Annotated in this window: 201 protein-coding genes, 2 tRNA genes and 6 pseudogenes (1 of these 209 cut by a window edge); 100 read left to right on the top strand and 109 right to left on the bottom strand. The window is 64.8% G+C overall.

Annotation, left to right across the window (positions count from 1 at the left end):
- The 6 genes from ACVIW0_RS39110 to ACVIW0_RS39085 form a co-directional block, all read right to left on the bottom strand.
- Positions 1-502: the 5' portion of a sn-glycerol-3-phosphate import ATP-binding protein UgpC gene (locus ACVIW0_RS39110; RefSeq protein WP_461357077.1), read on the bottom strand. Its footprint begins 581 nt before the window's first position; the window shows 502 of its 1083 coding nt (coding positions 1-502); it begins with the start codon at positions 500-502; the stop codon falls past the left edge of the window.
- Positions 502-1350: a sn-glycerol-3-phosphate ABC transporter permease UgpE gene (gene ugpE, locus ACVIW0_RS39105; RefSeq protein WP_050424107.1), complete on the bottom strand. Its 849-nt coding sequence runs from the start codon at positions 1348-1350 to the stop codon at positions 502-504. The genes ACVIW0_RS39110 and ugpE overlap by 1 nt, the downstream gene beginning before the upstream one ends.
- Positions 1350-2231: a sn-glycerol-3-phosphate ABC transporter permease UgpA gene (ugpA, locus tag ACVIW0_RS39100; protein WP_461357076.1), complete on the bottom strand. Its 882-nt coding sequence runs from the start codon at positions 2229-2231 to the stop codon at positions 1350-1352. The genes ugpE and ugpA overlap by 1 nt, the downstream gene beginning before the upstream one ends.
- 62 nt (positions 2232-2293) lie before the next feature.
- The gene (gene ugpB, locus ACVIW0_RS39095; protein ID WP_461357075.1) at positions 2294-3610 is read right to left on the bottom strand and encodes a sn-glycerol-3-phosphate ABC transporter substrate-binding protein UgpB; all 1317 of its coding nucleotides are present in this window, start codon (positions 3608-3610) and stop codon (positions 2294-2296) included.
- A 204-nt stretch (positions 3611-3814) separates the two neighbouring features.
- Positions 3815-5020 (bottom strand): CaiB/BaiF CoA transferase family protein, encoded by a 1206-nt coding sequence (locus ACVIW0_RS39090; protein WP_461357074.1) that lies wholly within the window; start codon positions 5018-5020, stop codon positions 3815-3817.
- 289 nt (positions 5021-5309) lie between these two features.
- Complete coding sequence (locus tag ACVIW0_RS39085) at positions 5310-5735, bottom strand: organic hydroperoxide resistance protein (RefSeq protein WP_461357073.1); 426 nt, start codon at positions 5733-5735, stop codon at positions 5310-5312.
- A gap of 170 nt (positions 5736-5905) precedes the next feature.
- Between ACVIW0_RS39085 and ACVIW0_RS39080 the strand changes: the two genes are divergently transcribed.
- The gene (locus ACVIW0_RS39080) at positions 5906-6367 is read left to right on the top strand and encodes a MarR family winged helix-turn-helix transcriptional regulator (RefSeq protein ID WP_461357549.1); all 462 of its coding nucleotides are present in this window, start codon (positions 5906-5908) and stop codon (positions 6365-6367) included.
- Positions 6368-6382: 15 nt separating this feature from the next.
- Here the strand turns inward: ACVIW0_RS39080 and ACVIW0_RS39075 are convergent, their stop codons facing one another.
- The 3 genes from ACVIW0_RS39075 to ACVIW0_RS39065 all read right to left on the bottom strand — a co-directional run bounded on the left by ACVIW0_RS39075 (position 6383) and on the right by ACVIW0_RS39065 (position 7364).
- Positions 6383-6619: a GIY-YIG nuclease family protein gene (locus ACVIW0_RS39075; RefSeq protein WP_461357072.1), complete on the bottom strand. Its 237-nt coding sequence runs from the start codon at positions 6617-6619 to the stop codon at positions 6383-6385.
- Positions 6620-6786: 167 nt separating this feature from the next.
- Positions 6787-6862: transfer RNA gene (locus tag ACVIW0_RS39070), tRNA-Ala, on the bottom strand.
- Positions 6863-6956: 94 nt separating this feature from the next.
- Positions 6957-7364, bottom strand: a complete 408-nt coding sequence (locus tag ACVIW0_RS39065; protein ID WP_461357071.1) for a TIGR02300 family protein — start codon at positions 7362-7364, stop codon at positions 6957-6959.
- 145 nt (positions 7365-7509) lie between these two features.
- Between ACVIW0_RS39065 and aroA the strand changes: the two genes are divergently transcribed.
- From aroA to ACVIW0_RS39005, 12 genes are all read left to right on the top strand, one after another.
- The gene (gene aroA / locus ACVIW0_RS39060; RefSeq protein WP_461357070.1) at positions 7510-8847 is read left to right on the top strand and encodes a 3-phosphoshikimate 1-carboxyvinyltransferase; all 1338 of its coding nucleotides are present in this window, start codon (positions 7510-7512) and stop codon (positions 8845-8847) included.
- On the top strand, positions 8844-9473 hold the full coding sequence (gene cmk / locus ACVIW0_RS39055) for a (d)CMP kinase (RefSeq protein ID WP_461357069.1): 630 nt from the start codon (positions 8844-8846) through the stop codon (positions 9471-9473). The genes aroA and cmk overlap by 4 nt, the downstream gene beginning before the upstream one ends.
- 393 nt (positions 9474-9866) lie before the next feature.
- On the top strand, positions 9867-11576 hold the full coding sequence (rpsA, locus tag ACVIW0_RS39050) for a 30S ribosomal protein S1 (RefSeq protein ID WP_076863580.1): 1710 nt from the start codon (positions 9867-9869) through the stop codon (positions 11574-11576).
- 278 nt (positions 11577-11854) lie between these two features.
- Positions 11855-12832, top strand: a complete 978-nt coding sequence (gene sppA, locus ACVIW0_RS39045) for a signal peptide peptidase SppA (protein WP_461357068.1) — start codon at positions 11855-11857, stop codon at positions 12830-12832.
- Positions 12833-13006: 174 nt separating this feature from the next.
- On the top strand, positions 13007-13336 hold the full coding sequence (locus ACVIW0_RS39040) for an integration host factor subunit beta (protein WP_461357067.1): 330 nt from the start codon (positions 13007-13009) through the stop codon (positions 13334-13336).
- Between the two features lie 118 nt (positions 13337-13454).
- Complete coding sequence (locus ACVIW0_RS39035) at positions 13455-13838, top strand: LapA family protein (RefSeq protein WP_461357066.1); 384 nt, start codon at positions 13455-13457, stop codon at positions 13836-13838.
- 76 nt (positions 13839-13914) lie between these two features.
- Positions 13915-14616, top strand: a complete 702-nt coding sequence (locus tag ACVIW0_RS39030; protein ID WP_461357065.1) for a phosphoribosylanthranilate isomerase — start codon at positions 13915-13917, stop codon at positions 14614-14616.
- 141 nt (positions 14617-14757) lie between these two features.
- On the top strand, positions 14758-15975 hold the full coding sequence (gene trpB, locus ACVIW0_RS39025) for a tryptophan synthase subunit beta (protein ID WP_461357064.1): 1218 nt from the start codon (positions 14758-14760) through the stop codon (positions 15973-15975).
- The gene (gene trpA / locus ACVIW0_RS39020) at positions 15972-16808 is read left to right on the top strand and encodes a tryptophan synthase subunit alpha (protein WP_461357063.1); all 837 of its coding nucleotides are present in this window, start codon (positions 15972-15974) and stop codon (positions 16806-16808) included. The genes trpB and trpA overlap by 4 nt, the downstream gene beginning before the upstream one ends.
- A gap of 104 nt (positions 16809-16912) precedes the next feature.
- The gene (gene accD, locus ACVIW0_RS39015; protein ID WP_461357062.1) at positions 16913-17854 is read left to right on the top strand and encodes an acetyl-CoA carboxylase, carboxyltransferase subunit beta; all 942 of its coding nucleotides are present in this window, start codon (positions 16913-16915) and stop codon (positions 17852-17854) included.
- A 95-nt stretch (positions 17855-17949) separates the two neighbouring features.
- Entirely contained in the window at positions 17950-19194 is a 1245-nt protein-coding gene (locus ACVIW0_RS39010) for a bifunctional folylpolyglutamate synthase/dihydrofolate synthase (protein WP_461357548.1), read from the top strand.
- A gap of 111 nt (positions 19195-19305) precedes the next feature.
- On the top strand, positions 19306-20046 hold the full coding sequence (locus tag ACVIW0_RS39005) for a metallophosphoesterase family protein (RefSeq protein WP_461357061.1): 741 nt from the start codon (positions 19306-19308) through the stop codon (positions 20044-20046).
- Between the two features lie 3 nt (positions 20047-20049).
- Here the strand turns inward: ACVIW0_RS39005 and ACVIW0_RS39000 are convergent, their stop codons facing one another.
- The 5 genes from ACVIW0_RS39000 to ACVIW0_RS38980 form a co-directional block, all read right to left on the bottom strand.
- Complete coding sequence (locus tag ACVIW0_RS39000; protein WP_461357060.1) at positions 20050-21063, bottom strand: ATP-dependent DNA ligase; 1014 nt, start codon at positions 21061-21063, stop codon at positions 20050-20052.
- A 147-nt stretch (positions 21064-21210) separates the two neighbouring features.
- Complete coding sequence (trxA, locus tag ACVIW0_RS38995; RefSeq protein WP_016847387.1) at positions 21211-21531, bottom strand: thioredoxin; 321 nt, start codon at positions 21529-21531, stop codon at positions 21211-21213.
- 117 nt (positions 21532-21648) lie between these two features.
- Complete coding sequence (gene addA, locus ACVIW0_RS38990) at positions 21649-25125, bottom strand: double-strand break repair helicase AddA (protein WP_461357059.1); 3477 nt, start codon at positions 25123-25125, stop codon at positions 21649-21651.
- Positions 25119-28265, bottom strand: a complete 3147-nt coding sequence (gene addB / locus ACVIW0_RS38985) for a double-strand break repair protein AddB (protein WP_461357058.1) — start codon at positions 28263-28265, stop codon at positions 25119-25121. Before addB ends, addA begins: the two co-directional genes overlap by 7 nt.
- Positions 28266-28343: 78 nt before the next feature.
- Positions 28344-29261: a LysR family transcriptional regulator gene (locus tag ACVIW0_RS38980; RefSeq protein ID WP_461357057.1), complete on the bottom strand. Its 918-nt coding sequence runs from the start codon at positions 29259-29261 to the stop codon at positions 28344-28346.
- 115 nt (positions 29262-29376) lie between these two features.
- On the opposite strand from ACVIW0_RS38980, the gene ACVIW0_RS38975 reads away from it, so the two are divergent.
- Together ACVIW0_RS38975 and ACVIW0_RS38970 are read left to right on the top strand one after the other, a co-directional pair.
- Entirely contained in the window at positions 29377-30279 is a 903-nt protein-coding gene (locus tag ACVIW0_RS38975; RefSeq protein ID WP_461357056.1) for a hypothetical protein, read from the top strand.
- A complete protein-coding gene (locus ACVIW0_RS38970; RefSeq protein WP_461357055.1) occupies positions 30276-31289 on the top strand; it encodes a DUF2891 domain-containing protein in 1014 nt (337 codons plus the stop codon). Before ACVIW0_RS38975 ends, ACVIW0_RS38970 begins: the two co-directional genes overlap by 4 nt.
- Before the next feature lie 238 nt (positions 31290-31527).
- Here the strand turns inward: ACVIW0_RS38970 and ACVIW0_RS38965 are convergent, their stop codons facing one another.
- The 8 genes from ACVIW0_RS38965 to ubiE form a co-directional block, all read right to left on the bottom strand.
- Positions 31528-32250, bottom strand: coding sequence for a nucleotidyltransferase family protein (locus ACVIW0_RS38965; protein ID WP_461357547.1), 723 nt, complete (start codon positions 32248-32250; stop codon positions 31528-31530).
- Between the two features lie 129 nt (positions 32251-32379).
- Positions 32380-32697 carry a PilZ domain-containing protein gene (locus ACVIW0_RS38960; RefSeq protein WP_461357054.1) on the bottom strand — a complete coding sequence of 106 codons (318 nt, stop codon included), beginning with the start codon at positions 32695-32697 and terminating at the stop codon, positions 32380-32382.
- A gap of 89 nt (positions 32698-32786) precedes the next feature.
- Positions 32787-34310: a tRNA (adenosine(37)-N6)-threonylcarbamoyltransferase complex ATPase subunit type 1 TsaE gene (gene tsaE / locus ACVIW0_RS38955; RefSeq protein ID WP_461357053.1), complete on the bottom strand. Its 1524-nt coding sequence runs from the start codon at positions 34308-34310 to the stop codon at positions 32787-32789.
- Positions 34307-36817 (bottom strand): sensor histidine kinase, encoded by a 2511-nt coding sequence (locus ACVIW0_RS38950; RefSeq protein WP_461357052.1) that lies wholly within the window; start codon positions 36815-36817, stop codon positions 34307-34309. Before ACVIW0_RS38950 ends, tsaE begins: the two co-directional genes overlap by 4 nt.
- Positions 36818-37138: 321 nt before the next feature.
- Complete coding sequence (dut, locus tag ACVIW0_RS38945) at positions 37139-37597, bottom strand: dUTP diphosphatase (RefSeq protein WP_461357051.1); 459 nt, start codon at positions 37595-37597, stop codon at positions 37139-37141.
- The gene (gene coaBC / locus ACVIW0_RS38940) at positions 37594-39018 is read right to left on the bottom strand and encodes a bifunctional phosphopantothenoylcysteine decarboxylase/phosphopantothenate--cysteine ligase CoaBC (RefSeq protein ID WP_461357050.1); all 1425 of its coding nucleotides are present in this window, start codon (positions 39016-39018) and stop codon (positions 37594-37596) included. The genes dut and coaBC overlap by 4 nt, the downstream gene beginning before the upstream one ends.
- Positions 39019-39082: 64 nt before the next feature.
- Positions 39083-40657 carry a 2-polyprenylphenol 6-hydroxylase gene (ubiB, locus tag ACVIW0_RS38935; RefSeq protein ID WP_461357049.1) on the bottom strand — a complete coding sequence of 525 codons (1575 nt, stop codon included), beginning with the start codon at positions 40655-40657 and terminating at the stop codon, positions 39083-39085.
- Positions 40654-41415: a bifunctional demethylmenaquinone methyltransferase/2-methoxy-6-polyprenyl-1,4-benzoquinol methylase UbiE gene (gene ubiE, locus ACVIW0_RS38930; protein WP_461357048.1), complete on the bottom strand. Its 762-nt coding sequence runs from the start codon at positions 41413-41415 to the stop codon at positions 40654-40656. The genes ubiB and ubiE overlap by 4 nt, the downstream gene beginning before the upstream one ends.
- 130 nt (positions 41416-41545) lie before the next feature.
- Here ubiE and mutM point away from each other — a divergent pair, with 130 nt between their 5' ends.
- On the top strand, positions 41546-42427 hold the full coding sequence (gene mutM, locus ACVIW0_RS38925; protein ID WP_461357047.1) for a bifunctional DNA-formamidopyrimidine glycosylase/DNA-(apurinic or apyrimidinic site) lyase: 882 nt from the start codon (positions 41546-41548) through the stop codon (positions 42425-42427).
- Between the two features lie 37 nt (positions 42428-42464).
- The gene (gene ggt, locus ACVIW0_RS38920) at positions 42465-44144 is read left to right on the top strand and encodes a gamma-glutamyltransferase (protein ID WP_461357046.1); all 1680 of its coding nucleotides are present in this window, start codon (positions 42465-42467) and stop codon (positions 44142-44144) included.
- Between the two features lie 243 nt (positions 44145-44387).
- Here ggt and ACVIW0_RS38915 read toward each other — a convergent pair whose 3' ends face one another.
- On the bottom strand, positions 44388-45746 hold the full coding sequence (locus tag ACVIW0_RS38915; protein ID WP_461357045.1) for a serine protease: 1359 nt from the start codon (positions 45744-45746) through the stop codon (positions 44388-44390).
- 246 nt (positions 45747-45992) lie between these two features.
- Here ACVIW0_RS38915 and ACVIW0_RS38910 point away from each other — a divergent pair, with 246 nt between their 5' ends.
- Complete coding sequence (locus tag ACVIW0_RS38910) at positions 45993-46793, top strand: HesA/MoeB/ThiF family protein (RefSeq protein WP_461357044.1); 801 nt, start codon at positions 45993-45995, stop codon at positions 46791-46793.
- Positions 46794-46796: 3 nt separating this feature from the next.
- Here the strand turns inward: ACVIW0_RS38910 and ACVIW0_RS38905 are convergent, their stop codons facing one another.
- The gene (locus ACVIW0_RS38905; protein ID WP_461357043.1) at positions 46797-47804 is read right to left on the bottom strand and encodes an aldo/keto reductase; all 1008 of its coding nucleotides are present in this window, start codon (positions 47802-47804) and stop codon (positions 46797-46799) included.
- A 124-nt stretch (positions 47805-47928) separates the two neighbouring features.
- Between ACVIW0_RS38905 and ACVIW0_RS38900 the strand changes: the two genes are divergently transcribed.
- Complete coding sequence (locus ACVIW0_RS38900) at positions 47929-48840, top strand: LysR family transcriptional regulator (protein ID WP_461357042.1); 912 nt, start codon at positions 47929-47931, stop codon at positions 48838-48840.
- Between the two features lie 192 nt (positions 48841-49032).
- Here the strand turns inward: ACVIW0_RS38900 and ACVIW0_RS38895 are convergent, their stop codons facing one another.
- Positions 49033-50037: a 2-hydroxyacid dehydrogenase gene (locus tag ACVIW0_RS38895; RefSeq protein ID WP_456751181.1), complete on the bottom strand. Its 1005-nt coding sequence runs from the start codon at positions 50035-50037 to the stop codon at positions 49033-49035.
- Between the two features lie 344 nt (positions 50038-50381).
- Here ACVIW0_RS38895 and ACVIW0_RS38890 point away from each other — a divergent pair, with 344 nt between their 5' ends.
- Positions 50382-50906 (top strand): SH3 domain-containing protein, encoded by a 525-nt coding sequence (locus ACVIW0_RS38890; RefSeq protein ID WP_461357041.1) that lies wholly within the window; start codon positions 50382-50384, stop codon positions 50904-50906.
- Positions 50907-51034: 128 nt separating this feature from the next.
- On the opposite strand, the gene irrA is transcribed toward ACVIW0_RS38890, so the two are convergent.
- Positions 51035-51526: an iron response transcriptional regulator IrrA gene (gene irrA, locus ACVIW0_RS38885; RefSeq protein WP_461357040.1), complete on the bottom strand. Its 492-nt coding sequence runs from the start codon at positions 51524-51526 to the stop codon at positions 51035-51037.
- Positions 51527-51854: 328 nt separating this feature from the next.
- On the opposite strand from irrA, the gene fabA reads away from it, so the two are divergent.
- The 3 genes from fabA to fabV all read left to right on the top strand — a co-directional run bounded on the left by fabA (position 51855) and on the right by fabV (position 54900).
- Positions 51855-52376: a 3-hydroxyacyl-[acyl-carrier-protein] dehydratase FabA gene (fabA, locus tag ACVIW0_RS38880; RefSeq protein WP_074126537.1), complete on the top strand. Its 522-nt coding sequence runs from the start codon at positions 51855-51857 to the stop codon at positions 52374-52376.
- 43 nt (positions 52377-52419) lie between these two features.
- Positions 52420-53643, top strand: a complete 1224-nt coding sequence (fabB, locus tag ACVIW0_RS38875) for a beta-ketoacyl-ACP synthase I (protein WP_461357039.1) — start codon at positions 52420-52422, stop codon at positions 53641-53643.
- 84 nt (positions 53644-53727) lie between these two features.
- Positions 53728-54900 carry an enoyl-ACP reductase FabV gene (fabV, locus tag ACVIW0_RS38870; RefSeq protein WP_461357038.1) on the top strand — a complete coding sequence of 391 codons (1173 nt, stop codon included), beginning with the start codon at positions 53728-53730 and terminating at the stop codon, positions 54898-54900.
- A gap of 160 nt (positions 54901-55060) precedes the next feature.
- On the opposite strand, the gene ACVIW0_RS38865 is transcribed toward fabV, so the two are convergent.
- The 9 genes from ACVIW0_RS38865 to rimP all read right to left on the bottom strand — a co-directional run bounded on the left by ACVIW0_RS38865 (position 55061) and on the right by rimP (position 66331).
- Positions 55061-55795 (bottom strand): superoxide dismutase, encoded by a 735-nt coding sequence (locus tag ACVIW0_RS38865; protein ID WP_461357037.1) that lies wholly within the window; start codon positions 55793-55795, stop codon positions 55061-55063.
- Between the two features lie 188 nt (positions 55796-55983).
- Positions 55984-58137, bottom strand: a complete 2154-nt coding sequence (gene pnp / locus ACVIW0_RS38860; protein WP_461357036.1) for a polyribonucleotide nucleotidyltransferase — start codon at positions 58135-58137, stop codon at positions 55984-55986.
- 314 nt (positions 58138-58451) lie between these two features.
- The gene (rpsO, locus tag ACVIW0_RS38855; protein ID WP_066504937.1) at positions 58452-58721 is read right to left on the bottom strand and encodes a 30S ribosomal protein S15; all 270 of its coding nucleotides are present in this window, start codon (positions 58719-58721) and stop codon (positions 58452-58454) included.
- A gap of 2 nt (positions 58722-58723) precedes the next feature.
- Complete coding sequence (truB, locus tag ACVIW0_RS38850) at positions 58724-59833, bottom strand: tRNA pseudouridine(55) synthase TruB (protein WP_461357035.1); 1110 nt, start codon at positions 59831-59833, stop codon at positions 58724-58726.
- The gene (gene rbfA, locus ACVIW0_RS38845) at positions 59830-60243 is read right to left on the bottom strand and encodes a 30S ribosome-binding factor RbfA (protein ID WP_461357034.1); all 414 of its coding nucleotides are present in this window, start codon (positions 60241-60243) and stop codon (positions 59830-59832) included. The genes truB and rbfA overlap by 4 nt, the downstream gene beginning before the upstream one ends.
- 171 nt (positions 60244-60414) lie before the next feature.
- Positions 60415-63111: a translation initiation factor IF-2 gene (gene infB / locus ACVIW0_RS38840; protein ID WP_461357033.1), complete on the bottom strand. Its 2697-nt coding sequence runs from the start codon at positions 63109-63111 to the stop codon at positions 60415-60417.
- A gap of 109 nt (positions 63112-63220) precedes the next feature.
- Entirely contained in the window at positions 63221-63907 is a 687-nt protein-coding gene (locus tag ACVIW0_RS38835; RefSeq protein WP_461357032.1) for an RNA-binding protein, read from the bottom strand.
- A gap of 15 nt (positions 63908-63922) precedes the next feature.
- The gene (gene nusA, locus ACVIW0_RS38830; protein WP_461357031.1) at positions 63923-65539 is read right to left on the bottom strand and encodes a transcription termination factor NusA; all 1617 of its coding nucleotides are present in this window, start codon (positions 65537-65539) and stop codon (positions 63923-63925) included.
- Between the two features lie 3 nt (positions 65540-65542).
- Complete coding sequence (rimP, locus tag ACVIW0_RS38825; RefSeq protein WP_461357030.1) at positions 65543-66331, bottom strand: ribosome maturation factor RimP; 789 nt, start codon at positions 66329-66331, stop codon at positions 65543-65545.
- Between the two features lie 345 nt (positions 66332-66676).
- On the opposite strand from rimP, the gene ACVIW0_RS38820 reads away from it, so the two are divergent.
- Positions 66677-67747, top strand: a complete 1071-nt coding sequence (locus tag ACVIW0_RS38820; protein ID WP_461357029.1) for a DUF2336 domain-containing protein — start codon at positions 66677-66679, stop codon at positions 67745-67747.
- A 264-nt stretch (positions 67748-68011) separates the two neighbouring features.
- Here the strand turns inward: ACVIW0_RS38820 and ACVIW0_RS38815 are convergent, their stop codons facing one another.
- From ACVIW0_RS38815 to murJ, 16 genes are all read right to left on the bottom strand, one after another.
- Complete coding sequence (locus ACVIW0_RS38815; protein WP_461357028.1) at positions 68012-68752, bottom strand: tRNA (guanine(46)-N(7))-methyltransferase TrmB; 741 nt, start codon at positions 68750-68752, stop codon at positions 68012-68014.
- Positions 68749-69873, bottom strand: a complete 1125-nt coding sequence (locus ACVIW0_RS38810) for a M20 family metallopeptidase (protein ID WP_461357027.1) — start codon at positions 69871-69873, stop codon at positions 68749-68751. Before ACVIW0_RS38810 ends, ACVIW0_RS38815 begins: the two co-directional genes overlap by 4 nt.
- A 216-nt stretch (positions 69874-70089) precedes the next feature.
- Complete coding sequence (locus ACVIW0_RS38805; protein WP_461357026.1) at positions 70090-70506, bottom strand: helix-turn-helix domain-containing protein; 417 nt, start codon at positions 70504-70506, stop codon at positions 70090-70092.
- A 261-nt stretch (positions 70507-70767) separates the two neighbouring features.
- Entirely contained in the window at positions 70768-72381 is a 1614-nt protein-coding gene (lnt, locus tag ACVIW0_RS38800) for an apolipoprotein N-acyltransferase (RefSeq protein ID WP_461357025.1), read from the bottom strand.
- A complete protein-coding gene (locus ACVIW0_RS38795) occupies positions 72378-73490 on the bottom strand; it encodes a hemolysin family protein (protein WP_461345957.1) in 1113 nt (370 codons plus the stop codon). The genes lnt and ACVIW0_RS38795 overlap by 4 nt, the downstream gene beginning before the upstream one ends.
- Position 73491: 1 nt before the next feature.
- Entirely contained in the window at positions 73492-73989 is a 498-nt protein-coding gene (gene ybeY, locus ACVIW0_RS38790; RefSeq protein WP_461357024.1) for an rRNA maturation RNase YbeY, read from the bottom strand.
- 68 nt (positions 73990-74057) lie between these two features.
- Positions 74058-75128 (bottom strand): PhoH family protein, encoded by a 1071-nt coding sequence (locus ACVIW0_RS38785; protein ID WP_077231173.1) that lies wholly within the window; start codon positions 75126-75128, stop codon positions 74058-74060.
- Positions 75129-75133: 5 nt separating this feature from the next.
- Positions 75134-76522 carry a tRNA (N6-isopentenyl adenosine(37)-C2)-methylthiotransferase MiaB gene (gene miaB, locus ACVIW0_RS38780; protein ID WP_461357023.1) on the bottom strand — a complete coding sequence of 463 codons (1389 nt, stop codon included), beginning with the start codon at positions 76520-76522 and terminating at the stop codon, positions 75134-75136.
- 201 nt (positions 76523-76723) lie between these two features.
- A complete protein-coding gene (locus ACVIW0_RS38775) occupies positions 76724-77404 on the bottom strand; it encodes an HAD family hydrolase (RefSeq protein WP_461357022.1) in 681 nt (226 codons plus the stop codon).
- A 24-nt stretch (positions 77405-77428) separates the two neighbouring features.
- Positions 77429-77881, bottom strand: coding sequence for a Fur family transcriptional regulator (locus ACVIW0_RS38770; RefSeq protein WP_456751158.1), 453 nt, complete (start codon positions 77879-77881; stop codon positions 77429-77431).
- A 79-nt stretch (positions 77882-77960) separates the two neighbouring features.
- Entirely contained in the window at positions 77961-78446 is a 486-nt protein-coding gene (gene rimI / locus ACVIW0_RS38765) for a ribosomal protein S18-alanine N-acetyltransferase (protein WP_461357021.1), read from the bottom strand.
- Entirely contained in the window at positions 78443-79138 is a 696-nt protein-coding gene (gene tsaB, locus ACVIW0_RS38760; RefSeq protein ID WP_461357020.1) for a tRNA (adenosine(37)-N6)-threonylcarbamoyltransferase complex dimerization subunit type 1 TsaB, read from the bottom strand. The genes rimI and tsaB overlap by 4 nt, the downstream gene beginning before the upstream one ends.
- Positions 79139-79223: 85 nt before the next feature.
- On the bottom strand, positions 79224-79793 hold the full coding sequence (locus ACVIW0_RS38755) for a NifU family protein (protein WP_461357019.1): 570 nt from the start codon (positions 79791-79793) through the stop codon (positions 79224-79226).
- Between the two features lie 201 nt (positions 79794-79994).
- Positions 79995-80489: a universal stress protein gene (locus tag ACVIW0_RS38750; protein ID WP_461357018.1), complete on the bottom strand. Its 495-nt coding sequence runs from the start codon at positions 80487-80489 to the stop codon at positions 79995-79997.
- A gap of 138 nt (positions 80490-80627) precedes the next feature.
- Positions 80628-81680 (bottom strand): tryptophan--tRNA ligase, encoded by a 1053-nt coding sequence (gene trpS, locus ACVIW0_RS38745; protein ID WP_461357017.1) that lies wholly within the window; start codon positions 81678-81680, stop codon positions 80628-80630.
- Between the two features lie 65 nt (positions 81681-81745).
- Complete coding sequence (murJ, locus tag ACVIW0_RS38740) at positions 81746-83284, bottom strand: murein biosynthesis integral membrane protein MurJ (protein WP_461357016.1); 1539 nt, start codon at positions 83282-83284, stop codon at positions 81746-81748.
- 248 nt (positions 83285-83532) lie between these two features.
- On the opposite strand from murJ, the gene ACVIW0_RS38735 reads away from it, so the two are divergent.
- Positions 83533-84534, top strand: a complete 1002-nt coding sequence (locus tag ACVIW0_RS38735) for an adenosine kinase (protein ID WP_461357015.1) — start codon at positions 83533-83535, stop codon at positions 84532-84534.
- Positions 84535-84691: 157 nt separating this feature from the next.
- Here ACVIW0_RS38735 and ACVIW0_RS38730 read toward each other — a convergent pair whose 3' ends face one another.
- Both ACVIW0_RS38730 and ACVIW0_RS38725 read right to left on the bottom strand, forming a co-directional pair.
- Positions 84692-86398: an AMP-binding protein gene (locus ACVIW0_RS38730; RefSeq protein ID WP_461357014.1), complete on the bottom strand. Its 1707-nt coding sequence runs from the start codon at positions 86396-86398 to the stop codon at positions 84692-84694.
- Positions 86399-86539: 141 nt separating this feature from the next.
- Positions 86540-87733, bottom strand: coding sequence for a serine hydrolase domain-containing protein (locus ACVIW0_RS38725; protein ID WP_461357013.1), 1194 nt, complete (start codon positions 87731-87733; stop codon positions 86540-86542).
- A gap of 348 nt (positions 87734-88081) precedes the next feature.
- On the opposite strand from ACVIW0_RS38725, the gene ACVIW0_RS38720 reads away from it, so the two are divergent.
- Both ACVIW0_RS38720 and ACVIW0_RS38715 read left to right on the top strand, forming a co-directional pair.
- Complete coding sequence (locus ACVIW0_RS38720) at positions 88082-88405, top strand: hypothetical protein (protein WP_461357012.1); 324 nt, start codon at positions 88082-88084, stop codon at positions 88403-88405.
- A 232-nt stretch (positions 88406-88637) separates the two neighbouring features.
- Entirely contained in the window at positions 88638-90134 is a 1497-nt protein-coding gene (locus tag ACVIW0_RS38715) for an NAD-dependent succinate-semialdehyde dehydrogenase (protein WP_461357011.1), read from the top strand.
- A 65-nt stretch (positions 90135-90199) separates the two neighbouring features.
- Here ACVIW0_RS38715 and ACVIW0_RS38710 read toward each other — a convergent pair.
- A pseudogene (locus tag ACVIW0_RS38710) lies at positions 90200-91100 on the bottom strand (amino acid ABC transporter substrate-binding protein).
- A gap of 142 nt (positions 91101-91242) precedes the next feature.
- Here ACVIW0_RS38710 and ACVIW0_RS38705 point away from each other — a divergent pair.
- Positions 91243-91944, top strand: a complete 702-nt coding sequence (locus tag ACVIW0_RS38705) for a GntR family transcriptional regulator (RefSeq protein WP_461357010.1) — start codon at positions 91243-91245, stop codon at positions 91942-91944.
- A gap of 53 nt (positions 91945-91997) precedes the next feature.
- Positions 91998-93368 carry an NAD(P)/FAD-dependent oxidoreductase gene (locus ACVIW0_RS38700; protein WP_461357009.1) on the top strand — a complete coding sequence of 457 codons (1371 nt, stop codon included), beginning with the start codon at positions 91998-92000 and terminating at the stop codon, positions 93366-93368.
- A 182-nt stretch (positions 93369-93550) separates the two neighbouring features.
- Here ACVIW0_RS38700 and ACVIW0_RS38695 read toward each other — a convergent pair.
- The 6 genes and pseudogenes from ACVIW0_RS38695 to ACVIW0_RS38670 all read right to left on the bottom strand — a co-directional run.
- Positions 93551-93821 (bottom strand): annotated as a pseudogene (locus tag ACVIW0_RS38695) (STAS domain-containing protein); the annotation flags it as partial.
- 227 nt (positions 93822-94048) lie between these two features.
- Positions 94049-95350, bottom strand: a complete 1302-nt coding sequence (locus ACVIW0_RS38690) for a hypothetical protein (protein ID WP_461357008.1) — start codon at positions 95348-95350, stop codon at positions 94049-94051.
- 105 nt (positions 95351-95455) lie between these two features.
- Positions 95456-96271: a hypothetical protein gene (locus ACVIW0_RS38685; protein ID WP_461357007.1), complete on the bottom strand. Its 816-nt coding sequence runs from the start codon at positions 96269-96271 to the stop codon at positions 95456-95458.
- A 235-nt stretch (positions 96272-96506) separates the two neighbouring features.
- Positions 96507-97301: a crotonase/enoyl-CoA hydratase family protein gene (locus ACVIW0_RS38680; RefSeq protein WP_461357006.1), complete on the bottom strand. Its 795-nt coding sequence runs from the start codon at positions 97299-97301 to the stop codon at positions 96507-96509.
- A 195-nt stretch (positions 97302-97496) separates the two neighbouring features.
- Positions 97497-98411, bottom strand: coding sequence for a phosphoribosylaminoimidazolesuccinocarboxamide synthase (locus ACVIW0_RS38675; protein ID WP_461357005.1), 915 nt, complete (start codon positions 98409-98411; stop codon positions 97497-97499).
- Positions 98412-98553: 142 nt separating this feature from the next.
- Complete coding sequence (locus ACVIW0_RS38670; RefSeq protein WP_461357004.1) at positions 98554-99471, bottom strand: pirin family protein; 918 nt, start codon at positions 99469-99471, stop codon at positions 98554-98556.
- Positions 99472-99705: 234 nt separating this feature from the next.
- Here ACVIW0_RS38670 and ACVIW0_RS38665 point away from each other — a divergent pair, with 234 nt between their 5' ends.
- From ACVIW0_RS38665 to ACVIW0_RS38655, 3 genes are all read left to right on the top strand, one after another.
- A complete protein-coding gene (locus ACVIW0_RS38665; protein WP_461357003.1) occupies positions 99706-100281 on the top strand; it encodes a GNAT family N-acetyltransferase in 576 nt (191 codons plus the stop codon).
- Between the two features lie 52 nt (positions 100282-100333).
- Complete coding sequence (locus tag ACVIW0_RS38660; RefSeq protein ID WP_461357002.1) at positions 100334-101395, top strand: helix-turn-helix domain-containing protein; 1062 nt, start codon at positions 100334-100336, stop codon at positions 101393-101395.
- A gap of 395 nt (positions 101396-101790) precedes the next feature.
- Positions 101791-103374 (top strand): serine hydrolase domain-containing protein, encoded by a 1584-nt coding sequence (locus ACVIW0_RS38655; RefSeq protein WP_461357001.1) that lies wholly within the window; start codon positions 101791-101793, stop codon positions 103372-103374.
- A 27-nt stretch (positions 103375-103401) separates the two neighbouring features.
- Here the strand turns inward: ACVIW0_RS38655 and ACVIW0_RS38650 are convergent, their stop codons facing one another.
- Positions 103402-104772, bottom strand: coding sequence for an MmgE/PrpD family protein (locus tag ACVIW0_RS38650; RefSeq protein ID WP_461357000.1), 1371 nt, complete (start codon positions 104770-104772; stop codon positions 103402-103404).
- A gap of 136 nt (positions 104773-104908) precedes the next feature.
- Between ACVIW0_RS38650 and ACVIW0_RS38645 the strand changes: the two genes are divergently transcribed.
- Positions 104909-106048 carry an FUSC family protein gene (locus ACVIW0_RS38645; RefSeq protein ID WP_461356999.1) on the top strand — a complete coding sequence of 380 codons (1140 nt, stop codon included), beginning with the start codon at positions 104909-104911 and terminating at the stop codon, positions 106046-106048.
- Positions 106049-106062: 14 nt separating this feature from the next.
- Here the strand turns inward: ACVIW0_RS38645 and ACVIW0_RS38640 are convergent, their stop codons facing one another.
- From ACVIW0_RS38640 to rpsT, 8 genes are all read right to left on the bottom strand, one after another.
- A complete protein-coding gene (locus tag ACVIW0_RS38640; RefSeq protein WP_461356998.1) occupies positions 106063-106536 on the bottom strand; it encodes a DUF2867 domain-containing protein in 474 nt (157 codons plus the stop codon).
- Positions 106533-107951, bottom strand: coding sequence for an MATE family efflux transporter (locus ACVIW0_RS38635; protein WP_461356997.1), 1419 nt, complete (start codon positions 107949-107951; stop codon positions 106533-106535). The genes ACVIW0_RS38640 and ACVIW0_RS38635 overlap by 4 nt, the downstream gene beginning before the upstream one ends.
- 63 nt (positions 107952-108014) lie before the next feature.
- Complete coding sequence (gene murA / locus ACVIW0_RS38630; RefSeq protein ID WP_461356996.1) at positions 108015-109307, bottom strand: UDP-N-acetylglucosamine 1-carboxyvinyltransferase; 1293 nt, start codon at positions 109305-109307, stop codon at positions 108015-108017.
- Between the two features lie 307 nt (positions 109308-109614).
- The gene (gyrB, locus tag ACVIW0_RS38625) at positions 109615-112050 is read right to left on the bottom strand and encodes a DNA topoisomerase (ATP-hydrolyzing) subunit B (protein ID WP_461356995.1); all 2436 of its coding nucleotides are present in this window, start codon (positions 112048-112050) and stop codon (positions 109615-109617) included.
- Between the two features lie 229 nt (positions 112051-112279).
- A complete protein-coding gene (gene recF, locus ACVIW0_RS38620) occupies positions 112280-113416 on the bottom strand; it encodes a DNA replication/repair protein RecF (protein ID WP_461356994.1) in 1137 nt (378 codons plus the stop codon).
- 73 nt (positions 113417-113489) lie between these two features.
- Positions 113490-114608: a DNA polymerase III subunit beta gene (dnaN, locus tag ACVIW0_RS38615; RefSeq protein ID WP_461356993.1), complete on the bottom strand. Its 1119-nt coding sequence runs from the start codon at positions 114606-114608 to the stop codon at positions 113490-113492.
- A 255-nt stretch (positions 114609-114863) separates the two neighbouring features.
- Positions 114864-116294 carry a chromosomal replication initiator protein DnaA gene (gene dnaA / locus ACVIW0_RS38610; protein WP_461356992.1) on the bottom strand — a complete coding sequence of 477 codons (1431 nt, stop codon included), beginning with the start codon at positions 116292-116294 and terminating at the stop codon, positions 114864-114866.
- Positions 116295-117533: 1239 nt separating this feature from the next.
- Positions 117534-117800 carry a 30S ribosomal protein S20 gene (gene rpsT / locus ACVIW0_RS38605; RefSeq protein ID WP_021077661.1) on the bottom strand — a complete coding sequence of 89 codons (267 nt, stop codon included), beginning with the start codon at positions 117798-117800 and terminating at the stop codon, positions 117534-117536.
- A gap of 372 nt (positions 117801-118172) precedes the next feature.
- On the opposite strand from rpsT, the gene ACVIW0_RS38600 reads away from it, so the two are divergent.
- The 3 genes from ACVIW0_RS38600 to ACVIW0_RS38590 all read left to right on the top strand — a co-directional run bounded on the left by ACVIW0_RS38600 (position 118173) and on the right by ACVIW0_RS38590 (position 120152).
- A complete protein-coding gene (locus tag ACVIW0_RS38600; RefSeq protein ID WP_461356991.1) occupies positions 118173-118490 on the top strand; it encodes a hypothetical protein in 318 nt (105 codons plus the stop codon).
- Positions 118491-118626: 136 nt separating this feature from the next.
- Entirely contained in the window at positions 118627-119286 is a 660-nt protein-coding gene (gene msrA / locus ACVIW0_RS38595) for a peptide-methionine (S)-S-oxide reductase MsrA (RefSeq protein WP_461356990.1), read from the top strand.
- Positions 119287-119402: 116 nt separating this feature from the next.
- Complete coding sequence (locus ACVIW0_RS38590) at positions 119403-120152, top strand: polysaccharide biosynthesis/export family protein (RefSeq protein WP_461356989.1); 750 nt, start codon at positions 119403-119405, stop codon at positions 120150-120152.
- 117 nt (positions 120153-120269) lie between these two features.
- Here the strand turns inward: ACVIW0_RS38590 and ACVIW0_RS38585 are convergent.
- The 3 genes and pseudogenes from ACVIW0_RS38585 to ACVIW0_RS38575 all read right to left on the bottom strand — a co-directional run bounded on the left by ACVIW0_RS38585 (position 120270) and on the right by ACVIW0_RS38575 (position 122032).
- Positions 120270-120945, bottom strand: a pseudogene (locus ACVIW0_RS38585) (dienelactone hydrolase family protein).
- A gap of 48 nt (positions 120946-120993) precedes the next feature.
- A complete protein-coding gene (locus tag ACVIW0_RS38580; RefSeq protein ID WP_461356988.1) occupies positions 120994-121329 on the bottom strand; it encodes a hypothetical protein in 336 nt (111 codons plus the stop codon).
- Positions 121330-121364: 35 nt separating this feature from the next.
- Positions 121365-122032: pseudogene (locus ACVIW0_RS38575) on the bottom strand (alpha/beta fold hydrolase).
- 384 nt (positions 122033-122416) lie between these two features.
- Between ACVIW0_RS38575 and ACVIW0_RS38570 the strand changes: the two are divergent.
- The 4 genes from ACVIW0_RS38570 (at position 122417) to ACVIW0_RS38555 (ending at position 128049) form a co-directional block, all read left to right on the top strand.
- Positions 122417-122908, top strand: a complete 492-nt coding sequence (locus ACVIW0_RS38570) for a (2Fe-2S)-binding protein (protein WP_461356987.1) — start codon at positions 122417-122419, stop codon at positions 122906-122908.
- Positions 122905-125190 (top strand): xanthine dehydrogenase family protein molybdopterin-binding subunit, encoded by a 2286-nt coding sequence (locus ACVIW0_RS38565; RefSeq protein ID WP_461356986.1) that lies wholly within the window; start codon positions 122905-122907, stop codon positions 125188-125190. The genes ACVIW0_RS38570 and ACVIW0_RS38565 overlap by 4 nt, the downstream gene beginning before the upstream one ends.
- A gap of 270 nt (positions 125191-125460) precedes the next feature.
- The gene (locus tag ACVIW0_RS38560; RefSeq protein WP_461356985.1) at positions 125461-126558 is read left to right on the top strand and encodes an HD-GYP domain-containing protein; all 1098 of its coding nucleotides are present in this window, start codon (positions 125461-125463) and stop codon (positions 126556-126558) included.
- 201 nt (positions 126559-126759) lie between these two features.
- Positions 126760-128049 (top strand): cytochrome P450, encoded by a 1290-nt coding sequence (locus ACVIW0_RS38555; protein ID WP_461356984.1) that lies wholly within the window; start codon positions 126760-126762, stop codon positions 128047-128049.
- Positions 128050-128164: 115 nt separating this feature from the next.
- Here the strand turns inward: ACVIW0_RS38555 and ACVIW0_RS38550 are convergent, their stop codons facing one another.
- Positions 128165-129745, bottom strand: coding sequence for an AMP-binding protein (locus ACVIW0_RS38550; RefSeq protein ID WP_461356983.1), 1581 nt, complete (start codon positions 129743-129745; stop codon positions 128165-128167).
- A gap of 184 nt (positions 129746-129929) precedes the next feature.
- Positions 129930-130349 (bottom strand): VOC family protein, encoded by a 420-nt coding sequence (locus ACVIW0_RS38545; RefSeq protein WP_461356982.1) that lies wholly within the window; start codon positions 130347-130349, stop codon positions 129930-129932.
- Between the two features lie 228 nt (positions 130350-130577).
- Here ACVIW0_RS38545 and ACVIW0_RS38540 point away from each other — a divergent pair, with 228 nt between their 5' ends.
- The 11 genes and pseudogenes from ACVIW0_RS38540 (at position 130578) to ACVIW0_RS38490 (ending at position 137824) form a co-directional block, all read left to right on the top strand.
- Positions 130578-131549: a Bug family tripartite tricarboxylate transporter substrate binding protein gene (locus ACVIW0_RS38540; RefSeq protein WP_461356981.1), complete on the top strand. Its 972-nt coding sequence runs from the start codon at positions 130578-130580 to the stop codon at positions 131547-131549.
- A 119-nt stretch (positions 131550-131668) separates the two neighbouring features.
- Positions 131669-131959, top strand: a complete 291-nt coding sequence (locus ACVIW0_RS38535) for a DUF3551 domain-containing protein (protein WP_461356980.1) — start codon at positions 131669-131671, stop codon at positions 131957-131959.
- A 118-nt stretch (positions 131960-132077) separates the two neighbouring features.
- Positions 132078-132557, top strand: coding sequence for an ArsR/SmtB family transcription factor (locus tag ACVIW0_RS38530; protein WP_461356979.1), 480 nt, complete (start codon positions 132078-132080; stop codon positions 132555-132557).
- Positions 132542-132904, top strand: a pseudogene (locus ACVIW0_RS38525) (SRPBCC family protein); the annotation flags it as partial. The gene ACVIW0_RS38530 and the pseudogene ACVIW0_RS38525, both read left to right, overlap by 16 nt.
- A gap of 19 nt (positions 132905-132923) precedes the next feature.
- A complete protein-coding gene (locus tag ACVIW0_RS38520) occupies positions 132924-133661 on the top strand; it encodes a DUF899 domain-containing protein (protein ID WP_461356978.1) in 738 nt (245 codons plus the stop codon).
- A gap of 156 nt (positions 133662-133817) precedes the next feature.
- Entirely contained in the window at positions 133818-134174 is a 357-nt protein-coding gene (locus tag ACVIW0_RS38515) for a DUF1428 domain-containing protein (protein WP_461356977.1), read from the top strand.
- Positions 134175-134297: 123 nt separating this feature from the next.
- Positions 134298-134915: a hypothetical protein gene (locus tag ACVIW0_RS38510; RefSeq protein ID WP_461356976.1), complete on the top strand. Its 618-nt coding sequence runs from the start codon at positions 134298-134300 to the stop codon at positions 134913-134915.
- On the top strand, positions 134902-135324 hold the full coding sequence (locus ACVIW0_RS38505) for a transcriptional regulator (protein WP_461356975.1): 423 nt from the start codon (positions 134902-134904) through the stop codon (positions 135322-135324). Before ACVIW0_RS38510 ends, ACVIW0_RS38505 begins: the two co-directional genes overlap by 14 nt.
- Positions 135325-135353: 29 nt before the next feature.
- A complete protein-coding gene (locus ACVIW0_RS38500) occupies positions 135354-136094 on the top strand; it encodes a di-trans,poly-cis-decaprenylcistransferase (protein WP_461356974.1) in 741 nt (246 codons plus the stop codon).
- Positions 136095-136346: 252 nt separating this feature from the next.
- Entirely contained in the window at positions 136347-136502 is a 156-nt protein-coding gene (locus ACVIW0_RS38495; protein WP_461356973.1) for a response regulator, read from the top strand.
- A gap of 98 nt (positions 136503-136600) precedes the next feature.
- Positions 136601-137824 carry a threonine ammonia-lyase gene (locus ACVIW0_RS38490; protein ID WP_461356972.1) on the top strand — a complete coding sequence of 408 codons (1224 nt, stop codon included), beginning with the start codon at positions 136601-136603 and terminating at the stop codon, positions 137822-137824.
- 166 nt (positions 137825-137990) lie between these two features.
- On the opposite strand, the gene ACVIW0_RS38485 is transcribed toward ACVIW0_RS38490, so the two are convergent.
- From ACVIW0_RS38485 to ACVIW0_RS38470, 4 genes are all read right to left on the bottom strand, one after another.
- Positions 137991-138503: a DUF1697 domain-containing protein gene (locus ACVIW0_RS38485; RefSeq protein ID WP_461356971.1), complete on the bottom strand. Its 513-nt coding sequence runs from the start codon at positions 138501-138503 to the stop codon at positions 137991-137993.
- 7 nt (positions 138504-138510) lie between these two features.
- A complete protein-coding gene (locus ACVIW0_RS38480; RefSeq protein ID WP_461356970.1) occupies positions 138511-139152 on the bottom strand; it encodes a glutathione S-transferase family protein in 642 nt (213 codons plus the stop codon).
- A 22-nt stretch (positions 139153-139174) separates the two neighbouring features.
- Positions 139175-139519 (bottom strand): hypothetical protein, encoded by a 345-nt coding sequence (locus ACVIW0_RS38475; RefSeq protein ID WP_461356969.1) that lies wholly within the window; start codon positions 139517-139519, stop codon positions 139175-139177.
- A 226-nt stretch (positions 139520-139745) separates the two neighbouring features.
- Positions 139746-140858, bottom strand: coding sequence for a helix-turn-helix transcriptional regulator (locus tag ACVIW0_RS38470; RefSeq protein ID WP_461356968.1), 1113 nt, complete (start codon positions 140856-140858; stop codon positions 139746-139748).
- Between the two features lie 643 nt (positions 140859-141501).
- Between ACVIW0_RS38470 and ACVIW0_RS38465 the strand changes: the two genes are divergently transcribed.
- The 4 genes from ACVIW0_RS38465 to greA all read left to right on the top strand — a co-directional run bounded on the left by ACVIW0_RS38465 (position 141502) and on the right by greA (position 147854).
- On the top strand, positions 141502-142635 hold the full coding sequence (locus tag ACVIW0_RS38465; protein WP_461356967.1) for a hypothetical protein: 1134 nt from the start codon (positions 141502-141504) through the stop codon (positions 142633-142635).
- Between the two features lie 279 nt (positions 142636-142914).
- Positions 142915-144150 carry an efflux RND transporter periplasmic adaptor subunit gene (locus tag ACVIW0_RS38460; RefSeq protein WP_461356966.1) on the top strand — a complete coding sequence of 412 codons (1236 nt, stop codon included), beginning with the start codon at positions 142915-142917 and terminating at the stop codon, positions 144148-144150.
- The gene (locus tag ACVIW0_RS38455) at positions 144147-147293 is read left to right on the top strand and encodes an efflux RND transporter permease subunit (protein WP_461356965.1); all 3147 of its coding nucleotides are present in this window, start codon (positions 144147-144149) and stop codon (positions 147291-147293) included. The genes ACVIW0_RS38460 and ACVIW0_RS38455 overlap by 4 nt, the downstream gene beginning before the upstream one ends.
- Positions 147294-147371: 78 nt before the next feature.
- Positions 147372-147854, top strand: coding sequence for a transcription elongation factor GreA (greA, locus tag ACVIW0_RS38450; RefSeq protein ID WP_461356964.1), 483 nt, complete (start codon positions 147372-147374; stop codon positions 147852-147854).
- A 200-nt stretch (positions 147855-148054) separates the two neighbouring features.
- Here the strand turns inward: greA and ACVIW0_RS38445 are convergent, their stop codons facing one another.
- Positions 148055-148693, bottom strand: a complete 639-nt coding sequence (locus ACVIW0_RS38445; protein WP_461356963.1) for a GntR family transcriptional regulator — start codon at positions 148691-148693, stop codon at positions 148055-148057.
- 123 nt (positions 148694-148816) lie between these two features.
- Between ACVIW0_RS38445 and bioB the strand changes: the two genes are divergently transcribed.
- From bioB to ACVIW0_RS38425, 4 genes are all read left to right on the top strand, one after another.
- A complete protein-coding gene (gene bioB, locus ACVIW0_RS38440; protein ID WP_461356962.1) occupies positions 148817-149812 on the top strand; it encodes a biotin synthase BioB in 996 nt (331 codons plus the stop codon).
- A gap of 63 nt (positions 149813-149875) precedes the next feature.
- A complete protein-coding gene (locus tag ACVIW0_RS38435; protein WP_461356961.1) occupies positions 149876-151030 on the top strand; it encodes an 8-amino-7-oxononanoate synthase in 1155 nt (384 codons plus the stop codon).
- The gene (gene bioD, locus ACVIW0_RS38430; RefSeq protein ID WP_461357546.1) at positions 151027-151659 is read left to right on the top strand and encodes a dethiobiotin synthase; all 633 of its coding nucleotides are present in this window, start codon (positions 151027-151029) and stop codon (positions 151657-151659) included. The genes ACVIW0_RS38435 and bioD overlap by 4 nt, the downstream gene beginning before the upstream one ends.
- The gene (locus ACVIW0_RS38425; protein ID WP_461356960.1) at positions 151656-152918 is read left to right on the top strand and encodes an adenosylmethionine--8-amino-7-oxononanoate transaminase; all 1263 of its coding nucleotides are present in this window, start codon (positions 151656-151658) and stop codon (positions 152916-152918) included. The genes bioD and ACVIW0_RS38425 overlap by 4 nt, the downstream gene beginning before the upstream one ends.
- 73 nt (positions 152919-152991) lie before the next feature.
- Here ACVIW0_RS38425 and ACVIW0_RS38420 read toward each other — a convergent pair whose 3' ends face one another.
- From ACVIW0_RS38420 to ACVIW0_RS38395, 6 genes are all read right to left on the bottom strand, one after another.
- On the bottom strand, positions 152992-154296 hold the full coding sequence (locus ACVIW0_RS38420; RefSeq protein ID WP_461356959.1) for a YXWGXW repeat-containing protein: 1305 nt from the start codon (positions 154294-154296) through the stop codon (positions 152992-152994).
- Between the two features lie 616 nt (positions 154297-154912).
- Entirely contained in the window at positions 154913-156211 is a 1299-nt protein-coding gene (gene glnT, locus ACVIW0_RS38415) for a type III glutamate--ammonia ligase (RefSeq protein ID WP_461356958.1), read from the bottom strand.
- A gap of 27 nt (positions 156212-156238) precedes the next feature.
- Entirely contained in the window at positions 156239-157570 is a 1332-nt protein-coding gene (locus ACVIW0_RS38410) for an FMN-binding glutamate synthase family protein (RefSeq protein ID WP_461356957.1), read from the bottom strand.
- Between the two features lie 9 nt (positions 157571-157579).
- Positions 157580-158266, bottom strand: coding sequence for a GltB/FmdC/FwdC-like GXGXG domain-containing protein (locus tag ACVIW0_RS38405; protein ID WP_461356956.1), 687 nt, complete (start codon positions 158264-158266; stop codon positions 157580-157582).
- Positions 158266-159162: a class II glutamine amidotransferase gene (locus ACVIW0_RS38400; protein ID WP_461356955.1), complete on the bottom strand. Its 897-nt coding sequence runs from the start codon at positions 159160-159162 to the stop codon at positions 158266-158268. Before ACVIW0_RS38400 ends, ACVIW0_RS38405 begins: the two co-directional genes overlap by 1 nt.
- Positions 159163-159267: 105 nt before the next feature.
- A complete protein-coding gene (locus ACVIW0_RS38395) occupies positions 159268-159930 on the bottom strand; it encodes a helix-turn-helix domain-containing protein (protein ID WP_461356954.1) in 663 nt (220 codons plus the stop codon).
- A gap of 294 nt (positions 159931-160224) precedes the next feature.
- On the opposite strand from ACVIW0_RS38395, the gene ACVIW0_RS38390 reads away from it, so the two are divergent.
- The 10 genes from ACVIW0_RS38390 to ACVIW0_RS38345 all read left to right on the top strand — a co-directional run bounded on the left by ACVIW0_RS38390 (position 160225) and on the right by ACVIW0_RS38345 (position 170091).
- Positions 160225-161538, top strand: a complete 1314-nt coding sequence (locus ACVIW0_RS38390) for a transporter substrate-binding domain-containing protein (protein ID WP_461356953.1) — start codon at positions 160225-160227, stop codon at positions 161536-161538.
- A 78-nt stretch (positions 161539-161616) separates the two neighbouring features.
- A complete protein-coding gene (urtB, locus tag ACVIW0_RS38385) occupies positions 161617-162519 on the top strand; it encodes an urea ABC transporter permease subunit UrtB (RefSeq protein WP_461356952.1) in 903 nt (300 codons plus the stop codon).
- A 36-nt stretch (positions 162520-162555) separates the two neighbouring features.
- Positions 162556-163671 carry an urea ABC transporter permease subunit UrtC gene (gene urtC / locus ACVIW0_RS38380; protein ID WP_461356951.1) on the top strand — a complete coding sequence of 372 codons (1116 nt, stop codon included), beginning with the start codon at positions 162556-162558 and terminating at the stop codon, positions 163669-163671.
- Between the two features lie 9 nt (positions 163672-163680).
- Entirely contained in the window at positions 163681-164424 is a 744-nt protein-coding gene (gene urtD / locus ACVIW0_RS38375; RefSeq protein WP_461356950.1) for an urea ABC transporter ATP-binding protein UrtD, read from the top strand.
- A 2-nt stretch (positions 164425-164426) separates the two neighbouring features.
- Positions 164427-165125, top strand: a complete 699-nt coding sequence (locus ACVIW0_RS38370) for an ATP-binding cassette domain-containing protein (protein ID WP_461356949.1) — start codon at positions 164427-164429, stop codon at positions 165123-165125.
- Positions 165126-165142: 17 nt separating this feature from the next.
- Positions 165143-165583 carry a N,N-dimethylformamidase, small subunit gene (locus ACVIW0_RS38365; RefSeq protein ID WP_461356948.1) on the top strand — a complete coding sequence of 147 codons (441 nt, stop codon included), beginning with the start codon at positions 165143-165145 and terminating at the stop codon, positions 165581-165583.
- Positions 165584-165623: 40 nt separating this feature from the next.
- A complete protein-coding gene (locus ACVIW0_RS38360; RefSeq protein ID WP_461356947.1) occupies positions 165624-168023 on the top strand; it encodes a N,N-dimethylformamidase beta subunit family domain-containing protein in 2400 nt (799 codons plus the stop codon).
- Between the two features lie 62 nt (positions 168024-168085).
- On the top strand, positions 168086-169120 hold the full coding sequence (locus ACVIW0_RS38355; RefSeq protein WP_461356946.1) for a hypothetical protein: 1035 nt from the start codon (positions 168086-168088) through the stop codon (positions 169118-169120).
- 11 nt (positions 169121-169131) lie between these two features.
- On the top strand, positions 169132-169437 hold the full coding sequence (locus ACVIW0_RS38350) for a hypothetical protein (RefSeq protein WP_461356945.1): 306 nt from the start codon (positions 169132-169134) through the stop codon (positions 169435-169437).
- A gap of 9 nt (positions 169438-169446) precedes the next feature.
- Positions 169447-170091, top strand: a complete 645-nt coding sequence (locus ACVIW0_RS38345) for a tetratricopeptide repeat protein (RefSeq protein WP_461356944.1) — start codon at positions 169447-169449, stop codon at positions 170089-170091.
- A 15-nt stretch (positions 170092-170106) separates the two neighbouring features.
- On the opposite strand, the gene folD is transcribed toward ACVIW0_RS38345, so the two are convergent.
- Genes folD through ACVIW0_RS38315 form a run of 6 tightly spaced genes read right to left on the bottom strand, consistent with a single transcriptional unit; the run spans position 170107 to position 176988 of the window.
- Positions 170107-170982, bottom strand: coding sequence for a bifunctional methylenetetrahydrofolate dehydrogenase/methenyltetrahydrofolate cyclohydrolase FolD (folD, locus tag ACVIW0_RS38340; protein ID WP_461356943.1), 876 nt, complete (start codon positions 170980-170982; stop codon positions 170107-170109).
- 3 nt (positions 170983-170985) lie between these two features.
- Positions 170986-171849, bottom strand: a complete 864-nt coding sequence (gene purU, locus ACVIW0_RS38335; protein ID WP_461356942.1) for a formyltetrahydrofolate deformylase — start codon at positions 171847-171849, stop codon at positions 170986-170988.
- A 24-nt stretch (positions 171850-171873) separates the two neighbouring features.
- Positions 171874-172482, bottom strand: a complete 609-nt coding sequence (locus tag ACVIW0_RS38330; protein WP_461356941.1) for a sarcosine oxidase subunit gamma — start codon at positions 172480-172482, stop codon at positions 171874-171876.
- Positions 172475-175459: a sarcosine oxidase subunit alpha family protein gene (locus ACVIW0_RS38325; protein ID WP_461356940.1), complete on the bottom strand. Its 2985-nt coding sequence runs from the start codon at positions 175457-175459 to the stop codon at positions 172475-172477. Before ACVIW0_RS38325 ends, ACVIW0_RS38330 begins: the two co-directional genes overlap by 8 nt.
- A gap of 2 nt (positions 175460-175461) precedes the next feature.
- The gene (locus ACVIW0_RS38320) at positions 175462-175716 is read right to left on the bottom strand and encodes a sarcosine oxidase subunit delta (protein ID WP_461356939.1); all 255 of its coding nucleotides are present in this window, start codon (positions 175714-175716) and stop codon (positions 175462-175464) included.
- 21 nt (positions 175717-175737) lie between these two features.
- Positions 175738-176988 (bottom strand): sarcosine oxidase subunit beta family protein, encoded by a 1251-nt coding sequence (locus ACVIW0_RS38315; protein WP_461356938.1) that lies wholly within the window; start codon positions 176986-176988, stop codon positions 175738-175740.
- A 59-nt stretch (positions 176989-177047) separates the two neighbouring features.
- Here ACVIW0_RS38315 and ACVIW0_RS38310 point away from each other — a divergent pair, with 59 nt between their 5' ends.
- From ACVIW0_RS38310 to ACVIW0_RS38240, 15 genes are all read left to right on the top strand, one after another.
- Positions 177048-178031, top strand: coding sequence for a GlxA family transcriptional regulator (locus ACVIW0_RS38310; protein ID WP_461356937.1), 984 nt, complete (start codon positions 177048-177050; stop codon positions 178029-178031).
- A gap of 89 nt (positions 178032-178120) precedes the next feature.
- Positions 178121-179281, top strand: a complete 1161-nt coding sequence (locus ACVIW0_RS38305) for a transporter substrate-binding domain-containing protein (protein WP_461357545.1) — start codon at positions 178121-178123, stop codon at positions 179279-179281.
- A gap of 20 nt (positions 179282-179301) precedes the next feature.
- Positions 179302-179910: an ANTAR domain-containing response regulator gene (locus tag ACVIW0_RS38300; RefSeq protein ID WP_461356936.1), complete on the top strand. Its 609-nt coding sequence runs from the start codon at positions 179302-179304 to the stop codon at positions 179908-179910.
- A 392-nt stretch (positions 179911-180302) separates the two neighbouring features.
- The gene (gene ureE, locus ACVIW0_RS38295; RefSeq protein ID WP_461356935.1) at positions 180303-180830 is read left to right on the top strand and encodes an urease accessory protein UreE; all 528 of its coding nucleotides are present in this window, start codon (positions 180303-180305) and stop codon (positions 180828-180830) included.
- A 2-nt stretch (positions 180831-180832) separates the two neighbouring features.
- Positions 180833-181504 carry an urease accessory protein UreF gene (locus tag ACVIW0_RS38290; protein WP_461356934.1) on the top strand — a complete coding sequence of 224 codons (672 nt, stop codon included), beginning with the start codon at positions 180833-180835 and terminating at the stop codon, positions 181502-181504.
- A 12-nt stretch (positions 181505-181516) separates the two neighbouring features.
- Entirely contained in the window at positions 181517-182212 is a 696-nt protein-coding gene (locus ACVIW0_RS38285) for an urease subunit beta (protein WP_461356933.1), read from the top strand.
- Positions 182213-182239: 27 nt separating this feature from the next.
- The gene (gene ureC, locus ACVIW0_RS38280; RefSeq protein WP_461356932.1) at positions 182240-183949 is read left to right on the top strand and encodes an urease subunit alpha; all 1710 of its coding nucleotides are present in this window, start codon (positions 182240-182242) and stop codon (positions 183947-183949) included.
- A 3-nt stretch (positions 183950-183952) separates the two neighbouring features.
- Positions 183953-184603, top strand: coding sequence for an urease accessory protein UreG (ureG, locus tag ACVIW0_RS38275; protein ID WP_461356931.1), 651 nt, complete (start codon positions 183953-183955; stop codon positions 184601-184603).
- Entirely contained in the window at positions 184569-185417 is an 849-nt protein-coding gene (locus tag ACVIW0_RS38270; protein WP_461356930.1) for an urease accessory protein UreD, read from the top strand. The genes ureG and ACVIW0_RS38270 overlap by 35 nt, the downstream gene beginning before the upstream one ends.
- Positions 185418-185652: 235 nt before the next feature.
- Positions 185653-187107 carry a sensor histidine kinase gene (locus ACVIW0_RS38265; protein WP_461356929.1) on the top strand — a complete coding sequence of 485 codons (1455 nt, stop codon included), beginning with the start codon at positions 185653-185655 and terminating at the stop codon, positions 187105-187107.
- The gene (locus ACVIW0_RS38260) at positions 187092-188525 is read left to right on the top strand and encodes a sigma-54-dependent transcriptional regulator (RefSeq protein ID WP_461356928.1); all 1434 of its coding nucleotides are present in this window, start codon (positions 187092-187094) and stop codon (positions 188523-188525) included. The genes ACVIW0_RS38265 and ACVIW0_RS38260 overlap by 16 nt, the downstream gene beginning before the upstream one ends.
- Before the next feature lie 54 nt (positions 188526-188579).
- Positions 188580-189305, top strand: a complete 726-nt coding sequence (locus ACVIW0_RS38255) for a hypothetical protein (protein WP_461357544.1) — start codon at positions 188580-188582, stop codon at positions 189303-189305.
- A gap of 46 nt (positions 189306-189351) precedes the next feature.
- Positions 189352-189972 (top strand): hypothetical protein, encoded by a 621-nt coding sequence (locus tag ACVIW0_RS38250; RefSeq protein WP_461356927.1) that lies wholly within the window; start codon positions 189352-189354, stop codon positions 189970-189972.
- Positions 189973-190018: 46 nt separating this feature from the next.
- Positions 190019-191287 (top strand): MFS transporter, encoded by a 1269-nt coding sequence (locus tag ACVIW0_RS38245; protein WP_461356926.1) that lies wholly within the window; start codon positions 190019-190021, stop codon positions 191285-191287.
- A 37-nt stretch (positions 191288-191324) separates the two neighbouring features.
- Positions 191325-192572 carry an arsenic transporter gene (locus ACVIW0_RS38240; protein WP_461356925.1) on the top strand — a complete coding sequence of 416 codons (1248 nt, stop codon included), beginning with the start codon at positions 191325-191327 and terminating at the stop codon, positions 192570-192572.
- Positions 192573-192663: 91 nt separating this feature from the next.
- On the opposite strand, the gene ACVIW0_RS38235 is transcribed toward ACVIW0_RS38240, so the two are convergent.
- Positions 192664-192740: transfer RNA gene (locus ACVIW0_RS38235), tRNA-Arg, on the bottom strand.
- A gap of 128 nt (positions 192741-192868) precedes the next feature.
- On the opposite strand from ACVIW0_RS38235, the gene ACVIW0_RS38230 reads away from it, so the two are divergent.
- From ACVIW0_RS38230 to ACVIW0_RS38220, 3 genes are all read left to right on the top strand, one after another.
- Entirely contained in the window at positions 192869-193948 is a 1080-nt protein-coding gene (locus ACVIW0_RS38230) for an LLM class flavin-dependent oxidoreductase (RefSeq protein ID WP_461356924.1), read from the top strand.
- Positions 193949-194041: 93 nt separating this feature from the next.
- Entirely contained in the window at positions 194042-195082 is a 1041-nt protein-coding gene (locus ACVIW0_RS38225; RefSeq protein ID WP_461356923.1) for an alpha/beta fold hydrolase, read from the top strand.
- 105 nt (positions 195083-195187) lie between these two features.
- Positions 195188-195445: a GCG_CRPN prefix-to-repeats domain-containing protein gene (locus ACVIW0_RS38220; protein ID WP_461356922.1), complete on the top strand. Its 258-nt coding sequence runs from the start codon at positions 195188-195190 to the stop codon at positions 195443-195445.
- A gap of 130 nt (positions 195446-195575) precedes the next feature.
- Here the strand turns inward: ACVIW0_RS38220 and ACVIW0_RS38215 are convergent, their stop codons facing one another.
- The 3 genes from ACVIW0_RS38215 to ACVIW0_RS38205 form a co-directional block, all read right to left on the bottom strand.
- Positions 195576-195980: a YccF domain-containing protein gene (locus ACVIW0_RS38215; protein ID WP_461356921.1), complete on the bottom strand. Its 405-nt coding sequence runs from the start codon at positions 195978-195980 to the stop codon at positions 195576-195578.
- A gap of 263 nt (positions 195981-196243) precedes the next feature.
- The gene (locus tag ACVIW0_RS38210) at positions 196244-198016 is read right to left on the bottom strand and encodes a putative bifunctional diguanylate cyclase/phosphodiesterase (RefSeq protein ID WP_461356920.1); all 1773 of its coding nucleotides are present in this window, start codon (positions 198014-198016) and stop codon (positions 196244-196246) included.
- Positions 198017-198220: 204 nt separating this feature from the next.
- Entirely contained in the window at positions 198221-199183 is a 963-nt protein-coding gene (locus ACVIW0_RS38205) for a sensor histidine kinase (RefSeq protein ID WP_461356919.1), read from the bottom strand.
- Between the two features lie 180 nt (positions 199184-199363).
- Between ACVIW0_RS38205 and ACVIW0_RS38200 the strand changes: the two genes are divergently transcribed.
- Both ACVIW0_RS38200 and ACVIW0_RS38195 read left to right on the top strand, forming a co-directional pair.
- The gene (locus ACVIW0_RS38200) at positions 199364-200206 is read left to right on the top strand and encodes an SDR family NAD(P)-dependent oxidoreductase (protein ID WP_461356918.1); all 843 of its coding nucleotides are present in this window, start codon (positions 199364-199366) and stop codon (positions 200204-200206) included.
- A 29-nt stretch (positions 200207-200235) separates the two neighbouring features.
- Positions 200236-200655, top strand: a complete 420-nt coding sequence (locus ACVIW0_RS38195) for an adenylate/guanylate cyclase domain-containing protein (protein ID WP_461356917.1) — start codon at positions 200236-200238, stop codon at positions 200653-200655.
- Between the two features lie 842 nt (positions 200656-201497).
- Here ACVIW0_RS38195 and ACVIW0_RS38190 read toward each other — a convergent pair.
- Positions 201498-202739 (bottom strand): LLM class flavin-dependent oxidoreductase, encoded by a 1242-nt coding sequence (locus ACVIW0_RS38190; RefSeq protein WP_461356916.1) that lies wholly within the window; start codon positions 202737-202739, stop codon positions 201498-201500.
- 302 nt (positions 202740-203041) lie between these two features.
- Here ACVIW0_RS38190 and ACVIW0_RS38185 point away from each other — a divergent pair, with 302 nt between their 5' ends.
- Positions 203042-204448: an MFS transporter gene (locus ACVIW0_RS38185; RefSeq protein WP_461356915.1), complete on the top strand. Its 1407-nt coding sequence runs from the start codon at positions 203042-203044 to the stop codon at positions 204446-204448.
- A 209-nt stretch (positions 204449-204657) separates the two neighbouring features.
- A complete protein-coding gene (locus ACVIW0_RS38180; protein ID WP_461356914.1) occupies positions 204658-205839 on the top strand; it encodes an extracellular catalytic domain type 1 short-chain-length polyhydroxyalkanoate depolymerase in 1182 nt (393 codons plus the stop codon).
- A gap of 15 nt (positions 205840-205854) precedes the next feature.
- On the opposite strand, the gene ACVIW0_RS38175 is transcribed toward ACVIW0_RS38180, so the two are convergent.
- Positions 205855-206523 (bottom strand): MBL fold metallo-hydrolase, encoded by a 669-nt coding sequence (locus tag ACVIW0_RS38175; protein WP_461356913.1) that lies wholly within the window; start codon positions 206521-206523, stop codon positions 205855-205857.
- Between the two features lie 168 nt (positions 206524-206691).
- On the opposite strand from ACVIW0_RS38175, the pseudogene ACVIW0_RS38170 reads away from it, so the two are divergent.
- Positions 206692-207294: pseudogene (locus tag ACVIW0_RS38170) on the top strand (RMD1 family protein); the annotation flags it as partial.
- Between the two features lie 321 nt (positions 207295-207615).
- Entirely contained in the window at positions 207616-209223 is a 1608-nt protein-coding gene (locus ACVIW0_RS38165) for an alpha-amylase family glycosyl hydrolase (protein ID WP_461357543.1), read from the top strand.
- Here the strand turns inward: ACVIW0_RS38165 and ACVIW0_RS38160 are convergent.
- Positions 209220-210911, bottom strand: coding sequence for an alpha-amylase family protein (locus ACVIW0_RS38160; protein WP_461356912.1), 1692 nt, complete (start codon positions 210909-210911; stop codon positions 209220-209222). The genes ACVIW0_RS38165 and ACVIW0_RS38160 overlap by 4 nt on opposite strands.
- 299 nt (positions 210912-211210) lie before the next feature.
- On the opposite strand from ACVIW0_RS38160, the gene ACVIW0_RS38155 reads away from it, so the two are divergent.
- Entirely contained in the window at positions 211211-211693 is a 483-nt protein-coding gene (locus ACVIW0_RS38155) for an MmcB family DNA repair protein (protein WP_461356911.1), read from the top strand.
- Positions 211694-212010: 317 nt separating this feature from the next.
- Here ACVIW0_RS38155 and ACVIW0_RS38150 read toward each other — a convergent pair whose 3' ends face one another.
- The 3 genes from ACVIW0_RS38150 to ACVIW0_RS38140 all read right to left on the bottom strand — a co-directional run bounded on the left by ACVIW0_RS38150 (position 212011) and on the right by ACVIW0_RS38140 (position 215704).
- Positions 212011-213438, bottom strand: a complete 1428-nt coding sequence (locus tag ACVIW0_RS38150) for an IS1182 family transposase (RefSeq protein ID WP_461354856.1) — start codon at positions 213436-213438, stop codon at positions 212011-212013.
- A gap of 272 nt (positions 213439-213710) precedes the next feature.
- On the bottom strand, positions 213711-214265 hold the full coding sequence (locus ACVIW0_RS38145; protein WP_021077587.1) for an ActR/PrrA/RegA family redox response regulator transcription factor: 555 nt from the start codon (positions 214263-214265) through the stop codon (positions 213711-213713).
- Positions 214266-214384: 119 nt separating this feature from the next.
- Positions 214385-215704, bottom strand: coding sequence for an ActS/PrrB/RegB family redox-sensitive histidine kinase (locus tag ACVIW0_RS38140; protein ID WP_461356910.1), 1320 nt, complete (start codon positions 215702-215704; stop codon positions 214385-214387).
- 140 nt (positions 215705-215844) lie between these two features.
- On the opposite strand from ACVIW0_RS38140, the gene ACVIW0_RS38135 reads away from it, so the two are divergent.
- From ACVIW0_RS38135 to ACVIW0_RS38120, 4 genes are all read left to right on the top strand, one after another.
- Positions 215845-216660, top strand: coding sequence for an ABC transporter ATP-binding protein (locus tag ACVIW0_RS38135; RefSeq protein WP_461356909.1), 816 nt, complete (start codon positions 215845-215847; stop codon positions 216658-216660).
- Positions 216657-217481 carry an ABC transporter permease gene (locus ACVIW0_RS38130; RefSeq protein ID WP_461356908.1) on the top strand — a complete coding sequence of 275 codons (825 nt, stop codon included), beginning with the start codon at positions 216657-216659 and terminating at the stop codon, positions 217479-217481. The genes ACVIW0_RS38135 and ACVIW0_RS38130 overlap by 4 nt, the downstream gene beginning before the upstream one ends.
- A gap of 129 nt (positions 217482-217610) precedes the next feature.
- Positions 217611-218936: a polyhydroxyalkanoate depolymerase gene (locus tag ACVIW0_RS38125; protein WP_461356907.1), complete on the top strand. Its 1326-nt coding sequence runs from the start codon at positions 217611-217613 to the stop codon at positions 218934-218936.
- Between the two features lie 198 nt (positions 218937-219134).
- A complete protein-coding gene (locus tag ACVIW0_RS38120; protein WP_461346039.1) occupies positions 219135-219974 on the top strand; it encodes a M48 family metallopeptidase in 840 nt (279 codons plus the stop codon).
- Between the two features lie 479 nt (positions 219975-220453).
- Here ACVIW0_RS38120 and ACVIW0_RS38115 read toward each other — a convergent pair whose 3' ends face one another.
- Complete coding sequence (locus ACVIW0_RS38115) at positions 220454-222709, bottom strand: transglycosylase domain-containing protein (protein WP_461356906.1); 2256 nt, start codon at positions 222707-222709, stop codon at positions 220454-220456.
- Positions 222710-222846: 137 nt separating this feature from the next.
- Here ACVIW0_RS38115 and ACVIW0_RS38110 point away from each other — a divergent pair, with 137 nt between their 5' ends.
- Positions 222847-223272 (top strand): DUF1330 domain-containing protein, encoded by a 426-nt coding sequence (locus tag ACVIW0_RS38110; RefSeq protein WP_461356905.1) that lies wholly within the window; start codon positions 222847-222849, stop codon positions 223270-223272.
- A 233-nt stretch (positions 223273-223505) separates the two neighbouring features.
- Here ACVIW0_RS38110 and ACVIW0_RS38105 read toward each other — a convergent pair whose 3' ends face one another.
- Together ACVIW0_RS38105 and ACVIW0_RS38100 are read right to left on the bottom strand one after the other, a co-directional pair.
- Positions 223506-224732 carry an ABC transporter substrate-binding protein gene (locus tag ACVIW0_RS38105; RefSeq protein ID WP_461356904.1) on the bottom strand — a complete coding sequence of 409 codons (1227 nt, stop codon included), beginning with the start codon at positions 224730-224732 and terminating at the stop codon, positions 223506-223508.
- A gap of 367 nt (positions 224733-225099) precedes the next feature.
- The gene (locus tag ACVIW0_RS38100; RefSeq protein WP_461356903.1) at positions 225100-226320 is read right to left on the bottom strand and encodes an ABC transporter substrate-binding protein; all 1221 of its coding nucleotides are present in this window, start codon (positions 226318-226320) and stop codon (positions 225100-225102) included.
- A 199-nt stretch (positions 226321-226519) separates the two neighbouring features.
- On the opposite strand from ACVIW0_RS38100, the gene ACVIW0_RS38095 reads away from it, so the two are divergent.
- A complete protein-coding gene (locus ACVIW0_RS38095) occupies positions 226520-227044 on the top strand; it encodes a methylated-DNA--[protein]-cysteine S-methyltransferase (protein ID WP_461357542.1) in 525 nt (174 codons plus the stop codon).
- Between the two features lie 170 nt (positions 227045-227214).
- On the opposite strand, the gene ACVIW0_RS38090 is transcribed toward ACVIW0_RS38095, so the two are convergent.
- The 5 genes from ACVIW0_RS38090 to ACVIW0_RS38070 form a co-directional block, all read right to left on the bottom strand.
- Complete coding sequence (locus ACVIW0_RS38090) at positions 227215-227409, bottom strand: hypothetical protein (protein ID WP_461356902.1); 195 nt, start codon at positions 227407-227409, stop codon at positions 227215-227217.
- A complete protein-coding gene (locus tag ACVIW0_RS38085; RefSeq protein ID WP_461356901.1) occupies positions 227406-227576 on the bottom strand; it encodes a hypothetical protein in 171 nt (56 codons plus the stop codon). The genes ACVIW0_RS38090 and ACVIW0_RS38085 overlap by 4 nt, the downstream gene beginning before the upstream one ends.
- Before the next feature lie 114 nt (positions 227577-227690).
- Positions 227691-228080 carry a response regulator transcription factor gene (locus ACVIW0_RS38080; RefSeq protein ID WP_461356900.1) on the bottom strand — a complete coding sequence of 130 codons (390 nt, stop codon included), beginning with the start codon at positions 228078-228080 and terminating at the stop codon, positions 227691-227693.
- Positions 228081-228171: 91 nt separating this feature from the next.
- Entirely contained in the window at positions 228172-228840 is a 669-nt protein-coding gene (locus ACVIW0_RS38075; protein ID WP_461356899.1) for a response regulator transcription factor, read from the bottom strand.
- Positions 228834-230585: a PAS domain-containing sensor histidine kinase gene (locus tag ACVIW0_RS38070; protein WP_461356898.1), complete on the bottom strand. Its 1752-nt coding sequence runs from the start codon at positions 230583-230585 to the stop codon at positions 228834-228836. The genes ACVIW0_RS38075 and ACVIW0_RS38070 overlap by 7 nt, the downstream gene beginning before the upstream one ends.
- Between the last annotated feature and the right edge of the window lie 101 nt (positions 230586-230686).

Genomic DNA, 230686 nt, shown 5'->3' with positions numbered 1-230686 from the left:
TGGCGTCCAGATTCGACAGCGGCTCGTCGAACAAAAACACCTTCGGCTGGCGCACGATGGCGCGGCCCATCGCGACCCGCTGGCGCTGGCCGCCGGAGAGCTGTCGCGGCTTGCGCTCCAGCATCGGCGACAGCTCGAGTACGCGCGCGGCTTCCTCGACCCGGGTCCTGATCTCGGCCTCGGCCATGCCGCGGTTGCGCAGGCCGTAGGCCATGTTGTTGTAGACGCTCATATGCGGATAGAGCGCGTAGTTCTGGAACACCATCGCGATGTCGCGGTCGGCCGGCTCGACCTGGTTGACGACGCGGCCGCCGATGTCGATCTCGCCGCCGGTGATGGTCTCGAGCCCGGCGACCATGCGCAGCAGTGTGGACTTGCCGCAGCCGGAGGGGCCGACCAGTACGCAGAACTGGCCGTCGCCGACGTCGACATCGACGCCCTTGATGGCCTCGAAGCCGCCGGGATAGGTCTTGCGGACGCTGCGCAGCGTGACGTTGGCCATTATTTTTCGGTCTCCACCAATCCGCGCACGAACAATTTCTGCATCACGACGACGACGAACACCGGCGGCAGCATCGCGAGCAGCGCGGTCGCCATCACGACGGGCCATTCGGTCAGCGCGTCGGTCGTGGTGATCATCTTGCGGATGCCGACCTGGATGGTCTGCATGTCGTCGCGCGTCGTGATCAAAAGCGGCCAGAGATATTGATTCCAGCCGAGGATGAACAGGATCACGAACAGCGCGGCCATGTTGGTGCGCGACAGCGGCAGCAGCGTATCCCAGAAGAAGCGGAACGGGCCCGCGCCGTCGATCCGCGAGGCCTCCAGCAATTCATCGGGCACGGTCATGAAGAACTGCCGGAACAGCAGCGTGGCGGTGGCGGACGCGATCAGCGGCAGCGACAGGCCGGCGTAGCTGTCGAGCAGGTGCAGATCGGCGACGATCTTGTAGGTCGGATAGATGCGCACCTCGACCGGCAGCATCAGGGTGATGAAGATGATCCAGAAGATCGCCATCCGGAACGGAAAGCGGAAATACACGATCGCATAGGCCGAGATGATCGAGATCGCGATTTTGCCGACCGCGATCAACAGCGCCATGACCAGCGAGTTCAGCATCATGTTGAGCACCGGCTCGCGGGTCGAGCCGCTCGTGCCGACAAACAGCGTCTGGTAATAGGTCTCGAGGAAATGGCCGCCGGGCAGCAGTGACATCTGGCCGTTGGCGATGACGGCGTTGTCCTGGGTCGAGGCGACGATCGCCAGATACACCGGGAAGGCGACGATCGCGATCCCGATCCACAGGATCACGTGAGCCAGATAACGCTGGAAGCCCTCCTCTTCGACCATCAGTAGGTCACCTTGCGTTCGACGAAGCGGAACTGGATTCCCGTCAGCACGACCACGATGACCATCAGGATCACCGACTGCGCCGCGGAGGAGCCGAGATTGCCGCCGAGCAGACCATCCGAATAGACCTTGTAGACCAGCGTCTCGGTCGCCTTGCCGGGGCCGCCGCGGGTCATCGTGTCGATGATGCCGAAAGTGTCGAAGAAAGCGTAGACGATGTTGATGACCAGCAGGAAGAAAATGGTCGGCGACAGCAGCGGGAAGATCACGGTCCAGAACCGCCGCATCGGGCGGGCGCCATCGATTGCCGCGGCCTCGATCACGCTCTTGGGGATGCTCTGGAGTCCGGCGAGGAAGAACAGGAAATTGTAGGAGATCTGCTTCCACGCCGCGGCAAGGATGATCAGGGCCGCCGCCTGGTCGCCGTCGAGCAGCGGATTCCAGTCAACCCCCATGGCGCGCAGATAGCGCGACAGCACGCCCAGCGAGGGGTGCAGCATGAAGACCCAGAGCACGCCGACCACCGGCGGGGCGACGGCATAGGGCCAGATCAGCAACGTGCGGTACAGCGTCGAGCCGCGCAGCGGCTTGTCGGCCATGACGGCGAGCAGCAGCGCAAACGACAGCGAGGACACCGCGATCGCAAATGAGAACGCGAAGGTCCTGATGATCGCGGCGAAATAGGCCGGTTCCTTGAACAGTTCGAGATAGTTCTCGAACCAGACGAAGCTGGTGGACAGGCCGAAGGCGTCCTGCAGCAGGAAGGACTGGATCACCGCCTGCGCGGCCGGCCAGTAGAAAAAGATCAGGACGATCGCGAGTTGCGGGGCAACCAGCGCGTAAGGCAACAGCTTTGATTGGAAAATTGCTTGCTTTTGCATGGCATCCAGAAAAATGGCAGGCCGCATGATGCGGCCTGCCGGGTCGTCGGTCTAGAGTCGGATTATTTCACGGCGGTCTTTTCAAACTGCCGTAGCATCTGGTTGCCGCGCTCGACGGCAGCGTCCAGCGCCTGCTTGGCGGTCTTCTTGCCGGCCAGAGCCTGCTCGATCTCTTCTGACCACATGTCGCGCAACTGCACCATGTTGCCGAGGCGCAGGCCGCGGGAGTTTTCGGTCGGCTCCTTGTTGGTGAGCTCGAGCAGCGGGGTCTCGAGATAGGGCTGATCCTTGTAGAAGCCCTCTTCCTTGGCCTTGGCGTAGGCGGCCTTGGTGATCGGCAGATAGCCCGACGCCTTGTGGATCCAGACCTGGCGATCGGTGTCCGAGAGGAAGGTCAGGAACTTGGCCACGCCCTTGTATTCCTCGGCGGACTTGCCGCCCATCACCCAGAGCGAGGCGCCGCCGATGATCGAGTTCTGCGGTGCGCCCTTGACGTCGGGATAATACGGCATCGGCGCGGCGGTGAAGTTGAACTTGGCCTGCGCCTTGACGTTGCCGAAGAACGCCGACGAAGTCAGGTAGATCGGGCACTCGCCCGAGGTGAAGCGGCCTTCGCCGGTGTTGGTGCGGCCGGCATAGTCGTAGATCTTGTCCTTCTGCAGCTCGACCAGGTTCTCGAGATGCTTGACCTGCAGCGGACCGTTGAATTCGAGCACGGTGTCGAACCCGTCGAGGCCATTGGCCTTGCTGGCGAGCGGCACGTTGTGCCAGGCCGACAGCTGCTCGAGATTGACCCAGGTGACCCACGAGCCGGAGAAGCCGCAGGTCGCGTAGCCGGCCGCCTTCAGCTTCTTGGCTTCCTCGAACACTTGCGGCCAGGTCTTCGGGATCTCCGCGATGTTGGCCTTCTTCATCGCGTCGAGATTGACCCACATCACCGTCGACGACGAGTTGAACGGGAACGACAGCATCTCGCCCTTCGAGGTCGAGTAGTAGCCGGTGATCGCGGGCAGGTAGACGCTCGGATCGAACTTCTCGCCGGCGTCGGCCATTAGCTTGTAGACCGGCTTCACGGCGCCGGTGGCAGCCATCATCGTCGCGGTGCCGACCTCGAACACCTGCATGATGTGCGGCGCGTTGCCGGCGCGGAATGCAGCGATGCCAGCGTTCATGGTGTCGGCGTAACCGCCCTTATAGGTCGGGATCACCTTGTAGTCGGACTGCGCGGAATTGAAGTCGTTGGCCAGCTTGACGATGACGTCGTTGTTGGCGCCGGTCATCGCGTGCCACCACTGAATCTCGGTCACTGCAAATGCAGGCGACGCGAATGCAAGCGTAGCGGCGGCGACAGCAGCGGCGCCCAATCGTCGAAAAATCATCAAAGCCCCTCCCGGTTGGAATGTCATCTTTCGTTGCGCGCGTTATCAGCGCCGGATGACGTTCAAATGACCGTATAAACGAAAGCCATCGTAGGGGGGAAGCCGCGACAAAGGGAAGCGGTAAAAAAGACGAAGATCGCACCCGGCGCCGTGCGGTGCAGCGTCAGACGCGACGCTGCACCGCAGGGCTGACGGATGGCTGTGTCAGCGCTTGCGCTGGGGGCCGCAGACCACGCCCTTGGCGACCAGGCCGTTGATCTCGTCCTTTGAGTAGCCGAACTCGCCGAGCACTTCCGTCGCGTGCTGGCTAAATTTCGGCGGCGTGCGGCGCAGGCTCGGCTTGGTGCGTTCGAGGCGGATCGGCGAGGCGACGCCCTTGTACCAATCCTTCTCGATGACGTCGCCGCGGTGGATCGTGTGCGGGTTGGTCAGCGCCTGGTCGATCTTCTGCACGGGGCCGGCCGGCAGACCGGCGGCGAGCAGCCGGTTGCACAGCGGCTCGGCCTCGTGCCGGCTGAACACGGCGGCAAGCTCGACCCGCAACGCGTCGCGGTTGGCGATGCGGTCCTTGTTGCGGGCAAAGCGCGGATCGGTGCCGAGCTCGGGCTTGCCGATTTCCTTGGCGAGCTTGCGGAAGGTGCCGTCATTGCCGACGCCGATGAAGATGTTGTCGGTCTTGGTCGGGAAGATCGCGTACGGCACGAGGTTGGGATGCTCGTTGCCGGTGAGCTGTGGCGGCTTGCCGTGCATGAAATAGTTGGCGGTGTGCGGATGCATGATCGCAAGCCCGGTCTCGTACAGGGTGGTCTCGATGAATTGGCCGAGCCCGGAGCGCTGCCGCTCCGACAGCGCCATCAGGATGCCGATCGCGGCATAGAGCCCGGTCGTGATGTCGACCAGCGGCACGCCGATACGCATCGGGCCGCTCTCCGGCGAGCCGGTGGCCGCGATCATGCCGGTCATCGCCTGGATGATTGCGTCATAGCCGGGATTGCCGCCGCGCGGGCCGTCGGCGCCGAAGCCGGAGATCCGGCAATGCACCAGGCGCGGAAATTTCGTGCGCAGCACGTCGTTGCCGATGCCCCATTTGTCGAGCGTGCCCGGCTTGAAATTCTCGATCAGCACGTCGGCGGTCTCGAGCATCTTCATCAGCACCGCGCGTCCGCCCTCGGAGGCGAGGTCGAGGCCGATCGAGCGCTTGTTGCGGTTGATGCCGACGAAATAGGCCGCGTCCTCCTCGTGGAAGGGAGGGCCCCAGTCGCGCACCTCGTCGCCGGCGGGCGGCTCGACCTTGATCACGTCGGCGCCGTGGTCGGCGAGAATCTGGGTGCAATACGGGCCGCCGAGCACGCGCGTCAGATCGATCACGCGCAGTCCGGTCATCGCGCCCGCAGCCGCTGGGGTATTCATGGAAACAACCTTCGCTCAGTTGGGATTGGACAATGCGGTCCCAGAGCTAGCGGTCTTCAGGCGAGGCAGCAATGCTTTGATCGGCGCAGGCCCATGCAGGGGGCAGCGCGGGCGTTCGCCAAGCGAACTGGCATCTGAAAGACAATGGTCCGCCACGTATCGCGGCGGACCATTGCGTGATGTGGAATGAGAGCGTTTTCGAGCGAAGTGGATACCGGTTGGCATGAAGAAAACGCGTCAAAAGAAGAATCTAGAGCCCCGTTCCGATTCAATCGGAACGGAAAGGGCTCTAGACGACGGTCAGCTTGACGTCGACATTGCCGCGGGTCGCGTTGGAATAGGGGCACACCTGGTGGGCCTTCTCGACCAGCGCTTCGGCCTCAGTACGGGACAGGCCGGGCAGCGAGACGGCGAGATCGACGGCGAGGCCGAAGCCGCCTTCCGAGCGCGGGCCGATGCCGACCGTCGAGGTCACCGCGGCGTCGGCGGGAACCTTGGGGCCGCCCTGCGAGGCCACGAATTTCATCGCGCCGATGAAGCAGGCGGCATAGCCGGCCGCGAACAGCTGCTCCGGATTGTTGCCGGCGCCACCGCCGCCACCGAGCTCCTTCGGGGTCGTGAGCTTGACATCGAGCGCGCCGTCGAGGGTTGCCGCATGGCCGTCGCGGCCGCCGGTTGCCTTGGCGCTGGTCTTGTAAAGCACGTTCACAGACATCGTGGTCTTCCTTGGTTTTGGATGGGCTTGAATTCGACAACGCGCATATTGCGCACAATTCGATTGTGAGCAATATAAAATATGCGGCCTCACATTTAATTGTTCGCAATTGAATCCGCGGTCCCGTAAGCCCAGAATGACCCGGACACGAGATGGATACGATGACGATTATGGGCAGGAAACAGACGGCGGCGGACCAGGCGCTGCGGCTCGACAACCAGATCTGCTTTGCGGTCTATTCGACCGCGCACGCGTTCAACCGCGTCTACAAGCCGCTGCTCGACCGGCTCGGGCTGACCTATCCGCAGTATCTTGTGATGCTGGCGCTGTGGGAGCGCGACGACGTGCCGGTGAAAGACCTCGGCGAGCGGCTATTCCTGGATTCCGGCACGCTGACGCCGCTCCTCAAGCGGCTGGAGGCGGCGGCGCTGATCAGGCGGACCCGCAGCAGCGCGGACGAGCGGATTGTCCTGATCACGCTGACGCCGCAGGGCCACGCGCTCCGCGAAAAGGCAAGAGCCATCCCGCAATCGATCCTCGCGGCCTCCGCCTGCACGGTCGGGGAGTTGCTGGCGATGAAGGACGAGATCGTCGCGCTGCGCGACCGGCTGAATAAGGTGCTGGGGGAGTAGCGGTGGCGGGGTGCGTCAAAAATGCTTCTTCGCAGAAGCCCGACCCGACCCGGATTTCAGGTACCGTTCGAATGCGACAGCGAGACGTTCGTCGCTGAACGCTACGTACGTTCGCAGCCGCCATGGCCCGTACTTCGAGGTATGTGGGACTTCGCCGGCATTGTGCTTTATTAGACGTGCAAGCACATCGTCAGTCATGCCGACATAGAAATGCTCGGCATCGAGACTCTCTAGAATGTAGCCGTATTTCATTGCGTATCCTCCACGTGAGTGAGGATACATCAGCAATCGGAACTCATAAAAAACAGCTTGCCTCGGCCCGCCGTCGCCCTTCGGGCTACGGCGGGGCAGCCTTCGCTCGCATCGCTACGAGGGACTTCCGGGCTTGCCCAGCCGAAGCTCGCGAAGCGAGCGAAGGCTGGTGGAGCCAGGCGGGATCGAACCGCCGACCTCTTGCATGCCATGCAAGCGCTCTCCCAGCTGAGCTATGGCCCCTTATCCAGTGGGATGATCCTGGGGGATCGATCCCGGTCCGCGCGGCCTGGATGACTCGCGCGGCAGCACCGTTGATCATAGATCGGCGCCGATCTCAAGTCTCTTCATCACCGCCGACGTCACCAATGATGTCGGTCACGTCCTCATCGCCCTCTTCCTCGTCGGCGATGAAGGTCGAATCGTCGTCGTCATCGTCATCGATGGTCTCATCGACCTCGATATCGTCCTCGGATTCGGGAACCTGAGCCTTGACCTTGCCGGTGTTCTCCTCGGCATCGGCCTCCTCGAGCGAGACCAACTCTTCGGCCTCGGCGGGTTCCGGCATGTCGGCGGCGGTCGCAGGCGAATTGACGGTGGCGCCACGGCCCCGCGGCGCGGCCACCGGCGCGATCGGCACGACCTCGCCGGTGTAGGGCGAAATCACCGGGTTTTTGTTGAGGTCGTAGAACTTCTTGCCCGTGGTCGGGCAAATGCGCTTGGTTCCGAGCTCGGACTTGGCCACGTGGTCATCCCAGAATTTTGCTGAAAAACGGTGCTTCACTTGGCTAGTTGAGGGGCCGCTGTCAATAGCGGTTTGCGCGCAAGTGACGGGCGCGTGACGCGGTGTTGCCTATGTGATACCTGCCGCGGCGCGAGAGGACACAATCTTGGCCCATTCTGACACCCCGACCCCGCTGGAATCGCGCGCCTGCGGCCCCCTGGCCGGCAAGGTCCGCGTCCCCGGCGACAAATCGATTTCCCACCGTGCCCTGATCCTGGGAGCGCTTTCGGTGGGTGAGACCCGCATTTCCGGCCTTTTGGAGGGCGAGGACGTCCTCAATACCGCCAAATCCATGCGCGCGCTGGGCGCCAAAGTGGAGCGGACGGCGCCGTTTGCCTGGTCGGTCGCAGGCGTCGGCGTCGGTGGTTTCGCCCAGCCCGCGGCCCCGCTCGATTTCGGTAACTCCGGCACCGGCTGCCGGCTGGTGATGGGCGCGGTGGCGGGATGCCCGATCGCGGCCATCTTCGACGGCGACGCCTCGCTGCGTTCGCGCCCGATGCGCCGGATTCTCGACCCGCTGGAGCTGATGGGCGCCCGGACCAGCGATATCGGGGCCGGCGGCCGGCTGCCGCTGACCCTGCATGGTGCCCGCTATCCGGTGCCGATTGTCTACAAGACGCCGGTCGCCTCGGCCCAGATCAAGTCCGCGGTGCTGCTGGCGGGCCTGTCCGCGCCCGGCATCACCACCGTGATCGAGCAGGAGGCGAGCCGCGACCACACCGAGCTGATGCTGAAGCATTTCGGCGCGGAGATCTCCTCCGAAAAGGAAGGCAGCCACGGCCGCCGGATCACGCTGAACGGCGAGCCCGAGCTGCGCGGCGCCGAAATCGTGGTGCCCGCCGATCCGTCCTCGGCGGCGTTCCCGATCGTCGCGACGCTGATCGTCGAGGGCTCCGACGTCGTGTTCTCCGACGTGATGACCAATCCGCTGCGCACCGGCCTGTTCACCACGCTGCGCGAAATGGGCGCCTCGATCGAGGACAGCCACGTGCGCGGCGATGCCGGCGAGCCGATGGCGCAATTGCGCGTGCGTGCCTCGAAGCTCAGGGGCGTCGAGGTGCCGCCGGAGCGCGCGCCGTCGATGATCGACGAATATCTGGTGCTCGCGGTTGCGGCTGCGTTTGCCGAGGGCACCACGATCATGCGCGGCTTGCAGGAGCTGAGGGTCAAGGAATCCGACCGTCTCGAAGCCACCGCGGACATGCTGCGGGTCAACGGCGTCAAGGTCGAAGTCTCCGGCGACGATCTGATCGTCGAGGGTCGCGGCCACGTCCCGGGCGGCGGTCTCGTCGCCACCCACATGGATCATCGCATCGCGATGTCGGCGCTGGTGATGGGCTGTGCTTCGGACCGGCCGGTGAAGGTCGACGACACCGCCTTCATTGCCACCAGTTTTCCGGACTTCATCCCGATGATGTGCTCGCTCGGAGCTGATTTCGCATGATCATCGCCATCGACGGACCCGCCGCCTCCGGCAAGGGCACGCTCGGCAAGCGGCTCGCCCACCATTACGGCTATCGCCATCTCGATACCGGCGTGATCTATCGCGCGGTGGCCTATGCGATGATGGCGCTCGGCGCCGACCTCAACGATGAGGCGCTGGCGGTGGCCGTCGCGCTCGAGCTCGATCCCGAGAAATTCGGCAATCCGATCCTGAAGACCCAGAAGGTCGGCGAGGGTGCGTCCGTTGTCTCGGCTCTTCCCAAGGTGCGTGAGGCGCTGGTGAACTTCCAGCGCCAGTTCGCCGCCGATCCGCCCGGTGCGGTGCTGGATGGGCGCGACATCGGCACCGTGATCTGCCCCGATGCCGACGTGAAGATCTTCGTGGTCGCCGATCCCCGCGTGCGCGCGCGGCGCCGCACCCTTGAAGCCCGCGCCCGTGGCGAGGACGCCGACGAGGAGGCCGTGCTCGCCGACATTCTCAAGCGCGACGAGCGGGACCAGAACCGGGCCATTGCGCCGTTGCGGCCGGCGCCCGATGCCCACACGCTGGACAATTCCAACCTCGACATCGAGGCCGGCGTGCGCGCCGCCATCGCCATTGTCGAGGCGGCCCGCACAAGACGCTAAAATCGCAGGCACGGGCGGGCCTTTCGGCCGAAACCCCGGCAAAATGGGGCATTTCCTGCTTGCCGAAACTACCCCGCAGGGCTATATCAGCGCCGTTCGGAGCACCATCGACATCGTCGAGATTATGTCTGAGCGGGCCGGCGCCGGGTTTGAGCCATCCTCAAACGAAACTGACGCCGCATCTGGAGGAACGCCCGCTCCCAGGTCTTGCAGTCGATATTTCCTTAGTCGCGCTCCGGAAACTTCAAACGTACCGAACGTGCAGTCTTGCTGCCGGCCCGCTGTTGCACCTCCTGCAATGAGCGGTCGTCAGGGTTTGCGGAACCCTGACACTTCACGCGCGGTGCGCCCATCAACCCGAACTGCCGGTGAAATCCCGCATCTGGAGATCAAATGGTTTCGAATTCTGCGTCTTCTTATACCCCGACCCGCGACGACTTCGCGGCGATGCTTGATGAGTCCTTTGCCGGCGGCAATTTGCAGGAAAGCTCGGTCATCAAGGGCAAGGTGGTTGCAATTGAGAAGGACATGGCCGTCATCGATGTCGGCCTGAAGACCGAAGGCCGCGTCGCGCTGCGCGAATTCGCCGGCCCCGGCCGTGAAAGCGACCTGAAGGTCGGTGACGAAGTCGAGGTGTTCCTCGACCGTATCGAGAATGCGCTCGGCGAAGCCGTGCTGTCGCGCGACAAGGCGCGCCGCGAGGAGAGCTGGGGCAAGCTCGAGAAGGCGTTCCAGAACAACGAAAAGGTCAACGGCGTCATCTTCAACCAGGTCAAGGGCGGCTTCACGGTCGACCTCGACGGTGCAGTGGCCTTCCTGCCGCGCTCGCAGGTCGACATTCGTCCGATCCGCGACGTTGCGCCGCTGATGAACAACTCGCAGCCGTTCCAGATCCTCAAGATGGACCGCCGCCGCGGCAACATCGTGGTGTCGCGCCGCACGGTTCTCGAAGAGACCCGCGCCGAGCAGCGCCAGGAGCTGGTGCAGAACCTCGAAGAGGGTCAGGTGATCGACGGCGTGGTCAAGAACATCACCGATTACGGTGCGTTCGTTGATCTCGGCGGCATCGACGGCCTGCTGCACGTGACCGATATCGCCTGGCGCCGCGTCAACCACCCGACCGAGGTGCTGACCATCGGCCAGACCGTCAAGGTCAAGATCATCAAGATCAACCACGAGACGCACCGCATCTCGCTCGGCATGAAGCAGCTGCTGGACGATCCGTGGCAGGGCATTGAAGCCAAGTACCCGCTGGGTGCCCGCTTCACCGGCCGCGTCACCAACATCACCGACTACGGCGCGTTCGTCGAGCTCGAGCCGGGCATCGAAGGCCTGATCCACGTCTCCGAGATGTCGTGGACCAAGAAGAACATGCACCCCGGCAAGATCGTTTCGACCTCGCAGGAAGTCGAAGTGCAGGTGCTGGAAGTCGATTCGGTCAAGCGCCGCATCTCGCTCGGTCTCAAGCAGACCATGCGCAATCCCTGGGAAGTCTTCGTCGAGAAGTTCCCGGTCGGGTCGACCGTCGAAGGCGAGGTCAAGAACAAGACCGAGTTCGGCCTGTTCCTTGGTCTCGACGGCGACGTCGACGGCATGGTCCATCTCTCCGACCTCGACTGGAAGCTTCCCGGCGAGCAGGTCATCGACAACTTCAAGAAGGGCGACATGGTCAAGGCCGTGGTGCTCGACGTCGATGTCGAGAAGGAGCGCATCTCGCTCGGCGTCAAGCAGCTCGAAGGCGACCCCTTCGCCGAGCCGGGCGACGTCAAGAAGGGCGCGGTCGTGACCTGCGAAGTGCTCGAGGTGAAGGAGAGCGGCATCGAGGTCCGGATCTCGGGCACCGAGTTCACCACCTTCATCAAGCGGTCGGAGCTGGCCCGCGATCGCAACGACCAGCGCGCCGAGCGCTTCGCCGTCGGCGAGAAGGTCGATGCCCGCGTCATCCAGTTCGACAAGAAGGCCCGCAAGGTGCAGGTCTCGATCAAGGCGCTGGAAGTTGCCGAAGAGAAGGAAGCCATCGCGCAGTACGGTTCCTCCGATTCGGGTGCGACGCTCGGCGACATCCTCGGCACCGCGCTGAAGAACCGCGGCACCGACAAGTAAGCGTTCGCCGATTGAGGCGAACATTGGGGCCCCGGCGCATGCCGGGGCCCTCTTTGTTTTGCCGTAGCCCGGATGAAGCGCAGCGAAATCCGGGGTCCGTCCCCGCGGCGGACTTTCCCGGATTACGCTTCGCTCCATCCGGGCTACGGATGCGTCAATGGGACGGCCCTTGTTTTCTTCAAATTGCGCCGCAATTGATGTATTTGGCTAAGCAGATGGTGACGCTGCGACGGCAAAACGCGCGGGACTGCGCGGTGCCTATTTTCTGGAGAGATCGGATGTCGCTGGATTCAGATGTGATCGTCGACCGCCGCCGCATCAGGCGCAAGCTGACGTTCTGGCGTGTCGCCGCTGCGGTCGTTGCGATCGCGGCCATCGTCGGCGTTGGCGTGATCGCCGCCGGTGGCCGCGGCAGCTTCGCGACATCGAACGCGATCGCACGGATCAACATCGATGGGCTGATCCGCAGCGACCAGGAGCGCGTCGAGGCGCTGGAGCGGCTCGGCAAGTCGAGCTATGCGGCGGTTGTCGTGCACATCAATTCGCCGGGCGGCACCACCGCAGGCTCCGAGCAGCTCTACGATTCGCTGGTGCAGTTGAAGGCGAAGAAACCGCTGGTCGTCGTGGTCGAGGGCCTGGCCGCCTCGGGCGGCTATATCACCGCGATCGCCTCCGATCATATCGTCGCCCAGCAGACCTCGCTGGTCGGCTCGATCGGCGTGCTCTTCCAGTTTCCGAACGTTTCGGAATTGCTCAAGACCGTCGGCGTGAAGATGGAGGAGATCAAATCCTCCCCGCTGAAAGCCGCGCCCAACGGCATGGAGCCGACCAGTCCCGAGGCGCGCGCCGCGATCGAGGGTCTGGTCAAGGACTCCTATGCCTGGTTCCGTGGATTGGTGAAGGAGCGGCGCGGCATGGACGACGCCATTCTGGAGAAGGTCGCGGACGGCCGCGTCTTCACCGGCCGGCAGGCGGTCGATCTCAAGCTGATCGATCAGCTCGGGGACGAGAAGACCGCGATCGCCTGGCTGGTTGCGGAGAAGAAGGTCAAAAGCGACCTGCCGGTGCGCACTTACAAGCTCAATCCGCGCTTTAGCGACCTGACCTTCCTGCGCACGGCGGCATCCATGACACTCGATGCGCTCGGCCTCGGCGGCATCGCGCGGCGGATCGAGCAGGGCGGCGTGGCTCAGGCGGTCGACCGGTTCGGGCTCGACGGCATGCTGGCACTGTGGAGTCCGGGCGGAACCGACTGATCGGCTGCCAAACGCGTACCGTTTGATGAATTCCCGCTTTGCGGGAATCTCCGCATGCCCTAATCGGGCTATTTGTCACGCGATTTCACGGCGTTCTAAATCGATTTAGCGTCTTGACAGTGCACGGCATTTTCACGGAAATGGGTTTCCGCAAGAGCCCGGATCCCACTTTCGATGATCAAATCCGAACTTGTTCAGCGTATCGCCGAGCACAACCCGCACCTCTATCAGAGGGATGTCGAGAATATTGTGAACGCGATTCTCGATGAAATCGTCGCGGCGCTGGCGCGTGGCGACCGTGTCGAGTTGCGCGGTTTCGGCGCATTCTCGGTGAAGCATCGCCCGGCGCGCGCCGGCCGCAATCCGCGTACCGGCGAGCATGTGCCGGTCGATCAGAAGAGCGTGCCGTTCTTCAAGACCGGCAAGGAAATGCGCGAGCGTCTCAATCGCGACGAGACCGAGCCGGGAGCCTCCAAGGTCGACGCGCCCAAAGCCGACGCTTAACGGGCGGATGCTTAAGAGGCTGATGACTGACAAGGCTGTGGCTTAGCGCGCGAGATCAGGCGTTGCCGTGCCGCGGGCGACCAGCCCGCCACTTTCTCCATCGCTGCGAGAGATGGTCATGCGAAAGTTCTTCACGGCAGTGGTCGTCATTCCGCTCGGACTGATCTTCATCATCTTTGCGGTCGCCAACCGTCACTGGGTGACGGTGTCGTTTGACCCCTTCAACTCTGTGACGCCGACGATCGCGGTCACACTGCCGCTGTTCGTCGTCATCATCGCCTCCGCGATCCTGGGTGTGATCGCGGGCGGCATCGCGACCTGGTTCAGGCAGGGGCGCTGGCGCCGCGCCGCCCGGCAGCACGAGGCCGACGCGCGCCAGGTCCGTACCGAGCTCGCCGACCTCAGGGCCGCCGTCCGGGACGACGCGCAGCGCCGTCCGGCCCAGACCCAGCTTGGCTTTTACGGGCCCAATGGGCGAGACAAGCAGGGCGCGACGTTGTAGAACCCGCCCCGTCGGACCCGGGCCAGCCCGTGTTCCGGCCGCCCGAAAGCCCGTTTTGAAGACCCGTTTTGAGACCATGCCCCTGCTCGTCAAAATCTGCGGCCTGTCCACGCGCGAGACGCTCGACGTCGCGCTCGAGGGCGGTGCCGACATGGTGGGGTTCGTGTTCTTTCCGCCGTCGCCGCGCCATATCAGCCTGGAGACCGCGCGCGAGCTGGGCAGCCGCGCCAAGGGCCGCGCCGTCAAGGTCGCGCTGATCGTCGATGCCGACGATGCCACCATCGAGAACATCATCGAGACGCTGCGGCCCGACATCCTGCAACTGCACGGCCAGGAGACCACGGCACGGCTGCGCGACCTCAAGCAGAAATTTGGCCTGCCGCTGATGAAGGCGCTGCCGGTCGAGACCGCAGCCGATCTCGCCCCGCTGCCGGGTTATGTCAGTGTCGCTGACCGCATCCTGTTCGACGCCCGCGCGCCGAAGGATGCGACGCGGCCGGGCGGTCTCGGCGCGCCGTTCGACTGGCACGTGCTGGAGAATCTCGATCTCGCGCTGCCCTACATGGTCTCCGGCGGGCTCAATGCCGAGAATGTCGCTGAAGCCGTCCGCGTCACCCGCGCCGGCGGTGTCGACGTCTCGTCGGGCGTCGAGCGCACGCCCGGCGTCAAGGATCCCGAGCTGATCCGCGCCTTCATCCGCGCCGCACGCGCAACCGACTCCACTTCACCTCTCCCCGATTACGGGGAGAGGTCGACCGCGCAACGCGCGGGCGGGTGAGGGGCGCCGCAACATGATCGAGCAATTGGAGAAACCCCTCACCCCAACCCTCTCAGAGCGAGCTGTGCTCGTCTCGGCCCCGCAAGAGCGGGGCGAGGGAGCGGAAACAGCCGCGATGCGGCATCAAGAACTGATGGTTCGATGAATCAAAACCTGCCCAATTCCTTCCGCAGCGGACCCGACGAGCGCGGGCATTTCGGCATTTTCGGCGGACGCTTCGTCGCTGAAACGCTGATGCCGCTGATCCTCGATCTCGAAAAGGCCTATGCCGACGCCAAGGCCGATCCGGCGTTCCAGGCCGAGATGAATGTCTATCTGAAGGACTATGTCGGCCGGCCCTCGCCGCTGTACTTCGCCGAACGGCTCACCGAGCATCTCGGCGGCGCGAAAATCTATCTGAAGCGCGAGGAGCTCAACCACACCGGCTCGCACAAGGTCAACAATGTGCTCGGCCAGATCATGGTCGCGCGCCGCATGGGCAAGAAGCGCATCATCGCCGAGACCGGCGCCGGCCAGCACGGCGTGGCGACGGCGACACTGTGCGCGCGGTTCGGGCTCGAATGCGTGGTCTATATGGGCGCGGTCGACGTCGAGCGGCAGCAGCCGAACGTGATCCGCATGGAGATGCTCGGCGCCAAGGTCGTCCCGGTGCAGTCGGGCGCACGCACGCTGAAGGACGCGATGAACGACGCGCTGCGCGATTGGGTCACCAACGTGCACAACACGTTCTACTGCATCGGCACCGTCGCGGGTCCGCACCCCTATCCGATGATGGTGCGCGATTTCCAGTCGATCATCGGCCACGAGACCCGCACGCAGATGCAGGAGGCGGAGGGCCGCCTGCCGGACTCGCTGATCGCCTGCATCGGCGGCGGCTCCAATGCGATGGGCCTGTTCCATCCGTTCCTCGACGATCCCTCGGTCGAGATTTTCGGCGTCGAGGCGGCCGGTCACGGGCTGACGCAGCTGCACGCGGCCTCGCTCGCCGGCGGGCGCCCCGGCGTGCTGCACGGCAACCGCACCTATCTGTTGATGGATGCCGACGGCCAGATCGAGGAAGCGCACTCGATCTCCGCCGGCCTCGACTATCCCGGCATCGGCCCCGAGCATTCCTGGCTGCATGAGACCGGCCGCGTCAAATATCTCTCGGCGACCGACGAGGAAGCGCTCGCCGCATTCCAGCTGCTGTCGCGGCTCGAAGGCATCATTCCCGCGCTGGAATCCGCGCACGCGATCGCGAAATTGTCCGAGCTCGCGCCGCAGCGGCCGAAGGATCACTTGATGGTGGTCAACCTCTCGGGCCGCGGCGACAAGGACGTGCCGCAGGTCGGCGACATCTTGAAGGCGAGGCAGAAGTGACCACCCGTATCGACGCACGTTTCGCCGAGCTGAAGCAGCAGGGCCGCTCCGCTTTCGTCACCTTCGTGATGGCCGGCGACCCCGACCCAAAGACCTCGCTCGACATCCTCAAGGCGCTGCCGAAGGCCGGTGCCGATGTCATCGAGATCGGCATGCCGTTCACCGATCCGATGGCCGACGGCCCGTCGATCCAGGCCGCAGGCCTGCGCGCGCTCAAGGGCGGCATGACCCTGCGCAAGACGCTGGCGATGGTCCGCGACTTCCGCAAGGAGGACAACGCCACGCCGATCGTGCTGATGGGCTACTACAATCCGATCTACATCTACGGCGTCGACGGCTTCCTGGCCGATGCCAGGAGCGCCGGCGTCGATGGCCTGATCATCGTCGACCTGCCGCCGGAGGAAGACACCGAGCTCTGCATCCCCGCGATCAAGGCCGGGCTGAACTTCATCCGTCTGGCGACGCCGACCACCGACGACAACCGCCTGCCGGCGGTGCTCGCCAACACCTCGGGCTTTGTCTACTACGTCGCGGTCACCGGAATCACCGGCAGTGCCGCGGCCGATTCGAAGGTCGTTGGTGCGGCCGTGGCGCGCATCAAGCGGCACACCGCGCTACCGGTCTGTGTCGGCTTCGGCATCCGAACTCCGGAAGCGGCGCGCGCAATCGCCGAGAACGCCGATGGCTCCGTGGTCGGCACCGCGCTGGTTGATGCCCTGAAGGGCAGCCTCGATGCCGAGGGGCGTGCCACGCCGAAGACCGTGGGCGCGGTGGCGGATCTGGTGTCCGCGCTGGCGCAGGGGGTCCGCGGCGCCAAGCAGGCCGCTGAATAAGCCACATTTTGCGGCAACAAGGCCGCCAATGGCGGCTTGCCGGGGTCGCCTGGCCCGCCATATATCCAGCTGGTGCGGGACCGACCCGCATTTCGGAGCGAACCATGAACTGGCTCACCAACGTCGTCCGGCCGAAGATCCGCAACATCCTGCGGCGCGAGACGCCGGAGAATCTCTGGATCAAGTGTCCGGATTCCGGGCAGCTCGTGTTCTACAAGGACGTCGAGGCCAACCAGTTCGTGATCCCCGGCTCGAACTACCACATGCGGATGGGCGCGGTGGCCCGGCTGAAGTCGATCTTCGACAACGAAACCTGGTTCGACGTCGCGCTGCCCGAGGTGACGGCCGATCCGCTCAAGTTCCGCGACGAGCGCAAATACGCCGACCGCATCAAGGATGCCCGCGCCAAGACCGGACTGAACGACGCGATCAAAGTCGGTTACGGCAAGCTGGAGGGCGCCGGCGTCGTGGTCGCGGTGCAGGACTTCGATTTCATGGGCGGCTCGCTCGGCATGGCCGCCGGTGAGGCGATGGTGCGCGGGCTCGAGCTCGCGGTCGAGAAGAAGTCGCCGTTCATCGTGTTCGCCGCATCCGGCGGCGCGCGCATGCAGGAAGGCATCCTGTCGCTGATGCAGATGCCGCGCACCACCGTCGGCGTCCAGATGCTGCGCGAGGCGAAGCAACCCTACATCGTCGTGCTGACCAATCCGACCACCGGCGGCGTCACCGCGTCCTATGCGATGCTTGGCGACGTCCAGATCGCCGAGCCCGGTGCGCTGATCGGCTTCGCCGGCGCGCGCGTGATCGAGCAGACCATCCGCGAGAAGCTGCCGGAAGGTTTCCAGCGCGCCGAATATCTGCGCGAGCACGGCATGGTCGACATGGTCGTGCACCGCCACGAGATGAAGGCGACGCTGGCGCGGCTGTGCCGCCTGCTGACCAAGGCGCCGGCGCTGGAAACCGCATCGAAATCCACGGCCCCGGTCACCGAGCCGGCCCAGATCGTCACGGCGCCGGAGACGGTGCCGGCCGCGCCGCACGCGTGACCGCAAGCGCCGCCCCATCGCAAGCCTCGTTCGAGGCGTTGATCGCGCGGATATCGGCGCTGCATCCCAAGCGCATCGATCTCAGCCTCGATCGCATGCGCGGCCTGATGGAGCGGCTCGATCATCCCGAGCGCAAGCTGCCGCCGGTGATCCATGTCGCCGGCACCAACGGCAAGGGCTCGACGGTTGCCTATCTGCGGGCGATCCTCGAAGCATCAGGCCTGCGCGTGCACGTCTTCACCTCGCCTTACCTGGTGCGGCTCAACGAATGCTACCGACTGGGCGCGGTCGGCGGCGGCAAGCTGGTCGGCGACGACGAACTGCGCGCGACATTCGAGGATTGCGAGCGCGTCAACGCCGGCAACCCGATTACAATCTTCGAGATGGAAACGGCGGTGGCGTTCTGCCTGTTCGCCAAGCATCCGGCCGATGTCGCGCTGCTCGAGGTCGGGCTCGGCGGCCGGCTGGATTCCACCAATGTGGTGGAGACGCCGCTCGCCTCGGTGATCACGCCGGTCAGCATGGATCACATGGAATTCCTCGGCGACAATCTGGCGGCGATCGCCGGCGAAAAGGCCGCGATCATCAAGCGCAAGGTGCCGGTGGTGTGTGCCGAACAGGCGCCGGAGGCGATGGCCGTGATCGAGGCGGAGGCGAACCGCATGCGCGCGCCGCTGCATGCCGCCGGCCAGCAATGGCATGTCGGCGTCGAGCGCGGCCGGCTGGTCTATCAGGACGAGCGCGGCCTGCTCGATCTCGCCGCGCCAAGACTGTTCGGCCGGCATCAGTTCGACAATGCGGGCCTCGCGATCGCGACCCTGCGCGCAATCGACGCATTCAAGCTCAACATCGCAGCCTTCGAGGCCGGCATCGTCAATGCGGAATGGCCGGCGCGGATGCAGCGACTGGTCTCAGGCAACCTGGTCTGCCAGGGCCCGCAGGGCTCCGAGATCTGGCTCGATGGCGGCCACAATGCCGAGGGCGGCCGCGTTGCCGCCGCGGCGCTCGGCGATCTCGAGGAGCGGGTGTCGCGGCCGCTGGTCGTAATCGCGGGCATGATGGCCAACAAGGATGCCAATGCTTTCCTCGCCAATTTCGCCGGGCTGACGCGACACATCATCGCGGTCCCGGTGCCCGGCCGCGACAACGGCATGGCGCCGGATAAACTCGCCGACGCCGCACGCGCGCTCGGAATGCGGGTCGAGATCGCATCCGGCGTCGATGCCGCCTTGCAGCGGCTTGCGACGCTGGCCTACGAGGTGCCGCCGCGCATCCTGATCACCGGCTCGCTATACCTCGCCGGCCCGGTGCTTGCCGCCAACGGCACGCCTCCTGCATAACGTTGTGTCGTTGTGTCGTAGCCCGGATGGAGCGTAGCGTAATCCGGGACGGACCGCGGTGAGGGCGGTCCCGGATTACGCTTCGCTCCATCCGGGCTACGGGAGAACAACATGCGTTTTGCTGCGATCGCCGATATCCACGGCAACCACCTCGCACTTGAGGCAGTCTTGTCCGACATCCGCGCGCAGGGCATTTCCGACATCGTCGATCTCGGCGACATGGCGAGCGGGCCGCTCGACGCCCGGCCGACGATCGACATGCTGATGGCGCTCGATGCGGTCCACCTGCTCGGCAATCACGACCGCTATCTGATCGACCGCCCGCACGAGAAGATGGGCGCCTGGGAGCGGCTGACCTATACCCAGCTCGAGCCGCGGCATCTCGATTGGCTGCGCACGCTGCCGGCCAATGCGGTCTATCGCGACGCGGTTTTCCTCTGCCATGCAACGCCGCAGGATGACGAGACCTATTGGCTCGAGACGGTGCTGCCGGGCGGCGAAGTCTGCATGTCAGCGCTTGACGCGATCGAGGCCAAAACCACGGGCATCACGCAATCGCTGATTCTCTGCGCGCACACCCACACCGCGCGCGCGGTGCGGCTTCGCGACGGTCGGCTGATCGTCAATCCCGGCAGCGTCGGCTCGCCGGGCTATCGCGCCGGCAGGCCATATCCGCATGTCGTCGAGGCCGGCTCGCCCGACGCCCGCTATGCGATCCTCGAACAGGTTCATGGCGACTGGACCGTGACCTTCCGCCATATCCCCTACGATCACGAAGCGATGGCGGCGCTGGCGCGCCAGCATGGCCAGGCCGAGCTCGCGTCGGCGCTGGCGACCGGATGGATCCGCTGACGGCTACGCCTTCAACAGCTTCATCGGATCGACCGCCTTTTGCTTCAGCTGCTCGAACGTACATTGCGTCGGCGCCTTGTCCGGACGCCAACGCAGGATTGAGGTGCCGTGGCGAAAGCGGTCGCCACTGAAATGGTCGTAGCAGACTTCGATCACGAGTTTGGGCCTTAGCGGACACCATTCTGCCGAGCGTTCGGTCGACCACCGGCTCGGGCCGCCCGGTGCATTCCCGGTGAAGCCGGGTTTGGCGATTAACGGCTCGAGGCGATCGGTGAGCGCCGGCTTGTCCTGCTGCTTGATGGCGGAGGTGAAGCCGACATGGTGCAACAGGGCATCGTCGCCGTAGAGGCCGAGCAGCAGCGAGCCGACCACCCTGCGGCCGCCGGTTCGGTTGGCGGCATAGCGAAAGCCCCCGACCACACAATCGGCGCTTCTGAATTTCTTGATCTTCTGCATGCCGTCGCGATTGCCGGCCTGATACGGCAAGTCCAGGCGCTTGGCGATGACGCCGTCGAAGCCGCCGCCCGACCGCGCCAGCCATTTCTCGGCAACTGCATGGCTTGCGGTGGCCGGCGAGAGCCGAAAGCTGGGGTTGGATTTCAATTCCGATTTGGCGAACGCTTCGAGCTGCGGCCGCCGCTCGCTCAAGGGCTGCTCAGAAAGCTTCTTGTCGGTTGGCGAAGCGAGCAGATCGAACGCGAGAAACAGGGCGGGCGTCTCATGCGCGAGCCGTGTCACCCGGCTGGCGGCCGGATGAATGCGTTGCAGGAGATCGTCGAAGGAGAACGTCCGGCCGTGCGGCACCACGATCTCGCCGTCGAGCGCGAACGACTTTGCCTTGACGGCGAGCGCCGCGGCGACCAGCTCCGGAAAATAGCGGCCGAGATCTTCGCCGGATTTCGAGCGCAGGTCGACGTTGTTGCCGTCCCGTTTCAGCAGGCAGCGGAAACCATCCCATTTGGGCTCGTATTGCCACTCCCTGCCGCGCGGGATCGCTTCGACCGATCGTGCTTCCATCGCGACGAGGGACGAGGACCTGGACGCTCGCTTCGGACGGGTGGCAGGCAAAACGCTGAGACCTCAAACGCAACACACATGGTCTCAACGCAAACGGCCGGCGAATCCGCCGGCCGTACTCGAAATTATTTAATCAGCAGACGTGGATCAGACCGCAGCGGTGATCCACTGCTGCAGCTTGGCCTTCGGCGCGGCGCCGACCTGACGGGAGGCCATCTCGCCGCCCTTGAAGATCATCAGGGTCGGGATCGACATCACGCCATATTTCGACGCGGTCTTCGGGCTCTCGTCGACGTTGAGCTTCACGATCTTGACCTTGTCGCCCATCGCGCCGGAAATCTCATCGAGAGCGGGTGCGATCATGCGGCAGGGGCCGCACCATTCGGCCCAGAAGTCGACGACCACCGGCCCGGTCGCCTTGAGCACTTCGGCTTCGAAATCGGCGTCAGAAACCTTGCCAACGGCCATGTGAATACCTCGTTCGGTTGGGACAAAAGGGCGCGGGTTGAGAATCGCGCCCGGGAGCATGCGGCAAACGTATGAATGCCCCCTTGCCGGGTCAAGCTCGCTCACGCCGACATGAACTTATGCCAGCCCGGCGTCCAGCGCGGAGGCAGAAATCTCCATCATTTCAGGGGTTTCTGTCCAGAGCAGAGCGGCGTGGATGATCCTTTGGGGAAAAAGTTTTGCCAGCACCGCACGGTACAGCGCGAGCTGCCGGATATAGCCCTTGGGGGCCTCGGCGGCGGTCTTTGGCGGGGCGTGGTTGGTCTTGAAGTCGACGATCAGGACCTCGTTCGGCGTCACCACCAGCCGGTCGATCTGGCCCGAGACCAGCACCTTCGGCCGGCCCGGCCACTCCAGCCGACCCACGATCGAAACCTCGGCACGGCTGCCGGGGGCAAATACCGGCGCGAAGCGCAGATCGACTGTCAGGGCGACCACCTGCCGAGCCAGCGCCGCGCGCTCTTCCTCGCTCCATCCATCGGCGTTACGGGCAAGATAGCCGAGCGCCGCGCCGAGCCGTCGTTCCACCGCAACGTCGGGCAGCGATTGCAGCAGGCGATGCACCAGCGTGCCGCGTTGCAGGGCGCGGGCGCGCAGCAGCACGGATTCGCCGGTTCGTATCTTGTGGCTATCGTCATCGGCCGGATCGGACGGGCGTAGCACGCCCGCGGCAGACGCTTCCGGCGCGGCCGCGGTCCGCAGCCAGGAAGGCAGCGTGATCGGCGCAGGGGCAGGCGACGCCGCCGCGCCGGTGAGATCGGCGACGTCGTCGGGCCGCGAATAGCGCGTCACCTTGCCGGCCGGCGTCTGCTCTTCCTCGAGCTTGAGCCCGGAATTGGCGAGCCCCTTGGTGATCAGATCGTACCAGGAGGATTTGCGCACCGTGTTCGTGTTGCCGGGCATGCAGCCGCCGACGATCAGCCGGTCGGCGGCGCGCGTCATCGCGACATAGAGCAGGCGGCGATACTCGTCCTCGGTGTCGCCGAGCATCGCCTTGCGCGCTTCTGCGACATTGGGAGGATCCTCGGCCTTCTTGCCGGCCCACACCACGACGCCGGGGGCGTCCGGTGCGGCATTGCCTTGCGGCAGATGGATCAGGCGCAGCCGCTGGGTGTCCGACGGCGAGGTCGTGGTGTCGACCAGGAACACCACCGATGCCTCGAGGCCCTTGGCGCCGTGCACGGTCATCACGCGCACCTCGTCGCGCGAGATCTCCATGTCGCGCTTCACCTCGGTGTCGGCGGCGCGCAGCCAGGCGACAAAGCCCTGCAGCGAGGCCGGCGCCTTGCGCTCGTAGCCCAGCGCCAGCTCGAGGAATTCGTCGAGCGCGTCATTGGCCTCCTGGCCAAGCCGGCGCAGCATGCGCGCCCGCCCGCCATCGCCGCCGAGCAGCCAGGCATAGAACGCGAACGGCGTCTCCTGGGTGAAGCGGCGCTCGCATTGTTCGAGGCGGCGCAGCGCGGCCGCCAAGCGCTCATCACTCGTTGCCTGCGCGGTCAACGCCTCGCGCAGCGGGCCGCGGCGTTGATACGCCAGCTTGAACAGATCGTCATCGTCGAGGCCGAATAGCGGGCTCTTCAGCGCCACCGCGAGCGCGAGGTCGTCCTGCGGCAGCAGCAGCGCGTCGGCGAGGTTCATCAGATCGATGATCGCGATGTGCTCGGTCAGCTTCAGCCGGTCGGCGCCGGCGACCGGGATACCCGCGTGCTTCAGCGCCTGGATCACTGCGTCGAAGGCATTGCCGCGCCGCCGCACCAGGATCAGCATGTCGCCGTAACGCAGCGGCCGCCGCGCGCCTTCGCTGCCGGTCATGGTGCCGCTGGTGACGAGGCGCTTGATCTCGGCCTGGATGCGCCGCGCCAGCTTCACCTCGGGGCTGGTCACCGAGACGCCGTCGAACGGCGCCCGCCAGCCCTCGATGTCCTGGCGGTCGTCGGCGACCGCGAGGTCCCACAGCTCGATCAGGCTGGGGCCGGCGTCGGCCATCGCATTGTGGATCGGATAGCCGTTCTCAACCGCGTGAATGCTGCGGAAGATCTCCTGCTCGCGGAACACATGGTCGACCGAATGCAGGATCACCGGTCCGGAGCGGAACGAATAGGTGAACGACACCGGATCGAATTTCAGCCCGGCCTCCTCGAACCGCCGCTTCAGCTCGCGCCGGCGCAGGTCGAATTCGCGCGGTGCCGCGCCCTGGAACGAGAAGATCGACTGCTTCTCGTCGCCGACCGCAAAGACGGTGCGCACCAGGCCGTCGCGCGCACCGGCGCCGGAGGTGAACTCCGAGATGATATGCGCAATGATGTCCCATTGCCGCGGACTGGTATCCTGCGCCTCGTCGATCAGCACATGATCGACGCCGCGGTCGAGCTTGTAATGCACCCAGCCCGACGAGACGCGGTCGAGCATCGCCAGCGTCTTGTCGATCAGATCGTCGTAGTCGAGCAGGCCACGTTCCAGCTTCTCGCGCCGGTAGTGCGCAGCCGCCGCAGTCGCGATGTGGATCAGTGCCTCGGTGCGGTCGCGCGCCACCACGGCGCGGCGGCGCTCGATCAGCGGGCCGAGACGGTCGATCTCCGCCTCGAAGCGGTGGCCGGCGACGGAGTTTTTCTTAATGAAATTGTTGGTGACGACGGAGGCGCGCGGTGCGCGCTCATCGGTCAGGAACACGCCGAGATACTCATCCACCTGCGCCGCCCCGGTAAAGGTCAGCGCGCTGCGCAGCCGCTCGGCCTGCTTCTGATCCGCCTTGCTGCTGGTGTCGAGCAGCGTGGCCGTCTCCTGCCAGCTCGACCGCGGCAGGTTCGGCCCGTCGACGATCTCGCGTTCGACGTCCTCGATGCGAATCTCGGTGGAGACACCGAGCGCGGCCGACATCTGCGCCACGGCGGCCGCAGCGCTGCCGGCGGCGTCGGTCCAGGCCATGAAGTGATCGCGGCTGAGGCAGGCTTCGCGGACCACCTCCTTGAAGGTGACGTCGGCGGCATTTGCCATCGCCGTCCGCAGCGCGCGGCCGATCGGACTGTCGGGAATCCGCGATGCCTCGAGGAACACGGCGAGATTGGCGCGCTCCATCATCTCGTTCTGGTCGCGGTCATCGAGCACCGCGAAGCGCGCCGGCACATTGGCCTCGAACGGAAACTGCTGCAGCAGGCGGGTGCACAGCGCGTGGATGGTCTGTACCTTCAACCCGCCGGGCGTCTCCAGCGCGCAGGCAAATAGTTTTCGCGCTTCGCGCCGCAACGTCGCGCTTGGATGCGCGATGCCGGCCTCGCGGATCGCGGCATCGAGCCCGGCATCGTCGAGCGTCACCCAGTGCCCGAGCGTCGTGAACACGCGTTCGGCCATGTTCGCCGCGGCGGCCTTGGTGAAGGTGATGCAGAGGATCTTTTCCGGCGGCACGCCTGAGAGCAGCAGGCGGATCACGCGCTGCACCAGCACGTGGGTCTTGCCCGAGCCGGCATTGGCCGACACGAAGGTCGAGGCCTTCGGATCGGACGCGCGCGCCTGCGCGTCACGTACCGCGGGCGGGATCGGTCTGGCAGCCTTCACCATTCCTCGATCCCCAGGCCGCCGGCGGCGGACCATTCCTTGATGCGCGCGAGGTCGTCATAGGCGCCGTAACGGTTCGCCCACATCGAGAGGTTCAGCGAGGTGTAGGCTTGGCTCTCGTCGTCGAAGGCGCGGATCAAGGCTTCCAGCTTGCGCCGGGCGCTGTCGGCGGCCTCATCGGGCGGCTGCGGCGTGTCGCTGGTCTTGATCTTCAACTCCAGCGAACGCTGCTCGCCCGGCGGGTTGTTGCCGCTCAGCCTGACATAGACGAGATCGCCGACCGAGGAGTCGGCCGGGATGTCGGCAAAGCCGCCCTCGCGCAGGATCGCGGCTTCGAGCGTGAGCTGCGGCGACAGGCCCATGCGCACCTGCTTGCCGGTCGGCGGCTGGCCGGTCTTGTAGTCGAGGATCGCAAAGCTGCCGTCGTCGCGCCGCTCGATTCGGTCGGCGCGCGCCGAGAGCACGAACGTCCTGGCATCGTCGAGCGGAATGCCGATCTCGCCGCGGACCTCGGCCTTGATCGCAGCAATGCTGCCGCGCCGGGCCTGCTCCCATTCGGCAAACCACGCCGCGATGCGCTGGAAGCGCGGCCACCACAGCGCGCGCGCCTCCGGCCGCTCCATCAGCGGCGCAAAATGCTTGGCACCGATGTCGCGCAGCGCGCTCTTGATGTCGTCAGGCAGCGCGTCGGCGTAAGTCTGCGTGAACTCGCCGAGCGCTTCGTGGATTGCGGAGCCGCGATCGGCCGCCGACAGCGGCATGTCGACGGGATCGAGCGGATCGAGCTTCAGAATGTAGCGCGCATAGATCGTGTAGGGATCACGCAGCCAGTCTTCGATCGCGGTGACCGACATTTTCAGCGGCCGCGCCTCGCGCGGCGGCCGCGGCTCCGGCTGCGGGATCGGCTCGACCTTGTCGGGCCGATCGAGCTCGGCGGCATATTGCACATAAATCTCGCCGGCCGATGTCGCGGCCTTCCAGCGCGCTTCGCCCGCCACCGCTTCGAGCCGATGCAGGAAGCGCGAGGCAACAGCCGGTGCGCCGCCGACTTTTGCGGCGTGGGTGAGGATGACCTCGTCGTGGCCGAGCAGCTGCGCAAAGTCGTGCGCGGAAAGACCGATGCGCCGTTCGGGCAGATCGAGCCCGAGCTCGTGCCGCATCGGCCGGCTCAGCCAGGGATCGACCCGCGGCGCTGGCGGCCAGACGCCCTCGACCAGGCCGCCGAGGATGATGCGATCGGATTCGGTGAGACGCGCTTCGAGCGAGCCATAGATGTTGAGCTGCGCCCGCGCCGATTCCGGCCGGCGCACCATGCGGTCGGCGAATGCGGTCTGGAACACCTCGGGATAGTCTGACAGTGGCGTCATCAGCCCGCTCGGCTGCTGCTTGGCCAGCAGCTCGTCGAAGGCAGACGCCAGCGATGCGCCGGCGCGTTCCTCGAACGCGATGGCAACGCCGTTCTCGTCGGAAGACAGCGCGATCAGCGCTTCGCGGTGGCGCGCGGCCAGTTCGGCGAAATCATACGGTTTTGACGACGCCATGCCTTCCAGCGGCGCCAGCGCCGCCTGCAATCTGGCGATCAGATCCTGGGCCTGGTTGAGCTCGTTGTCGCGCAGCCGGGCGCGCGGCTCCATCGCATGCAGCGACGAGGTCTCGCCGCCATGCAGCTTGACCAGTTCGGCGCGGAAGCGGGCGAAGTCGCGCGCAAGCCCGCCGGTCCCGGCTTGCGGCCGCGTGCCGCGCAGCAGCGCGACCTCCAATACCTCGGTCGCGCGCTTCAGCGCGCCGTGCGCGCCGCCGAGCCGGAACAGCGGATGCTTGAGTAGTGCGAGCAAAGTCGGCGGCTCCAGCCCCTTGGCTGCGGCCTCCGCGGCGAGGCGGGCGAACACGCCGGCCGGCGTTTCGATCAGCGCGTCACCGCCGGAATCGTCGAATTCGAGCTTCCAGCGTGTCAACGATGCCATCACCCGGCGCGCCAGCGCGCGGTCCGGCGTCACCAGCGCGGCCGATTTGCCGAGATGCCGCGCCTCGCGCATCGCGACCGCGATCGCCAGCGCTTCCATCTCCGGGTTGGGCGCCTCGACCACGGTGAGCTTGCTCATCCCGGCGGAAATCCGCGCCACGATCTCGGGCCGCTCCAGCCGGTCGTGCCATTGCGCGGTCGCAGTCGAGGGACGCATCGTCTCCGACACCAGGATTTCGCGCCCCTGCGGCGCAGGCTCGGCGAGGCTCTCGACATCGCGGCGCTTGATGCCGAAGCGGTCGAGCAGCGCGTGCATCGCGAATTGCGGGTGGTTAGACGAGGGCGGCGTTTTGAACCTGCCGTCGTCGCCGCGCTCGCCGCCGATCGTGTCCCAGCTGTCTTCGTCGAGATCGGTGTCGAGCCCGGGCAGCACCACCGCGCCGTTCGGCAGCTTCGCCACCGCGTGCAGGAATTTTGCGGTCGCCGGCATCGAGCCGGTCGAACCGGCTGCGATCACCGGGCCGGCGTGATGCGTGGTCAGCCGTGCCGCTTCCGCCTCGATCAAGAGATCGCGGCGTGCGGCAGGTTCGATCCGGCCGATCTCCTTGAGGTAGTTCGGCCAGGCGTCGCGCGCGATGCGCAGGAATTCCAGCGAATGCTGCCAGTATTTGTCGAGCTGGTCCGGCACCAGGCGGTCGAGCGCCCGCCAGTCGACGCCGCGGGTCACCATGTCGTCCATCAACCGCGCCAGGTCGCCGGCGAGCTGCAAGGTCGAAGCCGGGCCGCCGACCACCAGCGGCGCCGACACCGGCGTCCTCGCCCAGGCCGCGACCAGATGCGCCAGGGTCAGCCTGCGCTCGAGCTCGCCGAGCCGTGGCGGAATCTCCAGCGGCGCCGCGCCGCCAATGTCGTCGCCCTGGTCGGCGAAGGCGAGCTCGTCCTCATCGATCTCGCCGAGCGCGACGATGCGCGGCAGCACCGCGGCGTCGGAATCGAGCACGTCGAGGAAGATTTCGCGCGCCAGCCGTCCGGCGCGGCGGGTCGGCAGATAAAGCGTGGCGTTGGCGAGCTTCGCCGGATCGTTGCGCGCCGCGAATCCCGCGACCAGCCGGCCATCGACCAGCGCCGAGATGACGGTGCGCAGGAACGGCGCAGAAACGGGAACGCTGAAAATGCGCATGGGCTGCCTGATTCGATCAGGCGCCAATATAGGGAGCGGCGGCCGTCGTTAGCCACCCCTCACGCTTGACCGCCTTCATTATCGCAATCGGGCGACGCAGCGATCGACGGCATCCAGGAACCAGCGCAGCGCCGGATCCTCAGCGGCACGGCTTGCGTGGATCAGGTCGATCGCGAAGGCTGCAATGTCGATCGGCGGCATCACCACCGTAACATCGGCGAGGTTCGTAAAGCGGCGGACGACGCGCTCCGCCATCGTCGCAATGAGATCGGTGCCCGTGACCGCAAACGGAACGGCCACCACATGCGCAAGCGTCACGGCCACCCGCCGCTTCAGCCCATGCCGCGCCAGCAGCGCGTCGATCACGCTCGGCAGGCCATCGCCGCCGGCCGCCGAAAACAGCGCGTGCGGCAGGGCCGCATAGTCTTGCAGGCTCAGGCGTTCCGAATGATTGGCGCGCGCGGCATCGCGGATGCAGACGAAGCGCTCCTCGAACAGCCGGTGCCGGACGCAGCGTGGCGTCTCCGGCAAATGGCCGCCGATCAGCGCGTCGAGTTCGCCGCGTTCGAGTTTTGTGAGCGCCGTCGTCGCTTCAGTCAGTGGGCGCACGGCGAGGTCGATGCCGGGCGCCTCGATGCGCAACAGCCGGGTCAGTTCCGGCACCAGAACGAGATCGCCATAGTCGGTCGCGGCGATGGTGATGCGCCGTCGCGCGGTGGCGGGATCGAAGCTGGGGTCGGGCGCCAGCGCGCCCCTGATCTGCCGCAACGCCTCGCCGATCGGCCCGGCCAGCGCCAGCGCCTTTTCGGTCGGCCGCATGCCGGCGCCGGCGCGCAGGAACAGTTCGTCCGCAAACAGCGCGCGCAGCCGCCGCAGCGCGCTGCTCATCGACGGTTGGGCGAGGCCAATGCGCTCGGCCGCGCGGGTGACGTGGCGTTCCTGCAGCAGCGCCTCGAAGGCGACCAGCAGGTTGAGATCGACGGCTGCTAAATTCATCGTAGCAATAATACTCATAGCAATAATCGATTTCAACAATGATCCGCGCGATCATATGCTGGGTCAGCACATGGCGATGGGACCCGGAGACTTGGCGCGATCGTTGGAAAGGCTGGTGCCTCGGGGCCCCACCTTGTTGATCATCGGCGTCCTGGCCGGACTGGCTTTTCCTGCCCTGGCCGACGCCGTGCGCCCGCTGATGGCGGCGGCGATCTTCGTTCTGGTGCTCGGCACCTTTCTCCAGATTGACGGCGCGGCGTTCCGGCGCGCCTTGCGGCGGCCGCTGGTCTGGCTGCTATTGCCGTCGCTGGCGATGCTGGCCTGTCCGCTAGCGGTCGGCTTCGCCGCCCGCGGCGCCGGATTTCGCACGGAACTGATCACAGCGCTGGTGCTGTCGGTCTGCGCGCCGCCATCGAGCGGCACGGCGGCGGTCGCGCGCATGCTCGGCTTCGACGCTACCATTCCGCTTGCCGTGACCTTGCTGTCGATGGGGCTGGCGCCGGTCACCGTGCCCTTGATCGCAGCGGCCTTTGCCGGTCTCGCACTCGACCCGCTGGCGCTTGCCGTGCGGCTGGCGCTATTGGTCGGCGGCGCCGGCGCGCTGGCGTTGCTGCTGCGCCGTCAGGCCACTGCACAATTGGCGCGGAATTCGCGCAGTATCGATGCGCTCGTGCTCGCCTCGCTGCTGCTGTTTGCGATCGCCACCATGGCCGGCGTGCGCGCGCAGATCGAAACGCAGCCGATCGCGTCGGCGACCTGCATTGGACTCGCTTTCACCTGTAATCTTGCGCTGCAAGGGCTGGGCGTGCTGCTCACGCCGGGCGATCTGGCCGCGCGGTTGACCAGCGGCCTGGTGCTCGGCAACCGCAATGTCGGACTGGTCTGGTCGGCGATGGGCGCAGCGGTGTCGCCGATGACGGCGCTGTTCTTCGCGGCCACCCAGTTCCCTATTTATATGACGCCGCGCCTGATCGAGCTGCTGGTCCGGCACGCGCGCAAGGAGAAAGCCTCATCATGAGCGAGACGATCCTGACCGAACACCTCGCCGTTCGTTTCGCCCGCATCGCGCTCGGCCATGTTACCCGCGAATATCCGAACAAGCCGGACCATGTGCTGGCGGGGCCGCAGGATGCGCGCACGCCGCGCGAGCTGCATCCGGTGTTCTTCGGCAGTTACGACTGGCACTCCTGCGTCCACAGCTATTGGATGCTGGCCCGGCTGCTGCGGCATTATCCGACGTCCGACGTAGCGGGAGATATTCGTACCCTGTTCGACGCGCAGTTCGTTGCGGAGAAGGTTGCGGCCGAATGCGCCTATCTCGCAGCGCCGACGGTGCGCGGCTTCAAGCGGCCGTACGGCTGGGGTTGGCTGCTGAAGCTCGCAGCGGAGCTTTCATTGCTCCAGGAGACGCGGTGGCGCGATCGAATCGCGCCGCTCGCCGAAATCTTCGCGCAGCGCTTTCGCGATTTCCTGCCGCTCGCCACCTATCCGGTGCGGGTCGGCACCCATTTCAACACCGCGTTCGGGCTGCGCATGTCCGCCGACTATGCCGCCGCGACACAGGACGATGCGCTCGGTGCGCTGCTGCACGAGACCGCGCTGCGCTGGTACGGTGCCGATCAGGATTGTCCCGCCTGGGGCGAGCCGAGTGGCGACGATTTCCAGTCGTCGGCACTAATCGAAGCGGAGTGCATGCGCCGGCTGCTGCCGCCCGGCGATTTCCTGCCCTGGTTCGATCGCTTCCTGCCGCGGCTCGCGCAACGCGAGCCAGCGACCCTGTTCCGGCCCGCCACGGTCACCGATCGCACGGACGGTAAGCTCGCGCATCTCGACGGGCTCAATCTCAGCCGCGCATGGTGCTGGCATTCGCTGGCCGGTGCGTTGCCGGACGCCGACGTGTGCCGTCCGATTCTGCTCGATGCTGCGCGACGCCATCTCGACGCCGGCCTGCCGCATATCGCCGGCGACTATATGGGCGAGCACTGGCTGGCGAGTTTTGCGGTGCTTGCGATCGACGCCGAGGGCTGACCACGGCGTCGATGAGGTCAGGCTGAGCTGGAGCGGCGTCGAAGGTTCACCTCTCCCTTGGGAGAGGTCGATTTGCGCAGCAAATCGGGTGAGGGGTTTCGGTCTATCGAGAGAGCAAGAACCCTCACCCGGATTGCTCTGGACGATGCTTCGCATCGCCAGGCGCAATCCGACCTCTCCCCGGTGGGGAGAGGTGAACCGAGGCCGGCCAAGCCGATTGAACGAGAACTCATCCCGCCTACGCGACGCTTTCCAGGTAGGCTTCTTCCGCGGCCTGGATCGCGTCGGGGGTGCCGACATGCATCCAGACGCCGTCGAGGCGTAGGCCGAACAGCCGCTCCTGCTCGTTGGCGCGGTCGAACATCTTGGTCAGCGAGAACTCGCCCGCCGGAGCGTCCGCGAACAGCGACGGCGACATGATCGCGGCACCGGCATAGACGAACGGCACCACCTGGTTTTCCCGCCGCTTGCGCAGCGCGCCGTCCGGCAACATGGAGTAGTCGCCGCGGCCGCCATAGCCGATGCTTGTGGCAGTCGGCGCCATCAACAGCAAAATATCCATCCGCTCGGGATCGAAGGCTTCCGCGAGCCGCCCCAGATTGGAGCGCACGCCGTCGATCCACATCGTGTCGGCATTGAGATGGAAGAACGGCGCGTCGCCGAGCAGCGGCAGCGCCTTCACCACCGCACCGCCGGTGCCGAGCACCTGGTCGCGCTCGTCGGAGATGATCACGCGCGGACGGCCGCGGGTCTTGACGTGCTCGATGATCTGGTCGGGCAGATAGTGCACGTTGACGACGGCCTCAACGACGCCGGCGCCGGCGAGCTTGTCCAGCACATGGTCGAGTAGCGGCTGGCCGGCGACGCTGACCAGCGGCTTCGGCATCGTGTCGGTCAGCGGGCGCATACGGACGCCGAGACCCGCAGCGAGCACCATGGCTCTATGGGGAGTGACGGGCATTTTCCGGATAATCTCGGTCATCATCTCTCATGCGCCGATCCTATCACGGCGATTCGGCAAGCACATCAATCAGACGCCATAGTCATAGGACATGACGGCCGTAAGACGGCAATAACGACGACGGTTGGCCTAAACGTCGGCGGCTTGCGCGCCGCGTTTGGCAGTTTTCTTCTTGTCGCCTTGTTTGAGGAAGTTGACGCCGATCTGGTCGCCATTGACCCACGCCAGCTCGCAGCGGCGATAGGCCAATCCTGTGGACGACAGCAGCAGAAAGAATTCCTTAAGGTTCAGGCCCTCGACCGAGCCTTCGACGGTGAGCTTGGCGCCCGTCTCCGACACGTCTTCCATGGTGCAGTCACGCCGCCAGGTGCCGTCAATGCCCATCATGTGCGCGGCGATGCCGCGCTCAAAGGTGACACGATCGCCCCTGCGTCGTTCCGTCCCCATCGTGTGGTCCCGCTCCCGATCCCCGCCGCGCCAAGGATGTGGTGCGGCCCGGTGCAAGCTTAGGGGGCCTGAGGCTAATAACCCGTAAACTACGGTACCGGGGGAGGGACGTTGGCCGTGTACCAGATCCGGAAGCTGGTCAGCGCCGGGTGGGCCAGCGACCGCTCCAGATAGGTCCAGATCCGCGGCTGGTGCTTGAGATAGTGCGGCTTGCCGTCGCGCCGGTTGAGCCGGGCGAAGGTGCCGAGCAGGCGGGTATTCCGCTGCGCCGACATGATCGCATAGAGCTCGGCGAACCCTGCCGGATCGAAGCTCTCGTCGGTGGCGCGCCGCGCCTTGATGTAGCGGGTCAACAGCGACAGTTCGAGCTGCTCGGGCACGTCGATGCGCGCATCCTGCAGCAGCGACACTACGTCATAGGCCGCAGGGCCGAGCGTTGCGTCCTGGAAGTCGATGATGCCGACGCGCAGGATGCCGGTGCGCTCGGCCAACCAGATGATGTTCGGCGAATGGAAGTCGCGGATCACCCAGGTCTGCGGGGCCGCGGCGGGCTTTTCCAGCAGGCCGCGCCACATCCCGAGGAAATCGACACGAAGCTCCTCGTTCGGCTGCACGCCGCGGTCAGGCAGGTACCATTCCAGCATCAGCCCGATCTCGATCAGCCAGGCGTCGATATCGAACACCGGGATGTCGTAGCTCTCGTCTGCGGTCAGCGGCAGCGTGGCGGGCAGCGTCTCGCGATGCAGCGCGGCGAGCATGTCGACGGCGGCCTCGTAACGCTCGGCGATCGGCTGCGGCGGATCGCCCGCGATGATGCCTTCGGCGCCGAGATCCTCGGTGATGAGGAAGCCGGAGTCGAGATCGATGTGGCGGATCGCGGGCGCGGAGAAGCCGTACTTGCGCAGGCCGTGTCCGATCGCAACGAACGGCCTGACGTCTTCGGCGAGATGCACCGCTGCGCTGTACGGCCTGCCGTTGTAGATCGCCGGGCCATCGGGGCGGCGCGGCGAGTTCATCAGGATCACGCTGCCGTCGTCGTTGCGCAGCCGCGCATAGGAGCGCGTCGAGGCATCGCCCGGCATCCGCTCGCGCCGGGCGGTGAGGAAGCCTGCGCGATCGAGGAACTGGCGCAGCTCGTTGAGCCGCGCGACCTTCGCCGCGGCCTTGCCGTGGCCGGTGATCTCGGCCGCGCGTGCCGCGGAGCCGAGCGCCGGACGATGGCTGAACGCGATGTCGACGCGATCGGCAGGCATCGCGTCGGGCGCGCGCTCCGGCCATTCGATCAGCGCCACGATGTCGTCGGGCAGCGGCGACAGCCCGAGCTCCTCGAGCTCGCTTGCATCGTTGATGCGGTAAAGATCAGCGTGAACCAGCGGAAACGACGGCAGCTCGTAGCTTTGCGCCAGCGTGAATGTCGGGCTCGGCACCTCCAGCGTATCATCGGCGGCGAGGTAGCGGATCAGCGCGCGGGCGGCCGCGGTCTTGCCGGCACCGAGGTCGCCCGACAGCGTGATGACGTCGCCGGGGCCGATCAGCAGCGCGAGGTCGGCCATCAGCTCTGACGTCGCGGTTTTGTTCGCGAGCGCCACCGAGAATGTCGAGGTCGCCGTCATTCGGCAGCGTTGCGATGTGCGGTCTGGTCGATCGGGAAGTCGCAGGTCACGGTCGTGCCGTGACCTACGGTCGAATCGACGCGCACCCGTCCGCCATGCAGCTCGACGAAGGAACGAACCAGCGACAGGCCGAGCCCGGCGCCGCGATGCCGCGAGCCATGGGAATGGCTCTCGAACCAGTTGAACACCTTGTCGCGCATCTCGGGTGGAATGCCGGGCCCGGCATCGGTCACTGCGAACACCACGCTATGTGCGGTGCGGTGCGCGCTGATCGTGACGGTGGCGTCATGCGGCGAGAAGCCAACGGCGTTGGCGAGCAGATTATAGAGCACCTGCACCACGCGCCGCTCGTCGCCGATGAAGGCGCCGATATTGGGCTCGATATCGACCTTGAGCGTGATGCGGTCGGTCGCCAGCCGGTCCTGGATGCCTTCGGCGGCGGCCTCGATCGCCTGGCCGATATTGACCGGACCGAGCTCGAGCTTCATCGCGCCGGCGTCGATGGTGGCGAGATCGAGGATGTTGTTGGTCAGCGCCAGCAGCGCGTTGGTCGATTTGGTGACGTAGTCGAGATATTCGGCCTGCTTCGGCGTCAGCGGCCCGGTCGAGGGATCGCTGAGGAAATGCGCGAAGCCGATGATGGTGGTGAGCGGCGCGCGCAGCTCGTAGGAGACGTGGTGGACGAAATCCACCTTCATCTGGTCGGCGGTTTCCAGCGCCTCATTGCGCTCGCGCAGCGCCCGCTCGACATTTTCGGTGTCGGTGATGTCCTGGAACGCCAGCAAGGTCTTGCCGTCGGGCAGCGGGATGGTCATGCAGTTCAGCACGCTGCCATCCCTGCGCTCGAGCTTGAGCGCGACCTGGGCGCGGTTCTCGATCGCGGTGATCGATTCCCGCAGCGTGCGCCAGGTCAGCGCGTCGTCGAACAGCGGCCGGCACAGCGCCTCCACCGCCTCGATATGCGGTTCGCCCTGCAGCGCGTCGGCTGGCAGCTTCCACATCTTGGCGAACGGCGGATTGAACAGTTCGGCGCGGCCGTTGCTGCCGAACACCGCGACAGCTTCGCTGAGATTGTCGAGGGTCTCGCGCTGCACCCGGGTCAGGCGGTCGTAGCGGCGCGCGAGGTCGAGACTCTCGGTGACGTTGTCGAACAGATAGGTGACGCCGCCCTCGAGGTTCGGCGTGGTGACGACGTGGATGGCGCGGCCGTCGGGCAGGAACCAGGTGTAGGTCTCGGATTCGACCGCGCGGTAGGCTTCGTGCAGCTTGGCCTTCCAGGCGCGGAAGTCCGGCTGCTCCGGCAGCTTGCGGTTGGCGCGCAGCCGGTCGAGCACGCTGGAATCGTCGGGATTGCTGTCGAGGAAAGCCTGGTCGAGGTCCCACAGCCGCCGATAGGACTCGTTGTAGAAGGTGAGCCGGCGGTCGGCATCGAACACCGCGACGCCCGAGGACAATTGGTCGAGGGTGCGCCGGTGCGCTTCGACCATCCGCGCGATCGCCGCGCGCAGCGCCGCGGCCTCGCTGGCGTCGATCGCGATCCCGGCGCTGCCGCCGGAAAGCTTCAGCGCCTGGACGTCGTAGATCCGGCGCTCGCCGCTGACCACGATCGGCAGCCGCGCGGCGTAGCTGGCATTGTCGTTCAGCGCGCGGGTCAATTCGGCGCGCTGGTCGCTTTCGAGCAGTTCGAGATTGCGCTGCAGTGCGTCCGACACGCTCTTGCCCTCGGTGGCGCGGACATAGGCCGCGTTGGCATAGCGCAGATTGCCCTCGAGGCTCTTGGCCCAGATCGGCCAGGGTGCAGCGGCGGCGAAATCGCGCAGCAGCTCGGTCTCCTCCTGCAGCGTCTTGTAGCGCAGGTTGGATTCGGCGAGCTCGCGGCGCAGGCCGCCGAGCTCGCGGATCCGGACGATGGCCTGTCCCCCGATCGCGCGGCCCATCGCCTCGATGGCGCGGCCGGCGGAGGTCGAGAGGTTGAGCAGGAACGCCTCGCCCTTCTCGCGCAGCGCGTCGACCGCGTGGTCCATCTGCAGCGCCGGCTCCGGCGGCAGCCAGGTGCCGAAGGCAAGGACGCGTTGCGGCGAACCTTCCTGCGACATCACCAGCGAGATGTCGCCCGAGATCTGCGGCCGGTTGTCGCCCGCGGCCCAGGAGATCAGGACCTGCGGCTCGACGAACAGCAGCGCGCGCAGCCGGTCGGATTGCGCCTGCAGGTCGGATATCTCGGACCGCAACAGCTCCTCGTTGCGGGTCGCGCGCAGCCGGGTGCGCATCAGCAGGATCGCGGCCACCGCGGAGAAGCCGACCAGCGCGAACGACGTCGCGAGAACCGCGACCTCCTGGTGATTGAAGCCGAGATGATCCGACATCGCCTGGGCGATCAGGCTTTCGGCGGCAAACGAGGCGCGGGCCGGCAGCAATGCGGTGATGGCGAGCCCAATCATGCCGTCGCGCGCCAGTGAGGTGCATGACAGCAGGGTTCGACGCATTGCCGCGACTACGCCCGACATATGTTGCCCCAGAACGCACAAACCTTGAGACATGATCCGGAAAAGAGGAGACCGGTGTTCCCTCACGGCAAACGTACGACGTTTGTCCGTGGATCATGCCCGAGCAGGACCCGACAGCCCGACGAAGACCCCCCGTCGCGCTCGAATCAATCCAGAATAGTCCCAACGGGACTCGGCGAGTAAGAGTCCAGACCGTGAACGCAGAATCCGCTGTGAAAAAATGCAGCGGGTGGTGCGAATTTTACGCGAATTGACTCCGTATTCACGCGGGAGTGCGCTTCAGGAGCCTGACCTCCCGGAGACATCTGCACACTTCGCGCACTAGCGCCCGGTCGAGCCGAAGCCGCCGCTGCCCCGATCGGTGGACGACAGCACGTCGACCGGAACCAGCTCGGCCCTTGTGACCGGCGCGATCACCAACTGCGCGATGCGCTCGCCGCGCCGGATGGAGAACGCCTCCTGGCCGTGATTGATCAGCAGCACGTTGATCTCGCCGCGATAGTCGGCGTCGATCGTGCCGGGCGAATTCAGCACGGTGACGCCGTATTTGGCGGCAAGGCCGGAGCGCGGCCGCACCTGGGCCTCGTAGCCCGGCGGCAGCGCGATCGTCAGCCCGGTCGGAACCATCTCGTAGCGGCCCGGGAGTAGCAGCAGCGGCGCCGACCGCGGCACCGCGGCCAGCAGGTCGAGCCCGGCGGCGCCGTCGGTCTGGTAGATCGGCAGCAGGAGATCTGCGCCATGCGGCAGTTGGTGGACTTCAACCTTGATGGTGGCGCTCACGATCCGTTTCCTACTTCTCGTGCGATGCGCGACACCAGCGCGGTCGCGACTTCCTCCTTGGTCATGACCGGCCAGGAGTCGACGGTGACGTCCTTGCCCTCGCGTGAGAGCAAATGGACGGTGTTGCGGTCGCCGCCCATCACGCCGGTCGCCGGCGAGACGTCGTTGGCGACGATCCAGTCGCAGCCCTTGCGCGCGAACTTGGCCTTGGCGTTCTCGATCAGGTGCTCGGTCTCGGCGGCGAAGCCGATCACCAGCGGCGGCCGCTTCTCCTTCAGCTTGGCGATCGTCGCAAGGATGTCGGGGTTCTCGACCAGTTGCAGCGGCGGCATGCCGGCCGCGGTCTTCTTCAGTTTCTGGCTGCCCTCGCTGGCAACCCGCCAATCGGCGACCGCGGCGGCAAAGATCGCGACGTCGACCGGCAGCGCGGCCTCGACCCGGTGCAGCATGTCGCGCGCGGATTCCACCCGCATCACCGAGATGCCCAGGGGGTCGTCGAGCTCGACCGGGCCGGTCACCAGCACCACCTCGGCGCCGGCGGCGCGCGCGGCCGTGGCGATCGCAAAGCCCTGCTTGCCGGACGAGCGGTTGGCGATGTAGCGGACCGGATCGATCGCCTCATGGGTCGGCCCGGCGGTGATCAGCACGCGCTTGCCGGCGAGCGGGCGCGGCTGCTGCGGCCGCAGCATGCGATCGGCGGCGGCGGCGATCTCGACAGGCTCCGCCATCCGCCCGATCCCGGCCTCGCCGGCTTCCGCCATCTCGCCCGCATTGGGGCCGATGGTATGGACGCCGTCGCGGCGCAATTGCAGCACGTTGCGGCGGGTGGCCGGGTTGTTCCACATCAGCGGGTTCATCGCCGGCGCCAGCAGGATCGGCCGGTTGGCCGCTAACAAAGTGGCGGTGGCGAGGTCGTCGGCATGGCCCTGCGCCATCTTGGCCATCAGGTCGGCGGTCGCCGGTGCCACCACGATCAGGTCGCAGTCCCGCGCCAGGCGGATGTGGCCGGCGTCGAATTCGCTCTCGGCGTCGAACAGATCGGTGTAGACGCGCTCATGCGACAGCGCGCTGGCAGCGAGCGGGGTGACGAATTGCTGGGCCGCCTTGGTCAGCACGCAGCGGACCTCGATGCGCCTCTCCTTGAGCCGTCGGATCAAATCCAGCGCCTTGTAGGCCGCAATCCCGCCGCCGATGATCAGGGTGACCCGGGGCTCGCCGGCTGCGCTGGCGGTCCGTGGGGCAGGGGCCGCAACGGCCAGGGAACCCGTGCCGGGCGCCTCCGCGGGCTCTGCTCCGCCCTCGGCGAGGTCCCGAAGGATCACCCGGACCTCCTCCTCGACCGAGCGCCCGTTTTTGGCGGAGCGCAGCCGCAGATAGCTCTTCAACGCGTCGTCGAGTTTGCGGATGGTCAGGCTGGCCATGGCATGCCCCAAACATCATGCTCAGATGTGATAGCGATGCTATCACATGGTGCATGCATTGCAATCAGTGTGCTCGGATGGCGAAAAAGATTGCGATGGCGGCGATCGCGATGACCCAGAGGCCGACGGTCTGCACCCGCGCCTTGCGGGCCTCGGCGCGGGCCATTTCGTCGATCGAATCCGACGACAGCGTGTGGCCCTCCCGGGTCATGGTCTCGAGCTGCTCGAGCACGGTCACGGCGCGGTTGGCAATCGACGGCAAATTGGCGAGCACGCGGCCGAGCTCGCCCGCCCCCGAGATCGCGCCCTGGATGCGTCCGGCGGGCCCGAGATTCTGCGTGATCCATTCGCGCACTACGGGGTCGGCGATTTTCCAGATGTCGAGTTTCGGGTCGAAGCCGCGCGCCACGCCCTCGACCACCACCATGGTCTTCTGCAGCAGGATCAACTCGGGCCGTGTCTGCATGTCGAACAGGCCGGTGACCTCGAGCAGAAGCGTCAACAGCTTCGCCATCGAGATTTCCTCGGCGGTGCGATTGTGGATTGGCTCGCCGATGGCGCGGATGGCTTGCGCGAAATTCTCCACCGAATGATGGCCCGGCACATAGCCGGCCTCGAAATGCACCTCGGCGACGCGGCGATAGTCGCGGGTGATGAAGCCGAGCAGGATCTCGGCGAGGAAGCGCCGCTCCTTCAGCCCGAGCCGTCCCATGATGCCGAAATCCACCGCGACGAGCCGCCCCGTTTCGTCAAGGAACAGGTTGCCCGGATGCATGTCGGCATGGAAGAAGCCGTCGCGCAGCGCGTGGCGCAGGAAGCTCTGGATCACCTTGCGGCCGAGATCGGGCAAATCGACCTGGGCCTGCGCCAGCCGGGCATGATCGTTCAGCGCAATGCCGTCGATCCATTCCATCGTCAACACGCTGTGCGCGGTGCGGTCCCAATCCACCGTGGGCACGCGGAAGTCCGGATCGTCGCGGGTGTTCTCGGCCATTTCCGACAGCGCGGCGGCCTCGAGCCGCAAATCCATCTCCATCGCGACGGTGCGCGACATCGTGTTGATGACTTCGATCAGGCGCAGCCGCCGCGCCTCGGCGGAATGCGCCTCCGCCTTGTGCGCGACAAAGAAGAAGTCGCTGAGGTCGCGGCGGAAGCGCGCGGCGACGTTGGGCCGGAGCACCTTGACCGCAACCTGCTGGCGCACGCCGTCGCGCTCGACCTCGCCGCGATGCACCTGCGCGATCGAGGCTGCGGCAACCGCCGGGCCCAGACGCACGAAGGCCTGCGCCAGCGGCCGTTCGAGCGACTGCGTGATGACGGTTTCGGCCTCTTGCTGCGCGAATGGCGGCAGCCGATCCTGCAGGCTTTCGAGATCGCGCGCCATCGCGACGCCGACCACGTCGGGACGGGTGGCGAGGAATTGGCCGAGCTTGAGATAGGCCGGCCCGAGCCGGGTCAGCGCGCGCGACAGCCGCGGCCCTGACTTGGCGGTGCGGCGCTCGATCAGCCGCGCCATCTTCAATGCGAGTTGTCCCGGCGGCGGCACCAGCGCGGGATCGACGACGCCGAACACGCCCTCGCGCGCAAACACGAAGCCGGCGCGGGCAAGCCGCGCGATGTGGGTCAGTGCAGAGATCACAAACGCCAGCCCGAATGCAGCGCCACGATGCCGCCGGAGAGGCTCTGCCACTTCACGCGGGCAAAGCCGGCGGCGCCGATCATCTCGGCGAACGCGTTCGGCCGCGGGAATTTGCGGATCGACTCGACGAGATATTGATAGGACTCGGCGTCACCGGTGACGGCCCGGCCGAGCGGCGGGATCACCTTGAAGGAAAACAGATCGTAGATCCGGTCGAGGCCGGGCAAGTCGACAGTGGAGAATTCCAGGCACAGGAAGCGGCTGCCGGGCTTGAGCACCCGATAGGCCTCGCGCAGCGCCAGCTCGATCTGCGGCACGTTGCGGATGCCGAACGCGATGGTGTAGGCGTCGAACGAACGGTCGGAAAAACCCAACGCCTCGGCATTGCCCTCGACGAACGACACGCGGTCATCGAGATGCTGTTTGGCGGCGCGCTCGCGGCCGACGGCGAGCATGTCGGTGTTGATGTCGCAGACGGTGGCATGGAATCCGGTGCCGGCGGCCTTGGCGGCCCGGAACGAGATGTCGCCGGTGCCGCCGGCGACATCAAGCAGCGAGAACGGCCGGTCGCCCTTGGGCGGGTCGAGCGTCGTGATCATGACGTCCTTCCAGGCCCGGTGCAGGCCTACCGACATCAGATCGTTCATCAAGTCGTAGCGCTGTGCCACGCTGTGAAACACATCGTTCACCAGCGTCTGCTTCTCGCCCAGGGGCACGTCCCTGAAGCCGAAATGGGTGGTTTGATCCGGCCGATCCATCACTCAGAACTCTTACCCTTTTTGGCCCTTTTGTTGGTCACGTTTTCTCGCTTGAAAACGCGCCAGCCAAACCATAGCGCGGCGGCCGCAATGGCGCTATCACGTCACTTCCAAAAGGTGAATGCCCACCATGCCGGAATTACCCGAAGTCGAGACCGTCCGCCGCGGCCTGCAGCCGGCCATGGAAGGCTCCAAAATCCTCAAGGCCGAGGCCCGCCGCAAGGATTTGCGATTTCCGTTTCAAAAAGACTTTATCGCCCGGCTCGAGGGTCAGACCATCACCGGGCTCGGCCGCCGTGCCAAATATCTGATGGCGGACCTCAACTCCGGCGACGTGCTGCTGATGCATCTGGGCATGTCGGGCTCGTTCCGCGTGCTGAAGCAGGACGGCGCGGCGACGCCGGGGCAATTCCACCATCCGCGCAGCGACGATCGCGCGCATGATCACGTCGTGTTCCACATGTCATCGGGCGCGGCGGTCGTGTTCAACGACCCCAGGCGCTTCGGCTACATGAAGATCATCGCGCGCAACGCGATCGAGGATGAACCGCTGTTGAAGGGCCTCGGACCCGAGCCGCTTGGCAACGCGTTCGACGCGGCGATGCTGGCGCGCTCTTGCCACAACAAGAAGACCAGCCTGAAGGCGGCGCTGCTCGATCAGCGCGTGGTGGCGGGACTTGGCAACATCTACGTCTGCGAGGCGCTGTTTCGTTCGCATCTGTCGCCGCGGCGATTGGCCGCGACGCTCGCAACCAAGAAGGCCGAGCCCACCGACCACGCCAGGCGGCTGGTCGGCGCGATCCATTCGGTGCTCAACCAGGCGATCAAGGCCGGCGGCTCCTCGATCAGCGACCATCGCCTGACCAATGGCGATCTCGGCTACTTCCAGCATTCGTTCCAGGTCTACGATCGCGAAGGCGAGACCTGCCGCACCTCGGGCTGCGAGGGCATCGTCAGGCGCTTCACCCAGAACGGCCGTTCGACGTTCTGGTGCCCGAAGTGCCAGAAGTAACAACAGTGCAAGAATAACAACAAAGGGAGTGCGGATCATGGGGGGCAATTGGCGCGATCGCGCCGCGACGACCTTCCGATGCCTGAAACAACCGGCCACCAGCAGCCGCGGCATGGTGGTGAGCAACCATCCGCTGGCATCGAGCGCCGGTGCCGAGATGCTGGCCGCGGGCGGCAACGCGATCGATGCGGCGATCGCGACGCTGTTCGCGCTGACCGTGGTCGAGCCGATGATGGTCGGCATCATCGGCGGCGGCATGGCACATATCCGCCTCGCCGACGGCAGCCATCGTTTCATCGACGGCCAGAGCACGGTGCCGCAGGCGGTGAAGCCGGATACCTACACCTCGAAGCCCGGTTCGGCGCATGACGTGTTCGACACCGTCGGCAACCAGAATTTGAACGGACCGAAGGCGGTCGCGGTGCCAGGCTCGCTGAAGGCGTGGTGCGAGACGCTGCGCCGCTTCGGCACCATGAGCCTTGCCGACGTGATGCAGCCCGCGATCAAGCACGCCGCGCGCGGCTTTGCCGCGACGCCGTACTTGCATGAATGCATCACCGACGGCGCCGCGGAGATGCTGAAGGACAAGCCGATCGCGGCGATCTATCTGCCCAACGGTACGCCGCTGAAGCCCGGCGAGCGCGTGGTCCAGGCCGAATATGCCGAGACGTTGAGATACATCGCCGATCACGGCGACAACGCGCTCTACCAGGGACCGCTCGGCGATATCCTGGTCGACTACATGAACAAGCACGGCGGCTTCGTCGCGCAAGAGGATCTCGCGGCCTACAAGACCGTCGAGCGGCAGCCGATCCGCTGCGACTACCGCGGATGGGAAATTCTCGGGCCGCCGCCGCCGGCGGCGTCAGGCGTGCACATCACGCAGATGCTGAATATTCTCGAAGGCTATGACATCGCGCGGCTTGGCTTCGGTGCGACCGAGACGATCCACTATCTCGCCGAGGTACTGAAGATCGCCTTTGCCGATCGCGAAGCCGCCAGCGGTGATCCCGCCTATATCAATGTCCCGGTGGAGCGGCTGACCTCCAAGGCCTATGCCGAGGAACGTCGCCGCGCCCTCGATCCTGATCGCGCACAGGCGTGGAGCGCCGGCGTCACGCAGCTTGAGGGCGCACATACCACGCACATGACGGCGGCGGATGCGATGGGCAATGTGGTCGCGACCACCCAGACCATCAACAATCTGTTCGGCGCCAAGATCCTGATCCCGGGCCTCGGCACCGTGCCCAACAATTACATGAACCTGTTCGATCCGCGGCCGGGACACGCGCTGTCGCTGGCCGCGGGCAAGCGCGTCACCACCTCGATGTCGCCGATGATGGCGCTGCGCGACGGCAAGCTCGCTTACGCGCTCGGCCTGCCCGGCGGCAAGCGCATCTTCCCGAGCGCGATGCAGGCGCTGATCAATTTGATCGATCACGGCATGGACCTGCAGGAAGCGGTCGAGGCGCCGCGGGTGTGGACCGAGGGCAATGCGCTGGAGGTCGAGCAGGCGGTGCCGGAGAGCATCCGCGCCGCGCTGGCAGCGAAAGGCCACAAGGTGCAGGTGGTGCCGACGGTCGCCGGCGGCATGAACGCGATCCAGTTCCATGCCGACGGTACGATGTCGGGCGCGGCCTGCTGGCGCGCCGACGGCACGCCGGTCGGCATCGCCGGCGGTCTCGCGCGTGCGGGGGTGCGGTTTGCGTTGAGGTGATTCTCAACGTGGGAAGAGCCGTGGCTGAATCACAAATGGCTCTCGAATACTGGATCGTCCGCCGGAGCCATCCTCATCGTCGTCCCGGCGAAGGACGGGACCCATAACCACAGCCCGTCATTGTTGCGCGCTGCTGAAACGACGACTCCCGGCTACAACGCCTGCTGCGGCGTATGGGTCCCGGTCTACGCCGGGACGACGACGGACAGCATGCGGCCCGCATGCGCGGGCGATGACAGCATCCTATTTCCGCACGCAGATCACGCGGACCACGGCGGCCTTGGCGTCTGCCGATTCTCCCGACGCTGTAACGCCCTGCGCCTTCAGGAAACTGCGCACCGTATCGGCCGGCACCAGTGCGGCCTGCGCCGGCGGCGCGGCGTTCGCAGGGCCCGCGACGATGACCGGCTTCAGCAATGCGATGCCGGCAAACTTGCCGCCGCCGTCAAGTGCGGCTGCGCCGGAAAATCCGAGTGCGGGCGGCGGTGACAGCGCCTGATCGCCGCCGCCGAGTTGCGCGACCGAAGCCTTGACGCTGCTCGCGGCCGTGCCGCCGCCCTGGTTCTGCGGATCGGCGATCCCCGTGATATCGAGCGCGGTCTGCGTCGCCTGGCCCGCGATGTTGAGCGGCTTTAGTCCGCGTGCGCCATAGATGCGCAGCAGCGCGAGATCGTGCTCCTTGTCCTCGGCGACCCGGTCGGCATTGCCGTAGCCCGGGATCGTCAGCGCGATGCAGTCGGCGGTCGCCACGCGGTCGGTCACAACAGCGCCGTCGTCGCTGACCACGACGCCGGTGCCATATTCGACGGTCTTGCGCGGCGGCGGGCCGGCCAGCACGCCGGACGGAAATGCATTGAAGGCACTCGACATCGCGATCACCACCGGCTCGACAGTGGTCTGCATCGCCTGGTCGTAGAGGATGGTGAGGATGCGGACCTCGTCACCCTTCAAGGTGCCGCGCAGATAGAACTTCTTCAGCCCCTGCACGCCCGACAGCACGAAGAAATCCGGCTTCACCACGGTGTAGTCGATGGTGCGGCCGGCCGGCTCCTTCTTTTCCTGCTCGGCAAGCTTTGCGGTGGTCGGGCTCGCTTCCTTGCGCCGGGTCAGCAGCACCTGGACGGTGCCGGTCGGCGAGGTCCATTTGGCGCCGGCGGCGTCGCTGGTGAGCTGCGGCACCAGTTTTGTCGGAATGCCGAGCCGCGCCCCGGTGGCGGGCTCGGTGACAATCCGCCAACCGACGCTTTCCTGCTTCCGCCGCGCGGTGTCGGCGAGCACGCCGCGCTCCTGTGGGTTCAGCACGCCGGTCGGCTTGCCGCCGCGGTTCTTCTGGAATTCCTTGATCGCATTGACCATGCGCTCGCTGACGTCGCCGGTAATCGCACCATTATATTCGCCGACCCAGGCGAGGTCGGATTGCAGCGCCAGCCGTTCGGCCTGCGCCATTGCATTGGCGGTATCCTCCGGCTTCTGCAGCGCGGGGCGAACCGGCACCGTCGTCACCGTTTTCGGCTTGGCCCCGGCCGTGGTCGGCGGTGACGTCTGGGCGTTCGCCGCGCCGATAATCGCGACCATCAATGTTGCCGAAAGCACCAATCTCATGACAAATCCGAGGGAAATGACTGAAACCATTGACGTCGACGCAATTAAGCACATCTGCTTGGTCGGCAACAACCGCGCTCCGGTTCAGATTTCAACCCTCATCCCCGCGCAACGGCTTTGCCGTTGTCGCTGGAGGAGCGGCGTGAGCCGCGTCTCGAAGGATGAGGCCACAGACCGGGCCTCATGGTTGGACGCGCGTGGCCGCGCTCCTCACCATGAGGGGATGCGGGTAGGAGTGATGAGATCATGCTGAGTGCTGACGAGCTCGAACGCTATGCCCGCCACATCGTGCTGCGCGAGGTGGGCGGCCCCGGCCAGAATGCGCTGAAAAAGGCGTCGGTGCTGGTGATCGGCGCCGGCGGTCTCGGCGCGCCGGTGCTGATGTATCTGGCCGCCGCCGGTGTCGGCCGGCTCGGCGTGATCGATGACGATATCGTCTCGCTCTCCAATTTGCAGCGCCAGATCATCCACACGACGTCAGACATCGGCCGGCGCAAGGTCGACAGCGCGGCAGCACAGATCCACGCGCTCAATCCGCATGTGACGTTCGAGGCACATCCGATGCGGCTCACCGCTGCCAATGCGATGGCGCTGATTGCGAACTACGATCTGGTGCTCGACGGCTCCGACAATTTCGAGACCCGCTATCTCGTCGCCGATGCCTGCTTCCTCGCCAAGCGGCCGCTGATCACGGCTGCACTTGGGCAGTTCGACGGTTCGCTGACCACGATCCGCGCGCATGAAAGGAATGCCGAAGGCGAGTTCAACCCGACCTATCGCTGCCTGTTTCCGGAAGCGCCGCCGCCCGGCACCGTGCCGGCCTGCGCCGAGGCCGGCGTGATGGGCGCGCTCGCCGGCGTCCTGGGATCGATGATGGCGCTGGAGGCGATCCGCGAGATCGTCGGCTTCGGCGAAGGCCTGGTCGGCCGCCTGCTGATGGTAGATGCGCGCGCGATGCGGTTCGAAACCTTGCGCTACGCGCGCGACCCGCAGAACCCGCTCAACGGTGATGCTCCAGTCATCACCGATCTGAGCGGGCATCGGTAGAGTCTAGGACGTCGTCGTGAGTTTTTCGCTGTCCATGTGCTGGAGATGCTCCTCCGGATAGCGACCGCCGGCGGCGGCGCCAGGCGGAAACGCCTCGGCCAGTGCGGCAAGATGCGCCGCGCTCAGCGTCACATCGAGCGCGCCGAGCGCCTCGGTCAACCGCTCGCGCCGCCGCGCGCCGACCAGCGGCACGATGTCGTTACCCTGCGCCGCGACCCAGGCAATCGCGACCTGCGCCGGAGAGGCGCCGATCTCGCCGGCGATGGCGCGCAGCCGATCGGCGAGCGCGAGGTTGGTGTCGATATTGCCGGCCTGGAAGCGCGGGCTCAGCAGGCGGAAATCCTTCTCGCTGCCGCGATCCTTCGACCAGTGCCCGCTGATCAGCCCGCGCGCCAAGACGCCATAGGCAGTGATGCCGATGCCCAGCTCACGGCAGGTCTTCAAAATGTCGGTCTCGATGCCGCGCGAGATCAGCGAATATTCGATCTGCAGATCGGCGATCGGGTGCACCTTGTGGGCGCGGCGGATGGTGTCGGAACCGACCTCCGATAGCCCGATATGTTTGATCCAGCCGGCCTTGATCATGTCGGCCATCGTGCCCACCGTGTCCTCGATCGGCACATTGGGATCGAGCCGCGCGGGACGATAGATGTCGATGTGGTCGACGCCGAGCCGCTGCAGCGAATAGGCGACGAAATTCTTCACGGCGACCGGACGGCTGTCATAGCCGTGAAAGCCGTAGTTGCGGTCGCGCAGCGCGCCGAACTTGACGCTGATCACGAGATTGTCGCGGCTGCGGCTCTTCAGCGCTTCGCCGATCAGCATCTCGTTGTGGCCCATGCCGTAGAAGTCTCCGGTATCGAGCAGCGTGATGCCGGCCTCGAGCGCGGCATGGATGGTGGCGATGCTCTCGCTGCGGTCGGTCGGGCCGTAGAAGTCGGACATGCCCATGCAGCCGAGGCCGAGCTGCGAAACCGTGGGGCCGGTGGAACCCAGTTTGCGTGTGTCCATGGTGGTGCTCCCTGGAGGTGTCGCGGCAGATGATCCGCCGCCAAAATGACGCGGCTGATATGGGCCGGTCCGGCTTCTGGGATAAGCTGGACAATCCAGAATAGGTTGTTCACTATATCGAACAATGCAGGATTTCGACCTTCGCGACCTCGACGCCTTCGTGGCGGTGGCGCGCACCCGCAATTTCCGGCGTGCGGCGCTGGAGAGCCGCGTCTCGGTTTCGAGCCTCAGCCAGCGCCTGCGCGACATGGAGGAGCGGCTCGGCGTTCGCCTGATGAACCGCACAACCCGCAGCGTTGCGCTGACCGAGGCCGGCGAGCTGCTGCTCGCCCGTGTCGCGCCGGCCATGGTCAATGTCGCGGACGCGATCACCGAGGTGCGCGGCCTGCGCGCCGAGCCGTCGGGGCGGCTGCGCATCAACGCGCCGCCGCCCGCGGTCGACCTGGTGCTGGCGCCGATGATTGCACCGTTCCTCGCCAAATATCCGCAGGTCGATCTGGATATCGTGTCCGAGAGCGCGTTCGTGGACATCGTCGCCCAGGGCTTTGACGCCGGTGTGCGCTATGGCGAGCATCTGGCGCAGGACATGGTGGCGGTGCCGCTCGGCGCGCCGCAGCGCTACGCGGTCGTGGCGTCGCGCGACTACGTCGCGAAGCACGGCCGCCCAATGCAGCCGAAGGATTTGCTGGCGCATGCCTGCATCCGCAGCCGCTTCAGCAACGGCGTGATGTTCGATTGGGAGTTCGAGAAGAACGGCCGCGTGGTGAAGATTTCGCCGCCGGCCAAGCTGACCGCGACCTATCTCGGCCTCGCGCTGCGTGCGGTCCATGACGGCGTCGGCTACTGGGCGACGTTCGAGGGCTATGTCCGCTACGGCGTCAAATCCGGAGCGCTGGTCAGCGTGCTCGACGACTGGTGCCCGCCGTTCGACGGACCGTTCCTGTACTACCCGAGCCGCCGCCAGCCGCCGCCGGCACTCGCTGCCTTCGTGTCGTTCGTCGCCGACTGGCGCAAGCAGGCGCGGAAGAAAAAATAGGGCGGACTGCTACCGCAGCGCCCGGACGACACCTAATGCGTGATGCAGTGTGTCCGGCCGCAATCGCCGTGGCTGTATCCAGCTACCTTTGCCGGACATCCCAAGTTGCCTGGCCGGCCGCACCGGCTCCTTTGCATCGGGTTGTTCTTCGATATTTGCTCTGACGAGCCAAGCGTCCGGGCTACAGGCGCCCTACAGCATGCTCGGGAGCACGCGATCCGGCGGCTTGTGGGCGTCGAGGAAGGTTCGGATATTGATGATCACCTTCTCGCCCATCTCGACGCGGCCTTCGATGGTGGCCGAGCCCATATGCGGCAGCAGCGTCACCTTGCCGGCCCTGGCGAGCCGCACCAGCTTCGGATTCACCGCGGGCTCGTGCTCGTAGACGTCGAGGCCGGCGCCGCCGACATCGCCGGCTTCGATCAGCTTGATCAGCGTGTCCTCGTCGATCACCTCGCCGCGCGCGGTGTTGACGATATAGGCCTCTTTCCGGATCAGCTTGAGCCGCCGCGCCGAGAGCAGATGATAGGTCGCCGGCGTGTGCGGGCAGTTCACCGAGATGATGTCCATCCGCGCCAGCATCTGGTCGAGGCTTTCCCAATAGGTCGCGCCGAGCTCGTCGGCGATCACGGGCGCCACCGGACGGCGGTTGTGATAGTGGATCTGCAGGCCGAAGGCGCGGGCGCGGCGCGCCACGGCCTGGCCGATGCGCCCCATGCCGATGATGCCGAGCCTTTTTCCGCCGATGCGGTGGCCGAGCATCCAGGTCGGCGACCAGCCCGCCCAATGCTGCTTGCCTTCGGTCAGGATCGAGGCGCCCTCGATCATGCGGCGCGGCACCGCCAGGATCAGCGCCATGGTCATGTCGGCGGTGTCCTCGGTCAGCACCTTCGGCGTGTTGGTCACCGTGATGCCGCGGGCATGCGCGGCCGCCACGTCGATATTGTCGACGCCATTGCCGAAATTGGCGATCATCTTCAGCTTGCAGTCGGGCTGGTTGATCACGTCCTCGCGGACCATGTCGGTCACGGTCGGCACCAGTACGTCGGCGGTCCTCGCCGCCTCCGCGATCTGTTCCGGCGTCATCGGCGTGTCGTCGAGATTCAGTCTGGCGTCGAACAGCTCGCGCATCCGGGTCTCGATCGAGTCCGGCAGCTTGCGGGTGACGACGACGAGAGGCTTTTTCTTCACCGACATGTCCTGCTTTCATGAGGCGCGCGGCTCGCCAAAAACCGAGCCGTTGAGGCCTCATTAACCCGGTTGTTCGACACTGCTGATCGCCGCGCTGTCCCGGCGTTTCCTTCGCGTTTCCTAGGGTTCCCCGATACTTGCCCCGGCTTTCGTCAGGGGGAGATTCGGGTTGTTCTGGCTGTTAAGGCGTTCCGTCCTCTCTAGCAGAAGGCCGGGCCAAGACAAGAACCCCGGGGAGCCACGAATACCGGGAACGGATGGCGCAGGCGCGAGCCGCCTTCGGGCATGGGTTTGGACGTGAGTTGCAACTCGCCGAATGCGGGTTGGGCATCTCGGCGGGAGACGAGTTGATGGTCTGGCGTTTCGGTTCATTGGTGGCGCTGGTCGGGAGCATGCTGAGTGCGTCGGTCAGCCCCGGACATACCGCCAAGGATTTGAGCCCCACCACCAGCGGCTTGCCGATCCCGCGCTATGTCAGCCTGAAATCCGACCATGTGAACGTCAGGGCCGGCCCGACCAAGGACAACGACGTCGCCTGGGTCTACACCCGTTCTGGGCTGCCGGTCGAAATCACCGCCGAGTTCGAGAATTGGCGCCGGGTTCGCGATTCCGAAGGCGCGGAAGGCTGGGTCTATCACTCCTTGCTGTCGGGCCGCCGCACCGCCGTCGTCACCATGAAGAACAAGGACGATCTGGCCTCGCTGTACGATCGTCCCGACGCCGCGAGCGCCATCGCCGCGCGCCTGCAGGCCGGCGTCGTCGCGCAGGTCAAGAAATGCGCCAACAACTGGTGCCGGGTCACCGGCAACGGCTTCGACGGCTGGATCGAGCAGCAGCGCCTCTGGGGCGTCTACGCCGACGAGAAGGTGGACTGAGGTCTTTCGTCGTCCCGGCGAAAGCCGGGACCATACCGCGTGATTTCTCGATGGCGCGCGGTGGGAGTCGCCTTAGTAGATAACGAAGATTTGTGGTTATGGGTCCCGGCCTTCGCCGGGACGACGAGTTAGCGCTTCTTGCGCAGCCGCACCACCATGTCGACGCGGGAGATCTCGTAGCCATCCGGCACGTTAGGCATCTTCGACAGCACGAGGTTCGGGTCGGGGATGTCGACCAGCTCGTGGTTGTGCTCGAGGTAGAAGTGGTGATGGGTCGACACGTTGGTGTCGAAATAGGTCTTGGTGCCGTCGACGCTGACCTGCCGCAGCAGGCCGGCATCGGTGAGCTGGTTGAGCGTGTTGTAGACGGTCGCCAGCGACACCGGAACCTTGGCCAGCGTGGCTTCCTCGTAGAGCATTTCAGCGGTCAGGTGGCGGGCACCCTTGCCGAACAGCAGCCAGCCCAGCGCCATGCGTTGCCGGGTCGGCCGAAGGCCGGCCGACTGCAGCATCTCGTTGACGTCGTGCCATGGGCAGCCAGTCAGGGCAGGGTGGTGCCCAGCGCCCCCGGCAGCCGGGTGCACGGCATCATCGTTCACAGCCGGTACTTCCTCGTTCATATCCACTCTATGCACCCAACTCAGGCAATATTCCTCATAAATATAAAAAGGATGCCTATCAGATGCAAGTTTTTCGCAACTAGAACGAATCCAAGCTGCGGTAGAAACCTATGGGATGACGGTCATTTATCACTGGAATGCCGCTTTGCCGCCCAGTTGGCCCTATGTTAGAGAGCGCGCGGACCACATATGCGCTTTCGGCAGAGATAACAGGCCGGTGGCGTACCCAGGTAGCGCCAAGATGCGGGACAAGATATTCCAGTTCCCGTGGGTAGATAAGGTCCGACCTAGCAAAGCGCTTCATCGGGACATCAGAGGTGGATAGAGGATGCTGGATCGGCGCGGCGGTTATGAATACGAGGATTTGCTGGCCTGCGGGCGGGGCGAGCTGTTCGGTCCCGGCAACGCCCAGTTGCCGCTGCCGCCGATGCTCATGTTCGATCGCATCAGCGATATTTCGGAAAATGGCGGCGAGTACGGCAAGGGGCTGGTGCGCGCCGAGCTCGAGGTGAAACCGGATCTCTGGTTCTTCGGCTGCCATTTCAAGAACGATCCGGTGATGCCGGGCTGTCTCGGCCTCGATGCCATGTGGCAAATGGTCGGCTTTTACCTCGGCTGGATCGGTGGCGAAGGTCGTGGCCGCGCGCTCGGCCTCGGCGAGCTGAAGTTCTCCGGACAGGTGCTGCCGCACGCGCGCAAGGTTGTGTACAACATCGATATCAAGCGCGTGATGCGGTCAAAGCTCGTGCTTGGAATTGCCGACGGGTGGCTTTCCATGGACGACGAGATTATTTATCGCGCCAAGGACTTGAAGGTCGGATTGTTCAAGCAAGGTACGGCGCCGTCTTGAGCGGGACCATGACGCGGCAACATAGAGGCAGGGCGAGGCGAACATGAGGCGGGTTGTCATCACGGGGATGGGCATTGTCTCATCCATCGGTAACAACACCCAGGAAGTGCTTGCGAGCCTCTACGAGGCGAAGTCGGGCATTTCGCGCGCGGAGAAGGCTGCGGAACTTGGCTTCCGTTCGCAGGTTCACGGCGCGCCGACGCTCAATCCTGCCGAGGTGATCGATCGCCGCGCGATGCGCTTCCTTGCCGAAGGCGCCGCCTGGAATCACGTCGCGATGGAGCAGGCGATCCGCGATTCCGGCCTCGAGGAGAACGAGGTCTCCAACGTCCGCACCGGCATCATCATGGGATCCGGTGGGCCGTCGACGCGCACGCTGGTGGAGGCCGCCGACATCGCGCGCGCCAAGGGCCCGAAGCGCGTCGGTCCGTTCGCGGTGCCGAAGGGCATGTCGTCGACCGCGTCGGCGACGCTTGCGACCTGGTTCAAGATCAAGGGCGTGAACTACTCGATCTCGTCGGCCTGCGCGACGTCGAACCATTGCATCGGCAACGCCTATGAGACGATCCAGATCGGCAAGCAGGACGTCATCTTCGCCGGCGGCTGCGAGGAGCTCGACTGGACGCTGTCGGTGCTGTTCGACGCGATGGGCGCGATGTCCTCGAAATACAATGACACGCCAGCGACCGCCTCGCGGCCCTACGATCTCAATCGCGATGGTTTCGTGATCGCCGGCGGCGCCGGCGTCGTTGTGCTGGAAGAGCTCGAGCACGCCAAGGCGCGCGGCGCGCGGATCTACGGCGAGGTCGTCGGCTACGGCGCGACCTCGGACGGATACGACATGGTGGCGCCGTCGGGCGAGGGCGCCGAGCGCTGCATGCGCATGGCGATGTCGACGGTGAACACGCCAATCGATTACATCAATCCACACGCCACCTCGACGCCGGCCGGCGATCCGCCGGAGATCGAGGCGATCCGCAAGGTGTTCGGCACCGGCGACAAATGCCCGCCGATCTCGGCGACCAAGGCGCTGACCGGCCACTCGCTCGGCGCCACCGGCGTGCAGGAGGCGATCTACTCGCTCTTGATGCTCAACAACGGCTTCGTCTGCGAGAGCGCGCATATCACCGAGCTCGATCCGGCATTTGCCGACATGCCGATCGTGCGCAAGCGCATCGACAACGCCAAGCTCGGCACCGTGCTGTCGAACTCGTTCGGGTTCGGCGGTACCAACGCCACGCTGGTGTTCAAGCGGCTCGATGCCTGACCCGGCTTTCATCTCCTCTCGTCCGCGGCGCGACGCCTCTGGGCCGCGAATGGGGACATTGCAACAATCCGAAATGGGGTGCGTATGATTATCGAACCGCGCGTGCGAGGCTTCATCTGCACGACGGCGCATCCGGTCGGTTGCGCCACCAATGTCCGCGAGCAGATTGCTTACGTTCTCGAGCAGGGCCCGGTCGCTGACTGCCCGAAGCGCGTCGCCGTGCTGGGCTGCTCGACAGGCTATGGCCTCGCGAGCCGCATCGTCGCGACCTTCGCCGGCGGTGCCGATACGATCGGCGTGTCGCTGGAGCGCGAACCTTCGGAAAAGAGAAGCGCCAGTGCCGGCTGGTACAACAACCGCGCCTTCGAGATCGAAGCCGAGAAGATCGGCCGCTCGCCGCTCACGCTGGAGGGTGATGCCTTCTCCGATGAGATGAAGAAGACCTTCATCGAACGTGTGCGCGAAAAATTCGGGCAGCTCGATCTCCTGGTCTATAGCATGGCCGCGCCGGTCCGGACCGATCCTGACACCGGCAAGACCTATCGCTCGGTGATCAAGCCGCTCGGCGCCCCGGTCGAGATCAAGACGCTCGACACCGAGACCGGCGAGGTGTTCCAGACCACGCTTGAACCGGCAAGCGAGGAACAAACCGCGGCGACCGTCGCGGTGATGGGCGGTGACGACTGGAAGCGCTGGATCGACCAGTTGGCAGACGCCGGCGTGCTGGCGCCGGGCTTCCGCACCCTCAACTACACCTATATCGGCAGCGAGTTGACCTGGCCGATCTACTGGAACGGCACGCTCGGCCGCGCCAAGGTCGATCTCGACAGTAAGGCGGAAGCAATCCGCGGCCGCCTCGGCGCCGGCGCCGCTCGCGTCGTCGCGCTGAAGGCCGTGGTTACCCAGGCGAGCTCGGCCATTCCGGTGGTGCCGCTCTATGGCACCGTGCTGTTCAAGGTGATGAAGCAGCTCGGGCTGCATGAAGGCTGCATCGAGCAGATCGATCGCCTGTTCCGCACCCGCCTCGGCAAGGACGTCGCGCTCGATGACGCGCAGCGTATTCGGGTCGACGACTGGGAGCTTTCACCCGAAGTGCAGACCGAAGTGTCGCGGCGCTGGCCGCTGCTCACCACCGAAACGCTCGGCGAGCTGGCGGATCTCGGTGAATACAAGAGCCAGTTCCTTCGCCTGTTCGGCTTCGGCATCGACGGCGTCGACTACACGCAGGACATCGACCCGCGCGTGGTGCCGGGTTAGGGGAAGTGCTGTAGCCTGATGAAGCGCAGCGAAATCCGGGAAATGCTCTGCACCTCTCAGCGGACAGACTGCCCCCGGATTGCGCTGCGCTTCATCCGGGCTACGCGAAGCTCGAGCGTCACCCCGCCGCGATCCTTCTCGGCACGCGGATCGTGATTGACTACACCCCGAGCGTGCCGGCCTTGGCGGCCGCATAGCGCTCGCCAACGGCCTTCCAGTTCACCGTATTCCACCATGCCTTGAGATAGTCCGGCCGGCGGTTCTGGTAGGTCAAATAGTAGGCGTGCTCCCAGACGTCGTTGCCGAGCAGCGCGCGCTTGCCGTCCATGATCGGATTGTCCTGATTCGGCCGCGTCTCGATCGCGAGCTTGCCGTCCTTGGTCACCGTGACGAACACCCAGCCGGAGCCGAACACGCGGCCGCCGGCGGCGTTGAAATCGGTCTGCAATTTCTCCATGCCGCCGAGGTCGCGATCGATCGCGGTCAGCACTTCGCCGTCCGCCTTGCCGCCGTCCGGTCCCATGATCTGCCAGAACATCGTGTGGTTGGCGTGGCCGCCCATGTTGTTGCGCACGCCGGTGCGGATCGCGTCCGGCACGCTGTCGAGATTGGCGAGCACCTCGATGACCGGCTTCTCGGCGATTTGCGGATTGTCCTTGGCGAAAGTGTTGAGATTGGTGACATAGGCCTGATGATGCCGGTCGTGATGGATCTCCATCGTCTTGGCATCGATGTGCGGCTCGAGCGCGCTGGTCGGATAGCCCAGCGGATCGATCTTAAATGGTCCGGCCGGGGCCTGCGTCGCGGCCTGGGCGAATGCTGCGCGCGACGAGGCGGCGGCCGCGGCGATGCCGCCTGCTGCAATGATCAGGTGGCGTCGGGACATCAAGGACATCGTCATTCTCCATGCTGGAAAGCGTCCTGATGTTAGGCGCAAGTCGTGAACGGGTTCCAGCAGTACCGGTCACAATGTCGGGTCAAAACCGCGCAGGCCGATCAGCCGGGATTGATTTGCGTTCGAAAGCAAAAGGGCGGCCACTTGGGCCGCCCTCTCGCAATGATCAGTTTGCCAGTTGGTTTGGTTTACTCGCCGGCGGCCTCGCGCGGGGCCGGAGCGTCGGTCTTCTTGGCCTCGAGGTCCTCACCGGTCTCCTGGTCGACCGCCTTCATCGACAGGCGGGTCTTGCCGCGGTCGTCGAAGCCGAGCAGCTTGACCTTGACCTTGTCGCCTTCCTTGACGACGTCGGAGGTCTTCTGCACGCGATTGGAGGCGAGCTGGCTGATATGGACGAGGCCGTCCTTGGCGCCGAAGAAGTTCACGAACGCGCCGAACTCCATCACCTTGACGACGGTGCCCTCGTAGATCTGGCCGACCTCCGGATCGGAGGCAATCGACTTGATCCACTTGATCGCAGCCTTCATCGCCTCGCCGTCATTGGAAGCGACCTTCACGGTGCCGTCGTCCTCGATGTTGACCTTGGCGCCGGTCTTCTCGACGATCTCGCGGATCACCTTGCCGCCGGTGCCGATCACTTCGCGGATCTTGTCGGTGGCGATCTTGAAGGTCTCGATGCGCGGTGCGTATTCGCCGAGTTCGGCGCGCGCCGCGGTCAGGGCCTTGGACATCTCGCCGAGGATGTGGATGCGCCCTTCCTTGGCCTGGCCAAGCGCAACCTTCATGATCTCCTCGGTGATGCCCTCGATCTTGATGTCCATCTGCAGCGAGGTGATGCCCTGGTCGGTGCCGGCGACCTTGAAGTCCATGTCGCCGAGATGATCCTCGTCGCCGAGGATGTCCGACAGCACCGCGAAGCGCTGACCTTCGAGGATCAGGCCCATGGCGATACCCGCGGTCGGCCGCTTCAGCGGCACGCCGGCGTCCATCAGCGACAGCGAGGCGCCGCAGACCGACGCCATCGAGGACGAGCCGTTCGACTCGGTGATCTCCGAGACCACGCGGATCGTGTACGGGAACTCGTGGTGCGGCGGCAGCACCGGGTGGATCGCGCGCCAGGCGAGCTTGCCGTGGCCGATCTCGCGGCGCTTGGTGCCGCCGAGGCGACCGGTTTCACCGACCGAGTAGGGCGGGAAGTTGTAGTGCAGCAGGAAGGTTTCCTTGTAGGTGCCCGACAGCGCGTCGATGTACTGCTCGTCCTCGCCGGTGCCGAGCGTGGTCACGACCACCGCCTGGGTTTCACCGCGGGTGAACAGCGCCGAGCCGTGGGCGCGCGGCAGCACGCCGGCTTCGGCGACGATGTTGCGCACGGTCTTGACGTCGCGGCCGTCGATGCGCTTGCCGGTGTCGAGGATGTTCCAGCGAACGATCTTGGCTTCTAGCTCCTTGAACACGGCGGCGACCCGGAGCTTGTCGTATTTCGGCTCCTGGCCTTCCGGGAAGAAGTGCGCGAGCACCTTCTCCTTGACGGCGCCGACCGCGGCATAGCGTTCCTGCTTGACCGGGATCGCATAGGCCTTGCGCAGATCCTGCTCGGCGATGCCGAGCATCTCCTTCTCGATCTCCGAATTGTCGATGGTGGTGACTTCGCGCGGTTCCTTGGCGGCCTTCTCGGCGAGCTCGATGATCGCGTTGATGACGGGCTGGAAGTGGCGGTGGCCGAACATGACCGCGCCGAGCATCACGTCTTCGTTGAGCTCCTTGGCTTCCGACTCGACCATCAGCACGGCGTCGGCGGTGCCGGCGACGACGAGGTCGAGCTGGGTCTCGGTCATCTCGTCGAGCGTCGGGTTGAGCACGTATTCGTCATTGGCGAAGCCGACGCGCGCGGCGCCGATCGGGCCCTTGAACGGCGCGCCGGACAGCGTCAGGGCGGCGGAGGCGGCGACCAGCGAGACGATGTCCGGATCGTTCTCCATGTCGTGCGAAAGCACGGTGACGATCACCTGGGTCTCGTTGCGCCAGCCGTCGACGAACAGCGGACGGATCGGGCGGTCGATCAGGCGGGAGACCAGCGTCTCCTTCTCGGTCGGACGGCCCTCGCGCTTGAAATAGCCGCCGGGAATGCGGCCCGCAGCGTAGGTCTTCTCCTGGTAGTCGACCGTGAGCGGCAGGAAGTCGACGCCTTCGCGCGGCGCCTTCGCCGCGACGACGGTGGCGAGCACCACGGTCTCGCCATAGGTCGCCATCACGGCGCCGTCGGCCTGGCGGGCGATCTTGCCGGTTTCCAGTTTGAGGGGACGTCCACCCCAGTCGATCTCGACGGAATGCGAATTGAACATTTCGGTTTCTTTCATGGTTTCACGAAAGCACGGCGCCCCGAAGCACAAAGACCATGCCAAGACGGCGAGACACTGATGCGCGTGCTGCGATCAGCATCCGGCGATCCTGCCATGGTCCCTGGATTTCGGATGGCGTCCATCCTTTCGGTCATCTGGGCATCTTGCCCGGTCCAGCGGCCGGATTGCTGCTGGACGCTAGTGTGCATGGCGATCGCCATGCGGCTGCGCATGATCATCTTTCGACAATTCGAAAGCCCGAGTTCACGGACGACCACGCGAAAACGCGCGCGAACCTCGCGCGCGTGCTTCTCAAATCAACGACGGATGTTGTGCTTTTCGAGCAGCGCCTTGTAGCGCGCCTCGTCCTTGCGCTTGATGTAATCAAGCAGGGAGCGGCGCGTCGACACGAGCTTCAGGAGGCCGCGGCGTGAATGGTTGTCCTTCACATGGCTCTTGAAGTGCTCGGTGAGGTTATTGATGCGTTCCGACAGGATCGCGACCTGAACCTCGGGCGAGCCGGTGTCGCCGGCTTTGGTGGCATTCGTCTTGATGACTTCCGCTTTGCGTTGCGCGGTAATCGACATCGTCAGTTACTTTCATTGTTGCGAGCCGGACCGGCAGTCAGTCCGTTCAGGTTGAACACGCGCTTGGGGATGAGTTCGCCATTGCCAATTTCGGCAAGCGCGAGAAGTCGGCCTGCCACCGTGACATAGACTGTGCCGCTCGTATTGGGCGCATCCCGTCCGCGCAACAAAACGGCCTGGCCCCTGTGGAGCCTTGCCGCATCAGCCCGTGTGACGGCCAGTGCCGGGATGTCGTCCAGCGCGGTCTCAACGGGCAAAAGCGCGTCGGCGAGGCTGCCCTCGCCAGACGCGGCTCTATTGCACAAAGCCTCCAACTGTACCAGCGGAATCATGTCCGCTTCGGTAAACGGACCGACCAGGGTCCGCCGTAGCGCGCAGATATGGCCGAAACAGCCCAGAATCCGGCCCATATCGCGGGCCAGGGCCCGGACATAGGTTCCCTTGCCGCACTCGGCCTCGAACACGGACTGGCCGTTATCGCCATGTTCCACAAGGGATAATTCGTGAATCTCGACCGGGCGGGGCTTCAGTTCCACGGCCTCGCCGTCGCGCGCCAGATCATAGGCCCGCTCGCCCTGGACCTTGATGGCCGAATATTGCGGCGGAATCTGCTCGATCACGCCGGTGAAGCGCGGCAGCAGCTCGCGGATCGAAGCGGCGGTCGGCCGGTTCTCGCTGGTCCGGACCGGCCGGCCCTCGGTGTCGTCGGTGTCGCGTTCCTCACCCCAGCTCACCGTGAAGCGGTAGCGCTTGCGGCCGTCCATCACGAACGGCACCGTCTTGGTGGCCTCGCCGAGCGCGATCGGCAACCCGCCGGAGGCGAGCGGATCCAGGGTGCCGGCATGGCCGGCACGCTTGGCCTGGAACAAACGCTTGAGCACGGCGACCGCCTGGGTCGAGGTCATGCCGATCGGCTTGTCGAGCACAACCCAGCCATGGATGTCGCGCTTGTCGCGGCGCGGCTGTTGGTTCTGCTTGCCCTGCTTCTGGCGCGGGTCGTTGTTGGTGCGGCGCGCATCGTCGCTGCGCGGCCCGGCAAAGGCATCCCGCTCAGCGGCGCGCGCGTCGGCATCCTTCGCGTCGATAACGCTGTTGGTCGTCATCACAGTCATTCCTCGTCGTCCGAATCGGGTGCAAGGTCTCGCTGCACCGCAGGTGTCCGCAGCAGTTTCTCGATGCGCTCCGCCTCGTCGAACCGCTCGTCGACGCGGAAGCGAATGTCGGGGGCAAATTTCAGGTTGACGCGGTGCGCGATCTCGCCGCGAAGGAACTTCTTGTTGCGCTCGAGCGCTGCGATCACCGCATCGGTGTCGCGGCCGCCGAGCGGCATCACATAGATCGTCGCGAGCTTCAGGTCCGGCGACATACGCACCTCGGGAACGGTGATGATGTGGCCTTCGAGATCGGGATCGTGGACCTCACCCTGCGACAGGATCTCGGCAACCGCATGGCGAACCGTTTCGCCGACGCGCAGCTGACGTTGTGAGCCGCCAGGGCTGGAACTCTTCTTTTGACGGGGCATGACCTTCTTCCAAAACCGTCGCGCCCGCAGGCGGTGGCGGGCATCAATGTCCTAGCCTTGCTTTCAATCGGGCAATGCGCGGGTGGCCAGACTAAAGTCCGGTCACGCCGTCGCATTTTCAGTTAAATGGACCCAACGCCTAGTTAGATCTGCGCTTCGTAAGATTTGGACTTACAGAGAGCGCTGGATCGTCTCGATGCGGTAACACTCGATCACGTCGCCGACACGCATGTCGCCGTAGTTCTCGAATGCCATGCCACACTCCTGGCCGGCGACCACTTCCTTCACTTCATCCTTGAAGCGCTTCAGCGTCGACAGCTTGCCTTCGTGCACCACGACGTTGTCGCGGATCAGGCGAACGTTGGCGCCGCGTTCCACGGTGCCGTCGGTAACGCGGCAACCCGCGACCTTGCCGACCTTGGAAATGTTGAACACTTCCAGGATCTGCGCGTTGCCCAGCATGGTTTCGCGCAGCGTCGGCGCGAGCAGGCCGGACATCGCCTTTTTGATGTCATCCACGAGGTCGTAGATGATGTTGTAGTAGCGGATCTCGATGCCGTTGCGCTTGGCCGCGGCGGCCGCTTCCTTGTTGGCGCGGACCGAGAAGCCGATGATCGCGGCGTTGAAGCCTTCCGCCAGCGTAACGTCGGACTCCGAGATGCCGCCGACGCCGGCATGCAGGATGCGGGCGGCGACTTCGTCGGTGCCGAGCTTCTCCAGCGAGCCCAGGATCGCCTCCAACGAGCCCTGCACGTCGGCCTTGACGATCAGCGGGAACTCCTTGCGGCCCGCGGTCTTCAGCTGCGACATCATCTGCTCGAGCGAGCCGCGCATGCCGGAGATCGAGGCCGCCGCGTTCTCGCGCTTCTGGTGCGCGCGGTAGCTCGTGACCTGGCGGGCGCGGGCCTCGTTCTCGACCACGGCGAGACGATCGCCGGCTTCCGGCGGGCCGTTGAAGCCGAGCACCTCGACCGGCACCGACGGGCCGGCCTCTTCGAGATTCTCGCCCTGGTCGGAGATCAGTGCGCGGACGCGGCCCATCTCGGCGCCGGCCACGATGATGTCGCCGACGCGCAGCGTGCCGCGCTGTACCAGCACGGTCGCGACCGGACCGCGGCCGCGATCGAGCTTGGCTTCGATCACAGTGCCTTCCGCCGGACGCTCCGAGTTGGTCTTCAGGTCGAGGATTTCGGCCTGCAACGCGATCATCTCGAGCAGCTTGTCGAGATTGGTCTTGTTCTTGGCCGAGACCTCGACGTCGACGACGTCGCCGCCGAGCGATTCGACCTGCACCTCGTGCTGCAGCAGTTCGGTGCGCACGCGCTCAGGCCGCGCATCGGGCTTGTCGATCTTGTTGATCGCCACGATCATCGGCACCTTGGCCGCCTTGGCGTGGTTGATCGCCTCGATCGTCTGCGGCATCACGCCGTCATCGGCAGCGACCACCAGCACGACGATGTCGGTGACCTTGGCGCCGCGGGCGCGCATCGCGGTGAACGCGGCGTGGCCGGGCGTGTCGATGAAGGTGATCTTGGTGCCGCTCTCGGGCGACAGCACCTGATAGGCGCCGATATGCTGGGTGATGCCGCCTGCTTCGCCCGACACCACGTTGGCATGGCGCAGCGCGTCGAGCAGCGAGGTCTTGCCGTGGTCGACGTGACCCATCACGGTGACTACGGGCGAGCGCGGCTCGGTGTCGGTAGAATTGTCGACGACGTCGAACAGGCCCTCTTCGACGTCGGACGCCGCGACGCGCTTGACGCTGTGGCCGAGCTCTTCGGCGATCAGCTGCGCGGTGTCGGCATCGATCACGTCGGTGATCTTGTGCATCGCGCCCTGCTTCATCAGCATGCGGATGACGTCGACGGCGCGCTCCGACATGCGGTTCGCAAGTTCCTGGATCGTGATCGCTTCCGGGATGGTGACTTCGCGGATCAGCTTTTCCTTCGGTTCGTTCGACGTATGCCCCTTCAGGCGCTGGGTACGGCGGCGGAACGAGGCAATCGAGCGCTCGCGGACGTCGTCAGCGTTGAGCGCAGTGGTCAGGGTGAGGCGGCCGCGCTCTTTCTGCGGACCGGGCTTGTGGGTGGCCTTCGGAGCCGCGGCAGGGCGCACGGCGCCGCCGGGGCGTCGCACCAGGCGCGGACCATCATCCTCGTCGGGCCCGGCCGCAACTGCCGCCGGTCTCGGTGCAGAGGCCGGCGTGCGCGCGGTTGTTGTGGTCGCCGGGCGTGCTGCGGGCCCACGGGCGGCCGGAGCAGATGCAGGTGCTGATGTTGCGGGCCTGGCCGGTGCAGCGGCGGGCGCAGCACCGGGCTTGGCCTCGCCTTCGCCGAAGCGGCGCTTGGCCTCGACCTCGGCCTTGCGCTTGGCCTCTTCCTCGTGGCGGTGACGTTCCTCTTCCGCCTTGCGGCGGGCCTCGGCAGCCTCGCGCTCTGCCTTTTCGGCAGCCTCGCGGACGGCACGGCGCTTGGCTTCCTCTTCGGCCTGGCGGCGCTCCTCGATGTCGCGCTGCCGCGCATCGGCCAGCGCGCTGGCGCGCGCGGAACGCTCGTCTTCGGTCAAGGTCGGCAGCACCACGCCGGAGCGCGTGTTGCGCTGCTGGCCGGGCGGCGGGCCTGAGGGGCGGCCGAGCGGCGGCTTCGGCGCGGGTGCCGCAGGCTTCGCAATCACGGGTTCCGGCGCATGCGCCTCACCGGGGCCATCGCCGCCGATGCGGCGCTTGCCGCGCTTCTCGACCACGACCTGCTTGGTCCGGCCGTGGCTGAAGCTCTGGCGCACGGTGCCCGTCTCGACGCGCGGCTTCAGCGACAACGTCTTGCTCGGGACACTCAGAGTCTTGTCGCCAGGGGTCTTGGTATCAACCATTCAGCAGTCCTAATCTCGTTTCGCTGTGCGTTGGCCGCACAAATCCTTCAATGCGTCGTTCTTCTGCTGAGCATGATCCGGTCGGAAAGACGGCGTCCGCCTTCCTGGATCAGGCTCTGGAATTTCTGGCCGCTTCGGCGGTCTTGTCGTCGTCGGCCATCCGGTATCGGACCAGCATCTGGCAGCGCGACAGGAACGTCTTGCTCGCCGGGCCCGCGAGCAGCGCAGCATGTATCACATTTGACCGCCCAAGTGCCAAATCCAATTCATCCGACGTCAAAACATTGACGATGGCGATTACCGCCGATTCACCACGTTTTCCGCCCCTTTGCCCGAGGATCGCGTCCAATTTGCGGATTCCGTCCGCGGCGCCGTCCGAAGCGTGGATCAGGGCTGCAGTTTCGTTCCGGTTGAGTGCGTCCTCGACCTTGCTGAAGCCCGCAACGACCTGACCGGCCTTGGCGGCCATTGCCAGGGCCTCGGTAACGCTGCGCACCAGGAGGGTCTCGGTGTCGGCGGGAAGGGTCGGCGCGACGCGGACATCGCGCTTGAATCCCTTGCTAAATTGGTGACGGCGGACCGCTTCCGCAACGCTGCGCCGCGACGCGGAAACCCATAATCCGCGGCCGGGCAGCTTGCGCTTGAGGTCGGGGATCACCTCGCCCGTGGGCGAGACGACGAACCGGATCAGCTCGTCGAGCGGACGCACCTCGCGGCTGACCGCGCACATCCGCGTGGTCGCGGACTTCTGCGTCCGCGGCCCATCGTCGAGATCGGGGTCAGCCTGAGCGAGCATCCGTAGGGCATCTCCTTACGAAGCCGCTGTTTCAGCTTCGGCGGCCTCGGCCTCCTCGGCCGGCTTGGCGAGGTCGGCCTCGGTGATCCAGCCGGCCTTCAGGCGGGCCTGCATGATCAGGGCCTCGGCCTCGTCGCGCGAGATCTCGATGCCGTCGAGGAACCCGGCATGCTTGGTCGGCTCGCCGCCTTCCTTGCGCTCGGTCCAGCCGACCAGATCGTCGGTGGCGCAGCCGGCGAGGTCTTCGACCGTCTTCACGTCGTTCTCGCCGAGCTTCACCAGCATCTTGCCGGTGATGCCGGGCACGTCCTTCATGGCGTCCTCGACGCCGAGTTCCTTGCGCTTGGCTTCCAGTTCGGCCTCGAGCTGTTCCAGATACTCGCGGGCCCGGGTCTGCAACTCGTTGGCGGTCTCCTCGTCGAAACCCTCGATGCCCGCGAGTTCCTTGACGTCGACCAGCGCGAGTTCCTCGACCGAGGTGAAGCCTTCGGAGGCGAGCAGCTGGCCGACCACTTCGTCGACATTGAGCGCTTCCATGAACACGCGGGTCGAGTTCTCGAAGTCGGCCTGACGGCGCTCCGACTCCTCCTGCTCGGTCAGGATGTCGATGTCCCAGCCGGTCAGCTGCGATGCGAGGCGGACATTCTGGCCGCGGCGGCCGATTGCCAGCGACAGCTGGTTGTTGGTGTCGGGAACCACGACCTCGATGCGCTCGCGCTCTTCGTCGATCACGACCTTGGCGACTTCGGCCGGCGCCAGCGCGTTGACGACGAAGGTCGCGATGTCAGGCGACCACGGAATGATGTCGATCTTCTCGCCCTGCAGCTCGTTGACCACGGCCTGCACGCGCGAGCCGCGCATGCCGACGCAGGCGCCGACCGGGTCGACCGAGGAATCGCGCGAGATCACGCCGATCTTGGCGCGCGAGCCCGGGTCGCGGGCGACCGCCTTGATCTCGACGATGCCGTCATAGATTTCCGGCACTTCCTGCGCGAACAGCTTCGCCATGAATTGCGGATGGGTGCGCGACAGGAAGATCTGCGGACCGCGAGTCTCGCGGCGGACGTCGAAGATATAGGCGCGCACGCGGTCGCCGTTGCGGAACACTTCGCGCGGCAGCATCTCGTCGCGGCGCACGATCGCCTCGCCACGGCCGAGGTCGACGATCACGCTGCCATATTCGACGCGCTTGACGATGCCGTTGACGATGTCGCCGATGCGGTCCTTGAATTCCTGATACTGCCGGTCGCGCTCGGCCTCGCGCACCTTCTGCACGATCACCTGCTTGGCGGACTGCGCGGCGATGCGGCCATATTCCAGCGGCGGCAGCGTGTCGGCGATCGTGTCGCCGACCTGGGCGCCGGGATTGGCGCGCTGCGCATCATGCAGCGAAATCTGGTTCGACGAGTTCTCGACGACATCGACCACCAGCATGTGGCGGGTCAGCCGCAGCTCGCCCTTCTTGGCGTCGATCTCGGCATGGACGTCGGTCTCGCTGCCGTAGCGGGCACGCGCCGCCTTGGCGATGGCGTCTTCCATCGCCGCGATCACGATGGAGCGGTCGATCGACTTTTCGCGCGCAACTGCGTCTGCGATCTGCAGCAGTTCGAGTTTGTTGGCGCTGACTGCCATGGCTTAGTCTCCTTCGAATGGATCGATCTCGCCACGGCGCGCGCGCTCGGCGGCCAGGCGGTGCTTTTTGGTGTTGGTCGGGGCCGGCTTCTTGCCGGGCTTGTGATCGGACTTGTGTTCGGACTTGTGTTTCGGCTTTTGGCTCTTCGCGGGATCGCTGTTTTTTGCGTGAGCCGGCTGCGGCGGCGCCAGCCCGAGCTCGCGGCGCAGCTCGCGCTCGGCGGCCTTGCCGCGCCGCATCGATTCCGCGATCAGCTCGTCGGTCAGCACCAGCCGCGCGTCGGAGATGTCTTCCATCACCAGCAAGACCTCGGCGTCCTCGGTGGGACGCGGATCGTCGCGCTTGATACGCACCGCACTGCCCTCGACGCCGGCGAGCAGGCCGCGGAACCGCTTGCGGCCCTGATGCGGTACCGCCATCTCGATCTTCACGAGGTGCCCGGTATAGCGCTCGAAGTCGGAGCGGCGCACCAGCGGTCGGTCGATGCCGGGCGACGAAATTTCCAGCCGGTAGGCGCGCTCGATCGGGTCGGCAACGTCAAGCACCGGCGACAGCGCGCGCGAGATCGCCTCGCAATCCTCGAGCTGCATCGAGCCGTCGGGCCGCTCCGCCATGATCTGCACGGTGCAGCCGGCGTCGCCCGAGACCTTGATGCGCACCAGGCGATAGCCCATGCCCTGCAGCACCGGGACGGCGACCGCGGCGACGCGCGCCGCGACCCCGGGCTCGACGACGAGCCGCGGCTCGGCGAGCAGTTCGGTGTCCACGGGCGTGGCGGTCGGATCGGTCATATCCAGTGTCAAAGGCTGTCTAGGTTTTAAAGGCTGCTGAGGTCTGTTGTGTTGTTCAGGTGGCCTTAAGGGGCCGCTAACGCTAGCCAAACTGGACCCGGCCTCGTTGGGTCCCGTCAGGTAACAAAAAAGAGCGGGTCCCGGGGGGCCCACTCTCCTACGCGATCGTATGAGATACCATAAGTTGCGCCGGATATAGCTCTTTTGCCGGGGTCCGGCAAGGCCTCAAGGCCGGGCGAAACGCGATTTTGCGGCTTCCGGGCGCCGGATTCGATCTAACCCTCCGTTTACGAACGGGGTCATAGATTGCCGAAAATCGGCAAAGTCGCCGGTTGGACAAGGCTCATGACGACAGCCCCCGCGCTGATCCCGGAACTCGACGACATCGTCCGCCGCGGCGACCCCAAGCGCCGTGCCGATGCTGCGCGGCGGCTCGGCGAGCTGTTCCTGCAGGGCGCCCAAAGCTTCCGTCCGGATCATATCGACCTGTTCGACGGAGTGCTGACCAGCCTGGTGCCGCATGCCGAGCTTGCGGCGCGGATCGATCTCGCCGAACGCCTGGCGCCGCTCGCCAATGCGCCGCGGCGTCTGGTCGGGCAACTCGCCCGTGAGGACGAGGTCGCGATCGCGGGGCCGGTGCTGCGCCGCTCGCCGGTGATCGACGACAAGGTGCTGGTCGAGATCGCCAATGCCAAGGGTCAGGGCCATCTGCTTGCGATGGCCGAGCGGTCGAAGCTTTCGAGCGCGCTGACCGATGTGCTCGTCCGTCGCGGCGACCGCGATGTGATCCGATGCGCGGCAGGCAATGCCGGCGCTGCGTTTTCCGACGCCTCCTTTGCGACGATGGTGCGCCGCGCCAGTCAGGACGGCGTGTTGACCTTGCGGATCGGCCGCCGTGACGACCTTCCGCCCGAGCATCTGAAAGGCCTGCTGGCCGGCTCGATCGACGTGATCCGCCGCCGTCTGCACATCGTCGCCAAGCCGGAACGGCAGGCCGAAATCAGGCTGGCGCTGAGCGAGATCGAGGGCGTCGTTGCGCAGGTCGAGGGCCGCGATTTCGCGGCCGCGCAGCGCGCGATCCTCGCGCTGCATCGCGCCGGCGAATTGAACGAGGCGGCGGTGCTGGGCTTCGCAAGGGCCTTCAAATACGAGGAATGCGTCGCGGCCATTGCCGCGATGACCAACGTGAAGATCGTCACGCTCGATCGCCTGATCTCCGGCGACCGCTACGATCCGATCCTGATCGCCAGCAAGACGATCGGCTTCGAATGGCCGACCGTGCGGGCCCTGATCCTGATGCGACTCGGGCCGAACCGCGTGCCGTCGCCGGCCGATATCGAAGGCGCGCGGGTGAATTTCACGCGCCTGATGCCATCAACGGCGCAGCGCGTCGTGGATTTCTGGAAGTCGCGGTAGCCCGATCGCCAGCATTTAAACCCGTCATCCTGAGGAGCGCCGCAGGCGCGTCTCGAAGGATGCACGGCCGTGCTGTTGCAGCGGGGCCGTCGTGCTTCGAGACGGCCGCTTTGCGGCCTCCTCAGCATGACGGATCACAAGGCACGGATTGTGCGGCTACAGCGTGAGCGCGGCTCGCGTAGCGAGAGCCCGGAATCCATTTATCCTCGAACGATGTGGCGCAATGGATTCCGGGCACGTGCTTCGCACGCCCCGGAATGACGACTAGCCCAATCGCCTGAATCTCAGATACGCCGCCTTGCGCCCTTCGCGCTCGGCTTTGGCGCCGTAGCGCGTCATCGTGTAGTCCGGCCACGGCGCGAGCCAGTCGATCGCGCGCTCGGCGAGCCAGGCGAAGTCGGGCGAGCGCATCAGATGCGCCAGCGTCCAGGCGCAGTAATCGTCGATGTCGCTGACGAAGCGGAATTCGCCGCCCGGCGGCAGCAGCCGCGCCATCGCATCGACCGTTGCATCCTGCACGAAACGCCGCTTCCAGTGCCGCCGCTTCGGCCAGGGATCGGGATGAATCAGGTCGATGCGCGTAAGCGAGCGCGATGGCGCCCAGGCCAGCAGCTCGGCGGCGTCGCCGGCGAACAAGCGGATGTTGCCGATGTTGTGCGCCTCGATCTGGGTCAGGATCTTCGCCATCCCGTTGACATAGGGCTCGCAACCGATGAAGCCGGTCGCCGGGAATGCCTTCGCTTCCGCGATCAGATGCTCGCCGCCGCCGAAGCCGATCTCGAGCCTGACGTTGTCGATGCCGTCATCGAACAATTCGGTCAGCGCCTCGGGCGCGGGCATCGAGATGTCGATCGACAGATGCGGCAGCAGCGCGTGGATCAGGTCGGCCTGGTGCGCACGCAATTTGTGGCCCTTGCGGCGCCCGAAGAACGAGCCGCGCGAATGAGCCATCGCACCGTCGTCAGGGGGATCGCGATCGCCGGTGTCGTTCGGAGCCGAGGTCATCGCAGCGTCTGATAGAGCCGGTGCAGCAGCCGCGCGCGCGGCTCGATCGATGAGATGTAGAGCTGCTCATAATGGGTATGTGCGCCCTTGCCGTCGACGCCGAGGCCGTCGAGGGTCGCGGTGTGCGGCGCGGTGAAATTGCCGTCGGAACCGCCGCCGGTGAACACGTCGATCAGGTCGAAGCCGATTTCGGCGGCAAGCCCCTTGGCGTGTTCGTAAAGTGCCGCGCCGGCATTGCTCTTCTCATAGGGCGGACGGTTCAGTTCACCGGTCACCTTCACGGTGACGCCTTCGGTGCGCGAGGTGATCCCGAGGATCTTCGGCACCAACTCGTCGGCGTCGGCCATGGTCGGCACGCGCAAGTCGACCTCCGCATAGGCCTCTTCGGCGATCACGTTCGGCTTGGTGCCGCCGCGGACCACGCCGACATTGACGGTGATACCGCGCTTGAGGTCGTTCATCCCCTCCAGCGCCAGGATCACATGGCCGAGTTCCCGGATCGCGCTGCGGCCGTCCTCGGGGCGCGTGCCGGCATGTGCCGGCGCGCCCTTGATGTTGACGTCGAAGCGCGCAACGCCCTTGCGCCCGGTGACGATCTTGCCGCCGTCGCGCGCGGGTTCGGTCACCAGCACGTATTTGGCCTTGCGGCCCTCGGCCTCGATCAGCGCCCGCGAGGTCGGGCTGCCGATCTCCTCATCCGAGACGCAGAGCTGGGTGATGCCGAGCGGCGGTCGGGAGTCTTCGGCGCAGATCTGCCGGAACGCGTGATAGGCGAGATAGGCGCCGCCCTTCATGTCGTAGATGCCCGGACCGAATGCGCTGTCGCCTTCGATCTTGAATGGTAACCGTTCGATGAATCCCACCGGATGGACTGTGTCGAGATGGCTCAACACCAGAATGCCCGGCGCGGCCTGCCCCCAGGACGAGCGCGCGACCAGATGATCGCCGCAGCCGTCGCGTCCGGCAACGCGCTCGACCGTCGCTGGCAGGTCGCGATAACCAGCCGCGACGAGATCGGCCAGTCTGTTGACCTGATCCGGCCGCTCGGTCGGAGACTCGATCTCGACCCAGCGGCGAATGCCGTCGAGGATGTCAGCGGTTTCGAACGGGTTGCTGGGCATGCTGTTTGTCGTCGCCTGTGAATTTGGCCAGTGAATTCGCTTTGTCATTCAGCGCGCGCTGAAGCCAGATCCGGAAAAGCGTTAAAGCGGCTTTCCGAAAAGATCATGCTAACAAGGAGCTAAGCGCGATGATGCTTCGCCTGGCCGCAGCGCGCGCTAACGTGCCGGAATGACATATTCCAGATTTGGCGATCGCTCAAACGGATATGGGCCGGATCAGGCTGGTTCGGACGCCTCGCGCGCCGCGATCTGTTCGACCAGTTCGACGATGCTGCGGCGGAGCTTGGCGTCGGCGATCCGCGTGAAGGCGCGGGTCAGGGCCAGGCCTTCGGCAGTTGCCAGAAAATCGGAGACATAGGTCGGCGAGGAGCCCTCGCCGAAGCCGTCGGCGGTCTTGACGCCGCTCGGGCCGCCGTCGAACAGGAAGGAGACCGGCACCTGCAGGATCTCGGAGATCTGTTGCAGCCGGCTGGCGCCGACACGGTTGGTGCCCTTCTCGTATTTCTGCACCTGCTGGAACGTCAGGCCTAACGCCTCGCCCAGTTTTTCCTGGCTCATGCCGAGCATGATGCGTCGCATGCGGACGCGGCTGCCGACATATTTGTCAACAGGATTGGGCGCTTTGGTGGACATCTCCAACTCTCCTAAGGGATTGCGCGCCCGTGGATGAGGCAAGTTGGAAGGGGAGTATGCCTCAGGCGCCGGTGCCGTCAAATCCTGCAAGGAGGATCGGGACAAAATGCGGACAATTTGCGCAAAGGGGCTGACTTGGCTTGTGATTTCGCGTGGAGCCGTACAATGCGAAGTGCACGGTCGATCTGTCAACTAGTGGAATCACGCTGAGGTCAATTTCGACGTTTTTTCGGGTTCGCGACAACCGGCGATATGCAGCGGTCAGGCTTTTCGCCTGACAAAACGCCTTCGCAAGACGATTGCGAGGGCAACCAATACAATTACAGCGGCGGGCACGTTCCCGACACGCGCATAGATCGTCGGCGCGATCGCCGCCGGCAGGCCGGCGTCGAGCACGCCTTCGACGCCGAGCCCGAGCTGCGCGACGATTCGGCCGAGCGGGTCGACGATGGCCGAGATGCCCGTATTTGCGGCGCGCACCAGCGGGAGGCCTTCCTCGATCGAGCGCAGCCGGGCCTGTTGCAGATGTTGATAGGGGCCGGTCGAGAATCCGAACCAGCCGTCATTGGTGACGTTGACGATCCAGCCGGGATGATCGTCGCGGCTCACGACATTGCCGGGGAAGATCGCCTCGTAGCAGATCAAGGGTAGCGCGCGCGGCGCATTGGGAATGTCGAGCGTCCGGCGGATCGTTCCGGGAATGTAGCCGCCCTGCACCTTGGTGAGCTGCACGAAGCCAATCTTCTCCATCCAGTCCTGGAACGGCAGATATTCTCCAAAGGGGACAAGGTGAAGCTTGTCGTAGACCGCGAGCACACTGCCGTCGTGGTCGATGACATAGATGGAATTATATGCTCGCGTGATCCGGACATTGGGCGGCAGATCGGGCGCGCGCACCGAGCCGGTGATCAGCACTGTTCCCTTCGGCAGCAGGTCGGCGATCTGCGCCATCGCGTCGGCTTCCTTGGTCAGGAAGAACGGAAAGGCGGATTCCGGCCAGATCAGGATGGTGGAATCGCTGACGCCACTTGCGTGCGGCCCGGACGCACGATCCGACAATGTGAGATATTTCTGCATCACCGCCGCTTTGGCGGAGTAGTTGAACTTGGCATCCTGCTGCAGATCGGGCTGCATGATGCGGAGCTTGACGCCGTCGACCATCGTGGTCGGCGTCTGTGCGAGCCGGACCGTGCCGAAGGCCAGCATCGCGACGAGGACCAGCGCCGCAGCCCCCGGCGTGTGCCATGGCTTGCGGCCGCGCGAGGCGCCGTCGATCAGCACGGCCGGGCTTGCGAAGATCGCGACAGTCAGGAACGTCATGCCCCACAGCCCGATCAGCGACGCGGTCTGGGCGAGCGCCAGCGGTTCAGTCAGCGCATAGCCGAACGCATTCCACGGGAAGCCGCTCAAGAGATGGCCGCGCAGCCATTCCGAAATCGTCAGGCCGATCGCCAGCGCCAGCACGCGCGAGGCATCGCGCGGCCAGATCAGCCGCGCCAGTGCGAAGCCGAACGCGGTGAACAGCGCAAGATAGGCGGGCAAGCCAAGCACCGCGAACGGCGTCAGCCAGGCGAAGGTGTCGGCGTCGACGAAGAAGGCATAGCCGATCCAGTACAGCCCCGGCACGAAATAGCCGAGGCCGAACCAGAAGCCGGACAGCGCCGCGGCGGGCAGTCCGCGCCAGCGCCCGGCGGCGCTGCCGTCGATCAGCCAGACGGCGATCGAAAATGTCAGAAACAGCACCGGCCAGGCGTTGAACGGCCCCATCGCCAGCGAGGACAGCGCGCCGGCCGCGAGCGCGAGCACGGCGCGCTTCCATCCCCAGGTCAGGATAACGGCAAGGCCGATCGATCGGAGCCGGTCGGAGGGCCTCACTGCGGTCCGGCTCCCTCGCCGGGCGGCGGCATGTTGTCATTCGCCTGCGGGTTTCCGGAGTCGGGGGCCTGCTCGCGGCGCCGCTCGCGCTCCTTGCGCGGCGCCGGCCGCTCCTTGCGCGTCGTGATGCGGACGCGCTTGACCCGCCGCGGATCGGCGTCGAGCACCTCGACCTCGTAATTGCCGGGCCCCGAGATCACCTCGCCGCGCACCGGCAGGCGGCCGACGAACGACACCAGATAGCCGCCCAGCGTCTCGACCTCCTCGCCGGCCTCGCCGATCACGAAATCCTCGCCGATCACTGAACGGACATCGTCGAGGCTGGCGCGGGCATCCGCGATGAAGGAGTTGTCCGGCTGGCGCACGATCGATGGCGGTTCGTCGGAATCGTGCTCGTCGTCGATCTCGCCGACGATCTGCTCGACAATGTCCTCGATCGAGACCAGCCCATCGGTGCCGCCATATTCGTCGACCACCAGCGCGAGATGGATGCGCGAGGCCTGCATCTGCGCCAGCAGGTCGATCGCGCGCATCGACGGCGGGATGTAGAGCAGCTTGCGGATGATGTTGGCGTCCGCCAGCGGCAGCGCGAGGTCGACGCTGCGCAGGTCGAGCCCTGCGGGAAAAGGCTTCTTGCGCTTGGTCTTGGTTGCCTCGGTGACGCGCGCCTTTGCGGTCATGAAGGCGAGCAGGTCGCGGATGTGCACCATGCCCTCGGGGTCGTCGAGGGTTTCGTTGTAGACGACCAGCCGCGAATGCGCCGCGCTCTCGAACAGGCTCATCAATTCGCCGAGCGGGATGTCGCGCTTGACCGCGACGATGTCGGCGCGGTGCACCATGACGTCGGCGATCCGCCGCTCGTTCAGCGACAGGATGTTGCGCAGCATGGTGCGCTCGATTGCCGAGAAGCCGACGTCGTCGGGCGTCGAGGCGTCGAGCACCACCTGCAGATCGTCGCGCACTGAGCCGGCCTTCCAGCCGAACAGGGTGCGGATCGCGCGCACCAGCCAGCCCTCGGCCGCCGGGCGCTGCAGCTCGCCCTCGTGCACCACCGCGGGCAGGTTGCTCACGTTGCGCGGATTGTCGTGGGTCGGTTCGGAGTCCGGCATGTCAGGCGGTCCGATCCGCATAGGGGTCGGGAATGCCGAGGGAGGACAGGATCTCGCGCTCGAGCGCCTCCATCTCCTCGGCATCGTCGTCGTTCTCGTGGTCGTAACCGATCAGATGCAGGAAACCATGCACCGCGAGATGGCTCAAATGGTGGTCGAACGGTTTCTGTTCCTCATCGGCTTCCCGCCGCGTCGTCTCATAGGCGATCGCGATATCGCCGAGCATGCGCGGGGCATCGTCGGGCCTGCCGGGGCCTTCCGGCTGCAAGGCCGGGAACGACAGCACGTTGGTCGGCTTGTCGATGCTGCGCCAGTTGGCGTTCAGCGTGCGGATGCCGGAATCGTCGGTCAGCATCACCGCAAGCTCGGCGCCGGCGACATCGGCGTCGGCGATCTCGGCGGCAGCCTCGATCGCGCGATGAATCACCGCGTCGGCACAGGGCTCGGCCTGCCAGCATTCGGCGGTGACGAGAACCTCGGTTGCAGGAAAAGTGGACACGTTGGTCTCAAAATCTGCGTTATGGCCGGAACCCGCGTCGCGCGGGCTCGCGGCCGAAGCTATTGGGCTCAAGATCTGGCGTTTGCCGGCTTTTGCGGCAATCCCTCATAGGCGGCCACGATGCGCGCCACCAATTCGTGGCGGATGACGTCCTCGGCCTTGAAATGCACCTGGGCGATGCCCTCGACCCCGTCGAGCAGCTTGACGGCTTCCGTGAGCCCCGAAGCCTGGCCATGCGGCAAGTCGACCTGCGACGGATCGCCGGTGACGATCATCCGGCTGTTCTCGCCGAGACGCGTCAGGAACATCTTCATCTGCATCGTCGTGGTGTTCTGCGCCTCGTCGAGGATGATGGCGGCATTGGTCAAGGTGCGGCCGCGCATGAAGGCGAGCGGCGCGATCTCGATCTCGTTGCCTTGCAGGGCGCGCTCGACGACGCGGGCGTCCATCAGGTCGTACAGCGCATCATAGATCGGGCGCAGGTACGGATCGACCTTCTCCTTGAGGTCGCCGGGCAGGAAGCCGAGCCGCTCGCCGGCTTCGACCGCGGGCCGCGTCAGGATGATGCGATCGACTTCCTTGCGCTCGAACAATTGCGCCGCATGGGCGACCGCGAGCCAGGTCTTGCCGGTACCGGCCGGACCGATGCCGAACACCAACTCGTGCCGCTTCAGCGCGCGGATATAGGAATCCTGCGCCGCGGTGCGGGCGCGCACCGGACGCTTGCGCAGATTGATGGTCTCGAAGGTCGGCTTCGCGGTCTTGTTGTCGAATTCGAACAGCGAGCCCTGCGCGATCACGGCGCGGATCGCGCCCTCGACTTCGCCCTGATCGAGGTCGTGTCCCTCGACCGCCTGCGCATAGAGCGTCTCGAGCACGCGCCGCGCCGCGTCGCAGCCGTCGCGGGAGCCTGCGATGGTGAGATGATTGCCGCGGGAATCGACCACGACGCCGAGCCGGCGCTCGATCAGCGCGAGATTCTGTCCGTAGGGGCCGACCAGCGCGGATGCGGCACGGTTGTCGTCGAAATCGATGACGACCTGAGTTTCAGGAGGCCGGGTCTCAGGTGGCATTTGCATGTCGCGGTCAGGTTTGCGGCTGGGAGCAAGCGAAGACGAATCCGATGCGCTTTTTGGCAAGGATTTCAGGCTCCAATGGTCTGCGAAATGAGGCTCGGCGCGGCCGGTGTCTCAAGCTCGCCGATCAGGCTGTAGCGCTCGAGGCTATCGATCCGCACCGAGCGGACCTGGCCGATAATGTCAGGCGATGCCATCACATGGGCAGGCTGCAGATAGGCGGTGCGGCCGACGATCTGGCCCGGATTGCGCGCGGCGCGCTCGAACAGCACATCGACCGTTGTGCCAATCGCAGCCCGGTTGAAGGCCGATTGCTGGCTGTCGATCAATTCCTGAAGCCGCCCCAAGCGCTCGTCCATCTCGGCTGCTGACACCGTCTCCCGCAACTCCGCCGCCGGCGTGCCCGGCCGTGGCGAATACTTGAATGAATAAGCCGCAGCGTACCCGATTTGCATGACAAGCGCGAGGGTCGCGGAAAATTCTTCCTCGCTCTCTCCGGGGAAGCCCACGATAAAATCTGATGAAAAAGCAATGTCTTGCCGTGCCGCCCGGAACCGGTCGATGACGCGCCGGTAGTCATCGGCGGTATGCTTGCGGTTCATGGCGGCAAGGATCCGGTCCGACCCCGACTGCACCGGCAGGTGCACGAACGGCATCAGTCCAGGCAGATCGCGATGCGCCGCGATCAGATCGTCATCCACGTCGCGCGGATGGCTGGTGGAATAGCGCAGCCGGATGACGCCGGGAATCGCGGCGAGCCGCTGCAACAATTTGCCGAGCGACCAAATGCGGCCGTCGGGGCCTTCGCCGTGATAGGCGTTGACGTTCTGTCCGATCAGCGTGAACTCGCGCACGCCGTTGTCGGCGAGCTGCTTCACGTCGTCGATGATCTTGGCAACCGGGCGCGAGACTTCGGCGCCGCGCGTATAGGGCACCACGCAGAAAGTGCAGAACTTGTCGCAACCTTCCTGCACCGTGACGAAGGCGGAGATGCCGCGGGCGCGGATCGCTTCGGGCTTCGGCTGCGGCAGGAAGCCGAACTTGTCCTCGATCGGAAACTCGGTTTCGAGCGCGCGGCCGTTCTCCCTGGCGCGATTCAGGAGCTCCGGCAGATGATGATAGCTCTGCGGCCCGACCACGATGTCGACGGTCGGCGCCCGCTGGATGATCTCGGCGCCTTCGGCCTGCGCGACGCAGCCGGCAACCACGATCTTCATCTCGCGGCCTTGGCGCGCGGCCGCATCCTTGACGACGCGGAGCCGGCCGAGTTCGGAATAGACCTTCTCCGATGCCTTCTCGCGGATGTGGCAGGTGTTGAGGATCACGAGGTCGGCGTCTTCGGCGCTCGCGGTCTCGACAAAGCCCTCGTTGGCCAGCGTGTCGACCATGCGTTGCGCATCGTAGACATTCATCTGGCAGCCATAGGACTTGATGTGCAGCTTGCGCGGCGTCGTCATGGAACCCTGAGTGCGAAAATGGAAACGGCGCCATCCGGGCGCCGGGGCTCAAATATAGCCTAAACCGGGGAAAATCCAGCTTGTTGGGTGTCATTCCGGGATGGTCCGAAGGACCAGACCCGGAATCTCGAGATTCTCGGTGCGGAATTGCGCACTTGAGGGTTCGATGCTTCGCATCGCCCGGAATGACGGGGGTGAGGCTCAGCCAGCGAGCGCTTTGGCCCCAATCTGGGCAATCAAGCCGCGCAGCTCTCGCATATCGGCGAAGGCAACCGCCGCTCCGGCCTGGCGCAGCATGTCCTCGTGTTCCGCCGTGCAATGGCTGCCGCCGCAAAAACCGAGCACCGTCATCCCGGCGGCGCGGGCGCCGGTGACGCCGGCCACGCTGTCCTCGATCACGACGCAGCGCGAAGGGCTCGCGCCCATCTGTTCGGCCGCGAACAGGAACAGATCGGGCGCCGGCTTGCCGCGCCTGACCTGGCTGGCGGAGAAAATATGCGGTGCCAGTTGGTCGTAGAGGCCGGCACAGCTCAGGCCGTGATGGATCTTTTCCGGCGTGCCGCTGGAGGCCACGCATTTCGGCAAGGTCAGCGCGGCGATGGCGTCGCCGACATGCGCAATCGCGTTGAGATCGTCTTTATAGAACCTCAGCGTCGCGTGCTTGACCTCGGCCTCGAACGTATCGGGCAGCGCGCGGCCGATCTCGCTCTCTACGATCCGCCGCGCCTCGCGGTCGGACACGCCGAGGAAGCGCTTCAGCACGCCGTCGGGTGTGATCGGAAAACCGTGCCGCGTCAGCGTGTCGGCATGCGCGCGACAGGAGATCACTTCGCTGTCGACAAGCACGCCGTCGCAATCGAAGATGACGAGATCGAAGCTCATGGTGTGGTGATACGCAGTACGCGCCTAGGGCTTGCTGTCGTCATCGAGCGGCACGCAATACAGCTCGAGCCGGTGATCGACCAGCTTGTAGCCGAGCTTGCGCGCGATCTCGGCTTGCAGCTTCTCGATCTCCTCGGAGGTGAATTCGATCACCTTGCCGTCGCGCAGGTTGATCAGGTGGTCGTGATGGCTCTCGGGCATCTGCTCGTAGCGCGCGCGGCCCTCGCGGAAGTCGTGACGCTCGATGATCCCTGCATCCTCGAACAGCTTGACGGTGCGATACACCGTCGAGATCGAGATCTTGTCGTCGACCGCGACGCAGCGGCGGTACAGCTCCTCGACGTCGGGATGATCCATGGCCTCTGCGAGCACCCGCGCGATCACGCGGCGCTGTTCGGTCATGCGCATACCGGTCGCGGCGCAGCGTGCCTCGATGCCGGTATTCTTTTGCGCAGGCGTGATTTTCACCGTCGTCATCGGTCCAAGCCTTGGGTCCAGGCCTTGGGTCCAGGCCTTGAGCGGCAGAGCAGGGCGCTGTTCTGCCATCGCGCCGATGTTACGACAAGTCGCGCCGCATCAGAAGCGCGTTCAAATGTTCCCCACCGGGCTGCTTGTAATAGCGTTCGCGGCGGCCGATCACGCCAAATCCAGCCCGTTCATAGAGCCGTCGCGCCGGTTGATTGCTCTCTTCCACCTCGAGGAAGATGGTGCGGATGCCGCGGCCGGCAAGATGGCCGAGATGGGTCAACAGCAGGTCGCGCGACAGGCCGCGCCCGCGCTGATTGGAATCGATCGCAATCGACAGTATTTCGGCTTCGTCCGCGGCCATCCGCGACACCGCAAAGCCGATCACCTTGCGGCCCTGCCGCAGCCGATGCACCAGCGTGTTGCGTTCGGTCAGCATCGCCTCGAATTCGCCTTCGCCCCAGCCGCGATGAAACGACGCGCCGTGCAGTTGCGCGAGCCGCGCCGCGTCACGCAGCGATGCGGGCTCAACCGCGGGCGGACCGCCGCCCCACCATCGCAACAGAACGCCGATCATGTCGACGGCGGCGCGCTGATGACGAGGCGATCCTTCGGCGGCTTGGCGTCGGGCGCACGCAGATAGAACGGCCGCGGCGGCGCGGTCTCGGGATCGACGGCCGCGCCGACCCAGGCGACCCAGGTAATGTCAGGCGCGGGTTGCTTGTCGACCTTGACCGGCGGCGGCGCATCCGCAGGCCAGCGCTCGGCGAGAATGTTGGCGGCGTTGCCGACCAGATGCAGCGCGCCGAATTGTGCGGCTTCGAGCGCTTCCGCGATCGGCGCCACCTTCGGCTTGAGCATCAGGCTGCCGTCGCCGCCGATCAGCTGGAAATAGACGTGGTCATGCCGCGCATCGATCGCCGACAGGATGGCATGTTCGCCATTCTCGGCGACCACAGGCGCGGCGTAGGCGGCGAGCGTCGACAGTCCGACGATCGGCTTCGAGGCCGCGAGCGCAATGCCGCGGGCCGCCGAGAGGCCGACGCGCAGGCCGGTGAAGCTGCCGGGGCCGGTCGTGACCGCGATGCGGTCGAGCCCGGCAAAGCCGATGCCGCTCTCTTTCATCACCCGCGCAATCAGCGGCATCAGCGCCTCGGCATGGCCGCGCTGCATCGGCTGCGATTCGATCGCGATCGTATTGCCGGAGGTGGTGTCGAGCACCGCCGCGGAGCAGGCGTCGAGGGCGGTATCGATGGCAAGAATCATCATGAGGCGAATGGCGGATAGAGAGTGGCGAATAGGGTCTCAGCGCGGATCGCTACTCGCCATTCGCTACGCACCATTCGCCTCCTGATTACATCGGCCGGACTTCCTGCACGTCGGGCACGAAGTGCCGGAGCAGGTTCTGGATGCCGTGTTGCAGGGTCGCGGTCGACGACGGGCAGCCGGCGCAGGAGCCCTTCATGTTGAGATAGACGATGCCGTCCTTGAAGCCGCGGAACGTGATGTCGCCGCCGTCATTGGCGACCGCCGGGCGCACCCGGGTCTCGATCAGATCCTTGATCTGCTCGACCGTCTCGGCATCGGCCTCGTCGAAGAACTCGTCGTCCTCGTCACGCGCATCATCGCTGCCGGCGGTGCCGTCGGCGAGCAGCGGCGCGCCGGACATGTAGTGCTCCATGATCGCGCCGAGGATCGCGGGCTTGAGGTGCTGCCAGTCGCCGTCCGCCTTGGTCACGGTGATGAAGTCGGCGCCGTAGAACACGCCGGTGACGCCTGACACGGCGAACAGCCGTTCGGCGAGCGGCGAGCGGGCGGCGGATTCGGCCGACGAGAATTCCATGGTGCCGGTGTCGAGCACCAGGCGGCCCGGAATGAATTTCAGGGTGGCGGGATTGGGCGTGGCTTCCGTCTGAATGAACATGTGCTGTCTCCGGCGTCGCCGGTTCAAGGCCGGCGCGTTGGGTTCCATTATAGCGTTTTCGAGCGAAGTGACACCGGTTCGCGAAGAAAACGCGTCAAATCAAGGAGTCAGATGGCAATTAAAAAGCCGGCGATCAAGCCGCAAAACCGCGGTTCCAGGCCTGCATCCATGCTCTGGAGCCGGTTTCGGGGCCGATAAGGCTTACGACAGGGCGTCGATCTCGGCGTCGGTCAGGCCGCCCGGCACGATGGTCACCGGGATCGGGAACGCGCCCAAGGTCTTGGCCATAGTGGTGATGATCGGCCCGGGGCCCTCGGCGCCCGGATTGGCGGCCAGCACCAGCATGGCGATGTCGACGTCCTTGTCGATCACGTCGAGGATCTGCTCGGTCGGGTCGCCCTCCCGAATTACCCGCTCCGGGGTGATGGCGGCAATCCCGTTGGCGCGGCCGGCGGCGCGGTCGAGCGCCTCATCGGCGGCTTCCTCGGCCTCCGCGCGCATGATGTCGGCGACCCCCAGCCATTGTTGGTTCTGGTCCTCGGTTTCGATCACCCGCAGCATCACGACGCCGCCGCCGACCCGGATCGCCCACCGGCTGGCATAATAGACCGCGCGGTCCCATTCCGCGGTGTCGTCAACGATGACGAGGCATTTCGGCTTGTGACCTTGCTCGTAGCTGCGTCGCTGGGTGGTCATGCATGTCCCGGTGCTGAACCAACAAGCATGATCCGGAAAAGTGCGCAGCGGTTTTCCGAAAAGATCACGCTCAAACGAGACCCATGGTGCCATACTCCCTACCCGTTGGGGAGAGGGAGCGCAGGTCTGCCGGTGATGTCAGCGCGGGCGGATGAAGCCGACGATGTCCTTGGTCATGCGCATGGTCTCGTCGGCGATGATCCGCGCGCGGTTGGCGCCGTCGGCCAGGATCGCATCGACGTGGCCCGGATCGGCGACCAGCCGCTTCATCTCGGAAGCGATCGGTGCCAGTTTCGCGACGCACAGCTCGACCAGCGCGTTCTTGAAGCTGGAGAACTGCCCGCCGCCGAACTGGTTGAGCACCTCCTGCTTGGAGATTTCGGCGAGCGCCGCGTAGATGCCGACCAGGTTGTCGGCCTCGGGGCGGGTCTCCAGGCCCTTTTCCTCCGACGGCAGCGGTTCCGGATCGGTCTTCGCCTTGCGGATCTTCTGCGCGATGGTCTCGGCGTCGTCGGTGAGGTTGATGCGCGAATTGTCCGACGCGTCGGACTTCGACATCTTCTTGGTGCCGTCGCGCAGGCTCATCACCCGCGTCGCTGGCCCCGTGATGAACGGCTCCGGTTGCGGGAAATAGAGGCCCTCATTGAAGCCGTGGCCGCGGATCGAATCGCCGAAGTCGTTATTGAACTTCTGCGCGATGTCGCGGGACAGCTCCAGGTGCTGCTTCTGGTCCTCGCCGACCGGCACGTGGGTGGCGCGGTATAACAGGATGTCGGCCGCCATCAGCACCGGATAGTCGTAGAGCCCGACCGAGGCATTCTCGCGGTCCTTGCCTGCCTTCTCCTTGAACTGGGTCATCCGGCTGAGCCAGCCGACCCGGGCCACGCAGTTGAAGATCCAGGTCAGCTCGGCATGGCCGGCAACCTGGCTCTGGTTGAACACGATGTGCTTCTTTGGATCGATGCCGGCAGCGATGAAGGCCGCGGTCACCTCGCGGGTGTTGCGCGCGAGCTCGGCTGGGCCGCCCCAGACGTCGACACCCTGCGTGATCGCGTGCATGTCGACGACGCAATAGATGCAGTTATGGGTCTGCTGCATCTTCACGAAGTTGACGATGGCGCCGAGGTAGTTGCCGAGGTGCAGATTGCCCGTCGGCTGGACGCCTGAGAAAACCCGTTCAACGAACGCCATGGTCTAATTCCCGGAAATGGCCGCTTTTGCGGGCTCGTTTGCCACTTAAGCCCCGCGTGCGCAAGTCAGGCGGGGCGTCTTTGCCTGACGGCGTTAACCGCCTCGCGCCAGCCGGTGACGCCGAAAAGCTGCAACAGGAGCCCGTAACCGGCAATAGCGGCCGCGATCAGCACGAGCAGCGAGACCGCTTGCACGAAACCGTGTGCGCCCGGCACCGGCAGGGCGCCCTCTGCGAGCCAGAGCAGGGCACCCATCGCAAGCGCTGCGGCCAGGATGCGCGGTAGCCGCCGGCGCGCGGCGGGATCGATCGAGAAGCCGAAAGTCGCGGCGCCCTTGCGGATCAGCGCCAGCGCGTTGCTCCAGGCGCCGACCGCAATGCCGGCGGCAATTCCGCTGGCGCCAAAGATATGGCCGAACAGGAAGGCCGCCGCGATCGCGACCACGATGGCCTTCAGCGTCGCCAACAATGGCGTCAGCGTATCCTCGCGCGCAAAGAATGCTGGCGACAGCGCCTTCACCAGCACATGCGCCGGCAGCGCCAGCGTCAGCCAGATCAGCGCCTGCGCGGTCGCCGCGGTATCCTCGGCGGTGAATGCGCCATGCTCGAACAGCATCCGCACGATCGGCTCGCTCAGCACCATCAGGCCGAGCGTTGCCGGCAGCGCCAGCCCGACCGCGAGCTCGAGTCCACGCGATTCGGCATGCGCGATCGCGGCGTGCTCGCCGCTGCGCACCGCGCGCGTCATCTCCGGGATCAGCACCGTGCCCATCGCGACGCCGACGATGCCGAGCGGCAACTCGAGCAGGCGGTTCGCGAAATAGAGCCAGGACACCGCCGACGGCGAGGTCGACGCGATCACCGCGCCCGCCACCATGAGCCATTGCGGCGCGCTGCTCGCGACCATGCCGGGCACCGCGCGGCCGAGAAAGCCGCGCATTTCGGGATCGAACGAGACGCGCAGCGGCGAAGCAAGCTTGGCGCCGCGCAGCGCCAGCATCGACAGTTGCAGGAAGCCGGCGACGCCGATCGTCGCGGCCATGACAAGCGCGGCCTGCACCGGATCCTGCTGTCGGGCCAGCAGCACGGCCATCACTGATATCAGCGCGATGTTGAACAGCAGCGGCGAGAATGCGGTCAGCGCGAAGCGTCCCTGCGCATTGAGCAGCGCCATCATCACGGTGACCGGGCCGGCAAACGCAAGGTAAGGCAGCATCAGCCGCGCGTCGTCGACCGCAAATTGCAGCGTGTCGCGGCCGACAAAGCCCGGCGCGATCGCCGCGATCACCAGCGGCATCGCGACGCCGATCACGAGCGCGGCCGCGATCACCGCTGTGCTGACAGTGCCGAGCACGCGGCCGGCAAACGCGCGCGCCGCAGCTTCGCCATCGCTGTCGCGAACCCTGAGCCAGGCCGGCACCAGCGCCGCATTCAGCCCGCCCTCGGACAACAGCCGCCGCACCACGTTCACAAGCTGAAACGCCGCCAGGAACGCATCCGCAACCGGCCCCGCGCCAAGCAGCGCCGCGATCACGGAATCGCGCACGAAGCCGAGGAGTCGCGAGGCCAGCGTTCCCGAGGAGACCGTGAGGAAGGAGCGGAACATAGAGCTTGTATAGCAGTAGCAGGTGTAGCTTCCAGTGGTGCGGTCTTAAACCCGTCATCCTGAGGAGGCCGCGACGCGGCCGTCTCGAAGGATCGACGGTCACCGGCCGGGCCGTGCATCCTTCGAGACGCCGCTCCGCGGCTCCTCAGGATGACGGGAAACAGGCAGCTCGAGCTTCCCTTGCTGCCCCAAGGCCGAACGTGATAGGTCGCGGCTCTTGTTGGGTGGCGTTAACACAGGGCAGGTCTATGGCTGACGCAAAATATGACGTTCTCGGGATCGGCAACGCGATCTTCGACGTGCTGGTGCAGACCGACGAGGCATTCCTTGCCCGTCACGGCATGACCAAGGGCTCGATGCAGCTGATCGACGAGGCGCGCGCCACCGCGATCTATAGCGACATGGGCGTGGCGACCGAGATGTCGGGCGGCTCGGCCGCCAACACCATCGTTGGCGTCGGCAATCTCGGCGCCCGCGCCGCCTATGTCGGCAAGGTCAAGGACGACCAGATCGGCAAGCTCTACGTCCACGACATCCGCGCCGCCGGCGTCACCTTCGACACCGCGCCGGCCAAGGCCGGCCCGGCCACCGGCTGCTCCTACATCCTGGTGACGCCTGACGGCGAGCGCACCATGAACACCTATCTCGGCGCCGCGCAGGATCTGACGCCCAACGATATCGATCCGGCCCAGATCGCGGCCGCCGGCATCATCTATCTCGAGGGCTACCTCTGGGATCCGAAGAACGCCAAGGACGCGTTCGTGAAGGCGGCGACGATCGCGCACGGCGCGGGCCGCCAGGTCGCGCTGACCCTATCGGATTCGTTCTGCGTCGATCGCTACCGCGACGAATTCCTCGATCTGATGCGCAAGGGCATCGTCGATCTCGTGTTCGCCAACGAGTCCGAGCTGCACTCGCTGTACCAGACCGCCGATTTCGACACCGCGCTGAAGCAGTTCGGCAAGGACACCAAGCTCGGCGTCGTGACCCGCAGCGAGAAGGGCTGCGTCGTGATCTCGGGGAACGACGTCACATCGGCGCCGGCCTCGCCGATCGACAAGCTCGTCGACACCACAGGCGCCGGCGACCTGTTCGCCGCCGGCTTCCTGGTCGGCCTGGTGCGCAATATCGGCCACGAAAACGCCGGTCGCCTCGGCGCGCTCGCCGCCGCCGAGGTGATCCAGCACATCGGCGCCCGGCCGCTGGTGTCGCTGAAGGATCTGGCGAAGCAGCAGGGGCTGCTGGTTTAGCCGCCTCTTACCTCGCGCTTGCGGGAGAGGTCGGAATGCATCGCCAGATGCATTCCGGGTGAGGGGGTACAGGTTTCACCCCGGTCACAACTCGCCGAAGCAGCCCCTGACCCCGACCCTCTCCCCGCAAGAGCGCGGCGAGGGAGAAGAAAGAGCATCACGCCGTTTTCGCGGCCTTCAATCCGAGCCGCTGCTCGACCGCGTCGCGCATCACGAATTTCTGGATCTTCCCGGTCACCGTCATCGGGAATTCGTCGACGAACTCGACATAGCGCGGGATCTTGTTGTGGGCGATCTGGCCCTGGCAGAACGCGCGCACTTCGTCGGCTGTCAGCGTCTCGCCCTGGCGGATCCTGACCCAGGCGCACAGCTCCTCGCCATAGCGGCTGTCGGCGACGCCGAAGATCTGCACGTCCTGGATCTTGGGATGGCGGTAGAGAAATTCCTCGATCTCTCTCGGATACAGGTTCTCGCCGCCGCGGATCACCATGTCCTTGATGCGGCCGACGATGTTGCAATAGCCCTCGTCGTCGATGACGGCGAGGTCGCCGGTGTGCATCCAGCCATTGGCGTCGAGCACGTCCGACGTCTTCTCCTTCTCGTCCCAATAGCCGAGCATGACGCTGTAGCCGCGCGTGCAGAGCTCGCCGCGTTCGCCGCGCGGCACCACCTTGCCGTCGAGATCGACCACCTTGACCTCGACATGCGGATGGATGCGGCCGACTGTGGAGACGCGGCGCTCCAGCGGATCGTCCGTCGCGCTCTGGAAGCTCACCGGGCTGGTCTCGGTCATGCCGTAGGCGATCGTCACTTCGCGCATGTTCATCTCGGTGTTGACGCGCCTCATCACCTCGATCGGGCAGGGCGCGCCGGCCATGATGCCGGTGCGCAGCGAAGACAGGTCGAAGCGGGAAAATTCCGGATGATCGAGCTCGGCGATGAACATCGTCGGCACGCCGTAGAGCGTCGTGCATTTTTCCTGCGCGACCGTGCTCAGCGTCGCCAAGGGATCAAAACCTTCGCCCGGATACACCATGGTGGTGCCGAGCGTGACGGACGCGAGGTTGCCCATCACCATGCCGAAGCAGTGATAGAGCGGCACCGGGATGCAGATGCGGTCCTGCTCGGTCAGGCGCATGGCGCGGCCGGTGAAGTAGCCGTTGTTGAGGATGTTGTGATGGGTCAGCGTCACGCCCTTCGGCGAGCCGGTGGTGCCGCTGGTGAATTGAATGTTGACGGGATCGTCGAATTGCAGGCTTGCGCCGAGCATCGCGAGTTGCTCGCGATGGCGCGCGCCGCCCATCTGCGCGACCTGCTCGAACGGCATCGTGCCTGGCGCCGCCGGTCCGCCGATCTGGATCACGGCGCGCAGTTGCGGCAGCCGGGCCGATCGCAATTGGCCGGGTGTGGCGCTCGCAAGCTCCGGCAGCAGCGTGTTGATCATCTCCATATAGGCCGAGGTCTTGAACGCGGTCGCGGTCACGATCGCGGCGCAGCCGACCTTGCCGAGCGCGAATTCGAGCTCGCTCAAGCGATACGCCGGATTGATGGTGACGAGGATCAATCCGGCCTTCGCGGCGGCGAATTGCGTTAGCGTCCATTCGGGCCGGTTCAGCGACCAGATGCCGATCCGCTCGCCGCGCTGCAGGCCGAGCGCGAGGAAGCCTGCGGCGACCGCTTCGACCCGCTCGGCGAATTCGTTCCAGGTCCAGCGCACATTGTGGCTCGGCGAGACCAGCGCCTCGCGGTCGCCCCAGCGTGCACGTGCGCGGTCTAGGCTGCGGCCGATGGTTTCGCCGAGCAGCGGCGTGTCGGAAATGCCGCAGACATAGCTGCCTGCCTTAGGGGTGGGTGCCAAGATCATCCTCCTCGTGGCCGTGTTCGTGTCGCCGCGCTTTTTTGCGCGATCTTAGTCGTTTGGCGCCGACGGGACAGGCCCGACCTATGGCGGGTATGAAAAATCCCTCCCGCGAGGGGAGGGATTTCTTGGTGCTTGCTCCGAACCTCAGGCCGCTCTTTGTCCGCTGTCGGCGTCGAGTCCGGCATAGATGCCCTTCTCGAAGCCCGCGAAGGCCTCCAGGCTGTGCTTGTCGGCGAACGGCAACAGCTGGGTCAGGATCACGCCGCAGACGTCGCGTGCCGGATCGATCCAGTAATAGGTGTTGGCAAGGCCCGCCCAGGCGAGGCTGCCGGCGCTGCGGCCTTCCGGCGTCTTGGCGGTGTTGATCAGGAAGCTCAGCCCCCACTTCTTGACGATGTCGGGATAGAGATCGACGTCGTTGGTGTAAATCGGCGCCGCCGTCGGCATCTTGTCGACGGTCAGTTCGCCGATGTGGTTCTGCCCCATCGTCGCGACGGTCTCGGCCTTCAGCACCTGGTTGCCGTTGCCTTTGCCCTTGTTGAGGATCATCTGGCAGAACTTGATGTAGTCGGCCGCGGTCGAATACAGGCCGCCGCCACCCATGTGGAATTCAGGGTTCTGCTCGAGCTCGAACGGGATCGCGGCCAGCGTGCCGTCCTCGCCGCGGGCATGCATGCCGACCAGCCGCTTGCGCATGTTGTCGGAGATCTTGAAGGCGGTGTCGCTCATGCCGAGCGGCACGAACATGTTGTCGCGCAGATAGGCATCGAGTTTCTTGCCGGATGCGGCTTCCACCGCCTTGCCGACGAAATCGATATTGGTGCCGTATTCCCAGCGCGTGCCCGGGTCGGTCATGATCGGCGTCTTCAGCGCGGCATTCAGGCAGGTAATGATGCCGGGCGTGCCGGTCTTTTCCAGATATTTGCCGAGGTTGACGTCCCACATGTCGTAGGCGAAGCCGGCGGTGTGGGTCATCAGCTGGCGCAGCGTGATCGGCTTTTTCGCCGGCCGCAGCTGCGGCTCGCCCTTGGCATCGAAGCCGTCGAGCACCTGCACGGCGGCGAGATCGGGCAACAGCTTGCCGATCGGCTCATCAAGCGACAGCTTGCCCTGCTCGACGAGCTGCATCGCGCCCGCCGAAGTCACCGCCTTGGTCATCGAGGCGATCCAGAACACGCTGTCCGCGGTCATCGGATCGCTCTTGGAGAGGTCGCGCTTGCCGAACGCGCCTTCATAGATCACGTCGTTGCCGGTGGCCGCGACGGCGACCACGCCGGGAATCTCCTTGGCCTCGCTCTTCTGCCGCAATACCTGATCGATCTGAGCCTTGCTCTGCATTGTGGGCGTCCTCCGGTGGGGTTTATTGTTTTGAAGTGGGCGGGATCATCCTCCCGCTTTTCCGCTCCCGCAAGGCGGCCGCGATGCGACGATGTCGCGATGTCGTGAAGGCGGGCAGCGCGGGAACGACCCGGCTCAGAGTGTATTCACCACGCGCGCAGATTTTGCGGTGGACTCCGCAGAAGCCCGGATGACCCCGGAGGGCGGCCACGGTAACGTGATCGGCAGATTGATTTTCGTACCTGTTTATTTGCAATAACGCATTCAGATCGCTGCACAAACGGTGCGGTGGATTGGGTTGGATTTGACGAAAAGATTCGTCATTTCGCGCCTCGCGGGGACGCAGCAATGATTTCGACATGGAGTGAATGGAAGCGCTATCCGCGGCCGGGCCGCGGCGAGAACATCGAGGCGCCGATCAGCCCAGGTCTCTACGAAGTCCGCTACGCGGGTACCGGCGCGCTGCACTCATTCGAGGCAGTCGACAATGTCGCCCAGGCGCTGGCCCTGCTGCAGACCGGCACCAAGTCCTGGTTCGGCCGCCGCGACGCGCGGGCGCAGGCCGACCTCGAATACCGGACCTGCGCGACCTCGACCAAGGCGGATGCCAAGGCCGCAGCCGAACGCATGATCGGCCGCCGTGAAACCTACATGTCGGGCGGGGCGGTCTGACGTAAGAATGTCATTCCGGGATGGTCCGAAGGACCAGACCCTCAGGTGCGCAATTGCGCACCGAGAATCCCGAGGTTCCGGGTTCGATGCTACGCATCGCCCCGGAACGACGGCTCCGCAACGGCACCGCATTTGCGCTCAAGCAGGGTCGCGCCCGCCGCCGGTGCATCGCGGCGGCTTTCCGCTTATATAGACGGCGAATACCCTCCCAAAGAAATTCAGGAGTAACGCCATGACCCCGCCCGTTGCCGCACGTGCCACACCATCCGCAGCATCCTCGCTCGAAAGCCGCCTGAAGGACCCCTCGCTGCTGCGCGACCGCTGCTATATCGACGGCGCCTGGGTCGGTACCCCCGAATTTGCCGTCAACAATCCCGCCACCGGCGTCGAGCTGATCAAGATCGCGCAGCTGGGCGCCGATGATACAACCAGAGCCGTCGAGGCCGCGCAGCGCGCGTTTCCGGCCTGGGCCAAGCTGACCGCGAAACAGCGCTCCAACATCCTGCGCAAATGGTTCGACCTGATCATCGCCAATCGCGAGGACCTCGCGCTGATCCTGACCTCCGAGCAGGGCAAGCCGCTGGCGGAAGCGCTCGGCGAAGTCGATATCGGCGCCGCCTATGTCGAGTTCTTCGCGGAGGAGGCCCGCCGGGTCTATGGCGAGACCATTCCGACCCAGCGTCCGGATGCGCGTCTACTCGCGATCCGGCAGCCGATCGGCGTCTGCGGCGCCATCACGCCGTGGAATTTCCCGAACTCGATGATCACGCGAAAAGTGTCGCCGGCGCTGGCCGCCGGCTGCACCGTGGTGCTGAAGCCCGCCAACGAGACGCCGTTGTCCGCGCTCGCGCTGGCGGTACTGGCCGAGAAGGCCGGAGTGCCGAAGGGCGTGCTCAACATCATCACCGGCGATGCACCGCCGATCGGCAAGGTGCTGTGCGAGCATCCGGCGGTGCGGTTCGTCGGCTTCACGGGCTCGACCAACGTCGGCAAGATCCTGTACCGGCAAGCATCGGTTGGCGTGAAGAAGCTCGGCCTCGAGCTTGGCGGCAACGCGCCCTTCATTGTGTTCGACGATGCCGACATCGACGCCGCGGTCGAAGGCGCCATCGTCTCGAAATATCGCAACATGGGCCAGACCTGCGTCTGCGCCAACCGCCTCTATGCCCAGGACAAGATCTACGACCAGTTCGTCGAGAGGCTCTCGAAGAAGGTCGCCGAGATGAAGATCGGCGACGGCACCGAGCAAGGCGTGACCCAGGGGCCGCTGATCAACATGAAGGCGATCGAGAAGGTCGAGCGGCACATTGCCGACGCCGTGAAGGGCGGCGCCAAGATCGTGACCGGCGGCAAGCGCTCCGCGCTTGGCCGCAGCTTCTTCGAGCCGACCGTGCTGTCGGACGTGCGGCCGGATGCGCTGGTGTCGCAGGAGGAGACCTTCGGCCCGCTCGCGCCTGTGATCCGCTTCAAGGACGAGGCCGACGTGATCGCGATGTGCAACGCCTCGCCATTCGGCCTCGCCTCCTACTTCTACTCGCGCGACATCGGCCGCGTCTGGCGTGTCGCGGAAGCGCTGGAGTCGGGCATGGTCGGCGTCAACTCCGGCCTGATCACGACCGAGGTCGCGCCGTTCGGCGGCGTCAAGGAAAGTGGCCTCGGCCGCGAAGGCTCGCGTCACGGCATGGATGAGTATGTCGAGATCAAATACGTGATGATGGCCGGCGTCTGATACGCTGACATTGTTTTTTGGTTCAAGCCCGGCTCTGATTAAATCAGGGCCGGGCTTTTGCTTGGTCACACGCCCTTGTCGTTCGGATTGGCGACAGCGTCCTTCAACGGCGCCGTCATCGGAAGTTCAGGTTCACGTTCTTCGGCGGAATCGGCTGCGTGAACCATTTGGCGTAGAGCTCAAGGAATTCGCCGCTCTTCATCATCGCGACCAGCGTGTTGTCGACCAGCGCCTTGAACTCCGGATCGCCCTTGCGGATGATCAGCCCGTAGGGCTCGGTGCGCTGGCTGTCGTCGATGATGCGCCAGTCGGCCGGGTTGCGGCTGCCGGCAATCAGGCTCGCCAGCAGGATGTCGTCCATCACGAAGGCATCGCTGCGCCCGGTGGTTAGTGCGAGGAATGATGCGGCGTGGTCCGCCGTCAGGATGTTCTTGGTCTGAAAGTTCTTTTCCTGGGCACGCGTACTCAACAGGCCGATCGAGGTCGAGCCCGAGGTCAGTGAGACCGGCCTTCCGCCGAGGTCCTCGAAGGCCTTGATCGGCGCGTCCTTCTGCACGACAGCGCGGATGCTCGACACGAAGATAGTGTTGCTGAAGGCGACGACCTTCTGCCGCTCCAGCGTGTTGGTGGCGGGACCGCAGACGATGTCGATGGTGCCGTTCTCGATCAGCGGAATTTGGGTGGAGAGCTGGATCGGCTGCAGCCTGATCTGCAGCGCCGGCAGTTTGAGCTCGCTCTTCACCGCATCGACGATCCGCGCGCAGAGGTCCATCGCGAAGCCGACCGGCTTCTGGTTATCGTCGAGATAGGAGAACGGGGCACCGAGACATCCCGATACCCGAGCCGGATCTCTCCGGCGTCGCGGATCTTGGCCAGCGTGCCGCCGGGCGACTGGGCCTGCGCCGGGGTGGATGTTGCGGCTGCGAGAAATTTAAGAAATATCAATGGCTTGACGGCTTGATTCATCAGTTTGTTCGCGGGCGGGCTACCGGCTTGGATGTGATCGGCCTGGAATTTTATACACAGCATTGCATAATAGGGAAACAGATTTTATACAATAATGGTTGGATCGGATATCTGAACCCGGCCCACCACCGAGAGAACCCGGATGGAACCCGTCGCCACCCCAAGCCATCGAGGAGCCGGACCTCACGGGTCCGCGCCGGACGCCGTGCGCGAGGCGCTGCGGGCGGCGATCAGCTCGGGCGAGCTCGCACCCGGACTGCAGCTGCGCCAGGACGAGCTCGCTGCGCGGTTCGGCACCAGCCGCATCCCGGTGCGCGAGGCGCTGCGCCAGCTCGAGGCCGAGGGCTTTGTCACCTTCCTGCCCAACCGCGGCGCCGTGGTGTCCGACCTGTCGCTCGACGAGGTGATCGAGCTGCTCGAGATCCGGATCGCGCTCGAGTGCCACGCGTTGCGATTGGCGATCCCCGCGATGGGCGAGATCGATCTCGAGGCGGCGACGAAAATCCTGCAAGCCTACGACGCCGCGCCCGATCCGGCGCAATGGGGTGCCTTCAACTGGAAATTCCACGCCACGCTCTACGCGCCGTGCAATCGTCCGCGCCTGCTGGCGATGATCCAGGCGAATTACGGTCATGTCGGTCGCTTCACCCGGGCGCTGGTGTCGCAGGCGACCGGCAAGGAGCGTCCGCAACGCGAGCACTATCGGCTGCTCGAATTCTGCCGCGACGGCGAGGTCAAGAAGGCCGTCCGCCTGCTGCGCGATCACATCGAGGAGACGCAGAAGACGCTGCGTTCGGCGCAGCGTCAGGCGTTGCGCGATGCCGGTCCTGAGCGGCCGGTTTGATCGCTCGAACGATGTGAACCATCGCAGGCCCGCTGCGCGCCATGGAGAAATGCGTGAAGACTAATGACGTCGAAATCCTGGTGATCGGTGCGGGCATCGTCGGCATCGCCGCAGCCTATTACCTCGCCGTCCAGCACAAGCGCTCCCGGCTGTTGATCGTCGATGAGGGCCAGCCGATGGCCTTGACCTCGGCGCAGTCGGGCGAGAACTACCGCAACTGGTGGCCGCATCCGACGATGGCGGATTTCACCAATCATTCGACCGACCTGATGGAGCAAATCGCGCGGCGCAGCGACAACCGCATCCACATGACGCGGCGCGGATATCTCCTGGTCACGCGTCAGGCGAAGCCCGAGGAATTGCTGCAGCAGCTCCATGCCGGCTACGGCGCGCAGGCCGCGAAGCTGATCCGCCTGCATGAAGGAACCAGCCGCGGCTACCAGCCGCCGCATTCGGCCGACTTGCAGAGCGCGCCTGATGGCGTCGACGTTCTGCAGGGCCGCGATCTGATTCAGGCGCACTACCCGAGTTTCGACAGGGAGGTCGCAACGGCGCTGCATATCCGCCGTGCCGGCGACATCAGCGGCCAGCAGCTTGGCCAGTACATGCTGGAGACCATGCGTCCGCTGGGCGCGCAGTTCCAGCAGGCAAAAGTGGTCGGCATCGCAAAAACCGATCGCTTCGTTGTCGATGTGCTCGCCGATGGCGCGCGGCAAGCCATCAAGGCCGACCTTATCGTCAATGCCGCGGGCCCGTTCGCGGCGCATGTTGCGGCGATGCATGGCGAAGCGCTTCCGATCGTCAACGTGTTGCAGCAGAAGATCGCGTTCGCCGATCGCAACCGCGCCGTCGATCGCAAAATGCCGTTCGCGATCGATCTCGACGGCCAGACGCTGGCGTGGTCCGATGACGAGCGCGAGGCGCTGTCAGCGGCGCCGGAATTTGCGCGCCTGCTGGCGCCGATGCCGGGCAGCATCCAGTGCCGGCCGGATGGCGGCGATCACGGCGAGTGGATCAAGCTGGGTTGGGCCTTCAACGCCGAGCAGACCACGGCGCCGGTCCGCGAGCCGGAGCTGAATCCTTATTTCCCCGAGGTGGTGCTGCGCGCGGCGAGCCGGCTGCAGCCGCGCCTTGCGCAATATCTCGGCGCGCTGCCGCGCGACCGCGTGCATTACGGCGGCTATTATCCGATGACGAAGGAGAACTGGCCGCTGATCGGCGCAGCCAAGACCCCGGGCGTATTCCTTGCAACGGCGCTCTCCGGCTACGGCACGATGGGCGCCTGTGCCACCGGCGACCTCTGCGCGCGCGCCGTGGTCGGCGCGCCCGCGCCCGCCTTCGCGCGCAATCTTTCGCTCGCGCGTTATCAGGACCAGGGGTTGATGGACGAGCTCGCGGCGAGTGAAAGCCGGGGATTGCTCTAGCTTAACCGATCCTCCGTAGCCCGGATGCAGTGAAGCGAAATCCGGGGGCCCGCCGCCCGGCGACGTTCCCGGATTGCGCTGCGCTGCATCCGGGCTACGCAGCCCTAGCGGCGCAGAACTGCAATGGTGCGATTCGCAAACGTCAGCCGCTCGGCCATCACCGAGACGAAGTAAGTCAGCCGCTTGTGCGCGAGCTCCTGGTGCTGTGCGATGATCTCGTTCTCGCACCACTCCAGCGCGTGGTTGCGTTCGTCGATCACGGTCACGCCCTCCGTGATGAAATCGCTGGAGCTCGGCCTTGGCCGACAGATGCACGAGCACCAACTCGACGCCGACCTCGTGCGCGCTGCGCTTGATCTGCGCGAAACTGTAGGCCGCCGACGATTCGACACCGGTGACGAGCTTGAAGTCGAACAGCAGATAGCGGCATTCCGCCTGCTCGCGCAGCATCCGCGAGCCGAAACAAAGCGACCGACTAATCACGTTTAAAAATGTCCTAAACTTTAGCCGCCAGTCGTAGACGAGCCCGGCGCGGGACGACAACAGAATTTTTGTGATAGCCGGTTCCCAATGCGCGGATGCGATAGTCAACCGCCGCGTCACCGGTCCGGCGCGAAGCCCCTTCGGGCGGGCGCATGCGGATGGTCGTGACGGATCTCGTGCCGCCGTCTGGCGTGAAGTCAGCGGACGGTCCGCTCTTCATAGAACGCCTTGAGGCGCCTTGCCAACGGTCTGAACAAGAAGGACAAGGGCGCTCTCACCATTCCCGGCAGTCCGAGCCAGAGATCGAGTGCCTTGCCCGAGAGAACGTAGGACGGCTCGGGTGGTGGCGGCGGCGGCGGTGGTGGCGGACGGAGCACGATCGGTGCGGTCAGAGGCAGGTGGGGGGTCACTGCGGCCCAGTTGGCGTGCTGCGCGTCGACGCGTACCAGCGCAAAGGTCGGCCGTCTGTCGCGCGGTGGACCTAGCGTGCCGGCTTGCTCTATCGCGTCATCGATGTCGCTGACGAAGCGGTGGTATCCATACGCGCCGCCTCGAACGACGTCGTCATAGGCGAGGTCGACCATTTTTTGCAGGCCGGCCACGTCGGCGAGCCGCTTCAGCACGTCATCCAGATTCCTGTAGTCTTTTCGGAGCGGAATGTAGTGTTTGTCGGGCTGGATCACATTGGAGTAGGAACCTTCGAACAAGATCAGCCCGGTCTTCAGTGCAATCGCTTCGAAGAACTTTGGACTCATCTGGCCCATTCTGACGTTGTTCTCATGCGGAGCCACAACGCGCCTGTAAATCTCATCGTCGCCGAGATCGGGATGCTCCGTCGCCATCGCCAGAACGCTGTTGCGAATGTCGCCCCATGCGTCCATGACGTTGGCGCCGCTCTCGGTACCAAGCATGGCCCGGGTATCTGTAATGAACTTGAACCAGGCGGAGCCGTTGATTCGCTTGTCCTCCTCCCACTCGATATCGTGAGGGACATTGCGCGCGGCGCATTCAGCTTTCATCCGCATCGCGATGCTGGATTTTTCGAATGCCAATTGCCCGTACCAGACCGCAAGCTTTCTTCCGCGGTAGGCGAGCCAGACGCGCCGCTCCGCGAGCGGCGTGACCAGCTCGAATGGCAGTTCGTCGGGAACATAGCCGGTCAGGCAGGACTTGAATTTGACGTTGTGCAGCTCGTCCGGCGGATAGAACTGATGCACGAACGGCTTGGGTACGGTCGTGAAGATCGTGTCGACGCCGAGCTTTTTGATCAAGGCGCATGCCTTTCGCGGCATGTCGTATTCGTCCTGGATCAGCAGCACCTTGGGTCCGCAGAAACCGGACACAAGTTCGACAAAGGAAGGCGACATCGTTTCGAACGGCATGCGCACCGAGAAATGAATGACGAGCGCGTCGAACAGTTCGAGTGGAAAATCCGCCCGGCAATCGAACGTCGCAGCGGCATAGGCTACGTCATGCCTCGAATGGCGCTGGATCGCCATCAGGTGCTGACGGACGAATTCGGTCGCCAGGGCATTCGGGTCGTAGAGAACGAGAATGCTGCGCGAACTGGTCTGAATAATGTTATGCATCGGCTGGCGGCTGCCTCAACGATCTCCGGAATACCGGTCGCGCAGGACGGAAATGGCCGGCGTCGGCCAATCGAACGGGTTGCCGTACCGCGTGAGATAGTCCTCGACGGTCGGGAAATAGTACAGCAGATCGGATGGCCGGAACTGGCCCTGCAGCAGTGCCGTAACGAACACTACTCGCGAAGCGCTGAGTTGTTCCGTCGCGCCGATGATTGCGATCGCATCGGGCGGGATCGGCTTGCCCGATGCAATGTCATCGAAGCTCGCAATGCAGGCGATACCCAGGGTCGGATCAATTGCCAGATGCGGCGGTTTGCCGCGTTCGCTCAGGAAGAGCATCTGATGATTTCCGACCGCGCCACCGTCCCATCCGACAAAGGCGAGCTGCTTGCGATCAGCTTCGCTGAGGAGATGACGTGAGATGTAATAGGTCAGCAGGCCATAGTTCGAGCAGTCGAGGAATGGCGAGTGCAGTAGTTCGCGGTAGTCCTGCGACGGACATCCCGTACCGTAGGGCCTGAGATTATGCGCCGCAGTTGAGGCAAATACGTACAAAAGATCCGCGCGGGGCAAACGCGACCAGGATTGCGGCAAACAACACTGCATGTGTTCCAGCGCCGTTGCTGAAACATCCAAAAGAGCATCCGGTCGCTCGGACATCGTGTCGCCGGTGATTGCGCCGAGGTGCGACAATTCGACGATCTTGATCTGCGATAGCGCACGCGCCGTCCGAAACGATGATATTTTTTCCGTGAAACGAAGAAACATTTTGAAATTGAAGGCTGGCGAAAATATTTCGCTCCGCCTTCTTAACTCAACAAACCGCTCCATGACAGTCGCCGCCCCGAGATTGTGTTATGTCAAGGATGCAATCCACCGAGCGGGTTGTCAGGTTAAAATTCGAAAAGCTTGCACGGCGCCACGCGGTCCTGGTCTTGTGTTATGGCGCAGTCACACTTCCGCGTGCGCGGCGCAACGTCTTGATCACTCGACCGAATCAGCGTCGCGCCCGCTACAGGCCGCGCGGGCTGTTCCGGGGCCGCGTCGCCTGCGTAACGCAAATGGGCTATTCCTTGCCGAAGGCGCCGTGACGGCCGACGCCGGCGGCGAATCGCGCAGCACCGGACAATGTCTCACCCGATGCGATTACATCGAGCCCGCCGCGCATCTCGCTCCGGATCGCCTCTTCCTCCTCAAGGTCCCATTGCCGCAGCGCCGACAGGCGGTCGGCGCGCATGCAGTTCTGCGGGAACCGGGCGATGTCCTTGGCGAGTGCGATGGCGTGCGCGCGCGTCTCGCCCTTCGGTACCAGCCGGTTGGCGAGCCCCATGCGATGCGCTTCGGCGCCGTCGACCGGGCGCCCGGTGAGAATCAGATCGATCGCCTGCGAATGGCCGATCAGCCGCGGCAGGCGGATGGTGCCGAGATCGATCAGGGGCACGCCGAAGCGGCGACAGAATACGCCGAAGGTCGCGTCCTCGGCGACGACGCGCATGTCGGCCCACAGCGCCAGTTCCATGCCGCCGGCGACCGCATAGCCCTCGATCGCGGCGATGACAGGCTTCGAGAGCCGCAGCCGGCTCGGTCCCATCGGCGCGATGGTGTTGTGGCCGCCGATCTCGCGCTTCTTCTCGGGATCACCCGCTGCCACCGCCTTCAGATCGGCGCCGGCGCAGAAAGTGCCGCCGATGCCGGTGAACACCGCAACCGATGCGCTCGCGTCGGCGTCGAAGGCGAGAAATGCGTCATACAGTCTGCGCGCTGTCGCGCCGTCGACGGCGTTGCGGTTGTGCGGACGGTTGATCGAGATGATGGCGATGGGACCATCGCGCTCGACGAGCACGGTATCGGCATCGGACATGGGTCGCTCCCTGGGCTGTTCTTGTTGTGCTCGGAGAGTGACATCGATGGTGAGGTCCGCGCAATCCCGCGGAGCCGCGAAGCGGCGTCTCGAAGGATGCACGGCCACCGGCGGGGCCCGTCGACCCTTCGAGACGGCCGCGTTGCGGCCTCCTCAGGGGTGACGGTGATATAGCGAAACGCGCCGACGTTGCCGCTAAACCTTCAGCTCGCTTCCCGTCACGCGGCGATAGGCCTCAAGGTAACGCTTGCTGGTCGCATCCACCACGCTGGCCGGCAGCGGCGGGGGCGGAGCGTCGCCGTTCCAGCGGCCGGCGTTGCGCTCGAGGTCGAGGTAGTCGCGCAGCGGCTGCTTGTCGAAGCTCGGCTGCGGCTGGCCCGGCTTGTAGGCGTCCGCGGCCCAGAAGCGCGACGAGTCCGGCGTCATCACCTCGTCGATCAGGATGATGCGGCCATCTTTGTCGCGACCGAGCTCGAATTTGGTATCTGCGATGATGATGCCGCGGGCGCGGCTGGTCTCCTCGCCGTACGCGTAAACGTCGCGCGCCATCTTCTCCAGCGTCGCCGCAACGTCGGCACCGACGATCTCGCGCACTCGCGCCACCGTGATGTTCTCGTCATGGCCGGCCTCGGCCTTGGTCGCCGGGCTGAAGATCGCGGGCTCGAGCTTTTGGCTCTCGATCAGGCCCGTCGGCAGCTTCTCGCCGGCGAGGGTACCCTTGGCGGCGTATTCCTTCCACGCCGAGCCGGAGATATAGCCGCGGATCACGCATTCGATCGGAAACACGGTGGTGCGCTTGCACAGCATCGCGCGTCCCAAAATGTCGGCGCGATGATCCTTCAGTTCGGGGACCGCGCGGATGATCTCGTCGGCATCGGCGCTGATCATGTGATGCGGCACGGTGCCTTCGAGCTGCCGAAACCACCAGGCGCTGATCTGGGTCAGCACCGCGCCCTTCATCGGAATGGTCTCCGCCATCACCACGTCGAACGCCGAGATGCGGTCGGTGGTGAGCAACAGCACGCGGTCGGCGCCGACGGCGTAGATATCGCGCACCTTGCCACGGCCGATCCGGGGCAGGGGCAAATCGCTGGATCGCATCGCAGTCATGGCGTGATCTTTCAGGCTGGCTTCTCAAAGACGGACGCCCGCACGCGCTGTGCGGGCGCCGGAGACTAGAGCATGATCCGGAAAAGAGTGCAGCGGTTTTCCGAAAAGATCATGCTCAAATCAAAGAGCCATACGAATTAGCTCACTCCGGCAGCGGAATGAACTCGTGTTCGTGCGGAACCTGCGCGAAACGCCCGGTTTTCCAATCCTGTTTGGCCTGCTCGATCCGCTCCTTCGAGGAGGAGACGAAATTCCACCAGATGTGGCGCGGCCCTTCCAGGGCGTCGCCGCCCAGGAACATCATGCGGGTCGGCCGCAGCGTCTTCACCGTGATGCGGTCGCCGGGCCGGAAGATCAGCAGCCGCGGCCCTTCGTGGCGGTCACCCGCGATCTCGACCTCGCCGTCGACGAGATAGATCGCGCGCTCCTCATGGTCGGGGTCGAGCGGCACCGAGGTGCCGGCCTGCGCAGTGACTTCAGTGTAGAACCAGGGCGAGACCATGCTGACCGGCGAGGTGATGCCGAATGCCGAGCCTGCAATGAGGCGCGCGGTGAAGTCGCGCTCGGAGATCATCGGCAGGTCGCCTGCGCCATAATGCTGGAACGACGGCGCGATCTCTTCCTTGCCCGCCGGCAGCGCGATCCAGCTTTGCAGGCCAAGCATCTTCTGGCCATCGCGACGTTGCACGTCGGGGGTGCGCTCGGAATGCGCGATGCCGCGGCCTGCGGTCATCAGGTTCATCGCCCCGGGCTGGATCTCCTGGATGTTGCCCTCGCTGTCGCGGTGCATGATGCTGCCATCGAACAGATAGGTGACGGTGGCGAGCCCGATATGCGGATGCGGCCGCACGTCCATGCCCTTGCCGGCGAGATATTGCACCGGGCCGAAATGGTCGAAGAAGATGAAGGGCCCGACCATCTGCCGCTTGCCATGCGGCAGCGCGCGCCGCACCGCAAAGCCGTCGCCGAGATCGCGGGTGCGCGGCACGATGATCAGATCCAGCGCGTCGCAAGTCTGGGGATCGCCGAGTTCGGGATCGGTCGAGGGCTGCCAGCTCATTGTAAGAACTCCTTTGTACTTTACTCCGATCATACCCCAATCGTCGTCCCGGCCAAGCGAAGCGCGAGCCGGGGACCCATAACCACAGGGCGCGGTGATGAAGCAGGTGGCCACGGCTTCATCTAACAACTAAGCCCTGTGGTTATGGGTCCCTGCTTTCGCAGGAACGACAGAGATACTTCTGGCGCGTGCGCGCACGTGATAACAGGGAAATCTTGGAAACCGGAGCTGCCGATGGTTTCTCTGATCAAGCCCGGCGCAAACCTGTTGCGTGTCGATGGTCCCGTGATCGAGACCGCGCGGCTTATCCTGCGGCCATGGCGCGCATCCGACATTGCCGACAACACGCGGATGCTGTCCGATCCCGAGACCGCGCGCTTCATCACGCCGGATCACCAGCCAATCACGTCGGAGCTGAAGGGCTGGCGCAACGCCGCGGTCATCTCGGGTCACTGGGCGCTGTATGGCTTCGGCATGTTCGCGGTCGAGGAGAGATCCTCCGGCCGCTATATCGGTCGCGTCGGTCCGTATTGTCCGCCTGAATGGCCGGGCTTCGAGGTCGGCTGGGGCATTGCCAGGGAGCACCGCGGCAAGGGCTATGCGGGGGAGGCGGCGCGCGCCGCGATCGATTTTGTGTTCGCCAACTTCATGGTCGACCGCATCATCCATTGCATCGATCCGGTCAACGTTGCCTCGCAGGCGGTGGCGCGGCGGCTCGGCGCCGTGAACGAAGGGCCGGGCAAGCTCGAGGGCGATGTGGTCGATATCTGGGTCACGGCGCGCGCACGGTGGCGCCGCGATCCCGCTTGAAAAAGCCGGCTTGAGCGACGATTGTTCGGCTGACCCGGAGAGCCTTCGACCGATGACTTTGGCCGCAACCGAACTCTGCCTGCGCGCCGCCGCCGTGACGCTGCTGCTGGTGCTTGCGGCCTCGATGTTCGCGGATTTTCGCAAGGTGCTGGCGGGAGGGCTTGTGATCGCCTTCGCGCTCGGCGCGGCGGCGCATGCGGTGACCGCGTCGATTGGCGCCGGGCCGCCGATCTCCGTCTGGCATGCGCCGCTGATCGCGCTTTCGACCGGCGACATGGTGGTGTTCTGGCTGTTCACCCGCGCGCTGTTCGATGAAGCCTTCGCGCTGCGCTGGTGGCACGGGCTGATCTGGGCAGCGGTGGTCGCGTTCAGCTTCGTCAACTGCATGTGGATATCGCCCGGCGGCCACGCGCAGGCGGCAATTACCGCGGTCAACCTGCTGGGGCTCGTCTTCATCGCGCTTGCCGTGGCGCAGACCGTCAGATCATGGTCGGCGGATTTGGTCGAGCGCCGCCGCCGCGTCCGTGTCTTCATCGTCGTGGCCTCGGCGCTGTACGGCGGAATGAACGCGCTGCTGCAGATCGCATATGCCGGCAGCCGCGTGACCGTGGAGTGGGCCAATCTGCTCAACGCGGGCGTGCTCGCCGCTATCGTCGCTGGTATCACCTGGGCGATGATGCGCGTCGACGGCGCCGACCTGTTCGCCGCGCCGGTCGAGCCCGTCATTGCCAACGTGCAGCCGGCCGCGATGGAGGAGATAGCCGACCAGAAGCTGGTCAACGCCCTGATGCGGCTGATGGCGGACGAGCGCATCTACCGCCAGGATAATGTCACCATCGGCACGCTGGCGGCCCGGCTGAAGATTCCGGAATACCGTTTGCGGCGGCTGATCAACCAGCGGCTCGGTTATCGCAATTTCAACGTCTTCCTCAACAACCACCGGATCGAGGAGGCCAAGGCCGCACTTGCCGATCCCTCACAGGCCCAGGTTCCCGTCATCACTATCGCCATGGATGCCGGCTTCCAGTCGCTCGGTCCCTTCAACCGCGCCTTCAAGGCGACGACCGGCGTGACCCCGACGGAGTACCGGAAGCTGAAGGCGACGGCAGCGTGATTGCTCTATTGGTCGTGAGGGACGCACCGGCGGCAAGGTTCCCTCCCCCCTTGCGGGGGAGGGTTAGCGAGAGGGGTATCACCCGGGTGGTCTCTCAAATTATCTTGCCATGATGCGCGAGCTGTCCTGCGGCGGCGGTGTTCTCGTCTAACGTCTCGCCCGGGCCACCCCTCTCCCCAGCCCTCCCCCCGCAAGGGGGGACGGAGCCCAACCTTCGTGCGCACCTCACGAACGGGCGGACGATTCCAAAATGGCATTGTAATCACACGATAATTCCAGAATCGGCCAGCCTTCCCCAATCCTCGGCTAGCCCGGTTTCGAAATCCGGCGAGCACTCTCGCGTTCGCCGCGGCTTGATCCGGCCACACGTCCATTGCGCCATGCCGGAGGATCCCGTGACGCGTCGAAAGCTCATCTTCGTTCTCACTGCCACCACCGCCCTCGGCGCGCTGGGCTGGTCCGCCGCCCGTGCCCGCGACGTCCCAAAGGTTGTGACCGGATTCGTCGCCAACGTCATCTGCTCGGAGACGTTCGTCAGCGGGCTCGACCCGAAGCGGGACTTCGACGAGACGACCGACGCGATGCCCGGCGCCGGCCTGATCACTTGGGCGATGGATACCGAGGTCGACCTCGACCGCAGGGACGTCACCGTGACGCTGCTCGGCTTCGGCCGCAGCCATGCGGTCTATCGCGAGGGGGTCGGCTGCACCCTCGAACAAGGCGAGGCGCCGACGGACATCGCGCTGCCGCGGACACGGCCGCCGGCCGCGCTGCTGCCCGAGATCGCTGGTCCCGCGGTTGTCGTGCCGCAGAGTCCTCAACTCGCGGCTGCGCTGGATCATGCCTTCGCTGAGCCGGCCGAGCCGCCGCTCCGCCGCACCCGCGCGGTTGTCGTGATGAAGGACGGCCGTATCGTTGCCGAACGCTACGCAGATGGCATCGGCACCGAGACGCCGCTGCTCGGCTTCTCCGCGACCAAATCGGTGATTTCGGCCCTGATCGGAATTCTGGTGCGCGACGGCAGGCTCGCGGTCGACCAGCCGGTGCCGATTGCGGCGTGGAAAAATCCCGACGATCCGCGGCACGCGATCACGGTCGATCAGCTATTGCGTCACACCGCGGGCCTCGCGCTCGGCAGTTCGTTGCAGGCCTCGCTCGCCTCCGCGCTCGAGCCGGTCAACCGCATGAAGTATATGGAATCCGACATGGCCGCCTATGCCGAGAGCATTCCGCTCGAGACCGCGCCCGGCGCGGCGTGGAATTATCACGACGGCAATTTCATCATCCTCTCTCATCTGATCCGCGATGCGGCTGGCGGCCATGCCGCCGACGTATTGCGCTTCGCGCACCGCGAATTGCTCGATCCGCTCGGCATGCACGACGTCGTCATGCAGTTCGATGCGGCGGGCACGCCGGAAGGCTCGGGCGAGATACTGGCAAGCGCTCGCGATTGGGCGCGGTTTGGCCAGCTCTATCTTGATGATGGCGTGGCCGGCGGGCGGCGCATCCTGCCCGCGGGCTGGGTGAGATACTCGGCATCACCGACGCCGAATGCCTGGGTCGGCATCGGCGCAGGCTTCTGGACCAATCTCGGCGACAGTTTCGGTGCCAAGTATCGCGTCGAGCACGGCTGGCCGCGCGACGCGTTCTTCGCCAAGGGCACGATCGGGCAGTATGTGATCATCGTGCCGTCACAGCGGCTGGTCATCGTGCGGCTCGGCCGTTCGCCGAACGCGCCGCCGCAGGCGGACGGCGTGTTCGATCTGGTCCGCGATGTCGTCACGGCGACGTCGATCAATGCGACGTTCGCGCGAAGCACGAACTCGGAATCCATTTCACCGCCTGTTCCGTTGCGCGATGGATTCCGGGCTCTCGCTCGCGAGCCCCGGAATGACGGAAGAGAATGCCGCGGCTCGATGCAACAAACTCGTCGTCGTCCCGGCTTTCGCCGCGACGACGACTGTGGGCTTGGCGGCTAGTCCTGCGTTGTAACGATAACAGTCCGCCTACTGCCGTCCCAGCTGCGTTGCCTGTTCCACGCGCTCGAACCGCTCCAGCGTCAGGATCGCGTCGGCGAGCTGATCGGCGCGCTTGTCGAGCACCGGGCGGGCCAGCGTCAGGAACTTCTGCTGCATCGCCTTGGCGTCGGGGAATGAGGTCGGCTCGCCGGAGGGATCGGCGTAGAGGCGCTCATGGGTGCCGTCATCGGTCGTGATCGAGACGCGGGCGCCGAACGGGTGGGTGCGGCCGACCTCGAGCCGGTCGTCCTGCACCACGTCGAACTTGTCGGCGAGCGCGCCGATCGCCTTGTCGCCCAGCCGCTCGTAATCATCCCAACCGAAATGGCCCTGGTCGAGCGCGATCGCACCGGTGAAGAACATCGAGAACTGGCCGCCGACCACCGAGGTCGGGTGGCGCTTGGTCGCGGCATCGCCGGTCAGCGTGATGCCGTTGCGGTGCAGGCCGATCTCGACCTTCTTGATCTGGTCCGGCGTCAGATTGTGCTCGCGCCGCATCGCGATCAGCGCGTCGATCGCGGCATGGGTGTAGCGGCAGCTCGGATACGGCTTCACGCCGATCTTCAGCGTCTCATAGGTGTGGCCTAAGCCCGCAACGGCCTTGTCTGGATGCGCATCATCGGTGTAGCCGACCAAGAGGCCATGCTTGCCTTCGACCGAGTCGCTCGAGCCGATGAAATCGTTGCGCGCCAAGGTCGCGGCGATCACGCCGTTCATTGCGGCAGCGCCGACCTGGTAGCGCTTGTTCCAGGCGCCGTTGACCAGGAATTGCAGCGAACCGGCAGCCTGACTGCCGGAGACGCCGAACGCGGAGATGATCTGCAGCTTCGACAGGCCGAACAGCTTGGCCGCCGCGGCCGCAGCGCCATAGGTGCCGGCGGTCGCGGTCGGGTGGAAGCCGCGAGCGTAATGCGAGGTCGGGTCGAGCGCATTGCCGAGCCGGCAGCACACTTCATAACCGGCGACGATCGCCGTCAGCACGTCGCGGCCCGAGGCGCCGACCATCTCGCCGACCGCGAACGCGGCCGGTACCACGGGTGCGCTCGGGTGCAGCGAGGAATCGGCGTGGGTGTCGTCGAAGTCGAGCGAATGGCCGAGCGCGCCGTTGAGCAGCGCGGCGACCGCCGGCGTCCAGGTCTTGGTGTCGCCGAACACGGTGGCCTCGCCCTTGCCGTCGAGCGCCAGCGCCTCCAGCATCTTCATCAGTGAGGGCGTCGATTCCGCATCGCGGCGGGCGCGGATGGTGCTGCCGAGGAAATCCAGCGTCAAAACCTTGGCGCGCTCCAGCACCTCCGGCGGAATGTCGGAATATTTCAGGGCGGCGACATAGGCGGCGAGCGTTGCGGTTTCGTGGGCCATCGTGTTTCCTCAATTTTGCGGCGCAGGGTAGGCGGGCGGGTTTGACCTTTCAAGCCACCTTGCCGCCGCGGGCAGCAGCCATGCTCGACGTCATTTAACTAACATAGGCCTTTCCATTGATTGCGGATCAGGGTGCATGAGGACCTTCGCAAAACGCATGTTCGACAAGCTTTGGACCCGCAAGACGCAGCTGGCGCTGGCGGTCCGGATCGCGTCCGCCGGCGTGGCGGCCTATACCATCGCAGTGGCGATGCACCTCATGTTGCCGCTGTGGGCGGTGCTGACCTCGCTGATCGTCACCCAAATGAGCGTCGGCCGCTCGCTGAAGGCGACCCGCGACTACATGCTCGGCACCATCGGCGGCGCGATCTATGGCGGCGCGATCGCGGTGCTGATCCCGCATTCCGGCGAGGGCAGCCTGCTGGCGCTCTTGGTGCTGGCGATCGTGCCGCTGGCCTTCATCGCCGCGCTCAATCCCAGCCTGAACTCGGCGACGGTGACGGCGGTGATCGTGCTGCTGTTGCCGACGATACATCATTCCAACCCGTTGGATTCGGCGATCGACCGCGTGCTCGAGGTCACGGTCGGCGCGCTCACCGGGCTTGTGATCTCGTTCCTGGTGCTGCCGTCGCGCGCGGTCAGCCAGATCAGGGTCAATGGATCAAAGCTGCTGGAATTGCTTGCCGCGGCGTTCGCCGAGTTGCTCGCCGGCCTGACGCGCGGTCTCGACAACGACGCGCTGCACCGGATCCAGGATGGCATCGGCACCGCAGTGACCAATCTGCACGCGACGGGCCTCGAGGCCGAGCGCGAGCGCTCGATGCATCTGTCATCGGGACCGGACACCGGGCCGTTGCTGCGGACCATCCAACGGCTGCGGCACGACGTCGTGATGATCGGGCGGGCCTGTGTCGTGCCGCTGCCGGCCGAGATCCAGGCCAGGCTGGCGCGGCCGCTGGCCGACGTCAGCAAGGCGATCGTGGCCTACATGGTGGCGGTCGCGACCGCTTTGCGCGCCGGCAGCGGCCCGGCCGACATGGCGCCGGTGGATGCCGCGCTGCATACCTATAGCGAGGAGGTCGCCGCGGTTCGCAGGGAAGGCCTGATCCGCGGCCTGCCGGTCGACGCCGCCGAGCGCTTCTATGCGCTCGGCTTCTCGCTCGACCAGATGCGGCAGAATCTCAACGACCTCAAGCGCTGTCACGGCAATTGGTGCACCAACGAGGATGCCGCGGAGAAGATCGTCGCCGACGCGCCGGAGAAGAGCGCGGCTTGAGGCCAGAGCTTTGTTCAGTCTACGGCCCTGCGCAGCATCGCGGGCACGATCAGGCGGTGAAACGGCATGATCACCGCGAGATAGGCGCGGCCGAACCGGTTGTGGGTGAGCACCAGCGTGGTCGCCGTGATGCTGCGCGCCGACCCCTCAGGCGCGACGTCGACGACGAGCCGGAAATCGAGATGCTTGTCGTTGAAGCCCGCGACCAGCCGCTCCGGCGTTTCGCTGACCACCGGAAAAATCCCGATCATGTCGCGTGCCACGCCCTCAGTTGCGCCCGAGGTCTTCAGGCCGAGCGGCGCGACCAGGAGATTGCGCAAGACGATTAGCCATTCGGCCCAGCGCGGCTGTCGCGTCACCATCGCCTCGGCGGCATGCCGCGCGTCGAGATCGGCGCGCGTGGTCGCAATCCTGAACGCATCGGCAAACTGCGCGCCGGCAAGCAGCGCAACGGAATCCACGTTCGGCGTGACCTCGTCGACCCTCATGCAGCCAGTCTGCGTGCCAGCAGGCGAAAACGCAAGATCAGGAGGGTCGCATAGACAGCAGTCCCGAGCGACAGCCCGATCCAGACCCCGAGCGCTTCGAGCCCGGCCCAGAACGCGAGCACGGCGGCGGATGCGAAGCCGATCAGCCAATAGCTGATGACGGCGAACAGCAGCGGGACCTGGGTGTCGTTCATGCCGCGCAGCGCGCCGGCACTGGTGGTCTGGATGCCATCGGCGATGAAGAAGGTCGCGCCGATCAGCAGCAGCATGGCGGTGAGCCGCGCCGTGGCGTCAGAGGCCTCGCCGAGGAACAGCGCCGCGATCTCGAAGCGTGCCAGGATCACCGCGAGCGTCATGACGCTCATGAATATCCCGCTGAGCCCGACCGCAACGAAGCCGGCGCGCTGCACCGCGTCGGCATCGCGGCGGCCGACCGCCTGGCCGACCCGCACGGTGGCGGCCATGCTGACGCCGAACGGCACCATGAACAGGATCGCCGCGATCTGCAGCGCGATCTGGTGCGCCGCCAGCGCGGTGGTGCTGATCAGCCCCATCAACAGCCCGGCCGCGCCGAACATGCCGTATTCCAGCAGGAAAGCGACCGAGATCGGTGCGCCGATCGCGACCAGCTTGCCCATCAGCGGCCAGTCGATGCGCCAGACCCGGCTGAAGACGTGATATTTGCGGAACGGGCGGCGGCGCGCCGCGAACCAGACGCCGGCGAGGAAGGTGCCGAGATTGACGATCGTGGTCGCAAGCCCGGCGCCGAACATGCCGAGCTCGGGCATGCCCCATTTGCCGTAGAGCAGCAGGTACACCATCAGCGCGTTGGCCGGGATCGCCGCAAGCGTGATCCACAGCACCGGCTCCGGCCGGTTCACCGCGCTCATGAAGCCGCGGATCGCGATGAACCACAGCCCCGGCAGGATGCCCCAGCCGAGCCCGAACAGGTATTGCTGCGCGAGATGCGCGGTGGCCTTGGTCTGGCCAAGCGTAAGCAGGATGCGCTCGCCCTGGAACGGCAACGCCATCAGCGGCAGCACCATGAAGAATCCCGCCCACAGCCCGACGCGCAGCGCGCGCCGCATCACGCGCGGATCGCGGGCGCCGAAGGCCTGCGCGGCCAGCGGCGAGACCGCGGACATCATGCCCATGCCGATCGTGAAGCTGACGAAATACACGGTATGCGCCAGCGCCGCCGCGGCGATGCTTTCGCTGCCCAGTCGGCCGATAAAGGCGAGATCGGTCGTCATCATCGCGATCTGCCCGAGCTGCGTCAGCGCCAGCGGCACCGCGAGCTTCAGCGTCTCCGCGAGCTCGGCCGTGAGCAGCTTGCGGGGCACGGCAAATGCCGCCCCGGAGGGGACGACGGCCGCGCGCGCCGCGGCCGGGTCGATCTTGTCGATGCAGGTCATGACGGCACGTCTAGCACGGCAAGCCGGCCGGAACGATGGCCAAGCCGCCGCAGGGGATAGGGATCACGATCGCGCGGGAATCCGCTTGATCTTGGCGCCGAGCGCGTTGAGCCGCTCGTCGATCCGCTCATAGCCGCGCTCGATCTGGTCGGCATTGTTGATGGTGGAGGTGCCGTTGGCGCACACCGCAGCCAGCAGCATCGCCATACCGGCACGGATGTCGGGCGAGTTCATCGGCGCGCCGCGCAGCCGGCTCGGGCCGGCTACGATCGCGCGGTGCGGATCGCACAGCACGATCCGGCCGCCCATCGCGATCAGATTGTCGACGAAGAACATCCGCGACTCGAACATCTTCTCGTGCATCAGGATGACGCCGTCGCACTGCGTCGCGGTGACGATCGCGATCGACATCAGGTCCGCCGGGAAGGCCGGCCATGGCTGGTCCTCGAGCTTCGGCACGTGGCCGCCGAAATCGTCGTGGATCTTCATGGTCTGGTTCGACGGCACGACGAGGTCGTCGCCCTCGACGCCGCAGACGATGCCGAGTCGCTCGAAGCCCATCCGGATCGAGCGCAGATGCTCGACGCCGGCGCGCGCGATGCGCAGCGGCGAGCGGGTCACCGCGGCGAGGCCGATCAACGAGCCGACCTCGATATGGTCGGGCTGGATCGCGAAAGCCGTGCTGCCGAGCGTCGCCGGTCCGTGCACGATGATGGTGTTGGTGCCGACGCCTTCGATCTTGGCGCCGAGCGCGATCAGGAAATTGGCGAGGTCCTGCACGTGCGGCTCGGAAGCCGCGTTGCGCAGATGGGTAGTGCCGCGGGCGGCGACGGCGGCGACCAGCGCGTTCTCCGTCGCGGTGACGCTGGGCTCGTCGAGGAACACGTCGGCGCCCTTCAGCTTGGAGGCGCGGAATTCGAGCCGGTGCGTCGCGGTGACCGTGGCGCCGAGCTGCTCGAAGGCCAGAAAGTGCGTGTCGAGGCGGCGGCGGCCGATCACGTCGCCGCCGGGCGGCGGCAGCGCGACTTCGCCGCAACGTGCGAGCAGCGGACCGGCGAGCAGGATCGAGGCGCGGATGCGCGCGCACAGTGCCGGGTCGAGATCGGCGGCGCGGATCTCCTTGGCGTGGATCTGAAGGGTGTTGCGCTCGGTCCATTCGGCGCTGGCGCCGACTGAGCGGCACAGCTCGACCAGCGTTTCGGTGTCGCGGATGCGCGGCACGTTGGTCAGCGTGACAGGGTGTTCGGTGAGCAGGGCAGCCGCAATGATCGGCAGCGCGGAGTTCTTGTTGCCCGACGGCTCGATGGTGCCCGAAAGGCGGCGGCCGCCTTCGACGATGTATTGGATCGGCGGCACGCGGAATGTCCCCTAACGCATCGTGCAGACTTGGATTCAAACGGGCCATTCGAAATTCCGTAGCGGAATCAATGGCTGTTCGGCACCGTAACACAGTTTCCGATGCAGCTTCCAGACGAAAGGTAGCGGCGCGACGGCGTCGGCCGCGTTGTCACGGAGACGTCACTCTCGCCGCGCCATCGCGCTGGAAGCGCGTGTCGGCCTCTGAGGACGACGGTCTGAGAAATTGTAGCGAGCGGCCCCCGACGCCGTCGTCCTGGCTTTAGCCAGGACGACACTGAATACACACTCTATCAGGTGCAGGCCGTTAGATGTCGATGGTCGCGCTGAGCGAGTTTTCCTGGATGAAGTCGCGCCGCGGCTCGACCACGTCGCCCATCAGCTTTGTGAAGATATCGTCGGCCTCGTCGACTTCCTTGACCTTCACCTGGAGCAGCGAGCGCGCCTCGGTGTCCAGCGTGGTCTCCCACAGCTGCTCCGGGTTCATCTCGCCGAGACCTTTGTAGCGCTGCAGCGAGATGCCCTTGCGGGCGGCATCGGTCACGGCCTCGAACAGGTCGACCGGACCGTGGATGACCTGCTCGGCATCCTTGCGCCGCAGCTTGCCCGCCCGCACGTAGATCTCTTGCAGCTTGGTCGCATATTCGTCGAGCTTGCGCGCGTCGGCCGAGCCGAGGAAGGCGTCGTCGATCACGGCCACTTCCTTGACGCCGCGCACGGTGCGCTCGAACTGGAAGCCATGGCCTTCCGTGAAGGTGCCGACCCAGCCGCGCTCGACCTCTTCGGCCACGGCGTCGAGCCGCTTGGCGATGTATTCGGCCGCCGAGTTGGCGGTGGCGATCTCGCCGGTGATCCTCGGGTTCAGCACACCCGCGATCGCTGCCTGCTCGATCACAGCGCGATTGTAGCGGCTGTGCAGATTGCGCAGCACCGAGCGGATTACGCGGGCGTCCTCGACCAGCGACAGCAGATCACGGCCCGAGCGATCGTCGCCGGAGGCCGGCTTGAACACGCATTCATCGAGCCCGGTCGAGATCAGATAATCCTCCAGCGCGCGCTCGTCCTTCAGATACTGCTCGGACTTGCCGCGCGAGACCTTATAGAGCGGCGGCTGAGCGATATAGAGATAGCCGCCATCGATGATCGAGCGCATCTGGCGATAGAAGAAGGTCAGGAGCAGCGTGCGGATATGGGCGCCGTCGACGTCGGCGTCGGTCATCACGATGATCTTGTGGTAGCGCAGCTTGTCGACCGAGAAATCGTCGCTGATGCCGGTGCCGAGCGCGGTGATCAGCGTGCCGATCTGCTCGGACGACAGCATCTTGTCGGGGCGCACGCGCTCGACATTGAGGATCTTGCCGCGCAGCGGCAGCACCGCCTGGAACTCGCGGTTGCGGCCCTGCTTGGCGCTGCCGCCCGCCGAGTCGCCCTCGACGATGAACAGTTCGGACTTCGCCGGATCCTTCTCCTGGCAGTCGGCGAGCTTGCCGGGCAGCGAGGAGACGCTGAGCGGGTTCTTGCGGGTCAGCTCGCGGGCCTTGCGCGCCGCCTCGCGGGCGGCGGCGGCCTGAATCACCTTGCCGACGATCTCCTTGGCTTCCTTCGGATTCTCCTCGAACCAGGCGGCAAGCGCCTCATTCAGGACGTTCTCGACGACGGGGCGAACCTCCGAGGACACCAGCTTGTCCTTGGTCTGCGACGAGAACTTTGGATCGGGCACCTTCACCGACAGCACCGCGGTGAGACCTTCACGGCAATCGTCGCCGGTCAGCGCGATCTTTTCCTTCTTCGCGTTGGCCTCGGCATAGCCGTTGACCTGGCGCGTCAGCGCGCCGCGGAAGCCGGCCAGATGGGTGCCGCCGTCACGCTGCGGGATGTTGTTGGTGAAGCACAGCACGTTCTCGTGGTAGCTGTCGTTCCACCACAGCGCGGCCTCGACGCCGATGCCGTTCGCTTCCGAACGCACCATGATCGGAGTCGGTACGATCGCCTTCTTGTTGCGGTCGAGATATTTGACGAATTCCTCGACGCCGCCGGAATAATGCATCTCCTCGCGCTTCTCGACCGCGTGGCGCATGTCTGACAGCACGATGTGGACACCGGAATTGAGGAAGGCGAGCTCGCGCAGCCGGTGCTCCAGCGTCGCGAAATCATACTCGATGTTCTTGAAGGTCTCGGTCGAGGCCAGGAAGGTGACCTCGGTGCCGCGCTTGCCCGGCGCATCGCCGACCACCTTGAGCGGCGCCACGGCGTCACCGTGCGCGAACTCGATGTAGTGCTCCTTGTCGTCGCGCCAGATCCGCAGCGCGAGCTTGCTGGACAGCGCGTTGACGACGGAGACGCCGACGCCGTGCAGGCCGCCGGAGACCTTGTACGAGTTCTGGTCGAACTTTCCGCCCGCGTGCAGCTGGGTCATGATGACCTCGGCCGCCGAGACGCCTTCGCCCTTGTGGATGTCGACCGGAATGCCGCGGCCGTCGTCATACACGGTGACGGAATTGTCGGCGTTGAGGGTGACCAGGACGCGGCTCGCATGCCCCGCCAGGGCCTCGTCGATCGCGTTGTCGACGACCTCGTAGACCATGTGGTGCAGGCCGGATCCGTCATCGGTATCGCCGATATACATGCCGGGCCGCTTGCGGACGGCGTCGAGGCCCTTCAGCACCCGGATCGATTCCGCGCCATATTCAGCCGGAATGGGGTGCTCAGATTCGGCAGGGGTCTGCCGGGCAGGTTCAGTCATGTGAGGCCTTCGAGGATGTCCCGAATCAGCTGCGCAATATGAGGCGCTGATTCCGCTATTTGTGCCATGAAAGAGGGGTTGCGCCTAGCGCAAAGTCTCTCTCTACAAACTGTTGAATAAATAGGATTTTTTAGGCCTTTTTCAAGCTCTCCGAAGGCCGATTCCGAACCCTCTGAAAAGCCCGATTCGAGGGCAGATTCGAAGCCCTCACAGAGCCTGCTCCGCGGCGTCAGCCGCGCCGCGTGGCACGGCCGGATTCGACGTCGAAAATCTCCCCGCGCGGGCCGATGTCGACGAAGGCCAGGGGATCGGCGCCGGTCATCCAGACCTGCGCGCCGAGCTTGCCGAGCTCATCGAACAACGCCCTGCGTCTGTTGGGATCGAGATGGGCGACGACCTCGTCGAGCAGCAGCAGCGGCACGATGCCGGTCATCTCCGCGACCATTGTGGCGTGCGCCAGCACCAGTCCGATCAGGAGCGCCTTCTGCTCGCCGGTCGAGGCATCGCGCGCCGGCATGTTCTTCGGCGCGTAGACCACCTGCAGATCGGTCAGATGCGGGCCGTCCAGCGTGCGTCCGGCGGCGGCGTCGCGCGGGCGGCTGGCGCGCAGGATCTCGCGGTAGCGGTCCTCCACCGCGGTCGCGGGCTCCTGCAGCAGCGCATTCTCCATCCAACCGTCGAGCATGATCTCGGCGGACGGGAAGGCAGAGGCTGCGCCGCGCTCGCGCAGCATCACGGCGAGTTTCGCCGCGGTCTGACCGCGCGATGCTGCGACCGCGACCGCAAGCTCCGCGGTCTCGCGCTCGATCGCGTCACACCAATGGTCGTCATAGTTGCGCACCTCGAGCAGCCGGTTGCGCGAGCGCAGCGAACGCTCTAGCGCCGAGACGCGGCTGGAATGCTCGGAATCGATCGCCAGCACCAGGCGGTCGAAGAAGCGCCGCCGTTCGGAGGCGGCGCCCATGAACAGGCCGTCCATCGCCGGCGTCAGCCAGACGATGCGCAGATGATCGCCGAACGCGGTTGCGGACCCTACCGGTTCGCGATCGATGCGGCAGCGCCTCGTGTTGCTTGCCTCGCCGGTCGGCGGATCGATGCCGGTGCCGAGCGTGGCAAGGCCGAGCGCGCCCTCGACTTCGGCCGACACCGCCCAGGAGCCGTCACCCTGGTTGTCGGCGATGTCCTCCAGGGTCGCGCGGCGCAGGCCGCGGCCCGGCGACAGGAACGAGACGGCCTCAATACAATTGGTCTTGCCGGCGCCGTTCGGCCCGACCAGCACCACCATGTCGCCCGCAACCTGCAGCGTCGCCGCCCGGTAATTGCGGAAATGCGTCAGCGACAGGCGATGAATGCGGGACGGGGTCATCTCAGCTCGTCATTGCCGGGCAAGTGCCCAGCCACGACGCAATCTAGTGCTGATGCGCGCGAAGAGAAGTCCGTTACACCCGCATCGGCATCAGCACGTAGAGTGCGCCCTTGCTGTCCTTGTCCTGCACCAGCGTCGGCGAGCCGGGATCGGCGAGCTTGAGCACCGCGACCTCGCCCTCGATCTGGGCGGCGATGTCGAGCAAATAGCGCGAGTTGAAGCCGATATCGAGCGCGTCGGAGGCGTACTCGACCTCGATCTCTTCGGTGGCGCTGCCCGAATCCGGGTTGGTGACCGAAAGGATCAGCTTGCCCGCGGACAATGCGAGCTTCACGGCGCGGCCGCGCTCGCTGGAAATGGTCGAGACGCGGTCGACTGCGGCCTCGAAATCCTTCTTGTCGACCACCAGTTCCTTGTCGTTGTTCTGCGGAATGACGCGGCCATAGTCCGGGAAGGTGCCGTCGATCAGCTTCGAGGTCAGCACCACATTGCCGAGCGTGAAGCGGATCTTGCCGTCCGACAGCTCGATCGAGATCTCGGCGTCGTCGCCCTCGATCAGCCGCTGCACCTCGCCGACCGTCTTGCGTGGCACGATCACGCCGGGCATGCCGGTCGCGCCCTTGGGCAGCGCGAGGTCGATCTGTGCCAGGCGGTGGCCGTCGGTCGCAACGCCGCGCAGGGTCGCCGCCTTGGCGCTGCCGGCGGCGTGCAGATAGATGCCGTTGAGGTAATAGCGGGTCTCTTCGGTCGAGATCGCAAACTGGGTTCGGTCGATCAGGCGCTTGATGTCGGAAGCCGGCAGCGAGAACGAATGCGTCATGTCGCCGGCGGCAAGGCCGGGGAAATCGCTCTCGGGCAGGGTTTGCAGCGTGAAGCGCGAGCGGCCGGCGCGCACCGCGAGCACCGAGCGGTCGCCGTCGGCCTCCAGCACGATCTGCGAACCGTCGGGCAGCTTGCGGACGATGTCGTAGAACATGTGCGCAGGTACCGTGGTCGAGCCGGCGGTTGCCGTCTCGGCGGCCAGGGTCTCCGTCACCTCGAGGTCGAGGTCGGTCGCCTTCAGCGACAATTTGGCGCCTTCGGCGCGGATCAACACGTTGCCGAGAATCGGGATGGTGTTGCGGCGCTCGACCACGCGGTGAACGTGACCCAGCGATTTCAGCAGTTGCGCGCGCTCGACGGTGACCTTCATTGCAATACCCGCCAGATCCCTCAGATGGAAAAGCCGGGCGGCCGTTGAGGGCAGCACCGCGGCGTCGGAAACCCGAAAAGTCGGATCAATACCGGATTTGATCAAACCCTCGGGGGGACCGCAAGGTGGCGCGGATGGCGGGCTGGCGCAAGGGAGACGGCATCTGTTCCCCACGTTTTGGGCCCCCAAAATAGGTCGCTCTCCCCCTTTCAGCAAAGGGGAGGGCGATCGAACGGCGCGGCCTGCGCCGGAGATCTACTCCTGCAGCTGACGCTTCAGCGATTCGACTTCCTCGGACAGCGTCGTATCCTTGGCAACCAGTGCCTCAATCTTGCGCACGGCGTGCAGCACCGTGGTGTGGTCGCGGCCGCCGAAGCGCCGGCCGATTTCCGGCAGCGAGCGCAGGGTCAGCGTCTTCGCCAGATACATCGCAACCTGGCGCGGACGCACCACATTGGCGGTGCGGCGGGACGACAAGAGATCGGAGCGGCTGACATTGTACTGCCGGGCGACCACGCGCTGGATGTCCTCGATCTTGATCCGCTTCGGTTCCTGCGGGCGGATCAGGTCGCGCACCTCGCGCTCGGCCATCTCCAGTGTCACCGGCTGGTTGTTGAGCTTGGAGTGCGCCAAGAGGCGATTGATCGCGCCTTCGAGGTCGCGGCCGTTATGGGTGATGGTGCGCGCCAGATAGTCGAGCACTTCCTCCGGCACGTCGAAGGTCGCATGGTGAGCGCGGGCCGCGGCGACCCGCGACTTGAGAATGCCGAGACGCAGTTCCTCGCCGAGCGAACCCATCTCGACCACGAGGCCGCCGGCGAGCCGCGAACGGACGCGGTCGTCGAGGCTTTCCAGATCGGACGGCGGACGGTCGGCCGCGATCACGACCTGGCGGCCGGCGTCGATCAGCGCGTTCAGCGTGTGGCAGAACTCGGCCTGCGTCGACTTGCCCTGCAAGAATTGCAAATCGTCGATCACGAGCACGTCGATGCCGCGCAGCGCCTCCTTGAATGCCAGCGCCGTCTGCGTCTTCAGCGCGGCGACGAAGCCGTACATGAATTTCTCGGCGGTGAGATACAGCACCTTGCGCTCACCACCGGAATTGCCCGCCCAGGTCACCGCCTGCAGCAGATGCGTCTTGCCGAGGCCGACGCCGGCATGGATGTAGAGCGGATTGAACATCACGGGATCGCCGCGGCGGCCTTCGGCGACCTGGCGCGCCGCCGCATGGGCCAGCGTGTTGGAGCGGCCGACCACGAAGCTTGCGAAGGTCAGGCGCGGATCGAGCGGCGAGCCGCCGAGCGCGTCATGGCTTGCGGACACCGGCGCGGTCGCAACCGAACGCAGCTCAGGCGCGGGACGACCGTCGTGGCGCTCGACACGGCGCACTTCGACCGGAGCAACCGCTTCCTTTGCCGGGGCCATCGCGCGGATCGCGGAGCGCACGGTGAGGTCGATCCGATGCACTTCGGGCATCTCGGCCTGCCAGCAGGTGAGCACGCGGTCGGCGTAGTGCGCCTGGATCCAGCTCTTCAGGAACCGGGTCGGCACCGACAGGTGCACGCTCTCGTCATGCACGCTCTCCAGATCCATCCGTGCAAACCAGCTCGTGTAGACGTCCTCGCCAACGCTCGTCCGCAAACGTCCCTTCACCCGCGACCAGCGATCCTGTTCCGTGTTCGTCATTGCCTTCGTACTTTTCCAAATCTGAGAGATGATAATTGCGAAAGCGCCGTGCAGGTTTCCTGCCACAACGCGACCTCTAGCGGGCGCGGTCCGCTCCGGACAAAGCTCTCCCGTGTGGCGGCCATGCGCCACCCGACAGATCAGCTGTTTGGAGAAGATGCGTCCCGCGAGGTCAGCGCGTACTCGACGGCCGCTCCGGGTGAGAGCCAAGGTCCGAGGGATTGATTACGGCACCACTGGAGATCTGCACTTCAGTTGTCGTTGGTCCGACTGCAGTGATGATACCGTAAGGCATAAGTCCTCCCCCTCCCGCCGCGACATATCGCGGCAAGGTGTCAGCTTGCTCGTGTCTTCAAATTCGAACTGCCGCTACCGAACACCGAAATGCCCGGCGCTTCGCCGCCGCGTGTCGTCGTCAACCCGTTCGCTCGCGCCGCGTTCCCGCTGCCGGATTCCGACGGTAGGCCTGGTCTCTCTTGTTCGATCCCCTAAATAATCGGGGACATCGCCGGAGAAATTTTGACACAGGTCAACCATCCTCATATCGCTATGAGCCGTCAATCCAGCTTCGCTTGGAGAGCGTCGCTAACGCACACACCGCCGCCGATTTGTGCGTCCGCCCTTGGGTCTCAAACCGCGCTGATCTGGAGAGCCGTGGGCGTCGCGAACAAGAAATAAATACACCAAGCGCATTTCCTGACAATCCGTGGATTCGACGGGGATCGCGACTCTTCGCAACTGTTGCGGCGTTGCCGATGCGGAGTTGAGAAAGCAAGTTTTTGAATCACCGCGCAGATTCACGCGCGTCACAAACCACGGTGCAATACCAAAAATTTTTCATAGAAAATTTACATTTGGTCTCGCGCGGGTCATTTTTCCAATCGCTGTCCGGCGCTATGTGCATAAGTAATTCGCGAAGCGTGATTTTTCACGATTACTTTTGCAGGGTAACCCCGCGTCGCTTTTTTGACGCGCGCTATTCCACCTATCTAGCTTAGCGAAGCACAATCTCTGCGCGAGTGCGGCGCGTTAAGCATGTTTAGCCGGTAGAACTACGGACGCGATGAAACATGACACGCGGTTCGTCGCGCGGCAACGCGCAGTCGTCTCGCGCTATGAAACGTCCACGACAAAAAACGTCCACGACAAAACACGAGACAAAAACAAAAAGCCCGGCGCGAGCCGGGCTTCGTGACAGACGTGTTTTTCAGTCGGCTCGCGCGGCGAGCTTCGCGAGCTCTACTTGGCGAGCTTGGCGATGCTCTGCGTGAGGCGCGACACCTTCCGGCTCGCGAGGTTCTTGTGAATGATGTTGCGCTGCGCTGCCTTCATCAGCTCGGGCTCGGCCTTGCGCATCGCCTTGAGTGCCGCCTCGCGGTCGCCGCTCTTGATCGCTTCCTCGACGGTGCGCACCGCGCCACGCATCTGGGTGCGACGCGACTTGTTGACGATAGTGCGGCGGGCAATCTTGCGGGTCGCCTTCTTGGCGGAGGTGGTGTTGGCCATGGTTCTCTAACTGTCCTTCGGCGGTGATCGCTCAGTGGTCGGGCTTGCGCGCACCGGCCGGTTCAAATCTCAACTCTGATGTATTTGTCCAAGGTGTCTGCTTGGGTGTCCTTGAGGCGGCCATCCGAAGAGCGCAAAATGCTGCCCCCGCATGCGGCACTGTCCAAAGAACAGCGGCGGCAGGATTGCGCCCGCCGCCATCGGCCGGTCTTATAGATCGCGCAGGCAGCAGCGTCAACGCTTTCGGGGCCCAAAAAGGGCCGGAAATTGGGCCTCAGGGGGCCGGATAAGCCGCTGAAGAGGTTGAATTTCCGGGGGGCGCCCGGTAAGGCCTGACGACGCGTGGGGCGCGACAGGGAGTTAGAGTGACGCATGATCCGCGGCTTTTTCCGTCTGATCGGCCTTTTGCTGCTGGCTGGCGGCTTCATCTTCATGGTCTATGACGGAGCGCGCTACGTCGCCGACCAGAGCCTGCGGTTCACCCAATTCGGCCAGTTCTGGAACGACATCCATCAGTCGAGCCAGCAGGCATTCCATGTCTGGGTGGATCGCTTTGCGCCGTGGCTCTGGAATGACGTGATCCGCCTGCTGCTGGAGCAGCCGGTGTTCGCGGTGCTCGGCATCGCCGGGATCCTGCTGATGGTCCTGTTCCGGCCGCGCAAGCCCCTGATCGGCTACGCGCGCGACTGACTGCGGCCCTCTCTGGCCGAAGCCGTAAGAAGCCCTTCGTAACAGGGCTCCCATCCTCTGCGTAACGACATATATAGGTGACAGCCGGCCCACAGGCCGTTCGCCGCGTCGGCCGATGTCCCGCCCGGAGGTATCCATGTTGTTCATGCGCAAGACCACCGCGTTGCCGAGTGCCGCCGAGGCGCTGCCGGGCCGCGCGACGCCGATCCCGACTGCGACCACGCATTTCGTCAATGGCAGCAAACTGACGCCGCCTTACCCGCAAGGCCTCGAGCAGGCGGTGTTCGGGCTCGGCTGCTTCTGGGGCGCGGAGCGCAAGTTCTGGGAGCTCGGCGACGGCATCATCACCACCGCGGTCGGCTATGCCGGCGGCCACACGCCGAACCCGACCTATGAGGAAGTCTGTTCGGGGCGCACCGGCCACACCGAAGTGGTACTGGTCGTGTTCGACCCGAAGAAGATCTCCTACGAGAAGCTGTTGAAGACGTTCTGGGAGAACCACAACCCGACGCAGGGCATGCGCCAGGGCAACGACATCGGTACGCAGTATCGCTCCGCGATCTACACCTTCAGCGATGCGCAGCGCAAAGCCGCCGAGCAGTCGCAGGCGATGTATCAGAAGGCGCTTGCCGCCAAGGGGCTCGGCGCGATCACCACCGAGATCGCACCCTCGGGCGAATTCTACTTCGCCGAGGATTACCACCAGCAGTACCTCGCCAAGAATCCGGCGGGCTATTGCGGGCTCGGCGGCACCGGCGTGTCGTGCCCGATCGGCGTCGGCGTCACCGCGGCCTGATGTTGCAAATCGATGGGAGGCTGGGTTTTCCGGCTTCCCGTTCGATCCTTGAAAACTCTTTGTTAACCATAAGTAGTGCAAGACTGGGCCTGTCTCGTAGTTGAGGGATAGGTCCGGTGCCGGTTGCACGCGCGTTACGATTGCCGATCACTGCCGTTGTGGCTGCGCTCGCGCTGTCTGGCTGCATGAGCACGTCCGGTCCGGTTGCCGTCGGCCCGCAAGGCGTCGATGCCGTCACCTACGGCCCGGCCTACGCACCCGGTCCGGTTGCCGATGGCAGCGGCGGTGGTGCGATCAGCGCATTGCGGTCGGCCTTCGCCAGCGCCTCTCCCGGGTACGGCTATGCCGCGCCGGCCGCTGCCCCGGTGGTTTATGCCGCTGCACCCGGTGGGCCCGCCGGCTACGACAATTCCTATCATCTCGGCCCGGGCGACAAGCTCCGTGTCGTGGTCTACGGCCAGGAAGGCCTGACCAACTCCTATGCGATCGACGCCGCGGGCGCGATCACGATGCCGCTGATCGGCTCGGTGCCGGCGCGCGGCCGCACGCCGGCCGGTCTCGCCGGCGAGATCTCGGCGCGGCTGCGCAACGGCTTCATCCGCGAGCCTTCGGTGGCGGTCGAGATCGAGTCCTACCGGCCGTTCTTCATCCTCGGCGAAGTCCAGGCTCCCGGCCAATATCCCTACGTGCCGAACATGACCGTCGAAAGCGCGGTCGCGATCGCCGGCGGCTTCTCGCCCCGCGCCCGCCGCGACAGCGTGACGTTGACGCATACCGATGCCTCCGGCGCCGGCCGCTTCGTGGTGCCGCTGGGCACGCCGATGAGCCCGGGCGATACGCTGTTCGTCGGCGAGCGCTGGTTTTGACGAAGGACAACGTCCTTCGTCATTCCGGGATGGTGCGTTAGCACCAGACCCGGAATCTCGAGATTCCGGGCTCGCGCTGCGCGCGCCCCGGAATGACGGGACGGAAAAAGCGGCGCCCTATTTCCGCAAATGCTTCCCGAAAAATTCCATGCTGCGCGGCCAGGCGATGTCGGCGCTGGTCTTGTCGTAGCTGGCGCGCTCGTCGCAATGGAAGCCGTGCTGCGCGCCGGGATAGATGAAGACCTCGACCTCGGGCCGCTTCGACTTGATGGTCTCGACATCGCTCAAGGGAATGCCGGCGTCCTTCTCGCCGAAGTGCAGTTGTGTCGGCACCGTCGGCTTGTCGTCGGCGAAGCGGATGATGGCGCCGCCGTAATAGCCGATCGCAGCCGACAGCCCTGACAGCTTGGTGGCGGCCGCATAGGCGATGCTGCCGCCGAGGCAGAAGCCGATGATGCCGACCGGTCCGACCGACCTCACCGCGTCGATCGCCGCCTGGCTGTCGCGCAGCATCGCGGCGAAGTCCGGATTGGCGACGAACTTGCGCGCCTCGGCGACTTCGTCGGGGGAATAGCCGCTCTGGAAGTTCGGCGTGATGCGGTCGAAGATCGAGGGCGCAACCGCGGCATAGCCTTCGTTCGCGAGCCGGTCGCAGACCGAGCGGATGTGGTGGTTGACGCCGAAGATCTCCTGGATCACGACGACGGCGCCTTTTGGCGCACTGGTGGGATCGGCGCGATAGGCACCGAGTTCAAATCCCGTCGGAAGCCTTCAGTTTGATGTCTTGTCCCATGGTCCATCCTTGTCATGTTGGGGGTTGCATGAAGTTCGTCGACGAGGGTTAGCGCCACATCCAGTTCTCGCCCCAGTCGGCCTTCCAGCCAGTCAGCCGGTGCTTGCGGAACTGGAGAAATAGGCGGTCGTGATGCGGGAACAGCCCGCTGCCGCCGATATCGCGGAAGGTGAGGAAGATCTCGTTGCCGGGCCGGCCGCTGACATACGTCAGGGGTGTGCCGAGTGCGCGTTGCGCGTCCTCTTTGCCCATGCCGAACACCAGCGGCGTGCTGTTCGACAACGTCGCGGTGAAGGTCGACGGGTCTGTCACGAACGGCAGCTTCTGCGCGCTCGCTTCTGTCGCGGCGGCAGTCAGCAGCAGTGCGACGGCGATCGTCTTCATGGCGTGTCCTTGATCGTTGACTTGCACTTGATCCCTTACTGGGCCTCGAGGCTGTCCAGGAACGGCAGCACGGCCGCGATGAAGGCTTGCGGCTGGTCGATGTTGACGGCGTGGCCGGCGTTCGGGATCACCGCCTTCTGCGCGCCCGGGATCTTCGCCGCCATGTAGTCGGACGCCGCCAGGAACGGTGTGTCGTCGGCGCCGACCACAACCAGCGCTGGCACCTTGATCCGGGCAGTGACTCGATCACCCGCGCATCGCGCTGCGCCAGCATGCCGCGCGCGGCGAGCGCGAGGCCCCTGGCGTTGCGATGCGCGACAGTCGCGCGCTCGGCGCTCAGCGATTTCAGCACGTCGAGCCCTTCACGATCGAACCGGTCGCCGGTGTCGCGGGCGCGCTTGTTCCAGACCTCGCGGGCATCGTCCTTCTTGAAGCCGGGGCCGGTGTCGATGATCAGGAGCGCGCGCACCCGCTCGGGATGGGCGCGGTGGAAGGCCAGCGACATGTAGCCGCCGAGCGACAGCCCGCCGACGATCGCCTGGTCGGCGCCGGCGGCATCGAGCAGGGCGGCGATGTCGCCCACGGTCAGGGCCTCACTATAAGCATCCGGATCGTCGGGATAGTCGGACTGGCCGTGCCCGCGCATGTCCCAGATAATGAGCTTGTGCCGCTTCGACAGTGCCTCGATCTGGCCCTGCCACATCGCCGAGGTCGACGAATAGCCGTGGGTGAGAATCAAGGGCACGCCGCTGCCGTGAATCTCATAATAGATGTCGACGCCGCTACGGTTGAGCTTGGCCATTGACGGGCTCCTTCTGTTGTCGACGTCAGGTCCGGCGAATACCGACCTTGGTAGGAGTGATCGATACGGCATCAATACTGGCATTTCAAAAACTTCATGCCGTTGCCGCATCGCACAACAAGCAGTTTCCGAAATTTATTCTTTTCGATCAATTCCAAATTGGATTGCCTCCAGCCGGGAACCGGATCATTGTTTCGGCAACTGTCGCTTACCCGGTGGGCGTCAGTCATGACCCAACAGTGAGTTGCCGCCGTAAGCGGCTTCCGACACCGGAAGGGGAGAGAGATGCCAAATCTCAATATCAACGGACGGAGTATGTCCGTCGAGGCGGCCAATGACACGCCGCTGCTTTGGGTCATCCGCGAGCAATTGCAGATGACGGGCACCAAGTTCGGCTGCGGCGCCGGTCTCTGTGGCGCCTGCACGGTTCACGTCAACGGCGAAGCGGTGCGGTCCTGCCAGACCTCGGTCGCCGACGCCGTCGGCAAAAAGATCACCACCATCGAAGGCCTCTCGCCTAAGGGCGATCATCCCTTGCAGAAGGCTTGGATCGCCGAGCAGGTGCCGCAATGCGGCTACTGCCAGTCCGGCCAGATCATGCAGGCGGCAGCGCTGCTGTCGAAGAACACCAACCCGACCAAGGAAGAAGTGGTCGCGCATATGGACGGCAATCTCTGCCGTTGCATGACCTATTCACGAATTCAGAAGGCGATCATGCGCGCTGCGTCCGACATGCGCACCGCATCGGCCACCGGATCCGAGCGGAGGGCCACATGAACAAGCACGTGAAGAACCTCGCTCCCGAGACGACCGATCTCAGCCGCCGTTCCTTCCTGGTCGGCACCGCTGCGACCGGCCTCGTGCTCGGCTACGCCGCGTCCGGCATCGACCAGGCGCTCGCGGCGCCCGCACCCGCCAATTTCGAGCCGAGCGTCTGGTATGCGATCGCGCCCGATGGCATCGTGACCGTGACCTGCGGCAAGGCCGATATGGGCCAGCACGTCGCCTCGACCATGGCGCAGATCGTCGCCGAAGAGCTCGGCGCGTCCTGGAAGGACATGCGGGTCCAGCTCGCCTCCAACGACCCGAAGTACAACGATCCCGTGCTCGGCGCGCAGATCACCGGCGGCAGCTGGTCGACGATGATGAACTTCGACGCCATGAGCCGCGCCGGCGCTGCCGGCCGGATCGCATTGACCGAGGCGGCGGCCGCCTCGATGGGCGTGCCGGCCAGCGAGCTGGTGGTGCGCGCGTCGACGATCAGCCATCCGAAGTCGAAGAAGTCGATGTCGTTCGCCGACGTCGTGAAGAGCGGCAAGGCGACCAAGACATTCACGGCTGACGATCTGAAGGCGATCAAGCTGAAGACGCCCGATCAGTACACCATGATCGGCGTGTCGGTGCCGCAGCTCGACATTCCGTTCAAGGTCAACGGCACCGCGAAGTACGGCATCGACACGATGCTGCCGGGCATGGTCTACGGCGCGCTGGTCACCCCGCCGGTGCGCTACGGCGCCACCGTCAAGTCGGTCGACGACAGCGCGGCCAAGAAGGTGCCGGGCTTCATCAAGGCCGTCACCCTCGACGACAAGACCACCACCACGACCGGCTGGGTCGTCGCGGTCGCCAGCACCTATGCCAATGCCAAGAAGGCGGCCGAGGCGCTGAAGATCAGCTATGACGGCGGTCCGAACGCCAAACTGTCGAGCGAGTCGCTGCTCGCCGAGGCCAAACGGCTTCAGGGCCTGAGCGATTCCGGTCAGTTCTTCGTCAAGGACGGCGATCCGGATGCGGCCTACGGCTCGGCGGCCAAAGTGCTGGAGGCGGAGTACACCACCAACATCAACATCCATGCGCCGATGGAGCCGATGAACGCCACCGCGGAGTTCAAGGGCGACATCCTGCACATCTATTCCGGCAACCAGTTCGCGACGCGCTCCGGTGCGATCGCAGCCGGCGCCGCCGGGATCGATCCGAAGTTCGTGGTGATGCATCAGGCTTGGCTCGGCGGCGGCTTCGGCCGGCGTCTCGACGCCGACATGATGGTGCCCGCGGTGCAGGCGGCGAAGGCCGTCGGCAAGCCGGTCAAGGTCATCTATACGCGCGAGAACGACATGACGATGGATTTCTCGCGTCCGCTGACCTACCAGAAGGTGAAGGCAGGCGTGGACGGCGACGGCAAGATCGTCGCGATGAGCCACGACGTGGTGTCGGCCTGGCCGACCGCGCGCTGGGGAATTCCTGATTTCCTCACGCCCTCGGTCGACAAGAAGGGTCCGCTCGATTCCTTCACGGTGAACGGGGCGGACTTCTTCTACACCGTGCCCAACCACTATGTGCGGGCGATCAAGAACGAGATGGCGCACAACGCCACCCCGTCCGGTCAGCTCCGTTCGGTGGCGCCGGGCTGGACGTTCTGGGCGGTCGAAAGCATGATCGACGAGATCGCGCATGCGACCGGCAAGGACCCGGCGCAGCTGCGCATCTCGCTGCTCGACGGCAAGGGCAAGAATGACGGCGGCGCGCAGCGTCTCCGCAACACCTTGCTCGCTGCGATGGGTCTCGCCGGCTACGGCACCAAGCAGCTGCCGAAGGGCGAAGGCATGGGCGTGGCCTGCGTGTCATCGCAGGAGCGCGCCACGGCGAGCTGGACCGCCTGCGTCGCCCATGTCGCCGTCGCCCCGTCGGGCGAGGTGACGGTGAAGAAGCTGACGGTTGCGACCGACGTTGGGACGCAGGTGAATCCCGACGGCATCCGCGCCCAGGTTGAGGGCGCGGCGCTGTGGGGCATGTCACTGGCGCTGTTCGAGAAGGCGACGTTGAAGGACGGCGGCATCGAGCAGACCAACTTCGACAGCTACACGCCGCTTCGAATGAGCCAGCTGCCGGAGGTCGCGGTCAACGTCATCGCCAATGGCGAGAAGGCGACCGGCGTCGGCGAGCCCGGCGTGACGGTGGTGGCGCCGGCGATCGGCAACGCGGTCTTCAATGCCGTCGGCGCCCGCGTCCGCGGCCTGCCGATCACCGCGGAAGCGGTCAAGGCGGCGATGAAGGCGTAATGGCCTGAACCAACGAAGACGCCGGAGAGCGCTGAGCTCTCCGGTGTTTTTCTTTTGGGTCGTGCGTGGATGAAGCCGCAAGAATTCATGAGTCGTCGCCGACGCGGCCGGCTCCATCCATTTCCGGCCGGCCTGATTTTGCAGGCGAATTCCACGATCGTTCAAATTGCGCCTATTGCGCTCAACCATCGTTCAGCATCCCCATTAAGCCGGAGGGAACGCATCGTCAGGTAGCGTCCGGGCGTCGGTCGTTACCGCGACGGGGATGTCATGACTGCCTTGGCCAATAATCAGACTTCGAAGCGCCGCCTCCTGCTGGCGTCGGATCGAAGCGATCAGAGCAACGAACTCGCCAGCATCCTGCGTTCGGTGGGCGAGGTCGATACCGTTCCGACATCAGATATTCCCGAGCAGCCGGCCCGCGATCTCTCCGGCATCGTCGTCGACATCAATTTGCGCTCGCCCGAAGCCGTGCAATTGGTCCGCAGCAAGCTGCAGGCCGATGCCTATCGCGAGATGCCACGGCTGTTCGTGCTGGCGGATGCGCTGCATCATGCCTCGATGCAGGCCTGGGCGCTCGGCGCCACCGATACGATCTCGCGGCCGTTCGATGCGCGCGGCATCCTGCAGCGCATCCGTGCCGCATTTCCTGACGACAGCGGCTATGACGAGACCGACCGCGGCAAGGCACTCAACCGCGGCGTCGAAGCCGCGCATGGCGTGATGGTCAAGATGTTCGAGCGGATGCGCGCCGGCGAGCCGCTCAAGTTCGAGGACATCGTCGCCGCCGAAAACAAGATCCTCAAGGCGATCAAGCACAATTCGCTGCGTGAATGGCTGACCAAGGTCGGCTGCCATCATCAGGAGACCTATCGCCACTGCCTGTTCGTGACCGGCTTTGCGGTCGCCTTCGCGCAGCATCTCGGCATGCGCGACGACGACCAGCGCCGGCTCGCCCGCGCCGCGCTGCTGCACGATGTCGGCAAGGCCTTCGTTCCGGTCGCGCTGCTCGACAAGCCCAGCGCGTTGACGGTCGAGGAAATGGCCGAGATGCGCGAGCATCCGCGCCGCGGCTACGAGGCGCTGTCCGCGCAGGGCGGCTTCCCGCCGGAAATGCTCGACGTGATCCTGCATCACCACGAATTCCTCGACGGTACCGGTTATCCCAACGGTCTTTCCGGCAATCAGATCAGCGACATCGTCCGTATCACCACGATTGTCGACGTCTATGCCGCCCTCGTCGAGAAGCGCGCCTACCGGCTGCAGTTCACCCACGCCAAGGCGTTCTCCATGATGGAGGAGATGGGCGGCAAGCTCGACCAGCAATTGCTGCAGGCGTTCCGCCCGGTGGCATTCGGGCATTATTAGGTACGTCATTCCGGGGCAACGCGGAGCGTTGAACCCGGAATCTCGAGACTCCCCGGTGCGCAATTGCGCAGCTGAGGTTCGATGCTGACGCATCGCCCCGAAATCTCGTGCAAGGCACTAGCCAATCAACGCAAGTCGTCCTCCTTACCTCCGCCTAGATTCCGGTGATCATCGGCGAGACCGATGCGGGTGAGGACGATCATGGACACGGCAACGACCGGGGATCTCGGCATCCCTGCTGACATCGCGGCAACCCTCGTGGATCCCATCGCCTATGCCGACGACCGCATTCATGCCAGCTATCGCTGGCTGCGTGCCAACAATCCGCTGGGGATCGCCCGGCCGGACAAGTTCGATCCGTTCTGGGTGGTGACCAAGCACGCCCATATCCAGGCGATCAGCCGGCAGAACGACCTGTTCCACAATGCCGACCGGCCGACCACGCTGACCAACCAGGCGCTCGAGGAGCGCGTGCGCAAGATCACCGGTGGGCCCAATCTGGTGCGCTCGCTGGTGCAGATGGATGCGCCCGACCATCCGAAATACCGCGCGCTGACCCAGGGCTGGTTCATGCCGGCCAATCTCGGCAAGTTCGAAGGCCGTGTGCGCGAGATCGCGCGCGCGACGGTGCAGCGCATGCTGGACCGCGGCGGCGCCTGCGATTTCGTCGAGGACGTCGCGCTCGGCTATCCGCTGCATGTCATCATGGAGATCCTCGGCGTGCCCGAGGCGGACGAGCCGCGCATGCTGAAGCTGACGCAGGAGCTGTTCGGTCCGCAAGATCCGGATACGGCGCGGGTCCGCGATGCGCTCAGCGCCGAGCAGGTCTCCGTGATGCTGCAGGCGATCATCGCCGACTTCTCGGCCTACTTCCGCAAGATCACCGAGGAACGCCGCCAGAACCCGCGCGACGATCTCGCCACCGTCATCGCCAATGCGAAGATCGGCGGCGACTACATGCCGGAGCACGATCAGACCAGCTATTACATGATCGTCGCCACCGCAGGCCACGATACCACCTCATCCTCGACTGCAGGCGCGATCTGGGCGCTGGCCAGGGACCCCGCGGAATTCGCCAAGGTGAAGGCCAACCCCGACTTGATCCCGGGCCTGGTCGACGAAGCGATCCGCTGGATGACGCCGGTCAAGCATTTCATGCGCTCGGCCACATCAGATGCCGAGCTCGGCGGCCGCAAGATCGCCAAGGGCGATTGGCTGATGCTGTGCTACGCCTCGGGCAATCGCGACGAGGAGGTGTTCGAGGACCCGGACCGCTTCCGCAGCGACCGCAAGCCCAACCGCCATGTCGCATTCGGCTACGGCGCGCATCTCTGCCTCGGCCAGTATCTCGCCAAGCTCGAGATGCGCATCCTGTTCGAGGAACTGCTGCCGCACCTGAAATCGCTGTCGCTCGACGGCGAGGTGAAGATGACGCAAGCCTATTTCGTCAACGGCCCGAAGAAGCTGCCGATTAGGTTCGAGGTGAATTGACCACCTGTCATTCCGGGATGGTCCGAAGGACCAGGCCCGGAATCTCGAGGTTCCCCGATGCGCAATTGCGCATCTGAGGTTCGATGCTTTGCATCGCCCCGGAACGACATTGTGTCTACTCCAGCATCTTGCGCAGTTCCGCCTTCGCGACCTTCTCCAGCGTCGAGCGCGGCATCTCGTCGACGAAGCGGATTTCGCGGGGCACCTTGAAGTCCGCGAGGCCCGCACGGCACGCGGTCATGACCTTGTCGTGCAGATCAGCAGGCAGAGCCGCAACGCCGGTGTGCGGGATGATGAAGACGACCGGCACTTCATCCAGCATCGGGTGCTTCTTCGCCACCACGGCGGCTTCGCGGACGCCAGGCACCACCGCGATCACCTGCTCGATCTCGGAGGCCGCGACGTTCTCGCCGCCGACCTTCAGCATGTCCTTGGAGCGGTCGCCGAACTTGATGAAGCCGTGCTCCAGCATCGTGACGCGGTCGCCGGTGATGAAATAGCCGTGCTCGTCGAAGCTCTCGCGCGTCGCTTTCTCGTTGTGCAGGTACTCGGCAAACAGCGAGAGGCCGGGAACGCCCTTGATCAGGAGATTGCCGGTCTCGCCGACGCCGGTCGGCGTGCCGTCATCATTGACGATGCGGATTTCGTATTCAGGCGCGGCGCGGCCGATCGACATCGGCGTGTTGGGTTGATCGACCTCGCCGATGATGCCGTGGGTGATGGTCTCGGTCATGCCCCACCAGCCGATGATCTTGATGCCGAACACGGCGAAGGCCGGCGGCGCGTTCACCGCGGTGCCCCAGAGCCGGAACTTGTGGTTCTTCGGCACCTCGTGCTCGAGCAGCGCCCGCATGCAGAACGGGATCGTCGAGGTCCAGGTCGAGCCGTGCTCGAGCGCCACCGGCCAGAACCGGCTCGCCGAGAAGCGCGGCTGGATCACGCAGGTCGCCCCGACCCATAGGCTCGCCAGCATCGAATAGGCCAGCGCATTGGTGTGAAACAGCGGCAGATAGGTCTGATGCACGTCAGAGGCGTGCAGGTCCTGATGCGCGGCGTTGATCTTTGCCCCCCACAGCGCGTTGGCGTGGGTCCACAGCACCGCCTTCGGCCGCGACGTGGTGCCGGAGGTGTATTGCACGCTGCAGGGTGCGAGCGGATCGATCGGGCGGCGCGGCCGGTCGGCGCTGTCGGCGAACAGCGCGTCGAAACTGTCGCCATGCGCGGGTGCCTGCGCCGGCGCTTGGCCGGCGTCGTGCGAGGTCACCGCGATCCAGCGCAGCCCCTTGCAGTTGGCCGCGATCAGTTCGGCATAGGCCGGCTGCGTAATCGCGGCGACCGCGCCGCAATGGCCGGCAAAATATTCGATCTCGGCCGCCGCCGAGCGGGTGTTGGTGGTGACGGCGATGGCGCCGAGCTCGACACAGGCGAACCACGACATGATCGCTTCGATGCAATTGTCGAGATGGATCAGGACGTAGTCGCCCTGCCGGATGCGGCGCTTGGCGAGGCCTGCCGCCAGCGCGCCGACCCGCTCATGGAATTCGCCGTAGCTCCACTGCCGTGCCGGCGCGTCGAACGGCGCCCAGATCAGGAATGGATGATCGCGGCGTACCTCGGCGCGCATTCTCAGCAGCCATGGCACATCGAGCCCGGCAAATGGTCCGACGATTCCCGGCACCGGCTTTGAACTGGTCATATGTCCTCCCGCAGCCTTGGCGACCGCCCTTGATCTTGGTTGGGGGCAGTTCTGCCATTGGCGTGCGCCGAGCGCAAATCGGGATTTGCAGAGCAATGTTGCGCCGAAGCGATCTGTTCCGCCGCACGGAAGAGCTATTGTCCGCACCTATGAGCGGGCGCGCATCGGCTGCCTCGCAATGATGCTAGGTCGCGTCTCGTTCATACGACGAGATCTCGATCAGGCTACCGTCGGGGTCGCGGCAATAGACCGAGCGCAGCGTGCCGCGCGCGCCCTGCCTGGCGACCGGACCCTCCTCGATCTTGACGCCGTTCGCCTTGAGATGCGCGACCACCTCCTCAGGCGTGCTCGAGGTGAGGAAGCAGAGATCGTCGCTGCCTGCGGCCGCGTGATCGGCGGTGAACCAATCCACCTTATCGGCATCGTGCGGCCGCACATTGATCTTCTGGTTGCCGAACACCAGCGAGGTGCGCGGTGTCTTGCCCTTGCCGGGGTCGAACACCTTCACCTCCATGCCGAGGATCCTGCTGTACCAGGCAACCGAGCGCACGACATCGCTGACGTTGATCACGAGATGGTCGAGCCCATTCACCTTGACGGACATGATCGATCCTCTTTGGTCCAGAGCGTTTTCGAGCGAAGTGGACACCGGTTCGCGTGAAGAAAACGCGTCATAACAAATTGCAGCTTAGTCTTTCGTTTAGTCTTTCGTCGCGGTCGGCGGCGCACGTATCGCACTGGCCGCCTCACACATTGTTTGTTAAAACCGCGCCGCACGCAACGCAACAGAAACGGGCAGGGCACCAAACCCCGCCGGATCGGGAGAGACTTCATGATTTCACGCCGCACCGCGCTGGGCCTGATCGGGTCGGGGATTTCGACATTCGCGATCGGCCGTGCGTCCGCAGCCGACTATCCGGCGCGGCCGGTGCGCTGGATCGTGGGTTATCCGCCGGGCGGCGCCACCGACATCATCGCGCGCCTGATCGGACAGCGGCTGTCGGAGAAGCTCGGCCAGCAATTCGTGATCGAGAACAAGCCGGGCGCCGGCAACAATATCGGCACCGAGGCTGCGATCAACGCCGAGCCGGACGGCTACACCGTGCTGCTGGTCAATCCGGCGAACTACATCAACGCCTCGCTCTACGCCAATCTGAAGTTCAACTTCGTGCGCGACGTCGCGCCGGTTGCTTCGTTCAACCGCGTGCCGAACGTGATGACCGTCAACAAGGACGTGCCGGCCAAGACCGTCGCCGAGTTCATCGAATATGTGAAGGCCAATCCCGGCAAGGTGAACATGGCCTCGTCCGGCAACGGCACCTCGGTGCATCTCTCCGGCGAGATGTTCATGTCGATGACCGGCTGCAAGATGCAGCACGTGCCGTATCGCGGCGCTGCGCCCGCGATCACCGACATGCTCGGCGGCCAGGTGCAGGTGATCTTCGACAACATGCCCTCGATCATCCAGCACATCCGCTCCGGCTCGCTGCGCGCGCTCGGCGTCACCACGGCGGAGCGGTCCTCGCAGCTGCCCGACGTGCCGGCGATCGCGGATACCGTGAAGGGCTACGAGGCGAGCGCGCTGTTCGGCATGGGTGCGCCGAAGAACACGCCGAAGGAACTGATCGCCAAGCTCAACACCGAGATCAACGCCGTTCTCGCCGAGCCCGACATGCGCAAGCGCCTGGTCGAGCTCGGCGGCGATTCGCTGATCCAGACGCCGGAAGCCTTCGGCAACGACATCAAGGCCGAGACCGACAAGTGGAAGAAGGTCGTCGAGTTCGCCGGCCTCAAGGTCGAGTAGCCGTCGCGGGTACGGAGATGCCCGGCCTTCGGCGGGCCTTGACGCGGAATAAAATGAGCTTCAGGAACCTTACCCAAGATGCCGCGCTTTGATCGCTGCGGCTTCGAAGGAGGCGGATCATGCGCACATCGCGATTGGCAGTGCTTGTTTTGGGGGCGATGACGCTTGCCGGTGCGGCGAGCATCAAGCCCGCGTCCGCCGATCCGTATGACTATCCCTGGTGCGCGCAGGGCCCGAGCCTCGGCTATCCCGGCGAATGCGCCTACCAGACCTACGATCAGTGCGCGGCGAGCGTGTCCGGGCGCTATCTCGCCTGCGGCGAGAACCCGCGCTTCCTGTTCCGCGAGCCGCCGCCACCACCGCCGCCACGCCGCCATCACCGCCGGCACCGGACCGTCTACCCCGATTAGGTTCACCGCACGGCGCCGGTGCCGCTGTCTCCAATCCGATCCTCACCCTGCGTTCCGTCTAACGCGATCGTGAAGCATTCCGCTTGACGCCGCGTCGTTTGCGCTTATACTAAACCACATGGTTAAGTATCAAGACGAGACGCTGGACCGCACCTTCGCGGCGCTTTCCGATCCTACCCGCCGCGCGCTGCTGGCGCGGCTCGGCGAGCAGGACGGCCTGTCGGTGAGCGAGCTGGCGCAGCCATTCGCGATGTCGTTGCCTGCGATCATGAAGCACCTCGACGTGCTCACCGATGCCGGCCTCGTCACGCGCGAAAAGACCGGCCGTACCGTGGCGTGCCGGCTCACCGCGAGGCCGATGGAGCAGGCGATGAACTGGCTCAATCGCTACGCGCAATTCTGGTCCGACAATCTCGATCGCCTGGCCGCTTTTGTGGAGGAAGACCCATGGCAAACCAATCGGCAAACCAATCGGCAAACAAATCTGCAGTCGCTGCCGACGCCGGCCTTGCCGCGCGTCCAAGTCTCACCCTCACGCGGCGGCTCCGCGCGCGGCCGGAAAAAGTCTACGCCGCGTGGACCGAGCCGGAAGACCTAGCGCGGTGGTTTGGCCCCGGGCAGATCAAGCCCGGCACGACAGAGGCCGAACTCGATGTTCGCGTCGGCGGGCGCTACCGGATCAAGTTTACCGGTTCGAACGGCGAATATCACGAGGTCGGCGGCATCTATCGCGAGGTGGTGCCGAACGAGAGGCTGGTGTTCAGTTGGGCCTGGCCTTCGACGCCGGAGCGCGTGTCCGAGGTGACGGTATCGATCAAGCCCGACGGGGGCGGCACCTTGCTCACCTTCCATCATGCGCAGTTCGTCGACGAGACCGCCCGCGACAACCACCAGCGCGGCTGGACCGAGTTCCTCGGCAATCTGGAACAATATGTCGACGCCTGACCCTGCAAAGGAGCATGCCATGTCACAGCACACAATCGTTTCGCGCGAACAATGGATCGCGGCCCGCAAGGCGCTGATGATCAGCGAGAAGCAACTGACCCAGGCCCGCGAAGCGGTGAGCCGGCAGCGCCGCGAACTGCCCTGGGTCAAGGTCGACAAGGACTATGTGTTCGACGGGCCGGACGGCAAGGTGACACTCGGCGATCTCTTCAAGGGCCGGCCGCAGCTCGTGGTGCAGCATGTGATGTTCGCGCCGGAGTGGGACGCCGCCTGCAAGAGTTGCTCGTTCTGGGTCGACGGCTTCGAGCGCATGGTCCCGCATCTGGCTGCCCGCGACACCACGATGATCGCGATCTCGCTCGCGCCGTTCGCCAAGCTCGAGGCCTTCAAGCAGCGGATGGGCTGGACCTTCGACTGGGTGTCGTCCGGGGGCAATGACTTCAATTACGACTATGGCGTTTCGTTCACGCAAGACCAGATCGATGCAGGGGACGCGAAGTACAACTATGGAACGACCCCGCTCTACGGTCCTGAATTGCCCGGCATCAGCGTGTTCTTCCGCGACGAGGCGGGAAACGTGTTCCACACCTATTCGACCTTCGCGCGCGGCCTCGACATGATGAATGCCGCCTATCACTATCTCGACCTGACGCCGCTCGGCCGCCACGAGGAGGGCCTGCCCTATCCGATGGACTGGGTGCGGCTACGTGACCAGTACCAACCGGCGCCGGTTCAGGCATCCTGCTGTCACAGCTGACGCATCACGTCATTCCGGGGCACGCGAAGCGTGAACCCGAAATCTCGAGGTTCCCCGACGCGCAATTGCGCGCCTGAGGTCTGGTCCTTTGGACCATCCCGGAACGACGGTGAGTTGTCGGCGCGCGCTCATCGCAATATCAGCAGGACTCGTCCCATGCCTTACGTCGATGGTTTCGTCGTCGCCGTACCGAAGAAGAAACTCAAAGCCTATGCCAAGCTCTCGAAGATGGCCGGCAAGGTCTGGCGCGAACATGGCGCGCTGGATTATCGCGAGTGGGTCGCGGACGACGTCAAGCCGGGCAAGCTGACCTCGTTTCCGCAAAGCGTGAAACTGAAGGCCGGCGAAACCGTCGTGTTCGCCTGGATCACCTACAAGTCGCGCGCCCAGCGCGACAGGATCAACGCCAAGGTGATGGCCGATCCCCGCCTGGAATCAATGGGCAAGGACGACGTGCCGTTTGATCTCAAGCGGATGATCTACGGCGGCTTTGCGAGCCTCGTGAAGGTCTGACGCGCTTTCGCCGCAATTCGCGCGGTAACCAGCTGTTAAACATCCCGATCGGCCGGCGGTGCGACGCCGCTTGCGTTTACTTGGCGGTCCCGTATACTTTGCATTACAAAGTTCGAGCGAAACATGCGTGACCTCGACAAGGCGTTGGCCGATATTCTCGCGATCCGCAGCCAGATTGCGGCCGGAACCGCGTTCCGCGGCTATGGTCCGGCGACGGTTGCCGCCACCAGCGGCATCGCGCTGGTTACGGCGCTTGCGCAATATCGCTGGCTCGACGATCCCACTAATCATCCGATTGCGTTCCTCGCGGGCTGGGCCGCAGCCGCGTTGCTCTCGGCGGTGCTGATCTGGATCGAGATGCAGGCGCGCTCGCGGCGGCATCATTCCGGCCTTGCCGATGCGATGGTGCAGCAGGCGATCGGGCAATTCGTTCCCGCTGTCATCGCCGGCGTGCTGCTCGCGATCCTGCAATGGAAATTCGCGCCGGAGACGCTGTGGATGCTGCCCGGCCTGTGGCAGGTGCTGGTCAGCCTCGGCGTGTTCGCCTCGGTCCGCCTGCTGCCGCGCACGATCGCGCTCGGCGGTGCCTGGTATTTCCTGTCGGGCTTCACGGTGCTGTTGATCGCAAGCCGGAGCCACGCGCTGTCGCCCTGGACCATGGGGCTGCCATTCGCGATCGGCCAGCTGCTGCTCGCCGCGCTGTTGTATTTCGCTTCCGGAGGCCATGATGCCGAAGACTGACGTGACCGCCGCGCCATTCGCCTATGATGGCCTCGACCGCGTCATCCACGAGAAGGCGCGGCTTGGACTGTTGACCTCGCTGATGGCGCATCCGAAAGGGCTCGCGTTCGCCGACCTCAAGCAGCTCTGCGGCCTGACCGACGGCAATCTCAGCCGGCATCTGCAGGTGCTGCAGGAGGCCGGCCTGGTTGACGTCATCAAGGGTTACGAAGGCAATCGCCCGCACACCAGCTGCCGCCTGACCAAGAGCGGCCGTCGCCGCTTCCTGGATTATCTCGCCGTGCTCGAACAGCTGGTGCGCGACGCAGCCAAGGCCGCCGGCACGGCAGATAGAGGCGCCGGTAAGACTGAAAAGGCTTTCGGCAAGGACGACGGCGCGCCCGGACGTCTCGGCGTTCAGCCAGTTTGATTATTCCATTTTTATCCGGAGACTTTGTGATGCAAAGTAACGTTGCGCTCAAGCGGGAGCCAGCCACACGGCTCCATGTCGGCATCATCATGGACGGCAACGGCCGCTGGGCGACGCGGCGCGGCCTGTCGCGCCTGCGCGGACATGAAGCGGGCGTCGAGGCGATCCGCCGCATCGTCGAGGCCGCGCCGGACCACGGCGTCGGCACGCTGACGCTCTACGCATTCTCCAGCGACAATTGGCGCCGCCCGAAGGCCGAGGTCGCGGCGCTGATGGGACTGCTGCGGTTCTATCTCGCCAACGAGATCGCGGCCCTGGTGCGCAACAGCGTCCGGCTTTCCGTGATCGGCCGCCGCGACCGGCTGCCCGACGGCATCGCCGCCGCGATCGGCCGCGCCGAGGCCGAGACGGCCTCCGGCACCACGCTGCATCTGCGCATCGCGATCGACTATTCGGCGCGCGACGCCATCCTGAACGCGGCCGCGCGCGCGGCCGGCGCCGGCCCGCTGAGCCGCGAGACCTTTGCCGATCTGATCACCGGCGAAGCCGGCCTGCGCGACGTCGATCTGATCATCCGCACCTCGGGCGAGAAGCGGCTGTCGGACTTCCTGCTCTGGGAGGGCGCTTATGCCGAGCTGCACTTCACCGAGCGGATGTGGCCTGAATTCGAAGCCGACGACCTCGCCGACGCACTCGCCTCCTTCCACGGCCGCGAGCGTCGCTTCGGCGGGCTGACCGCAATCGCGCCGGCGGAGGTGCCGAACCTCTAGAGCATGATCCGGAAAAGCGCGAAGCGGTTTTCCGAAAAGAACATGCTCAAATTCAAATAATCAAATACAACTAAAGAGGCTGCGCTGAGCCAAGGGCACGCTGATCGTGGTCGGTCACCGCTTCGGGAACCGGGCGCGGCTGCAAGGTGACCGGAACCGAGTGCATCGACACGCCGTCCGTTCCGCGAGCCGCGTTGAACCTCGCAGGCCTGCGCGCGACCTACCTTCGTGACGCAGCTCTGGAGGTCGCAAATGACTGCTTTGGCTCAATCGATTGCACGGGTGTTTCCGGCCAATTCGCTTCGGAGCAGCATCGCCGGGCATGTCCTGCTATTCGCCTTCGCCGTGCTGTTCGTCGCGGTCCTCAGGGCAAGCTATGGCCTCGATCTCAGCGCGGGCTTTTTCTAGTTATCCGGCGGCAAGTCATATTGGGTCGGAAAACCGCTTCGCACTTTTCCGGATCATGCTTTAGGTTCCGTCTAACGAAACGGACCTGAGCGACGCCGATGCCGCATCCTTCTAATCCACCCGTCGTAACCCTTGCCGACGTGCGCCGCGCCGTCGGCGTGATCCGGGATTCGGTGATGGTCACGGCGTGCAACGAGAGCCGCACGCTGGGCGAGATTTGCGGCTGCCGACTGTTCCTGAAATTCGAGAATTTACAGTTCACCGCGACCTTCAAGGAGCGCGGCGCGCTCAATCGGCTGCAGGCGCTGTCGTCGGATGAGCGCAAGCGCGGGGTGATCGCGATGTCCGCCGGCAATCATGCCCAGGGCGTCGCCTACCACGCCAAGCGGCTCGGCATCCCCGCCACCATCGTGATGCCGATCGGCACGCCGATGGTGAAGATCGAGAACACCAGGCGGCACGGCGCCGAAGTCATCATGACAGGGCAGACGCTGGAAGAATGCTTCGCGTTCGTCGGATCCCATGCCGCCGAGCGAGGCCTGATCCTGATCCATCCCTATGACGATCCCCTGATCATTGCCGGCCAGGGCACGATCGGGCTCGAAATGCTGGAGGCGGTGCCGGAGCTCGATATTCTGGTGGTGCCGATCGGCGGCGGCGGGCTGATCTCGGGCATCGCCACGGCCGCGAAGGCGATCAAGCCGACGGTGCAGATTATCGGCGTGCAGGCCCAGCTCTATCCGTCGATGTACAATGCGGTCAAAGATGAGCGGCTGCCGATGCGCGGCGACACGCTTGCCGAGGGCATCGCGGTCAAGGCGCCCGGGCAGATCACCACCAAAATCGTTCGAGACCTCGTTGACGATATCCTGCTGGTCAGCGAGGACCAGATCGAGCGCGCGGTCGCGACCCTGATCTCAATCGAGAAGACGGTGGTCGAGGGCGCTGGCGCCGCCGGCCTCGCGGCGGTGCTCGCAACGCCCCAACGCTTCGCCGGCCGCAATGTCGGGCTGGTTCTGACCGGCGGCAATATCGACACCCGGCTGATCGCCTCGGTCCTGACCCGCGAGCTCGCGCGCGAGGGACGGCTGACGCAGCTCGCGCTCGACATCGTCGACCGGCCCGGACAGCTCGCGGCGGTGTCGATCCTGCTCGCAGATGCCGGCGCCAACATCATCGAGGTCTCGCACCAGCGCACCTTCTCGGACCTGCCGGCGAAGGCGACGCTGCTCGAGCTCGTGATCGAAACCCGCGACCGCGCGCATCTGGAGGACGTGCTGGCCAGGCTCAATGCCGAAGGGTTCGCGGTCCGGGAGAGTTAGTGGCGTCGCGCTTCCGCCAGGAGCGCAAAACCTGATCCGTCATCCTGAGGAGGCCGCAACGCGGCCGTCTCGAAGGATGAATCGGCCGCCAGCGGGGCCGTGCATCCTTCGAGACGCGCTGCGCGCTCCTCAGGATGACGGTTCAGAGAATCTGGCCGAACTCTTTCTACTCGTTACCCGCCGCCAGCTCGGCGAGCTTCGCGATCGTGTTGATATTGCGCGCGGTGCCGCGGGCGGCGGCGGGGATCTTCAGCTTCGAGCGGCCCATGCCGCCGCCGTAGGCGACATAGATCTCGCGCTTGCCGAGCCGGATCTGCTCGTCCTGCTGGCCCTTGACGTCCTTCAGCGCATCCTTGGGCGGCTCGTCGAGGAAGATCGCGACCGTGAAGTTCGGCGGCGCCTTCGGAAACGGATTGGCCTTCAGCACCGCGGCGATCTCGCCCGCGCTCCGCACCACGACGCCAACCGGCTTGCCGGCATAGGCCTGCAGCCGCTGCTCAAGCGTGGCCTTGACCTTGGGTGCACCGAGCTTCGAGGAGAACACCACATTGCCGCTGGCGATATAGGTCTGCACGTCGTCGAATCCCGCCTCGACGCACATCGCCTTCAACTCGGTCATCGGCAGCTTGCCGGTGCCACCGACATTGACCGCGCGCAGCAGGGCGACGTAACGCGGCATCACGATCTCACGTCAGCAGCAGGGTCATGCCCGGATCGCCCTTCTGCATCGCGCGCTGATAGGCCGGGCGCGCGGCGATGCGGCCGAGATAGCTCCTGATATTGGGGCAACGGCCAAGGTCGTAGGGCAGGAAATAGCGCATCGTCGTCAGCGAGAAGCCGATCATGATATCGGCGGTCGTGAACGTGGTCCCGGCAAGATATTTGGCATCACACAGCCGCGCCTCGATCAGGTCGAACGAGCGGTCGACCCGCGCTTTGGTCGCCACCAGCATCGGATTGTCGGCCGCGAGCTTGAGCCGGTGCAGGATCATGCTGCGGCCCATCTGCGCCTGCAGCGTGCCGTTGGCGAAGTGAAACCAGTACAGGAACTGGGCGAAGTCGGGATGATCCGATGACAGCGTCAGCCGTCCATTGCCGTATCGGGCGACGATGTATTCGACGACCGCACCGGATTCGGCCAGCACCAGCTCACCGTCGGTGATGACGGGCGCGGCACCGATCGGGTGCAGCGCCTTGTAGTCGGCCGGCGCCAGCAGCGTGACGGGATCGCGGGCGATGCACTTCAGCTCGTAGGGGATCGCAAGCTCCTCGCACAGCCAGACGATCCGCTCCGATTGCGACTTGCCGAGATGGTGAACGGTGAGCATGGGGAGCTGCCTCTCAGGCGTCCTACTTCTTCTTCGCCGGCTTGTTCTCGGATTGCTTGCCGGGCTTCGGCTCGGATTTCTTCAGAGGTTCCTTGGCCGGCGGCGGCTCTTCCATCGCCTTCTTCATGGCGCGGGCATAGGCGTCGGCGGCGTTCTCCGCCGAATTCTGCAACCGCTTGGCGGTCGCGGTGGCGTTCAGGATGGTGCTCTTGGCGAGGTGGCGGAAGCGCGCCTTGGTGTCCTTGTCCTTGGCCTTGGCGGCGCGCGCGACCCAGACGGCCTGGCGCTTCTTGGCGGCCGCCAGCACGGCCTTGGTCTGCGCTCTTGCGGTTTGCCGGATCACGGCGTCGAGGTCGGCTTCGGCCATTCAGATACACTCATTTGACTGGACATGCGCCGGCTGGCGCAGGGAGGGGAGCTATCACTAGCGCAACGCGCGCGATTTGAACATGCGATCGTTTTGCGAGGTCGTTGCGGATGCCGCCACTGTCTGCGGCAGGCTTGCCGGCGTCATCAACCAGGGACGCCCGTGTCAGGTCCGTGCTGACGGTGTCGCTGGCTTCTTTCAGGCACGCTTGAGCGCGGCCTGAGGCTTAATCCGCGGCCGTTCCCGGCGGCACCTTCGCGCCGGCGAGCAGGCCGGCGAGCTCCACCTGGCGGCCGAGCCCGGTCTTCGCCAGCACGGCCTTCAGCTGATTACGCACCGTTTCGCGGGAGATACCGAAGGCGACGGCGATGGCCTCGACGGTGCGTCCCTCGCCGATGCCGCGCGCGACGCGGGCTTCTGCCGGTGTCAGGTCGAACAGGCCTTGCAGCACTTCCGCATTCGGCACTTCGGCCGGCACCACCGGCGTCACGATCACGATCGCCAGCGCGCGGTCGAACAGGTCGCGCGCGCTGCCGCGGATCGGGACCAGATGCACGATCAGCGGCGGACGATCGTCTTGCGCAGCGATCGGCACGGAGCGGACCTCCGTGCTGATCAGCCCTTGCTCGAGCGCGGCCAGCGCCTGGGCGAACAGCGCGTCGGCGGTGCCCGTCGCCAAGGCCAGGCGCTCGGCGCGATCCTGCATCACGTCCGGCACCAGGCGGTCGAACAGGGTGTTGGCGGCCATCAGGCGGCCGCCTCGCCGCAGCACCGCCGCGGGCAGGCCGAGCATCGCCAGCGATTCGGTTGCCGCCCTGGCGCGCTCCATTCCGAGCCGCGCCGACAGCAGCGCCGCGCGGGCCAGATGCGGGCGCAGCGCATCGAGCTGCTCGATGGCTTCCCGCTCGATCGGCCCATGCTGATACTCGCGCTCAACGCTGTAGATCAGCACGTCGCCGCTCGGCACCGGGATCGCAGTGCCGGCACCCCAGCCGAGCCCGCGCGGGCGGAAGAATTCGCGGATCTGGTAGTCCTGCTGCACCTCCTCGGGCGTCGCGAACACGTCGATGTCGCGCAGGAAGCCGGCATGGTTGGCTGCGAGCAGCCGCGGCAGCCGCCCGTTGCGCTCGTGCCAGCCGCCCTCGACATAGGCCACGGTGTCGTCATGCATGTCGGGCGATGCGACCCAGCGGACGTCGTGCGGGGCTGCCGTCAGCAACACGATACCGCGGGCTTTCGCGATCTCGCCGACCTGGTGCAGCACGTTCGGCCACAGTTCGGGAACGACCGCGGCCTCATAGGCCAGTTCGATCAGATGCTCGTGCAGGTCGTTCGCCATCGGCCATTCCAAAAAACATTGCCCAGCAGATAAACCCATCGACCCCGGAAATATTGCGTAGAGCAATTCAACCCGAGCCACGAGTCCGGACTATTCCGGGGCACTCATGCTGAATGATGGACTTTCGTCGGTGCTTCCGGACATCCGGCTATCGCGATACGGCGCCGGTCGGGACGAAATGTCGCGGAGAGGAATTTGACGGAGGGGCGCACTGACGCCATTGCCTGCGCAATCGCGACCTGTCGTGTGATGGCTGGAACGTCAGGGTCAGACAATGATGAGTAAGTGAATGGATCGTGTGGCGAGGCGGATGCAAGCGGCTCTCGCCTGAAGCTGTCGGGAGGCCAACTCGGTGCCCAAAACCCGATCATCGAGGCTTGACGATCGGAACCTGACGCCAGCCTGAACGATCATCGCCGCGTGTGGCGAAATTGAATCGTCGTGACGATCAGACATGCTTCCGAAGCGTCTCGAAACGTATTCGGCGTCGGCTGCCGCTGCGCCCGGCTCTGCCAGAGTCACTCGTTTGCAACGTTGCGCGCGATCGTTCGATCATGGACATCCTTTAATTTGTATCCGCGCAATCCGTGGCGACAGTGAGCTCCGTCATTCAGTCGAGCCATCGTGGGCTCGTGAGGAGCCGATGATCAGCCGCAGGGCGCTGTCCGGATTGTTGATGACGCTGGTTGGACCCGCATCGGTCGCGGGCAACACGCTGGCGCTGAGCCACTGTCAGGGGTCGTGCGCGAATGTCGATCTGCCGGCCCTTGGCTACGATACGTTCTGCCGCTCGTTCTTCGATATCGCGGCAAGCGGAAAGCTGCGCGCGGTTGCGACCGGATCGGAAATCCGCCGCGAGATGCGGTCGCTGCTTCGGGGACGGCGGCTTTACCGGCCGTCCGGCGACGAGATCCGGACTCTCTGGCGCGGCACGGCGGGCGGATTCTCGGTGGTGAAGGTCGAGTTCGATCTGGAATGCGGCGTGCCGGTGCGCGGCTGTCTCGGGATTCCCGACGGCGCGTTCAGGGGATTGATCCTGCTCGGGCACGGCATGGCGAGTACGCCGGAGCGCTGCTTCGACGATGCCGACAAGGACTACATGAACGCGATCGGCAAGCAGCTGTGTCAGGACGGCTATGTCGTCTGGTGTCCCTACATCGTTCAGATCGGAAATCAGGAAAGCCAGAACAACATCGCCGCGATGCTGGCCTCCCACGGTGTCTCCGCGCACAACGTGTCGTGCGCATCGATCGACGCCGGCGAGATCGTCTGCCGGAAGCTGACCGGGGCATCCGGTCTGAATGTCGGCGTCTATGGCGTGTCCTCGGGCGCCTTTCTCGCGCTGCATCTCGAAGCCGCGACGGGGCGGATGCGGCCGACCGTGGTCTCCGGATATATGCGCGACGAGAAGAAGTTTCTGATGTCGTCCGCGATCAGCAAGAACCTCGGCATCGAACTGGCGGCCTATGTTCATTTCGCCAATAGCCGCGCCAAATACGCCGGGACAGAGCTCGCCTACCTGCTCTGTCCGTGTCCGCTGTTCGTCGAGATCGGCAGCCGCGACGGCGCCAATACGATCGAGCTCGGGCGCGAAGAGAAATTCGCGGAAATGCAATCGATCTACGCGTTGTCGGGCCATCCGCATTCGATCGACATGTCCATTTTCGACGGCGTGCACGAGGCCAGCGGTCTGCGCGCGCGGCCATGGCTGCACGACCATTTGATGTCGCCCGCCTATCAAGCGACGTCGCGCTTGAAGAACGCCATCGCGTTGTGAGCGGCCCGGGCCACTGCCCCTTTGCTGCATCACATTGACGGGAGCTGTCGGCATCCGCAGCCTGCGCCAAGCCCGCGATGCGGATGCGATTGCGCTGGCATTGCAGCGCCGCGCCGCTTCTCGGAGATAACGGCCCTCGCTGGCGCCTGGTCCCGGCGCAATCACGCTACAGGATTGTCGGATTGGGCTCGTTATGATCTCCTGAACGGCCCCGGTCTTGTGGAACTCGACATCAACTCGGTCTCGCAGAGCTTGTTGGTAGCCGAAGGGTTGGACAGCATGAGTGGTACGCAACGAATCCTCGGCGGATTGGCAGGACTTCTGGTATCGGCGGCACTGGTGGTGATCGGAATCCAGGCGGCGCATGCCCAGGTGGGGCCACCCGGGCCTCCCGCGGTCGGCGTGTTCGAGGCCGTGAAGCGGCCGATCACCGAGACCAACGAATTTCTCGGACGCATCGAGGCGCCCAACCGCGTCAACGTGGTGGCGCGCGTCACCGCGTTCCTGGAGAAGCGGAACTTCGTCGAGGGCGCCGAGGTCAAGGCCGGCGACCTGTTGTATCAACTCGAGCGCGGCCCGTTCGAGGCCGACCTGGCATCGAAGAAGGCGCAGGTCGCCCAGCTGCAGGCCACGCTGGTCAACGCGAAGCTGACCACCGATCGCGCCAAGGCCCTGATGGGCGGGCCGGCCGGGCAGCAATCCAATGTCGATGCGGCGGTCGCCAACCAGCAGAGCCTCGAGGCGCAGGTGCAGGCGGCGCAGGCGCAGGTCGACCTGTCCCAGATCAATCTCGACTACACCGAGATCCACTCGCCGATCGACGGCAGGATCGGACGCACCTCGGTCACCGAAGGTAACGTCGTGACGCCGAGCTCGGGAACCCTGACGACCATCGTCAGCCAGGACCCGATGTATGTCACCTTTCCCGTGCCGGTGCGCGAGGCACTCGATTTGCGCGACCGCTACGCGACGCGCGGCGGCTTCAAGGCCGTCGTGATCCGCGTGCGCCTGCCGGACGGCCGGCTCTACGAGCAGACCGGCGAGCTGAACTTCGTCAACAACACGATCGCGCAGAACACCGACACCATCTCCCTGCGCGGCACCATCCCGAACCCGGCGACATACACGTCGGTTGCAGCCGGCGGCACGGTTCGCGAGCTCACCGACAATGAGTTCGTGACCGTGTTGCTGGAAGGCGTGCAGCCGGTCGAGGTGCTGGCGATCCCGCGTTCGGCGGTGCTGTCGGACCAGCAGGGCGAATATGTCTATGTCGTCGGCGCGGACAACAAGGCCGAGCAGAAACGGATCCAGCTTGGGCAATCCACCTCGACGATTGCGGCGGTGACGAGTGGCATCGCGCTCGGCGACAAGGTCGTCGTCGAGGGATTGCAGAAGGTCAGGCCGGGCGAGGTGGTCGCGCCGGGGCCGGCCAGTGCGATGATCCAGTCCAGCATGAAGATGTCGGCCGATGGCGGCGCCGGCAGCACGCCGAAATCGACGGGCAATAACCCATGATCTCCGCCATCTTCGTCGATCGTCCGCGCCTTGCGATCGTCATCGCGTTCGTGATCACGATCGCCGGTGCGCTGGCGCTGACGCAAATCCCGGTCGCCCAGTTCCCGGATATCGTGCCGCCGCAGGTCACGGTCTCGGCCGTGTTCCCCGGGGCGTCCGCCGAAGTGGTCGAGTCCAGCGTCGCCCAGCCACTGGAAGCGCAGGTCGTCGGCGTCGACAAGATGCTCTACATGAAGTCGACCAGCGGCAATGACGGCAGCTACACGCTGACGGTCTCGTTCGCGCTCGGCACCGATCCCGACATCAACACGGTCAATGTCAACAACCGCGTGCAGAGCGCGCTCGCGCAATTACCGACCGAGGTGCAGGCGCAAGGCCTGACCGTGCAGAAGAAATCCTCGGCCGTGCTGCAGTTCATCGTGCTCTACAGCAAGAGCGCCGAACAGGACCCGCTGTTCATCACCAATTACGCCATCATCAACGTGCTGGACGCGATCTCGCGCACGCCCGGCGTCGGGCAGGCGTCGCTGTTTGCCAAGCTGAACTATTCGATGCGGATCTGGTTCGACACAGAGCGCCTGACCAGCCTCAATCTGGCGCCGTCGGACGTGATCGCCGCGATCCGCGCCCAGAGCGTGCAGGCGCCGGTCGGGCGCATCGGCGCGCGTCCGATCAGCAATGACCAGCAGTTCCAGTTCAACGTGCAGACCCAGGGCCGCCTGACCACATCCAAGCAGTTCGGCGACATCGTGCTGCGGGCCAATCCCGACGGCTCGGTGCTGCGGATCAGGGACGTCGCAACCGTCGAGATCGGCGCGCAGAACTCGGACTCGGAGTCGCGGATCGACGGCAATCCCGGCGTGCCGATGGGCATCTATCTGGCGCCTGGCGCCAACGCCGTGACCACGGCCAAGGCAGTGCAGGCGACGCTTGCCCGGCTGTCGGAGCGGTTTCCGCCGGGGCTGACCTATCTCGTGCAATACGACTCCACGACCTTCGTCTCCGATACGATCAAGGAGGTGATGAAGACCCTAGGCGAGGCCTTCGTGCTCGTCGTGATCGTGGTGTTCCTGTTCCTCGGCAATCTGCGCGCTACCGTGATCCCCGCGGTCGCGGTGCCGGTCAGCCTGATCGGCGCCTTCGCGGTGCTGCTTGCGATGGGCTATTCCGCCAATACGGTCTCGCTGCTGGCGATGGTGCTGGCGATCGGCATCGTGGTCGACGACGCCATCGTCGTCGTCGAGAACGTCGAACGCGTCATGGAGGAGGAGCCGGAGCTGTCCCCGGCCGACGCCACCAAGAAGGCGATGGCGCAGATCACCGCGCCGATCATCGCGATCTCGCTGGTGCTGCTGTCGGTGTTCGTGCCGATCGCGTTCATTCCCGGCATTTCAGGCACGTTGTTCCGCCAGTTCGCCGTGACGATCAGCGCGGCGATGGTGATCTCGGCGCTCAATGCGCTGACCTTGTCGCCGGCGCTTTGCGCCGTGTTCCTGCGCCATGGCGGGCCGCGCCGCGGCATCATGGGACGGGTGCTCGGCGGCATCGACTGGGTTCGCGACCGCTATGCCGGCGTGGTGCAGCGGCTGGTCCGCCTAGCGGTGCTGTCGCTGGTCGCAGTGCTGGTGTTCGCCGGCGCGGTGTTCGGCGTATCGCAGATCACGCCGACCGGCTTCCTCCCCGAGGAGGATCAGGGCGCCTTCTTCATCGCGGTGCAGTTGCCCGACGGCGCCTCGGTGGCGCGTACCAGCGAGGCCACCAAGCAGGTCGAGGCACTGTTGAAGAAGAACCCGGCGGTCGACCACGTGCTGTCGATCATCGGCTTCTCGCTGCTCGATGGCGCCAGCGAGCCAAACTCCGCCTTCATGGTGGCGCGCATGAAGGCGTTCGCCGACCGCAAGGCCGTCACCGACTCGGTGCAGGCCGCGATCGGACAGACCTTCGTCGGTGGATCGCAGATCCGTCAGGCTTCAGTGCTCCCGTTCAACCTGCCGCCGATCATCGGGCTCTCGACCTCGGGCGGTTTCGAATATCAGCTCGAGGCGCTCGAAGGCCAGGATCCGGCTTCGCTCAGCAGCGTGATGGGCGGGCTGATCGGCGCGGCGAACCGCAATCCGAATTTGGCCCGCGTGTTCTCGACCTTCACCGCGACCAACCCGTCGATCTATCTCGACATCGATCGCGCCAAGGCGCAGGCGCTCGGCCTCAACATGGCCGACGTATTCACCGCGCTGCAGGCCACGCTCGGCGGCATCTACGTCAACAACTTCAATCTGTTTGGCCGCACCTGGCAGGTCAACGTGCAGGGCGATGCGGCCGACCGCCGCGACATTCCCGATATCTGGCAGATCTATGTGCGCAACACCGGCGGCGAGATGGTGCCGATCCGCTCGATCGCAAGCTTGCGCATCGTGACCGGTCCGCAGGTGATCACGCGCTACAACGATTATCGCTCGGTCACGGTGAACGGCAGCCCGGCGGCGGGCGTGTCGTCGGGCACCGCGATCGCGACGATGGCTGACCTCTCCAAATCGACGCTGCCTTCAGGCTATTCCTACGAATGGACCGGCACCGCCTATCAGGAGCAGGCGGCGTCGGGACAGACCGGCATCATCCTCGCGCTCGCGGTGCTGTTTGCCTATCTGTTCCTGGTGGCGCTGTATGAGAGCTGGACGATTCCGATTCCGGTGCTGCTGTCGGTCACAGTCGGCGTGTTCGGCTCGTATCTTGCGATCAAGCTCGCGGGACTGAACCTCGATCTCTACGGCCAGATCGGCCTGGTGGTGCTGATCGCGCTCGCCGCCAAGAACGGCATTCTGATCGTCGAGTTCGCCAAGGAGCAGCGCGAAGCGGGCCGGCCGATCGCGGAGGCCGCCACGATGGGCGCGCAAATGCGCTTCCGCGCCGTCATGATGACCTCGATCGCCTTCATCCTCGGCCTGGTGCCGCTGGTGGTCGCGACTGGTGCTGCGGAAATCAGCCGCCGTGCGGTCGGCACCGCGGTGTTCGGCGGCATGCTTGCCGCCAGTTCGATCGGCATCTTCCTGGTACCGATGCTGTTTGTCACCTTCCAGGGCTGGCGCGAAGGCGTGAAGAACCGCTTCGGCAGGCGGAGCAAGGCGGAACAGCCGGCGTCGCACTAAACCCGGCCTAATCCCATCGCGCATTAGCGGGACACGCGAGGCAGCGATATACTGCCCGCCCATCGATGGAGTTCCCGATTGAGCGTTGCCTTCACCAAGGAAGAAAGTGCCGAGACTGCGTCGGAGACGCAGCTGCCGGACCGCCCCATATCGCCGCATCCCAATCTGGTGACGGAAGCAGGACGGAAAGCGCTGGAGCTTCAGCTCCGGGAGGCGCGCGAAGCCTACGAGGCCGCGCAGCAACTGGACGACGTCAACGAGCGGCGGCGGCAGTCGGCGGTCCCGCTGCGCGACGTGCGCTACCTGACCGAGCGGCTCCGCACCGCGCGGGTCGTCGCCGATCCTGCCTCGACCGAAACCGTTGCCTTCGGCAGCACCGTGACCTTCAGCCGCGCCGACGGGCGCGTGCAGACCTATCGCATCGTCGGCGAGGACGAAGCCGATCCGAAGGCGGGCTCGATTTCCTATGTCTCGCCGGTGGCGCGGTCGCTGATGGGCAAAGCCGTGGGCGACGTCGCAGGCTCGGGCGAGCAGGAGCTGGAGATCGTCAAGATCGCCTGAACTACGAAAGTCAGCGTCGCCGCACACTCGATTCGCCTCTCCCGCTTGCGGGGGAGGCCGACGCGCATAGCGCGGCGGGTTGGGGTCTTCCCACAATGGGATTCGTGGCGATACCCCCACCCCAGCCCTCCCCCGCAAGCGACCCGCAAGCGGGAGAGGGGCGCACCACTTTCGCGATCGCCAGCTCAATCAGATCCCGATCACGCCGCCGGCAGTGCAAGCCGCTCGATGGACTGAATATGCCGTGCGAGAAGGCTGCAGGCCTGCTCGATGTTGCGCGCGCGCAGCGCCTGCAGGATCAGGCGATGATCCTGGCTCGGCCGCGGCCGCCAGCCGGCGTTGCGCGCCATCGCGAACACCAGTCGCGAATTCGCCAGTTGCAGGCCGTCGAGGCTGGCGAGCAGCCGCGGCATCGCGCACGGCGCCACCAGCGCGTGATGAAAGGCGCGATTGGCCAGCTCGAAATCCTGCACCGTCTCGGCGTTGTCGCCTTCGATCATGGCGACCTCGATCCGCGCCAGATGGGCCGATGTGAATTTCGGCGCTGCGTTGCGCAGTGCGACCACCTCGAGCGCAGCCCGCATCTCGGCGATCTCCTTCACCGACTTGGTGTCGAGCGGGGCGACCCGCACGCCGCGGCGGGGCACCGCAACGACGAGATGCTGCGCCTCCAACTGCCTGAAGGCCTCGCGAACCGGGACATGGCTGGAATGGAATTCCCGCGCGATATGATCCTGCCGGAGCGGGACATCCGGCGGCAACGCGCCGCTGATGATGCCCTCGGCGAGCACCTCGGCAATGCGCCCGGCGGTCGTCGTGTTCCGACCTTCGTCCGTCATAGATTATCTATCACAAAAACGAGTGCACTGCCGCACAGCCTCGGCTAGCATCATTCTAAGAGCATGATCATAGATAATATCAGATATTATCTATGATCCATCACAAGCGAGAAGGCAAGCCCGATGGTTGATGTCGTCGAGATCGAACGGACCGAGCGCCGCAACAGCACACCGCCCCGCAAGGTTTGGGAGCGGGCGGAGGCCGAGGCACTCTATAACCTGCCGTTCGCGGATCTGATGTTCCAGGCGCAGGGCATCCACCGCGCCAATTTCAATCCGAACCACGTCGAAACCGCGAGCCTGCTCAGCATCAAGACCGGCGGCTGCCCGGAAGACTGCGGCTACTGCTCCCAAAGCGCGCATTACGACACCGGCCTGAAGGCCACCCGCCTGATGCCGCGGGACGAAGTGGTCGCAGTAGCACAGCGCGCCAAGGACGCCGGCGCAACCCGCTTCTGCATGGCCGCGGCCTGGCGCAGCCCGAAGGACCGCGATCTCGACGAGGTCTGCGACATGGTCAGCGCGGTGAAGGGCCTGGGGATGGAAACCTGCGTCACGCTCGGCATGCTGACGCCAAAGCAGGCCGAACGTCTCTCCGACGCCGGGCTCGACTTCTACAACCACAATGTCGACACCTCGCCCGAGTTCTACGACAAGATCATCACCACCCGCACCTTGCAGGACCGCATCGATACGCTGGCGCATGTGCGCGACGCAGGCATCAAGGTGTGCTGCGGCGGCATTATCGGCATGGGCGAGCAGGTCGAGGACCGGCTCGGCATGCTGGTGCTGCTCGCCAATCTGCCCAGCGCTCCGGAGAGCGTGCCGATCAACCTGTGGAACGAGGTCAAGGGCGTGCCGGTCAACGACACCGCCGAGCGTCCCGATCCGATCGCGCTGGCGCGGCTGGTCGCAACTGCGCGCATCCTGATGCCGACCAGCGTGGTGCGCCTGTCGGCCGGACGGCAATACATGACCGATGAACTGCAAGCGCTGTGCTTCCTCGCCGGCGCGAATTCGATCTTCATCGGCGATGTGCTGTTGACCACCAAGAACCCGCAGCGCGACCGCGACGCCGATCTGCTTGATCGGCTCGGCATCGCGTCCCGCCTCGCCTGAGCCAGACCTTCGGCACGCGCGCGGCGCTCGCCGCGCGACCAACGACAAATCCGTGAGTGAAGCATGAGCGCAATCCGTGCGGCCGCGGCCGCTGATTACGCCGCGGCCTTGCACGCCCTGAGCAGGGACGATCGGCTGCGCGGCCTCAAGCCGCGCGCGGGCATCGATTTCGTCTCGAACGACTATCTGGCGTTCGCCAACGCGCCGCGGATCAAGCAAGCCGTTGCCGCGGCGCTCGAAGCCGGCACGCCGATCGGCGCCGGCGGGTCGCGGCTGCTGCGCGGCAATTGCGCGGAGCACGAACGGCTGGAGTCTGAGGCCGCCGCGTTCTTCCGCGCCGAGACCGCACTGTTGTTCGGCGGCGGCTATGTCGCCAATTTCGCGGTGCTGACCACGCTGCCGCAGCGCGGCGATCTGCTGGTCTTGGATTCGCTGGTGCACGCCAGCATCCATGAAGGCGCGCGGGCCGGCCGGGCCGAGTTCCGGTTCAGCGCGCATAATGATCCGCAGGCGGTCGAGGATGCCATTCGCGGCTGGCGCGCCGAGGGCGGCAAGGGCCGGGTCTGGATCGTGGTCGAAAGCGTCTACAGCATGGACGGCGACATCGCGCCGCTCGACGATCTCGTCGCGATCGCCGACCGGCACGACGCGTTCTTGATGGTCGACGAGGCGCACGGCACCGGCGTCTATGGCGAGCAGGGGCGCGGGTTGACGGCGCCCTATGAGGGCCGCGAGAACCTCGTGATCGTGCACACCTGCGGCAAGGCGCTGGGTGCAGCCGGCGCGCTGGTCACGGCCTCGACCGTGCTGCGCGACTTCATGGTCAACCGCTGCCGACCCTTCATTTTCGCCACGGCGCCGTCGCCGCTCGTGGCCATTGCGGTGCGTGAGGCCCTGCTGATCCTGCGCGAGGAGCCCGAGCATCAGCAGCGCCTCGCCAAACTGGTCGCGTTCACGCATCGCGAACTCGATCGGCGCGGCTGGCGCAGCCCGTCGCGCTCGCAGATCGTACCCCACATCGTCGGCGACAATGCCCGCGCGATGCAGCTTGCATCTGCCTTGCAGGGCCGCGGCTTCGACGTCAGGGGTATCCGGCCGCCGACCGTGCCGGCGGGGACGGCGCGACTGCGCATCGCGCTGACGCTCAATGTCAGCGAGGACGACGTGCGCGCGCTGCTCGATGCGCTGGTCGAGGAGACCAAGGTTTGGTCGCGATGAGCGGCCGGATCGTGGTGACCGGCACCGATACCGGGATCGGCAAGACGGTGTTCTCCGCAGGCCTCGCCGGCTTCCTCGGCGCGAGCTACTGGAAGCCGGTTCAGTCGGGCCTCGACGAGGAGACCGATGCGCAACGGGTGGCGCGGCTTGGGGGGCTCCCGGCCGATCGCATCGTGCCGGAACGCTATCGCCTGCGAACGCCGGCTTCGCCACATCAATCCGCCGCGATCGACGGCGTGCGCATCGATCCTGAGGCGCTCGACGTGCCGGCAATCTCTGACCGGCCACTGGTGATCGAAGGCGCCGGCGGGCTCATGGTGCCGCTGAACGACGACACGCTCTACATCGACATCTTCGAACGATGGCGACTCCCGGTCGTGCTCTGCGCCCGCACCGCGCTCGGCACCATCAACCACTCGCTGCTGTCGGTCGAGGCGCTGCGGCAGCGCCGGATCGACATTGTCGGCATCGCCTTCATCGGCGAGAGCAATCCCGAGAGCGAGCGCGCCATCTGCGAGATCGGGCAGGTGCGCCGGCTGGGCCGGTTGCCATGGCTGTCCTCACTCGCAGCAGACACGTTGCAAGCGGCGTTCAAGGCGTCGTTCCGGCGCGGAGATTTCGACGCATGACATCGCCCAAGCGGTCTCCGATCTGGCACCCGTTCACCCAGCACGCGCTGCACGGCGAGATGACGAGGATCGTGCGCGGCGAGGGCGCCTATCTCTACACCGCGGACGACCGCCGCATCATCGACGCGATCGCATCCTGGTGGGTCGTGACCCATAGCCATTGCCATCCGCATATCGTTCGCGCGATCCAGGAGCAGGCGGAGCAGCTCAACCAGATCATTTTCGCCGGACACACCCATGATCCGGCCGAAGCGGTCGCCGCGCAGCTCTTGAAGCTGGCGCCCAGCGGCCTCGACTACGTGTTCTTCTCCGATAGCGGCTCGACCAGCGTCGAAGTGGCGCTGAAGATGGCGCTCGGCTACTGGCACAATATCGGCGTGCCGCGCACGCGGATCATCGTGATGCAGCATTCCTACCATGGCGATACCGTCGGGACGATGTCGGTCGGCGCGCGCGGGGTCTTCAACAGGGCCTACGAGCCGCTGCTGTTCGACGTCGCGACGATCCCGTTTCCAGCCATGGGCCACGAGCAGGCAACCCTCGATGCGCTCGAGGCGGCGTGCAGGGAGCAGACCGCAGCGGCGTTCATCGTCGAGCCGCTGATCCTGGGCGCCGGCGGGATGCTGATGTATCCGGCGTGGGTGCTGAAGGAGATGAAGCGCGTCTGCGAAGCCCATGGCGTGCTGTTCATCGCCGACGAGGTGATGACCGGCTGGGGCCGCACCGGCACCTTGTTCGCATGCGAGCAGGCCGACATCACGCCTGACATCGTATGCTATTCAAAGGGCCTCACCGGCGGGGCGCTGCCGCTCGCGGTGACGCTGTGCCGTGCCGAGATCTACGACGCGCATTATTCCAGCGATCGCACGCGAACCTTCTTTCATTCCAGTTCCTACACCGCGAACCCGGTCGCCTGCGCCGCCGCAAGGGCCAACCTCGAGCTCTGGCAACACGGCGCGGGCGACCGCGTCGCCGCGCTTGCCGAAATGCAGGAGCGCCTGATCGCACCGTTCCGCACGGATGCGCGTTTCGAAAACGTCCGCCGCACCGGAACCATCACCGCGCTCGATCTGAAAGCCGGCGACGCCGGCTATCTTGCCGGCATCGGCCCGAAAGTGCAGGCCTTCTTCGCACGCCGCGACCTGTTGCTGCGGCCGCTCGGCAACACGATCTACGTGATGCCGCCCTATTGCGTCACCGAGGCTGACCTCGCGGAAATATACGCCGCGATCGGGGATGCGGCGGATGAGCTGGGTTGACGTTGCGTCCTGCGCGCCACAAATTCCATGACTGACGACTTGCATGGCGTGCCGTTTTGGACGCGATGGTCGCTCATGTGAAAACGGCGTGCCCTTGCTGACACGCCGATGTGCCGGACCATGCGTGTCTGTGTGGCGCTGGCCTCGCCGCGGGATGCTGCGGTCGTGGCGCGGGATGGGGGCGCGGCGCCGGTCGCGACACATGCGGCGCTGCGGGCCGCGGCGGTGGGGCACGATGCACGACCGCCTGCGCGACTGGGCGCTGCGCAGGTGGAGCATGCTGTGCGGCTTGCGGCCTCGGCGCATGCACGGCCGGCGCTGCCGCGAGGTGCGGCGCCGGCGCGGGATGTTCCGCAGCGGCGGGCGCAGCATGAGCTGTCGGCAGGGCGTGTCCCGCCGGCTGTGCGTGCGCCGCAGGCAAGGCGTTCCCCGCGGGCAACGTGTGTCCTGTTGGCGCTGTGTGCTGTGGCGGCAGCGCGTTTCCGGTGGGCAGCGCGTGTCCTGTCGTTTGAGCGTGCTCCGTCGGAGCGGCGTGCGTCGCCGGCAGCGCTTTTCCGCTCGGCAGCGCGTGTCCCGGCGGCACGGCATTCCCGGTCGACATCGCGTGCTCGGCCGTCGGTTGCGCATGCCGGGGCGGCGGCGCCGCAATCGGCTTGCCCGGGTGTGCGGCGACCACGCCGGCGCCGCTGAACTGCGCGGGGTGTGCGGTCGCGGCGACCGCCGGATGACCATGGTTGTTGGCGAGCGTCAGTGCCGGATTCTTCATCGCCGCTTCCGCGTGCCGGGTTTGCTCGGCGGTCGCTGCCACGTGGTGCTCGTTTGCCGCCGCGACCTGCTGCGGCGTCGGCCGCACCGTGGTGCCGCCGGTGCCGCCATTGTAGCTGACGTTGGTCGTGTTGCTGATCACCGTCTTGTTGTAGACGTTGGCGACCGAGACGTTCGAGATGTTGTTGACGGACCTGTTGTAGTAGAAGCTGCCGCCGCGCCAGTAGCCGCCCTCATAGCCGACGCCGGTGTAGCCGAAGCCATAAGAGATACCGCCGTAGAAGCCGACGGTCGCTCCCCAATATCCGGCGTGGAAAGCGTAGACGCCGTCGTTCCAGCCCCAGTAGCCGGGCGTCCACAGCAGGTCGGGCGCGGGCGGAAGCACCCATGTGCCAGGCACCCAGTAGTAGCCGATATCGTCGCTCCAGGCCCAATAGCCCGGAGTCCAGATATAGCCGGCCGCGGGCATCGGCGGCTGCACATAGACCGGTAGTGGCGGCGGCGCCGCATTCACGGTGATGCCGATGGCGAGCTGCGCGTGTGCAGCGTTGGGCGGCGAGAGACAGCAGAGGCTGAGAGCAAGAGCGAAAGGCAGTCCGGCGATGCGGCGCATGGCAGATAATCCAATCTTCTTCCCCCAGCGTTGGAGTCGAATAGTGGCGACGACATGAACCAGTTGTGAATGTTTGTGCCGACACCGTGATTTCGAGATCACGCGCCGATGCAATCGTTAACGGCAGCGCATGCGCGTCAGCTCGGTGTCAGGATGGAACGCGATCATGCTGATCTCGCGCGCCACACGATTGGGCTTTCACGGAGCCTGGGCGCCGAGACGGCAGGCCGAGGGCAAGGGTGCAGTTCGGTCGGGTCGCTCAGGGGGCACGGCGGTTGCTCAGAACGTTCGGTGCCCCGTCAGAAAACAGAGAGCCAGACGCAATGGACGAGAATGACCTCTACATCAATGTGAGGACGCCCGCGCATGATTGAAGGCGTCAACGCCGGTGACCATGCCGTCCGGGACATGGACTGACACGACCTCGGTTCGACGATCGGAGGAAATTCCGATCGTTGCGGGCTGCTGCTTTATCCCTCGATCGTTGAGATACTCCTGAATTTTCTTCGCCGGCGCTCTCGTTCGCGGGGACCATGTCGTCGTTGAAGGGCCGCGCGCCCACCGGCATCGGTGCCAGGCCCGGCCATAAACGCCGGCTCAATCGCCGGCGCCACGTCTAGCAGTCGAGGGTCGTTTCCCGCTCCCACTGCGTCAGGTGACGCGAGAAATCGTTCCATTCCTGATGCTTCAGCTTCAGATAGGCGGGGACATACGCACCGAGACTCTCGCCGAGCAGCTTGGAGCCTTCAAGCGCGCGCAGCGCGTCGAGCAGGTTGAGCGGCAACTTCTTCACGTCTTGAACCAGATGTCCCTCGGTGTACATGTTGATGTCGAGCCGCTTGCCCGGATCGCGATTGCTCACGATGCCGTCAAGGCCTGCCGCGAGGATCGCGGCCTGGAGGGCGTAGGGATTGGCGGCGCCGTCCGCGAGCCGCAGTTCGAACCGACCCGCTTCGGGAATGCGGATCATGTGGGTGCGGTTGTTGCCCGAGAAGGTGACCGTGTTCGGGCTCCACGTCGCGCCGGAGACAGTGCGCGGCGCGTTGATACGCTTGTAGGAATTGACGGTCGGGTTAAGGATCGCTGCGAGCGCGTCGGCGGAATGAATGATCCCGCCGATGAAGGCATAGCCTACGGAGGAAATTCCGAGCTCCCCCTTCTCATCCTCGAAGACGTTCCGGTCGCCGTTCCACAGCGAGACGTGGACGTGGCAGCCATTGCCCGTCAGGCTCGAAAACGGCTTCGGCATGAAAGTCGCGCGCAACTGGTGCTTTTCGGCGATCGACTTCACCATGTACTTGAAGAATGCGTGCCGGTCGGCGGTAGTCAGGGCGTCGCCATAGTCCCAGTTCATCTCGAACTGACCGTTCGCATCCTCGTGATCGTTTTGATAGGGCTTCCAGCCTAGCTCGAGCATGCTGTCGCAGATTTCGCTGATGACGTCATAGCGCCGCATCAGGGCTGACTGATCGTAGCACGGCTTGGCCTGACGATCGGATCCGTCGCCGACGCTTCCGCCATCCGGCGAGATCAGGAAGAACTCGCACTCGACGCCGCTCTTGAGCTGGAAGCCGCGTTCGGCCGCCTTGGCAATCAGCCGCTTCAGCAGGTTTCGTGGTCCCTGTTCGACCGGCTTGCCGCTCATCCACAAATCGGCGGCGAGCCAGCCGACCTCAGGCTTCCAGGGCAACTGGATCAGGCTGTTCGGGTCCGGGATCGCGAGCATGTCGGGATCTGCCGGCGTCATGTCGAGCCAGGTGGCGAAGCCGGCGAAGCCAGCTCCGTTCTTGGCCATTCCGCCGATCGCTTCTGCGGGGACGAGCTTGGCGCGCTGCGTTCCCAACAGATCCGTATAGGAAATCAGGAAGTACTTGATCTTCCGCTCTTTGGCGACTTCAGCAAGATCGATTGACATGGTACCTCTTTGACTCAAGAGAAAGCCTCAGAACCGGTCCCGGCCAGGAATCCAGTTTGTGCCGACGAGCGGCACGCGCGCGATGGCGGCAGCTTCAAGAGTGAGTGCGACGAGATCTTCCGGCTCGAGATTGTGAACGTGGTTCTTCCCGCAGGCACGTGCGATGGTCTGTGTTTCCAGTGTGAGAACCGAGAGATAGTTGGCGAGCCGGCGGCCCGCGACGACCGGGTCCAGCCGCTTGGCCAGTTCCGGGTCCTGCGTGGTGATGCCCGCGGGGTCGAGGCCTTCGTGCCAATCATCATAGGCGCCGGCCGTCGTTCCGAGCTTGTTGTATTCGCTCTCGAGCGCCGGGTTGTTGTCGCCGAGCGCGATGAGGGCTGCGGTGCCGATTGCGACTGCATCGGCACCGAGCGCAAGCGCCTTGGCCACGTCGGCGCCGTTGCGGATGCCGCCGGAGACGATGAGCTGCACCTTGCGATGCATGCCGAGCTCCTGAAGCGCTTCCACGGCAGGACGGATCGCAGCAAGCGTGGGGATGCCGACATTCTCGATGAAGACGTCCTGCGTGGCAGCCGTGCCTCCCTGCATGCCGTCGATAACGACCACGTCGGCGCCTGCTTTCACGGCGAGCGCGGTGTCGTAATAGGGCCGGCTTGCGCCGACCTTCACGTAGATCGGCTTCTGCCAGTCGGTGATCTCGCGGATCTCTTCGATCTTGATCTCCAGATCATCCGGACCGGTCCAGTCCGGATGTCGCGACGCCGAACGCTGGTCGATGCCTTCGGGCAGGTTCCGCATTTCGGCAACACGTTTCGATATCTTCTGGCCCAGCAGCATGCCGCCGCCACCAGGCTTGGCACCCTGTCCGATGACGATCTCGATGGCGTCCGCGCGACGCAGGTCGTCGGGGTTCATTCCGTAGCGGGAGGGGAGGAGCTGGTAGACCAGAACGGAGGAATGCTCGCGTTCCTCGTTGGTCATTCCGCCGTCGCCGGTGGTGGTGCTGGTGCCGACCGCGCTCGCGCCGCGACCCAACGCCTCCTTGGCCGGCGCCGACAATGCGCCGAAGCTCATTCCGGCAATGGTCACCGGTGTCTTGAGCCGGATCGGCTTCTTGGCGAAGCGCGCACCGAGCACGATGTCCGTACCGCATTTTTCGCGATAGCCTTCCAGCGGGTAGCGGGACACGGAGGCGCCGAGAAACAGCAGGTCGTCGAAATGCGGCACGCGCCGCTTCGCGCCGCCGCCACGGATATCGTAGATACCGGTCGCCGCGGCACGCTGGATCTCCGAAATGGTGTACCGGTCGAAGGTCGCCGAGAAGCGCGGTTCGGTCCGGACTGGCTTTGCAGATGACATCGTCGGCCTTCAGTACGAAGAAAGATTGTCGATATGGAAGTTGTAGAGGCGGCGGGCCGAGGCATACATGCGGAAGTCCTCCGGCTTGACATCGTTCGCGCCGGAGCGGGCGAGGATGGCGGAGAGCCGGGTCCTGTCGTCTGCCGACATAGGTTTCTCGACGCAGTCGGCGCCGAGACTCTTGACCGTGCCGCGGACGAATATGGTGGCTTCGTAGATCGAGTCTCCGAGAGCCTCGCCGGCGTTGCCGAGCACGACGAGATTGCCGGCCTGGGCCATGAATGCGCTCATGGCGCCGATCGAACCCTTGACGATGATGTCAATGCCCTTCATCGAGATTCCGCAGCGCGCGGCGGCATCGCCTTCCACGATCAGGAGGCCGCCCCGGCCGGTCGCGCCGGCCGACTGGCTCGCGTCTCCCATGACATGGACCATGCCCGACATCATGTTCTCGGCGACGCCCTGTCCGGCGTTGCCGTGGATCGTAATCGAGGCCTGCTTGTTCATCCCCGCGCAGTAATATCCGACGTTGCCCTTGACGACGATTTCGATGGGGGCATCGACACCGGCGCCGATGGCATGCTTGCCCGCGGAATTCGTCACCTCCCAGAAGGTCTCGTTGGTGTCCGGCGGCAACCGATGCAGTGCAGCGTTCAGATCGCGGACGGACTGCTGTTCAAGGTCAATCACGTGCATCACGGACGTTCCCAGACGTAGACGGTGGCGGGCTCGGGTTCGAATACGCGCGCCTTCTCTATTCCGGGCAGCACGGCGAGTGCGCGGAATTCCGAGCCAAAGGCGACATAATCATCGGACTCCGCGAGCACGGCGGGTTTGCACGCGACCGGGTCGCGCAACACCGCAAAGCCGTCGCGGGTGCCGACCACAAAGGTAAAAAAGCCGTCCAGCGCGTCGAGGCTGGACGTCAATGCCTCCTTGAGGCTGTCGCCTTCGCGCATCCGCCACGTCAGATACCCCGCGGCAACCTCCGAATCGTTCTCGGTTTCGAACACGAGACCTTCGCGCCGGAGATTGCGCCGTACTGCGTTGTGGTTCGAGAGCGAGCCGTTGTGGACCAAGCACTGGTCGTCGCCGGTCGAGAACGGGTGAGCGCCGTCGGTGGTCACCGCCGACTCGGTCGCCATGCGGGTATGGCCGATGCCATGCGTGCCCCGCATCGCGGGCACGGAGAAGCGGTTCGCCACACGCTCGGGCAGCCCGACCTCCTTGTATATCTCCATGCGCGATCCCGCGCTGACCACGTGGATATCGGGCGCATGTTCGGCAAGCCAGGTCAGCGACTGCGCGCGATGCTGCTTGGGAATCGTCACCACGACATGGTTGGAGCGTCGGACGACCTCGACGTGCGCCTCCAGGGCGGCGCCAAGCCTCTTCGCGAGATCACCGTCAGCGGCGGGATCAGCCACGCGGAGCGTCAGCTTGATGAGATCGTCGGCGCCCGGTCCATAGATGGCAATGCCGGCGCTATCGGGACCGCGCGCCGACATCGTCGCGAGCATTCGCGACAGGTGTCCCCCGAGTTCGGGTTGAAGCCGCTCGTTCTTGAGAAACAATCCGACGATGCCGCACATGCACTGCTCCTTGATCGAGAAGCAATGTAGCAGTCGGAACCGGTTCGTCAACTGCTAGGAATAAAACTTTCCTGAAAAGAAAATGAGCAAGCGGCTGCAACGAGATTAGGCGGAGCGGCGCGGATACACGATGATCGACAGGTAGGTCATCGGGCGCTTGACCAGGACCTCCGGTCCGTGGAGCGCACCGGAATCGAACAGGATGGAATCGCCCGGACGCAACCGGTAGCTCTTGCTGCCGTGCCGATAGAGAACCTCGCCACTCAACATGTAGATGAACTCCGTTCCGGCGTGCTGGAACTCGGTGTAGGCCTCGGCTTCCTCCTTCAGCGTGATGAGATACGGCTCGACGACGACGTCATCGTCGTTCACGTGGCCGAGCAACTGATAGACGTGTCCAACCTTGGTACCGCGGCGCTCGATCACCACGCCCTGCTTGGCGCGAACGAATGAGCAGTCGCGGCGTTCTTCGGATGCAGCGAACAATCGGCTGAGCGGCACTGTCAGCGCGTGCGCAATCGACTGCAGTGTCGAAAGCGACGGGGAAATCTGGCCGTTTTCGATCTTCGAGAGCATGCCGCCAGAGATGTTGGCGGCATTTGCAAGATCGTTGACGGAGAGATCCTGTTCGCGGCGCGTGTCTCTGATCTTTGCGCCAAGCGCACGCTCGAGACTCCGGTCGCTGGCGACCGGAGCGCTCGATCCGGTGTGATAGGTAGAGTCCGCGTCGGTTGCGTCCGTCGATCGCGCTGCGGTCTTTCGTTTCATGTGGTGGTCCCTCTTTCGTCACCCCTCGTAACATGTCGACGAGGCGGGTCGATAATGATTTCTGCAACCGGAGCGGGTCGATTGTCCCTTGTCCCGCGCAAGCCGTTCGGCGTGAAGCCTGTCTATTTTTTCAGATGCTGCCTCCCCCACGGTGCTCGCGCTCATTTCTGTAATTCCGTCGTCGGAGGCAATTATAACTCACAGTGCACAAAATTTATTCTTGAGAAAGTTCCGGTCGGCCGTATCGTGTAGAAAATAGATTTCGTATCAAGAAAGTCACCTGGAGATGTCGTTATGCGGACGGATCGTCGGAATTTCATGAAGGCCACGTTGGGCGCCGCCGCAGTGGCCGCGGCACCCTACGGATTTGTCAAAAGCATCAATCAGGCCTGGGGCGCGCAATCCTGGCTCAAGAAGGGCGAGCCGATCAAGGTTGGCCTCCTCTTCTCGCTCACCGGCGGTCTCGCGGTGCCGGAAGAGGATTCCACCCTCGTGATGCAATACGCGATTGACGAGATCAACAAGGCCGGCGGCATCGCCGGCGCGCCGGTCGAGCCGGTGATCGTCGACGCGAAATCGGACTTCAACGTCTACTCCGAGAAGACCAAGGAGTTGATCCTTCGCAATCGCGTCGTCGCGATCTTCGGCTGCTACACTTCGGCGAGCCGCAAGGCCATCCTGCCGACGGTCATGGCGCAGAATCACCTGCTGTATTATCCGACCTGCTACGAAGGGGCAGAGTGCACGCAGAACACGATCTGTACCGGTCCGCTGGCGAACCAGCACTCCAAGGACCTGATCCCGTTCATGGTTCAGCAATTCGGCAAGAAGGTCTTCTTCGTCGGGTCGAACTATGTGTGGCCGAAGGAATCCAACAAGAACGCCAAGGTCTGGCTGCAACAGGCCGGCGGCGAACTGCTCGGCGAGGAGTACATTCCGCTCGGCAGTTCCGAGTTCGGCCCGGTGCTCAACAAGATCCGCGAAGCCAAGCCGAACTTCATCTTTTCGACCGTGGTCGGCGCGTCCGATATCGCCTTCCACAAGCAGTTCAAGCAGGAGGGTTTCAAGGTCGACTCCATGCCGATCGCCTCGCTCACGACGGGCGAGATCGAAACGCGCGCCATGGGTAACGAATACGGCGCCGGTCACTTTCTGTCGGCCCCGTACTTCCAGGGCCTGGACAATCCGACCAACCACAAGTTTGTCGAGGGTTTCCTCAAGAGCAAATACGGCAAGAACGGCGTCACGCACTACAACATGGAGGAGACCTATCTCTCCGCCTATGTCTTCAAATATGGGCTGGAGAAGGCGATCGCCAAGGTCGGCGTCGAGGACGTGACGCCCCGCGTGATCCGGGACAACACCGGCGGCATCAAGGTCGAGGATGCCGTGTCGCCCGAAGGGCTGATCTGGATCGACGACCAGAACTTCAACACATGGCTGAAGCCGAAGATCGGGCAGTGCCAGGCTGACGGCAGCTTCAAGATCGTGAAGTCATCCGCAGAACACGTCGCGCCGGATCCATACTCGATCTATCCGGATCTCGGCAAGTGCACTGCGGACGGCCTCAAGGCGGCTGACGGCAAGGTCCGCAAGGGCGTGATCTGACATCCGCGCACGACAGAAGCCCGTGGCGCCGAGTCCCGACGCCGCGGGCAAGCGATTGAATTCACGACGGAGCTGCGCATGGCGGTCGGGTCTTTTTTCACGTCGTTCGATCTGAGCGCGTTCATCAACGCGCTCATCCTGGGCGTCAGTATCGCCAGTATCTGGTTGATAGCTGCGCTCGGACTGACGATCATCTATGGCGCTGCCGGCGTGATCAACATGGCGCATGGCGAGTTCATCATGCTCGGCGCCTACAGTTCCTACATGCTGCAGAGTTTTCTGGGTCTTCCATTCATTCTGTGCGTCCCGGCCTCCTTCCTGATCGTGGCCCTGGTCGGCCTGGTGCTGGAGCGCGGACTGATTCGCTATCTGTACAAGCGTCCTCTCGACACGCTGCTGGCGACGTTCGGCGTATCGCTGGTGCTGATGCAGGGCGTCCGGCTGATCTTCGGCAGCGATCCGAAGTACCTCGCGGTGCCGCAAATCTTTTCGAGCAACATCCAGTTCGCCTTCATCAACATCTCCGTGTTTCGCGTGGTCGTTCTGCTGGTGACGCTGGGGATCGTGGCCGCGCTCTGGGCGCTGTTCTATCGGACGCGCTTCGGCGTCCAGGTGCGCGCGGTGATGCAGGACAAGGAGATGGCGGCGTCTTTCGGCGTCAACGCCGACCGGATTTACATGCTGACCTTCGCGCTCGGCGCCGGTCTGGCCGGCGTGGCGGGCTCGCTGTTCGGCGTCCTCAACATCGTGCTCCCGACCATGGGCGCGGCCTATGTGGTGCAGGCATTTCTGGTGGTGGTGGTCGGAGGCGGCACGCTGGCCGGCAGCGTGGTGGCAGGTGGCGCGACCGGCGAGCTGCAGTCGATCTTCGCTTATTTTACCAACGACACGTTCGCCCGCTTCCTGTTGTTCGTGCTGATCGTGGTGTTCCTGCGGATTCGTCCGCAAGGGCTGTTCGCACCCTCGGCCAAGCGGCGCTGAGCGGCAGATGGTGCGTTCGGGAAGGGGAATGCGGACATGAATCTCTATCACAGGCCGGCCGCGCAGTGGCTGTCCTATCTCGTCTTCTACACGGTTCTTGCGGCCGTCCCGTTCGTGGTCAGCGACAACTTCCTGCTGAACCAGCTGTCGACCTACGGCGTGTTCGCGATGCTGGCGCTGTCGATCAGTCTGTGCTGGGGATTTGGCGGCATCCTGAACCTCGGCCAAGGCATCCCGTTCGGTCTCGGGGCCTACGGCATGGCAATGACCATGCAGATGCAGTCGCAGGACGCGTCCAACCCGATGCCGCCCTTCATGCTGAACAACAGCCTGGATCACCTGCCGCTGTTCTGGGTGCCGTTCTGGAACACCAGCGTCGGGATCGTCCTGGCGCTGGTCGTGCCGACGCTGTTCTGCGCGATCTTCGGCTGGCTGATGTTCCGCGCTCGCGTCTCGGGCCCGTTCTTCGCGATCATGACGCTCGCCATGCTGAGTGCGTGGGGCACGCTGATCCTCGACATCCAGCCCTACACCAACGGCGTCAACGGCATTACTCCGCCTGCACCGTTGAAACTTGGCGAGATCGTCGTCGACCCCTACAGTCCGGGCGCCTATTGGACCGTGCTCGCGCTGCTGGTCCTGGCGACGATCATCGCCAAGCTCATGACCCAAAGCCACTTCGGACTGGTCGTGCAGTCCGTGCGCAACGACGCCGAACGTGTTCGCTTCCTCGGCTACAACGTCGCAGGCTACGAGACGGCGATCTACACAATCTCGGGCTTCTTCGCTGCGGTGGCCGGCTGCTGCTGGGTGATGCTGACCCAGTACGTCTCGCCCGCCCAATTCGATACCACCTTCAGCCTGTCGATGGTGATCTGGGCGGGGATCGGCGGCCGAATGTCCCTCATGGGTGCAATCCTCGGCGCCTTCCTGATCCAGGGGGCGCAGAGCTATCTCGGCGACGCGTTCCTGAACACCTGGCTGCTGATCCTCGGCGGCTTCTTCATCCTCGTTGTGCGCTTCCTGCCCAAGGGGCTGATCGGGCTGGTCGAGAGTGCGCTCGGACGCTTGTCCACGTCGACCGGCGGCAAGACGGACGGCAACGGCGTGTCTTCCGTGCAGGGCCGCCTGCTGTCGCAACCCGGCGAGTGAGGTGCGGCCATGAGCTTTCTCGAGATACGCAATCTCTGCAAGAGTTTCGACACCGTCTCGGTCATCAACGATTTCAGCATTGAGCTGGTCGAACAGACGTTGTGCTGCCTGGTGGGACCGAATGGGGCCGGCAAAACCACAACGATGGATCTGATCACCGGGCGGCAGAAGCCGACCTCGGGGACGATCATGTTCTGCGACGACGATATCACCGGCCTCGATGAGCACGAGATCGCCCGCCGCGGCATCGGCCGCAAATTCCAGGTACCGGCGGTATTTCGCGACCTGACAGTGCGACAAAACCTGGAAGTTGCTTATAGCCGCAGCACAAATCCGCTGAAGAACCTGTTTCGCTTCCGGGCGCCGGGCTTTGCGGCGAAGCTCGACGAGGTCTTGTCGCTCACCGGCCTTGACGGCAGGCTGAATATCGAGTCCGGCATTCTCTCGCACGGCGAGACCCAGTGGCTTGAGATCGGCATGGTGCTGATGCAGGACCCGCGCCTGCTTTTGCTCGACGAGCCGGTCGCCGGCATGACTGAGTCGGAGATCGAGAAGACCGCGGAGATCTTCAACAAGCTCAAGCGGACCAATTCCCTGGTGGTGGTCGAGCACGATATGGCCTTCGTCCGCCAGATCGCCGACGTGGTCACCGTGATGCACATGGGGAGCCTACTCGCGCAGGGGCCGATCAGCGAGATAGAAGCCAACGAGCGCGTCCGCGAAGTCTATCTCGGCGACTCTGAGGAGGCCTGATCATGCTGCTCGCGATGGACCGGGTCACCTCCTATTACGGCAAGACGGCGATCCTGAAGGACTTTTCTTTCGGCATCGAAGAAGGCAAGTGTCTGTGCGTTCTTGGCCGCAACGGCGTCGGCAAGACCACGCTGATGCGCACCATCATGGGATTGACCGACAGGTCGGTCGGCGACATCACCATCAAGGGAGCGCAGATCGGTTCCTCGCCGACGCATCTCCGGGCGAAGCTCGGTATCGGCTACGTCCCTCAGGGGCGTGGAATTCTCTCGGAGTTCACCGTCCGCGAAAACATTCTGCTGGGGACCTTCGCGCGCCACGACGGTCGTCCGGAGATTCCGGATATCTGCCTTCAGATGTTCCCCTATCTGAAGGCGAATCTCGACCGCCGGGCAGGCCTCCTGTCCGGCGGTCAGAAGCAGCAGCTTGCCATCGCGCGCGCGTTGGCCGTCGATCCCAAAATCCTGCTGCTCGACGAGCCCACCGAGGGCATTCAGCCGAACATCGTTCACGAGATCGGCGAGACTCTCATGACCCTCAATCGCAAGCTCGGAATTACCCTTCTTCTCACTGAGCAGCATATCCGGGTCGCCCGGCGGTTGGGGGACGCGTTCCTGATGGTCGACAATGGCCGCCTGGTCGCGAGCGGTCCGATGGCCGAACTGACCGACGACGTCATTCACAATCACCTCACCATTTAGCTAACTGGAGCAGACTGATGATTCCGATCCCTCGACCGTCGACGCCTGATGCCCAGCGCATGATCAAGGAACACAAGGAATGCATTGATTCGATGAAGGGCGTTGCCGGCAACAGCGTGCTCAAATGCGCGACGCCCGGCGATACCACGACGGTGACCGGCGGAATTCATGACGATTTCCAACTCAATCGCGTCCTGCTGCGGATGCGCGCCGCGCCGGCGAAAGGCAAGCTCGTCGTCGTCTGCACCAAGGTCGAAAAGGAATGGCGTATCGCCCGGCTCTCGGGCATCCGCGGCGTGCCGCCCGAGTTCGTCAATGACAAGGTCTACGACAACGAACAGGACCCGCAACACGACATCTTCCTGATGCGGCTCGAGGAATATCCGGAGAACGACGGATTCCCCGAGCACTTCCGCGAAGGATGGAAGCGCCGCGACGACATGTGGACTGTGACCTGATTGCTATCGAAGCGAAATGTCTAGGGTTGAGGGCAAGATCATGAGTTGGATGAAGATTACCGGCTACGCGGACAAGTTCAGCGTGCACCCCGGAGACACCATCAAGTTCTATGTGAATTGCGACGGTCCGGCCGAATACAAGGCCGAGATCGTCAAGATGATCCATGCGGATACCAATCCCCGCGGACCGGGATTCATCGAGGAGAAGATCGAGGCGGCCTGCAACAGCACATACAAGGGCATGAAGCAGGATATCTATGGCGGCTCCTACGGCTTCGTCGTGGACAAGCCGCAATTCTGCCTCGAGAGCGTAACGCTCCAGTGCTGGATCTGGCCGACCACGCCGAAGACCCATCCGAAATACTGGAAGCACGGTGCCCAGGGTCTCGTCACGAAATGGCTTGACGGCAAGGGCTACGGTCTCTTCATCAACGAGGAAGGCTGTGTGGAATTCCGCGTCAACGACCAGGTCGTCACGACCGGGGCTCCGCTGCGCGACCACGCCTGGCACTTCATCGCGGCGACGTTCGACGCCAAGACCGGCGAAGCGGTGCTCTATCACGAGCCGCAGATCGTCTACGCACTCGATCCGGAGATCGCTCCGGTCACCAAGAAGCTGTCGACCAGGCTCGCCTACACGCCGGGTACGCCAACCGTGATCGCCGGCTACTGCGGCGCGCTCAGCGACGCGCCGCAGGCAAAGGCGTCGGTGCCGCCCGGTATCCTCATCAAGGGACACTACAACGGCAAGATCGACAGTCCGCGGGTGTGCAACCGCGCCCTCAGCCGCCTCGAGATCGAGACCATGAAGCTCGGTGCGCAGCCAGGTCTCACGGAGCGGCGGAACTCGGGTCCGACCGGCAAGCTCTCCGAGGCGATCGTCGCGTCCTGGGATTTCTCGGACGGTATCAACACGCTGGTCGGCAAGGACAAGGGGCCCTACCTGTTCGATGCGACCATCGTGAACTGCCCGACCAGGGCGATGACCGGTTACAATTGGGAAGGCCAGGTGTTCGACTGGAAGACTGCGCCGGAACAGTACGGTGCCATCCACTTCCATGATGACGACATCGACAATGCGCGCTGGCAGGTCAGCTTCGAGTGGTCTGTGCCGAAGGGTACCAGCAGCAAATTCTATGCAGCAAAGCTGACGTCCAAGGACGGCGACGAGGACTACATCCCGTTCTGGGTGGTGCCGCGCGTGGGCGAAGCAACGGCCAAGGTCGCCTTCATGGTTCCCACCATCAGCTACATGGCCTATGCCAACGAGCATCTCGCGAACAATGCGGGCGGCGCCGAGCTGCTGGTCTATCGCGTGCCGATCATGCAACAGCAGAACATGTTCCTCTCGGAGCACCGCGAGTATGGCGGATCTATCTATGACACGCACACCGACGGCAGCGGCCTCTGTCTGTCGTCGCGGCTGCGTCCGATCCTGAGCATCCGGCCGAAATACGATCACTTCCTCGCGCAGGCGCCGTGGCAGTACCCGGCCGATCTCCACATGATCTACTGGCTGGAGAAAAAGGGCTACGAGTACGATGTGATCACCGACGAGGACGTCACCTATGACGGCCTTGCGCGGCTGGAAAACTACAATGTGATCATCACCGGCTCGCACCCCGAGCACAACAGCGGGCCGCAGCTCGATGCGCTCCACAACTACATGCAACGTGGCGGCCGCTTCATGTATATGGGAGCCGACGGTTGGTACTGGGTCCACTCCTACCATCCGGCCTATGACGGCCTCGGCCGCGGCATCGTGACGGAGATGCGGCGTTGCGAGAGCGGCATCCGCACCTGGCGCGCCGATCCGGGCGAATATTATCACCAAGGCACCGGCGAGCTGGGAGGCATGTGGCGCTTCCGCGGCCGCTACCTGCACACGGTGGCCGGAACCGGCATGTCGTCGGAAGGCTTCGACATCTCGTCGTACTACTCGCGGACGCCGGAGAGCAACGATCCGCGCGTGGCCTGGGCCTTCGAGGGCATCAATTACGACGAAAAGCTCGGCAATTTCGGCCTGGTGGGCGGCGGCGCCGCCGGCACGGAGCTCGACATCGTCGACACCATGCTCGGCAGCCCGCCGCACACGCTGGTGGTCGCGACGTCCGCCGGCCGGCACACCGAAGGTTACCTGCTTGTCATGGAGGACTACGGCTTCAATCAGCAGGGTCTCGACGGCACGCAGCATCCGCGCGTGCGCTCGGACATTGCCTATCACGAGACTCCGAACGGCGGCGCGTCCTTCGCGTTCTCGTCGATCGCATTCTGCGGCGCACTGCCCTGGAATAACGGCGACAACAACATCTCGACGTTGGTTGGAAATGTACTCGACCGCTTCATGGCGGACGGTCCGCTGCCGATGCCGGATGCAGCCGCCATTATCCATCGCGGGCGCGCGGACTACGACCAGCCGATGAACAAGGCGCGCAAATAGCGCTGATGCCGGCAGCACGGGGGCGCCGCTGCGGCGCCGCCCCCGACAACATGAGGTGCAGCATGCTCGCGCATCCCGACACCGCCTATGTCGATGAAGGCGTTGATTTTCTCGACGCCCGGCTTTTCGACGCCTGTCGCGCACCGTTCGGCCTTGCGACGGTGTTGCCGCGCCGCGCCTATACCTCGGAGGTGTTCCAGCAGCTCGAGAACGAGAAGGTCTGGACACGCGACTGGATCTGCGTCGGCACGTCGCCGGAGATCGACGGGGTCCACGATCTCCTGCCTTATACGATCGGACAGCACGCAATTCACGTGCAGCGGCAGGAAGACGGTTCGCTGATCGGACGCTTCAACAAGGCGCAACATGGCGGATGCCGCAGCATCCCCGCTCAGTGCCGGACCGGGAAGAAGACCAAGTGCTCTTATACGTCCTGCGGCTACAGCCGCGATCGCGGCGTCATTCAGGGCGGCGCCTTCGCGGAGATGTCGCCGCAGATGGGACAGTATCTCGGCGCGGTGCCGGAGCGGCTGCTTCCAGCGAAGGTGAAGACGGCGGGTCCGCTGATCTTCGCCAATGTCGATCCCACGCACGATGTCGAGCGTCAACTCGATCAGCCGGTCTTGGCGAAAAATCTGGTAAGGCTCAGTGGGCACTGGCAGGAGCATCATTCCAACTGGAAGCTGGCCGGTGCGGCCCTGATCGACGTCGCGCGCTCTCACGAAGCAGGAGGTGGAGCCGTCAATCACATTGCGGCAGACTGGTTCTTTCCGAACCTGGTGCTGATCAGGGCGCGGCATGCGACGCTTGCGATCGTGCTTCAGCCAACGGCGATGGACCAGACGCTCTGGCGGCTCTCCTTTTTCAGCGCTCCCGATCTGTCCCACGTCAGGCATGAATCGGCTTACGGCGCGCTCCTGCGGCTGACTGAAAAGGCCGCGGCCGAGGCGACCACGCGACAGGCCAATGTCGAATTGTGCCTGGCCGGGGACGCGTTGGAACGCAGCCGAGCGGGCTGGCAGTTCAATCAGCTGCTGATTCAGCGAATCACGGAGCATCACGTTTCCTACTGGAACGCTCCCTTGGCGCACGCGTGACGGAGGCGCGGATGGTGTCCAGCGTCCAGCAAGTGAAGTACGAGTTCCTCGCCTATATCAAGGAGTTCGACGAACTCTTCCCGCACTGGTGCGTCGGTATTTCCGATGCTCCCAAGCAGGCATTGTTCGAGAAGCACGGCGTCCACACCGAGCAGGATCCCTGGCTGTACAAGCAACTGCTCACGCACAGGGCCGCGCGGACGGTCTACGACTACTTCGTCCAGCATCTGAAGACCGCCGGCGTCCCGCCCGAGGGCGACACGAACGAGTTCGACTGCGTCTACCTGTTCAGGATTTCCTCCCACACCCGCCAGTAAGGAAAGCCCATGCCAACCACAAGCGAGGGCGAAGCCGCCTTCATGGAACGCGACTACGAGAAGGCGCGGCTGATCTGGGAGCCGCTGGCGGAGACCGGAGATGCCGAGGCCGAGGCCTGGCTCGGGGCTCTCTATGCCAATGGGTTCGGGGTCGAGCGCGACACGTCGCGCGCCTTCGTGCTGTACCTGCGTGCGGCCGAGAAGGGCAATCCGCTGGCCGCCAACAATGTCGGCGCGATGTATGCAAGGGGGCAGGGGATCACCGCGGATGCGGCGCAGGCCGCCTCCTGGTTTCGCCGGTCGGCCGAGCAGGGCGACGTGCTCGGGCAATTCAACTACGCCTCATTGCTGACCAAGGGACAGGGCGTTGCGGTCGACATGGCGCAGGCCGTCGAGTGGTACCGGCGCGCAGCATCGGCCGGGCACTATCCGTCGCAGGCGCGGCTTGGCTATTGTTATGCGAGGGGACGCGGTACGCCGGTCGACCGTATCGAGGCATTTGTCTGGCTCAGCGCTGCGGCCCGGCATGGTGTCGGCCTCGCGATGGCCGAGCTCGAAGAGCTCGTCGGGAGCATGAGCGAGGACGAAAAGCGCGAAGGCCGTCGCCGTCTCGGCGAGCGCGGTGGTTCGCAGATGACCGCACTGCCGGTCTGAAGAGTTCTCCGCGGTTCAGCAAGTCCCGGTACGGGAACGAGCGGCCTGCAGCGTATTGCGCAACAGGCAGGCGATCGTCATTGGGCCGACCCCGCCCGGCACCGGCGTGATCGCCCGCGCGACCGCCACGGCTTCGGCGAACGCCACGTCTCCGACCAGCCGTCCCTTCGGCGCACCGGCTGTGGGCAGCCGGTTGATCCCAACGTCGATCACGATCGCACCCGGCTTGATCCAGTCGCCGCGCACCATCTCCGGACGGCCGACCGCGGCGATCAGGATATCAGCCGTCCGGCATAGGCCCGCCAGTTCGCGGCTTCTAGAGTGCGCCGTCGTGACTGTACAGTCGGCCTGGAGCAGCAGTTGTGCGATTGGCTTGCCGACGATGTTCGAGCGGCCGAGCACCACGGCGTGCAAGCCGCGTGGCGCAGGCTCCACCGATTGCAGCAGCAGCATGCAGCCCAGCGGCGTGCAGGGAACGAGGCCGGGCAATCCGCTCATCAGGCGCCCGGCATTCTCGGGATGGAAGCCGTCGACGTCCTTGACGGGATCGATGGCCTGGATCACCGGATCGGTCTGGATATGGGCGGGCAGCGGTAGCTGCACCAGGATCCCGTCGACCGCGTCGTCGGTGTTCAGCCGCGCGATCAGTGCAAGCAGCTCCGTCTGAGACGTGTCGGCGGGCAACCGGTGCTCGAATGATCGCATGCCGGCGGCGACAGTCTGCCGCGATTTGGATCCCACATAGACTTCGCTGGCCGGATCGTTGCCGATCAGCACGACGGCAAGGCCGGGTTGCCGGCCTGCCTGGCGGCTCCATTGCGCGACCTCGACCGCGATTTCCGCACGCAGCTTGTCCGCGATCGCCTTGCCGTCGATGATGCTCGCCCGCATTGCTCAGTCCCTGAAGATCACGGTCTTTCGTCCGTTGAGGATCACGCGGCCGTCGATGTGCCAGAATACGGCTCGCGACAGCACACGACGTTCGATGTCGCGGCCCTTGCGCACGAGATCGTCCGGTTGGTCCTGGTGCGAGATGCGTTCGACGTCCTGTTCGATGATCGGCCCCTCGTCGAGGTCGGCCGTCACGTAATGCGCGGTGGCACCGATCAGCTTGACGCCGCGGCTGTGCGCCTGATGGTAGGGCTTCGCTCCCTTGAAGCCCGGCAGGAAGGAATGGTGGATGTTGATGCAGCGGCCCGCGAGCTTGACCGAGAGATCGTCGGAAAGGATCTGCATGTATCGCGCCAGCACGACGAGATCGACTTGGCGCTGTTCGACGATTCGCCAGATTGCAGCTTCCTGCTGCGTCTTGGTCTGCGGCGTGACCGGGAGATGATCGAAGGCGATGCCGCTCAGATCGTGATGGAGATAGGTTTCGCGGGGATGATTGGATACGATGCCGGCCATCTCGATTGCGAGTTCGCCGATGCGCCAGCGGTAGAGCAGATCGGCGAGACAGTGGTCGAAGCGCGACACCAGGATCAGGACCCGCGCCTTGTCCGACGTCGCACGCAGCGTCCATTGCATGTTCAGGTCCGTCGCCAGGCCAGTCAGCGCCTCTCGAAACCCGGACAGACCGCCGCCGTCCAGGACGAAATTGAAGCGGATGCGCGCAAAGAACAGATTGGTCTCGACGTCATCATATTGGTGGGCTTCCTGGATGTTGCCGCCTGCGTCGAACAGAGTCCGTGCCACTGCCGCGACGATGCCGGGTCGATTCGGACAGGAAAATGTCAGGACGAAGCTGCTGGCGGACATTGAGGATCCATATCGTTGAAGGGATCACGGGCCGGTCGGCGAGCCTTGCCAGGTCAGGCCGAATTCGGCCGCGCTCTCGGAGAACCAGTGCCAGAAGCTTTCTGCGAGGCTGCGGAACAGGCTGATCTCGAAGCAGGCAGTGCCGTCGGGCGCATCGTCGCGTCGCCAGATCGTGACGCCGAGATGGGACACGATCGTGGTCGCAGCGTCGCCGCTCTTGAACGCGTGGCCGTCGAGATCGATCGGGAATCCCTTGGCCAAGGTGTCCCTGATCGCCGTGCCGCCGACGCGAAACACCGCGTAACCGCCGCTCTGGTCCGAAATCGACGCCGCGCCGGCGACCAGCGATCGGAAAGACGCATGGAACGACGCGGGGTCGGTCTCGCTGATGCCAAGCCATGATTGCGGGCCGAGGCCGACAAACGCGATGTCGCGTCCTGTCACGAAGGCGGGACGTTCCGGCAAGGCCACCTGGAAAGACTGCGCGATGCGTGCGCGCAGGGCCTGCTCCTGCCCCCGACGGGCCTGCACGGTCGCAAGCGCAAGGCCGCGACGCTCCATGATCGTCACGCCCCCGCCGGATACGCCGTGCGGGACCCACGACAAGGCAGGCGTCTGAGTTAGCTCAGCCATGGAGACGCTTCCCGTCGGGGTCGAGGAAGACGGGCGATACTACCTCCACCACGGTGTCGCCGTTCCGGACCGGATCATAGGCGCGCATGCGCTGGTCGTGGCGGGCGGGTCCGTGCTTGAGGAAGCCGAGCCCGATCCAGTGTCCGAGCGTCGGCGAGAAGGCGACGGAGGTCACGTACCCTTCATCGTTCTCCATCGTCGCCCGAGCCCCCGGCGCGAGGAAGTGCGCGCCGGCGCGGAGCCGCTCACCCCGATCAACCGGGCGGATGCCGACCAGCGCAGGCCGATCGGCCGCGATCAGGCCGGGGCGTTGTGCCAGCACCCGCCCGATGAAGTCCTTCTTCCGGGACATCATGCGGCCGAGGCCGAGATCGGCTGCGGTCGTCATGCCGTTGAGCTCGTTGCCGGCGACATGTCCCTTCTCGATGCGCATGACACCGAGCGCTTCGGTGCCGTAGGGGATCGCGCCGATCCCGGCGCCGGCGTCCATGATCGCCCTGATCGCCGCGTCGCCGAACGTCGCCGGCACCGCGATCTCATAGGCGAGTTCGCCGGAGAACGACACGCGGTAGATCCGTGTGGTCACGCCGCGCCAGGCGAATTCGGCGCAGCCCAGATACGGCAGCGCCGCATCGGAGACGTCGAAGGCGTCGCCGAGCAGGCGCGCGAGAAGCTCGCGGGAGCGAGGACCGGCGATCGCGTACTGCGACCACTGCTCTGTGACCGACATCAACTGAACGTCGAGCTCCGGCCACAGCACCTGGCGGGCGTGTTCGAGATGCTGCATCACCTTGCCGGCGTTCGCCGTCGTGGTCGACATCATGTAGTGATCGGGGGCAAATCGCGCACAGGTGCCGTCGTCCATGGCGATGCCGTCTTCGCGCAGCATCAGCCCGTAGCGGACCTTGCCCACCGGCAGGGTCGAGAACGTGTTGGCGTAGATGCGATCGAGAAAAATGCCTGCGTCGCTGCCCTGGACGTCGATCTTGCCCAGCGTGGACACATCGCAGACCCCGACCCGTTCCCGGGTCTCGCGGACCTCTCGGCTCACCGTGGCCAGCCAGTCGGTCTCGCCCGGTTGTGCGAACCATTGTGCGCGCATCCATTGCCCGGCCTCCACGAAGGTGGCGTTTCGTTCGCCGGCCCAGCGATGTCCGGCGGTCAGACGGGTCGGCCGGAATTGCCTGCCACGATGGTGTCCCGCAAAGGCCGCGATTGCGACCGGCGCATAGGGCGGGCGTAGCATGGTGGTGCCGACCTCGCTCATCGTGCGGCCGGTCAGTTCGGCCATGATCGCGTGGCCGTTCACGTTCGAGGTCTTGCCCTGATCGGTCGCCATGCCGAGCGTGGTGTAGCGCTTGAGAAGTTCGACGGACCTGAAACCTTCGCGGGCGGCGAGCGCGACATCGTCGTCGGTCACATCATTCTGGAAATCGACGAATGCTTTCGACCGCGAACCGGCGACATGCCAAAGCGGTGAGATACCGTCGAACTCGGCCTCCGCCTGTGGGATGGCGATCGCCTTGGCCGAAAAGCCGAGAGCGTCCGCAATTTGCGATCCCGCTGTGGCGCCGTCGCGCAGGGCGTCCGGCAGCGTGAAATGTCCGGCTGCGGCGCCGACCACGGTCATGCCGGGCGGGACCGTGCCCGGGATGAAAGTGGCGAGCGGCTCCGACCATTGCGGCCGGCTGCCGAGATGGGTCGTCAGCGCCAGGTTCGCATTCCACCCGCCGGAGATCGCGAGCAGATCCACCTCGAGTTCACGGATGCGGCCGCTGGCGTCGCGCACCACGACGGCCTTGAGCCTGTGGCCGCCGCGCGTATCGATCACTTGCGCGCCGGGAATGACCGCAATGCGCGCGTCCTTTGCCCGGCTCGCGAGTGCTGGATGGACCTGAGGCCGCGTGTCGATAACGGCGGCAACCTCGACGCCGTGATGCACGAGGTCGAAGGCGGTCGACCAGGCATCGTCGCAATTGGCAAAGACCGCGCACCGGTGACCCGGCGCCACTGCGAACCGGTTCAGAAAAGTGCGGACCGCGGAGGCGAGCATGACACCCGGCCGATCATTGCCGCCGAATACGATCGGGCGCTCGAGGGCACCCGCGGCGAGGACGCTGCGCCTGGCGACGATTTTCCAGAGGCGTTGGCGCGGCTGCTGCGGCGCGGGGACGGGCAGATGGTCGGACACCCGCTCAATGGCGCCATAGGTGGCCGAGTCGTAGACGCCGAACACGGTCGTCCGGCGCAGCACGCGGACGTTCGGCAAGGCCTCGAGCTCCGCGACGGTCCGCCGGACCCAAAGCGGGCCGGCAAGGCGGTCGATCTCGTGCATATCGGCGTTGAGCCGGCCGCCTGCGGCGAAGTCCTCCTCGCAGAGGATGACGCGCGCCCCGGTGCGACCGGCGGCGAGGGCTGCGGCAAGCCCGGCCGGACCGCTGCCGATCACCAGAAGGTCGCAGAATGCATGCGTCTTCTCGTAGCTGTCGGGGTCGGCTTCGTTGCTGGCGCGTCCGAGCCCCGCCGCGCGGCGGATCGCCGGTTCATAGATCCTCTCCCAGAACGCGGCCGGCCACATGAAGGTCTTGTAGTAGAAGCCTGCGACCAGGAACGGCGAGAGCAGCGAATTGACGGCCGCGATGTCGAGCTTCAGGGACGGCCAACGGTTCTGGCTGCGCGCCTCCAGCCCGTCGAACAGCTCGATGGTCGTCGCGCGCGTATTCGGCTCGCGCCGCGCGTCCCGCCGCAGTTCGACCAGAGCATTGGGCTCTTCCGCGCCTGCCGTCAGGATGCCGCGCGGCCGATGGTACTTGAACGAGCGTCCGACCAGCCGGACGCCGTTGGCGAGCAGCGCTGCGGCGAGCGTATCGCCGGCGAAGCCGGAATAGGATCTGCCGTCGAACGAGAAGCGCAGTTGGGCCGAGCGGTCGATCTGTCCGCCTGTGCCGAGCCTGTAGGGTCCGGGGCGATTACCCATGGTCAGGTACCGCAAAGGGCTGAGCCGAGGATCTCGTGCGTGCGCGTGTCGCGTGTCACGCGTACCCAGCTCCGGCAGCCATTGGCATGATACCAAAGCTCGGCATGCGGCCCGGCCGGATTGTCCCTGAGATAGGTTGCCTCGTAGAACCGGCGGGGCGCATCGGGCGCGGCGGGATCGGGGCGCGGCACCGGATCGCCGTAATAGACGAACTCGCTGAGGTCGCGCTCACCGCAAAAGGGACATGGGATACGCATCTCGGAGTGTCCGTCGCAAGCCTAGTGAAGGTTGGGTTGGGCGCCCTGGCCCTTTTCATCGATCAGATGACCGGTCTCGAAACGATCGAGCCGGTAGTCGGACGCGACCGCGTGATGTTCGTCGCGCGCGAGCAGATGGGCGAAACACCAGCCTGATGCGGGCGTCGCCTTGAAGCCGCCATAGCACCAGCCGGAATTCAGGTAGAGCCCGTCGAGCGGCGTACGATCGATGATCGGCGAGCCGTCCATCGACATGTCGAGCAGGCCTGCCCAGTTGCGCAGGATGCGGACCCGCCCGATGATCGGCATCAGGGCCATGCCGCCTTCGCAGACGTCCTCGACGACGGGCAGATTGCCGCGCTGGGCGTAGGAGTTGTAGCCGTCGATGTCGCCGCCGAACACCAGCCCACCCTTGTCGGACTGGCTGATGTAGAAATGTCCCGCGCCGAAGGTGACGACGCCGGGGATCAGCGGCTTGATGCCTTCGGAAACGAAGGCCTGGATCAGATGGCTCTCGATCGGCAATCTCAGGCCGAGCATCTTCGCGACCCGAGAACTGCTGCCGGCGACGGCGAGTCCGACCTTGCCGGCGCGGATTTGGCCGCGCGTGGTCTCGACGCCGACCACGCGATCCCGATCGCGGATGAAGCCGGTGACTTCGCAATTCTGGACGATGTCGACGCCGAGATCGCTGGCGCCGCGTGCATAACCCCACACCACGGCATCGTGTCGCGCGGTGCCGCCGCGACGCTGCAACAGACCGCCCTTGATTGGAAACCGGGCATTGTCGAAGTCGGCAAAGGGGAGAATGCGGCGAACCGCGTCTGCATCGATCAGCTCGGCATCTGCGCCGGCGAGCCGCATCGCGTTGCCGCGGCGCGCGAAGCTGTCGCGTTGTGCGTCCGAATGGAACACGTTGAGCACGCCGCGTTGGCTGACCATGGCGTTGTAGTTCAATTCCTGCTCGAGCCCTTCCCAGAGCTTCATCGACCATTCGTAAAACGGCTCATTCCCCGGCAGCAGGTAGTTGGACCGGATGATGGTGGTGTTCCGTCCGGCGTTTCCGGATCCGATCCAGCCCTTTTCGAGCACGGCGACATTCCTGACGCCGTGCTGCTTGGCGAGGTAATACGCTGTCGCGAGACCGTGCCCGCCCCCGCCGACGACGATGACGTCGTAGCTCGGCCGCGGCTCCGCGTCCCGCCAGACCGGTTGCCAGTCGCGATGGCCGCGGAGCGCCTGCCGGGCGAGGGAGAGAAACGAGTAGCGCATGGTCGCGGCACCCCGAGAAGCTTGTGAGCCAAATCTTCTCCTGATATGCAAATCGACATATGGCAAAAAACGACCAAAACTTGTCCTTGGACGACAAGCCGAGAATGCGGCGGGTGGGCTTTTTGCTGATCCCGGGATTTGCCTTGTTGTCCTACGCGTCTGCGATCGAGCCGCTTCGGGCCGCCAACGTCCTGACCGGCAAGCCGCTCTATCGATGGCAACACATTTCGATTCAGGGGCATGATGTCGTCGCCTCCAACGGCGTGCGCATCCAAGCCGATGCAAGCATTGCCGATATCGGCAGATTGGATGCGGTGATCGTATGCGCCGGAGGAAACCCGCAGACCTTCCGTCATCCGGCGACGCTGGCCTTCCTGCGCAAGGCTGCACGGCACGGTGTCAGACTGGGAGGGGTGTCGGCCGGTCCCTTTCTGCTCGCACGCGCGGGCGTGCTCGACGGCTACCGGTGCACCGTCCATTGGGAGCACATCCCGGCGTTCACCGAGACGTTTCCTTTTCTGCGCCTGAGTCACTCGCTGTTCGAGATCGACCGGGACCGCTTCACGTGCGCCGGCGGTATCGCGGCGCTCGACATGATGCATGCGCTGATCCGCATCGATCATGGCGCGGCGGTCGCGGCCTCCGTCAGCGACTGGTTCCTGCAAACGGAAGTCCGCCGCGGCGAGGTGGCTCAGCGCCTCGCGCCCGCCGAACGCTTTGGCGTGCATCATCCGAAGCTGGTTCTTGCGCTGTCGCGGATGGAGAAGAGCATCGAGGCCCCGATAGGCCCGCGCCGGCTCGCACGGGACGTCGGCCTCTCGGTCCGCCAGCTCGAGCGGTTGTTCGCGCGGCATCTGCGCAGCACGATCACGCGGCGCTATGCGCAATTGCGCCTGGAGCGCGCCAGGCTGCTGCTGCGGCAGACGACCTTGCCGGTGAGCGAGATCGCCACCGCCACAGGCTTCGCAACCCACGCGAATTTTTCCCGGGCCTACCGCCGTCAGTTTGGCCAGACACCGCGCCGGGAGCGTGCGATCGACTGAATGGCGTCGATGGCAGCGGATGTGGGTTTTCAACGCCGCCAGACATGCTTTATGGATAGTCTTGTTACAACGAGGTGACATGGCTCGTCATGGCGGCGATGAACACTGATGCTTGGCGGGTGGGTGTGCTGTTCTCCCAAACCGGGGTGACGCAGGCGATCGAGCGGACGCAGCTCAATGCGACTTTGCTCGCGATCGACCAGATCAACGGCAATGGCGGCATCCTCGGGCGGCGCATCGAGCCGGTCATGTACGATCCGGCCTCAGACCCAAAGAAGTCCCGTGCCTTTGCGGAACGGCTGTTCCAGGTCGACCGGGTCAGGCTGCTGTTCGGCTGTTACATGTCGAGCACTCGGAAGGCCGTGTTGCCCGTCGTCGAGGGGCATCGCGGCCTGTTATTTTATCCGACGCTCTACGAAGGCTTCGAGTATTCGCGACACTGCATCTATGCAGGCGCCGCTCCCAATCAGAACTCGCTGCAACTTGCGCGATTCCTGCTGTCGACCTACGGCAATCGCTTTCTGTTTGTCGGCTCGAACTACATCTATCCCTACGAATCGAATCGGCTGATGGCGGACTTCGTGGCGCAGGGAAGCGGAAAGGTCCTCGACGAAATCTATGTGCCGCTCTATCCGCAGGAAAAGGATTTTGAGAAGGTCATCAATCGGATCAAAAAGACCTCGCCGGACGTGATCCTGTCGTCGGTCGTCGGCAGCGGGACGTCTCGTCTCTACAAGGCTTATCGCGCCGCGGGTTTTGATCCGGCTCGAATGCCGATCGCGAGCCTCACGACCAGCGAGGCGGAGGTTATCGAAATGGGCGCGGACGCGGCCGAAGGCCACATCACGGCGGCGCCGTTCTTCGAAACGCTGTCGTCGCCCGCCGCACGGCGTTTCGTCGGCAGCTTCAAGGAGAAATACGGGCCCGACGCTCCTGTCACTGCCGCCGCCGAGTCGGCCTATTTCCAGGTTCACCTCGCCATGCATGCGGTCGCCAGGTGTGGTTCCGACGATCCCGAGCAGGTGCTCGTGAACCTGCGCGACACCGAGTTCGACGCGCCGCAGGGCCGGGTTAGGATCGACGCCGAGAATAACCACACCTATCTGTGGCCCCGCATCGCGCGCCTCGACCGGATGGGGCGGTTTCAGATCGTGTGGAATCCAGGCGTGCGCGTGAAGCCTGATCCCTATTGCGTCGTCCAGAGTCTCGACGACTGGTCGGTTGACGACCTGCCACTGCTGCACCCCTGACGAATTGCGGAGAGCGCGACGTGGCTATCCAAATTCTCAGGGACTTGCGCGGGCTGCGGGTCCATGTCGTGTCCGCCCCGGACCCCGAGCGCGCCAAGCTTGTCGAACATTTGCGGCGCATCGGCTGCATGGTCGAGACGCAGTGGCCCGTGCCGGAGTGCTGGGCCGACGGCGCGGACATCGTGATCCTGTCGATCGAGCACGACGATCGCTTGGAAATCCAGCGCCTGCTGAAGTCCGATGCCGATCATCGTCCAACCCTGATTGCGGCGGTCAGCTACGAGGATCCGACGACGCTGCAGCTCGTGCTCGAGGCGGGCGCCGTCGCGGTCATCGAACGGCCCATCCGTCCGTTCGGGCTGCTCACCAATCTCACCATCGCGCGCAGCCTTTGGCTGGAGCGCCGTGCGACCGAAAAGCGCATCCGCAAGCTCGAGCGGAAGCTCGCGGGAATCCAGCGCATTCAGAAGGCGAAGACCGTTCTGATGGACAGTCAGGGACTGAGCGAAGCGGACGCGTATGAAAGCATCCGCAGGCAAGCGATGTCGAAGCGCTTGTCGATGGACGATATGGCTGCTGCAATCATTCATGCAAATGAGCTGTTGCAATACAGAGCCAAAGGTGATTAGCTTTTGACATTCGCCGAGGCAGAAATGTCCGGTGAACACCGCCGAACCATCGATGATGCTGGTTCGGCACACGGCTAGGCAGCCCGGGAGATCCGCGAGGATCTGTCGGGCTTTTTTGTTTTTCGGATCGTGCATCACCGTTGGCGCGCCAGCGCTCTCGGGGAGCCGGTTTGGTCTGCAAGTTGTTCCGGCGGGAAGCAGCGCGCCTCGGCGGCGAACGATGAGGTGTGTCTTGTGAGAGGTGTCTTGTGAGGTGTGTCTTGGACGAATGCCCTGCAGCGGTCCTTTGACGAACTCCTCACGTGCGGCCAGCGCGATCAGGCTTCCTTGGCCTGCCACGCTGCTTGCGCGGAGCAGACCGGCGTAATGGAGCGCGTGTGAAAGGACATGGAATGCGGCGGATCGAATGCGTAGTGGGAAGTCGGCTCGAGCCCGGCCTGTCCGAAGCATTGCATCGGCTCGAGCATCGTGGGGCAGTTGACGTCGTCAATATTCCCGTTGCCGATCTTGCACGCAGAAGGCTGCTCATCGCGACGCAGAGCGGCGAGGAACTTGCGATCGCACTGCCGCGGAACCAGAAGCTGTTCGATGGCGCGGTCCTCCTGCTCGACGATACCAGGGCCATTGTGGTGAGAGCCGCGACCGAGCGCTGGCTTCGGCTCGATCCGCGCTCGATCAGCGACGCCATCGAGCTTGGCTACCATGTCGGAAATCTGCACTGGCGCGTCCGCTTCGCCGGGGAAGTCCTGCTGGTGGCGCTCGAGGGCCGTCCGGAGGATTACATCGCGCGTCTGGACGGGCTGATCGAATCCCGGCGGGTCGGCATCAGCGTGCTTGACGAGGAGGTCGGCGAAGCCGCGCCGTCGCCGGACGACCACGTCGGCATTGCGCATCATCATCCGCACGACCACAGCCACTAGCCATGTTGTCCACGTTGCGCGCACTCTGGCAGGCGGATGGGACGTTTCCCAGCGGCTCCTTTGCGTTCTCCTACGGCATCGAGGGCGCGATCGCGCTGCGCCAGGGGATGGATTCGTCGGAATTCGGGCGCTTGGTCGAGACGGTGATCAGACATCGCTGGGCCGGTTTCGACCGGATCGCATTGCTGCGAGCGTTTCGGGCGCGCGGCAATCTGGTTGAAATCCTCGCCGTCGACCGGGAGGTCGACGCCTCTACATTGATCGGATCCCTGCGTAGCGGCTCGCGTCGCAACGGGACATCATTTCTTGCCTCGCACGCCCGGCTTGGTAATGGGCTTGCGCAACGCTTGCGCGATGCCGTGCGAAAGGGCGACGGCCTCGGTCATATAAGCGCGATGCAGGGCGCAATCTGGTCGGAAGAGGGGCTCGACGAAGGACTTGCGCAGATCGCGTCCGGCTACACCACGGCCTGCGGACTGATCAGCGCGGCGATTCGTCTCGGCGCAATCGGCGTGGTGCAGGGCCAGAGGGTGCTGCGCGACAGCCTGCCCCTGATTGATGCGCTTGCAGCGGAGCCCGTGCCTGATGATGCCGAGATGCAGAGCTTTCTGCCATTCCTCGATGTCGCCGCTGCCCGCCACGAGCAGGCCGATCTCCGGCTATTTGCAAATTGAGAGGGACCCGGCATGCTGTTGACCCCGACCGAACTGGAGCGCCTCACGATTTTCAACGCTGCCGAACTCGCACGCCGCCGGCGCGCGCGAGGGCTGAAGCTGAACTACCCGGAAGCTGTCGCCATCATCACCGACGACATTCTGGAAGGTGCGCGCGACGGGCGCTCGGTCGCCGACCTGATTGGGTTTGGCTCGACCATTCTCTCGACGGCTGATGTCTTGCCCGGCATCGCCGCCATGATGGACATCATCCAGGTCGAGTGCGCCTTTCCGGATGGCACGAAGCTCGTCACCGTGCATGAACCGATTCGCCCGGCGCCGGGCACCGAGGCCGACCTCGAACGTCCCGGCCTGATCACCGCTGGCGACGGAGCCATCGAGCTCAATGCCGGCCGCCGCACCATCAAACTGACTGCCGTCAACACCGGCGATCGGCCGATCCAGATCGGCTCGCACTTCCATTTCTTTGAGGTCAACAAGGCGCTCGAATTCGATCGTGCCGCCGCTTTCAACATGCGGCTCGATATCCCGGCCGGCACGGCGGTGCGGTTCGAGCCGGGGGCGACGAAAGACGTGTCGCTGGTCGAATTCGGCGGGCAGCGTCAACTGACCGGGTTGAACAATCTGACCAATGGCATGAGCGCTGATCCGGATGTGCGCGAGGCGGCACTGGCGCGTGCCAAGGCGCGAGGTTTCCGCGGCGCATGACCCGCAGGATGACGACAGGAGGAAGAGGTGGCTAAGATCGACCGGCATGACTATGCCGCCATGTACGGACCGACCACCGGCGACTCCGTCCGCCTCGGCGACACCTCGCTGCTGGCGGTGGCCGAGAAGGACCACGCGGTCTATGGCGACGAATGCCTGCACGGCGGTGGCAAGACGTTGCGCGACGGCATCGGCATGGCCGGCATCACCAGCGCCGAGGGCGCGCTGGATTTCCTGCTCTGCAATGTGCTTGTGATCGATCCCGTCATCGGCATCGTCAAGGGTGACCTCGGCATCCGCCACGGCCGCATCGTGGGAATCGGCAAGGCCGGCAACCCCGCCATCATGGATGGCGTCGATCCGCGTCTGATCGTGTCGACGGGTACGACGGTGCGCGATTGCGAAGGTCTGATTGCAACGCCCGGAGCGATCGACGTTCATGTGCATTTCGACAGCGCGGCGCTCGTCGAGCATGCGCTTGCGAGCGGTATCACCACCATGATCGGCGGCTCGCTCGGTCCGATCACGGTTGGCATCGACTCCGGCGGTCCCTTCAATACCGGCAAGATGCTCCAGGCGGCGGAAGCCTGGCCGATGAATTTCGGCTTTCTGGGCCGCGGCAACGCGCATCGCGTTCCCCCGATGGTCGAGCAGCTTGAAACCGGCGTGATGGGGTTGAAGCTGCACGAGGACTGGGGCTCGATGCCGGCCGCGATCGATACCTGTCTGCGTGTCGCCGATGATTATGACTTCCAGGTGCAGATCCACACCGACACGCTGAACGAATCCGGCTTCGTCGAGAATACGCTGGAGGCGATCGGCGGCCGCACCATCCATATGTATCACACCGAAGGCGCCGGCGGCGGGCACGCGCCCGATATCATCCGCGTTGCCGGCGAGATGCATTGCCTTCCGTCGTCGACCAATCCGACCAATCCCTATACGGTCAATACGTTCGACGAACATCTCGACATGACCATGGTCTGTCATCATCTCAATCCGGCGATTCCCGAGGACGTGGCGTTTGCGGATAGCCGCATCCGGGCGCAGACCATCGCCGCCGAGGACGTGTTGCACGACATCGGCGCCATCTCGATGCTTGGGTCCGACAGCCAGGGCATGGGACGTATCCACGAGGTCATCTGCAGGACCTGGCAGCTTGCTTCCAAAATGAAGGATCAGCGCGGTGCGCTGCCGGAGGAGCGGCCGGGCTTCGGCGACAACGCGCGCATCCGGCGCTACATCGCCAAATACACCATCAATGCTGCCAGGACATTCGGCATCGCCGATCACATCGGATCGCTCGAGGATGGCAAGATCGCCGACATCGTCTTGTGGCGGCCGGCCTTTTTCGGCATCAAACCGGAACTCGTCGTGAAGGGCGGGTTCATCGCCTGGGGTGCGATGGGCGACAGTGCCGCCTCGCTGATGACCTGTCAGCCGATCCTGATGCGGCCGCAATGGGGAGCTTTCGGCCGCGCCCCGGCGGCGCTGTCTGCCTGCTTCGTTCATCCGCTGGCCCTGGAGCGCGATCTCAGCGGGGCCCTGGGCCTCTCGAAGCGGCTGCTGCCGGTGCGCAACACCCGCAAGCTCTCCAAGCGCGACATGCTGTGGAATGATGCCTGTCCGAAGGTGACGGTCGACCCCGAGACCTTCGACGTCTTTGTCGATGGCGTGCTTGCGACTTGCGAGCCGGCGCACGAATTGCCGCTGTCGCGGCGCTATATGTTGAGGTGAGTGATGCTCGACCCGACCCACGTCAGTCAGCAGACGAGGACCGGACCGGGCGCGGCCCGCGTCGGGATCGGCGGCCCCGTCGGCTCCGGCAAGACCGCGCTGATCGAAGCCCTGATCCCGGTACTCCAGCGGCGCAGCATCGATTTCGCAGTGGTCACCAACGATCTCGTCACCAGGGAGGATGCCGAGCGCTTGCGGCGCTCCGGGCTGATCGATCCGGCGCGCGTCTCGGCGGTGGAGGCCGGCGCCTGTCCGCACACCGTGATCCGCGAAGACCCGACATTGAATATCGCGGCCGGCGACGAGCTCGAGGATCGCTTCCCCGGCCTTGAGCTGATCCTGTTCGAATCCGGCGGCGACAATCTCGCATCGACCTTTTCGCTCGACCTGGTCGATTGGTGGATCTTCGTCATCGACGTGGCGGGCGGTGACGATATTCCGCGCAAGAAAGGACCCGGTCTGCTGCGCTGCGACCTGCTGGTGGTCAACAAGGTCGACCTCGCGCCCCATGTCGGAGTCGATCTCGAGCGTATGCTTGCCGAGGCCAGAGCGGTGCGCGCGGGACGACCGGTTATCGCGACCAACATGCGGGCCGGCGTCGGGATCGAGGACGTCGCTGATGCGATCGCTGCCGCTGTCCTCTTTCGCGTTTGACGCCGGCCGTGTGGCGGAGGCGCATCTCGCGGCGGAGTTTGCCGGCGGCCGCACCATGCTGCGCCGCCAGCATGTCGGCTATCCCCTGCATGTCACCCGGGGATTCCATCTTGACGCCATGCGACCGGACCTTCTCACGCTTTATATTCAATCGGCCTCGGGCGGCCTCTACGCCGGCGACCGGCTCAAGCTGCACGTCGCAGTTGGTGCAAACGCGGCGCTGCATCTCACCACCCAGGCGGCAACGGTCGTTCACGACGGCAAGGATGGTGCCTCCGTCCAGCAGGTGCGGATCAGTGTCGGAAAGGGAGCGTTCTGCGCGATATCGAGCGATCCCTATGTGCTGTTTCCCGGCGCGAATCTCTCCGTCGATACCGTCGCGGTGGTTGATGATGACGCAGTGCTGTTCCTCGCCGACGGGATCTCTATTCATGATCCCCGGCGATCGGGCCGGGCATTTCGTCAATATGTCGGCCGCCAGTGCGTCGTACGGCCGGATGGCCGGCTTCTGCTGAAGGATTTCGGGCGCGTTGCCGGCGAAGCGCTGCGGAATGGCCCGCTCGGGACGATGGCGGCGACCGCGACGGCGCTCGTCATTGCTCCCCTCGAGAAGTGGCCGTCCGTTGAAGCCTTGACGCAGGCGGTCGATCAATGCGGCTGCATTGCCGGCGTGTCGGAAGCGCCGAATCAGGCGGGGCTGGTGATCAGAATGCTGGCCCCGGACGGCGGCATTCTCACGCGGGGGATCGAGGCTGCATTTCACGTTGCCGCGCGCGGCACGCTTGGCGTGGAGCTTGCGCGCCGGCGCAAGTGACTGCACGAACCGGCCCGGTCCTCGGATGTCCTTCGAGCACCTGGAGGGACGTTGAACGTCGGTTGGCTGCTTAGGCGTCGGTCCAAGCCTTCATGTGGCCCCTTGTGGCGGGTGATGTTGCGGTCGTAATACCCCAGCATCGCAACGGGTTGCCTTTTCAACGGAATCGGCCGAATGGCGCTGTCTTCAGATTCGTATAAGCTCAAGAGCTATTTCACCTGCGTGAGAACTTTCGATGCGATCTCTCTGGTCGCGGCTGCTAGCACTCTGGATCATGCTGGTCTTGTCAGGAGCTGCGACCGGGTACCTCCTGTTCGAGTCCTTTCAGCAGACCGCAAACGCGCGTGTTGCGCGCTCTGAGGAGTTGGTAGCGCGAGCTTGCCGGGACATTGCCGACCGCTACCAGTTCTTCGTGTCTGGCTGGACCGGGGGGCCGATTGACGATCGGCTGAAGCAGGAACTCACGACTCTTGCTCAGGTCGCACTCTCCGGCGCCATCGGCGTCGAGGGAGGCATCTGGCAGGCCGATGCGGGCTCGCTCGCCTATGCGTTCCCGTCGTATGAGGGCACGGGTCCAAAGACCGACCTTCCCGCCGCAGAGTTGAGCACGATCCGTGAAGTCAATGCCGACGCTTTACGTTCCGGGCGGCCGGCTGGCCTGCGGCAGCCGGCGCGCTCGCAAGTGCTACTGGTGCACGCCTGCCCGCTGCGCGGACCGCTGCAGGGCACGACAGCCTGGACCATGACGCGCGCCTTTACCGCGGAAGGTCCGGCCTACACGCAATTGCTGACCGGGCTTGTTGTGCTCGCACTTACCATTTTCGGATCGGCGATATGGCTCGCCCGCGTGCTGTTTTCATGGTCGCGGAAGATCGCGGTTCTGGAGAAAGCGCTGGCCAAGAATGAAAGCAGCTCGATCGATCTTCCAAGACTCCCGCGTACTGGCGAGCCTGAACTCGACCGGCTGGTCGATGCGCTGAACCGGACCGGCGAACGGCTCGCGCACGAGCAGCGACGCGCAAGTACGGCCGAGCGCATGGCAGCGGTCGGGCGACTGTCGGCAGGCCTTGCGCACGAGATACGCAACCCCATCGCGGCGATGCGGCTCAAGGCGGAAAACGCGCTTGCCGCCAGCGATGACGCCCGCAAGAAAACTGCGCTGGAAGCGATCCTCAAGCAGGTCGCGCGGCTGGACACGCTGCTCCGCAATCTCTTGCAAATGACCCAGACCGGCGAGCCCAAGTCAATGGATGTCGAGCTTGCGTCATTCCTGCAAGGCACAATCGAGCCTCATCAGGAATTGGCGGCGGCCAACGGTTTGTCGCTGGAAACGGGACCTGCGGGGCCGAACAATCCCTTGCCTCGCTTTGATGCCTCCCAGATGCAGCGGGCTCTCGACAATCTGATTCTCAACGCCATTCAGAATACGCCTGCTGGCGGGCGCATCGTTGTGGACGCCCAGCGGCAACAGGATAAGTTGCTACTCACGGTGACCGACAGCGGTGTAGGGGTGAGCGAGGAGATGCGCGAGCGCCTGTTCGAGCCGTTCGCGACCGCGCGCTCCGAGGGAACCGGGCTTGGGCTTGCTATCGTGCGAGAAATCGCGCGTGCTCACCGGGGAGAAGCTCGCCTTGCGCACACCGAGCGCGGCGCGAGATTCGAGATCGAGGTGCCATGGCAAACGTCCTGATTGTCGATGATGACCCGGCGCTGCGCGAAGGTCTCGCGGAGGCACTGAGCGATCTCGGCCACACACCGCAAACGGCCTCATCGGGACGCGAAGGTCTCGCGGCGCTGTCCGAGATTGTGGACGCAGTGCTGCTCGATCTCAAGATGCCCGGCATGGACGGCATCGAAGTACTGCGCCGCATCCGGTCGCAGGAAAGCCCGCCGGCCGTGGTGGTGCTGACCGCTTTTGCAAGCGCCGAAAATACCATCGAAGCCATGCGGCTCGGCGCCTTCGACCACCTCACCAAGCCGATCGGACGCGATGAACTGAGAACTCTCATGGCGCGCCTGCCGTCGCGCCTGCGGCCGGTCACCACCGCTGGCAAAGGCAGTCTCGATACCCTGATCGGATCGAGCGAGGGTATGCGGCGCGTGCAGAAGGCGATCGGGCTTGCCGCTGATAGCCAGGCGACCGTTCTCATCCTTGGCGAGACCGGTACGGGCAAGGAACTGGTGGCGCGGGCGCTGCACATACACGGCCAGCACAAGGACGGCACCTTCATCGCTGTCAACTGTGCCGCGATCCCGCCGGACTTGCTTGAGAGCGAGCTATTTGGACATGTGAAGGGATCGTTCACGGGCGCGACCAGCGACCGCACGGGCGCCTTCCGCGATGCTGAAAAAGGCACGCTGTTCCTGGATGAAATCGGCGACATGCCGCTTGCGATGCAGGCGAAGATCCTGCGGGTGCTCCAAGAGCGGATGATCACGCCGGTTGGCGGCAAGCCGGTCCGGACGACGGCGCGGGTCATTGCCGCAACCCATCGCGACTTGCCAAAGCTTGTCGCGGATGGCGGGTTTCGGGAAGACCTCTACTACCGTCTCAACGTCGTTCCCATTGCGGTACCGCCGCTGCGCGAGCGGCCATCCGATATCGTGCCCCTTGCCGAGCACTTCCTTTCGCTTGCGACCCCATCGGGACAGCCAGTCAAACAGCTCAACAGCAGTGCGATCGACAAGCTCGCGCGTTACGACTGGCCCGGCAATGTCAGGCAATTGCGTAATGTCATCGAACGGGCTTGCCTTCTCACCAGGAGCCACACCATCGCCGCGGACGATATCGACACCAGCGCTGCGGAACATCACCCTACTCATACGGCGCTTCCGGAACGCGATCTGCCAGCGGCGGTGGCGCAGCTTGAAGAAGCGATGATCCGCAAGGCGCTGGACGCCTGCGGCGGCAACCGCACCGAAGCCGCGCGGCGCCTCAACATCAACCGCCAGCTTCTCTACACCAAGATGCAGCGTTACCGCCTGACCGGCGGGAGATGCGTAAGAAAATCTGACGCTCGTCGTCAGAAAAGCCGACGACTGACCAGCCGAACGCTCCAAAAAATCCTCCACAAACAAGCACTTCAGCTTTGGCACGCCCATTGCTGAACCTTTCGCATTGGCCACCCCGCTCGCCATTTCTGAAGGAGCTTGATCATGAAGATGACAACGACGCGAATACGAGCGCTTGCGTGCGCGTTCCTCGCGGCGACAGCCATCGGAGCTGGCACGAGAGCCTATTCGCAAGCCCCCGGCGCCGTCTGGGATTCGTCGCAACTGCCGGAGTCGCGGGGCCGGGTGAAGCAATACACGTTGACGCCCCGCGGTGACGTTGACGGGCTGATCCTTGCCGACGGCACGGAAGTGAAACTGCCGCCGCATCTCTCTGCCCAGCTCGTCTATACGATCCGGCCGGGCGACGAGGTTTCGATCCGCGGTCTTCGTGCACGAGCCATTCCGCTCGTCGATGCGACTTCGGTTACCAATGTTGCAACGGGCAGAAGTGTCACCGACAACGGGCCACCGCGCGGCCCCGACCGCGGCGGCATGCAGCAGGCGTTTAGCGGCCGGATCGTCGCGGCGCTGCACGGCAAGCGGGGCGAGGTAAACGGCGCCGTGCTCGACGACGGCACCCAGCTTCGCCTGCCCCCGCCTGAAGCCGAGCGCTTTGCGGACTGGTTGCAACCTGGCCAGATGGTTTCCGTGCGCGGAGTATCGCTCGACACCGCGCTCGGCAGAGTGGTGGACGTGCGAGCGATCGGCGATTCGTCTGGCCAGTTGACCGACCTCGACGGTCCACCTCCGCCGCGTGGCCCCAAGGGTGGCCTCAAGGGTGGTCCCGACCGTTTCGGCCCGCCGCCTCCGCCACCACCCCCGCCGCGTGGTTAAGGCCGAGAACGAATTTCAGAAACGACTGACCAGATAGGAGAACACCATGCACTGGATTGATCCCGATTGCCTCCCGGAACTGAAAGGCACCGTCGAACGCTTCCTGCTGAACCCGCACGGCGAGATCGACGGCTTCGTCATGAATGGCGATGCGCAGGCGCCGGTCCTTGTTCATACGCCGCCGCACATCGAGGCCGAACTCACCCGCCACGTTAAAGCCGGCGACGCGGTCGGCGTCCGCGGCGTCCGGCCGCGCAAGGGTCATCTCATCGCGGCGGTCGCGGTCACGGCGGCGGACGGGGCACGTATCGTAGACCTAGGACCGGACCACGATCGCAAACATCCGAAGCTCGAAAAGAGGAAGCTGTCGGCCGAGGGAACCGTGCGGCTGCCGTTGTTCGGCCCGAAGGGCGAACTTCGCGGCGCGCTGCTCGCCGACGGCACGGTGATCCGTATCGGGCCGAAGGAGGCGGAACGGCTTGCCGGGTTTCTTGCACCGAACGCGATGGTCGCCGTGAGAGGCGACGGTGTTGAAACCAAACACGGTCGTGTCGTGGATGCGAAGGAGATCGGCGCCAGCAGCCGCGAACTTCACCCGATTAAGGGTGCAAAGCCGAAGCCCAAGCACGAAGAAAAGCCCAAACACGATCGCGCCGCACACGCCTGAGGTAGATCGCCAAGAAGCGGAATGACGTCGAGGGTCGAGGCCGAATATGTCTAGTGATTCGAAATCAAGACAACGTGCCAACCGCGCCCTCGATGCCGCCAATTTTTTCCTCGCCGATGTGCGCGACGGGCTCGGGCCCTATCTCGCCATTTATCTCCTGACCGAACAAAGATGGGATGAAGCCAGCATCGGCGTAGTGATGTCGATTGCCGGCTTTGCTGGCATCGTTGCGCAGACGCCGGCTGGCGCACTGGTCGATGCGACAAGGGCAAAGCGCTTCGTGATGGTCTTTGCTGCGCTGATCATCACCTGTGCCTCGCTGGTTTTGCCTCTCTGCGCAGGCTTCTGGCCGGTTGTTCTGTCGCAAAGCATCGCGCACGCGGCGGGCGTAATCTTTCCCCCGACGATAGCTGCTGTTTCCCTTGGCGTCGCAGGCCATCGCGCCTTTACCGCCCGCGTCGGTCGCAACGAAGGCTTCAACCACGCCGGCAATGCCGCGGCCGCCACGATTGCAGGCGGCACGGCTTATTTTTTTGGTCCTCAGACCGTGTTCTATGTGCTCGGCTGCATGACCGTCGCGAGCCTCATCAGCGTGTTGGCGATCCCCGAAGAGGCGATCGATCATGATCTCGCACGCGGGAATTCGGACGGCGATAACGAGCGGCCGTCAGGCTTTGGCGTTCTCCTGACATGCCGTCCGCTTCTGATCTTTGCGGTTTGCGTAACGCTGTTTCATCTCTCGAATGCGGCGATGCTGCCGCTGGTCGGACAAAAACTTGCGCTGCAGGACAAGAATCTCGGCACCAGCATGATGGCTGCGTGCATCCTCGCGGCCCAAATCGTGATGGTGCCGATGGCGATGCTCGTTGGGGCGCGGGCCGATCGCTGGGGCCACAAACGCTTCTTCCTCGCCGCGCTCCTTATCCTGCCCCTTCGCGGGGCGCTCTATACGTTGTCCGATAACGAGGCCTGGCTCGTCGGTGTGCAGCTTCTCGACGGAGTCGGCGCTGGCATCCTTGGTGCGATCTTCCCCGTGATCGTCGCCGACCTCATGCGCAACACCGGGCGCTTCAACGTCGCGCAGGGCGGAGTCATCACAGCGCAAAGCATTGGCGCGGCGCTCTCGACTACGCTTGCAGGTTTTGTCGTTGTGAAGGCAGGCTATAGCGCAGCCTTTCTTACGCTCGGCGCGATCGCGGGGATCGGCTTTGCAGTCTGCTGGTTCGCACTGCCCGAGACTCGCGGACATCCGGGTACGAATACAAGCCGGACGAAGCGTACCGAGCCGGCGGCCTCCGGTATCGCTGCGGGATGATTTTGAGCGTTGTTTTGGAGACGGCAGAATGGTGCCCATGCACGAATCGCTCCTGACCTGGGGTATCATTGTCCCGGCAACGGCTGGCGTCATCATCAGGCCATTTCGGCTGCCTGAAGCGATCTGGGCGGTCGCGGGTGCCGCCGCGCTGGTGATTTGCAACGTCCTGACCGCAAGCGAAGCGATGCACGGTGTCGCCAAGGGTCTTGACGTCTATTTCTTCCTGATCGGCATGATGCTTGCCGCTGAGCTTGCGCGGAGCGAAGGCCTGTTCGACTATCTGGCCGCAATGGCGGTCGAGCATGCGCGCGGTTCGCCACAGCGGCTGTTTCTTCTGATCTATGCCGTCGGCATTCTTGTTACCGCGCTGCTCTCCAATGACGCCACTGCTATCGTATTGACGCCAGCCGTCTACGCCGCGACCCGCGCCGCGGGAGCAAAGCCGTTGCCCTATCTGTTCGCCTGCGCGTTCATCGCCAATGCCGCGAGTTTTGTGCTGCCGATCTCCAATCCCGCCAATCTCGTGGTGTTCGGCGAGCGCATGCCCCATCTGTTCGAATGGCTGCGCCAGTTCGCGTTGCCATCGCTTGCCGCGATTGTCGTGACCTTTGTCGTGCTTCGTCTGACGCAGCGCCGCGCGCTCGCCGAAGAGAGCATCGAAAGCCGCGTGCCGCATCCCAAGCTCGGCCGCGGCGGCAGGCTCACTGCGGTCGGTATCGCCGCGCTCGGCGTCGTCCTGCTGACGGCATCGGCGCTCGACGTGCCATTGGGGTTGCCGACGTTAATTTGCGGCGTTGTGACGGCTGCGGCGGTGCTCGTTCTCAGCCGCCGGTCGCCGTTGCCGGTGATAAGAGGCATTTCGTGGAGCGTGTTGCCATTGGTCGCGGGGTTATTCGTGATGGTGGAAGCGCTGGTGAAAACCGGTGCGATCGGCCAACTCAGCGCGCTCCTTCAAGCCGGGATCGAACGATCACCGACCCACGCCGCCTGGGGCACTGGAATCGCTGCCGCAGTGGCCGACAACATCGCCAACAACCTTCCAGTTGGCTTGGTGGCAAGCTCGGTCGCGGCCAGCGGCCAGCTCCCGCCGCCGGTCCTCGGCGCGATGCTGATCGGCGTCGATCTCGGGCCCAATCTCTCGGTGACCGGCTCCCTTGCAACAATCCTGTGGCTCGTGGCGCTGCGGCGCGAAAAGATCGACGTCACCGCGTGGCGCTTCCTGAAAATTGGTGTGCTGGTGACGCCACCCGCGTTGCTGGCGGCGCTGGCCGTCGCGATCTGGTGACGATTTTGTCCAGATTGCTTCCTCGCTCGAAGAGAAAGAACTGGAGCTTTCGTTTCGCGCGATGGTATCGCGCTGTAAAATGTAGAGAAATTGGCGCACCCGACACGATTCGAACGTGTGACCTTTGCCTTCGGAGGGCAACGCTCTATCCAGCTGAGCTACGGGTGCGTGCGGGGTTCATTTAGCTGATTGGCTGCCGGTCGGCAACGGCGTTGTCCGGCCGGCTCCGGGCTGTAAACTGCCTGCGCCAATATGACAGGCCGGATGAAATGGCCGCTTTTCGAGGGAGTTTGCCCATGCGTCCGCTGGAATTCGGCTGGTATCTGCCCACGCATGGCGACACCACGGCCTATGGGCTGATGGAGGCGCAGATCGCCGGTTCGCCGGAACTCTGCGAGCGGGTGGTCAAGGCGGCCGAGGATGCCTCCTTCGAGTATCTCCTGATCCCGGTCGGCTCGGTGTGCTGGGAGGCCTGGATCGCGGGCGCCTTCATGGCGGCGCGCTCCAGCAGGATCAAGCCGCTGATCGCGGCACGACCCGGCTACATCAACCCGGTGCTGATGGCCAAGATGATCTCGACCTTCGACCAGATGTCGGGCGGGCGAATCTGCATCAATTTGATCGCCGGGCAGAACGAGAGCGAGGTCGAGGCCGAAGGCGTGCGCTACGCAAAGGAGGCGCGCTACGCGCTGATGGACGAGGAGGTCTCGATCCTGAAGGCGCTGTGGACTACGCGCGGGCCGGTGCACTTCGCAGGCAAGTTTCACACGATCTCCGGCGCGCATATCCGCCCGCGTCCGCTTCAGCAGCCGTTTCCGAAATTCTATCTCGGCGGCGGCTCGCGGCAGGCCTGGGAGGTGTCGGCGAAGCATTCCGACGTTCATCTGTTCTGGGGCGATCTGCCGGAGCGCATCGCGGACAATATCGCCGAGATCAGGCGAATGGCGCGGGCGCATGACCGTGAGGATGCGATCGGCTTCGGCATGCGTCTGCAGGTGATCTGCAGGGAGAACGAGGCGGAGGCCTGGGCGGCCGCTGATCAGCTCGTGCGCCACGCTACCGAGCGGCAGAAGCAGGAGATGAAGACGCTCTACAACCGCTCGGAGGCCAATCAGCGCGTGCAGCAGCTCGCGCGTGACTACGGCGACCTGCTGATGCCGCATCTGTGGACCGGGATCACCAAGGTGCGGCCCGGCGCGGGGATCGCGGTAGTCGGCAATCCCGAGCAATGCGCCGCGACCTTGCAGCAATTCATCAACGCCGGCTGCCACTCCTTCTGCCTGTCCGGCTACCTGCATGACGAGGAGGCCGAGCGGTTCGGCCGCCTGATCCGCCCGATCCTCGCAGCCAACAATCGCGGGCGGCCCGCGGCGTGAGCTGCGATCGGGAAGCTTTCCGAAAATTCACGGGTGAATCGACGCCCGACCCGGCATGATCCAGCCGAGATCGCAGCACAACGGAGTTGAACGATGCATCATCGGGGCTGGCTTGCGGCAATGGCGCTGCTCATCGTGACGGCGGCGCACGCGCCGGTCGCGTCCGCCACGTCGGCGCAGACCGCGCGCGACATGAAGCCGGTCAAGGAGATCGCCAGCGGGCGGATCGCCGTCGGCAGCGCGACGTTCCCGCTTTATCTTTCGGCCGACTGGTCCAATCCGCTGCCCGATGTGACCCGCGCGGTGCTGGTGCTGCACGGCGTGCTGCGCAACGCCGACGACTATTTCCGCGCGGCGCTGAGCGCGCAGGCGGCAGCCGGCGACGTCGGCAAGCACACACTGATGATCGCGCCGCAATTTTTGATCGCGCCCGACGTCGAGGCGTTCAAGCTGCCGGCGGAGACGCTGCGCTGGAGCCTCTATGGCTGGCAGGGCGGCGAGCCCGCGATCGCACCTGGCCCGGCGAGTTCGTTCGATGCGCTCGACGCCATTCTGGCCAAGCTCGGCGACCGCAAGCTGTTTCCGAACCTGAAACAGGTCGTGGTGTTCGGCCATTCCGGCGGCGGCCAGGTGGTGCAGCGCTATGCGATCGCGGTGAAGGGCGATCAGGTGCTGCTGCAGGAGGGCATCGGCGTGCGCTACGTCGTCGCCAATCCGTCCTCCTATGCGTATTTCACCAAGGAGCGGCCGGAGCCCGCGATCGCGGCGACATGCGAAGGCTATAACAGCTGGAAATTCGGCATGGACGACCGTCCGCCGTATCTTGCCGGGCCGACCCCGGCCGCGCTGGAGCAGGCCTATGTCACGCGCCGCGTGATCTATCTCTTGGGCACGCTCGACACCAACCCCGATCATCCCGCGCTCGACAAATCCTGCATGGCGGAGGCCGAAGGCCCATACCGCTACGCGCGCGGCCATTCCTATGTCGCCGCGATGGCCGCCCGCGACGGCGGCACGCCGAACCACAGCGTGTGGGATGTGCCCGGCGTCGGCCATGAGGGCGGCAAGATGCTCAACTCGGCCTGCGGCCTGACCGCGGTGTTCGATATCCCCGGCTGCGCGGCTGCGCGCTGAATGCGCACACCGGATTGTGTGCGACGATTCGATGGCAAGCCGCATCGAGATCGCCTACGCTGCCGGTGCGAATGGAGCATCACCAGCAGCTTGATGGAGAACATCATGAGAGGATGTTTGCTCGCGATTCTGACGGCAGCTGCGTTGTTCGGCTGGGCCCCGGCCAAGGCTGCAGATGGCTGTGGCGTCGGTTGCCACGCCACCGTGAACGGCGCCTGCGTGATTGACGGCTGGGGCACCGGCGCGCGCGTGTGGAACGAATGCCCCGCCACCTCGCGCCCGCGTCCGCCCTGTGGCGGCCATGGGTTCGTCTGGAGACGCGACTTCAAGGCCTGTGCGCAGACGACCAAGGACTGGCTCTAGACTCTTTCGGGCTCCGATGGACTCGAAGCGGGGCTCTAGATTCTTGTCTTGACGCATTTTTTCTTTGTGCGAACCGGTTTTCCACTTCGCGCGAAAATACTCGAGCCTTCGAGCGACCTCGGGGCTGTTGTTACGCCGGCACGATCACCTTGCCGATCGGCCACAGCGCGATGCCGGCAAGCTTGAGATGCGCCCAGGCGAAGGGGATGCCGATGATGGTCACCGCGAGCAGGATCGCCGTGATCAGATGGCCGATCGCGAGCCACCAGCCGGCCAGGATGAACCAGATCAGGTTGCCGATCACGCCGAGCGGTCCGGTTCCGATGTCTGACATCCCCGTGACTTCATCGCGGCGCACCGCGCGCGAGCCGAGCGGCAGCAGCGTGTAGACCGCGATGTTGAAGGCGGCGCGCGCCCAGGGCAGCCCGACGATGGTGGTCGCCATGATGACCGCGGCGATCAGCCAGCCGAACGCCATCCACGCGCCGCCGATCAGGATCCAGAGGATGTTCAGGAGGATAGACACGGGCTGCATGGCCGACACCTTCGCGTAACACCGCCCTCAATATAGGCCGGCGCGCGGCGCCGCGGTAGGGTGCGGGCCGGCGCCGCGAACAACGGCGTCGCGCCGTTGCCGGTGCTGGAGAGGTGGGCCGACTTTTCCCTCTCCCCGTTTTCACGGGTTGCGCCGCCGGCTCCTTTGCATGGGGTTGTTTTCGATGTTTTGCCAGTGCGTCCCGCGGAGGCAGGCGATCGGCGATCGCCCTGCCGCAAAGCGGGGCGAGGTGAGGCGACTGCCTACCGCCTGAAGCCGCTGGCGCGCGAATAGTTCTGGCGGCCCTCCTGGGCCGGGCGCGCCGCCATGCTGGCGCGGGACTCGCTCGTGACCGGCGTCGCCGGCCTCAAATCCTCGAGGAAGATCGGCTTGGCGAAGTAATAGCCCTGCGCATAGCGGATCTTGGTCGCGGCCTGCAGATAGGTGAGCTCCTCATAGGACTCGATGCCCTCGGCGATCACGGTCATGCCGAGCGCCTCGCTCAGCGATTCGATCGCACGCAGGATGCCCTGGCTGCGCGGCCGCTGATGGATGTCGGTGATGAAGGAGCGGTCAATCTTGATCTCGTCCGCGGTGATGTCGGCGAGCGCCGACAGCGACGAGTAGCCGATGCCGAAATCGTCGATTGAGATGCCGACGCCGATGCCGCGCAGGATCGGCAGGATCTGGTCCTGAAAATGCGTCCGGGTCACGAACGCATCCTCGGTGACCTCGATCATGAAGCGCTTCGGGAAGCCGGTCTCGTCGATCGCGCGCGCGAAGCGGCGCATGAATTCGAGATTGCCGGCCTGCTTGGCCGCGACATTGATGCTGATCGTCGCGGTGGGGCCGAACGTGTCGTTGATCAGGTCGATCGACTTGACGATCTCCGCCAGCACCAGGAACGTCAGCTCGTCGATCAGCCCGAGCTCGACGGCGAGGTTGATGAAGGTGCCCGGCGCCTGGATCACGCCCTCGTCGTCGCGCAGCCGCACCAGCGCCTCGATGCCTTTGACCTCCTGGGTGCGGATGTCGACCTTGGCCTGGAACGCGCAGCAGAAACGCTTCTCCAGGATCGCCAGCCGCAGCGACTGCTCGATCTTCATCCGCGCCAGCGCCTCGCGCTCCATGCTGTTGTCGAAGAACGCGGTCGAGCCCTTGCCGTTGTTCTTGACGCGGTACATCGCGATGTCGGCGTTCTGGCGCAGCGCCTCGTAGCTCCTGCCGTGCATGGGATAGAGGCTGACGCCGATCGAGGTCGAGGCGAAGATCTCGGATTCCTCGATGAAGAACGGCGCCTTCAGCCGCTCCTGCATCACATGGATGAATTCGGCGACCTCGTCATTGCCGCTGATCGGGTTCAGCAGCAGCAGGAACTCGTCGCCGGAAATGCGCGACAGGATATCGGTGTCGCGCAGCGCGTGGCCGAGCCGCTTGGATAGTTCGACCAGCAGCGCATCGCCGATCGCGTGGCCGTAATAGTCGTTGATGTGCTTGAAATTGTCGACGTCGAGGAAGGCAAGCGCGAAATGGCTCTGTGAATCCTCGCGGATCAGGCCGTTGACGCGATGCTCGATCACCCGGCGGGTCGGCAGGCCGGTCAGCTCGTCGTAATAGGCCGAGCGGAACAGCTGGTCCTCGAACGCCTTCTGCTCGCTGATGTCGGTCGATGCCGAGATCAAGAGGTTGCGGCCGGCGATCTGGACCGGTCGGTGCGCGGTGAGGAACACGTATTTGGAGGCGCCGCAGGACAGCACTTCCTCGAGCACCACCGGACGGCCGCTGCGCAGAAGGTCGAGGTGGGCGGCGTGGCGTTCGTCGATCGGCGGCGACTGGGTCGCGCCGGCCGCGAGCTGCAACTGGCTCGCTGCGGCTTCGTTCACCAGGATGAACTGGCCCTGCTCGTCCTGGACGGTCACGCCCGCCGGCAGCAGCTGGAGAAGGTCGCGCAGGATACGCAATTCATTGCGGAAGATGTCGTCTTGGCCGGTCGCTGCCGCGCCCGCCTGAATATCGTTTCTGGTGAGACTATGCATGGGCCGACCTTGGCAAAGTCCGTTGTAGTTTTGGTTAAGCGGACCTGCTAAATGCCGTGACAGAATGAGACCCGGACTGCTTTCGCAAGCCGTCGCGAAAATCGTCATTAACAGAATATCAATGCCGGTCCTCGTCGCCGGTGAAAGCGATTGCGCACTGCGCGGTTGCATCAACAATGGGACGTGTACCGGAAAGCCGACTTATCAACAGCTCGGCAGCTTGCACTGCATGGTGCAGTGAACACCGGTCTTCAGATAACTGATCTCAGTCTTGCCGTCGAACGGCCGTAGCGCCGACTTCAACAGCTTGGTGCCGAAGCCGGCTTCGCCGACGGCTTCGAGCACCGGTCCCTCGGTCTCGTCCCAGATCACGTTGAGACGTCCATCATCCACCGTCCATGACACCTGCAGGAACCCGCGGGGTGAGGAGAAGGCGCCGTACTTTCCTGCGTTGGTTGCGAGCTCATGGAAGATCAGCGCCAGCGAGACTGCGAGCTTGGCGGGCAGGAACAATTGCTCGCCGTTCAGATTGAACCGCACATGGCCGTAAGGGCCGAGCTCCGAGCGCAGCAAATCCTTGATATCGCAGCCATAGCCGTCGACCCGCGCGATCAGATCGTCGGTCGCGGACAGCGCGCGGATGCGATGGTCGATGCGCTGCCAGACATCGGGCCGGTCCTGCAGCGCCTGATGCAGCACGGCGTGAATGGTCGAGGACTTGTTCTTCAGCCGGTGCTGCAATTCATCGACCACGACCTTGCGGTACTGCTCCTCCTCGAGCAGCCGCTTCGACACCTCGCGCTGCTGCGCCACCAGGGAACGATAGTGCTCGACGCCCCAGATGGCGATGCCGCACACCGCCCAGAAGATCATCAGCAGCGCAAAGCGCGCCGGGTCGGCGCTTGAGCCGCTGAAATTGAGCACCACCCCGAGCAGACCGCTGGCGAGCGCGGTTGCGATCCCGACCCGGAAACCGCCAAATGCGGTCGCAAAGAACACCGCCGGGAAATACGGCGTGAAGAACACGTCGGGCCTGATCTGGGCGAGCCCGAAGCGTGCGGCCGTGGCCAAAACGAGACAGAGCACCGCGAAGGCGACCGCAAGCAGCATCGAGGGCTGGGAATCGCCCCGCCAACCCGCTCTGAAATCGTCGATCCACTTCGCCATCTGTCGTTCCAGTTCACGTGAACAGGCGAACCAAAATAAGGCCGCTGCGACCGAATAACCGCAGTTGTGGCCTTCTGGCCACAGGCGGACCTTGCCGGCCGCTAACCGCGCCCGCGCTTGCGTTGATGGAAGCAGCTGGGGAATATCCGCAACATCAAAGGTTAGTTTGGGGGACTCGGCATGGGACGGCTGGACGGCAAGGTCGCGGTGATCACAGGGGCGACCAGCGGCATCGGGTTGCGCACGGCGGAGGTCTTTGTCGCCGAGGGCGCAAGGATCGTCATTGCGGGGCGCCGCGCGGCGGAAGGCGAGGCGCTGGCCAAACAGCTCGGCGGCAATTGCGTGTTTCGGCAGACCGACGTCACGGTCGAAGAGCAGATGCAGGCGCTGATCGCGCTTGCGGTGGAGAAATTCGGCCGCATCGACTGCCTGTTCAACAATGCCGGCGGCCCGGCGCAGACCGGCGGCATCGAAGGGCTCGACGTCGAGCGGTTCGACGCGGCGATGGCGACCCTGGTGCGCAGCGTCATGCTCGGCATGAAGCATGTCGCCCCGATCATGCGCAAACAGAGTTCCGGCAGCATCATCAACAATGGCAGCATCGCCGGTCGGCTCGCCGGCTTCTCCTCGTCGATGGTGTATGGCGCGGCGAAGGCCGCCGTCATTCACTTCACCAAATGCGTGGCGATGGAGCTCGGCGAGTCCGGCATCCGCGTCAACTCGATCTCGCCCGGCGCGATCGCGACCGGCATTTTCGGCAAGGCGCTCGGGTTGTCGACGGAAGCAGCCGAGAAGACTCCCGCGGTGATGCGCGAGGTCTACAAGGCGGCGCAGCCGATTCCGCGCGCAGGGCTACCCGACGACATCGCGCATGCTGCGGTGTTTCTGGCGAGCGACCAATCGAGCTTCATCAACGGCCACGACCTCGTCGTCGACGGCGCCATCACCGGCGGCCGCAACTGGAGCCAGCAGCAGGCCGGCTATGTCGCGCTGCGCAAGGCGTTCGATCAAGGGACGGGGTAGACACTCCCGCCGGAACGGAAGGCGGCGAGGTGCTGAATTACGTCGGCGACGAGATCATCGTGACCTGGCCGGAGCAGCTTGGTGCGGTCGATTGCCGGCCGCTGCGCTGCTTCGTGGCGATGCGCAACGCGCTGCAAAAGGCGGCGCCGCAGTTCGAGCGCGAATTCGGCGCGGTGCCGCAAATCCGCGGCAGCCTGCATTTCGGCCCCGTGATCGTCGGCGAGATCGGCGACGTCAAGCCGGCCATCGTCTTCAACGGCGACGTCATGAACACCGCTGCGCGGCTGGAGGAATTGAGCCGCAAGGTCGATGGCGGCTTCCTCGCCTCACGCGCCGCGATGGCCCGCTTCGCCGCGCCGCCGCCATTTCCGTTGAGCGATCTCGGCCGGCTGCCGATCCGTGGCCGCGTCGACGGCATCGATGTGGTCGGGATCGGAGCGGTGGCGTAGTTCATTTCTCGAACTCAGCCACGCACGCTGCGACAAATTAACCCGACGGGCAAATTTGCGCTTCCGTCGTCGGGCAAATCAGATGTTCAATTCCGCCCGTCTCACCCGACACGAGGGGCGCTTCGCGGTCGTCACGAACGCGGGTCGAGATGCGGTGGACGCGGATTGCGCAGTCGACGAATGCGCATGAGGCGGACGGCGAAGTCGTGCAGGCCTGACGCCCTAGTGGTAGGTGTCTTTTCGGATTGCGCAATGCGCGTCGCGAAGACGGTGACAACAAAGCCCAGTCTCGCCGGGGAGAGCACGTATAAGCCGTAAGCCATCGCGCAGGGAAAGCCGGGTTGTTTCCGGTTACACCTGTGGTCCTACCCCCGAGCTTTCTACCCTTTTGCTCGGGGCCCATGGGTGCGATCGGCACCCGGCTTTCCCTGCGCCCTCACCAACGGAGAGGGCGGAACGAAAGAGCAAAGCTCGGGCATTCATGTCGCGAGAATGCAAAACTGCGTCGTCATCTACAACTGTCATCGCCCGGGCTCGACCGGGCGATCCAGTACGCCGCGGCCTCTCCGTTCAAGCACAGCCGTCTCTGGAATACTGGATCACCCGCTTTCGCGGGTGATGACAGCGAGGGTGTGGCAATTGAATCGAGAACCTTCCCCACCGTCGTCCCGGCGCAGGCCGGGACCGATAACAACAAATGGTCATTGTTGAACGGCGCCGGAACGACGAGTCTCTCTCACAACACCCGCCGCGGCGTGTGGGTGCCGGCCTTCGCCGGGGCGACAGCGGTGGACGTGGCGCGATCTTGCGATCCCTCTACCCTTCCAAGGGCGCGTAGCAAATCACGCCTTCTGCTTCGCCGCTTCCTTGGCGAGGTCGGGCGCATTCACGGCCGGGATCGCGACGCGGCCGGGGCCGGTTTGCTGGAGCGCGGCGGCGGCCTTGTCGTTCTGCATGATCTTGGCCATCACGGCCTGGCCGGCGCGCTCGAACACGGCGCGGTTGTCGACCAGGAACTGGCGCGACTTGCGCAGGCCGTCGATATAGCCGTTGATCTCGGGCACCACGTAGCGCGCGACCATGTCCCAGCTGCGGCGGGTGTTTTCCGGATTGGCCCAGTCATGGGCGAAGCCGATGATCGCGCCGACGCCGCCGGAGACATCGACCAGGTTCTTGATCATTTTGATCAGATCGTCCGGCGTGCCGATGGTGGAGGCCGCACCTTCGACGAAGGCGGTCTTGTCGACGGCTTCATCCGCCGAGGAAAACGCGGTCAGGCCCGGACGCATCAAGGTGCCGACATTATATTCGTTGTGCCAGCGCAGCAGCCCGGCGCCGGCCTCGCGCCGGGCCTGCTCGCGGGTCTCGGCGATGTGCCAGGACAGCAGCACGCGCCAGTTGGCGCGGCTCACCGTGGTGCCGGCCTTCGCGGCGGCGTCCTCGGCGAACTGCCATTGCTGCGGCAGCGCCATCAGGCCCTGGGTCGACATCGAGCCGAGCGAGATGATGCCGATGCCGTATTTGCCGGCCAGCGTCATGCCCGACGGCGAGATCTGCGAGGCCACCACGAACGGCATGTCCTCCTGCAGCGGCAGGATCTGCAATGCGGCGTCGTGCATCTCGAACCAGTCGGTCTTGGCGGTGACGCGCTCGCCGTTGAACAGGCGGCGGATCACCGCGATCGCCTCATCCTGGCGGTCGCGCTGTGTCATCGGGTCGATGCCGAGCGTATGGGCGTCGGAGGCCAGCGCGCCGGGGCCGGAGCCGAAAATGGCGCGGCCGCCGGTCATGTGGTCGAGCTGCACCATGCGCTGCGCGACGTTGAAGGGGTGGTGATAGGGCAGCGAGATCACGCCGGTGCCGAGCTTGATGCGCTTGGTGCGTTCGCCGGCGGCGGCCAGGAACATTTCCGGCGAGGCGATGGTCTCCCAGCCCGAGGAATGGTGCTCGCCGCACCAGAATTCGTCATAGCCGAGGTTGTCGAGCTGCTCGACGAAATCGAGGTCGCGGCGAAATTGCAGCATCGGATGCTCGCCGATCGGGTGATGCGGGGCGAGGAAGGCTCCGAACTTGAGGCGCGCCATAGGTCGTTCTCTCCGGATTATTGTTTATCTGGGGCTTTGTCCCAACCTACGGGGTGCCCCTCGGCAAGGCAATGCTCCGAGGCCGCGGCGCCCGCATGGTTGTTGCGCAAATCGGCGCCGATTGCCGCCCTCCGGAATGTTTCCCAGCGCATCAACGCAAATCGCGCGGGGCGCGGCGCGGGCAGGGCGCGGGATGGCCATGGATGACGCGCCCGTGAACCAACGCTTACGTCCGAGGTAATCGAGCCAATGACCGGAATCTGCTGATGTCTGGCGCAACATCATTTCGGGCAAGGCTACGCATGCATCAGATCGTCTCGAATCCGGTGGAGACCTCCCGCCGCTGGTGGGTGCTGGCGATCGTGGTGTCGGCGCAATTCATGTTCGGCGTCGATGCCTTCATCGTCAACGTCGCAATCCCGACGATGGCGGCCGAGCTGCACGCCACGCCGGCGCAGATCGAGGCCGTGATCGCGATCTATCTGATTGCCTATGCCACGCTGGTGGTGACCGGCGGCCGGCTCGGCGACATCCACGGCACCAGGACCGTGTTCATCGCCGGCGTCGCGGGCTTCTCGATGACCTCGCTATGGTGTGGTCTCGCGCAGTCCGGACCTGAATTGATCATCGCACGGCTGGCGCAGGGCGCGACTGCGGCGCTGATGGTGCCGCAGGTGCTGGCGACGCTGCATCTGTTGTTCTCCGACGCGGCGCGGGCGCGGGCGTTCGGCATTTACGGCATCGTGCTGGGGCTTGCCGGCGTGACGGGATTCGCGCTCGGCGGCGCGCTGGTGACGCTCGATCTCTTAGGCCTCGGCTGGCGCGCGGTGTTCTTCGTCAACGTGCCGTTCGGCGTCATCATCATCGCAGCCGCGCTGAAAATCATGCCGACGGTGCCGCGCCGCGCCGGCACGCGGCTCGATCTTCCCGGCGCCATCGTGCTGTTTGCGGGCCTGTTGTGCCTGATCGGCCCGCTGCTGTTCGGTCACGATCTGCATTGGGCGCCGTTTGTGTGGCTGGTGATGGCCGCGGGCGTTGCCGTGATTGCAGGCTTCGTGCGGCTCGAGCGCAGCGTCGCCCGCCGCGGCGGCATGCCGCTGATCGACCTGTCGCTGCTGTCGGATGCAGCCTTCATGCGCGGCCTGGTCGCGGTGTTTTTCTTCTTCTTCGCCAATCTGTCCTTCTATCTGATCATGACCGTGTTCATGCAGAAGGGCTTGCAGATTCCGCCGCTCGAGGCCGGGCTGGTGTTCGTGCCGCTGGCGCTGACCTTCGTGATCGCCTCGCGGCACAGCGCCGCGCGCGCCCGGCATCGCGGCACGCTGGTGCTGATCGAGGGTTGCGCCTTGCAGATCACAGGGATTGCGGTGCTGGTTGCGACGGTTCAAACGGTCACGGCGCCATCGGCGTCGCTGCTCGCGCTGGTGCTTGTGATCTTCGGCTACGGCCAGGGGTTGGTGATGGCGCCGCTGTCGAGCGCGGTGCTGTCGAGCGTGAAGCCGGCCAGCGCCGGCGCCGGCTCCGGCATGTATGGCACCACGACGCAGATCGGCAACGCGGCCGGGGTTGCCGCGATCGGTGCGGTTTTCTTCGCCGTCGAGAGCGCGACATCGGCACGTCTGGCGCTGTTTGCAGCATGCGCATTGTTTGTGCTGTCGATTATTATTTCAGCCGCATTTCTGTCATGGATGCGCCGCGCCAGCCCATGAATCCGGCGCTGCGCTGCGCGATCTTTCCAAAAGTTCATGCTCAAACAAGGTGCTACGGCAACTATTTTGGCCGATCCTCGCCGCGATCACGCGTTAACGCCGATTCTCACAATTCCGCAGGGAAAGACAGCACACGGTCTTTTCATTTCGCAGTGCAGCAATTATCTGATCGGGTGACACAGAAGAATGAATCACCTCAGGAGTTGCTGTTGTCCCTGGTCAACAACGTCGAATTCTTGCGTCATCTGCCCAAGATGAACGCGTTCAGCGGCCTCGGCGCGCTTGCACCGGCCGTGCCGACGCCGCTCGTCGAGACGACCGAATTCGGCGTCAACCCCGGCGATCTGAAGATGTACTCGTTCGTGCCCGCGCAGCTTGCGCGGTCACCCGCGCTCGTCGTGGTGCTGCATGGCTGCGGCCAGACCGCGGCGTCCTACGATCTCGGCGCCGGCTGGTCGACGCTCGCGGCGCATTACGGCTTTGCGCTGCTGATGCCCGAGCAGCAGGCGATCAACAACGGCAACACCTGCTTCAACTGGTTCAATCCGCAGGACATCGCGCGCGACCAGGGCGAGGCCGCCTCGATCAGGCAGATGATCGCGCACATGGTCGGCGCGCATGAGATCGATCCGAAGCGTGTCTATGTGACGGGACTGTCCGCCGGCGGCGCGATGGCGTCCGTCATGCTCGCGACTTATCCGGACGTGTTCGCGGGCGGCGCCATCATCGCCGGCCTGCCGTTCGGCGTTGCCACCGATCTGCGGGAGGCGCTGCATGCGATGATGCATGCGAGTTCGCTGTCCGCGCCGGAGCTCGGCGGTCTGGTCCGCAACGCGTCCGCGCATGGCGGCGCCTGGCCGAAGATCTCGGTGTGGCACGGCAGCGCCGACCGCACCGTGCATCCCGGCAATGCCGATGCGATCGTGCGGCAATGGCTCGACGTGCATGGCCTGCCGCTCACTGCAATGTCGAAGTCCGATATCGACGGCCATCCGCGCGAAGTCTGGTGGAACGCCGACGGCGAGACGCTGGTCGAGTCCTACTCGATCACCGACATGGCGCATGGCACGCCGCTCGGGCTTGCCGACAATGACGAGCGTTATGGCGTGGAGGGCGCGTTCCTGATCGAGGCCGGCATCTCCTCGTCCTATCACATCGCGACGTTCTTCGGTCTGACCGACAAGGTCCGTCAGCCGCACATCGCACCGACCGGTGTGCCGCGCGCGCATGCCGACACGATCTCGATGACGATCCCGCTGGCTGCGGCCGGGCCCGAGCCGAAGCCCACATCCGGCCGCAAGAGCGACCGGCCGCGCAAGCGACGCAGCAAGGGTGTCGACGTCAGCGCCGTCATCACGCGGGCGCTGACCGCCGCGGGCCTGATGAAGTAACGGCTGATGAAGTAGCTACATCTCGCCGGTCAGGAACGGGTTCGTCATCCGCTCCTGGCCGATGCTCGATCCGGCGCCATGGCCGCAGATGAAGCCGACATCGTCGCCGAGCGGCAAGAGCTTCTGCTTGATCGACTGGATTAATGTCGGATGGCTGCCGCCGGGCAGGTCGGTGCGCCCGACCGAGCCGGCGAACAAGACGTCGCCGACATGCGCGAAGCGCAGCTCCTTGTTGAAGAACACCACGCTGCCCGGCGAATGGCCGGGGCAGTGCAGGATGTCGAAGGCGAGGTCGCCGATCGAGACCTGATCGCCTTCGTCGAGCCAGCGGTCGGGGCCGAAATTGCGCATCCCGGTCATGCCGAAGCGCTCGCCGCTCGAGACGACGTTGTCGAGCAGATATTTGTCGGCGATGTGCGGGCCCTCGATCTTGACCTGCAGCGCGTCGCGCAATTCGGCGGCACCGCCGACATGGTCGATATGGCCGTGCGTGAGCCAGATCTTCTCGACGGTGACGCCGGTCTGCTTGATCGCGGTCTGGATCTTGGCGACGTCGCCGCCGGGGTCGATCACCACGGCCTTCTTGGTCGGCTCGTGCCAGATGATGGTGCAGTTCTGCTCGAACAGCGTCACCGGCACGATGATCGCGCCGGCCTTCGGTTTGCTCTCGGTTGTCTCGCTCATGGAGGCACCATAGGCTTCCTTGCAATGCCGTCAACACGCACGGGACATGCGCCGGCCCCGGCGTGTGATCCCAAATCGGACCGTGATAAGGTCCAACAGAACAATTTATGAGCAGGCCGTTACGCGGTTGCTCGCAACACGCGTCAAGTCCTCGCAGTCCGGAACTTCATGACCCAGGCTCCCAACTCACCGCTCAGCGGACCCCGGACCACCGCCCGCGCCTTCTTCGTCGCGGACCGCATCAACACGTCCGGCCTCGAGCGCGGCGACGTGCTGGCCACGACGCCGCTGGCGTTTCGCGTCAATGACAATGGTGTGGCGATCCTGTTCCGTTACGGCGTCGTGGTCCTGATCGGCCTCAATGCGCTCGAGGAGGATGAATTCCTGCGCAGCCTGCAGTCGCGCATGACCGGCCTGTTCGCGCGGCGCGAGGAGGAGATCGCGATCATCGAGGTTGCCGCGGAGAAGGAGGACCAAATTCCGCCGGGCGGCCCGATCTATCTGCAGAGCCTGTCGCCGGAGCGGCTGATCCTGGTCGGCGAGGCGCTGGCCAAGAGCGTGGTGCTGGCGCGGCACGAGCGCGAGGTGCGGGCGGTGTTCGACACCACCGAGCCGCTCGCGCGCGAGCTCGCCAAGGGCGGCCGGGTCGATGGGGGCCGCGTTGCGATCCTCAAGCATATCGGCAACGCGCTGTTGGTGCGGCATCGCGTGGCCGGACCGGTCGAGGTGTCGGAGAAGCCCGACATCCTCTGGGACAAGCCGCAGCTCGAGCGGCTCTATGCCCGGCTCGAGGACGAGTATGAGTTGAAGGAGCGTGCGGAATCGCTCAACCGCAAGCTCGGCGTCGTCGCCGAGACCGCGCAGGTGTTGACCGACATCATCGACACCCGGCCGCTCGCTGCGGCTGGAGCTGATCATCGTCTTCCTGATCCTGTTCGAGGTGCTGATCACGATCTACCAGCTGGCGATGGCCCGCCACTAAAGCGCCTTGCATCCGCGCTGCGGCGCCATTTTTCTGTCCCGAATTGTGCGTCATCCCTGAAGCTGCGGACAACCCCGGGGGATACGGGACGCGAGCGAGGGGGGAATGGGATGGTCCAGGACAACAGGGACTGGTGGCGGCGCGGCATCTTCTATCAGGTCTATCCGCGCTCGTTCCAGGATAGCGACGGCGACGGCGTCGGCGATCTCAGGGGGATCATCGCGCGGCTGCCTTATCTGACGCGGCTTGGCGTCGACGCGGTCTGGCTGTCGCCGATCTTCACCTCTCCGATGGCCGATTTCGGCTACGACATCTCCGATTACACCGGCATCGACCCGCTGTTCGGCACGATGGAGGATTTCGACGAGCTGGTCGCGGCCGCTCACGATGCCGGCCTCAAGCTGATCCTCGATCTGGTCCCGAACCACACCTCCGATCAGCATCCCTGGTTCATCGAGGCGAAGGGCTCGCGCGATAATCCGAAACGCGACTGGTACATCTGGCGCGATCCGGCGCCGGATGGCGGTCCGCCCAACAACTGGCTGTCGGAGTTCGGTGGCAGCGCCTGGGCCTATGACGAGGCCTCGGGCCAGTATTACTATCACGCCTTCCTGGCGCAGCAGCCCGATCTCAACTGGCGTAACCGCGAGGTGAGGGACGCGATCTACGAGGTAATGCGCGTCTGGCTGCGCAAGGGCGTCGACGGTTTTCGTGTCGACGTGATCTGGCACCTGATCAAGGACGCCGAATTCCGCGACAACCCGCCGAACCCGCATTACCGCGAGGGCCGGCCGCCGCACGAGAAGGTGCTGACACAATATTCGACCGATCAGCTCGAGGTGCACGCCGTCATCACCGAGATGCGCGGTGTCACCGAGGAGTTCGACAACCGCGTGCTGATCGGCGAGATCTATCTGCCGCTGCATCGGCTGGTCGCCTACTACGGCAACGATCTGCGCGGCGCACAGATGCCGTTCAATTTCGCGCTGCTGTCGACCTTGTGGAGCGCACGCGCGATCGAGCAGATCATCGCCGATTACGAGAAGGCGCTGCCGCCGGGCGCATGGCCGAACTGGGTGCTCGGCAATCACGACCGGCCGCGGGTGGCGAGCCGGGTGGGACCCGCGCAGGCGCCGGTCGCCGCGATGCTGCTCCTGACGTTGCGCGGCACGCCGACGCTCTATTACGGCGAAGAGATCGGCATGCACCAGGTTGCGATCGCCCCTGACGAGGTGCGCGATCCCTTCGAGAAAAATGTGCCTGGCATCGGTATCGGCCGCGATGGCTGCCGCACCCCGATGCAATGGAGCGCCGAGCGTCATGCCGGCTTCTCGACCGCAAAGCCTTGGCTGCCGCTCGCGCAGGACTTTGCCAGCGACAACGTCGCAAGCCTCGAGGGGGAGCCGGCGTCGATCCTCAACCTCTACAAGGCGCTGATCGCGTTGCGGCGCAAGCTGCCGCAACTCGTCCATGGCAGCTATGAGCCGGTCGCCGCGCATGGCGATGTGCTGCTCTACCGGCGGCGCAGCGCCGAGGGCGTCGCGGTGATTGCGCTGAATTTCGGTGCGGCCCCCGCGTCGGTCTCCTCCAGCGCGATCGGCTTCAGCAACGAGGTTCTGTTATCGACCTTGATGGACCGGCAGGGCGAGAAGGTCGAAGGCGTGCTCGAGCTGCGCGCCAATGAAGGCGTGATCCTGGGGCCGCATCAGGATGATTAGCGGGATGTGCGGGGCGTCTTGGTGTCGATATCGCTGCGCTTGAGCAGGTAGTCGAGCCCACCGACCCGATACCAGCGATAGCCGTAGGCCTCGATCAGGAGCTTGTGACGGCCGCCATCGTCGGCGCGGTTGTGATCCTCGGTCAGCAGATTGACGAGGAGATTGCCGGCGTCGTCGGGGAGCCCGACATTGAACGATATCTCGAGCGGCTTTTCCGCGAAATTGTGCACGAACAGCACCGAGTTGTTGCGCCAGTCGTAACGAACGATCAGGACGGCAGGGTTTCGGCTTGCGATGACCTTGAAGTCGCCCCAGCCGACCTCGGGGACTTCCTTTCGCATGCGGATGATGCGCTCGGTCCAGTTCAGCATCGAATTGGGATCGCGCCGCTGCTTGGCGGCATTGACGTGCTCATAGCCATAGGGCCCGTCCTCGATCACGGGCACACACGGCCGGTCGCTTTCGGTAAAGCCGGCGTGCGGCTCGGTCGACCATTGCATCGGCGTGCGTGCGCAGGTGCGTTCGGGCAGGTCGAGATTGTCACCCATGCCGAGTTCATCGCCGTAGCGAATGACGGGCGTGCCGGGAAGCGTGCACATCACGCTGTAGGCGAGCTCCAGACGCCGTCGGTCGCCGCCCAGCATCGGCGCAAGGCGCCGCCTTATGCCCCGGTCGTAGAGCTGCATGCCCTTGTCCGGACCGAATGCTTTGAACACCGTCTCGCGCTGCGCCTTGGTGAGTCGGCCGAGGTCAAGTTCGTCGTGATTGCGGAGGAACAAGCCCCATTGCGCGGTGGCGGGCCGCGGCTTGGTCGCCGTCAGGGCCTTCGCCAACGGCTTCGTATCCGCGGACGCGAGCGCGTAGAACAAATGCTGGTTGACGTGGAAGTTGAACATCATGTGCATTCGATCGCCGTCGCGCCCGAAATACTCCATGTCGGTCTCGGGCAGCACGTTGGCTTCGGCGAGGATGATTGCATTGCCCTGGCGCCATTGCAGGAATTCGCGAAACGCTCGCAGCATGTCGTATTGCTCGACCGGCTTGCGCACCGAGGCGCCCTTGGTCGCGATCACGAACGGCACCGCGTCCATGCGGAAACCGGAGACGCCGAGCTGGGTCCAGAATCCCATGATCTTGAGGATCTCGGCCTGGACGTGCGGGTTCGACGTGTTGAGATCCGGCTGGAAATCGTAGAAGCGGTGGAAGTACCAGGCCCCTGCCTGCTTGTCGCGCGTCCAGGTCGATTTCTGGACGCCGGGAAACACCATGCCCGTGTTGGCGTTGGCGGGCCTCTTGTCCGACCAGACGTACCAGTCGCGATACGGCGAGTCCTTCGCGCTGCGCGCCGATCGAAACCAGGCGTGCTGGTCCGAGGTGTGATTGACGACGAGGTCGATGATCACGCGGATGCCGCGTTGCCGGCAGCCATGAGTGAACTCGACGAAATCGCCGAGCGTGCCATAGCGCGGATCGACGCCGTAATAGTCCGAAATATCGTAGCCATCGTCGCGGCAGGGCGACGGCTGAAACGGCATCAGCCAGATCGTGGTGATGCCGAGCCCGTGCAGATAGTCCAGTCGCCGCAGCAGGCCGCTGAAATCGCCAATGCCGTCGCCGTTGGCATCCATGTAGGTGCCGACGGACAAACAATAGATCACGCCATTCTTGTACCAGAGATCGTCGATCACCAGGCCATCCTCTCCGGCGGCAGCCGGAGATAAGCGGCGAGGCGCCGGTGAGTTCCTACCGAGAGTGTCGTCCCGTCAACCGCGGGACGACACTTTCCGCCTGAACCCTACAGCTTGATCTGCGCTTTCAGCGTGTCCTCGACACCACGCGATCGAATGACGACGCCTTCGGTGCGCCCTTGACCTACTCGTCGCGCTTGGCGACCAGCGCGGCGAGCTTCTCGTTTGGCGCTTTGCGCTGCGCGATCTGCTTTCACTTTTCGGGATCATTCTCTGATGGAATCGGCTAATCTGCCTGGATGGACTCACCCGCTCGCCACATCGCGCTTGTGCCTGCGCCCGACCGACGCCAGTCCGAGACCGCGCTTGCGGTCGCGCGCGGCACCGCGCGACTTCTGAGATCGCTGGGATTTTCCTGCATCAGCGAATTGCCGCTGCCGTCCGGCCGCCGCGCCGATCTGGTGGCGCTGAACGAACGCGGCGAGATCTGGATCGTCGAGATCAAGTCGTCGGTCGAGGATTTGCGCGCCGACCAGAAATGGCAGGATTATCGGATGCATTGCGACCGGTTGTTCTTTGCCTTCACGCAGGATCTGCCGTGCGAGATATTCCCGGTCGACACCGGCCTGATCATCGCCGACGCCTATGGCGCGCATCTGCACTGCGAGGCGCCGGAGCATCGCCTGCCGGCGGCGACCCGCAAGGCGATGACGGTGCGGTTTGCAATGGCCGCAGCGCAGCGGATCAATCGCCTGGTCGATCCGCAGGGGCATGAGCTTTAGAAGCCGTGATCCGTCATCCTGAGGAGCCGCGAAGCGGCGTCTCGAAGGATGCACGGCCACCAGCCGGGCCGTCGACCCTTCGAGACGCGCGCAAGGGCGCGCTCCTCAGGGTGACGGTGTGAGAAATTGTAGCGAGCGGCCTCCCCACGTCGTCGTCCTGGCGAAAGCCAGGACCCGTAACCACCGAGTTCGATTGAGAGTGCAATAGTGGCCCCAGCGGTCGCGCAACAACCGGCGCTCGGGGTAATGGGTCCTGGCTTTCCAGGCCGTGTAGGAAGTCGGCGTGTTGCTTGAAGTTGAGGGACGAGGTGTCGGCCTCAAGCTGGACGGGGCCGGAGCGCTTGGAGCAGAGCGGGTACGCCCTTGATGGCGATCATTCTTTTGATGTTGTAGCCGGTGATGCTGAGTGCCAGTTCGGCTTTGGCCTTCCGCAATCCGCGGAGAAGGAAGCGCGGGATACCCATCAGCCATTTGACGGTCCCGAACGGATGTTCGGCGACCTGCCGGCGGAGCTTCATCCAGCTCGGATCGGCCATGGCACGCTGGTGCATGGCCTCGCGGTCGTCGTCATGGAAGCCGCGCACGATGATCCGCCGCGCCGCTTTGGTGCATTGCGACTTCAGCGGGCAGGACGGGCAGGCTTGCGTCCGATATTCCTTCTTCTGTTTGGTGCGGGAGGTCTTGAAGAGGTGGAGGATCTCGCCGGCCGGGCAGTTCCAGCTGTCGTTCTCCCGGTCGTAGCTGAACTGATCGCGGCTGAAGTATTGCTTGCCCTTCGGATTGACCCGTTCGGCGCGGGGCACGATCGCGGTGATGCCGTCCTGCTCACATTGCTTGCCGTGGGCGCCGTTGGCGTAGCCGGTATCGGCAACGACGCTGACCTGATCGGCGCCGACGGCCGCCTTGCCCTGCCGGGCCATCGGATGCAGCTGCTGCAGATCGTTGCTCTCGTTGGTCAGATCGAACGCGACGATCAGGGCGTGCTGGGCATCGACCGCGATTTGCGCATTGTAGGCCACCTGATGGCCGCGCGGCGTGCGCATCAGCTTGGCCTCAGGCTCGCCCAACACCTTCTGCTTGAGGCCTTCTTGAACCAGCTGCTTGGCCTGCTGCTGCAACGCCGCCCGCTGAGCCTTCAACGCAGCAAGGGCTGCCGCCACGTCGGCCTTGGTTGGCTCAAGCGGCGTCTCCTCGGCATCGGCCTCATCCATGGCCGTCAGGTACTCGGCGATCTTGCGCTCGATCGCCGCGTCCCGTTCCGCAAGCTTCTTCTTGGTGATCACCTGCTTGCGGCTGGCAGCCGCAGCAATCTTGCTTCCATCGATCGCCAGGACTTCGCCTCCAAACACCGATTGCCCGCGGCAGAACTTTATAAAGGCCCGGCAGACCCCGACAATGGCTTCCGGATGATCCTTGCGGAAGTCCGCGATGGTCTTGAACACCGGTGTCAGCCGATTGATCAGCCAAAACACCTCAACATTGCGCTGCGCCTCACGCTCAAGCCGCCGGCTCGAACGCATCTGGTTCAGGTACCCGTAGATATAAAGCTTCAACAGATCGCGCGGATCGTAAGGCGGCCGTCCTGTCGCCTCCGCCTCAACGTGCGAGAAACCTAGTTCGGCAAGATCCAGGCTGTCCACAAAGCCGTCAATCACCCGCACCGCGCTGTCCGCCGCGATCACATCGTCCAACGTCTCGGGATAGAGCGTCACCTGATAACGCGACTGGCCAACAACGTGTGCCATCATGCCCCCGAATCAGTCTCACCCTCCAAAATCCAGCATCACAGCATGGTTTTTACACGGCCTGTTTCGCCAGGACGACACTGAATACATTCACACTCTCTCAGGGTGACGGGGAGGCGTAGGATGGGTAGAGCGAAAGCGAAACCCATCGCTTCTCTCGTCGCGGCACGAAGATGATGGGTATCGCTTCGCTCCACCCATCCTACGCGGTACACCACAAAAGCAAATGGCCGGGCAAAGCCCGGCCATCGCGAAACTGGATGCGAAGCTGCTTAACGCGGCGCGCGCTTGGCGAGGATGCGCTGCAGGGTGCGGCGGTGCATGTTGAGGCGGCGCGCGGTCTCCGAGACATTGCGGTTGCACATCTCGTAGATGCGCTGGATGTGCTCCCAGCGCACGCGATCCGCCGACATCGGATTGGCCGGCAGCTCGGACTTCTCGGTGCCGGTCGCAAGCAGGGCAGCGACGACGTCGTCGGCGTCGGCGGGCTTCGAGAGATAGTCGACGGCCCCCATCTTCACCGCGGTCACGGCGGTGGCGATGTTGCCGTAGCCGGTCAGCACGATCGCGCGCGCCTCGGGGCGCTTGCGCTTCAACGCCGAGACGACGTCGAGACCGTTGCCGTCGCCGAGCCGGAGGTCGACGACCGCGAACGCGGGAGCGGCGCGGCCGATCTCGGCAATGCCGTCGGACACCGTATCGCATGACTTCACCGAGAAGCCGCGCGTCTCCATCGCGCGCGACAGGCGTTCCAGGAACGGCTTGTCGTCCTCGACGATGAGGAGCGATTTGTCAGCATGGTCATTCAGTTCAGCGATTGCGTTCACGATCCATTTTTCCCTGTGGTAGACCCGCTAAATATGGGGTTGCAGTGGGGCGCTGCCAAGGCAGCCGAAAGTCGCGGTGGCTGCATCCGGTATGCCAGAGGCACGATTGAGAACCGTTCTTAAGATGACGTCTCTGTGTCTCCCGCCGATTCCTCGAAACGCTCGCGCGGCCACACGATCTGCACCACGGCGCCGTGATCGGGAAAGGTGCGATTGGTAAACGACACCTTGGCTCCGGTGCGTTCCAGCAGCGTCCGTGCGATGAAAACGCCCAAGCCGAGGCCGCCACGGGCATTTTGTGCCTCGTCCGCGCCCCGGCGGCGCGACAAATAGGGCTCGCCGATCCGTTTCAGCATGTCGGGCGCGATGCCCGGGCCGTCGTCGGAGACGACGATCTCGACGGTTTCAGCGTTCCACCACGCGTTCACCTCGACGGTCTGGTGGGCGAAATCGACCGCATTTTCGAGAATGTTTCCGACGCCATAGAGGATCGCGGGATTGCGTGCGGCGACCGGCTCGCGTGTTGCTGCGACAGCAAGCCGCACCTTGATGTTGATACCGAAATCGCGATGCGGCGCCACCGCCTCCTCGATCAGGGTCGACAGCTTCATGGTGTCGAATGGCGCGCCGCTCGATGACAATTGCGCAATCTTGCTCAGGATATCGCGACAGCGCTGCGCCTGTTCGCGCACCGTCTTCAGGTCACCGGTGATTGCCGGGTCATGAACTGTCTTCTCGAGCTCGCGCGAGATCAGGAAGATCGTCGATAAGGGCGTGCCGAGTTCGTGCGCGGCGGCGGCGGCGAGGCCGTCGAGCTGGGTCAGATGCTGCTCGCGCGTCAGCACCAGCTCGGTCGCGGCAAGCGCGTCGGAGAGCTTGCGCGCCTCCTCGGTCACCTGGAATGCATAAAGACTGGTGACGCCGATCGCGAGCAGGATCGAGAGCCAGACGCCGATCAGATAAATCGGCGGCAGCACCAGCGGATCGTCGTTATCCCAGGGCAACGGCAGATGATAGAAGAACAGCGCCGAGGCGCAGGCAACCGCAAGGCAGCCGAGCGCGATGGTGAGCCGGATCGGCAGCACCGTGGCCGAGATCAGGACCGGCGCCAGGAACAGGAACGAGAACGGGTTCTGCAAGCCCCCGGTGAAATACAGGAGGCCGCCGAGCTCGACAATGTTGATCGCGAGCAGGGCCGCGGCATAGCCGGGCTCCAGCCGCTGCATCGGGTTGAACGCGACCTGCAGCGCCAGATTGAGCAGCGCCGAGAAGGCCACGATGGTGACGCAGGGGACGATCGGAACGTCGAATTCCAGTCCCTGCGCCACGATGAAGATCGCAACCAGCTGGCCGAGCGCGGCGAGCCAGCGCAGCCGCAGGATCGTATCCAGGCGGACATAGCGGCGGGGTTGGCGGAAATCGGAAGCGACGTCGGTCATGCCGGGACCTTAGCCGTGCCGTGGGCGGCGCACAAATTCGCGACGTAGCGCAAAGACGCGGTCCAAGCCTTTAGTTGCCGCCAAGCCTTAATTGCCGCGAAGCCTTGCGCTTATTGTCGCAATGGCTCAATGACGGCCATATGCAACAGAGCGGGACAAGTCGGGCGCAACCGCCCAATCCGCCTACGGTTGATCAGGGTGGATCGGCCGCGATCGATGTTGCGCGCCTCGTCAAGGTCTACAAAACCACCCGCGCGGTCGACGACATCTCGTTCCGCATCGCGCGCGGCAGCATCACCGGCTTGCTCGGCGGCAACGGCGCCGGCAAGACCACGACGATCGCGATGATCATGGGGCTGGTGCTGCCGACGTCGGGCAGCGTCAGCGTGCTGGGCGCTGATATCCCCGAGCAGCGCTACGACGTGCTCGGCCGGATGAATTTCGAGAGCCCCTATGTCGACATGCCGATGCGGCTCACGGTGCGGCAGAACCTGACCATCTTCGGCCGGCTCTATGCCGTGAAGCACCTGCGCGAGCGGATCGACCAGCTCGCTGCCGATCTCGATCTCACCGAATTTCTCGACCGCGCCAACGGCAAGCTCTCCGCCGGGCAGAAGACCCGCGTCGCGCTGGCCAAGGCGCTGATCAACGAGCCGGACCTGCTGCTGCTCGACGAGCCGACCGCGTCGCTCGATCCTGACACCGCCGACTGGGTGCGCGAGCATCTCGAGACCTATCGCAAGACCCATAACGCGACCATCCTGCTGGCATCGCACAACATGCTGGAGGTCGAGCGGCTGTGCGACCGCGTCATCATCATGAAGCGCGGCAAGATCGAGGACGACGACAGCCCGGAGCGGATCATGGCGCGCTACAACCGCGACACGCTGGAGGAGGTGTTTCTCGACGTGGCGCGCGGCCGTCTGCGCGAGGGTGCTCCGGAGGGCACACCATGAGCGAGATCGTCAGCCATCCGCCGCGCGGCATTTCCCTGCATCGTGTCAACGCGATGGTGCTGCGCTATTGGTATCTCCTGATGTCGTCCTGGCCGCGGCTGCTGGAGCTGATCTACTGGCCGGCCTTGCAGATCATCACCTGGGGCTTCCTGCAGAACTACATCTCGCAGGCATCCGGCTTCTTTGCCAAGGCGGGCGGCACGCTGATCGGCGCTGTGATCCTGTGGGACATCCTGTTTCGCGGTCAGCTCGGCTTCTCGATCTCGTTCCTGGAAGAGATGTGGGCGCGCAATCTCGGCAACCTGATGATGAGCCCGCTGAAGCCGATCGAATTCCTGCTGTCGCTGATGATCATGAGCCTGATCCGGCTCGCCATCGGCGTGATCCCGATGACGCTGCTGGCGCTGGTCTTCTTCGGCTTCAACTTCTACGCCATCGGGCTGCCGCTGATCGCGTTCTTCTGCAATTTGATCTTCACCAGCTGGTCGGTCGGCGTGTTCGCCTCAGGCCTCGTGCTGCGCAACGGGTTGGGCGCGGAGAGCATCGTCTGGACGTTGATGTTCGCGGTGATGCCGCTCGCCTGCATCTATTACCCGGTCGAGGTGCTGCCGGGCTGGCTGCAAGTGGTCGCCTGGACGCTGCCGCCGACCTATGTGTTCGAAGGCATGCGCTCGCTCTTGATCGATCACGTCTTCCGCGCCGACCTGATGGTCTGGGCGCTCGCCATCAACGCCATCCTGTTCGCTGCCTCTTTTGCGATCTTCCTTGCCCTTTTGCAGAGCGCCAAGCGTCACGGCTCGCTGCTCAGTAGTGGTGAATAAGTCACTTTCACGTGGATTTACGGTGTTTTAGCCGGATATCGTCCCCACATTGGGCTGGCGGCACATTGACGCATTGTTGCGCAGCGGTCAGTATGCTGCGGCGCAGAATTAAGGGTCTGAGAGAACATTATGCCCATCGGTGAATTTGGTGCACCGCCACTGGCGGCGGAAGGCAGCCCGGCACTCACGACGCCGCTCTACTGGATGTATGAGATGGCGCATGCGTCGCTCAATCCGGCGCGCGCCGTCACCGACGCCACCAAGATCCTGTTTCAGAACCCGCTCAATCCGTGGACGCATACCGAGTTCGGCAAGTCGATCGCCGCCGGCTGTGAGCTGTTCGAGCGCACCACGCGCCGCTACGGCAAGCCGGACTGGAACCTGCCGACCACCGAGGTCAACGGCGTCCGCACGCCGGTCGAGGTCCGCTCGATCTGGGAAAAGCCGTTCTGCCGTCTGTTGCATTTCGACCGCAAACTGACGCGTCCGTTGCGCGCACCGCAGCCGCGCGTGCTGATCGTGGCGCCGATGTCGGGTCACTATGCGACGCTGCTGCGCGGCACGGTCGAGGCATTCCTGCCGACGCATGAGGTCTACATCACCGACTGGGCCGATGCGCGCATGGTGCCGCTCGCGGAAGGGCGGTTCGATCTCGACGACTATGTCGACTACCTGATCGAGATGCTGCACGCGCTCGGCGGCAACATGCACGTTATTGCCGTGTGCCAGCCCTCGGTGCCGGTGCTCGCGGCGGTCTCGGTGATGGAAGCGAACAACGATCCGTTCGTGCCGCTGTCGATGACGCTGATGGGCGGCCCGATCGACACCCGGCGCAATCCGACTGCAGTCAACAACCTTGCGGAAGAACGCGGCATCGAATGGTTCCGCAGCCACGTCATTACCAAGGTGCCATTCCCGCATCCGGGCGTGATGCGCGACGTCTATCCGGGCTTCCTGCAGCTCAACGGCTTCATCAGCATGAACCTGGATCGGCACATGGACGCGCACAAGGCGCTGTTCGCCCATCTGGTGAAGGGCGACGGCGACCTCGCCGACAAGCACCGCGAATTCTATGACGAATACCTCGCGGTGATGGACCTCACCGCGGAGTATTATCTGCAGACCGTCGACCTCGTCTTCGTCAAGCACGCGCTGCCGAAGGGCGAGATGACCCATCGCGGCAAGCCGGTCGATCCGTCGAAGATCCGCCGCGTCGCGCTGATGACGGTGGAAGGCGAGAAGGACGACATCTCGGGTCTCGGTCAAACCGAGGCGACGCACGCGCTCTGCACCGCGATTCCCAACCATCGCCGGGTGCACTATGTGCAGAAGGGTGTCGGCCATTACGGCGTGTTCAACGGCTCGCGATTCCGCTCCGAAATCGTGCCCCGGATCTCCGATTTCATGGTTTCGGCGGCCAATACGCGGCTTTCTCTGGTCGCTGCGGCCGAATAGGTATCGCCCCGGCCGCGATTTTTGCGGTCGCGCAAGCCGCTGATTTAACTAAAAAATTCTCAAATCGGGTTGCGGGCAAGGGATGAATTTAATTTCATCTCATGGGCCTTTTTTGGCTTTAGGATTCATCATAAAAAATCCGGTTCCGACCCCAGCCGGTAGAGGCGAGTTAACGGCCGACCCCTGTATATTGGGCAAATGATTTGTTTTTGCGCCGAGCGCTTTCCCTGGCGGCGGATATGGCAAAGTCCGGGCGAACTCCTGCTCCCCGGACTTTCAGACATGGCTACTCGCGCGCTCCTCTATCGGCGGCCTGCCGAACCCGCGACCGTATTGGTCAGACACGGCTCCCAGTTTTTCACCGTCAGGTTGCGCCGGCACAGGCGTGCGCGCCGCTATACGCTCAGAATCCATCCGACCGATCGCGAAGCGATCCTGACGATGCCGCCGCGCGGCACGATCGTCGAAGCCAAGGAGTTCGCCAACATCCATGGCGGCTGGATCGCCGCTCGTCTTGGCCGTTTGCCGAAGGCCGCGCCGTTCCAGCCCGGCACCGTGGTGCCGTTGCGCGGCGTGCCGCATCGGCTGGTGCATCGCTCGGGCGAGCGCGGCACGGTGTGGACCGAGACGCGCGACAGCGGCGAGAAGATCCTGTGTGTCGCCGGCGGCGTCGAGCACATGGATCGCCGGGTTCATGACTTCCTCAAGCGCGAGGCGCGCAAGGATCTGCAGAAGGCGGCCGCGCTGCACGCTGCGGAACTTGGCGTGCGGGTCCGGCGGATCTCGATCCGCGATCAGTCCAGCCGTTGGGGCTCGTGCACCTCGGCGGGCTCGCTGTCGTTCTCGTGGCGGCTGATCCTGGCGCCGCCCTTCGTGCTCGATTACCTCGCCGCGCATGAGGTCGCGCATCTCGTCGAGATGAACCATTCGGCGCGGTTCTGGCGCGTGGTCGACAAGGTCTGCGCCTCGGTCACCCGCGCCAAGACCTGGCTCGACACCCACGGCAACGACCTGCACCGCTACGGAATCCAGGAGTAGGCGGTATATTCGCCCGAAACGTAGCCGTCATCGCCCGCGGAAGCGGGCGATCCAGTATTCCAGAGGCATTCGTGTTCAACCGATAAGCCGCGGCGTACTGGATCCCCCGCATGCGCGGGGGATGCGTTGTTTGACCTCCTGAATCCAACACCATCCTCATCGTCGTCCTGGCGAAAGCCAGGACCCATTACCCCAAATCGCAATTGTTGCGCGACGCTGGGGCCTCAGTCCCGTTCGTTACGGAATGCGGTGGTTATGGGTCCTGGCTTTCGCCAGGACGACGTCCGGAACGAGGTGCGTAGCCCGGATGGAGCCAACGGGTCGCGCGAATGCGCGCCCGATGACAGGCTCCGCAATCCGGGGCAGCTCTCACTGGTGGTGCGACCAGTCCCGGATTTCGCTTGGCTCCATCCGGGCTACGAAGCTGATGGGTTTCGCTGCGCTCTACCCATCCTACGCATTAGCGAACGCCCTGACGCCTACCGAAACAACCGATCGGCCAGCCAGCCATCCAGTCCCGCCGCGGCTTCCGGCCGTGCGTTCGGGTTGGGCGGCGGCACTGAGGCGCGGGCCGGCATCGGAGGAGGCTGACGATAATAACCGCCGGATGGCACCGGCGCCGGCGGCGACGCCTGCATCGGCGGTTGAATCTGCAGCGGCGCGGCCGGCGCCGACGGTGCGGTGACCTGTGAGGAGATCTGCATCAGGTTGGCCGGTCCCCAACTGCCTTGCGAATTCGGGATCGCCGCCACCGGCACGCCCTGATGGGCTGATTTCATGAAGCGGGTCCACACCTCCACCGGCAGGCCGCCGCCGGTGGCCTTCTTGGTCGGCGAATTGTCGTCATTGCCGAGCCAGACGCCGGTGACGAGCTTGGCGGTGTAGCCGATGAACCAGGCGTCGCGATAATCCTGGCTGGTGCCGGTCTTGCCGGCGGCGGTCCAGCCCGGGATCTCGGCCTTGCGCGCGGTGCCCGAGATCAGCGTCTCGCGCATCATGGCGTTCATCATCGCGTCATAGCGCGGCTCGATCACCTGGTTCGGCGGATCGGTCGGGCGGTCGTACAGCAGCTTGCCGGAACTGGTCTTGATCCTGGTCACCACATGCGGCGACACGGCGTAGCCGCCATTGGCGAACGGCGCGTAGGCGCCGACCAACTCAAGCACGGACACTTCCGAGGTGCCGAGCGCGATCGAGACGTTGGGCTCCAGCTTGGAGGAGATGCCGAGCCGGTGCGCGGTGCGCACCACATTCTTGGGCCCGACCTCGATGCCGAGCCGCACCGCCACCGTGTTCAGCGACATCGCCAGCGCCTGGGTCAGCGTCACCGAGCCGAAATATTCGTGGGTGTAGTTCTCCGGTTTCCAGCCCTTGATGTCGAGCGGCGCATCGGTGCGGATCGTATCCGGCGTCAGCCCGGCCTCGACCGCGGTGAGATAGACGAACGGCTTGAACGACGAGCCCGGCTGCCGCTTCGCGGTGACCGCGCGGTTGTACTGGCTCTCGGAATAGTTCCTTCCGCCGACCATGGCGCGCACCGCGCCGTCGGGGGTCATCGCCACCAGCGCGCCCTGGCTGACGTTGAACTTGACGCTCTTGGCGGCGAGCTCGTCGATCACGGCGGCTTCCGCGACGCCCTGCAGCTTCGGATCGATCGTGGTCTGGACGATGATGTCCTGGTCGATCTGGCCGACCAGGTCGTCGAGCACTTCGCCGATCCAGTCGGCGACATAGTTCACGGTGCCGGCGCCGGCCGGCTTCACCGCGATCGAGGGCTGGCCGATCGAGGCCTTTGCCTGCGCCTCGGTGATGAATTTGGCGTCGGCCATCGCCGCGAGCACGACTTGCGCGCGCTGCTCGGCGCCTTCCGGATTGCGGTTCGGCGCCAGCCGCGACGGCGACTTGACGAGGCCCGCAAGCATCGCCGCTTCCGGCAGCGTGACGTTCTTCGCGGACTTGCCGAAATAGCGCTGCGCGGCGGCCTCGACGCCATAGGCGCCCGAGCCGAAATAGACGCGGTTGAGATAGAGCTCGAGGATCTCGTCCTTGGAATGCTTGCGCTCCAGCCACAGCGCGAGCTCGGCCTCCTGCAGCTTGCGCTGCATGGTGCGCTCCTGGGTCAGGAACAGATTCTTGGCGAGCTGCTGCGTCAAGGTCGAGCCGCCCTGCGAGACGCCCCGATGCAGCAGGTTGGTGACGGCTGCGCGTACAATGCCGACCGGGTCGATGCCGAAATGCGAATAGAAGCGGCGGTCTTCGATGGCGATGAAGGCCTTCGGCAGATAGGGCGGCAGATCCTTCAACGCGATGTTGGCGCCGGCCATCTCGCCGCGCTGCGCCAGCACCGAGCCGTCGATGCCGACGATCTGGATGGTCGGCGGTCGCTTCGGAATCTCCAGCGACTGGATCGGCGGCAGATGCGCACCGACCCACACCACGACACCGATCACCGCAATGCCGGCCCACAGGCCGAGCACCGCCGTCCAATAGAACAGCCGGCCGATACCAAAGCCGCGCGACTTGCTGCGTCGTTTGCTGCCGCTGCGCGACGGGCGCGGTCTCTCGCCACCGGACTCGCTGCCCTTGTCGGCGCTTTTGGGTTTCGATTTGGCGGGTTTGTCGTCGTCACCGCCGGGAATGCGATCGGAGGGCGACAGCCTGAGGTCGGCAAGCGCGGCCGGAAGCCCGAACAGCGGCTCCTTGCGTCCACCGCCTTTTTTACGTCCCCACGCCATCCGTAACGCTCACAGCCGCACCAGGCCGCACGCTAGCGTTCCCGGTTTAAGGGGCGGTTACGTAAAGCTTAACGGGGGATTAGGAGGTGGGGCAGTGCGTGCTACATTCAGATGGAACAAGACGCAGGGAGCACCGCATGGGCCATATCGATCCGACCAAGGACGTGTTTGCGCAATTCCGGGACAACAACCGGCCGGGCCCGATCCACATGCTCAACCTGGTGCGCTTGCGCGAATGGGCCGCCTATCCCGACGGCCGCAAGGCGACCGGTGCGGAAGCCTATGCGGCCTATGGCCGCGACAGCGGGCCGGTGTTCGAGCGGCTCGGCGGCCGCATCGTCTGGCAGGGCCGCTTCGAGCTGATGCTGATCGGCCCGCAGGAGGAGCGTTGGGATCACTGCTTCATCGCCGAGTATCCAAGCGTCGCCGCCTTCGTCGAGATGATCCGCGATCCCGTCTATCGCGAGGCAGTGAAGCACCGCCAGGCCGCGGTGGAGGATTCGCGGCTGATCCGGCACGCCGTGCTGCCGGTCGGGAAAAATTTCGGCGAGATACCGGAGTAGGGGACGAGGCGGAGCGCGCTATTCGTTCCGTCATCCCCGCGCAAAGGCGAAGCCTTTGTCGCTGGAGGAGCCGCGAAGCGGCGTCTCGAAGGATGCACGGCCCATAGCCGGGCCGTCGACCCTTCGAGACGGCCGCGTTGCGGCCTCCTCAGGGTGACGGTGATAAACTGTGGGAGACAAAACAAAATCGGCGGCCCGGAGGCCGCCGATTGCGTTTCAACTCTGCCGAACCGCTAGCCCGCCGGGCCGGCGTCTTCGAGGATCGGGCCGAACAGCTCCCAGCGCTCGCCGTTGAAGCGCATCATCTGGAGCTGCTTGTTGACGCGATAGTCGTTCGGCGTGGTGTTGCCCTTGATGCCGGGCAGTGCCATGTCGAGGTCGACGTTCTTCAGATTGGTCGCCTGCTTCAGCACGTTCTCGCGCGTCAGCTCGTCGCCGCACTGCTTCAGCACGTGCACCATCAGCTGCGCGGTCGAGTAGCCATAGGTGTTGAAGTTCGAGTTCTTGTCGCCGTCGGGATAATACTTGGCCATGAAGTCGAAATAGCGCTTCATGCCCGGATCGTCCTTCCACTGCGGATCGGCCGGATCCTTGCCGTAGTTGGTCGAGATCAGGCCCTTGGAGGCCTCCAGCCCGGCCGGCTGCAGCACCGCGCCGACCGAAGTGGCGTTGATGTCGACGATGTGGATCGGATGCCAGCCGAGCTCGGCGATCTTCTTGATCGCCTGCGCGGCCTGCTTCGGCGTCGAGGCCGAGAAGAACAGGTCGGCGCCGGCATCCTTGATCTTGATCACCTGGGAATCGATGGTCGGGTCGGAGACCTCATAGGAGGCTTCGGCCACGATCATCTTGGCGGCCTTGTCGCCGAGGCCCGCCTTGATGCCGTTCAGGTAATCCTTGCCGAGGTCGTCGTTCTGATAGAGCACGCCGATCTTGGCGTTCGGATGCTCCTTCAGGATGTACTGGCCGTAGATGCGGCCTTCGACGAAGTAATTCGGGTTGAAGCCGAGCGTCCAGGGGAAGTTCTTCGGGTCGGTGAACTTCGAGGCACCGGTGGCGGCGAACAGCTGCGGCACCTTCTTCGCGTTGAGATATTTCTGCACCGCGGCGTTCGACGGCGTGCCGACGAGCTGGAAGGTGAGCAGCACCTCGTCGCTCTCGACCAGCTTGCGCACCTGCTCGACCGCTTTCGGCGGCGAATAGGCGTCGTCATACTGGATCAGATTGATCTTGCGGCCGTTGATGCCGCCGGCATCGTTGATCATCTTGAAATAGGCCGCCTGGGTCTTGCCGATCGAGGCATAGGCGGAGGCCGGTCCGGAGAATGGCACGGTCTGGCCGATCTTGATTTCGGTATCGCTCGCGCCGGGATCGTATTTCTTTTGCGCGGAGGCCGCCGTTGCTGACAGCGCGATCGCGAGCGCCGTTGCCGTGACCAGGTGGAAAATCCCGTTCCTCATGATGCTGTTTCCCTCACGTGACTGATGTTGGCCGATGATCTTGTCCGCGGGTTCAAGGTCCGCGGCCGCCATCGCTTGCGCCGGGATACTGGAGGAACCGTTGCTGCGACGCAAGACGAGCAATGCCGAAAAGGTGAGCGATTTCAGTCAACCAAAGTAGGGGGCAATGCGAAAAGAAGGGAGTGATGTGCGCATCACGAAAGGCAGTTAGTTCGTCGAACCTACCGATGGAAACGCATTATCTCCGTCATCCTGAGGAGCGCGCAGCGCGTCTCGAAGGATGAACGGCCCCAGCTGGGCCGCCGTGCTTCGAGACGGGCCGCTGCGCGGCCTCCTCAGCATGACGGGTCTCAAAACGGCAAACGGCCTAGCCCGCCGGCCCCGTGTCCTCGATGATCGGGCCGAACAGCTCCCAGCGCTCGCCGTTGAACTTCATCATCTGCATCTGCTTGTTGATCCGATAGTCGTTCGGTCCGGTCGTGATCGACATGCCCGGCAGCGCCAGCGAGGGCACGAACTTCTTCAGGCTGGTCACCTGCTTCATCAGGTTCTCGCGGGTGAGATCGTCGCCGCACTGCTTGAGCACCTGGACCAAGAGCTCGGCCGTCGAGTAGCCATAGGTGTTGACGGTGTTGAGTTTGTCGCCCTCCGGATAATACTTGTCCATGAAGGCGAAATACGCCTTCACGCCGGGATCGTCCTTCCACTGCGGATCGGCGGGGTCCTTGCCGTAATTGGTCGAGATGATGCCCTTGGAGATGTCGAGGCCGGCCGGCTTCAGCGTCGCCGAAACCGGGCTCGCATTGATGTCGAGGATGTGCACCGGGTGCCAATCCAGGTCCGCGATCTTGCGGATCGCCTGTGCCGCAAATTTCGGCGTCGAGGCGTCATAGACGAGGTCGACGCCGGCGGCCTTCAGCTTCACGATCTGGGAATCGACGGTCGGGTCGGTCAGCTCATAGGAGACCTCGGTGACGATCATGCTGGCGGCCTTGTCGCCAAGCCCGCTCTTCAGGCCGGTGATGTAATCGCGGCCGAGATCGTCGTTCTGGTAGAAGATGCCGATCTTGGCGTTCGGGTGATTGGCCAGGATGTATTTGGCGTAGATGCGGCCCTCGGACTGGTAGTTCGGGTTGAACGCGATCGTCCACGGCGCGTTCTGCGGATCGGAGAAGCGCGAGGCGCCGGTGGAGGCGAGCAGCTGCGGCACCTTTTTGGCATTCAGGTATTTCTGCACGGCGGCATTCGACGGCGTGCCGATGATCTGGAAGGTGAACAGCACCTCGTCGCCTTCGACGAGCTTGCGCACCTGTTCCACCGCTTTCGGCGGCGAATAGGCATCGTCATACTGGATCAGGTTCAGCTTGCGGCCGTTGATGCCGCCGGAATCGTTGATCATCCTGAGATAGGCCGCCTGGGTCTTGCCGATGCCGGCATAGGCGGATGCCGGGCCCGAGAACGGCACGGTCTGGCCGATCTTGATCTCGGTGTCGCTGGCGCCGATGTCGTATTTCTTCTGCGCGGTGGCTGACGTAACCGACAACGCGATGGCAAGCGTCGTCGCAGCGAGCAATTGCACGCTCCTCATGTCCGTGACCTCCCATGTTGCCGGTGATCTTGTCCGCAAGCGATGGGCCGGCGGATGTCACCGTTGCCGGGGATGATGGAGGAACGTTCTGGGCTTTGCAAGACGATGCGCTTGCGCGCGACGTCGCGGAATTCGGGTGGACGTCGGCGCTCCGGGGATGAAACTATCGCCGAACGAGATCGATTTCCGCGAGATCACAATGGCCGACCGCAAGACTGCACAGACCTTCAATCTCGACCGCCTGACGACGCCGATCGGCACCGCACTGCTGGTGACCGATGACGATGGCGTGCTGCGCGCGCTCGACTGGGACGACTATGAAGGGCGCATGCTCGAACTGCTGCGGCTGCACCATGGCGCCGTGACGCTGCGGGATGGCCGCGCCCCGGCCGCGATGCGCAGGGCGCTCGGCGGCTACTTCAACGGTGATCTCGACCGCTTGACCGATGTCGCGTGGCGCGTCGTGGGTACGCCGTTCCAGCGGAAGGTATGGCACGCACTGCCGACCATTCCGCCCGGCACCACGATGAGCTACGGCGCATTGGCGGCGAAGTTGAACACGCCGAACGCGATGCGCGCGGTGGGCCACGCCAACGGCTCGAACCCGATCAGCGTCGTCGTGCCCTGTCACCGCCTGATCGGTGCCAACGGCTCGCTGGTCAAATATGGCGGCGGGCTGGAACGCAAGCGCTGGCTGCTGCATCACGAGGGCGTGGAGATATAACGGCCTGCCTCCGTGGCCGGGAGGCACTCAATCGAGGTCTTTGCTCGGCATGTTGCGCAGATCGCGCACGATGTAGAGGAAGACGATCAGCGAAGGCACCCATGCGAGGATCGCTCCTACCAGCATCGCATCGACCGTCGTCATCGGACTCTCCTTGAGAGTTGGCGCCGTCAGACCAGTTTTCTCGATGGGCCGTCGCCGGCTCTGCCGAAGGGATAGAGCCACTTCCAGTAGGCCTTGTTGCGCTCCAGCTGCCGTTTGTAGATGTCGCGACACTTGGTCGAGCAAAACTGTTCGAAGTGCCAGCTATGCCGGATCAGTCCGAAGGGACGCTTGCATCCCGGATTCCCGCAGCGGTCTGTCATGATGCGGCCTCCGCCTCCGCATTCGCCCGCCAAAGCCAGCGAATGAAGTTGTCCTGACCTTTGTAAAGACAGAGCCGTCCGCAGTAGCGCTCCCCCGCCGGATTGCGCAGGCAGATGATCTTGGGCTGTTCGCTGTCACACTGGGCGCAGCGCGGTTCCGCACGCATGGCGACCTCCCTCCCGAGGAATGGGCGACGGCGCGAAACCTCGCGCCAGCGCGGCCCATCCGCAACCTGTCCAGATGTTTCGCGGCATTATCCCTGCGTATAGCCGATGCGAACTCATTCGCTCGCCGCTGTGCCGGGCTGCGCGAGAGCGGCATCGAGGCACCTGATCAGGGCATCGCCGTCAAAGGGCTTGATCAGGAAGCAGATCGCGCCCGCCGCCATGGCCCGGGCCCGGTCGGCCTCGACGGAGAACGCCGTGATGAAGATGAATGGAAAACGTCGTCCACCGGCAATCAGATGGGCTTGCAGGTCGAGCCCGCTCATCGCCGGCATCCTGACATCCGCGATCACGCAGGACGTGTCGCTGAGGTGGGGCGAGTGCAGGAATTCCTCGGCCGACGCGTAGGTCTCGACCGCATAGCCCAGCGATCTGACGAGATTGTCGGTCGCGGTGCGGACCGACAGATCGTCGTCGATGATTGATATCACTGGCGGATTGGACAAAAGGGTCTTCCTGGGAGACGGGCGGAGGGCCTGCAATCTGTGTGCTGATACGGGGCACAGTGCGTCGCCAATCGGGGCCGGAGAATCATACTTAGGTTTGTGCGCTGCCGGATGCCGGCCCGATCCCGAGCGTCTGTGCCATCCTGACCAGGTCAGGCAACGACTTCGCGGCCATTTTCCGCATGATGTGCCCGCGGTGGATCTTGACCGTGATCTCGGCCACGCCGATTTCGGCGGCGACCTGCTTGTTCATGAGGCCTGCGGTCACGAGGCTCATGATCTGACGCTCACGCGGCGTCAGGGCCGCGAAGGCTGCGCGCAAATTGGCGAGAACCCTGGCGTCATCGCGCCGGCTTTTGTCGCGCTTGATCGCTGTCGTGACGGCATCCAGCATGTCCTGATCGCGGAACGGCTTGGTCAGGAAATCGATGGCCCCGGCCTTCATGGCCCTGACCGTCATCGGGATATCGCCATGACCGGTCATGAAGATGATCGGAATATGAATGTCGGCCTTGGCCAGCTCCGCCTGAAAGTCGAGCCCGCTCAGCCGCGGCAACCTGATGTCCAGGATCAGGCAGCTCGGGACATCCGGCAGCTTGTGCTGCAGAAATTCATGGGCCGATCCGAACACGGCGGTCCGCAGGCCGACCGACCGGAAAAGATTGTTCAGTGCGTCCCGCACCGAGGCGTCGTCGTCGACGACGAACACGATCGGATCCTCGGCGTTTGTGAGAGGCGATGCGGCGCGTCCTGTCACCATGCGTGATCCTCTTGACGCAACGGCAGGGTGAACTGGAACGTCGCGCCGGGGCCGCGGTTCCCGGTCACCGACAGCCGGCCCCGGTGAGCTTCGACGATCGAGCGGCAGATCGACAACCCCATCCCCATGCCGCTGGCCTTGGTGCTGTAGAAGGCGTCGAACAGCCGCTCAGTGTTTTCCGCCGCGATCCCGACGCCACAGTCGGCGACCGCAACCACGATCTGCCCGGCATCGTCCTGGCACGTCCGGATCACGAGTTGCCGCGGCCGGTCGGTGACCGGCTGCATCGCCTCGATGCCATTCATGACCAGGTTGAGGATGACTTGCTGCAATTGGATGCGGTCGGCGACCACAGGCGGGAGCGCGGGAGCGAGGTCGAGCTGCAACGATACGTGATGGCTTTGCAGCTGATGTTGCACCAGGCCGATCACCTCGTTGATGGCTTCATTGATGTCGAGCGGCGCCTTCTGGTCGGCGGTCTTGTTCACCAGCGCGCGGACGCGCTGGATGACCTCGCCCGCCCGGTTGCCGTCGCTGATGATCGACCTGACCGCGCCGCGCGCTTCGTTCAGATCGGGGGCCGCACGGTTGAGCCAGCGTAGGCATGCGGCGGCGTTGGCGACCACCGCGGCAAGCGGCTGGTTCACCTCATGGGCGATCGATGCCGCGAGCTCGCCGAGCGCCGTCACGCGCGCGACGTGCGCGAGATTGGTCTGCGCTTCATGCAGCTCGGCCTCGGCGCGCTTACGGGCGGTCACGTCGGTCACGGCGCCGACAAACTCGGTGTCGCCCGCGAGGTTGGTCACCGCATGCGCCCTGGCATGGACATATTTGATCGTCCCATCGGGCATCAGCAGTCGGTAGCTGTGCTCGAAGTCGTTGCCGTCGAGCGAGGCACGGTCGATGGTCCGTTGCACGCGGCTGCGATCATCCGGGTGGACGCGTTGCAGCACCGTGGCATGCTTGATCGAAGGAACCCGGTCGAATTCGAAGATCCTGAACGTCTCGTCCGACCAGATGATCTCGCCGCTGGCGACGTGCCAGCCGAAGCTGCCGGTGTGGCTCAACCGCTGGGCTTCGGTCAGATACATCTCGCTCTGCTGCAGCGCATCCTCGGCTTGTTTGCGCTCGGTAATGTCCTCGCATGCGATCAGGACGATCAACTGACCGTCGAGCCGCCGCACGGCCTTGGCGTTCTCACGCACCCAAAGCCTTGATGCGTCCTTGCGGATCTTGCGGATTTCCCAGCTGTGGGGCTGGCCGATCTTGTCGAGGCACGCCGCGACATTGCGCAGGACGATATCGCGGTCTTCGGCGGCAAACACCCGCAGCACGGACTGCCCGAGCAATTCGTCGACGGTGTAGCCGAGTTGCGCCGCGCCGAACGTGTTGACCGATAGCACGAGGCCCGTTGCGTCGACCATGAAGTACATGACCGGATTGTGCTCGAACACCTCCTTCCACTGCGCTTCGCTGTTGCGCAGCGCCTCCATCGCGCGCTGTTCGCCGCTGGCCCGGCCGCGCAACATGGCTTCCATTTGCCTGTGGGTACGGCTCGCCACCCGCATCACCAGCAGCGCCGCGGCAAGCGAGGCGACGAGCAGTGCCAGCGCAATTAGATGGGCGGAAGCTGTGGGCTGCGGAGCAAGCAACAGCCCCACGCAGGTGGCGGCCAGGGCCAGCACCATGCCGCCGAGCAGCCATTGCTCGGCCGACCAGGACTTCATGGTCGGGATGCGCATCATTGGCAGCACCAGCACTTGGCAAAGTACTTGGCACAGGACTTGGCTATGGCACTTTGCCATCACACTTGGCCATCAGAGGCCGCGCTGCGTCGCCAGGTGAC

Source organism: Bradyrhizobium sp. USDA 4454, from assembly GCF_054822705.1.
Note: the sequence above shows the minus strand (reverse complement) of the source record. Positions and strands in the feature narration are given on the sequence as shown.

Bases quoted from the DNA above. Each gene is read 5' to 3' on its own strand.
- ugpE (WP_050424107.1), bottom strand. From the start codon at position 1,350: ATGGTCGAAGAGGAGGGCTTCCAGCGTTATCTGGCTCACGTGATCCTG.
- ugpA (WP_461357076.1), bottom strand. From the start codon at position 2,231: ATGCAAAAGCAAGCAATTTTCCAATCAAAGCTGTTGCCTTACGCGCTG.
- ugpB (WP_461357075.1), bottom strand. From the start codon at position 3,610: ATGATTTTTCGACGATTGGGCGCCGCTGCTGTCGCCGCCGCTACGCTT.
- ACVIW0_RS39090 (WP_461357074.1), bottom strand. From the start codon at position 5,020: ATGAATACCCCAGCGGCTGCGGGCGCGATGACCGGACTGCGCGTGATC.
- ACVIW0_RS39085 (WP_461357073.1), bottom strand. From the start codon at position 5,735: ATGTCTGTGAACGTGCTTTACAAGACCAGCGCCAAGGCAACCGGCGGC.
- ACVIW0_RS39080 (WP_461357549.1), top strand. From the start codon at position 5,906: ATGGGCAGGAAACAGACGGCGGCGGACCAGGCGCTGCGGCTCGACAAC.
- ACVIW0_RS39075 (WP_461357072.1), bottom strand. From the start codon at position 6,619: ATGAAATACGGCTACATTCTAGAGAGTCTCGATGCCGAGCATTTCTAT.
- cmk (WP_461357069.1), top strand. From the start codon at position 8,844: ATGATCATCGCCATCGACGGACCCGCCGCCTCCGGCAAGGGCACGCTC.
- rpsA (WP_076863580.1), top strand. From the start codon at position 9,867: ATGGTTTCGAATTCTGCGTCTTCTTATACCCCGACCCGCGACGACTTC.
- sppA (WP_461357068.1), top strand. From the start codon at position 11,855: ATGTCGCTGGATTCAGATGTGATCGTCGACCGCCGCCGCATCAGGCGC.
- ACVIW0_RS39040 (WP_461357067.1), top strand. From the start codon at position 13,007: ATGATCAAATCCGAACTTGTTCAGCGTATCGCCGAGCACAACCCGCAC.
- ACVIW0_RS39035 (WP_461357066.1), top strand. From the start codon at position 13,455: ATGCGAAAGTTCTTCACGGCAGTGGTCGTCATTCCGCTCGGACTGATC.
- ACVIW0_RS39030 (WP_461357065.1), top strand. From the start codon at position 13,915: ATGCCCCTGCTCGTCAAAATCTGCGGCCTGTCCACGCGCGAGACGCTC.
- trpB (WP_461357064.1), top strand. From the start codon at position 14,758: ATGAATCAAAACCTGCCCAATTCCTTCCGCAGCGGACCCGACGAGCGC.
- accD (WP_461357062.1), top strand. From the start codon at position 16,913: ATGAACTGGCTCACCAACGTCGTCCGGCCGAAGATCCGCAACATCCTG.
- ACVIW0_RS39010 (WP_461357548.1), top strand. From the start codon at position 17,950: ATGCGCGGCCTGATGGAGCGGCTCGATCATCCCGAGCGCAAGCTGCCG.
- ACVIW0_RS39005 (WP_461357061.1), top strand. From the start codon at position 19,306: ATGCGTTTTGCTGCGATCGCCGATATCCACGGCAACCACCTCGCACTT.
- ACVIW0_RS39000 (WP_461357060.1), bottom strand. From the start codon at position 21,063: ATGGAAGCACGATCGGTCGAAGCGATCCCGCGCGGCAGGGAGTGGCAA.
- trxA (WP_016847387.1), bottom strand. From the start codon at position 21,531: ATGGCCGTTGGCAAGGTTTCTGACGCCGATTTCGAAGCCGAAGTGCTC.
- addA (WP_461357059.1), bottom strand. From the start codon at position 25,125: ATGGTGAAGGCTGCCAGACCGATCCCGCCCGCGGTACGTGACGCGCAG.
- addB (WP_461357058.1), bottom strand. From the start codon at position 28,265: ATGCGCATTTTCAGCGTTCCCGTTTCTGCGCCGTTCCTGCGCACCGTC.
- ACVIW0_RS38980 (WP_461357057.1), bottom strand. From the start codon at position 29,261: ATGAATTTAGCAGCCGTCGATCTCAACCTGCTGGTCGCCTTCGAGGCG.
- ACVIW0_RS38970 (WP_461357055.1), top strand. From the start codon at position 30,276: ATGAGCGAGACGATCCTGACCGAACACCTCGCCGTTCGTTTCGCCCGC.
- ACVIW0_RS38965 (WP_461357547.1), bottom strand. From the start codon at position 32,250: ATGCCCGTCACTCCCCATAGAGCCATGGTGCTCGCTGCGGGTCTCGGC.
- ACVIW0_RS38960 (WP_461357054.1), bottom strand. From the start codon at position 32,697: ATGGGGACGGAACGACGCAGGGGCGATCGTGTCACCTTTGAGCGCGGC.
- tsaE (WP_461357053.1), bottom strand. From the start codon at position 34,310: ATGACGGCGACCTCGACATTCTCGGTGGCGCTCGCGAACAAAACCGCG.
- ACVIW0_RS38950 (WP_461357052.1), bottom strand. From the start codon at position 36,817: ATGTCGGGCGTAGTCGCGGCAATGCGTCGAACCCTGCTGTCATGCACC.
- coaBC (WP_461357050.1), bottom strand. From the start codon at position 39,018: ATGGCCAGCCTGACCATCCGCAAACTCGACGACGCGTTGAAGAGCTAT.
- ubiE (WP_461357048.1), bottom strand. From the start codon at position 41,415: ATGGATCGGCCGGATCAAACCACCCATTTCGGCTTCAGGGACGTGCCC.
- mutM (WP_461357047.1), top strand. From the start codon at position 41,546: ATGCCGGAATTACCCGAAGTCGAGACCGTCCGCCGCGGCCTGCAGCCG.
- ggt (WP_461357046.1), top strand. From the start codon at position 42,465: ATGGGGGGCAATTGGCGCGATCGCGCCGCGACGACCTTCCGATGCCTG.
- ACVIW0_RS38915 (WP_461357045.1), bottom strand. From the start codon at position 45,746: ATGAGATTGGTGCTTTCGGCAACATTGATGGTCGCGATTATCGGCGCG.
- ACVIW0_RS38910 (WP_461357044.1), top strand. From the start codon at position 45,993: ATGCTGAGTGCTGACGAGCTCGAACGCTATGCCCGCCACATCGTGCTG.
- ACVIW0_RS38905 (WP_461357043.1), bottom strand. From the start codon at position 47,804: ATGGACACACGCAAACTGGGTTCCACCGGCCCCACGGTTTCGCAGCTC.
- ACVIW0_RS38900 (WP_461357042.1), top strand. From the start codon at position 47,929: ATGCAGGATTTCGACCTTCGCGACCTCGACGCCTTCGTGGCGGTGGCG.
- ACVIW0_RS38895 (WP_456751181.1), bottom strand. From the start codon at position 50,037: ATGTCGGTGAAGAAAAAGCCTCTCGTCGTCGTCACCCGCAAGCTGCCG.
- ACVIW0_RS38890 (WP_461357041.1), top strand. From the start codon at position 50,382: ATGGTCTGGCGTTTCGGTTCATTGGTGGCGCTGGTCGGGAGCATGCTG.
- irrA (WP_461357040.1), bottom strand. From the start codon at position 51,526: ATGAACGAGGAAGTACCGGCTGTGAACGATGATGCCGTGCACCCGGCT.
- fabA (WP_074126537.1), top strand. From the start codon at position 51,855: ATGCTGGATCGGCGCGGCGGTTATGAATACGAGGATTTGCTGGCCTGC.
- fabB (WP_461357039.1), top strand. From the start codon at position 52,420: ATGAGGCGGGTTGTCATCACGGGGATGGGCATTGTCTCATCCATCGGT.
- fabV (WP_461357038.1), top strand. From the start codon at position 53,728: ATGATTATCGAACCGCGCGTGCGAGGCTTCATCTGCACGACGGCGCAT.
- ACVIW0_RS38865 (WP_461357037.1), bottom strand. From the start codon at position 55,795: ATGTCCTTGATGTCCCGACGCCACCTGATCATTGCAGCAGGCGGCATC.
- pnp (WP_461357036.1), bottom strand. From the start codon at position 58,137: ATGTTCAATTCGCATTCCGTCGAGATCGACTGGGGTGGACGTCCCCTC.
- rpsO (WP_066504937.1), bottom strand. From the start codon at position 58,721: ATGTCGATTACCGCGCAACGCAAAGCGGAAGTCATCAAGACGAATGCC.
- truB (WP_461357035.1), bottom strand. From the start codon at position 59,833: ATGACTGTGATGACGACCAACAGCGTTATCGACGCGAAGGATGCCGAC.
- rbfA (WP_461357034.1), bottom strand. From the start codon at position 60,243: ATGCCCCGTCAAAAGAAGAGTTCCAGCCCTGGCGGCTCACAACGTCAG.
- infB (WP_461357033.1), bottom strand. From the start codon at position 63,111: ATGGTTGATACCAAGACCCCTGGCGACAAGACTCTGAGTGTCCCGAGC.
- ACVIW0_RS38835 (WP_461357032.1), bottom strand. From the start codon at position 63,907: ATGCTCGCTCAGGCTGACCCCGATCTCGACGATGGGCCGCGGACGCAG.
- nusA (WP_461357031.1), bottom strand. From the start codon at position 65,539: ATGGCAGTCAGCGCCAACAAACTCGAACTGCTGCAGATCGCAGACGCA.
- rimP (WP_461357030.1), bottom strand. From the start codon at position 66,331: ATGACCGATCCGACCGCCACGCCCGTGGACACCGAACTGCTCGCCGAG.
- ACVIW0_RS38820 (WP_461357029.1), top strand. From the start codon at position 66,677: ATGACGACAGCCCCCGCGCTGATCCCGGAACTCGACGACATCGTCCGC.
- ACVIW0_RS38815 (WP_461357028.1), bottom strand. From the start codon at position 68,752: ATGACCTCGGCTCCGAACGACACCGGCGATCGCGATCCCCCTGACGAC.
- ACVIW0_RS38810 (WP_461357027.1), bottom strand. From the start codon at position 69,873: ATGCCCAGCAACCCGTTCGAAACCGCTGACATCCTCGACGGCATTCGC.
- ACVIW0_RS38805 (WP_461357026.1), bottom strand. From the start codon at position 70,506: ATGTCCACCAAAGCGCCCAATCCTGTTGACAAATATGTCGGCAGCCGC.
- ACVIW0_RS38795 (WP_461345957.1), bottom strand. From the start codon at position 73,490: ATGCCGGACTCCGAACCGACCCACGACAATCCGCGCAACGTGAGCAAC.
- miaB (WP_461357023.1), bottom strand. From the start codon at position 76,522: ATGACGACGCCGCGCAAGCTGCACATCAAGTCCTATGGCTGCCAGATG.
- ACVIW0_RS38775 (WP_461357022.1), bottom strand. From the start codon at position 77,404: ATGAGCTTCGATCTCGTCATCTTCGATTGCGACGGCGTGCTTGTCGAC.
- ACVIW0_RS38770 (WP_456751158.1), bottom strand. From the start codon at position 77,881: ATGACGACGGTGAAAATCACGCCTGCGCAAAAGAATACCGGCATCGAG.
- rimI (WP_461357021.1), bottom strand. From the start codon at position 78,446: ATGATCGGCGTTCTGTTGCGATGGTGGGGCGGCGGTCCGCCCGCGGTT.
- tsaB (WP_461357020.1), bottom strand. From the start codon at position 79,138: ATGATGATTCTTGCCATCGATACCGCCCTCGACGCCTGCTCCGCGGCG.
- ACVIW0_RS38755 (WP_461357019.1), bottom strand. From the start codon at position 79,793: ATGTTCATTCAGACGGAAGCCACGCCCAATCCCGCCACCCTGAAATTC.
- ACVIW0_RS38750 (WP_461357018.1), bottom strand. From the start codon at position 80,489: ATGACCACCCAGCGACGCAGCTACGAGCAAGGTCACAAGCCGAAATGC.
- trpS (WP_461357017.1), bottom strand. From the start codon at position 81,680: ATGGCGTTCGTTGAACGGGTTTTCTCAGGCGTCCAGCCGACGGGCAAT.
- murJ (WP_461357016.1), bottom strand. From the start codon at position 83,284: ATGTTCCGCTCCTTCCTCACGGTCTCCTCGGGAACGCTGGCCTCGCGA.
- ACVIW0_RS38735 (WP_461357015.1), top strand. From the start codon at position 83,533: ATGGCTGACGCAAAATATGACGTTCTCGGGATCGGCAACGCGATCTTC.
- ACVIW0_RS38730 (WP_461357014.1), bottom strand. From the start codon at position 86,398: ATGATCTTGGCACCCACCCCTAAGGCAGGCAGCTATGTCTGCGGCATT.
- ACVIW0_RS38725 (WP_461357013.1), bottom strand. From the start codon at position 87,733: ATGCAGAGCAAGGCTCAGATCGATCAGGTATTGCGGCAGAAGAGCGAG.
- ACVIW0_RS38720 (WP_461357012.1), top strand. From the start codon at position 88,082: ATGATTTCGACATGGAGTGAATGGAAGCGCTATCCGCGGCCGGGCCGC.
- ACVIW0_RS38715 (WP_461357011.1), top strand. From the start codon at position 88,638: ATGACCCCGCCCGTTGCCGCACGTGCCACACCATCCGCAGCATCCTCG.
- ACVIW0_RS38705 (WP_461357010.1), top strand. From the start codon at position 91,243: ATGGAACCCGTCGCCACCCCAAGCCATCGAGGAGCCGGACCTCACGGG.
- ACVIW0_RS38690 (WP_461357008.1), bottom strand. From the start codon at position 95,350: ATGGCGATCCAGCGCCATTCGAGGCATGACGTAGCCTATGCCGCTGCG.
- ACVIW0_RS38685 (WP_461357007.1), bottom strand. From the start codon at position 96,271: ATGGAGCGGTTTGTTGAGTTAAGAAGGCGGAGCGAAATATTTTCGCCA.
- ACVIW0_RS38680 (WP_461357006.1), bottom strand. From the start codon at position 97,301: ATGTCCGATGCCGATACCGTGCTCGTCGAGCGCGATGGTCCCATCGCC.
- ACVIW0_RS38675 (WP_461357005.1), bottom strand. From the start codon at position 98,411: ATGACTGCGATGCGATCCAGCGATTTGCCCCTGCCCCGGATCGGCCGT.
- ACVIW0_RS38670 (WP_461357004.1), bottom strand. From the start codon at position 99,471: ATGAGCTGGCAGCCCTCGACCGATCCCGAACTCGGCGATCCCCAGACT.
- ACVIW0_RS38665 (WP_461357003.1), top strand. From the start codon at position 99,706: ATGGTTTCTCTGATCAAGCCCGGCGCAAACCTGTTGCGTGTCGATGGT.
- ACVIW0_RS38660 (WP_461357002.1), top strand. From the start codon at position 100,334: ATGACTTTGGCCGCAACCGAACTCTGCCTGCGCGCCGCCGCCGTGACG.
- ACVIW0_RS38650 (WP_461357000.1), bottom strand. From the start codon at position 104,772: ATGGCCCACGAAACCGCAACGCTCGCCGCCTATGTCGCCGCCCTGAAA.
- ACVIW0_RS38645 (WP_461356999.1), top strand. From the start codon at position 104,909: ATGAGGACCTTCGCAAAACGCATGTTCGACAAGCTTTGGACCCGCAAG.
- ACVIW0_RS38640 (WP_461356998.1), bottom strand. From the start codon at position 106,536: ATGAGGGTCGACGAGGTCACGCCGAACGTGGATTCCGTTGCGCTGCTT.
- ACVIW0_RS38635 (WP_461356997.1), bottom strand. From the start codon at position 107,951: ATGACCTGCATCGACAAGATCGACCCGGCCGCGGCGCGCGCGGCCGTC.
- gyrB (WP_461356995.1), bottom strand. From the start codon at position 112,050: ATGACTGAACCTGCCCGGCAGACCCCTGCCGAATCTGAGCACCCCATT.
- recF (WP_461356994.1), bottom strand. From the start codon at position 113,416: ATGACCCCGTCCCGCATTCATCGCCTGTCGCTGACGCATTTCCGCAAT.
- dnaN (WP_461356993.1), bottom strand. From the start codon at position 114,608: ATGAAGGTCACCGTCGAGCGCGCGCAACTGCTGAAATCGCTGGGTCAC.
- dnaA (WP_461356992.1), bottom strand. From the start codon at position 116,294: ATGACGAACACGGAACAGGATCGCTGGTCGCGGGTGAAGGGACGTTTG.
- rpsT (WP_021077661.1), bottom strand. From the start codon at position 117,800: ATGGCCAACACCACCTCCGCCAAGAAGGCGACCCGCAAGATTGCCCGC.
- ACVIW0_RS38600 (WP_461356991.1), top strand. From the start codon at position 118,173: ATGATCCGCGGCTTTTTCCGTCTGATCGGCCTTTTGCTGCTGGCTGGC.
- msrA (WP_461356990.1), top strand. From the start codon at position 118,627: ATGTTGTTCATGCGCAAGACCACCGCGTTGCCGAGTGCCGCCGAGGCG.
- ACVIW0_RS38580 (WP_461356988.1), bottom strand. From the start codon at position 121,329: ATGAAGACGATCGCCGTCGCACTGCTGCTGACTGCCGCCGCGACAGAA.
- ACVIW0_RS38570 (WP_461356987.1), top strand. From the start codon at position 122,417: ATGCCAAATCTCAATATCAACGGACGGAGTATGTCCGTCGAGGCGGCC.
- ACVIW0_RS38565 (WP_461356986.1), top strand. From the start codon at position 122,905: ATGAACAAGCACGTGAAGAACCTCGCTCCCGAGACGACCGATCTCAGC.
- ACVIW0_RS38560 (WP_461356985.1), top strand. From the start codon at position 125,461: ATGACTGCCTTGGCCAATAATCAGACTTCGAAGCGCCGCCTCCTGCTG.
- ACVIW0_RS38555 (WP_461356984.1), top strand. From the start codon at position 126,760: ATGGACACGGCAACGACCGGGGATCTCGGCATCCCTGCTGACATCGCG.
- ACVIW0_RS38550 (WP_461356983.1), bottom strand. From the start codon at position 129,745: ATGACCAGTTCAAAGCCGGTGCCGGGAATCGTCGGACCATTTGCCGGG.
- ACVIW0_RS38545 (WP_461356982.1), bottom strand. From the start codon at position 130,349: ATGTCCGTCAAGGTGAATGGGCTCGACCATCTCGTGATCAACGTCAGC.
- ACVIW0_RS38540 (WP_461356981.1), top strand. From the start codon at position 130,578: ATGATTTCACGCCGCACCGCGCTGGGCCTGATCGGGTCGGGGATTTCG.
- ACVIW0_RS38535 (WP_461356980.1), top strand. From the start codon at position 131,669: ATGCGCACATCGCGATTGGCAGTGCTTGTTTTGGGGGCGATGACGCTT.
- ACVIW0_RS38530 (WP_461356979.1), top strand. From the start codon at position 132,078: ATGGTTAAGTATCAAGACGAGACGCTGGACCGCACCTTCGCGGCGCTT.
- ACVIW0_RS38520 (WP_461356978.1), top strand. From the start codon at position 132,924: ATGTCACAGCACACAATCGTTTCGCGCGAACAATGGATCGCGGCCCGC.
- ACVIW0_RS38515 (WP_461356977.1), top strand. From the start codon at position 133,818: ATGCCTTACGTCGATGGTTTCGTCGTCGCCGTACCGAAGAAGAAACTC.
- ACVIW0_RS38510 (WP_461356976.1), top strand. From the start codon at position 134,298: ATGCGTGACCTCGACAAGGCGTTGGCCGATATTCTCGCGATCCGCAGC.
- ACVIW0_RS38505 (WP_461356975.1), top strand. From the start codon at position 134,902: ATGCCGAAGACTGACGTGACCGCCGCGCCATTCGCCTATGATGGCCTC.
- ACVIW0_RS38500 (WP_461356974.1), top strand. From the start codon at position 135,354: ATGCAAAGTAACGTTGCGCTCAAGCGGGAGCCAGCCACACGGCTCCAT.
- ACVIW0_RS38495 (WP_461356973.1), top strand. From the start codon at position 136,347: ATGACTGCTTTGGCTCAATCGATTGCACGGGTGTTTCCGGCCAATTCG.
- ACVIW0_RS38490 (WP_461356972.1), top strand. From the start codon at position 136,601: ATGCCGCATCCTTCTAATCCACCCGTCGTAACCCTTGCCGACGTGCGC.
- ACVIW0_RS38485 (WP_461356971.1), bottom strand. From the start codon at position 138,503: ATGCCGCGTTACGTCGCCCTGCTGCGCGCGGTCAATGTCGGTGGCACC.
- ACVIW0_RS38480 (WP_461356970.1), bottom strand. From the start codon at position 139,152: ATGCTCACCGTTCACCATCTCGGCAAGTCGCAATCGGAGCGGATCGTC.
- ACVIW0_RS38475 (WP_461356969.1), bottom strand. From the start codon at position 139,519: ATGGCCGAAGCCGACCTCGACGCCGTGATCCGGCAAACCGCAAGAGCG.
- ACVIW0_RS38470 (WP_461356968.1), bottom strand. From the start codon at position 140,858: ATGGCGAACGACCTGCACGAGCATCTGATCGAACTGGCCTATGAGGCC.
- ACVIW0_RS38465 (WP_461356967.1), top strand. From the start codon at position 141,502: ATGATCAGCCGCAGGGCGCTGTCCGGATTGTTGATGACGCTGGTTGGA.
- ACVIW0_RS38460 (WP_461356966.1), top strand. From the start codon at position 142,915: ATGAGTGGTACGCAACGAATCCTCGGCGGATTGGCAGGACTTCTGGTA.
- ACVIW0_RS38455 (WP_461356965.1), top strand. From the start codon at position 144,147: ATGATCTCCGCCATCTTCGTCGATCGTCCGCGCCTTGCGATCGTCATC.
- ACVIW0_RS38445 (WP_461356963.1), bottom strand. From the start codon at position 148,693: ATGACGGACGAAGGTCGGAACACGACGACCGCCGGGCGCATTGCCGAG.
- bioB (WP_461356962.1), top strand. From the start codon at position 148,817: ATGGTTGATGTCGTCGAGATCGAACGGACCGAGCGCCGCAACAGCACA.
- ACVIW0_RS38435 (WP_461356961.1), top strand. From the start codon at position 149,876: ATGAGCGCAATCCGTGCGGCCGCGGCCGCTGATTACGCCGCGGCCTTG.
- bioD (WP_461357546.1), top strand. From the start codon at position 151,027: ATGAGCGGCCGGATCGTGGTGACCGGCACCGATACCGGGATCGGCAAG.
- ACVIW0_RS38425 (WP_461356960.1), top strand. From the start codon at position 151,656: ATGACATCGCCCAAGCGGTCTCCGATCTGGCACCCGTTCACCCAGCAC.
- ACVIW0_RS38420 (WP_461356959.1), bottom strand. From the start codon at position 154,296: ATGCGCCGCATCGCCGGACTGCCTTTCGCTCTTGCTCTCAGCCTCTGC.
- glnT (WP_461356958.1), bottom strand. From the start codon at position 156,211: ATGTCAATCGATCTTGCTGAAGTCGCCAAAGAGCGGAAGATCAAGTAC.
- ACVIW0_RS38410 (WP_461356957.1), bottom strand. From the start codon at position 157,570: ATGTCATCTGCAAAGCCAGTCCGGACCGAACCGCGCTTCTCGGCGACC.
- ACVIW0_RS38405 (WP_461356956.1), bottom strand. From the start codon at position 158,266: ATGCACGTGATTGACCTTGAACAGCAGTCCGTCCGCGATCTGAACGCT.
- ACVIW0_RS38400 (WP_461356955.1), bottom strand. From the start codon at position 159,162: ATGTGCGGCATCGTCGGATTGTTTCTCAAGAACGAGCGGCTTCAACCC.
- ACVIW0_RS38395 (WP_461356954.1), bottom strand. From the start codon at position 159,930: ATGAAACGAAAGACCGCAGCGCGATCGACGGACGCAACCGACGCGGAC.
- ACVIW0_RS38390 (WP_461356953.1), top strand. From the start codon at position 160,225: ATGCGGACGGATCGTCGGAATTTCATGAAGGCCACGTTGGGCGCCGCC.
- urtB (WP_461356952.1), top strand. From the start codon at position 161,617: ATGGCGGTCGGGTCTTTTTTCACGTCGTTCGATCTGAGCGCGTTCATC.
- urtC (WP_461356951.1), top strand. From the start codon at position 162,556: ATGAATCTCTATCACAGGCCGGCCGCGCAGTGGCTGTCCTATCTCGTC.
- urtD (WP_461356950.1), top strand. From the start codon at position 163,681: ATGAGCTTTCTCGAGATACGCAATCTCTGCAAGAGTTTCGACACCGTC.
- ACVIW0_RS38370 (WP_461356949.1), top strand. From the start codon at position 164,427: ATGCTGCTCGCGATGGACCGGGTCACCTCCTATTACGGCAAGACGGCG.
- ACVIW0_RS38365 (WP_461356948.1), top strand. From the start codon at position 165,143: ATGATTCCGATCCCTCGACCGTCGACGCCTGATGCCCAGCGCATGATC.
- ACVIW0_RS38360 (WP_461356947.1), top strand. From the start codon at position 165,624: ATGAGTTGGATGAAGATTACCGGCTACGCGGACAAGTTCAGCGTGCAC.
- ACVIW0_RS38355 (WP_461356946.1), top strand. From the start codon at position 168,086: ATGCTCGCGCATCCCGACACCGCCTATGTCGATGAAGGCGTTGATTTT.
- ACVIW0_RS38350 (WP_461356945.1), top strand. From the start codon at position 169,132: ATGGTGTCCAGCGTCCAGCAAGTGAAGTACGAGTTCCTCGCCTATATC.
- ACVIW0_RS38345 (WP_461356944.1), top strand. From the start codon at position 169,447: ATGCCAACCACAAGCGAGGGCGAAGCCGCCTTCATGGAACGCGACTAC.
- folD (WP_461356943.1), bottom strand. From the start codon at position 170,982: ATGCGGGCGAGCATCATCGACGGCAAGGCGATCGCGGACAAGCTGCGT.
- purU (WP_461356942.1), bottom strand. From the start codon at position 171,849: ATGTCCGCCAGCAGCTTCGTCCTGACATTTTCCTGTCCGAATCGACCC.
- ACVIW0_RS38330 (WP_461356941.1), bottom strand. From the start codon at position 172,482: ATGGCTGAGCTAACTCAGACGCCTGCCTTGTCGTGGGTCCCGCACGGC.
- ACVIW0_RS38325 (WP_461356940.1), bottom strand. From the start codon at position 175,459: ATGGGTAATCGCCCCGGACCCTACAGGCTCGGCACAGGCGGACAGATC.
- ACVIW0_RS38320 (WP_461356939.1), bottom strand. From the start codon at position 175,716: ATGCGTATCCCATGTCCCTTTTGCGGTGAGCGCGACCTCAGCGAGTTC.
- ACVIW0_RS38315 (WP_461356938.1), bottom strand. From the start codon at position 176,988: ATGCGCTACTCGTTTCTCTCCCTCGCCCGGCAGGCGCTCCGCGGCCAT.
- ACVIW0_RS38310 (WP_461356937.1), top strand. From the start codon at position 177,048: ATGGCAAAAAACGACCAAAACTTGTCCTTGGACGACAAGCCGAGAATG.
- ACVIW0_RS38305 (WP_461357545.1), top strand. From the start codon at position 178,121: ATGGCGGCGATGAACACTGATGCTTGGCGGGTGGGTGTGCTGTTCTCC.
- ureE (WP_461356935.1), top strand. From the start codon at position 180,303: ATGCGGCGGATCGAATGCGTAGTGGGAAGTCGGCTCGAGCCCGGCCTG.
- ACVIW0_RS38290 (WP_461356934.1), top strand. From the start codon at position 180,833: ATGTTGTCCACGTTGCGCGCACTCTGGCAGGCGGATGGGACGTTTCCC.
- ACVIW0_RS38285 (WP_461356933.1), top strand. From the start codon at position 181,517: ATGCTGTTGACCCCGACCGAACTGGAGCGCCTCACGATTTTCAACGCT.
- ureG (WP_461356931.1), top strand. From the start codon at position 183,953: ATGCTCGACCCGACCCACGTCAGTCAGCAGACGAGGACCGGACCGGGC.
- ACVIW0_RS38270 (WP_461356930.1), top strand. From the start codon at position 184,569: ATGCGATCGCTGCCGCTGTCCTCTTTCGCGTTTGACGCCGGCCGTGTG.
- ACVIW0_RS38265 (WP_461356929.1), top strand. From the start codon at position 185,653: ATGCGATCTCTCTGGTCGCGGCTGCTAGCACTCTGGATCATGCTGGTC.
- ACVIW0_RS38260 (WP_461356928.1), top strand. From the start codon at position 187,092: ATGGCAAACGTCCTGATTGTCGATGATGACCCGGCGCTGCGCGAAGGT.
- ACVIW0_RS38255 (WP_461357544.1), top strand. From the start codon at position 188,580: ATGACAACGACGCGAATACGAGCGCTTGCGTGCGCGTTCCTCGCGGCG.
- ACVIW0_RS38250 (WP_461356927.1), top strand. From the start codon at position 189,352: ATGCACTGGATTGATCCCGATTGCCTCCCGGAACTGAAAGGCACCGTC.
- ACVIW0_RS38245 (WP_461356926.1), top strand. From the start codon at position 190,019: ATGTCTAGTGATTCGAAATCAAGACAACGTGCCAACCGCGCCCTCGAT.
- ACVIW0_RS38240 (WP_461356925.1), top strand. From the start codon at position 191,325: ATGCACGAATCGCTCCTGACCTGGGGTATCATTGTCCCGGCAACGGCT.
- ACVIW0_RS38230 (WP_461356924.1), top strand. From the start codon at position 192,869: ATGCGTCCGCTGGAATTCGGCTGGTATCTGCCCACGCATGGCGACACC.
- ACVIW0_RS38225 (WP_461356923.1), top strand. From the start codon at position 194,042: ATGCATCATCGGGGCTGGCTTGCGGCAATGGCGCTGCTCATCGTGACG.
- ACVIW0_RS38220 (WP_461356922.1), top strand. From the start codon at position 195,188: ATGAGAGGATGTTTGCTCGCGATTCTGACGGCAGCTGCGTTGTTCGGC.
- ACVIW0_RS38215 (WP_461356921.1), bottom strand. From the start codon at position 195,980: ATGCAGCCCGTGTCTATCCTCCTGAACATCCTCTGGATCCTGATCGGC.
- ACVIW0_RS38210 (WP_461356920.1), bottom strand. From the start codon at position 198,016: ATGCATAGTCTCACCAGAAACGATATTCAGGCGGGCGCGGCAGCGACC.
- ACVIW0_RS38205 (WP_461356919.1), bottom strand. From the start codon at position 199,183: ATGGCGAAGTGGATCGACGATTTCAGAGCGGGTTGGCGGGGCGATTCC.
- ACVIW0_RS38200 (WP_461356918.1), top strand. From the start codon at position 199,364: ATGGGACGGCTGGACGGCAAGGTCGCGGTGATCACAGGGGCGACCAGC.
- ACVIW0_RS38190 (WP_461356916.1), bottom strand. From the start codon at position 202,739: ATGGCGCGCCTCAAGTTCGGAGCCTTCCTCGCCCCGCATCACCCGATC.
- ACVIW0_RS38185 (WP_461356915.1), top strand. From the start codon at position 203,042: ATGCATCAGATCGTCTCGAATCCGGTGGAGACCTCCCGCCGCTGGTGG.
- ACVIW0_RS38175 (WP_461356913.1), bottom strand. From the start codon at position 206,523: ATGAGCGAGACAACCGAGAGCAAACCGAAGGCCGGCGCGATCATCGTG.
- ACVIW0_RS38165 (WP_461357543.1), top strand. From the start codon at position 207,616: ATGGTCCAGGACAACAGGGACTGGTGGCGGCGCGGCATCTTCTATCAG.
- ACVIW0_RS38155 (WP_461356911.1), top strand. From the start codon at position 211,211: ATGGACTCACCCGCTCGCCACATCGCGCTTGTGCCTGCGCCCGACCGA.
- ACVIW0_RS38150 (WP_461354856.1), bottom strand. From the start codon at position 213,438: ATGGCACACGTTGTTGGCCAGTCGCGTTATCAGGTGACGCTCTATCCC.
- ACVIW0_RS38140 (WP_461356910.1), bottom strand. From the start codon at position 215,704: ATGACCGACGTCGCTTCCGATTTCCGCCAACCCCGCCGCTATGTCCGC.
- ACVIW0_RS38135 (WP_461356909.1), top strand. From the start codon at position 215,845: ATGCAACAGAGCGGGACAAGTCGGGCGCAACCGCCCAATCCGCCTACG.
- ACVIW0_RS38130 (WP_461356908.1), top strand. From the start codon at position 216,657: ATGAGCGAGATCGTCAGCCATCCGCCGCGCGGCATTTCCCTGCATCGT.
- ACVIW0_RS38125 (WP_461356907.1), top strand. From the start codon at position 217,611: ATGCCCATCGGTGAATTTGGTGCACCGCCACTGGCGGCGGAAGGCAGC.
- ACVIW0_RS38120 (WP_461346039.1), top strand. From the start codon at position 219,135: ATGATTTGTTTTTGCGCCGAGCGCTTTCCCTGGCGGCGGATATGGCAA.
- ACVIW0_RS38115 (WP_461356906.1), bottom strand. From the start codon at position 222,709: ATGGCGTGGGGACGTAAAAAAGGCGGTGGACGCAAGGAGCCGCTGTTC.
- ACVIW0_RS38110 (WP_461356905.1), top strand. From the start codon at position 222,847: ATGGGCCATATCGATCCGACCAAGGACGTGTTTGCGCAATTCCGGGAC.
- ACVIW0_RS38105 (WP_461356904.1), bottom strand. From the start codon at position 224,732: ATGAGGAACGGGATTTTCCACCTGGTCACGGCAACGGCGCTCGCGATC.
- ACVIW0_RS38100 (WP_461356903.1), bottom strand. From the start codon at position 226,320: ATGAGGAGCGTGCAATTGCTCGCTGCGACGACGCTTGCCATCGCGTTG.
- ACVIW0_RS38095 (WP_461357542.1), top strand. From the start codon at position 226,520: ATGGCCGACCGCAAGACTGCACAGACCTTCAATCTCGACCGCCTGACG.
- ACVIW0_RS38090 (WP_461356902.1), bottom strand. From the start codon at position 227,409: ATGACAGACCGCTGCGGGAATCCGGGATGCAAGCGTCCCTTCGGACTG.
- ACVIW0_RS38085 (WP_461356901.1), bottom strand. From the start codon at position 227,576: ATGCGTGCGGAACCGCGCTGCGCCCAGTGTGACAGCGAACAGCCCAAG.
- ACVIW0_RS38075 (WP_461356899.1), bottom strand. From the start codon at position 228,840: ATGGTGACAGGACGCGCCGCATCGCCTCTCACAAACGCCGAGGATCCG.
- ACVIW0_RS38070 (WP_461356898.1), bottom strand. From the start codon at position 230,585: ATGATGCGCATCCCGACCATGAAGTCCTGGTCGGCCGAGCAATGGCTG.